This window comes from Enterobacter sp. ODB01, assembly GCF_001623605.1.
GTDB classification, from domain to species: Bacteria; Pseudomonadota; Gammaproteobacteria; order Enterobacterales; family Enterobacteriaceae; genus Enterobacter; species Enterobacter kobei.
In genome coordinates, this window is sequence record NZ_CP015227.1 from 1,950,017 (window position 1) to 2,180,702 (window position 230,686).

At 55.5% G+C, this 230,686-nt stretch carries 208 protein-coding genes, 8 tRNA genes and 7 pseudogenes (2 of these 223 cut by a window edge); 107 read left to right on the forward strand and 116 right to left on the reverse strand.

Annotated elements, in window-relative coordinates; all coding sequences use genetic code 11:
* Nucleotides 1–2: a 2-nt sliver of a UDP-2,3-diacylglucosamine diphosphatase gene (gene lpxH, locus A4308_RS09305; protein ID WP_045281673.1), read on the reverse strand. The gene continues 721 nt to the left of window position 1, outside the view; only 2 of the gene's 723 nt are visible here; only part of the start codon is in view: it crosses the left edge, with 2 bases visible at nucleotides 1–2; its stop codon lies off the left edge, out of view.
* A 3-nt stretch (nucleotides 3–5) separates the two neighbouring features.
* Entirely contained in the window at nucleotides 6–500 is a 495-nt protein-coding gene (gene ppiB / locus A4308_RS09310; RefSeq protein WP_014882836.1) for a peptidylprolyl isomerase B, read from the reverse strand.
* 175 nt (nucleotides 501–675) lie between these two features.
* Between ppiB and cysS the strand changes: the two genes are divergently transcribed.
* On the forward strand, nucleotides 676–2,061 hold the full coding sequence (gene cysS, locus A4308_RS09315) for a cysteine--tRNA ligase (protein WP_014882837.1): 1,386 nt from the start codon (nucleotides 676–678) through the stop codon (nucleotides 2,059–2,061).
* A gap of 89 nt (nucleotides 2,062–2,150) precedes the next feature.
* Here cysS and A4308_RS09320 read toward each other — a convergent pair whose 3' ends face one another.
* From A4308_RS09320 to folD, 5 genes are all read right to left on the reverse strand, one after another.
* On the reverse strand, nucleotides 2,151–2,678 hold the full coding sequence (locus tag A4308_RS09320) for a metal-dependent hydrolase (protein ID WP_045134738.1): 528 nt from the start codon (nucleotides 2,676–2,678) through the stop codon (nucleotides 2,151–2,153).
* Between the two features lie 73 nt (nucleotides 2,679–2,751).
* The gene (gene malI / locus A4308_RS09325; protein WP_014882839.1) at nucleotides 2,752–3,768 is read right to left on the reverse strand and encodes a Mal regulon transcriptional regulator MalI; all 1,017 of its coding nucleotides are present in this window, start codon (nucleotides 3,766–3,768) and stop codon (nucleotides 2,752–2,754) included.
* Between the two features lie 86 nt (nucleotides 3,769–3,854).
* On the reverse strand, nucleotides 3,855–5,354 hold the full coding sequence (locus A4308_RS09330) for a PTS transporter subunit EIIC (RefSeq protein WP_014882840.1): 1,500 nt from the start codon (nucleotides 5,352–5,354) through the stop codon (nucleotides 3,855–3,857).
* Between the two features lie 282 nt (nucleotides 5,355–5,636).
* A complete protein-coding gene (gene ybcJ / locus A4308_RS09335; protein WP_004143016.1) occupies nucleotides 5,637–5,849 on the reverse strand; it encodes a ribosome-associated protein YbcJ in 213 nt (70 codons plus the stop codon).
* Between the two features lies 1 nt (nucleotide 5,850).
* A complete protein-coding gene (gene folD / locus A4308_RS09340; RefSeq protein ID WP_014882841.1) occupies nucleotides 5,851–6,717 on the reverse strand; it encodes a bifunctional methylenetetrahydrofolate dehydrogenase/methenyltetrahydrofolate cyclohydrolase FolD in 867 nt (288 codons plus the stop codon).
* 309 nt (nucleotides 6,718–7,026) lie between these two features.
* Between folD and fimA the strand changes: the two genes are divergently transcribed.
* The 7 genes and pseudogenes from fimA to sfmF all read left to right on the forward strand — a co-directional run bounded on the left by fimA (nucleotide 7,027) and on the right by sfmF (nucleotide 13,036).
* Nucleotides 7,027–7,590 carry a type 1 fimbrial major subunit FimA gene (gene fimA / locus A4308_RS09345; RefSeq protein WP_014882842.1) on the forward strand — a complete coding sequence of 188 codons (564 nt, stop codon included), beginning with the start codon at nucleotides 7,027–7,029 and terminating at the stop codon, nucleotides 7,588–7,590.
* A gap of 67 nt (nucleotides 7,591–7,657) precedes the next feature.
* Nucleotides 7,658–8,203 carry a type 1 fimbrial protein subunit FimI gene (fimI, locus tag A4308_RS09350; protein WP_014882843.1) on the forward strand — a complete coding sequence of 182 codons (546 nt, stop codon included), beginning with the start codon at nucleotides 7,658–7,660 and terminating at the stop codon, nucleotides 8,201–8,203.
* 34 nt (nucleotides 8,204–8,237) lie between these two features.
* Nucleotides 8,238–8,930, forward strand: coding sequence for a type 1 fimbria chaperone FimC (gene fimC / locus A4308_RS09355; protein WP_014882844.1), 693 nt, complete (start codon nucleotides 8,238–8,240; stop codon nucleotides 8,928–8,930).
* Between the two features lie 59 nt (nucleotides 8,931–8,989).
* Nucleotides 8,990–11,178 (forward strand): annotated as a pseudogene (gene fimD, locus A4308_RS09360) (outer membrane usher protein FimD); the annotation flags it as partial.
* A complete protein-coding gene (locus tag A4308_RS22740) occupies nucleotides 11,161–11,505 on the forward strand; it encodes a FimD/PapC C-terminal domain-containing protein (protein WP_231867153.1) in 345 nt (114 codons plus the stop codon). The pseudogene fimD and the gene A4308_RS22740, both read left to right, overlap by 18 nt.
* Complete coding sequence (gene fimH / locus A4308_RS09365; RefSeq protein ID WP_014882846.1) at nucleotides 11,498–12,505, forward strand: type 1 fimbria D-mannose specific adhesin FimH; 1,008 nt, start codon at nucleotides 11,498–11,500, stop codon at nucleotides 12,503–12,505. Before A4308_RS22740 ends, fimH begins: the two co-directional genes overlap by 8 nt.
* 9 nt (nucleotides 12,506–12,514) lie before the next feature.
* On the forward strand, nucleotides 12,515–13,036 hold the full coding sequence (sfmF, locus tag A4308_RS09370) for a fimbria assembly protein (RefSeq protein ID WP_023336843.1): 522 nt from the start codon (nucleotides 12,515–12,517) through the stop codon (nucleotides 13,034–13,036).
* A gap of 51 nt (nucleotides 13,037–13,087) precedes the next feature.
* Here sfmF and fimZ read toward each other — a convergent pair whose 3' ends face one another.
* The 3 genes and pseudogenes from fimZ to A4308_RS09385 form a co-directional block, all read right to left on the reverse strand.
* Nucleotides 13,088–13,720, reverse strand: a complete 633-nt coding sequence (fimZ, locus tag A4308_RS09375; protein ID WP_023332276.1) for a fimbria biosynthesis transcriptional regulator FimZ — start codon at nucleotides 13,718–13,720, stop codon at nucleotides 13,088–13,090.
* A gap of 812 nt (nucleotides 13,721–14,532) precedes the next feature.
* A pseudogene (locus A4308_RS09380) lies at nucleotides 14,533–15,248 on the reverse strand (helix-turn-helix transcriptional regulator).
* Nucleotides 15,249–15,272: 24 nt separating this feature from the next.
* On the reverse strand, nucleotides 15,273–15,971 hold the full coding sequence (locus tag A4308_RS09385; protein ID WP_045281672.1) for an EAL domain-containing protein: 699 nt from the start codon (nucleotides 15,969–15,971) through the stop codon (nucleotides 15,273–15,275).
* A 278-nt stretch (nucleotides 15,972–16,249) separates the two neighbouring features.
* On the opposite strand from A4308_RS09385, the gene A4308_RS09390 reads away from it, so the two are divergent.
* Nucleotides 16,250–16,326, forward strand: a tRNA-Arg gene (locus tag A4308_RS09390).
* A gap of 366 nt (nucleotides 16,327–16,692) precedes the next feature.
* Here A4308_RS09390 and A4308_RS09395 read toward each other — a convergent pair.
* Nucleotides 16,693–17,799, reverse strand: a complete 1,107-nt coding sequence (locus A4308_RS09395) for an acyltransferase family protein (RefSeq protein ID WP_045281671.1) — start codon at nucleotides 17,797–17,799, stop codon at nucleotides 16,693–16,695.
* Between the two features lie 492 nt (nucleotides 17,800–18,291).
* Between A4308_RS09395 and A4308_RS09400 the strand changes: the two genes are divergently transcribed.
* From A4308_RS09400 to pheP, 7 genes are all read left to right on the forward strand, one after another.
* A complete protein-coding gene (locus tag A4308_RS09400) occupies nucleotides 18,292–19,266 on the forward strand; it encodes an acyltransferase (RefSeq protein WP_071890811.1) in 975 nt (324 codons plus the stop codon).
* 693 nt (nucleotides 19,267–19,959) lie between these two features.
* Entirely contained in the window at nucleotides 19,960–20,976 is a 1,017-nt protein-coding gene (locus A4308_RS09405; protein WP_014882857.1) for an iron ABC transporter substrate-binding protein, read from the forward strand.
* A gap of 24 nt (nucleotides 20,977–21,000) precedes the next feature.
* Nucleotides 21,001–22,575 (forward strand): ABC transporter permease, encoded by a 1,575-nt coding sequence (locus A4308_RS09410; protein ID WP_045281670.1) that lies wholly within the window; start codon nucleotides 21,001–21,003, stop codon nucleotides 22,573–22,575.
* A 1-nt stretch (nucleotide 22,576) separates the two neighbouring features.
* Nucleotides 22,577–23,599: an ABC transporter ATP-binding protein gene (locus tag A4308_RS09415; protein ID WP_023332290.1), complete on the forward strand. Its 1,023-nt coding sequence runs from the start codon at nucleotides 22,577–22,579 to the stop codon at nucleotides 23,597–23,599.
* 177 nt (nucleotides 23,600–23,776) lie between these two features.
* Entirely contained in the window at nucleotides 23,777–25,960 is a 2,184-nt protein-coding gene (locus tag A4308_RS09420; protein ID WP_049011072.1) for a TonB-dependent receptor, read from the forward strand.
* A 127-nt stretch (nucleotides 25,961–26,087) separates the two neighbouring features.
* On the forward strand, nucleotides 26,088–28,061 hold the full coding sequence (locus A4308_RS09425) for a PhoX family protein (protein WP_045281669.1): 1,974 nt from the start codon (nucleotides 26,088–26,090) through the stop codon (nucleotides 28,059–28,061).
* 102 nt (nucleotides 28,062–28,163) lie between these two features.
* The gene (gene pheP, locus A4308_RS09430) at nucleotides 28,164–29,552 is read left to right on the forward strand and encodes a phenylalanine transporter (protein WP_023332293.1); all 1,389 of its coding nucleotides are present in this window, start codon (nucleotides 28,164–28,166) and stop codon (nucleotides 29,550–29,552) included.
* A 110-nt stretch (nucleotides 29,553–29,662) separates the two neighbouring features.
* On the opposite strand, the gene A4308_RS09435 is transcribed toward pheP, so the two are convergent.
* Nucleotides 29,663–29,962, reverse strand: coding sequence for a helix-turn-helix domain-containing protein (locus tag A4308_RS09435; protein WP_014882863.1), 300 nt, complete (start codon nucleotides 29,960–29,962; stop codon nucleotides 29,663–29,665).
* The gene (locus tag A4308_RS09440) at nucleotides 29,950–30,312 is read right to left on the reverse strand and encodes a type II toxin-antitoxin system RelE/ParE family toxin (RefSeq protein WP_045281668.1); all 363 of its coding nucleotides are present in this window, start codon (nucleotides 30,310–30,312) and stop codon (nucleotides 29,950–29,952) included. The genes A4308_RS09435 and A4308_RS09440 overlap by 13 nt, the downstream gene beginning before the upstream one ends.
* A 205-nt stretch (nucleotides 30,313–30,517) precedes the next feature.
* On the opposite strand from A4308_RS09440, the gene A4308_RS09445 reads away from it, so the two are divergent.
* The 4 genes from A4308_RS09445 to A4308_RS09460 all read left to right on the forward strand — a co-directional run bounded on the left by A4308_RS09445 (nucleotide 30,518) and on the right by A4308_RS09460 (nucleotide 34,976).
* Complete coding sequence (locus A4308_RS09445; RefSeq protein ID WP_023332295.1) at nucleotides 30,518–31,753, forward strand: MFS transporter; 1,236 nt, start codon at nucleotides 30,518–30,520, stop codon at nucleotides 31,751–31,753.
* A 15-nt stretch (nucleotides 31,754–31,768) separates the two neighbouring features.
* A complete protein-coding gene (locus A4308_RS09450; protein ID WP_045281667.1) occupies nucleotides 31,769–32,794 on the forward strand; it encodes a sugar phosphate isomerase/epimerase family protein in 1,026 nt (341 codons plus the stop codon).
* Nucleotides 32,787–33,929: a Gfo/Idh/MocA family protein gene (locus A4308_RS09455; RefSeq protein WP_063308501.1), complete on the forward strand. Its 1,143-nt coding sequence runs from the start codon at nucleotides 32,787–32,789 to the stop codon at nucleotides 33,927–33,929. Before A4308_RS09450 ends, A4308_RS09455 begins: the two co-directional genes overlap by 8 nt.
* A 75-nt stretch (nucleotides 33,930–34,004) precedes the next feature.
* Nucleotides 34,005–34,976: a LacI family DNA-binding transcriptional regulator gene (locus A4308_RS09460; RefSeq protein WP_045281665.1), complete on the forward strand. Its 972-nt coding sequence runs from the start codon at nucleotides 34,005–34,007 to the stop codon at nucleotides 34,974–34,976.
* On the opposite strand, the gene A4308_RS09465 is transcribed toward A4308_RS09460, so the two are convergent.
* Together A4308_RS09465 and A4308_RS09470 are read right to left on the reverse strand one after the other, a co-directional pair.
* Nucleotides 34,977–36,221, reverse strand: a complete 1,245-nt coding sequence (locus A4308_RS09465; protein WP_014882869.1) for a mechanosensitive ion channel family protein — start codon at nucleotides 36,219–36,221, stop codon at nucleotides 34,977–34,979. It lies immediately after the preceding gene.
* 66 nt (nucleotides 36,222–36,287) lie between these two features.
* Nucleotides 36,288–37,724 carry an MFS transporter gene (locus tag A4308_RS09470; RefSeq protein ID WP_023338142.1) on the reverse strand — a complete coding sequence of 479 codons (1,437 nt, stop codon included), beginning with the start codon at nucleotides 37,722–37,724 and terminating at the stop codon, nucleotides 36,288–36,290.
* A 107-nt stretch (nucleotides 37,725–37,831) separates the two neighbouring features.
* On the opposite strand from A4308_RS09470, the gene A4308_RS09475 reads away from it, so the two are divergent.
* Both A4308_RS09475 and A4308_RS09480 read left to right on the forward strand, forming a co-directional pair.
* The gene (locus A4308_RS09475; RefSeq protein WP_045281664.1) at nucleotides 37,832–38,701 is read left to right on the forward strand and encodes a helix-turn-helix transcriptional regulator; all 870 of its coding nucleotides are present in this window, start codon (nucleotides 37,832–37,834) and stop codon (nucleotides 38,699–38,701) included.
* Nucleotides 38,702–38,854: 153 nt separating this feature from the next.
* Nucleotides 38,855–39,457, forward strand: a complete 603-nt coding sequence (locus tag A4308_RS09480) for a hypothetical protein (RefSeq protein WP_045281663.1) — start codon at nucleotides 38,855–38,857, stop codon at nucleotides 39,455–39,457.
* A 27-nt stretch (nucleotides 39,458–39,484) separates the two neighbouring features.
* Here the strand turns inward: A4308_RS09480 and nfsB are convergent, their stop codons facing one another.
* The 3 genes from nfsB to A4308_RS09495 all read right to left on the reverse strand — a co-directional run bounded on the left by nfsB (nucleotide 39,485) and on the right by A4308_RS09495 (nucleotide 41,207).
* Nucleotides 39,485–40,138 carry an oxygen-insensitive NAD(P)H nitroreductase gene (nfsB, locus tag A4308_RS09485; protein WP_014882873.1) on the reverse strand — a complete coding sequence of 218 codons (654 nt, stop codon included), beginning with the start codon at nucleotides 40,136–40,138 and terminating at the stop codon, nucleotides 39,485–39,487.
* Nucleotides 40,139–40,258: 120 nt separating this feature from the next.
* Entirely contained in the window at nucleotides 40,259–40,627 is a 369-nt protein-coding gene (locus A4308_RS09490; RefSeq protein ID WP_045281662.1) for an MmcQ/YjbR family DNA-binding protein, read from the reverse strand.
* The gene (locus A4308_RS09495) at nucleotides 40,617–41,207 is read right to left on the reverse strand and encodes a TetR/AcrR family transcriptional regulator (protein WP_014882875.1); all 591 of its coding nucleotides are present in this window, start codon (nucleotides 41,205–41,207) and stop codon (nucleotides 40,617–40,619) included. The genes A4308_RS09490 and A4308_RS09495 overlap by 11 nt, the downstream gene beginning before the upstream one ends.
* 190 nt (nucleotides 41,208–41,397) lie before the next feature.
* Between A4308_RS09495 and A4308_RS09500 the strand changes: the two genes are divergently transcribed.
* Both A4308_RS09500 and A4308_RS09505 read left to right on the forward strand, forming a co-directional pair.
* Nucleotides 41,398–42,501, forward strand: coding sequence for a RomA family MBL fold metallo-hydrolase (locus A4308_RS09500; RefSeq protein WP_023332301.1), 1,104 nt, complete (start codon nucleotides 41,398–41,400; stop codon nucleotides 42,499–42,501).
* Between the two features lie 32 nt (nucleotides 42,502–42,533).
* Nucleotides 42,534–42,875, forward strand: coding sequence for a RamA family antibiotic efflux transcriptional regulator (locus A4308_RS09505; protein ID WP_014882877.1), 342 nt, complete (start codon nucleotides 42,534–42,536; stop codon nucleotides 42,873–42,875).
* Between the two features lie 56 nt (nucleotides 42,876–42,931).
* Here A4308_RS09505 and A4308_RS09510 read toward each other — a convergent pair whose 3' ends face one another.
* Nucleotides 42,932–43,180 carry a DUF1158 domain-containing protein gene (locus A4308_RS09510; protein ID WP_023332302.1) on the reverse strand — a complete coding sequence of 83 codons (249 nt, stop codon included), beginning with the start codon at nucleotides 43,178–43,180 and terminating at the stop codon, nucleotides 42,932–42,934.
* A 514-nt stretch (nucleotides 43,181–43,694) separates the two neighbouring features.
* Between A4308_RS09510 and A4308_RS09515 the strand changes: the two genes are divergently transcribed.
* The 3 genes from A4308_RS09515 (at nucleotide 43,695) to A4308_RS09525 (ending at nucleotide 50,742) form a co-directional block, all read left to right on the forward strand.
* Nucleotides 43,695–46,376, forward strand: a complete 2,682-nt coding sequence (locus tag A4308_RS09515; protein WP_063308502.1) for a cation-transporting P-type ATPase — start codon at nucleotides 43,695–43,697, stop codon at nucleotides 46,374–46,376.
* 160 nt (nucleotides 46,377–46,536) lie between these two features.
* Complete coding sequence (locus tag A4308_RS09520; protein WP_049011077.1) at nucleotides 46,537–47,598, forward strand: efflux RND transporter periplasmic adaptor subunit; 1,062 nt, start codon at nucleotides 46,537–46,539, stop codon at nucleotides 47,596–47,598.
* A gap of 9 nt (nucleotides 47,599–47,607) precedes the next feature.
* Nucleotides 47,608–50,742 carry an efflux RND transporter permease subunit gene (locus tag A4308_RS09525; protein WP_045281659.1) on the forward strand — a complete coding sequence of 1,045 codons (3,135 nt, stop codon included), beginning with the start codon at nucleotides 47,608–47,610 and terminating at the stop codon, nucleotides 50,740–50,742.
* On the opposite strand, the gene A4308_RS09530 is transcribed toward A4308_RS09525, so the two are convergent.
* Nucleotides 50,693–51,814 (reverse strand): YbdK family carboxylate-amine ligase, encoded by a 1,122-nt coding sequence (locus tag A4308_RS09530; RefSeq protein WP_045281658.1) that lies wholly within the window; start codon nucleotides 51,812–51,814, stop codon nucleotides 50,693–50,695. The genes A4308_RS09525 and A4308_RS09530 overlap by 50 nt on opposite strands.
* 105 nt (nucleotides 51,815–51,919) lie before the next feature.
* Here A4308_RS09530 and A4308_RS09535 point away from each other — a divergent pair, with 105 nt between their 5' ends.
* On the forward strand, nucleotides 51,920–52,810 hold the full coding sequence (locus A4308_RS09535) for an oxidoreductase (RefSeq protein ID WP_014882883.1): 891 nt from the start codon (nucleotides 51,920–51,922) through the stop codon (nucleotides 52,808–52,810).
* On the opposite strand, the gene A4308_RS09540 is transcribed toward A4308_RS09535, so the two are convergent.
* Nucleotides 52,807–53,601, reverse strand: a complete 795-nt coding sequence (locus tag A4308_RS09540; protein WP_014882884.1) for an AraC family transcriptional regulator — start codon at nucleotides 53,599–53,601, stop codon at nucleotides 52,807–52,809. The genes A4308_RS09535 and A4308_RS09540 overlap by 4 nt on opposite strands.
* A gap of 76 nt (nucleotides 53,602–53,677) precedes the next feature.
* Between A4308_RS09540 and A4308_RS09545 the strand changes: the two genes are divergently transcribed.
* The 11 genes from A4308_RS09545 to A4308_RS09595 all read left to right on the forward strand — a co-directional run bounded on the left by A4308_RS09545 (nucleotide 53,678) and on the right by A4308_RS09595 (nucleotide 65,697).
* On the forward strand, nucleotides 53,678–55,660 hold the full coding sequence (locus tag A4308_RS09545) for an FUSC family protein (protein WP_049011081.1): 1,983 nt from the start codon (nucleotides 53,678–53,680) through the stop codon (nucleotides 55,658–55,660).
* On the forward strand, nucleotides 55,653–55,868 hold the full coding sequence (locus tag A4308_RS09550; protein ID WP_045281656.1) for a DUF1656 domain-containing protein: 216 nt from the start codon (nucleotides 55,653–55,655) through the stop codon (nucleotides 55,866–55,868). Before A4308_RS09545 ends, A4308_RS09550 begins: the two co-directional genes overlap by 8 nt.
* Nucleotides 55,865–56,749 carry an efflux RND transporter periplasmic adaptor subunit gene (locus A4308_RS09555; RefSeq protein WP_023332311.1) on the forward strand — a complete coding sequence of 295 codons (885 nt, stop codon included), beginning with the start codon at nucleotides 55,865–55,867 and terminating at the stop codon, nucleotides 56,747–56,749. The genes A4308_RS09550 and A4308_RS09555 overlap by 4 nt, the downstream gene beginning before the upstream one ends.
* A gap of 51 nt (nucleotides 56,750–56,800) precedes the next feature.
* On the forward strand, nucleotides 56,801–57,238 hold the full coding sequence (locus tag A4308_RS09560; RefSeq protein WP_045281655.1) for a DcrB-related protein: 438 nt from the start codon (nucleotides 56,801–56,803) through the stop codon (nucleotides 57,236–57,238).
* 17 nt (nucleotides 57,239–57,255) lie between these two features.
* Nucleotides 57,256–61,452, forward strand: coding sequence for an RHS repeat-associated core domain-containing protein (locus A4308_RS09565; protein WP_045281654.1), 4,197 nt, complete (start codon nucleotides 57,256–57,258; stop codon nucleotides 61,450–61,452).
* A gap of 7 nt (nucleotides 61,453–61,459) precedes the next feature.
* Nucleotides 61,460–61,903: an SMI1/KNR4 family protein gene (locus A4308_RS09570; protein ID WP_032628744.1), complete on the forward strand. Its 444-nt coding sequence runs from the start codon at nucleotides 61,460–61,462 to the stop codon at nucleotides 61,901–61,903.
* 356 nt (nucleotides 61,904–62,259) lie between these two features.
* Nucleotides 62,260–62,826: a hypothetical protein gene (locus A4308_RS09575; protein WP_023332314.1), complete on the forward strand. Its 567-nt coding sequence runs from the start codon at nucleotides 62,260–62,262 to the stop codon at nucleotides 62,824–62,826.
* A 155-nt stretch (nucleotides 62,827–62,981) separates the two neighbouring features.
* A complete protein-coding gene (locus tag A4308_RS09580) occupies nucleotides 62,982–63,566 on the forward strand; it encodes a hypothetical protein (protein WP_023332315.1) in 585 nt (194 codons plus the stop codon).
* Nucleotides 63,567–63,708: 142 nt separating this feature from the next.
* The gene (locus tag A4308_RS09585) at nucleotides 63,709–64,230 is read left to right on the forward strand and encodes an SMI1/KNR4 family protein (protein ID WP_023332316.1); all 522 of its coding nucleotides are present in this window, start codon (nucleotides 63,709–63,711) and stop codon (nucleotides 64,228–64,230) included.
* A 297-nt stretch (nucleotides 64,231–64,527) separates the two neighbouring features.
* Complete coding sequence (locus A4308_RS09590) at nucleotides 64,528–65,073, forward strand: SMI1/KNR4 family protein (RefSeq protein ID WP_032628746.1); 546 nt, start codon at nucleotides 64,528–64,530, stop codon at nucleotides 65,071–65,073.
* A 243-nt stretch (nucleotides 65,074–65,316) separates the two neighbouring features.
* Entirely contained in the window at nucleotides 65,317–65,697 is a 381-nt protein-coding gene (locus tag A4308_RS09595; protein WP_230278564.1) for an Imm10 family immunity protein, read from the forward strand.
* 265 nt (nucleotides 65,698–65,962) lie between these two features.
* On the opposite strand, the gene A4308_RS21760 is transcribed toward A4308_RS09595, so the two are convergent.
* From A4308_RS21760 to A4308_RS09620, 7 genes and pseudogenes are all read right to left on the reverse strand, one after another.
* Nucleotides 65,963–66,211: a GNAT family N-acetyltransferase gene (locus tag A4308_RS21760; RefSeq protein WP_071852621.1), complete on the reverse strand. Its 249-nt coding sequence runs from the start codon at nucleotides 66,209–66,211 to the stop codon at nucleotides 65,963–65,965.
* 329 nt (nucleotides 66,212–66,540) lie between these two features.
* Nucleotides 66,541–67,131, reverse strand: a complete 591-nt coding sequence (locus tag A4308_RS09600) for a hypothetical protein (protein ID WP_023332319.1) — start codon at nucleotides 67,129–67,131, stop codon at nucleotides 66,541–66,543.
* Between the two features lie 130 nt (nucleotides 67,132–67,261).
* The gene (locus tag A4308_RS09605) at nucleotides 67,262–67,681 is read right to left on the reverse strand and encodes a helix-turn-helix domain-containing protein (protein WP_023332320.1); all 420 of its coding nucleotides are present in this window, start codon (nucleotides 67,679–67,681) and stop codon (nucleotides 67,262–67,264) included.
* Nucleotides 67,678–67,993, reverse strand: a pseudogene (locus tag A4308_RS22745) (type II toxin-antitoxin system HigB family toxin). Before A4308_RS22745 ends, A4308_RS09605 begins: the two are co-directional and overlap by 4 nt.
* 72 nt (nucleotides 67,994–68,065) lie before the next feature.
* Nucleotides 68,066–68,617 (reverse strand): GNAT family N-acetyltransferase, encoded by a 552-nt coding sequence (locus A4308_RS09610; protein ID WP_071890814.1) that lies wholly within the window; start codon nucleotides 68,615–68,617, stop codon nucleotides 68,066–68,068.
* A gap of 210 nt (nucleotides 68,618–68,827) precedes the next feature.
* Nucleotides 68,828–69,283 (reverse strand): hypothetical protein, encoded by a 456-nt coding sequence (locus tag A4308_RS09615; RefSeq protein ID WP_045281651.1) that lies wholly within the window; start codon nucleotides 69,281–69,283, stop codon nucleotides 68,828–68,830.
* 291 nt (nucleotides 69,284–69,574) lie between these two features.
* Nucleotides 69,575–70,456, reverse strand: coding sequence for a LysR family transcriptional regulator (locus tag A4308_RS09620; protein WP_014882916.1), 882 nt, complete (start codon nucleotides 70,454–70,456; stop codon nucleotides 69,575–69,577).
* A 105-nt stretch (nucleotides 70,457–70,561) separates the two neighbouring features.
* On the opposite strand from A4308_RS09620, the gene budA reads away from it, so the two are divergent.
* The 4 genes from budA to A4308_RS09640 all read left to right on the forward strand — a co-directional run bounded on the left by budA (nucleotide 70,562) and on the right by A4308_RS09640 (nucleotide 74,430).
* Complete coding sequence (gene budA, locus A4308_RS09625; RefSeq protein WP_014882917.1) at nucleotides 70,562–71,341, forward strand: acetolactate decarboxylase; 780 nt, start codon at nucleotides 70,562–70,564, stop codon at nucleotides 71,339–71,341.
* A 58-nt stretch (nucleotides 71,342–71,399) separates the two neighbouring features.
* A complete protein-coding gene (gene alsS / locus A4308_RS09630; RefSeq protein WP_230278589.1) occupies nucleotides 71,400–73,034 on the forward strand; it encodes an acetolactate synthase AlsS in 1,635 nt (544 codons plus the stop codon).
* Between the two features lie 20 nt (nucleotides 73,035–73,054).
* On the forward strand, nucleotides 73,055–73,825 hold the full coding sequence (locus A4308_RS09635) for a (S)-acetoin forming diacetyl reductase (protein WP_014882919.1): 771 nt from the start codon (nucleotides 73,055–73,057) through the stop codon (nucleotides 73,823–73,825).
* Nucleotides 73,826–73,956: 131 nt separating this feature from the next.
* Nucleotides 73,957–74,430, forward strand: a complete 474-nt coding sequence (locus A4308_RS09640) for a cold-shock protein (protein ID WP_014882920.1) — start codon at nucleotides 73,957–73,959, stop codon at nucleotides 74,428–74,430.
* Between the two features lie 108 nt (nucleotides 74,431–74,538).
* Here A4308_RS09640 and A4308_RS09645 read toward each other — a convergent pair whose 3' ends face one another.
* The 5 genes from A4308_RS09645 to A4308_RS09665 all read right to left on the reverse strand — a co-directional run bounded on the left by A4308_RS09645 (nucleotide 74,539) and on the right by A4308_RS09665 (nucleotide 79,571).
* A complete protein-coding gene (locus tag A4308_RS09645; protein ID WP_045281649.1) occupies nucleotides 74,539–75,243 on the reverse strand; it encodes an ABC transporter ATP-binding protein in 705 nt (234 codons plus the stop codon).
* Nucleotides 75,230–76,066 (reverse strand): ABC transporter ATP-binding protein, encoded by an 837-nt coding sequence (locus A4308_RS09650; RefSeq protein WP_014882922.1) that lies wholly within the window; start codon nucleotides 76,064–76,066, stop codon nucleotides 75,230–75,232. The genes A4308_RS09645 and A4308_RS09650 overlap by 14 nt, the downstream gene beginning before the upstream one ends.
* On the reverse strand, nucleotides 76,059–76,892 hold the full coding sequence (locus A4308_RS09655; protein ID WP_045281648.1) for an ABC transporter permease: 834 nt from the start codon (nucleotides 76,890–76,892) through the stop codon (nucleotides 76,059–76,061). Before A4308_RS09655 ends, A4308_RS09650 begins: the two co-directional genes overlap by 8 nt.
* Nucleotides 76,892–77,905 (reverse strand): ABC transporter permease, encoded by a 1,014-nt coding sequence (locus A4308_RS09660; RefSeq protein WP_014882924.1) that lies wholly within the window; start codon nucleotides 77,903–77,905, stop codon nucleotides 76,892–76,894. The genes A4308_RS09655 and A4308_RS09660 overlap by 1 nt, the downstream gene beginning before the upstream one ends.
* Before the next feature lie 97 nt (nucleotides 77,906–78,002).
* Nucleotides 78,003–79,571 (reverse strand): ABC transporter substrate-binding protein, encoded by a 1,569-nt coding sequence (locus A4308_RS09665; RefSeq protein WP_014882925.1) that lies wholly within the window; start codon nucleotides 79,569–79,571, stop codon nucleotides 78,003–78,005.
* Between the two features lie 201 nt (nucleotides 79,572–79,772).
* Here A4308_RS09665 and A4308_RS09670 point away from each other — a divergent pair, with 201 nt between their 5' ends.
* Nucleotides 79,773–80,471 (forward strand): GNAT family N-acetyltransferase, encoded by a 699-nt coding sequence (locus tag A4308_RS09670; protein ID WP_014882926.1) that lies wholly within the window; start codon nucleotides 79,773–79,775, stop codon nucleotides 80,469–80,471.
* A 33-nt stretch (nucleotides 80,472–80,504) separates the two neighbouring features.
* Here the strand turns inward: A4308_RS09670 and A4308_RS22230 are convergent, their stop codons facing one another.
* From A4308_RS22230 to betI, 8 genes are all read right to left on the reverse strand, one after another.
* Nucleotides 80,505–80,729 (reverse strand): hypothetical protein, encoded by a 225-nt coding sequence (locus A4308_RS22230; RefSeq protein WP_197972198.1) that lies wholly within the window; start codon nucleotides 80,727–80,729, stop codon nucleotides 80,505–80,507.
* A gap of 69 nt (nucleotides 80,730–80,798) precedes the next feature.
* Nucleotides 80,799–81,539 (reverse strand): SDR family oxidoreductase, encoded by a 741-nt coding sequence (locus tag A4308_RS09675; protein WP_045281647.1) that lies wholly within the window; start codon nucleotides 81,537–81,539, stop codon nucleotides 80,799–80,801.
* A 274-nt stretch (nucleotides 81,540–81,813) separates the two neighbouring features.
* On the reverse strand, nucleotides 81,814–82,461 hold the full coding sequence (locus tag A4308_RS09680) for an anti-sigma factor (RefSeq protein WP_063308503.1): 648 nt from the start codon (nucleotides 82,459–82,461) through the stop codon (nucleotides 81,814–81,816).
* The gene (locus A4308_RS09685; protein ID WP_045281645.1) at nucleotides 82,458–83,012 is read right to left on the reverse strand and encodes an RNA polymerase sigma factor; all 555 of its coding nucleotides are present in this window, start codon (nucleotides 83,010–83,012) and stop codon (nucleotides 82,458–82,460) included. Before A4308_RS09685 ends, A4308_RS09680 begins: the two co-directional genes overlap by 4 nt.
* Before the next feature lie 43 nt (nucleotides 83,013–83,055).
* Nucleotides 83,056–83,619, reverse strand: coding sequence for a fasciclin domain-containing protein (locus A4308_RS09690; protein WP_045281644.1), 564 nt, complete (start codon nucleotides 83,617–83,619; stop codon nucleotides 83,056–83,058).
* Between the two features lie 150 nt (nucleotides 83,620–83,769).
* Nucleotides 83,770–85,434, reverse strand: a complete 1,665-nt coding sequence (gene betA, locus A4308_RS09695; RefSeq protein WP_045281643.1) for a choline dehydrogenase — start codon at nucleotides 85,432–85,434, stop codon at nucleotides 83,770–83,772.
* 13 nt (nucleotides 85,435–85,447) lie between these two features.
* On the reverse strand, nucleotides 85,448–86,920 hold the full coding sequence (gene betB, locus A4308_RS09700; protein WP_063308504.1) for a betaine-aldehyde dehydrogenase: 1,473 nt from the start codon (nucleotides 86,918–86,920) through the stop codon (nucleotides 85,448–85,450).
* A gap of 13 nt (nucleotides 86,921–86,933) precedes the next feature.
* Nucleotides 86,934–87,521, reverse strand: a complete 588-nt coding sequence (gene betI, locus A4308_RS09705; protein WP_014882933.1) for a transcriptional regulator BetI — start codon at nucleotides 87,519–87,521, stop codon at nucleotides 86,934–86,936.
* A gap of 128 nt (nucleotides 87,522–87,649) precedes the next feature.
* Here betI and betT point away from each other — a divergent pair, with 128 nt between their 5' ends.
* The 6 genes from betT to A4308_RS09745 all read left to right on the forward strand — a co-directional run bounded on the left by betT (nucleotide 87,650) and on the right by A4308_RS09745 (nucleotide 96,326).
* Nucleotides 87,650–89,683, forward strand: a complete 2,034-nt coding sequence (gene betT, locus A4308_RS09710; RefSeq protein ID WP_045281641.1) for a choline BCCT transporter BetT — start codon at nucleotides 87,650–87,652, stop codon at nucleotides 89,681–89,683.
* 1,066 nt (nucleotides 89,684–90,749) lie between these two features.
* Nucleotides 90,750–91,325 carry a hypothetical protein gene (locus A4308_RS09725; protein WP_230278590.1) on the forward strand — a complete coding sequence of 192 codons (576 nt, stop codon included), beginning with the start codon at nucleotides 90,750–90,752 and terminating at the stop codon, nucleotides 91,323–91,325.
* A 115-nt stretch (nucleotides 91,326–91,440) separates the two neighbouring features.
* Nucleotides 91,441–91,995 carry a fimbrial protein gene (locus tag A4308_RS09730; protein ID WP_045281639.1) on the forward strand — a complete coding sequence of 185 codons (555 nt, stop codon included), beginning with the start codon at nucleotides 91,441–91,443 and terminating at the stop codon, nucleotides 91,993–91,995.
* A gap of 57 nt (nucleotides 91,996–92,052) precedes the next feature.
* Nucleotides 92,053–92,733 carry a fimbrial biogenesis chaperone gene (locus tag A4308_RS09735; protein WP_032628755.1) on the forward strand — a complete coding sequence of 227 codons (681 nt, stop codon included), beginning with the start codon at nucleotides 92,053–92,055 and terminating at the stop codon, nucleotides 92,731–92,733.
* 172 nt (nucleotides 92,734–92,905) lie between these two features.
* The gene (locus A4308_RS09740) at nucleotides 92,906–95,269 is read left to right on the forward strand and encodes a fimbria/pilus outer membrane usher protein (protein ID WP_045281708.1); all 2,364 of its coding nucleotides are present in this window, start codon (nucleotides 92,906–92,908) and stop codon (nucleotides 95,267–95,269) included.
* 73 nt (nucleotides 95,270–95,342) lie between these two features.
* A complete protein-coding gene (locus A4308_RS09745; protein WP_230278566.1) occupies nucleotides 95,343–96,326 on the forward strand; it encodes a fimbrial protein in 984 nt (327 codons plus the stop codon).
* A gap of 132 nt (nucleotides 96,327–96,458) precedes the next feature.
* Here the strand turns inward: A4308_RS09745 and A4308_RS22235 are convergent.
* Both A4308_RS22235 and A4308_RS22400 read right to left on the reverse strand, forming a co-directional pair.
* Nucleotides 96,459–96,743 (reverse strand): annotated as a pseudogene (locus tag A4308_RS22235) (methionine synthase); the annotation flags it as partial.
* An 18-nt stretch (nucleotides 96,744–96,761) separates the two neighbouring features.
* Nucleotides 96,762–96,891: pseudogene (locus A4308_RS22400) on the reverse strand (putative oxygenase MesX); the annotation flags it as partial.
* A gap of 156 nt (nucleotides 96,892–97,047) precedes the next feature.
* Here A4308_RS22400 and A4308_RS09750 point away from each other — a divergent pair.
* Genes A4308_RS09750 through A4308_RS09765 form a run of 4 tightly spaced genes read left to right on the forward strand, consistent with a single transcriptional unit; the run spans nucleotide 97,048 to nucleotide 100,458 of the window.
* On the forward strand, nucleotides 97,048–97,959 hold the full coding sequence (locus A4308_RS09750; RefSeq protein ID WP_045281637.1) for a metal ABC transporter substrate-binding protein: 912 nt from the start codon (nucleotides 97,048–97,050) through the stop codon (nucleotides 97,957–97,959).
* Nucleotides 97,960–97,961: 2 nt separating this feature from the next.
* Entirely contained in the window at nucleotides 97,962–98,768 is an 807-nt protein-coding gene (locus A4308_RS09755; RefSeq protein ID WP_045281636.1) for a manganese/iron ABC transporter ATP-binding protein, read from the forward strand.
* Complete coding sequence (sitC, locus tag A4308_RS09760; protein WP_045281635.1) at nucleotides 98,765–99,622, forward strand: iron/manganese ABC transporter permease subunit SitC; 858 nt, start codon at nucleotides 98,765–98,767, stop codon at nucleotides 99,620–99,622. Before A4308_RS09755 ends, sitC begins: the two co-directional genes overlap by 4 nt.
* Nucleotides 99,619–100,458, forward strand: coding sequence for a metal ABC transporter permease (locus A4308_RS09765; protein ID WP_045281634.1), 840 nt, complete (start codon nucleotides 99,619–99,621; stop codon nucleotides 100,456–100,458). The genes sitC and A4308_RS09765 overlap by 4 nt, the downstream gene beginning before the upstream one ends.
* Here the strand turns inward: A4308_RS09765 and entD are convergent.
* Together entD and A4308_RS09775 are read right to left on the reverse strand one after the other, a co-directional pair.
* Nucleotides 100,412–101,086, reverse strand: coding sequence for an enterobactin synthase subunit EntD (gene entD, locus A4308_RS09770; RefSeq protein WP_045268275.1), 675 nt, complete (start codon nucleotides 101,084–101,086; stop codon nucleotides 100,412–100,414). The genes A4308_RS09765 and entD overlap by 47 nt on opposite strands.
* 59 nt (nucleotides 101,087–101,145) lie before the next feature.
* A complete protein-coding gene (locus A4308_RS09775) occupies nucleotides 101,146–103,386 on the reverse strand; it encodes a TonB-dependent siderophore receptor (protein ID WP_045281633.1) in 2,241 nt (746 codons plus the stop codon).
* Nucleotides 103,387–103,531: 145 nt separating this feature from the next.
* Between A4308_RS09775 and fes the strand changes: the two genes are divergently transcribed.
* The 3 genes from fes to entF are packed head-to-tail and all read left to right on the forward strand — an operon-like array spanning nucleotide 103,532 to nucleotide 108,805.
* The gene (gene fes / locus A4308_RS09780; RefSeq protein WP_045281632.1) at nucleotides 103,532–104,728 is read left to right on the forward strand and encodes an enterochelin esterase; all 1,197 of its coding nucleotides are present in this window, start codon (nucleotides 103,532–103,534) and stop codon (nucleotides 104,726–104,728) included.
* A 10-nt stretch (nucleotides 104,729–104,738) separates the two neighbouring features.
* Nucleotides 104,739–104,951, forward strand: a complete 213-nt coding sequence (locus A4308_RS09785; protein WP_045281631.1) for an MbtH family protein — start codon at nucleotides 104,739–104,741, stop codon at nucleotides 104,949–104,951.
* Nucleotides 104,948–108,805 carry an enterobactin non-ribosomal peptide synthetase EntF gene (entF, locus tag A4308_RS09790; protein WP_045281630.1) on the forward strand — a complete coding sequence of 1,286 codons (3,858 nt, stop codon included), beginning with the start codon at nucleotides 104,948–104,950 and terminating at the stop codon, nucleotides 108,803–108,805. Before A4308_RS09785 ends, entF begins: the two co-directional genes overlap by 4 nt.
* Before the next feature lie 82 nt (nucleotides 108,806–108,887).
* Here entF and fepC read toward each other — a convergent pair whose 3' ends face one another.
* Genes fepC through fepD form a run of 3 tightly spaced genes read right to left on the reverse strand, consistent with a single transcriptional unit; the run spans nucleotide 108,888 to nucleotide 111,672 of the window.
* Complete coding sequence (fepC, locus tag A4308_RS09795; protein WP_032637228.1) at nucleotides 108,888–109,682, reverse strand: iron-enterobactin ABC transporter ATP-binding protein; 795 nt, start codon at nucleotides 109,680–109,682, stop codon at nucleotides 108,888–108,890.
* On the reverse strand, nucleotides 109,679–110,671 hold the full coding sequence (gene fepG / locus A4308_RS09800; RefSeq protein WP_045281628.1) for an iron-enterobactin ABC transporter permease: 993 nt from the start codon (nucleotides 110,669–110,671) through the stop codon (nucleotides 109,679–109,681). Before fepG ends, fepC begins: the two co-directional genes overlap by 4 nt.
* Nucleotides 110,668–111,672, reverse strand: a complete 1,005-nt coding sequence (gene fepD / locus A4308_RS09805; RefSeq protein ID WP_014882947.1) for a Fe(3+)-siderophore ABC transporter permease — start codon at nucleotides 111,670–111,672, stop codon at nucleotides 110,668–110,670. Before fepD ends, fepG begins: the two co-directional genes overlap by 4 nt.
* Before the next feature lie 108 nt (nucleotides 111,673–111,780).
* Between fepD and entS the strand changes: the two genes are divergently transcribed.
* Nucleotides 111,781–113,016 (forward strand): enterobactin transporter EntS, encoded by a 1,236-nt coding sequence (gene entS / locus A4308_RS09810; protein WP_023332356.1) that lies wholly within the window; start codon nucleotides 111,781–111,783, stop codon nucleotides 113,014–113,016.
* Between the two features lie 83 nt (nucleotides 113,017–113,099).
* Here entS and fepB read toward each other — a convergent pair whose 3' ends face one another.
* Nucleotides 113,100–114,059 carry a Fe2+-enterobactin ABC transporter substrate-binding protein gene (gene fepB, locus A4308_RS09815; RefSeq protein WP_014882949.1) on the reverse strand — a complete coding sequence of 320 codons (960 nt, stop codon included), beginning with the start codon at nucleotides 114,057–114,059 and terminating at the stop codon, nucleotides 113,100–113,102.
* A gap of 187 nt (nucleotides 114,060–114,246) precedes the next feature.
* Between fepB and entC the strand changes: the two genes are divergently transcribed.
* The 7 genes from entC (at nucleotide 114,247) to A4308_RS09850 (ending at nucleotide 121,588) form a co-directional block, all read left to right on the forward strand.
* The gene (entC, locus tag A4308_RS09820; RefSeq protein WP_063308506.1) at nucleotides 114,247–115,422 is read left to right on the forward strand and encodes an isochorismate synthase EntC; all 1,176 of its coding nucleotides are present in this window, start codon (nucleotides 114,247–114,249) and stop codon (nucleotides 115,420–115,422) included.
* 9 nt (nucleotides 115,423–115,431) lie between these two features.
* Nucleotides 115,432–117,042: a (2,3-dihydroxybenzoyl)adenylate synthase EntE gene (gene entE / locus A4308_RS09825; RefSeq protein ID WP_063308507.1), complete on the forward strand. Its 1,611-nt coding sequence runs from the start codon at nucleotides 115,432–115,434 to the stop codon at nucleotides 117,040–117,042.
* A gap of 10 nt (nucleotides 117,043–117,052) precedes the next feature.
* Nucleotides 117,053–117,907 carry an isochorismatase gene (locus A4308_RS09830; protein ID WP_014882952.1) on the forward strand — a complete coding sequence of 285 codons (855 nt, stop codon included), beginning with the start codon at nucleotides 117,053–117,055 and terminating at the stop codon, nucleotides 117,905–117,907.
* Complete coding sequence (gene entA, locus A4308_RS09835) at nucleotides 117,907–118,662, forward strand: 2,3-dihydro-2,3-dihydroxybenzoate dehydrogenase EntA (RefSeq protein WP_045281625.1); 756 nt, start codon at nucleotides 117,907–117,909, stop codon at nucleotides 118,660–118,662. Before A4308_RS09830 ends, entA begins: the two co-directional genes overlap by 1 nt.
* Entirely contained in the window at nucleotides 118,663–119,076 is a 414-nt protein-coding gene (entH, locus tag A4308_RS09840; protein ID WP_023332361.1) for a proofreading thioesterase EntH, read from the forward strand.
* A gap of 149 nt (nucleotides 119,077–119,225) precedes the next feature.
* Entirely contained in the window at nucleotides 119,226–121,331 is a 2,106-nt protein-coding gene (gene cstA / locus A4308_RS09845) for a pyruvate/proton symporter CstA (RefSeq protein ID WP_045281624.1), read from the forward strand.
* 59 nt (nucleotides 121,332–121,390) lie between these two features.
* Nucleotides 121,391–121,588 carry a YbdD/YjiX family protein gene (locus A4308_RS09850; protein ID WP_014169079.1) on the forward strand — a complete coding sequence of 66 codons (198 nt, stop codon included), beginning with the start codon at nucleotides 121,391–121,393 and terminating at the stop codon, nucleotides 121,586–121,588.
* On the opposite strand, the pseudogene A4308_RS22405 reads toward A4308_RS09850, so the two are convergent.
* The 3 genes and pseudogenes from A4308_RS22405 to A4308_RS09860 form a co-directional block, all read right to left on the reverse strand.
* Nucleotides 121,585–121,659 (reverse strand): annotated as a pseudogene (locus A4308_RS22405) (helix-turn-helix domain-containing protein); the annotation flags it as partial. The gene A4308_RS09850 and the pseudogene A4308_RS22405 sit on opposite strands and share 4 nt — an antisense overlap.
* Before the next feature lie 61 nt (nucleotides 121,660–121,720).
* On the reverse strand, nucleotides 121,721–122,464 hold the full coding sequence (locus A4308_RS09855) for an SDR family NAD(P)-dependent oxidoreductase (protein ID WP_014882958.1): 744 nt from the start codon (nucleotides 122,462–122,464) through the stop codon (nucleotides 121,721–121,723).
* A 59-nt stretch (nucleotides 122,465–122,523) separates the two neighbouring features.
* Nucleotides 122,524–123,612 (reverse strand): oxidoreductase, encoded by a 1,089-nt coding sequence (locus A4308_RS09860; RefSeq protein WP_045281623.1) that lies wholly within the window; start codon nucleotides 123,610–123,612, stop codon nucleotides 122,524–122,526.
* Nucleotides 123,613–123,771: 159 nt separating this feature from the next.
* Here A4308_RS09860 and A4308_RS09865 point away from each other — a divergent pair, with 159 nt between their 5' ends.
* Genes A4308_RS09865 through A4308_RS09880 form a run of 4 tightly spaced genes read left to right on the forward strand, consistent with a single transcriptional unit; the run spans nucleotide 123,772 to nucleotide 128,588 of the window.
* Nucleotides 123,772–125,274: a sugar ABC transporter ATP-binding protein gene (locus tag A4308_RS09865; protein WP_032637214.1), complete on the forward strand. Its 1,503-nt coding sequence runs from the start codon at nucleotides 123,772–123,774 to the stop codon at nucleotides 125,272–125,274.
* Complete coding sequence (locus A4308_RS09870; protein ID WP_023332366.1) at nucleotides 125,271–126,266, forward strand: ABC transporter permease; 996 nt, start codon at nucleotides 125,271–125,273, stop codon at nucleotides 126,264–126,266. The genes A4308_RS09865 and A4308_RS09870 overlap by 4 nt, the downstream gene beginning before the upstream one ends.
* A 19-nt stretch (nucleotides 126,267–126,285) precedes the next feature.
* Nucleotides 126,286–127,350, forward strand: coding sequence for a sugar ABC transporter substrate-binding protein (locus A4308_RS09875; protein WP_023336903.1), 1,065 nt, complete (start codon nucleotides 126,286–126,288; stop codon nucleotides 127,348–127,350).
* A complete protein-coding gene (locus A4308_RS09880) occupies nucleotides 127,347–128,588 on the forward strand; it encodes an LVIVD repeat-containing protein (RefSeq protein WP_014882963.1) in 1,242 nt (413 codons plus the stop codon). The genes A4308_RS09875 and A4308_RS09880 overlap by 4 nt, the downstream gene beginning before the upstream one ends.
* 61 nt (nucleotides 128,589–128,649) lie before the next feature.
* Here the strand turns inward: A4308_RS09880 and mtnK are convergent, their stop codons facing one another.
* Complete coding sequence (mtnK, locus tag A4308_RS09885; RefSeq protein WP_032637211.1) at nucleotides 128,650–129,849, reverse strand: S-methyl-5-thioribose kinase; 1,200 nt, start codon at nucleotides 129,847–129,849, stop codon at nucleotides 128,650–128,652.
* 104 nt (nucleotides 129,850–129,953) lie between these two features.
* Between mtnK and mtnA the strand changes: the two genes are divergently transcribed.
* A complete protein-coding gene (gene mtnA / locus A4308_RS09890) occupies nucleotides 129,954–130,970 on the forward strand; it encodes an S-methyl-5-thioribose-1-phosphate isomerase (RefSeq protein WP_045281622.1) in 1,017 nt (338 codons plus the stop codon).
* 42 nt (nucleotides 130,971–131,012) lie between these two features.
* Entirely contained in the window at nucleotides 131,013–131,483 is a 471-nt protein-coding gene (locus tag A4308_RS09895) for an SRPBCC family protein (protein WP_014882966.1), read from the forward strand.
* A 52-nt stretch (nucleotides 131,484–131,535) separates the two neighbouring features.
* On the opposite strand, the gene A4308_RS09900 is transcribed toward A4308_RS09895, so the two are convergent.
* The 3 genes from A4308_RS09900 to A4308_RS09910 are packed head-to-tail and all read right to left on the reverse strand — an operon-like array spanning nucleotide 131,536 to nucleotide 133,375.
* Entirely contained in the window at nucleotides 131,536–132,078 is a 543-nt protein-coding gene (locus A4308_RS09900; RefSeq protein WP_045281621.1) for a 1,2-dihydroxy-3-keto-5-methylthiopentene dioxygenase, read from the reverse strand.
* Complete coding sequence (gene mtnC / locus A4308_RS09905) at nucleotides 132,075–132,764, reverse strand: acireductone synthase (RefSeq protein WP_014882968.1); 690 nt, start codon at nucleotides 132,762–132,764, stop codon at nucleotides 132,075–132,077. The genes A4308_RS09900 and mtnC overlap by 4 nt, the downstream gene beginning before the upstream one ends.
* On the reverse strand, nucleotides 132,761–133,375 hold the full coding sequence (locus A4308_RS09910; RefSeq protein ID WP_045281620.1) for a methylthioribulose 1-phosphate dehydratase: 615 nt from the start codon (nucleotides 133,373–133,375) through the stop codon (nucleotides 132,761–132,763). The genes mtnC and A4308_RS09910 overlap by 4 nt, the downstream gene beginning before the upstream one ends.
* A gap of 121 nt (nucleotides 133,376–133,496) precedes the next feature.
* Here A4308_RS09910 and A4308_RS09915 point away from each other — a divergent pair, with 121 nt between their 5' ends.
* On the forward strand, nucleotides 133,497–134,657 hold the full coding sequence (locus A4308_RS09915) for a pyridoxal phosphate-dependent aminotransferase (RefSeq protein WP_014882970.1): 1,161 nt from the start codon (nucleotides 133,497–133,499) through the stop codon (nucleotides 134,655–134,657).
* Here A4308_RS09915 and A4308_RS09920 read toward each other — a convergent pair whose 3' ends face one another.
* The 3 genes from A4308_RS09920 to citR form a co-directional block, all read right to left on the reverse strand.
* Complete coding sequence (locus tag A4308_RS09920; RefSeq protein WP_045281619.1) at nucleotides 134,658–135,284, reverse strand: IbrB-like domain-containing protein; 627 nt, start codon at nucleotides 135,282–135,284, stop codon at nucleotides 134,658–134,660. It abuts the gene before it with no gap.
* On the reverse strand, nucleotides 135,269–136,492 hold the full coding sequence (locus tag A4308_RS09925) for a phosphoadenosine phosphosulfate reductase (RefSeq protein ID WP_023332379.1): 1,224 nt from the start codon (nucleotides 136,490–136,492) through the stop codon (nucleotides 135,269–135,271). Before A4308_RS09925 ends, A4308_RS09920 begins: the two co-directional genes overlap by 16 nt.
* A gap of 167 nt (nucleotides 136,493–136,659) precedes the next feature.
* Nucleotides 136,660–137,562: a DNA-binding transcriptional repressor CitR gene (citR, locus tag A4308_RS09930; RefSeq protein ID WP_063308508.1), complete on the reverse strand. Its 903-nt coding sequence runs from the start codon at nucleotides 137,560–137,562 to the stop codon at nucleotides 136,660–136,662.
* Nucleotides 137,563–138,178: 616 nt separating this feature from the next.
* Here citR and ahpC point away from each other — a divergent pair.
* From ahpC to A4308_RS09960, 6 genes are all read left to right on the forward strand, one after another.
* Nucleotides 138,179–138,742 (forward strand): alkyl hydroperoxide reductase subunit C, encoded by a 564-nt coding sequence (gene ahpC / locus A4308_RS09935; protein ID WP_014882974.1) that lies wholly within the window; start codon nucleotides 138,179–138,181, stop codon nucleotides 138,740–138,742.
* A gap of 185 nt (nucleotides 138,743–138,927) precedes the next feature.
* Nucleotides 138,928–140,493, forward strand: a complete 1,566-nt coding sequence (ahpF, locus tag A4308_RS09940) for an alkyl hydroperoxide reductase subunit F (RefSeq protein ID WP_014882975.1) — start codon at nucleotides 138,928–138,930, stop codon at nucleotides 140,491–140,493.
* Nucleotides 140,494–140,679: 186 nt separating this feature from the next.
* Complete coding sequence (locus A4308_RS09945; protein WP_045281617.1) at nucleotides 140,680–141,255, forward strand: TorD/DmsD family molecular chaperone; 576 nt, start codon at nucleotides 140,680–140,682, stop codon at nucleotides 141,253–141,255.
* Nucleotides 141,252–143,528, forward strand: coding sequence for a molybdopterin-dependent oxidoreductase (locus tag A4308_RS09950; RefSeq protein ID WP_045134268.1), 2,277 nt, complete (start codon nucleotides 141,252–141,254; stop codon nucleotides 143,526–143,528). Before A4308_RS09945 ends, A4308_RS09950 begins: the two co-directional genes overlap by 4 nt.
* Nucleotides 143,525–144,082, forward strand: coding sequence for a 4Fe-4S dicluster domain-containing protein (locus tag A4308_RS09955; protein ID WP_014882978.1), 558 nt, complete (start codon nucleotides 143,525–143,527; stop codon nucleotides 144,080–144,082). The genes A4308_RS09950 and A4308_RS09955 overlap by 4 nt, the downstream gene beginning before the upstream one ends.
* Nucleotides 144,082–144,849: a dimethyl sulfoxide reductase anchor subunit family protein gene (locus A4308_RS09960; protein WP_014882979.1), complete on the forward strand. Its 768-nt coding sequence runs from the start codon at nucleotides 144,082–144,084 to the stop codon at nucleotides 144,847–144,849. Before A4308_RS09955 ends, A4308_RS09960 begins: the two co-directional genes overlap by 1 nt.
* 39 nt (nucleotides 144,850–144,888) lie before the next feature.
* On the opposite strand, the gene uspG is transcribed toward A4308_RS09960, so the two are convergent.
* From uspG to rnk, 3 genes are all read right to left on the reverse strand, one after another.
* Nucleotides 144,889–145,317 (reverse strand): universal stress protein UspG, encoded by a 429-nt coding sequence (uspG, locus tag A4308_RS09965; protein ID WP_014882980.1) that lies wholly within the window; start codon nucleotides 145,315–145,317, stop codon nucleotides 144,889–144,891.
* A 149-nt stretch (nucleotides 145,318–145,466) separates the two neighbouring features.
* Nucleotides 145,467–145,556 (reverse strand): small membrane protein YldA, encoded by a 90-nt coding sequence (gene yldA, locus A4308_RS22960; RefSeq protein WP_350028918.1) that lies wholly within the window; start codon nucleotides 145,554–145,556, stop codon nucleotides 145,467–145,469.
* A gap of 139 nt (nucleotides 145,557–145,695) precedes the next feature.
* Complete coding sequence (gene rnk, locus A4308_RS09970) at nucleotides 145,696–146,106, reverse strand: nucleoside diphosphate kinase regulator (protein WP_014882981.1); 411 nt, start codon at nucleotides 146,104–146,106, stop codon at nucleotides 145,696–145,698.
* 269 nt (nucleotides 146,107–146,375) lie between these two features.
* Here rnk and A4308_RS09975 point away from each other — a divergent pair, with 269 nt between their 5' ends.
* Complete coding sequence (locus A4308_RS09975) at nucleotides 146,376–146,993, forward strand: flavin reductase family protein (RefSeq protein ID WP_023336911.1); 618 nt, start codon at nucleotides 146,376–146,378, stop codon at nucleotides 146,991–146,993.
* Here the strand turns inward: A4308_RS09975 and rna are convergent.
* Nucleotides 146,987–147,796, reverse strand: a complete 810-nt coding sequence (rna, locus tag A4308_RS09980; protein ID WP_032637201.1) for a ribonuclease I — start codon at nucleotides 147,794–147,796, stop codon at nucleotides 146,987–146,989. The two genes, A4308_RS09975 and rna, sit on opposite strands and share 7 nt — an antisense overlap.
* Before the next feature lie 94 nt (nucleotides 147,797–147,890).
* Nucleotides 147,891–149,258, reverse strand: a complete 1,368-nt coding sequence (gene dcuC / locus A4308_RS09985) for an anaerobic C4-dicarboxylate transporter DcuC (RefSeq protein WP_045281616.1) — start codon at nucleotides 149,256–149,258, stop codon at nucleotides 147,891–147,893.
* A gap of 431 nt (nucleotides 149,259–149,689) precedes the next feature.
* Between dcuC and pagP the strand changes: the two genes are divergently transcribed.
* Together pagP and cspE are read left to right on the forward strand one after the other, a co-directional pair.
* Nucleotides 149,690–150,265, forward strand: a complete 576-nt coding sequence (gene pagP, locus A4308_RS09990) for a lipid IV(A) palmitoyltransferase PagP (protein WP_014882985.1) — start codon at nucleotides 149,690–149,692, stop codon at nucleotides 150,263–150,265.
* Between the two features lie 190 nt (nucleotides 150,266–150,455).
* A complete protein-coding gene (gene cspE, locus A4308_RS09995; protein WP_002439184.1) occupies nucleotides 150,456–150,665 on the forward strand; it encodes a transcription antiterminator/RNA stability regulator CspE in 210 nt (69 codons plus the stop codon).
* A 219-nt stretch (nucleotides 150,666–150,884) separates the two neighbouring features.
* Here cspE and crcB read toward each other — a convergent pair whose 3' ends face one another.
* Complete coding sequence (gene crcB, locus A4308_RS10000) at nucleotides 150,885–151,268, reverse strand: fluoride efflux transporter CrcB (protein WP_014882986.1); 384 nt, start codon at nucleotides 151,266–151,268, stop codon at nucleotides 150,885–150,887.
* A 67-nt stretch (nucleotides 151,269–151,335) separates the two neighbouring features.
* Between crcB and A4308_RS10005 the strand changes: the two genes are divergently transcribed.
* Complete coding sequence (locus A4308_RS10005) at nucleotides 151,336–152,124, forward strand: deaminated glutathione amidase (protein WP_045281615.1); 789 nt, start codon at nucleotides 151,336–151,338, stop codon at nucleotides 152,122–152,124.
* A 125-nt stretch (nucleotides 152,125–152,249) separates the two neighbouring features.
* A complete protein-coding gene (tatE, locus tag A4308_RS10010) occupies nucleotides 152,250–152,450 on the forward strand; it encodes a twin-arginine translocase subunit TatE (RefSeq protein WP_014882988.1) in 201 nt (66 codons plus the stop codon).
* An 81-nt stretch (nucleotides 152,451–152,531) separates the two neighbouring features.
* On the opposite strand, the gene lipA is transcribed toward tatE, so the two are convergent.
* From lipA to leuS, 14 genes are all read right to left on the reverse strand, one after another.
* On the reverse strand, nucleotides 152,532–153,497 hold the full coding sequence (gene lipA, locus A4308_RS10015; protein ID WP_008501032.1) for a lipoyl synthase: 966 nt from the start codon (nucleotides 153,495–153,497) through the stop codon (nucleotides 152,532–152,534).
* Between the two features lie 207 nt (nucleotides 153,498–153,704).
* Complete coding sequence (locus A4308_RS10020; RefSeq protein ID WP_045281614.1) at nucleotides 153,705–154,658, reverse strand: YbeF family transcriptional regulator; 954 nt, start codon at nucleotides 154,656–154,658, stop codon at nucleotides 153,705–153,707.
* A 291-nt stretch (nucleotides 154,659–154,949) separates the two neighbouring features.
* Nucleotides 154,950–155,591: a lipoyl(octanoyl) transferase LipB gene (lipB, locus tag A4308_RS10025; protein ID WP_045281613.1), complete on the reverse strand. Its 642-nt coding sequence runs from the start codon at nucleotides 155,589–155,591 to the stop codon at nucleotides 154,950–154,952.
* Nucleotides 155,592–155,686: 95 nt separating this feature from the next.
* Nucleotides 155,687–155,950 carry a DUF493 family protein YbeD gene (gene ybeD, locus A4308_RS10030; protein ID WP_003858718.1) on the reverse strand — a complete coding sequence of 88 codons (264 nt, stop codon included), beginning with the start codon at nucleotides 155,948–155,950 and terminating at the stop codon, nucleotides 155,687–155,689.
* Between the two features lie 105 nt (nucleotides 155,951–156,055).
* The gene (gene dacA / locus A4308_RS10035; RefSeq protein WP_014882991.1) at nucleotides 156,056–157,267 is read right to left on the reverse strand and encodes a D-alanyl-D-alanine carboxypeptidase DacA; all 1,212 of its coding nucleotides are present in this window, start codon (nucleotides 157,265–157,267) and stop codon (nucleotides 156,056–156,058) included.
* 139 nt (nucleotides 157,268–157,406) lie between these two features.
* Nucleotides 157,407–158,495 (reverse strand): endolytic peptidoglycan transglycosylase RlpA, encoded by a 1,089-nt coding sequence (gene rlpA, locus A4308_RS10040; RefSeq protein WP_045281612.1) that lies wholly within the window; start codon nucleotides 158,493–158,495, stop codon nucleotides 157,407–157,409.
* A gap of 16 nt (nucleotides 158,496–158,511) precedes the next feature.
* The gene (mrdB, locus tag A4308_RS10045) at nucleotides 158,512–159,624 is read right to left on the reverse strand and encodes a peptidoglycan glycosyltransferase MrdB (RefSeq protein ID WP_014882993.1); all 1,113 of its coding nucleotides are present in this window, start codon (nucleotides 159,622–159,624) and stop codon (nucleotides 158,512–158,514) included.
* A 2-nt stretch (nucleotides 159,625–159,626) separates the two neighbouring features.
* Nucleotides 159,627–161,528, reverse strand: coding sequence for a peptidoglycan DD-transpeptidase MrdA (gene mrdA / locus A4308_RS10050; protein ID WP_014882994.1), 1,902 nt, complete (start codon nucleotides 161,526–161,528; stop codon nucleotides 159,627–159,629).
* Between the two features lie 28 nt (nucleotides 161,529–161,556).
* Nucleotides 161,557–162,024: a 23S rRNA (pseudouridine(1915)-N(3))-methyltransferase RlmH gene (gene rlmH, locus A4308_RS10055; protein ID WP_003858701.1), complete on the reverse strand. Its 468-nt coding sequence runs from the start codon at nucleotides 162,022–162,024 to the stop codon at nucleotides 161,557–161,559.
* A gap of 3 nt (nucleotides 162,025–162,027) precedes the next feature.
* Entirely contained in the window at nucleotides 162,028–162,345 is a 318-nt protein-coding gene (gene rsfS, locus A4308_RS10060) for a ribosome silencing factor (RefSeq protein WP_003858696.1), read from the reverse strand.
* Nucleotides 162,346–162,613: 268 nt separating this feature from the next.
* Nucleotides 162,614–163,279, reverse strand: a complete 666-nt coding sequence (nadD, locus tag A4308_RS10065) for a nicotinate-nucleotide adenylyltransferase (protein ID WP_032645220.1) — start codon at nucleotides 163,277–163,279, stop codon at nucleotides 162,614–162,616.
* Entirely contained in the window at nucleotides 163,272–164,303 is a 1,032-nt protein-coding gene (holA, locus tag A4308_RS10070) for a DNA polymerase III subunit delta (RefSeq protein ID WP_023332393.1), read from the reverse strand. The genes nadD and holA overlap by 8 nt, the downstream gene beginning before the upstream one ends.
* Complete coding sequence (lptE, locus tag A4308_RS10075) at nucleotides 164,303–164,872, reverse strand: LPS assembly lipoprotein LptE (protein ID WP_014882997.1); 570 nt, start codon at nucleotides 164,870–164,872, stop codon at nucleotides 164,303–164,305. The genes holA and lptE overlap by 1 nt, the downstream gene beginning before the upstream one ends.
* Nucleotides 164,873–164,886: 14 nt before the next feature.
* Nucleotides 164,887–167,469: a leucine--tRNA ligase gene (gene leuS / locus A4308_RS10080; protein WP_045281611.1), complete on the reverse strand. Its 2,583-nt coding sequence runs from the start codon at nucleotides 167,467–167,469 to the stop codon at nucleotides 164,887–164,889.
* 214 nt (nucleotides 167,470–167,683) lie between these two features.
* Here leuS and A4308_RS10085 point away from each other — a divergent pair, with 214 nt between their 5' ends.
* The gene (locus A4308_RS10085) at nucleotides 167,684–168,166 is read left to right on the forward strand and encodes a zinc ribbon-containing protein (protein WP_014882999.1); all 483 of its coding nucleotides are present in this window, start codon (nucleotides 167,684–167,686) and stop codon (nucleotides 168,164–168,166) included.
* A gap of 79 nt (nucleotides 168,167–168,245) precedes the next feature.
* Here A4308_RS10085 and rihA read toward each other — a convergent pair whose 3' ends face one another.
* The 10 genes from rihA to miaB form a co-directional block, all read right to left on the reverse strand.
* Nucleotides 168,246–169,187 carry a pyrimidine-specific ribonucleoside hydrolase RihA gene (gene rihA / locus A4308_RS10090; RefSeq protein WP_045281610.1) on the reverse strand — a complete coding sequence of 314 codons (942 nt, stop codon included), beginning with the start codon at nucleotides 169,185–169,187 and terminating at the stop codon, nucleotides 168,246–168,248.
* 120 nt (nucleotides 169,188–169,307) lie between these two features.
* A complete protein-coding gene (locus A4308_RS10095) occupies nucleotides 169,308–170,033 on the reverse strand; it encodes an amino acid ABC transporter ATP-binding protein (RefSeq protein WP_014883001.1) in 726 nt (241 codons plus the stop codon).
* Nucleotides 170,033–170,707 (reverse strand): glutamate/aspartate ABC transporter permease GltK, encoded by a 675-nt coding sequence (gene gltK, locus A4308_RS10100; RefSeq protein ID WP_014883002.1) that lies wholly within the window; start codon nucleotides 170,705–170,707, stop codon nucleotides 170,033–170,035. The genes A4308_RS10095 and gltK overlap by 1 nt, the downstream gene beginning before the upstream one ends.
* The gene (gltJ, locus tag A4308_RS10105) at nucleotides 170,707–171,447 is read right to left on the reverse strand and encodes a glutamate/aspartate ABC transporter permease GltJ (protein ID WP_014883003.1); all 741 of its coding nucleotides are present in this window, start codon (nucleotides 171,445–171,447) and stop codon (nucleotides 170,707–170,709) included. The genes gltK and gltJ overlap by 1 nt, the downstream gene beginning before the upstream one ends.
* A 155-nt stretch (nucleotides 171,448–171,602) precedes the next feature.
* Nucleotides 171,603–172,508: an amino acid ABC transporter substrate-binding protein gene (locus A4308_RS10110; RefSeq protein ID WP_045281609.1), complete on the reverse strand. Its 906-nt coding sequence runs from the start codon at nucleotides 172,506–172,508 to the stop codon at nucleotides 171,603–171,605.
* Nucleotides 172,509–172,917: 409 nt separating this feature from the next.
* A complete protein-coding gene (lnt, locus tag A4308_RS10115; protein WP_045281608.1) occupies nucleotides 172,918–174,456 on the reverse strand; it encodes an apolipoprotein N-acyltransferase in 1,539 nt (512 codons plus the stop codon).
* Nucleotides 174,457–174,461: 5 nt separating this feature from the next.
* On the reverse strand, nucleotides 174,462–175,340 hold the full coding sequence (gene corC / locus A4308_RS10120) for a CNNM family magnesium/cobalt transport protein CorC (RefSeq protein WP_014883006.1): 879 nt from the start codon (nucleotides 175,338–175,340) through the stop codon (nucleotides 174,462–174,464).
* 89 nt (nucleotides 175,341–175,429) lie between these two features.
* Nucleotides 175,430–175,897 (reverse strand): rRNA maturation RNase YbeY, encoded by a 468-nt coding sequence (gene ybeY, locus A4308_RS10125; protein WP_008501052.1) that lies wholly within the window; start codon nucleotides 175,895–175,897, stop codon nucleotides 175,430–175,432.
* Nucleotides 175,894–176,940, reverse strand: a complete 1,047-nt coding sequence (locus A4308_RS10130) for a PhoH family protein (protein WP_014883007.1) — start codon at nucleotides 176,938–176,940, stop codon at nucleotides 175,894–175,896. The genes ybeY and A4308_RS10130 overlap by 4 nt, the downstream gene beginning before the upstream one ends.
* A 163-nt stretch (nucleotides 176,941–177,103) precedes the next feature.
* Entirely contained in the window at nucleotides 177,104–178,528 is a 1,425-nt protein-coding gene (gene miaB / locus A4308_RS10135) for a tRNA (N6-isopentenyl adenosine(37)-C2)-methylthiotransferase MiaB (RefSeq protein ID WP_014883008.1), read from the reverse strand.
* Nucleotides 178,529–178,663: 135 nt separating this feature from the next.
* On the opposite strand from miaB, the gene ubiF reads away from it, so the two are divergent.
* A complete protein-coding gene (gene ubiF / locus A4308_RS10140; RefSeq protein ID WP_045281607.1) occupies nucleotides 178,664–179,839 on the forward strand; it encodes a 3-demethoxyubiquinol 3-hydroxylase in 1,176 nt (391 codons plus the stop codon).
* Nucleotides 179,840–179,955: 116 nt separating this feature from the next.
* Here the strand turns inward: ubiF and A4308_RS10145 are convergent.
* The 12 genes from A4308_RS10145 to nagB all read right to left on the reverse strand — a co-directional run bounded on the left by A4308_RS10145 (nucleotide 179,956) and on the right by nagB (nucleotide 186,818).
* A tRNA-Gln gene (locus tag A4308_RS10145) sits at nucleotides 179,956–180,030 on the reverse strand.
* 36 nt (nucleotides 180,031–180,066) lie between these two features.
* A tRNA-Gln gene (locus A4308_RS10150) sits at nucleotides 180,067–180,141 on the reverse strand.
* A 40-nt stretch (nucleotides 180,142–180,181) separates the two neighbouring features.
* Nucleotides 180,182–180,258, reverse strand: a tRNA-Met gene (locus tag A4308_RS10155).
* A 17-nt stretch (nucleotides 180,259–180,275) separates the two neighbouring features.
* Nucleotides 180,276–180,350, reverse strand: a tRNA-Gln gene (locus tag A4308_RS10160).
* Nucleotides 180,351–180,382: 32 nt separating this feature from the next.
* Nucleotides 180,383–180,457, reverse strand: a tRNA-Gln gene (locus A4308_RS10165).
* A gap of 23 nt (nucleotides 180,458–180,480) precedes the next feature.
* Nucleotides 180,481–180,565, reverse strand: a tRNA-Leu gene (locus A4308_RS10170).
* An 8-nt stretch (nucleotides 180,566–180,573) separates the two neighbouring features.
* Nucleotides 180,574–180,650, reverse strand: a tRNA-Met gene (locus tag A4308_RS10175).
* Nucleotides 180,651–180,874: 224 nt separating this feature from the next.
* The gene (gene asnB, locus A4308_RS10180) at nucleotides 180,875–182,539 is read right to left on the reverse strand and encodes an asparagine synthase B (protein WP_014883010.1); all 1,665 of its coding nucleotides are present in this window, start codon (nucleotides 182,537–182,539) and stop codon (nucleotides 180,875–180,877) included.
* A gap of 247 nt (nucleotides 182,540–182,786) precedes the next feature.
* Entirely contained in the window at nucleotides 182,787–183,539 is a 753-nt protein-coding gene (gene nagD, locus A4308_RS10185; protein ID WP_008501057.1) for a ribonucleotide monophosphatase NagD, read from the reverse strand.
* Between the two features lie 45 nt (nucleotides 183,540–183,584).
* Nucleotides 183,585–184,805, reverse strand: coding sequence for a DNA-binding transcriptional regulator NagC (gene nagC, locus A4308_RS10190; protein ID WP_014883011.1), 1,221 nt, complete (start codon nucleotides 184,803–184,805; stop codon nucleotides 183,585–183,587).
* 8 nt (nucleotides 184,806–184,813) lie between these two features.
* Nucleotides 184,814–185,962 (reverse strand): N-acetylglucosamine-6-phosphate deacetylase, encoded by a 1,149-nt coding sequence (gene nagA / locus A4308_RS10195; protein ID WP_032637190.1) that lies wholly within the window; start codon nucleotides 185,960–185,962, stop codon nucleotides 184,814–184,816.
* A 55-nt stretch (nucleotides 185,963–186,017) separates the two neighbouring features.
* Complete coding sequence (gene nagB / locus A4308_RS10200; protein WP_008501061.1) at nucleotides 186,018–186,818, reverse strand: glucosamine-6-phosphate deaminase; 801 nt, start codon at nucleotides 186,816–186,818, stop codon at nucleotides 186,018–186,020.
* Nucleotides 186,819–187,145: 327 nt separating this feature from the next.
* Here nagB and nagE point away from each other — a divergent pair, with 327 nt between their 5' ends.
* The 4 genes from nagE to chiQ all read left to right on the forward strand — a co-directional run bounded on the left by nagE (nucleotide 187,146) and on the right by chiQ (nucleotide 193,164).
* Nucleotides 187,146–189,098, forward strand: a complete 1,953-nt coding sequence (gene nagE / locus A4308_RS10205; RefSeq protein ID WP_045134261.1) for a PTS N-acetyl glucosamine transporter subunit IIABC — start codon at nucleotides 187,146–187,148, stop codon at nucleotides 189,096–189,098.
* Between the two features lie 179 nt (nucleotides 189,099–189,277).
* On the forward strand, nucleotides 189,278–190,945 hold the full coding sequence (gene glnS / locus A4308_RS10210) for a glutamine--tRNA ligase (protein ID WP_023332403.1): 1,668 nt from the start codon (nucleotides 189,278–189,280) through the stop codon (nucleotides 190,943–190,945).
* A gap of 447 nt (nucleotides 190,946–191,392) precedes the next feature.
* Nucleotides 191,393–192,790: a chitoporin ChiP gene (chiP, locus tag A4308_RS10215; protein ID WP_014883015.1), complete on the forward strand. Its 1,398-nt coding sequence runs from the start codon at nucleotides 191,393–191,395 to the stop codon at nucleotides 192,788–192,790.
* A gap of 47 nt (nucleotides 192,791–192,837) precedes the next feature.
* Nucleotides 192,838–193,164 carry a ChiQ/YbfN family lipoprotein gene (gene chiQ, locus A4308_RS10220; RefSeq protein WP_014883016.1) on the forward strand — a complete coding sequence of 109 codons (327 nt, stop codon included), beginning with the start codon at nucleotides 192,838–192,840 and terminating at the stop codon, nucleotides 193,162–193,164.
* Nucleotides 193,165–193,301: 137 nt separating this feature from the next.
* Here the strand turns inward: chiQ and fur are convergent, their stop codons facing one another.
* From fur to ybfF, 4 genes are all read right to left on the reverse strand, one after another.
* Entirely contained in the window at nucleotides 193,302–193,748 is a 447-nt protein-coding gene (gene fur / locus A4308_RS10225) for a ferric iron uptake transcriptional regulator (RefSeq protein WP_003858655.1), read from the reverse strand.
* 287 nt (nucleotides 193,749–194,035) lie between these two features.
* Entirely contained in the window at nucleotides 194,036–194,566 is a 531-nt protein-coding gene (gene fldA / locus A4308_RS10230; protein WP_008501067.1) for a flavodoxin FldA, read from the reverse strand.
* Between the two features lie 155 nt (nucleotides 194,567–194,721).
* Nucleotides 194,722–195,009, reverse strand: a complete 288-nt coding sequence (ybfE, locus tag A4308_RS10235) for a LexA regulated protein (protein ID WP_014883017.1) — start codon at nucleotides 195,007–195,009, stop codon at nucleotides 194,722–194,724.
* A 128-nt stretch (nucleotides 195,010–195,137) separates the two neighbouring features.
* Nucleotides 195,138–195,911 (reverse strand): esterase, encoded by a 774-nt coding sequence (gene ybfF, locus A4308_RS10240; protein WP_063308509.1) that lies wholly within the window; start codon nucleotides 195,909–195,911, stop codon nucleotides 195,138–195,140.
* A 183-nt stretch (nucleotides 195,912–196,094) separates the two neighbouring features.
* On the opposite strand from ybfF, the gene seqA reads away from it, so the two are divergent.
* Both seqA and pgm read left to right on the forward strand, forming a co-directional pair.
* Complete coding sequence (gene seqA / locus A4308_RS10245; protein WP_014883019.1) at nucleotides 196,095–196,643, forward strand: replication initiation negative regulator SeqA; 549 nt, start codon at nucleotides 196,095–196,097, stop codon at nucleotides 196,641–196,643.
* Nucleotides 196,644–196,667: 24 nt separating this feature from the next.
* A complete protein-coding gene (gene pgm / locus A4308_RS10250; RefSeq protein ID WP_014883020.1) occupies nucleotides 196,668–198,308 on the forward strand; it encodes a phosphoglucomutase (alpha-D-glucose-1,6-bisphosphate-dependent) in 1,641 nt (546 codons plus the stop codon).
* A gap of 104 nt (nucleotides 198,309–198,412) precedes the next feature.
* Here pgm and potE read toward each other — a convergent pair whose 3' ends face one another.
* The 9 genes from potE to kdpF all read right to left on the reverse strand — a co-directional run bounded on the left by potE (nucleotide 198,413) and on the right by kdpF (nucleotide 210,345).
* On the reverse strand, nucleotides 198,413–199,726 hold the full coding sequence (potE, locus tag A4308_RS10255; protein WP_022647448.1) for a putrescine-ornithine antiporter: 1,314 nt from the start codon (nucleotides 199,724–199,726) through the stop codon (nucleotides 198,413–198,415).
* On the reverse strand, nucleotides 199,723–201,921 hold the full coding sequence (speF, locus tag A4308_RS10260; RefSeq protein WP_045281605.1) for an ornithine decarboxylase SpeF: 2,199 nt from the start codon (nucleotides 201,919–201,921) through the stop codon (nucleotides 199,723–199,725). The genes potE and speF overlap by 4 nt, the downstream gene beginning before the upstream one ends.
* A gap of 254 nt (nucleotides 201,922–202,175) precedes the next feature.
* The gene (gene speFL / locus A4308_RS22245; RefSeq protein WP_003858645.1) at nucleotides 202,176–202,280 is read right to left on the reverse strand and encodes a leader peptide SpeFL; all 105 of its coding nucleotides are present in this window, start codon (nucleotides 202,278–202,280) and stop codon (nucleotides 202,176–202,178) included.
* Nucleotides 202,281–202,559: 279 nt separating this feature from the next.
* Nucleotides 202,560–203,237: a two-component system response regulator KdpE gene (gene kdpE, locus A4308_RS10265; protein WP_008501074.1), complete on the reverse strand. Its 678-nt coding sequence runs from the start codon at nucleotides 203,235–203,237 to the stop codon at nucleotides 202,560–202,562.
* Entirely contained in the window at nucleotides 203,234–205,921 is a 2,688-nt protein-coding gene (gene kdpD / locus A4308_RS10270; protein WP_023336921.1) for a two-component system sensor histidine kinase KdpD, read from the reverse strand. The genes kdpE and kdpD overlap by 4 nt, the downstream gene beginning before the upstream one ends.
* Nucleotides 205,922–206,497: a potassium-transporting ATPase subunit KdpC gene (gene kdpC, locus A4308_RS10275; RefSeq protein ID WP_045281604.1), complete on the reverse strand. Its 576-nt coding sequence runs from the start codon at nucleotides 206,495–206,497 to the stop codon at nucleotides 205,922–205,924.
* Nucleotides 206,498–206,509: 12 nt separating this feature from the next.
* Entirely contained in the window at nucleotides 206,510–208,558 is a 2,049-nt protein-coding gene (gene kdpB, locus A4308_RS10280; protein ID WP_045281603.1) for a potassium-transporting ATPase subunit KdpB, read from the reverse strand.
* 18 nt (nucleotides 208,559–208,576) lie between these two features.
* Nucleotides 208,577–210,256 carry a potassium-transporting ATPase subunit KdpA gene (kdpA, locus tag A4308_RS10285; RefSeq protein ID WP_045281602.1) on the reverse strand — a complete coding sequence of 560 codons (1,680 nt, stop codon included), beginning with the start codon at nucleotides 210,254–210,256 and terminating at the stop codon, nucleotides 208,577–208,579.
* On the reverse strand, nucleotides 210,256–210,345 hold the full coding sequence (gene kdpF, locus A4308_RS21780; RefSeq protein WP_014069365.1) for a K(+)-transporting ATPase subunit F: 90 nt from the start codon (nucleotides 210,343–210,345) through the stop codon (nucleotides 210,256–210,258). The genes kdpA and kdpF overlap by 1 nt, the downstream gene beginning before the upstream one ends.
* Nucleotides 210,346–210,653: 308 nt before the next feature.
* On the opposite strand from kdpF, the gene A4308_RS10295 reads away from it, so the two are divergent.
* The 7 genes and pseudogenes from A4308_RS10295 (at nucleotide 210,654) to nei (ending at nucleotide 216,371) form a co-directional block, all read left to right on the forward strand.
* Nucleotides 210,654–210,860 carry a YbfA family protein gene (locus A4308_RS10295; protein ID WP_028019445.1) on the forward strand — a complete coding sequence of 69 codons (207 nt, stop codon included), beginning with the start codon at nucleotides 210,654–210,656 and terminating at the stop codon, nucleotides 210,858–210,860.
* Nucleotides 210,861–211,071: 211 nt separating this feature from the next.
* On the forward strand, nucleotides 211,072–212,484 hold the full coding sequence (gene phrB, locus A4308_RS10300; protein WP_014883029.1) for a deoxyribodipyrimidine photo-lyase: 1,413 nt from the start codon (nucleotides 211,072–211,074) through the stop codon (nucleotides 212,482–212,484).
* A 10-nt stretch (nucleotides 212,485–212,494) separates the two neighbouring features.
* Nucleotides 212,495–213,238 carry a type 2 GTP cyclohydrolase I gene (locus tag A4308_RS10305; protein ID WP_045281600.1) on the forward strand — a complete coding sequence of 248 codons (744 nt, stop codon included), beginning with the start codon at nucleotides 212,495–212,497 and terminating at the stop codon, nucleotides 213,236–213,238.
* Between the two features lie 14 nt (nucleotides 213,239–213,252).
* Nucleotides 213,253–213,908, forward strand: a pseudogene (pxpB, locus tag A4308_RS10310) (5-oxoprolinase subunit PxpB).
* Nucleotides 213,902–214,834 carry a 5-oxoprolinase subunit PxpC gene (pxpC, locus tag A4308_RS10315; RefSeq protein ID WP_045281599.1) on the forward strand — a complete coding sequence of 311 codons (933 nt, stop codon included), beginning with the start codon at nucleotides 213,902–213,904 and terminating at the stop codon, nucleotides 214,832–214,834. The pseudogene pxpB and the gene pxpC overlap by 7 nt, the downstream one beginning before the upstream one ends.
* On the forward strand, nucleotides 214,821–215,561 hold the full coding sequence (pxpA, locus tag A4308_RS10320; protein ID WP_045281598.1) for a 5-oxoprolinase subunit PxpA: 741 nt from the start codon (nucleotides 214,821–214,823) through the stop codon (nucleotides 215,559–215,561). Before pxpC ends, pxpA begins: the two co-directional genes overlap by 14 nt.
* Before the next feature lie 18 nt (nucleotides 215,562–215,579).
* Nucleotides 215,580–216,371: an endonuclease VIII gene (gene nei, locus A4308_RS10325; protein WP_014883034.1), complete on the forward strand. Its 792-nt coding sequence runs from the start codon at nucleotides 215,580–215,582 to the stop codon at nucleotides 216,369–216,371.
* Between the two features lie 99 nt (nucleotides 216,372–216,470).
* Here the strand turns inward: nei and A4308_RS10330 are convergent, their stop codons facing one another.
* Nucleotides 216,471–217,754: a citrate synthase gene (locus tag A4308_RS10330; RefSeq protein ID WP_014883035.1), complete on the reverse strand. Its 1,284-nt coding sequence runs from the start codon at nucleotides 217,752–217,754 to the stop codon at nucleotides 216,471–216,473.
* Nucleotides 217,755–218,393: 639 nt separating this feature from the next.
* Here A4308_RS10330 and sdhC point away from each other — a divergent pair.
* The 8 genes from sdhC to sucD all read left to right on the forward strand — a co-directional run bounded on the left by sdhC (nucleotide 218,394) and on the right by sucD (nucleotide 228,040).
* Nucleotides 218,394–218,798, forward strand: coding sequence for a succinate dehydrogenase cytochrome b556 subunit (sdhC, locus tag A4308_RS10335; RefSeq protein ID WP_020684965.1), 405 nt, complete (start codon nucleotides 218,394–218,396; stop codon nucleotides 218,796–218,798).
* Nucleotides 218,792–219,139: a succinate dehydrogenase membrane anchor subunit gene (gene sdhD / locus A4308_RS10340; protein WP_008501088.1), complete on the forward strand. Its 348-nt coding sequence runs from the start codon at nucleotides 218,792–218,794 to the stop codon at nucleotides 219,137–219,139. The genes sdhC and sdhD overlap by 7 nt, the downstream gene beginning before the upstream one ends.
* Nucleotides 219,139–220,905 carry a succinate dehydrogenase flavoprotein subunit gene (gene sdhA, locus A4308_RS10345; protein WP_045281596.1) on the forward strand — a complete coding sequence of 589 codons (1,767 nt, stop codon included), beginning with the start codon at nucleotides 219,139–219,141 and terminating at the stop codon, nucleotides 220,903–220,905. Before sdhD ends, sdhA begins: the two co-directional genes overlap by 1 nt.
* 15 nt (nucleotides 220,906–220,920) lie before the next feature.
* Nucleotides 220,921–221,637, forward strand: a complete 717-nt coding sequence (gene sdhB / locus A4308_RS10350; protein ID WP_014883037.1) for a succinate dehydrogenase iron-sulfur subunit SdhB — start codon at nucleotides 220,921–220,923, stop codon at nucleotides 221,635–221,637.
* Nucleotides 221,638–221,875: 238 nt separating this feature from the next.
* Nucleotides 221,876–224,683 (forward strand): 2-oxoglutarate dehydrogenase E1 component, encoded by a 2,808-nt coding sequence (gene sucA, locus A4308_RS10355; protein ID WP_045281595.1) that lies wholly within the window; start codon nucleotides 221,876–221,878, stop codon nucleotides 224,681–224,683.
* Nucleotides 224,684–224,697: 14 nt separating this feature from the next.
* Nucleotides 224,698–225,921 (forward strand): 2-oxoglutarate dehydrogenase complex dihydrolipoyllysine-residue succinyltransferase, encoded by a 1,224-nt coding sequence (gene odhB, locus A4308_RS10360; protein WP_014883039.1) that lies wholly within the window; start codon nucleotides 224,698–224,700, stop codon nucleotides 225,919–225,921.
* 83 nt (nucleotides 225,922–226,004) lie between these two features.
* Entirely contained in the window at nucleotides 226,005–227,171 is a 1,167-nt protein-coding gene (gene sucC, locus A4308_RS10365; protein ID WP_006809579.1) for an ADP-forming succinate--CoA ligase subunit beta, read from the forward strand.
* Nucleotides 227,171–228,040 (forward strand): succinate--CoA ligase subunit alpha, encoded by an 870-nt coding sequence (sucD, locus tag A4308_RS10370; RefSeq protein ID WP_008501094.1) that lies wholly within the window; start codon nucleotides 227,171–227,173, stop codon nucleotides 228,038–228,040. Before sucC ends, sucD begins: the two co-directional genes overlap by 1 nt.
* Nucleotides 228,041–228,123: 83 nt before the next feature.
* Here sucD and A4308_RS10375 read toward each other — a convergent pair whose 3' ends face one another.
* Nucleotides 228,124–228,840 (reverse strand): GntR family transcriptional regulator, encoded by a 717-nt coding sequence (locus tag A4308_RS10375; RefSeq protein ID WP_045134254.1) that lies wholly within the window; start codon nucleotides 228,838–228,840, stop codon nucleotides 228,124–228,126.
* 171 nt (nucleotides 228,841–229,011) lie between these two features.
* Here A4308_RS10375 and mngA point away from each other — a divergent pair, with 171 nt between their 5' ends.
* A protein-coding gene (gene mngA / locus A4308_RS10380) for a PTS 2-O-a-mannosyl-D-glycerate transporter subunit IIABC (RefSeq protein ID WP_045134253.1) crosses the window boundary here: on the forward strand, nucleotides 229,012–230,686 show its 5' portion. The gene runs 242 nt beyond the window's last position; the window shows 1,675 of its 1,917 coding nt (coding positions 1–1,675); the start codon lies at nucleotides 229,012–229,014; its stop codon lies beyond the right edge, outside the window.

Genomic DNA, 230,686 nt, shown 5'->3' on the forward strand with positions numbered 1-230,686 from the left:
ACGAATTACTCGCTGACGGTCACGCTTGTAATCACAACGTCTTCTTTAGGAACGTCCTGGTGCATGCCGCTGCGGCCAGTAGAGACGGCTTTGATCTTATCGACCACGTCCATACCTTCAACCACTTCTGCGAACACGCAGTAGCCCCAACCCTGCAGGCTTTCGCCGGAGAAGTTCAGGAAGTCGTTATCAGCCACGTTGATGAAGAACTGCGCGGTCGCGGAGTGAGGCGCCTGGGTACGGGCCATTGCCAGCGTGCCACGGGTGTTTTTCAGGCCGTTGTTGGCTTCGTTTTTGATCGCTTCTTTCGTCGCTTTCTGCTTCATACCCGGTTCAAAACCGCCACCCTGGATCATAAAGCCGTTGATCACGCGGTGGAAAATGGTGTTGTCGTAGAAACCTTCGCGGCAGTAGTCCAGGAAGTTTTTAACTGTTTCAGGCGCTTTGTCATCAAAGGTTTTGATTACGATATCGCCATGATTAGTGTGGAAAGTAACCATTTTTGCATCCTGTTCCGTTATTGTGGTACGTCGACCCGCGTTCGGGTCACATATAGGGGCTTGTTATAGCATAACCACAGGACGCGATCACCTTGCATTGTGTGCTGATCCTATTCCGAATTATAGGTATTATAGGGAACAAACAACCCACACACGTGTTTACATGGAATCTTCGATGTTAAAAATCTTTAATACAATGACGCGCCAAAAAGAGGAATTTAAACCTATTCATGCCGGGGAAGTCGGCATGTACGTGTGTGGTATTACCGTTTACGATCTCTGTCACATCGGCCATGGCCGTACCTTCGTTGCCTTCGACGTGGTGTCTCGTTACCTGCGTTTTTTAGGCTACAACCTGAAGTACGTCCGCAATATCACCGACATCGACGACAAAATCATCAAACGCGCGAATGAAAACGGCGAGAGTTTTGTTGCGCTGGTGGATCGCATGATTGTCGAGATGCACAAAGATTTCGACGCTTTAAACATTCAGCGTCCGGACAGCGAGCCGCGTGCAACTCACCATATTCACGAAATCATTGAGATCACCGAGAAGCTGATCGCACGCGGTCACGCCTATGTGGCGGATAACGGCGACGTGATGTTCTCCGTGCCAACGGACCCGACCTACGGTGCGCTTTCCCGTCAGGATCTGGATCAGCTGCAGGCTGGGGCCCGCGTGGACGTGGTCGACGTGAAGCGTAATCCGATGGACTTCGTGCTGTGGAAGATGTCCAAAGAGGGTGAGCCAAGCTGGCCATCTCCGTGGGGTGAAGGGCGTCCGGGCTGGCACATTGAATGTTCCGCGATGAACTGCAAACAGCTGGGCAAACACTTCGACATTCACGGCGGCGGTTCGGATCTGATGTTCCCGCACCACGAAAACGAAATTGCGCAGTCCACCTGTGCCCACGGCGGCGAGTACGTGAACTACTGGATGCACTCCGGAATGGTGATGGTTGACCGCGAGAAGATGTCAAAATCGCTGGGCAACTTCTTTACCGTGCGCGACGTGCTCAAGTATTACGATGCGGAAACCGTGCGTTACTTCCTGATGTCCGGCCACTATCGCAGCCAGCTGAACTACAGCGAAGAGAACCTGAAGCAGGCGCGTTCGGCGCTGGAACGTCTGTATACCGCGCTGCGCGGTACCGACAAGTCTGTTCCTGCCGCAGGCGGCGACGCCTTCGAAGCCCGCTTTGTTGAGGTGATGAACGACGACTTCAATACTCCGGAAGCCTACTCCGTGCTGTTCGATATGGCGCGCGAAGTGAACCGTCTGAAGTCAGAAGATATGGCGGCGGCGAATGCGCTGGCCTCTCATCTGCGTAAGCTCTCTTCCGTGCTCGGCCTGCTGGAGCAGGAGCCAGACGCCTTCCTGCAGAGCGGTGCGCAGGCGGACGACGGCGAAGTGGCGGAAATTGAAGCCTTGATCAAGGCACGTCTGGAAGCGCGTCAGGCGAAAGACTGGGCGGCGGCAGATGCGGCACGTAACCGCCTGACAGAGATGGGGATTATTCTGGAAGACGGCCCGCAGGGCACCACCTGGCGTCGTAAGTAATTTTCCCCTCACCCTAACCCTCTCCCACAGGGAGAGGGAATTGTTAGGTTTTCTCCCTCTCCCTGTGGGAGAGGGCCGGGGTGAGGGCATCAGCGCGCACGTTTTCTCCACCACAGCAACCCCATCAGCACCACTCCCGGCAGCCAGACCCACAGCAACTCTGAAATGATCACCTGATGTCCGTACGGCGTGGTATAGCGCGACAGGGCAAACGGCGCGACTTTTATCACCTGCCACGGGGCAAAGAAGCGTTCATCTGACCACGGCCACAGCCAGCCGACCCCTTTTCCGCCGGTCGTCACGGAATCCAGCAGGCTGTGAGACAGCAGTGACACGGTCAAAAAAAGCCAGCAGCGCGTCAGAGGGGTTTTGAACCATCGTCGGCCAATCAGCACGCAAAGTATCGGCACCACAAAGGCAAACAGCAGGGAATGGGTAAAGCCACGATGGCCGAAAACATTGCCGTAAGCAACGCCGAACTTAAACGCCAGCACGTCGGCGTCCGGCAGCATGGCGAGGACAATTCCGGCAAATAACAGGCGGGGAGGGATAACTTTACTTCCCAGGCCTAAGCCCAGGCAAAGGGGAACAGCTGCGTGAGTGATAACGGTAGGCATTGCATTTATCCATGGCAAATCATGGAAATATAGCAGGGTAATGGCGGAAAATACGCTGTGCTATATTCTGATTTTACGCCGACTCGCGTGCGATAAGCTGCCCGGAGAGGGTGATGCGTTGCGTTTGCAGATCTGGCTCTTTCAGCTTACGGATAATCAGCCCTGCCGCCTGACGCCCGGTTTCATCGCTCGCTGAGGAGACATAGGTCAACGACGGTGAGGTAAGGTTAACGTGAAGCATATCTTCAAAACCGACCAGCGCGACCTGCTGCGTCAGAAACACATCTTTACCCACCGTACGCCCCACCTGGTGAATGCCTGAGATGGAGCCGAGCATGGCATCCGGGGAGTGGCAGAGCAGTGCGGTGATGGTGTTGTTCTTCTCAAGCAACTGGCGCGTTGCCATCGCCGCCGCCTGGGTATCATCGGGGCAGGCGGGAGAATATTCGTCACGCCAGACCAGCCCGCTTTGCGTCATGGCACTGCGAAAACCGAGCAGACGTTGCTCGCGGAGAAGACAGCCGTCGCGCCCGCCAATGTAGGCAATATTGCGATGTCCGCGCTCGATAAGATAGCGCGCGGCCAGGTTCGCGGCCTGGCGGTTATCGCGCATGACCAGGTTACATTTTTCATCCAGCAACGACTGGGATACGACCACCAACGGCAGCGGGCAGTGGCGAATGTGTTCCGGCAGCGTTGCGGTGCGGGTGTCGGACGCCAGATAGATGACACCCGCCACGCCCTGCTGCTTAAACGAGAGCAGGGTGCGTTCAAGATGTTCACGGTCATTCAGTGGCTGACCGAGAAACACCATATAGCCTTGCTTCTCCAGCTCCTGAACAATGCTCGCCATCACCTTGATGGAAAAGCTGTCGCTGAAGTCCCGCAGGATCAGGCCAATTAAATTAGAGGTGTTGGCGCGAAGGTTGGCAGCGGCGACGTTATGAACATAGCCCAGCGTCGTGATGGCGGCGTTGACCTTCCCGATCGTTGCCTCTGAGATTTTCCCTTTCTGGCGCAGCACCAGTGAAACGGTCGAGACCGAGACGCCCGCGTGCTTTGCGACATCAATAATGCTGACTTTCTTCAAAACCGCTCCCTGAAATTAACCGATTATCAGCCAGATAAAGTAATGCGTCCCCCAGCGTACAGGAGACGCATCACGCCGGCATCTTATTATTTGCCAATCATGGTGGACATGGTCTGGGCGATAAACTGTGCTCTGGCACCGAAAATCACCTGAATACCGTTGTCGCCAACGAAGACCACGCCGCGGGCGCCGAGTCCGTTCAGGCCGTCTTTATCCACTGCCTCGCTTTTCGCCACTTCCAGACGCAGGCGGGTAATGCAGGAGCCAACGGAATCAATATTCTGCGCGCCGCCCAGCAGGCTGATAATCTCTGTGGCAAGTTCGGAATCGGACTTGTCATTTGCATTGGCAGTGACATCGGTACGACCCGGGGTTTTGACGTCGAAGCGACGGATCACGAAGCGGAACGTAAAGTAGTAAATCAGCCCCATTGGAATGCCGATGATAATGGCATTCAGGAAGTTGGTCTTGTAACCGTTAAAGGACGGCAGGATCCCGAACGACAGGTAGTCGATAAAGCCCGCCGAGAACGATTTGGCGATATGCGCATGCAACAGGTACATGGTCATGTAGGCCAGGCCCGCCATGATGGCATTAAAGACGTAGAGAATCGGCGCCACGAAGATAAAGGTAAACTCTACCGGTTCGGTGATCCCCGTCAGGAAGCAGGTGAGCGCCGCCGAGAACAGAATACCGGCCGCAATCTTTTTGTTTTTCGTGTGGGCTTCGTGATACATCGCCAGGCACGCCGCAGGCAGCGCGAACAGCATCAGCGGGAATTCACCCTGCATGAATTTACCGGCGTTCTGGTAGGTGTCGCTGCTGAAGGATTTCACCCCTTCTTCCAGCATCTTGAACCAGATGGTCTGGTCGCCATGTATCACCTGGCCTGCCTGAGTTGTGTAATCCCCAAACGAATACCAGAACGACGGATACCAGATATGGTGCAGACCGAGGGGGATTAGCGCACGCTCCACCAGGCCGAAGATAAAGGTCGAGGCCGCCTGGTTATCGCCGTTAACAATCACCGAGAGTGCGTCGATACCGGCCTGAATATGCTGCCAGACGTACGGCAGCAACAGCCCCATCAGGAACGAGAGGAACGCGGTGGCAATCGCCACGAAGCGCTTACCGGAGAAGAAGCCAAGGAACTCCGGCAGCTGCATGGTGTGGAAGCGGTTAAAACACCAGGCCGCAAGGATACCGCAGATCAGGCCGCCGAAGACGCCCATCTGCAGCGTGGGTATGCCGACCACCATGGCGTATTTCCCGCCCTGCGAGGCCATTTCCGGCGTGATGCTCAGCACGGTGCTGATGGTGATGTTGGTGACAAACACCGAGACCGCCGCAGAGAGCGCCGCAATACCGGACTCTGACGCCAGGCCCACGGCGGAGCCAATGGCGAACAGCATCGGCAGGTTGTCAAAAATCACCCCGCCCGCGTTCATCATCAGCGGCAGATGGAACTTGTCGCCGAAGGCCAGCAGCAGGCCCGCAGCGGGAAGCAGTGAAATTGGCAGCATTAAGGCGCGACCAATCATCGATAACTTAGACAGCGATTTAACAAACCCTGATATCAGACCCATGCTGATTTCCCCCGAGTAGCGCTTTTTTTGGCGCTGTTATTGTAAGTAGAACGTTTTAGTAGAACGTTCTACTTATCGTGGAGAAAGCCTGAAATACGCGCAACTGAATTCTCACCTTTCAACAGATGAAATAGTGATTATTTGAAGTTGATCGATAATTAACCGTGATGATTGTGGGGGGATGGTGAGAGAAATCGCCGGGTGCGGCTTCGCCTTACCCGGCCTACAAATGGAGACAGTACGTAGGCCCGGTAAGCGCAGCGCCACCGGGCATCAGACGGCTCAGGCCGTAACCGTCACGCTCTGTCCTTCAAAACTCACGGTCTGGCCCGCGACAATTTTGCAGCGCTTACGGGTTTCCACCGCGCCGTCGACTTTTACCAGTCCATCGGCAATGGCGATTTTGGCCTGCGCGCCGCTTTCGCTCCAGCCTTCCAGCTTCAGCAGATCGCACAGCTCTACGTGCGGGTGTTTACCTAATGAAAATGTCGCCATCTTACGCGTCCTCTACGTCGTGATACTCTTCGCATGCCTGCAACGTATTCTGAATCAGTGTTGCTACGGTCATTGGGCCTACGCCGCCCGGTACTGGCGTGATGTAAGAGGCGCGTGCCGCCGCATCTTCATATACCACGTCGCCGACCACTTTGCCGTTTTCCAGACGGTTAATACCGACGTCCACGACAATTGCGCCTTCTTTGATCCACTCTCCAGGAATAAAGCCCGGCTTGCCAACCGCCACGATCAGCAGATCGGCGTTCTCGACGTGGTGACGCAGGTTTTTGGTGAAGCGGTGGGTCACGGTGGTCGTGCAGCCAGCCAGCAGCAGCTCCATGCTCATCGGGCGGCCCACGATGTTGGACGCACCGATGACAACGGCGTTAAGACCGTAAGTGTCGATGTTATAGCGCTCCAGCAGCGTCACGATACCACGCGGGGTACATGGGCGCAGACGCGGCGCGCGCTGGCACAGACGACCCACGTTGTACGGATGGAAACCGTCAACGTCTTTATCCGGGGCGATACGCTCCAGCACCTTCACGTTGTCGATGCCTGCTGGCAGCGGCAATTGAACCAGTATACCGTCGATCTCTTTATCGGCGTTCAGGGTGTCAATCAGTTCCAGCAGCTCCGCTTCGCTGGTGGTTTCAGGCAAATCGTAAGAGCGGGAGACGAACCCCACCTCTTCACACGCTTTGCGCTTGCTACCGACATAAATCTGCGATGCCGGGTTGCTACCAACCAGCACAACGGCGAGCCCGGGAGCGCGTTTTCCGGCAACTTTACGCGCCTTCACTTTTTCCGCGACCTCAGAGCGCACCTGCTGCGCAATCGTTTTACCGTCAATTATCTTTGCTGCCATCAGAGAGATGATTCCGTCTGTAACGTTTGAAAGGGGGGATTGCCTGTATTTTGTCAGAAGCGAGCGCCGCTGTCAGTCACCCTTTACGCGTTTTTATCAGCGAGACGCAAAAACCCTTCTTAGTGGGTGGTCAATTTCTTAGGCAGTATTAGGATGTGACCTGGCGAAATGGCAGCGTTTTGACATATTTAAAAACCTATTCCTGCGCTACTTTGTCTCCTCCGAAATAAGCTTTCAATTAATCAATTGAACGTATTTCTTATTCCCGATTTTCGCGGGAAGGGTTATTTACATTTTAAAGGAATAGACATGAAACTCAGCAACATTGCTTCTACTGTTATTGCTACACTGGCCCTGGTCGCGGGTGCCGCCCATGCTGAAGATCCAGCCACGCCGGTTACCGTAAATGGCGGTACCGTGCATTTTAAAGGTGAACTGGTTAATGCTGCTTGTTCAGTAAATACTGATTCTTCCGAGCAGACCGTTAATCTCGGTCAGTATCGTACCGCGAAATTCACCAAAGTGGGCGACACCACCTCTAATATTCCATTCAACATTGAGCTGAATGACTGCGATCCGCTGGTAGCTAAAACCGCTGCGGTTGCCTTCACCGGTCAGATCGACCCAACCGACAAAACCTTGCTGGCCGTGACGTCCGGTAACAACGACAACACCGCAAAAGGCGTGGGTATCGAGATCCTCGACAGCAAATCCAGCGTGCTGACCCCAGACGGTGCGACCTTCTCTGCCGCTCAGACGCTGATTGAAGGGACTAACACCCTGAAATTCACCGCGCGTTATAAATCAACGGCTGCGACCACTGAGCCTGGCCAGGCGAACGCTGACGCCACCTTCGTAATGAAATACGAATAATTCCCTCGCACAAGGATGTTCAGGCCTCAGGGATGAGGCCGTCATACGCAAATGCCAGGAATGAAGGATGACAAGGACTGGAACACTACTGCTGTTAACCCTTGCGATGGCTGGCCCGGCATCGGCACATACCGTGGTGATCGACGGTGGCAAAGTGCATCTTCGCGGGGAGCTGGTAAACGGCGGCTGCGCCGTGGCGCCCGACAGCCAGAATATGCGCATCGACATGGGGCAGTACCGAACCAATTCATTTTCCGGTGTGGGCAGTTTCTCAACGGTTAACGTGCCCTTCACCGTGCGACTGCTGGATTGCAGCGTGGATGTCTCGCGCACCGTAGGGATCCAGTTTCAGGGTGTTACACCAGAGGAAGATCCGCAGGTTTTTCTGGCGACATCGCGGCCAGGCGAAACACCTGTCAGCAGCGGCGTGGGGTTGGCGCTTTTTGATGAACAGCAGCGTCAGATTATCCCAAATGCAACGGCCGTCAGTTGGTTGCCGGTGAATACCAGCGAGCTCGCATTTCATTTTAGCGCCCGCTATCGCGCTATTTCCGAACACCTCGTGCCAGGCAATATTCAGTCGGATGTCTGGTTTACGTTGATTTATCCATAACACCTGCGAACACATTATTAAAGGTACGGTTTTGATGAATATGCTAATTAAACCAGGACTGATGTTATCGTTTATTTTAATGATGGTTTCTACTTGCGCGAATGCTTCCGGCGGTATTGCGCTGGGGGCCACACGCGTTATTTACCCGGCGGATGCGAAGCAAACGTCGCTGGCGATCACCAACAGCAATAAACAAGAACGCTATTTAATTAACGCGTGGATCGAAAATGCAAACGGGCAGAAGGAGAAAACCTTTGCCGTCACGCCGCCGCTGTTTGTTAGCGAGCCGGACAGTGAAAACACGCTGCGTATTATTTACGCCGGGCCAGCGCTGCCCGCCGATCGCGAGTCGCTCTTTTACATGAACGTGAAGGCGATCCCGTCAGTGAACAAAGCAAAAACAGAAAACAATAACGTGCTGCAGCTGGCGATCCTTTCACGTATCAAACTGTTTGTACGCCCGAATAATCTTGCGATGCAGCCAGAAGAGGCACTCTCTCAACTGCGTTTTGAGCGCGTTGGTAACCATCTCAAGGTCAGCAATGCGTCTCCTTACTACATCACCCTGGTCAACCTGAAGCTGGGCGGTCAGACGCTGGAGAACCTGATGGTGGCACCGAAAAACTCGGCTCAGCAGGTGCTGCCAGCCGGTGCCAGCGGTACGCTCTCATGGCAGAGCGTGAACGACTACGGTGCCATTACACCGGCGCGTAGCGTCAACCTGTGAGCAGAGACAGGGCGATGAAAAACCATCAGGGACGTTACTGCCCGGTTGCGCTGGCGCTGATGGCCGCGCTCTGGCCCCAGGCTGGCTGGAGCGAAAGCTACTTCAACCCGGCCTTCTTGTCTGACGATACTGCCAGCGTGGCGGATTTGTCGCGTTTTGAACAAGGACACCAGCAGGCACCCGGCGTTTATCGCGTGGATATCTGGCGTAACGATGAGTTTATCGGCACTCAGGACGTGCGTTTTGAGCAGGCTGAGAATATGCCACCGGTGGCGGGCGGTCTGACCCCGTGCATTACGCGCGCGATGCTCGATCGCTTTGGCGTCAACGTTGCGGCGTTTCCCGAACTGGCTAACGTGCAGGGCGAAACCTGCGTTCCGTTGACCACGGCCATTCCCGGCAGCGAAACGGTATTTAACTTTGCCTCACAGCGTCTGAACGTCAGCCTGCCGCAGGTGGCGATGCAAAACAGTGCGCGCGGCTACATCCCGCCCGAACAGTGGGATGAAGGTATTCCCGCCGCCCTGGTGAACTACAGCTTCACGGGCAACCGGGGAAGCGAAGACGACAGCTACTATCTCAACCTGCAGAGCGGGCTGAACTATGGTGCCTGGCGTTTACGTAACAACGGCGCATGGCGTTACACCCAGAATAACGGGCAGCGGCACAGTGAGTGGGAGAATATTGGCACCTGGGCGCAGCGCACCGTTATCCCGCTCAAAAGCGAACTGGTGCTGGGCGACAGCAATACCGGGAATGATGTTTTCGACAGCGTCGGTTTTCGCGGCGGACGACTCTATTCGTCCGACAGCATGTACCCGGACAGCCTGCAGGGCTACGCCCCGACCGTGCGCGGTATTGCCAGGACGCCAGCCAAAGTTGTGGTGCGTCAAAACGGCTACGTTATCTATCAAAGCTACGTTCAGCCTGGTGCCTTTGCCATCACCGATCTTAACCCGACCTCCTCAAGCGGTGACCTGGAGGTGACGGTGGAAGAGAAAGACGGCAGCCAGCAGCGCTACACCGTGCCGTATTCCACCGTCCCGCTGCTGCAGCGAGAAGGGCGCTGGAAATACGATCTCGTGGCGGGGGACTATCGCAGCGGTAACAGCGACCAGGATACGCCGTTCTTCACCCAGGGCACCCTGGTGACCGGTCTTGCCAACGGCTTTACCCTGTATGGCGGTACGCAGCTGGCGTCACGCTATACCGCGCTGGCCGTCGGGGCCGGGAAAAACCTCGGTGACTGGGGCGCGGTATCGGTCGATATCACTCATGCCCGCAGCCAGCTCGCGGACGACAGCAAGCACGAAGGGCAGTCGCTGCGTTTTCTTTATGCCAAATCGCTCAACGGCTTCGGCACCAACTTCCAGCTGCTGGGCTACCGCTACTCCACCAAAGGGTTTTACACCCTGGATGATGTCGCCTGGCGCTCAATGGAAGGCTATCAGTATGCCGATAATCAGGACGGTAACGATGTGCCTGACGTACAGAGTTATCACAACCTGACGTGGAACAAAAAAGGCCGCTTTCAGCTCAACGTCTCTCAGTCACTGGGGGATTACGGCTCGGTCTATATTTCCGGGAGTGAGCAAACCTACTGGGGGACGGACGAAACGAACCTCTGGTATCAGCTGGGTTACGCGGGGGCGTGAAGGGGATCAACTATTCCGTCTCGTGGTCGTGGAACAAATCCGTCGGTATCGACGGGACTGACCGGATCGCGTCGTTCAACGTCTCCGTGCCGTTTAGCTTGTTTACCCGTCAGGGCTATCGCCGGGACAGCGCGATTGACCGCGCCTACGCCACGGCATCCGCCAGCCGAAACAGTGAGGGTGATACCAGCTGGCAAACCGGCGTCAGCGGCACGCTGCTGGAGGACCGCAACCTGAACTACAGCGTGACCCAGGGACACGCCAGCACCAACGGCTCAAGCGGAAGCGCCAGCGCCAACTGGCAGGCAACCTACGGCACGCTGGGGGTGGGCTACAACTATTCCCGCGATCAGCACGATTTCAACTGGCAGCTCTCCGGCGGGGTGGTCGGCCATGCTGATGGCGTGACCTTTAGCCAGCCGCTGGGCGACACTAACGTGCTGATCAAAGCCCCGGGGGCATCAGGCGTCAGCGTGGAAAACCAGACCGGCGTGAAGACCGACTGGCGCGGCTATGCGGTGATGCCGTATGCCACCGTCTATCGCTATAACCGCGTGGCGCTGGATACCAATACCATGAGCAACAACACCGATATCGAAAATAACGTGAGCAGCGTGGTGCCGACCAAAGGCGCACTGGTGCGCGCCAGCTTTGACACCCGTATTGGCGTGCGTGCCCTGCTGACCGTCACACGTGGTAACCAGCCCGTGCCGTTCGGCGCCGTGGTGCGTGAAACCCAGAGTGGCGTGACCAGCATGGTGGGGGATGACGGGCAAATTTACCTGAGTGGGCTGCCGCTCGAAGGCGAACTGCTGATCCAGTGGGGGAACGGGGCACAGTCCCAGTGCCATGCGCCTTACAGCTTGCCTGAAAAGAGCCTGCAACAGGCAATCACACTTAAGGGGATCCGCTGTGATTAAAATCCACATTTTTGCTTTATCACTTCTGGCTTTACTGCCCGCGTCAGACGCACTGGCGACCGTGTGCGTCAACGAAAATGGCGTGCCGACAGAGGTGTACTACGACCTGACGGATAAATTCAACAGCTCGAATAACCAGGTGGGTCAGATTGTGACCCTCAGCGAAAAATCGCAATGGGTGGGGGTGAATGCCGTCTGCCCGAAGGGCACGACCGGCAATACCACCAGACGCAGCTACGTCACCGATTACCCGATCACCGGGACCAGCGATCGCTACCAGTATCTGAAGCTTAACGACTATCTGGATGGGGCCATGAAAATCACGGACAGCTATGCTGGCGAGTTTTACCCCCCGCAAAACTATATCCAGATGGGGAGCCATCCGAACGTCTCAAAAAACAAACCGTTTGGCGTTAAGGATTCCAACCTGGTTTTCCGTCTTAAGGTGACCCGGCGTTTTATCAACATGGTGGTGATCCCGCGTGCCACGATGTTCCGTGTTTACGTGACTACGACCGCCTCTGACCCGTTAACCACACCGGTCTATACCATCAGCTACAGCGGAACCATTCAGGTACCGCAAAGCTGCGCAATCAATGCCGGTAATGTGGTTGAGTTTGATTTCGGGGACATTGGCGCCTCCTTGTTCAGCAAAGCGGGCGCGGGTAACAAGCCGGAAGGGGTTTCATCGCAGAGTAAAACCATCGCGATTAAATGCACTAACGTCGAGGCGAATGCCATGCTGACGATGCGCGTTGAGGCTGAAAAGGTCTCCAGTAATGCACTGGTATCGGATAACCCGGATGTGGGGTTCATCATTGCCAACGAGAGTGGTACGCCGTTAACGCCTAACAACCTGACGAGCAAAATTCCGTTCCGTCTGGACGACAGCGCGCAGGCGCAGGTGGGGATCCGGGTCTGGCCAGTGAGCGTGACGGGCAATAAGCCCGCGGAAGGGCGCTTTACCTCGCGCGGGTATTTGCGTGTGGATTACGACTAAGGAGCCGATATGCGAAACGGGATCCGTTTTATCACCGTAGCGCTCTTTGCGCTTTGCACACAGGCTCAGGCGGAAACCGCGTTGGGCGAAATTAACATTCAGCTCTACGGCAATATCGTCGATTTTACCTGCGTGGCCGAGGGGAACGACAGTGACAAAACCGTCACGCTGGGCACCTGGCCCACGAAGCAGCTCAGCACTACCGGGAGCCGCACGCAGCCCATGCCTTTTACGCTGAAACTGACCGGCTGTCCGCCAGGGGCCGCGTCCATTACGTTTTCCGGTAAAGCTGACGGGAGCAACAGCGGGTTGCTGGCACTGAACGACGCCAGCACGGCAAGCCGCGTCGCCGTCGAGATCAGGGATGCGGATAAATCGCGTCTGGATCTCCAGCAGGCCAGCCAGCCGGTCACGGTCGATGCGCAGGGGAATGCGACACTGTCATTTTATGCCAATTATATTGCTACTGCCGATAACCCTCAGCCCGGAAAGGCTGATGCTGATGCGACCTTCATGATTAATTATAATTAGCACTGACCGCACTCCCTGCAGCTCAGATAAACTGCAGGGAGTGAATTCAGGTTATAGCAGTTCGTGTGCTTTAGCGTAATCAATTAATTCCACGATGCTTTGCACCCCCAGCTTGGAATAAATATTGGATTTGTGCGCACTAATGGTCTTGTTGCTTAATAGCAATTGCTCCGCAATTTCCTTATTGGACAGCCCATTCGCCAGATAACGTAATACCGTAACCTCGCGATTCGATAACGGCATATCTGCCAGCTCTCCCTTTCCCGACCCCATATGATTTATAAAATTCAGCGTCTCCGACGGGAAAAAAGAATAGCCCATCAGGATCATCTCTACGGCGTTGTAGATCTCACCCAAATCTTTTCGTTTACTGACAAAGCCGTTGGCCCCGGCGCGAATGGCACGTCCGGCGTAAAACAGTTCTGATTTAGATGATAAGAAAAGAACCTTAATCTCTTTATTTAAGTTTTTGATTCTCTTAAGTAAAGCAAAGGCATCTGTGCCCGTAAGTTCAATGTCAAGGATCACCAAATCGATAGGGTGATTGCGGATGCAGTCAAGAACTTCATGGCTATCGCCAGACTTAAGCTTGACGATGATATTCTTATTTTTCTGTAGCAGGACTTCTATCGACATTCTGACGATAGGATGTTCGTCCATAATGATAACGGATGCCGGTTTCATTTTTAATGCCTCAGATTGTTAAAAGCGTTATGTAGAGTTTTGTAAAACTCTCGAAATGCCGGAAGGATATAATGAGCAGATCCCTATACCGTAGTATTTCCCTGGAAAGAGCGAAAGCATCCCTGTTTACGTAATGAAAAGAACTCTGCCTCAGCGCGGTCGTCTCATTTGGCTGGTGTTGGCAAAAAGGTTTTTCTTATTCAATTTTGATACGCATCTTATTATACAGGGTAAGTTTTTTCCGAAAACCCTGTAAATTACGTTCCGCTTATTGGTTTGTATTATCTTCTGGATCTGAATGGCCTCCTTTTTAAATTTAGCGGAATTATCCTGGTATCCCATTTACCGCATCTTTTCATCTTTATGTAATAACAAAAAATAACAGATGTCTCTTTATGTTGCAAAAATGTTAATGAAATGGCGTCTCGATTTCAGGCAGGATCTTGAGAATAGGAGGCGAAAAAGTGCCCTCTCAGGGCCTCAGACCTTCATCTGAAAGTCCTTAAGCGATATCAACGTCGCTCCAGGATCGTACAGGAGAACGTGCTGCCAGCTTCGCTTCCCGCTCCTGGTGCGTAAAGGGAAGCTGCTTGTTTTTACATCATTATCATCTCGTTAACGCCTTCTGCATTCACTTAACGGATGGAGGAAAGTGCTGCAGTTGATTCAATCTGTGACATTTCACATGGTTCAAGGCCATAAATTAGGAATAGTTATAAAATCGACTTTATTGTTATTATTTAACATTAAATTAACATAATGGCTAAGTAAATTCTTAAAGCGCTTTAGGAAATAAGGGGTTAGGACGTAAGTTAAAACGAGCAGTCTGAGAGGTTATTAAGAAGGTGTAACAATTCCTGGCGATGGCTCAGCCCGAGCTTCATCAGGATGCAGCTGAGGCGATAGATAATGCGGCTATAGGGACGATTCTGCAGAAGGGCAATCTGTCGTAACGTCTTGCCACGGGCAAGTTCCTGCAAAATGGGCCATTCGTTGCGCGAGAACCAGTCTCTATCGGAGCCCTGAAGGGGGCGGGGTTCCATCAGGCTGTGCTGAAACCCTGCTGCGTTCATCTGACGTTCGAGCACATGAAAAGGACCTGCCGCTTTGCAGAAGAGACGCGCGTCATAATTATCAGCCCGGATCAGCAGCCACGGCGTCAGGAAGGGGGGATACAGGCTATGTCTTCTTAACTGATCCAGCTGATCAATCAGCCCCGTGGAACGGCTTTCAATATCCACTACCAGACGGGCCGAGGGCCATTGGCTCTGCGCACCCAGCGCATCGTCCAGCGACGTGAAGTCGCAACAGCTGCTTAGCGGAAACTGCCCATTGAGAAAACCGGAGCGCAAAAAATTGTCCTCCGTTACCAGGATGATAAACGGGGCATCGGTTTTTCGGGGCTGGTTGATGGACTGGCTCAAAAACTCGAGTCGGTCGAAAAAGGGGGGGCAAAAGGTGAGTGCGTAAATCCCAGTGCATCACTTCCTGTACGCCGCCGCCGGTAACGGCGCACTGTCATTCGCATGGCCTCCCTCCTGGAAATGGCGTGTTAATCCTCCGGCCATGTCCAGGACGGCCAGTAATATCCCTGGCCGAGATCGGCACCCGCCTGCAGTGCCCAGATACGATCGCGTTCAGTCTCAATACCTTCGATGAGTACGCTTCCGGCCAGCTGAAAGCAAAGTGAAACCAGTTTCCTCAGTGCAGGTGTGGCGCGTAAACGCCAGAATGCGTTCTTATCGATTTTGATGCCGTTCAACGGTAATCGACAAAATAAAAACGGCTGAATGATAGTTTCGTCGATATCATCCAGCCAGATAGTGTGTCCCCGTTCCTGAAGTTGCCGCAGGTTGTTAACGACGCTCTGCTTCTGTGCGGCGGAGAGCGCCAGAAAGAGAGGGAGGTCGACAATCTCAATATTCAGCGGCGCGGTTTTCATATTGATGAGCCGCACAAAAGGCGCAGGTGCCGTCAACACGGTTATCGGCAGATTAATAAAAAGATTATTGCCGTGCGGGGTATTTTTTAATGCGGCCAGCTGCGCTTCAAGCAGCGTCAAAGAGGCGTCTGCCGACTGATGGCGGAAGAAGTCCTCGCTATGCTCGGTGTCGGACAAGACGCTCAGGACCTCCACGCCGACCCGGCGCCGGGCGTTGAGGGCGACGATAGGCTCCAGTTTGATGCCGACGATGTCCTGAGAAATAGACTGTAATCGGGGGGGCGTATCGAACGGGTTTTGCGCTGTCACTCCATTATCCTGTTGTCTGTCAGCCTCCAGGCGGCCGGGATACCTCGCTCTAGTGTGACGAGCTGACGTTCAGGAAAACAGCAGGCGTTACTTAAATGCAACTAAGCCTTTTCGCAGCGCTAAATTTTAAGGTGAAACAGCGAGAAATGTTGAGAAAATAGCCGTATTTACAATCGGCTAGCGGTAATTGCCTCTGAAAGCGGAAAAGGCATTGACTCACCTGCCATTGACCGTATAATTCTTCGCGTTTCACCGCCACGAAGTTCACTCTTCTCAGTGCGCCCTTAGCTCAGTTGGATAGAGCAACGGCCTTCTAAGCCGTAGGTCGTAGGTTCGAATCCTACAGGGCGTGCCATTTAGCATCAGACACTCGTATCAGTTTCAAGACAACCTTATTCTCTGTTGTGTTGTATTTGTCCAATTTTTACAAATATATAGCATCTCTTTTTCATGCGAGCTTGGTGGAGGGGGTGGGGGCCTGACAAGGATAATGACTGCTATGTTCAAATATCACTACGGTTTTTTTTGATTCTGTAGCCGGCAGACATGATTGGACAACTTATCGCAAATATTTCTGAACATGCTGTTCTGGATAATGGTAATACTCTGTGAGCCTTACGAGTTTTTTTCATAATTCTGTAATCAAGATTCTTTCACTAATCAGTAATTATATCAAATGCGCTGGGTAGGAATAAAAAGCCCACTAAGTGGGCTATGGTTTTTATATTTTTTTTCTGGTTATATTAATTAATAATCTCTTACCTAACAATATAAACGGTTTCTCTATAAAAATATGTGAAAAATAAGAAATTAAAATGCATGTGCCCATCAATAACGCAAAGAATAGGAAACCTTTTGGATATTCAGTGTATCCGATACTCTTTATGTACATTAATGATAAACTTAATACAATGGAGTGTGTTAAATATAATGAATAAGATATGTTGGAAAAGAATCTAGTGATTCTGAAAGACATTTTTGCGCCACTCATTTCTGCAATCATCATTGATATGAATATGAATGCTGCAATTAGACCTTTATCTGTGAATCCATGTAACTTGGTGTTTATATGTATTAGAAGATAAATGCCAGCTACTGAGGTGGATATCATCGTGAACTTAATGGCGTTGTTTTTTATTTCCCCAAACGTTCTAAAGACAAAAAACAAAAACATTCCCAAAATGAATTCTAATAACATCGGGGAGCCAAGCATTGTAAACACTGGTGCAAATGCTCCCATCTCAACTGAATATGCTGAAAAATCACCTGAAACAGAAATACTACTTTTGAAGTGTAGCTGAATTGCTAACATTGAAGTTAATATTATAAGAGACGTAATCAGAGCGCGCCATTTATGACTAAATGCCATTCCGATCAGGAAGATAGAGTAAAATAATATCTCGTATGAAATTGTCCATGCAGGGTAAAGCATGTTATAACCAAAAAAAGGCGCTCTTAGAGAGTAGTTTGAATGTAGCAGAAAGGCTGATTTTATGAATTCACTTGCTGGCTTCCATGAGGAATAAGAAAACCATACAAATAACAAGCAAAATAAAAATAATGGATAAATTCTAAAAAATCTTCGTATAACAAATGATAGCAATGGCCTGGTCTCAACCTTTTGGGTTGCATAGCAAATAATAAAGCCGCTAATCATAAAGAATATATCTACACCAATATTCCCATTCCTGAAAATGTCAAGACCTAACATTGGGAATGACGCATACGCATTAACAAGGGGCCCTGCAGCATGATATCCAACTACTAGAAGTGGTGCGATACCTCTTAGGACCTCTATAAAGTAAATTTTCTGCTGATTTTCAGTCATCCGTAATCACTTAAATAATTGATAAATATGTGCGGAACATTTCGCTAGTAAGACTGGCGATGAGTCTAGCATCATGATGATTACTGGGTCTACTATAACAACAAGAATGGCAAAAAGATGGTGAGTCAATGGCGCAGGTTCGCAGAGCCCTTACTTCTTCGGTAAGTAGGAAATACCCGTAGAGTCAGTGTTCAACACTACTCGTCACACTTCAGGAGGAGTGATAAAAGCAATAGCAGGAGTACGCAACATCCTTGCATCATAAGATTTAATGACATCACGTATGGAGCCAGTGTTCAAAAGCTTAACAGCACTTCAGGTTGTGGTGCTGTTAAGAGTGCTAGCTTAAGCTAAATTGTGTAAATTTTCTCCTTTCGGGAAAATTATACCAGCAGCATTTGATGATCTGTACGCACGGACGTTATGATTATTTGCTTATAAAAGCAAAGATTTGTAGCATCAACGGACAATTTTCAATTCGGTGTACATAAAATGCGCAACTACGCACTTGACGTAGCTAAAATAGTGGCATGTTTCTTCATTGTGTCCGTTCATGTAGGAAATTATTCCGAGTTTTCTGCTCCCTGGGGAGAAACATTAAGGGTAATGACTCGTTGGGCTGTGCCATTCTTTTTCCTTGCATCAGGTTATACAATAGGAAATAGTGATGCAGGGGCATTACTTAAGAGAGTAAACAAGCTAATATCTATTTTGTTTTTTAGTTCAGTAATATATTTACCTGTTGTGTATTTTCAAAGTGGTGAAAATATATTAAAAACACTTAATAAAGTTCTTTCTCAAGATACTGTTCATTACGGCTTGTATGGTCATTTGTGGTTCATTGGATCTCTCATTGCTGGTCTTATAATATTTGGATTTGCCAGGTCAAACTTATCGCATAGGAAATCATTAGTTTTATCCGTCTTTATTATTTTTATGTGCTGGTTTGGAGATGCGATTAAATCATTCGGTGCACAGGTGTGGTTTTTCTATGTTTTCAGATATCTTGCTGGATTTGCTTTGGTTTACATTGGTTGGTGTATTGGTTCTGGCAGAGTGCAAATTCCCAAGAATAATATACAATTGATTTTGTGCTTTGTGGTATGCTTAATGGCAATGGGAGGCGAGTATTACATCGCATTTTCATACTTTGACGGTACACACGGAGAAAGACAATTCCCTTTAGCATGCATACCCGCATCAATTATTTTACTGATGTTATGTGCAAAAATTAAAATGAAGAGCAATTATTTATCATATCTTGGGGAAAAGTATTCTCTTGGTATCTATTTAATACACCCTCTCGTTATATATATATTAGGAAAATCCTCCGGGTATCTCCGAATGCATATATTCTCATCGGAAATGTTGGTTTTAGGTTTTTCAATATCACTGCTTGTTCTTATGTGTATTAGTAAGTATTGCCTTGCGTTTTTCAATAAACTAAACGGAATTGGTATAAAATAAAAACCAGGGAATCTGCTCTGGTGTTTTATGGAGTTATAAAGCCTTGCGTCGTTTTGCAAGGCTTTTTTGAGGATGAGACAGGTGAGCATCGTTGTGATCGTGTAACTGATTCATAAAAGGAATTTAAAACAACATCTAAGCCACAGACCTCGGGTCAAAACACCTGCAAGCCGTGCCATTTCGTCACGCCCCTTTCTGCAATATTTGCACTGAAGCATATCCCAGCTTTACTGAGAGGTATCAATCCTGCCTCGTCTGTCTTTCGGACAATCCTCTTAACGTCTATCACCACATGCGAAACTACCAGCCGGTCGCTTTTTTATCATAGCCTCCTGAGAGGATATGGCGGCAACCTAGACGCGCTTGCAGCGTGGTATAGCGCTGACTACGTCACAATGCTTATCGGCGCCAGTGGTGAACGTTTTTTAATCTTAAATTGTCATATAAATAACGACGTAATAAATAGAAGGCTAATAATATTTTGTAGTGTGTTGTCTTAATGTTTTCTTAATCTTTAATTAATCCGTTTTTTAAATCTGGATTTTTATCACTTCACTCCCCGCAAAAAAGAAATTTTACACTTTTACGCTTAAACTGGATTGATACTAATTATCATTAGCGTTTTTGTATGCTTTAATCCTGTCCCACAACGCTATGCGTCATTATTCCCGTTGCTCTATTAAGGATATGTTCATGAATTCTCGCCTGCTGTCCTGCTTCTCGCTTGCCTTGTTGTCATCATCGCTTTTCCTTTCCACACAATCCGTTGCCGCTGATAACAGCGAAGGCATTGTGGTATACAACGCGCAGCATGAAAACCTGGTGAAGTCGTGGGTTGACGGTTTTACCAAAGAGACCGGCATTAAGGTCACGCTGCGTAACGGCGATGACAGCGAGCTGGGTAACCAGCTGGTTCAGGAAGGCAGCGCATCACCTGCAGACGTATTTCTGACGGAAAACTCACCGTCCATGGTTCTGGTGGATAACGCTAACCTGTTTGCCCCGCTGGATGCAGACACCCTGAAGCAGGTACCGGCAGAGTACCGCCCGGCGCATGGCCGCTGGATCGGCATTGCCGCCCGCAGCACCGTATTCGTTTATAACCCGGCAAAACTGAGCGAACAGCAGCTGCCTAAGTCGCTGATGGATCTGGCCAAACCCGAGTGGAAAGGCCGCTGGGCGGCATCACCGTCAGGCGCGGATTTCCAGGCCATCGTGAGCGCAATGCTGGCGCTTAAAGGCGAAAAAGCCACGCTGGAATGGCTGAAGGCGATGAAAGCGAATTTCGTTGCCTATAAAGGCAACAGCACCGTGATGAAAGCCGTCAACGCCGGCCAGATTGATGGCGGGGTGATTTATCACTACTACCGTTTTGTCGATCAGTCCAAAACGGGTGAGAACAGCAAAAACACCAAACTCTACTACTTCAAACACCAGGATCCGGGCGCGTTCGTCAGCCTTTCCGGTGGTGGCGTGCTGGCGTCCAGCAAACACAAAGCGCAGGCCCAGGCATTCATCAAATACATTACCGGTAAAGAGGGCCAGGAAAGCCTGCGCACCAACAATGCCTTTGAATATGCGGTGGGCGTGAACGCGGCCTCTAACCCGAAACTGGTCCCGCTGAACGATCTGGATGCACCGAAAGTTGAACCTTCAACGCTCAACAGTAAAAAAGTTATCGAGCTGATGACGCAAGCCGGTCTGCTGTGATCCTGAGAGTGAAGTGAAGGTCTTATGTCTGGTCTGAGTCTCGACCTCGGCAAAAACAGCGTGCGGGAGCCTGGCCGCAGGCGTCCCGCACTGCCGATGGTAGCGTTAGCTGTCCTTTTTTCTTTACTGGCACTTCTGCCCCTGGGTTTTATCATTGCCATAGGCGTTGAGACGGGCTGGGAAACGATTAGGGCGCTGGTATTTCGCCCACGTGTTGCTGAACTGCTCAGCAACACGCTGTGGCTGACGGCGCTGGCGGTACCGCTGTGTATCGTGACAGGCATGGCGATCGCCTGGCTCACGGAGCGCACGCAGCTTGCCGGGCGAGGGATCTGGTCCGCGCTGGCGGTCGCCCCACTGGCGATCCCCGCGTTTGTGCAAAGCTATGCCTGGGTGAGCGTGGTTCCCTCGATGCATGGCCTTTCCGCGGGCGTGTTCCTCTCCGTTTTAGCTTACTATCCGTTTATTTATATGCCGGTTGCGGCGGTGCTGCGTCGTCTTGACCCGACGCTGGAAGATGTGGCCGCCTCGCTCGGCACCCCGCCGTGGCGGGTCTTTTTCCGCGTGGTGCTGCCGCAGCTAAAACTGGCTATCTGCGGCGGCGCGCTGCTGGTGGCGCTGCACCTACTGGCGGAATACGGTCTGTACGTGATGATCCGTTTTGATACCTTCACAACGGCCATCTATGACCAGTTTCAGTCCACCTTCAGCGGCCCGGCAGCGAACATGCTGGCGGGCGTATTGGCCTTATGCTGCCTGGCGATCTTAGTGCTGGAAGGCGTGACGCGCGGGAAAGCGCGCTATGCACGCATTGGCGCTGGCGCGGCACGTGAACAGAAACGCTGGCCGCTGAAGCCTGCGGCGGCTGCGCTGGGACAGCTGTTTTTCCTCGCGCTGGTCATGCTGGCGCTGGGCGTGCCGCTTATTGTCCTGTGCCGCTGGATTTGGCTCGGCGGCGTGCAAAACTGGATGAACGCCGATCTCTGGCACTCCCTGCGCCAGACGCTGATACTCGGCGTGGGCGGAGCGCTCCTGACGACGGCGTGCGTCATCCCCATCGCGTGGCTTGGGATCCGCTACCCGCACCGTATTTTCCGGATGCTGGAAGGGTGCATCTACATCACCAGTTCGCTGCCGGGCATTGTCACCGCGCTGGCGCTGGTCACGGTCACTATTCATTACGCTCGCCCCATTTATCAGACGGAAATCACCCTGTTCCTGGCCTATCTGCTGATGTTTATGCCCCGCGCGCTCATTAACCTGCGGGCAGGGATTGCCCAGGCGCCGGTTGAGCTGGAAAACGTGGCGCGCAGCCTGGGCAGCACGCCTGCGAAAGCGCTCTGGAGCGTTACCCTGCGGCTGGCCGCACCGGGCGCTGCGGCAGGCGCCGCGCTGGTATTCCTTGGCGTCAGCAACGAATTGACCGCCACGCTGCTGCTCTCGCCGCTGGGAACCCGCACGCTCTCCACCGGATTCTGGGCGCTGACCAGTGAAATTGATTATGTGGCCGCCGCGCCCTACGCGATGCTGATGATTCTGATCTCACTCCCGCTGACCGCCATTCTCTATATGCAGTCGAAAAAAATTGCAGGGCTATGACATGCTTGAATTAACCGCCATTTCAAAATCGTTTTCGGACGTGCAGGTGCTCGACAGCTTAAACCTGAGCGTTGCGCCGGGGAGCCGCACGGCGATTGTCGGCCCCTCCGGGTCGGGGAAAACCACGCTGCTGCGTATTCTCGCCGGGTTTGAGACGCCGGATACCGGCCGCATTGTCATGCAGGGAAAAACGCTGTTTGATGAAAATCATATTGTTCCTGCTCACCTGCGCGGGATCGGTTTTGTGCCCCAGGAGGGCGCGCTGTTCCCCCATCTCAACGTGGCAGATAACATTGCCTGGGGGCTGAACGGTACCCGCCATGAGAAGCGCCAGCGCGTTGAGGTGCTGATGGAGATGGTCTCTCTCGACAGGCAGCTCGCGACGCACTGGCCCCATGAGATTTCCGGCGGACAGCAGCAGCGCGTGGCGCTTGCCCGTGCGCTGGCCCAGCGTCCTTCGCTGATGCTGCTGGATGAACCGTTCTCGGCGCTGGATACCGGCTTGCGCGCCATGACGCGTAAAGCAACGGCCGATCTGCTGGCGGAAGCGGGCGTGGCCTCAATTCTGGTCACCCACGATCAGAACGAAGCGTTGTCTTTTGCCACGCAGGTTGCCGTGATGCGTTCTGGCCGCTTCACGCAGGTGGGAACGCCTTATGACGTCTATACCCGTCCCGTTGACGAAGAGACGGCGCTGTTTCTTGGCGATGCCGTGATCCTGCCTGCTCAGCTCGCTGGGGGTTACGCCGTGTGTGCACTGGGCGAGGTGCCGACGGACAATCCGCATGCAACAGGAGAGGGCCGGGTAATGATGCGTCCTGAACAATTGCGCGTGACGGCATGTGCGCCTCATGAAAGCCCGGTCTCCATTCTTGATGTCGACTTCACCGGTCAGCTGTCTACGCTGACGCTGGTATTAGCCGGGCATGAACAGCCCATTATCCTCAGGACCGTCAGTCAGCCGGGCTGGCACCCGGGCGCGGCGGTACGCATTGATGTGACGGGCACTGCGCGCGTTTTATAATCATAACCACCCCAAAACGGGGTGGTTGTTCCCCATCGTCCTCATTACCTCCCTTCATGAACGCGTGACGCTTGCCAATGCATAGATAATGCGTATAGTTCTCATTTGCATTGCAGTTAATACATTCTAAGGCCCGACAACGGGTCATTTTTTCGCGCACTTTCAAATGAGTTAACGATGGACAACACCAAAATACACAAAACGCTGCTGGCGCTCGCCATTGGGGCGGTGACACATTCCGTCCAGGCGGCGGATGATAAAAAAGAAGATACGCTTGTTGTGCAGGCTGCACCTGCCAGCGACTTTAAACCCGGCGGCGACCAGCTGGTACCGGCCTTTCTTGACGGGCAGGTGGCGAACGGCGGGCGCATGGGGATGCTGGGCCAGCAGAACGCCATGGACGTGCCGTTCAACATCATCAGCTACACCTCGAAGCTGGTGGAAGATCAGCAGGCGAAAACCATCGCTGACGTGGTCGCCAACGATGCGGGCGTGCAGTACGTTCAGGGATACGGTAACAGCGCGGAGACCTACCGCATTCGTGGCCTGAAGTTTGACGGCGACGACATGACGTTTGGCGGGCTGTCCGGCGTACTGCCGCGTCAGGTGGTGGATGCGCAGATGGTTGACCGCATTGAGATCTTCAAAGGCGCCAACGCGCTGATGAACGGCGCGGCAAGCTCTGGCGTGGGCGGGATGATCAATCTTGAGCCGAAACATGCGGGCGATACCCCGCAGGCAAAAGTGGGCGTGGATTACACCTCAGATTCGCAGTTTGGCACCACGCTGGATGCAGGCCGTCGCTTTGGTGACAGCGACCAGTTCGGCGCGCGCGTGAACCTGGTCCACCGTGAAGGGGAAACCGGCGTACCAAACGACCGTCGCCGCACCACGCTGCTCTCCACCGGTCTTGATTACAACGGCGACAACGTCCGCACCTCCCTGGATCTGGGCTATCAAAAGAAAACCTTCCACGGCAGCCCGACCAGCGTCAACATCTCGGCGGTGGATTTCGTGCCTGAACCGCCGAAAAACGATCGTAACTTCTCCCAGAAGTGGGCCTATAGCAACATCGAAAACGAATTTGGGATGTGGCGCAGCGAATACGACATCACCGATAACTGGACCGCCTATACCGGCCTGGGCGCGCAGCACGCGCACGAAGAAGGGATCTACAGCGCGCCGAAGCTGTTGGACAAAAGCGGCAAAGCCACGGTCAGCCGTCTGGATACTAACCGCATTAGCGATTCCGTTAGCGGCATGGCGGGCATTCGCGGGAATTTCACTACCGGCTTTGTGTCGCACAAGGTGAACGTGGGGTATTCGGCGACGACCAAAAACGAAAAAATCGCGTGGAAAATGTCGGAGACGAAGGATAACCCGACCACCAACATCTACCACAACACCGGCGTTGATATGCCGGACAGCTCCAACTTCAATGGATCAGGTGGCAAATACAGCGATCCGCTAACCAGCGGGCGCACCCGTACTCAGGGCTGGCTGCTGAGCGATACGCTGGGCGTCCTGGACGACAAGCTGCTGTTCACCGCGGGGGCGCGTCATCAGAAAGTGGTCATCCGCGGGTATAACAAAATTACCGGTGCAGAAAACGACGCGGACGGCTTCGACGGTAGCCGCTGGATGCCAACCTACGGCGTGGTTTATAAACCGTGGGAGCAGATTTCCCTTTACGCCAACCACACCGAAGCGCTGCAGCCGGGAAAAACCGCGCCGGACACCGCTACCAACTACGGTCAAAGCACCGGTATTGTTCACTCTAAACAGAATGAAATCGGCTTGAAGGCAGACTTTGGTCGCGTGGGCGGCTCTCTGGCGCTGTTTGAGATCAAAATGCCATCGGCGATCCTCGACGATGACAATCACTACGGCCTGGACGCTGAACAGCGTAACCGTGGCGTAGAGCTCAATGTTTTTGGCGAGCCCATGCTCGGGATGCGCCTGAACGCCAGCGCCACCTGGCTGCAGGCCGAGCTGGCCAAAACCAAAAACGGCGTGAATCAAGGCAACGATGCGATTGGCGTGCCGAACTTCTATGCCGTGCTGGGGGCAGAGTACGACATCAAGCCAGTTGACGGCCTGACCGCCACCGCACGCGTGAACCACTCGGGCACGCAGTATGCCGATCTCGCGAACAGCAAAAAGCTGGACAGCTATACCACGCTGGATCTGGGCATGCGCTACCGCTTCGCGTTAAACCACAATGCAAACCAGATGACCGTGCGCGCAGGCATCGACAACGTGACCAATGAAAACTACTGGGCCAGCGTGGACGATTCCGGTACCTACATCACTCAGGGCGAACCGCGAACCTTTAAGGTCTCGGTGGGCTACGAGTTCTAAGCGTTCCACCTCGTTATCCGGGGCAGGGACGCCCCAATCCCGCCGTTATCCTGTTATAAAATTGTAACAAAAGCTTCTTACACTGTTCGCCAACTCCTTACCTCTTGGCCAATGACAGGAAGCCGCTATGGGCAGACCCCTCAAATCCGTTTTTAAAAAAGAACATCGCGACGACATCACTAACCGCAGCGCTAACCCGGTTTTCTCCGAGGTTGCAGAGGTTTTCCTCTCCCGCCGTCGTTTTCTCCAGATGGGCGCCGTGGCGGGTGCTGCCGTTTCCTTTCCCTTTTTGATCAAACCTGATAGCGCCATTGCCGCGGTATCGAAGCCGTCCGCGCTGGCAAAAGCGGTGTCGCTTGGGTTTACCAGTATTCCCGTTTCCACGGACGATACGGTGAGGGTGCCGGAAGGTTATATTGCCCGCCCGTTTTATCGCTGGGGTGACCCGACGGGCATCAAAGACCACATGCCGGCATTTAAGCCGGATGCCAGCAACACGACCGACGAACAGGCCGTGCAGGCGGGGATGCACCACGACGGTATGGCGTGGTTTAGCCTGCCGCAGGGGGAGCAAAACCCGGAACATGGTCTGCTGGCGCTGAACCATGAATACATCGACAACGGGATGCTGTTTACGGACGGTATGGGGAACTGGAACCTCGACAAAGCCCGTAAGGGACAGAACGCGATGGGCGTGTCGGTGGTGGAAGTGAAAAAAACGGGCAGTGACTGGCAGGTGGTTCGCCCGTCTTCTTATGCCCGCCGTATCACCGTCAATACGCCGATGCAGCTTACCGGCCCGGCGCGGCATCAGGACTTAATGAAAACCGCCGCCGACCCGCAGGGGGAGCGCGTGCTGGGCACCATGCAAAACTGCGCCAACGGCCACACGCCGTGGGGCACCTACCTCACCTGCGAGGAGAACTGGTCGGATATTTTCGTGAAAAAAACCGATCTCAATCCGCTGGAAAAGCGCTATGGCATCAGCGACAGCGACGAATCTTACCGCTGGAACGAGGTGGATGAGCGGTTTAGCGTCGATAAAACGCCTAACGAGCCTAACCGATTCGGCTGGGTGGTAGAGATTGACCCCTACGACCCGACCTCCACACCGCGCAAGCACACCGCACTTGGCCGCTTCAAGCACGAGGGGGCCGCCGTTACGCTCTCCGCCGATAATCGCGTGGTGGTCTATATGGGGGACGATCAGAAGTTTGAGTACATTTATAAATTCGTCTCTGACAAAAAATACGATCCTGCGAACCGTGAGGCCAATATGCAACTGCTGACCTCGGGCACGCTGTATGTTGCCAGGTTCAACGAAGAGGGAAGCGGCGACTGGCTGCCGCTGATCTTCGGGCAGAATGGCCTGGATAAAAGCCACGGTTTTGAAAACCAGGGCGATCTGCTGATTAAAACCCGCCTGGCGGCTGACGTGGTGGGGGCGACGAAAATGGATCGCCCGGAGTGGATAGCCGTGGATCCGCACGCCAGCGGCAGCGTCTACTGTACGCTCACCAACAACAGCGATCGCGGTAAAGAGGGGAAAGCCCCGGTCGATGCCGCCAACCCGCGTGCTAATAACGTGTTTGGTCATATTATGCATTGGCACGAAGAGGGGGCCGATCCTGCCGCCGCACGCTTTAAATGGGATATTCTGGTCATGGGCGGGCGCACAGACAGCGACGATCCGAAGGCCAAAGGCTCTATGCAGGGGGCGGCATTCGGCAGCCCGGATGGTCTGTCGTTCGATCATCAGGGCGTTCTGTGGATCCAGACCGACGTCTCTTCCAGCACGATCAACAAAAAAGCGTATGAGGGGATGGGCAATAACCAGATGGTGGCCACCATTCCGGGCAGCAATGAGTTTCGTCGTTTCCTGACGGGCCCGCGTGGGTGTGAAATCACCGGTATTGCGTTTACGCCGGACAACCGGACGCTGTTTATCAATATTCAGCATCCGGGAGAGGGCGGGGATGACATTACCGACCCGGCCAATCCGCGTGCCGTCTCTAACTGGCCGGACGCCAGCCCGAACGGACGCCCGCGTTCGTCAACGGTGGTGATCGTCAAAGCGGACGGCGGGATCATCGGGTCGTGACGTTAATCCGCCGGGCGCATGCGCTGGCCCGGCGTTAAACTTGCTACCACCAGCATGAAGTGTTAAAACGTGCCCCTTCTAAAAAAGAGACAGGGGTAGGGCGTGAAAGACGCGTCATCCGCTTCAGGCCATGGTAGCGCTGAAGCCTCGTCGGATCAGAATCCGACGCTGCAACGTGGTTTGCAAAATCGACATATTCAGTTAATTGCCCTCGGCGGCGCGATTGGTACCGGGTTGTTTCTCGGCATCGGCCCCGCCATTCAAATGGCTGGCCCTGCAGTACTGCTGGGATACGGCATCGCCGGGATTATCGCCTTCCTGATCATGCGCCAGCTCGGCGAAATGGTCGTTGAAGAGCCGGTGTCAGGCTCCTTCGCACACTTTGCTTACAAATACTGGGGCCCGTTTGCAGGCTTCCTCTCCGGCTGGAACTACTGGGTGATGTTCGTGCTGGTGGGGATGGCCGAACTGACCGCCGCAGGCATCTACATGCAGTACTGGCTCCCGGATGTCCCGACGTGGATCTGGGCGGCGGCCTTTTTCATCATCATTAATGCCGTTAACCTCATCAATGTGCGCCTGTATGGCGAAACCGAGTTCTGGTTTGCGCTGATCAAGGTACTGGCGATTATCGGGATGATCGGCTTTGGCCTGTGGCTGCTGTTCTCCGGTCATGGCGGCGAGCGGGCAACCATTGATAACCTCTGGCAGCACGGCGGCTTTCTGGCAACCGGCTGGAAAGGACTGGTTCTCTCTCTGGCGGTGATCATGTTCTCCTTCGGCGGGCTGGAGCTGATTGGTATTACTGCTGCCGAAGCGCGCGACCCGCATAAAAGTATCCCAAAAGCGGTCAACCAGGTGGTGTACCGTATTCTGCTGTTTTACATCGGCTCGCTGGTGGTTCTGCTGGCGCTCTATCCATGGGTGGAAGTGAAATCTGACAGCAGTCCGTTCGTGATGATTTTCCACGATCTGAACAGCAATGTGGTGGCGTCGGCGCTGAACTTCGTCATTCTGGTGGCGTCGCTTTCGGTCTATAACAGTGGCGTTTACTCCAACAGCCGTATGCTGTTTGGCCTTTCCGTACAGGGGAACGCGCCGAAGTTCCTGACCCGCGTCAGCCGTCGCGGTGTGCCGATTAATTCCTTGTTCCTTTCCGGCGCGATTACGTCATTAGTGGTGCTGATCAACTACCTGCTGCCGAAAGCGGCATTTGGCCTGCTGATGGCGCTGGTTGTCGCCACGCTGCTGCTGAACTGGATCATGATCTGCCTGGCGCACCTGCGCTTTCGTGCGGCGATGCGACGCAAGGGACGCGAGACGCAGTTTAAAGCGCTGCTCTACCCGGCAGGGAACTATATCTGTATCGCGTTCCTGGGGCTGATTCTGGTGCTGATGTGCACGATGGATGAGATGCGTCTCTCAGCGATGCTGCTGCCAGTGTGGGTGGTGTTCCTGTTTATTGCGTTTAAATTATCCCGTAAAAAGTAGCACGTTTTTCGCCCGGTGGCGCTGCGCTTACCGGGCCTACATGTTCTGGGCCGTTATTATTTTGTAGGCCGGGTCAGGCGAAGCCGCTACCCGGCTTTGAATGTGCAATATCAAATCTGAAACGCTATTCGTTTCCCATTCGGTAACGTCACATCAATGCTCATTTCACCGCCGAGCGCACTGACATAGCGTTTGAGTGTTGAAAGCCGGGGATCGTTTCCCGGCTGTTCGATTTTTGCCACAGTGGGTTGTTTTACCCCCATTGCCGCGGCCAGTTCTGTCTGCGAAATATTGAGCTCTTCCCGCAGTTGGTTCAGGGCAACAATTCTTCGTATTACATCAACTTTAGCCGCAATACGCTCCTGACTTTCCGCGCTCTGTTGTGCCATGAGTTCTTTTAGCGTTGCCATATGGCCTCCTTATCCGCCAGATGTCTGCTGTACTCAACGTCAGCCAGCGTAATCATTTCGTTATAAAACCGTTTTTGATTGCAACCGGTTTTGTCTCCAGCACAGAGCACAATTGCCTTACGGTCAGGATCAAAAGCAAAAAAAGCTCTGATGGGATTTCCCGCATGTTGAATCCGTAATTCCTTCATGTTCGCATAGGCTGAAGCCTTCACGGTATCTACGTATGGCCGCCCAAGCGTTGGGCCAAACTCAGCAAGAATATGCATCATCGCTAGCACATCTTCTTTTAATGCTGTTGTTTGTTCGAAGTACCATTGATCAAATATGTCCGTTGTCTCGACATTCCACATCGTTTCTCCTTTAGCTTCCTCGCTATATTATTTTATAGCCTTTAGGCTATAGTGACAATCAGAACGCCTCGTTTTGTCATACATCGACCTTTATCGTGACCCCCCTCCCAATTTTGTTTCGATCCACAGGATCTTTATTTTGTAATCGATTACTTTTTATTTGCTGTCATTTGTAATCGATTACTTTTTCCGGGTGAGGCTTATCATGGTGTCAACTGAAAGTAGTGAAAAGGCGATAACACAGCACCGGCTGCTGGTGCCGCGTCTGTCGTTGATGATGTTTCTGCAGTTTTTCATCTGGGGTAGCTGGTCAGTCACGCTTGGCCTGGTGATGACCCGGCACAACATGTCTCTGTTAATTGGCGATGCGTTCTCAGCCGGGCCCATCGCCTCCATTCTCTCGCCGTTTGTGCTCGGCATGCTGGTGGATCGTTTCTTTGCCTCGCAGAAGGTGATGGCGGTGATGCACCTGGCGGGCGCGGCAATCCTCTGGTTTGTGCCGGGGGCGCTGATTGCCGAAAACGGCGCGCTGCTGATTGGCCTGCTGTTTGGTTACACGCTCTGCTATATGCCAACGCTGGCGCTGACCAACAACATCGCATTTCACAGCCTGGCGAACGTGGATAAAACTTTCCCGGTGGTGCGCGTGTTCGGCACCATCGGCTGGATCGTGGCGGGAATTTTCATCGGCGTGACCGGCGTGGCGTCCAGCGTCACCATTTTTCAGGTGGCGGCAGCCAGCTCCCTGCTGCTCGCACTCTACAGCCTGACGCTGCCGCACACGCCAGCGCCAGCGAAAGGGCTACCGGTGCAGGTGCGCGATCTCTTTTGTGCCGATGCCTTTGCGCTACTCAAAACCCGCCATTTCTTTGTCTTCTCCGTCTGCGCGATGCTGATCTCCGTCCCGCTTGGCACCTATTACGCCTATACCGCCTCGTATCTGGCGGATGCCGGTATTGCAGACGTCAGCACCGCCATGTCCTTCGGGCAGATGTCAGAGATCTTCTTCATGCTGGTCATTCCGCTGCTGTTCCGCCGTCTGGGGGTGAAAGTCATGCTGCTGATCGGCATGCTGGCGTGGTTCGTGCGTTATGCCATGTTCGCGCTGGGCGTTAGCGAGGAAGGACGCATCCTGTTGTACCTGGGGATCCTGCTGCACGGCGTCTGCTACGATTTCTTCTTCGTCGTCGGCTTTATCTACACCGACCGCGTGGCGGGTGAAAAGGTGAAAGGACAGGCGCAAAGCATGATTGTCATGTTCACCTACGGCATCGGCATGCTGCTGGGCTCTCAGATTTCCGGCGCGCTTTATAACCGTCTGGTGGCCGGGCAGACCGTGCCGCAGGCATGGGTGACATTCTGGTGGATCCCGGCGGTGGCTGCCGCGGCGATCGCGCTGATTTTCCTTCTCACGTTCAGGTATGACGATGACAAGGCGTAATGTTCAGGAGGGGCTATGAGGACGATGAAAGGACCGGGCATTTTTCTGTCGCAATTTATTGGCGAGAAAGCGCCGTTCAACACGCTCGACGGACTGGCAGGCTGGGCGGCGGCGAAGGGTTACAAAGCGGTGCAGATCCCCTGCAATCATCCGCACATTTTTGATGTCGAAAAAGCGGCAGAGAGCCAGGCCTACTGCGATGACATTACCGGCAAGCTGGGCGCGCACGGGCTGGTCATCAGCGAGCTGTCGACCCATCTGGAGGGGCAGCTTGTGGCGGTAAACGAGGTCTACAGCGACGCGTTTGACCACTTCGCCCCCGCCGCCGTGCGCGGTAATGATACGGCTCGTCGGGCATGGGCAACGGAAAAGCTAAAGCAGGCGGCAGTCGCCTCAGCCAGACTCGGCCTGAAAGCGCACGCCACCTTCTCTGGCTCGCTGGCGTGGCCGTTTTTCTATCCATGGCCGCCGCATAACGAGCAGCGTTTTCAGGCGGCATTCGAGGAGCTGGCAAACCGCTGGCGACCGATTCTGGATACCTTTGACGAACAGGGCGTGGACGTCTGTTTTGAGTTGCATCCGGGCGAAGACTTGCACGACGGCGTGAGCTTTGAGCGTTTTCTGGCGCTTCTGGATAATCACCCGCGCTGCAATATCCTTTACGACCCGAGCCACATGCTGTTACAGCAGATGGATTACCTGACCTTCATCGACATTTACCACGCGCGCATCAAAGCCTTCCACGTCAAAGATGCCGAGTTCCGTCCTAATGGGCGCAGCGGCGTGTACGGTGGTTACCAGCCGTGGATCAACCGCGCCGGGCGCTTCCGTTCGCTCGGCGACGGACAGATCGACTTCAAAGGCATTTTCAGCAAGCTGACCCAGTACGATTATGACGGCTGGGCGGTGCTGGAGTGGGAGTGCTGCCTGAAAGACGGTGATACCGGCGCAAATGAGGGAAGCGAGTTTATCCGCCGCCACATCATCCCCGTATCCAGGCGTGCGTTTGATGACTTCGCGGCAGGGGGCAGCCATGATTAATGTCGGGATTGTCGGCAGCGGGTTTATCGGCCCGGCGCATATCGAGGCGCTGCGGCGTCTCGGGTTTGTGCAGGTGGTGGCGCTCTGCGACGGCACGCTTGCCAACGCGCAGGAAAAAGCACGCCAGCTTAACGTGCCCCACGCCTGCGCCAGCGTGGCGGAACTCCTCGCACTTCCTGACCTGCACGTGGTGCACAACTGCACGCCCAATCATCTGCACGCGGAGATTAACCGTCAGATCCTGCGCGCGGGAAAACATGTCTTTTCTGAAAAACCGCTCTGCATGACGTCGGACGAGGCGCGTGATCTGGTGGCGCGGGCGGAGCAGGCTGGCGTGGTGCACGGCGTGAGCTTTGTCTATCGCCAGTTTGCGATGGTGCGCCAGGCGGCGAGCATGATGCGCGCGGGCAGCCTCGGGCGGCTATTCGCCTCACACGGTAGTTATTTACAGGACTGGATGCTGCTGGAAACCGACTACAACTGGCGGGTGGATGCCACGCTTGGCGGGGCTTCGCGCGCGGTGGCGGATATCGGCTCCCACTGGTGCGATACGGTGCAATTTGTGACCGGCAGGCGCATTACCGAGGTCATGGCCGATCTCTCCATCGTCTGGCCGACGCGTAAGGCCAGCATGGGCGGTCATCAGACTTTCTCCCACGATGAGGCGGCGGCGTATACCAACACACCGGTCAGTACCGAAGACTTTGGCTCAGTGCTGTACCGCTTTGACGATGGCAGCAAAGGTTGCTTTAGCGTCTCGCAGGTGAGCGCCGGGCGTAAAAATCGCCTGACGTTTGAGATTAACGGCAGCGAGCAGTCAGTGGCGTGGGATCAGGAGGTGCCGCAACAGCTGTGGATCGGCCATCGCGCGCTGGCAAATCAGACGCTCACCGATGATCCAGGCCTGATGAACCCTGACGTGGCCAGCAGCGCACACTTCCCCGGCGGGCACATCGAAGGCTGGCCTGACGCCTTTAAAAATATGATGATGCAGTTCTACCGCGCCGTGCGGGCGGGAGCGATGCCGGAGGCGCCGCAGTTTGCGACCTTCCACGATGGCGCAAACGTGATGTATATCATTGATGCCAGAGTGAAAAGTCATCAGCAGCAGCGTTGGGTACGCGTGGCGCAATGACGTGTTGCCCGGTTCGCCGGGCAACAAATTTATGGTAGCCTGCACAAAACGCTAACCGCAGGATGTGTCGTCGCTATGTCAATTCAGAAAATCGCTCAGCTGGCCGGGGTCTCCGTGGCGACGGTCTCCCGCGTGCTCAATAACAGCGACACCGTGAAGGCAAAAAACCGCGAGCGCGTCCTGCAGGCCATCAAAGAGAGCAACTACCAGCCTAATTTACTGGCCCGTCAGTTACGTACTGCCCGGAGCTATATGATCCTGGTGATGGTCTCAAACATTGCCAACCCGTTCTGCGCCGAAGTGGTGAAGGGCATCGAAGAAGAGGCGGAGAAAAACGGCTATCGGATCCTGCTGTGTAACTCCGGGTCGGACATCGAACGTTCCCGTTCGGGCTTAAGCCTGCTGTCGGGCAAAATCGTCGACGGCATTATCACCATGGACGCTTTCTCAAAGCTGCCGGAACTGGCCGCGCTGATTGGCTCCGCACCGTGGGTGCAGTGTGCCGAATATGCCGATGCCGGCGCGGTCTCCTGCGTGGGGATTAACGACGTTGATGCGTCGCAGCATGCCGTCAGCCAGCTTGCCGACGGTGGACGCAAACGCATCGCGATGATCAACCACGACCTGAGCTATAAATATGCCCGTCTGCGCGAGCGCGGCTATAAGAGCGTGATCCACCTGAAAGATCTGGAGTATCAGGCGGTTGAATATGCCAGCGATCTCAGCTTCCGCGCCGGGATGGTGGCGATGCAAAATCTGTTGCAGGATAATCCACCGGATGCGGTGTTTGCCGTCTCCGATACGCTGGCGGCGGGCGCGCTGCGCGCCATTCAGCAGGCCGGGCTGCGGGTGCCGGAGGATATTGCTGTTGTGGGATTTGACGGCACCGAGCTGGCGGACATGATTTCGCTGACCACCATCGAACAGCCGTCGCGGGATATCGGGCGCAAGGCGGTCGACCTGCTCTTAAATAAAATCGACAACCCCGATGCGCCCACGGAAAGAGTGATGATGGACTGGCGCTTTATTTCCCGCGCCAGTACCTGATTATTGCGCTATAACCCCTGCGAGGGAGCGAATATCGTTCCCGGTAGGTGACTGATGAATACGCAGACCAAACTCCTCCACCACCGCAAAAATATGATCGAAGATGTCAGCCTGAATCTCCTCATATTCTGCCCAGATCACCGTGTTGGTGAAAGCGTATATTTCAATCGGCAGGCCGTTGGCATCCGGTGCCAGCTGACGCACCATTAACGTCATATCTTTGCGAATGCGCGGGTGGTTACGCAGATATTCATTCAGGTAGGCGCGGAAGGTACCAATATTGGTCATTTTGCGCAGGTCTAATACCGATTCACCTTCGCCATTTTTCTGATTCCACAGGCTAATTTCCTCATGTCGCGCGGCCAGATACGGCTTGAGCAGTTTCGCCTGAATCAGCTTCTGCTGCTCCTGCTCGTCCAGGAAGTGAATGCTGGTGGTATCGATATTCAGGCTGCGCTTAATGCGTCGGCCGCCGGAGGCCGACATGCCGCTCCAGTTGATAAAGGCGTCAGAGACCAGCGCCCACGTTGGGATCGTGGTGATGGTGTTATCGAAGTTGCGCACTTTAACGGTGGTCAGGCCGATGTCCGTCACCGTGCCGTTGGCACCGTATTTCGGCATCTCCAGCCAGTCGCCAAGCTTGAGCATGTCGTTGGCGGAAAGCTGGATCCCGGCGACCAGTCCCAGTATCGGGTCTTTAAAGACCAGCATCAGAACGGCGGCCATGGCACCCAGTCCGCTAATCAAAATGGCCGGTGACTGACCGATCAGCAGAGAGATAATTAAGATCCCCACCAGAATCGCGCTCACCAGCTTGATGCCCTGGAAGATCCCTTTCAGCGGCAGCTGTGAGGCGGTCGCCATTTTCTGCGACAGATTGAAAATGACGTCCAGCAGCGAGAAGAAGGAGAGCAGGGCATATACCATCACCCACAGCTTCGCGCAGGTGGTGAGCATTTCTGCAGCTTCGCTCCCTTTTTGCAGCCAGAGAACGGCCTGAACGTTGACGATTATCCCCTGAAGGGTAAATGCCAGACGGTGAAATAATTTATTCTGGGTAATGATCTGCAACCATAAATGGCTGCTGGCCCGGGCGCGTTTCTCGAATGCGCGCAGCACGACTTTGTGCAGAATAAAATGAACGATGATGGCAGTAAGAAAAATAATACCAAAGATAATCACTAAAGAGGTGGTGTGATTAATTTCAATGCCTAACTCTTCAACCTGAGCAATTAATTCCTGCATAACGTCTCCTGTATTGATGCAGCCCCATAATGGCGGCTGCGGATCTATTATGCAAATACCTCAGGCTTATTTGCTTGCCTGGCAGACCTTCACGACGGGTAAACACAGCCGATGACGGATGCGCAGCGTTGCCAGCGCCAGGATGACCATCAGGCCGGTTTCCACCGTCAGGAAAAGGTTAATCGCCTGGGCGTAATCCCCGTGATGATGTTGCAGCCCGTGCAGCAAAATCGCTCCGAAAATGGCCGGGCCTAGCCCCAGCGCGGCCTGCTGCAGGGTGCTTAAGATGGCGCTGGCGGCCCCTGCGTCATCAGGCTGAATATCGCGCATCCCGATGCGGTAGAAGCTGTTCACAATCAGCGCCTGACCGTAGCCTACCAGCCCGGTGGCTGGCGCCAGCGTCAGCGCCGTATTTTGCACTCCCCAGTAGCGGAACGTGGCGATCAGCGCCAGCAGGCCGATTATCTGGATTGACAGGCCGGTGAGCAGAATCGTGCTGGTGCTGTAGCGCGCAATCAGCCGCGGCGCGAACCACGCGGAGATAAAATAGGTCACCCCGAGGGCGATAAAACTGTTCCCGGACTGCCACGGCGCCATTCCCAGACCCGTTTGCATGGTCAGCGCCATACAGAACATAAACCCGGACCAGACGCTGAAAAAGAGCAGCGCAATCACGATGCCAAAGCGAACGCTGCGGAGCTGAAGCAGACGCGGTGGGATCAGCGGATGGGCATTTCCAAGCTCTTTTTTGCGCGCATTCTGTGCCATCAGCCAGGCCAGCGGAATAATGGCGAGAAGCATAACCTTTAGCGACCACGGCCAGTGCCACTGTGGGCCGAGCGCCATCGGGAACAGCAGACAGCAGAGCATGATGGCCAGCAAGATGGTCCCTGCCCAGTCGATGCGCGACGGCGTTTCACGGCGGGTTTCCGGCACGTAGCGACGGCTCAGCGCCAGCACCACCAGGCAGATGGGGACGTTAATAAAGAAGGCGTTACGCCAGCCCAGTCCGGCGATATCCGCCGATACCAGCCAGCCGCCGCCCATCTGGCCGACGATAAACGCAATCCCCCCAATGCCGCCGAACAGGCTAATCGCCTTCGCGTGAGCGGTGCCTTTTAACGTGACGTGCAGCGTGGCAAGAATTTGCGGCATGATCAGGGCGGCACCCGCCCCCTGAACAATACGCGCGGCCAGCAGTTGTTCAATGTTCCCCGCCATTCCGCACAGCAGCGAGGCCAGGCCAAAGATTGCCACACCCCACATAAACAGGCGACGGCGGCCAAGATTATCTCCCAGCTTGCTGCCGAGCGCGAGGCAGACGGCAAACGCCACGCCATAAAGCGCGACAATCAGCTCCAGCTCGGTGGCGGTTGCGTGCAGTGAATGGGTAATGGCGTCCAGCGCCACGTTAGTGATTGAGGTATCAATCATGGGTAGCATCTGGCCGGTTAACAGCAATATCAGGCCTGCGCGACCCGGTGAAACAACTGACGTATTCATGGTAACTCCATTGCGTCATTCATCAGATGGTCGTAGCATCAACCATCTGATAAACGGGTACCAGTTCTTGCTTATACTGGTACTGGCACTACCATGCAGGGGGATTTATGGCGTTGATGTCTGAACCCGTCGCCTCACTTCAGGATGACACGCGAAAACAGCTGGGCGCATTTTTACGCGCCCGGCGTGAAAGCCTCGATCCGCAGCGTCTCGGTTTGCCGCGCAGCGGACGCCGCCGCACGCCGGGTCTGCGCCGCGAAGAGGTGGCGATGCTCGCCGACGTGGGTGTGACCTGGTATACCTGGCTTGAGCAGGGCAGGGACGTCAATCCGTCCAGCGCGGTGATGGCAGCCATAGCGAAAGCCCTGCAGTGTACTCCGACCGAAGCCCGGCATCTTTTCGTGCTCGCCGGTTTGCCGCCGGGCGAAGCACCGCAGGCGGTCTGCTGCGAGGGGATCACCGAAGGCACGCGTCGCCTGCTGGATACGCTGATGCCAAAACCTGCCAGCATCCAGAAACCCAATTTCGATATCGTGGCGTGGAACGACAGTTTTGGGCATCTGATGGGCGTTGATTTCAATGAAATCCCGCCGGAGGACCGCAACTGTATTTACCTGTTTCTCACCCATCCCGCGTGGCGCGCGCGGCTCGGCAGACGCGATGATGTGCTGCCGATTTTTGTCTCCTATTTCCGCGCGGCGATGGCCGAGCACCGGGGCGACCCGCTGTGGGAAGCCAAACTGGCGCGCTTCTTTGCGGTGTCTGAGGAGTTCAAAACGCTGTGGCACCAGCGCAACGACGTGCGCGGCGTGGAGAACCAGCTCAAGCTGTTTACCCATCCCGAGCTGGGGGATTTTACGCTGCAGCAGATGTACTGGTACTCCGCACCGCGAAACGGGTCGCGGCTGCTGGTCTATTTACCGGTGGACGAGGCGGGGGAGAGGGCGATGGCATGGCTGGCGGAACAGGCTAAATAATTTTTTTGCGAGACGTTTTCAGGGAATCAGCACGGATCCTGCCGTGTCGGTTCACATTGCGTAAGATAAGGTCTGAATGAGACCAACCTGCTGAATCTACATCATTTAGATGAGTAGTGAAGTGGACTATACTTACGCGATGAGAAACCACCGATGTCGCCACTGATGATTGATTCCGCAGAATTTAGCCAAAAACTTGGGCTTATCACTCAAAACGTTGAACATACTGAAGCGTTTCTGTTGCGGGGCACGGTTGATTTTCATCTGCCAGGTTTTTTGTTGCCTGTGGGGTATCGGCTTCTGAAGTCGCGCTATAGCGATGAATACCGTCTCGTGACCACCGACGACGGTAAGCCTTATACGGCATATGCCGTGAAGCTGACGTTTCATAAAGAAATTACCTTTCCTCACGGTGCCGCCACGCAAGTGATGGTCTGGCGTACGCCCCGCGCGGTCCATCAATCCGTTATCAGCGGGTTGCCACAACTTTTCTTTCAGTGGGTGCTCAGCGAATACGATATCGTGGTCTCAGACAGCGAGCAAACGGGAGACGGGCAGCGGTTTTGGTTGCGGATGATAGACTGGGCGTTCAGCATGAATTACCAAATAAGCGTGGCGGACGGTACGGTAGGCGCAGAGTGGGAATTAACACCAGTGAGTTCATACGCTGAACTGGAAGAACGCTGGATTGCTTTTGCCTGGGGAAAAGATCGTGATGTTCATCCGCATCGCAGACTGATCATCAGTAAAACGTAACGGGCCGCGCGCGGCGGCCCGTCGGGATTAGCACTCGGTCACAATCGTGCTCAGCGGCAGGCGAGACTTCGGCAGCGTGGCGTTGAAATCTTCCACGCTGTGATGGCCAACCGGCACCACCACTACGCTGGTGAAGCCTTTCTCTTTCAGGCCAAACTCTTCGTCGAGGATCGCGGCATCGAAACCTTCGATTGGCACTGCATCAAGACCCATGGCACCCACGCCCAGCAGGAAATTACCGACGTTCAGGTAAACCTGTTTCGCCATCCACTGGTCATCATCTTTCAGATCCACACGGTGCATATCGGCGAAGTAAGTCCGGCCCTTATGGTTCGCGGCTTTGGCTTCTGGCGTGTTAAAACGACCATCGGCTTCTTCCTGATCCACGACGCGCTCAAGCCAGGCATCGTCCATCGCGGTTTTCGCGCAGAACACCACCACGTGAGAGGCGTCCAGCATTTTGCGTTCGTTGAACACATAGGTCCCTGCGGCGGATTTCGCCACGCGCGCTTTACCTTCCTCGGTGCTGGCCACAATAAAGTGCCACGGCTGGGAGTTGGTGCTGGACGGGCTGTACTGCAGCAGGGTTTTGATTTTTTCTGCTTCTTCAGCGGTCAGTTTTTTAGTCGGGTCGAACGCCTTGGTGGAGTGGCGTTTCAGGGCGACAGAAATGATATCCATAACTACTCCTGGTAATGAAATTCGCCCGTACGCGGGCGCGAAAGGAGAGCAGATTACCGCGCAAAGCGGCAAAAGATAAGTGCATTTCGAGCGCTTAATCTGTTCGTCTCAGACGAACAATCAGGCGGGGCGTATCCACTTCTGGTCTTTCTTCGGCAGTTTATCAACGACCAGATTCCAGGAATCTGCAATCAGGTCGGTAACCAGTTCCGGGGTGATGTCCTCGGTGCCGTAAAGGGAAATCCAGTGTTTTTTATTCAGATGGTAACCAGGCTCAACGCCCCGGTAGATCTGCTGATTTAACAGCGACGTATCCGGATCGGATTTCAGGCTTACGTGCGGCCGTCCGTGTGCGGTTGCCATCAGCATGAAAATTTTCCCGCCGACCTTGAAGACGTCGTACTCCGGGCCGAACGGCCAGCAGTGTTCGGTAAAAGGCATCTCCAGCGCGACGCGCTTCGCGTGTGCCTGCAAGGATTTACTGTCCATCGCTCTCCTCCTGAGCCAGTCCACGCCACATGACTTCAAAACCCAGGGCTTTAAAATCGACGGCGCGGGACGGATCGCGGGTGGCAAACTCCATCGTGCTTTCGGCCAGCGATAAAAACAGCGCATCGCCAAACGTTTTGAATTCATCCGACATAAACACCGGGCGCACCGAACGACGGCACAGCTCATGCAGTTCCGGGAACATCTCTTTCACCGCCATTTCCGTTTCGGCGCTCAGCTTTTCACTGACCCCAATCTGGCGAATAGCCGCATGCGCCACGGGGTTACGAATCCCCCAGTCCACATAGCTGTTCCAGATATTGCGGGTATGTTCTTTCGGCAGCGTGATGGTGCGATCGAGGTTCGCCAGCATGGTCTGGCAGAGATCCTGCTTCAGATGCAGATAGAGGGCATTCAGCAGATCGTCTTTGGTAGCAAAGTAGCGGAACAGGGTGCCTTCGGCGACACCCGCCTTACGGGCAATGAGCGCCGTTGAGGCGGCAATACCTGACTGTGCAAATGCCGCCGTTGCGGCGTCCAGTAAGGCCTGTTTTTTATCTTCACTCTTCGGACGTGCCACTAAATTTTTCCCCCTTTCACTGATAAAAACCCCGATTGAAACACGTGCTTTGACACGCTGCAACGCGGAATGTCAAAGATCGAAAACGTCTTGACGACTTTCTCATCATATCTATAATGAGTGCTTACTCACTCATAATCAAGTTTACCCCACGCAAACCATCGGATGGCTCGCGTTTTCGGGTCAGGATATGAAAAAAACTCTCTTCATCTGCGTGGTGTTCGTCATGATTATTGCTTCAGCTGCGAGTTTACCGTTTGTTCTGAATGCCGGTTTTGGCCAGCCACCGCAGGGTGCGCAGCTCACGGAAGTGGAAGCGTCTCCGCACTACTACGAGGGGAAATTCCACAATACGCTCCCGACGCCTGGCTTTACCGGCCAACAAAATATGCTGGTGGCGTGGTGGCAATTTCTGACCCGTAAAACCGAAAACGCCCGCCCGGCTCAGCCGCTGCCGCTGGTGAAAACCGATCTGGCGAGCCTGCCGCTGGAGCAGGACACGCTGGTGTGGCTCGGCCACTCCTCCTGGTATCTGCAGCTGGCGGGAAAACGCATCCTGATCGACCCGGTCCTTGGTAACTATGCCGCGCCGTTTTCGTTTCTCAATAAAGCCTTTGCGGGGGAGTATCCGTGGCGCGCGGCGAGCATGCCGGAGATCGACCTGCTGATTATCTCTCACGATCACTACGACCACCTGGATTACGCCACCATCAGGGCGTTATTGCCGAAGGTGAAACGCGTGGTGACGCCGCTCGGGGTAGGGTCACACCTGCGCTACTGGGGGATGAAGCCAGAGATTATCGACGAACGCGACTGGAACCAGTCGGTGCACATCAGCGATGCGCTGACGGTTCACCTGTTGCCCGCGCGTCACTTCTCCGGGCGAGGCATTAAACGTGACCAGACGCTGTGGGGCAGCTTTATGTTTGTCACCCCAGAGCAGAAGATCTACTACAGCGGAGATTCTGGCTACGGCCCGCACTTTAAGGCAATCGGCGAGCAGTTTGGTGATGTGGATTTAGCCATCATGGAAAACGGCCAGTATGACCAGGACTGGAAGTACATCCACATGCTGCCAGAGGAGACGGCTCAGGCGTCGGTCGACCTGAATGCAAAGGCGGTGGTGCCGGGGCATAACGGTCGTTTTGTGCTGGCGAAACACACCTGGAACGACCCACTGATCCAGCTGGCAAAAGCCAGCAAGGATAAAAACTATCGACTGCTCACGCCGGAACTGGGCGAGCCCGTTCGGGTGAGTGATACCACACAAACTTTTCGTCAGTGGTGGGAATAATGTTTAAGCAAGAAGCAGAAGGGGAGAGCAGTATGACCATTTCCGCTCAAGTCATTGATACGATCGTCGAATGGATCGACGACAACCTGCACCAGCCGTTACGCATTGAAGACATTGCCCGCCATGCGGGTTACTCCAAATGGCATTTGCAGCGGCTGTTTATGCAGTATAAAGGTGAAAGCCTGGGGCGCTATATTCGCGAACGCAAGCTGCTGCTGGCGGCACGGGATCTGCGTGAATCGGACGAGCGCGTTTATGAGATCTGCCTGCGCTACGGGTTTGAATCGCAGCAGACGTTCACGCGCATCTTTACCCGCACCTTCCATCAGCCGCCAGGGGCGTACCGCAAGGAAAACCACAGTCGGACGCACTGAAACTGACAACACACAGGCCGGGTAAGGCGAAGCTGCTACCCGGCTTTTTTATGCATTCATGACGCCAGTGAAAACCAGCGGCGCCAGACGAAACGCAGCACGAAGAATTCGATAGCGCCAAGCAGTAAAAACCACACGCAAAACAAAATGGTGTAAAGCTGGTTCAGATCGACCATGTGAAAGGTCGTCATCAGCTTTTGCGCCAGCACCAGGCCCAGCGACGGCGCGGGCAACAGCAGGCAAGAGATCAGCGCCAGTAATAAAATGCCCCCGGCAGTCAGCAGCGATTCTAACGGGTGTTTCATCGTAATGTTAATCGTCAGTTAAAAATGTCATTGTCCGGCATCCTTTAACGTAAAGCAATATCAACCTGCCTGGGCTTTTTTAATGAAATAATCACCTTCTCCGGCAAATAAAGCGCGTAAGGAGAATGATTTAATCGTGGTGATTATATTAATATTATGCCATGTAAATAAATGTCTGCATCATGAAAATAATTTTACAAAACTATATGTGCTATATCCAATTAACGTCGCAATAACAATGGCTGCGACAATGTATAACGCCAGGCGTCGTCCGCGATAAATACCAAACATGCTTCCCCCTCGTTTAGCGTTGGTTTAGAAATATTTTGTAAAAATCAGCTTGTCGAAATAATCGTAATTAATTTTGAATAACCCAGCGGTAAATATATTGCGGTAGATCAATTTTAGCCGCAAGACTTAAAAATGAATAAATTAAAGCCCGAAAGGAATTCAGGCTTCTGTTCACCGGATATTGAAGGAAAAATACGATGACCGAAAAAAATTATCCCCAAACATGCCGCCTTCCGGCGGGCTGGCATACCAGCAGACCGTAGAGCAGGTGCTGGCTCATACGCAGAGCCAGGTGAGCGGTCTGGACCGCGCAGAGGCGCAGGCGCGTCTGCAAAAACATGGCCCGAATGCATTGCCGGAGAAAAAAGGCAAGCCGGGCTGGCTGCGCTTTCTCGCGCATTTTAACGATGTACTGATTTACGTACTGCTTGCCGCCGCGGTATTAACCGCGGTCATGGGGCATTGGGTTGATACGCTGGTTATTTTAGGCGTGGCGGTTATCAATGCCTTAATTGGTCATATTCAGGAAAGCAACGCGGAAAAATCCCTGAAGAGTATTCGTAACATGCTCTCCAGCGAAGCGCGCGTCATTCGTAATGGCAATCATGAAACGCTCCCCACAACTGAAATAGTCCCGGGCGATATTATTGTATTACGCGCCGGGGATCGTATTCCGGCGGATATGCGTTTAATTGAGGCGCATAATTTACGCGTGGAAGAGGCGATTCTGACCGGTGAATCCACCGTGGTGGATAAACATACTCAGCCGCTGAACGGTGAGCTGCCGCTGGGCGATCGCACCAACCTGGTCTTCTCCGGCACTACCGTGAGCGCGGGCGGTGGCGTGGGCGTGGTTACTGCCACCGGGCAGGAGACCGAGCTTGGCCATATCAATCAGATGATGGCGGGCATTGAAAAACACCGCACGCCGCTGCTGGTGCAGATGGACAAGCTGGGTAAGGCGATCTTCGCCATTATTCTGGCGATGATGGCCGCGCTGTTTGTCTTCAGCCTGGCATTCCGCGAGATCCCAATGGGCGAGCTGCTGCTCTCCCTCATCAGCCTGGCGGTCGCCTCCGTACCGGAAGGTCTGCCTGCAATTATCTCCATTATCCTCTCCCTGGGCGTGCAGGCGATGGCGCGCAAGCGGGCGATCATCCGCAAGCTGCCGACGGTTGAAACCCTGGGCGCGATGACCGTGGTCTGCTCGGATAAAACCGGCACCCTGACCATGAACGAGATGACGGTCAAAGCCATCATCACCGCCGACACCTGCTACCGCGTGGACGGCAACAGCTATGAGCCGGTGGGCAACATTTACCTGGAAGGCAGCGATGAGCCAGTGCAGATCCAGCCGGGCACCGTGCTGGAGCAGTACCTGCGCACTATTGACCTCTGTAACGACAGCCAGCTGATTCAGGACGAGCGCGGCCTGTGGGGCATCACCGGGGGGCCAACCGAGGGCGCGCTGAAGGTGCTGGCGGCGAAAGCCAACCTCGCGCCGGTAACAACGACGCTGGTTAACAAGATCCCGTTTGACTCGCAGTACAAGTACATGAGCACCCACTATCAGATTGGCTGCGAGGAGCAGATCCTGATCACCGGCGCGCCGGACGTCATTTTCGCCCTGTGCGCGCAGCAGCAAACCCGCCACGGTGCAGACGCCTTCAACCGCGCGTACTGGGAAAACGAGATGGAGCGCTATGCGCGTCAGGGACTGCGCATGGTTGCGGCGGCGTTTAAGCCAGCCAATGGCGAAACGGCGCTCACGCACGACGATCTGAGCCACGGGCTGATCTTCCTCGGCATTGCCGGAATGATGGATCCGCCGCGCCCGGAGGCGATTGATGCCATTAACGCCTGTCAGCAGGCGGGGATCCGCGTGAAGATGATCACCGGGGATCACCCGCAGACGGCGATGAGCATCGGCCAGATGCTGGGGATCACCAACAGCGAGCAGGCGGTGACCGGCTATCAGCTTGAGAAGATGAACGATGCCGAGCTGGCGGATGCGGCGGTGACCTATGACATCTTTGCCCGTACCAGCCCGGAGCATAAGCTGCGCCTGGTGAAAGCGCTGCAGGAGAAAGGTGAAATCGTCGGTATGACCGGCGACGGCGTGAACGATGCCCCGGCGCTGCGTCAGGCGGATGTCGGCATCGCAATGGGCATCAAAGGCACGGAAGTGACCAAAGAGGCGGCGGACATGGTCCTGACGGACGATAACTTCGCCACCATCGCCAGCGCGGTGAAAGAGGGGCGTCGCGTTTACGACAACCTGAAGAAGACCATCCTGTTCATCATGCCGACCAACCTGGCGCAGGGGCTATTGATTGTGATTGCGCTGCTGGCGGGGAACATCATTCCGCTGACGCCGGTGCTGATTCTGTGGATGAACATGGCGACCTCCGCCACGCTCTCCTTCGGCCTGGCCTTTGAAGCCGCCGAGCGCAATATCATGCGCCGTCCACCACGTCAGACCGGGCAGCACGTGATGGACGCCTACGCGGTGTGGCGCGTGGCCTTTGTCGGCACCATGATTGCCATTGCCGCCTTTGCGCTGGAGGCCTGGCTGGCCCCGCGCGGCCACAGCGCGGAGTTCATCCGCACCGTGCTGCTGCAGATGCTGGTCTGCGCCCAGTGGGTGTACATGATTAACTGCCGCAACACTGAAGGGTTCTCCCTGAACCGTGGTCTGCTGGCGAATAAAGGCATCTGGCTGGTCACGGGCGTGTTGTTCCTGCTCCAGGCCGCAATCATCTACCTGCCGTTTATGCAGATGCTGTTTGGCACCGAAGCGCTGCCGCTCCGCTACTGGTTTGTGACGCTGGCGGTTGCAATGGGAATGTTCTTCGTCGTCGAAATCGAGAAGCGACTGACCCGCAGGTTCCGTAAGGCTGCATAACCAAAACCTTACCCCTCACCCTATCCCTCTCCCCTAAGGGGAGAGGGGACAGCCCGGTTTTCTCCCTCTGCTCTGAGGTGAAGGGGCGGCTCGATTTTCTCCCTCGCCCCTTTGGGGAGAGGGCCGGGGTGAGGGGTGAAATTACGCTGAGGTACTCTCCATGAAATTCCCACTCCTGTTCGCACTCCTTGCCTGCACCCTGCAACCCGTCTTCGCCGCCATTCCCGTGCGCGTCGCCAACGTGGAGCAGACCGCCCACGCCGCCGAGCGTCAGATCCCGGGGCGCATTGAAGCCATCCACACCGTTGAGCTACGCGCCCGCACGGAAGGTGTTATCACTAAAATCCACTTTCGCGACGGGCAGTATGTGAAAAAAGGGGATGTGCTGTTTGAGCTGGACGATGCCGAGCCGCGTGCCGCCGTGCGTCTGGCGCAGGCCGAAGTCAACAGCGCTGAAGCCACGCTGCGCCAGGCGCAGCAGCAGCTTTCCCGCTTTGAAAGCCTGGGCAGCAGCAAGGCCATCAGCCGTCATGACGTGGACAACGCGCGTATGCAGCGCGACGTCGCCCGCGCCGCGCTGGAGCAGGCCAAAGCCCGGCTCGACGCACGCAACGTCACCCTGAACTACACCCGCATCACCTCGCCGATTGACGGTCGCGTGGGGCACAGCAACTTCCACGCAGGTAGCCTGGTCAACCCCGCAAGCGGCGTGCTGGTGGAGGTAGTCCAGCTTGATCCGATCCGCATCGCTTTTGCGCTGGAAGAGGGCGCCTTTGCCACCAAAGCCGGACAGCATGCAGATATCAGCGCCATGAAACAGGCGTGGCAGGTATTCATTGACAGCAACGGACAGCGTATCCGCGGTGAACTGACCTCGGTGGATAACCGCATCGACCCGCGCACCGCCAGCGTGATACTGCGCGCCGGGTTTGCCAACCCGCGCCATCAGCTGTTGCCCGGCGGCAACGTAAATGTGACGCTGCGCCCGGCCAGCGAGCAGCCGGTACTGACGCTCCCTGCCGCTGCGGTCCAGCAGAATGGCGATGGATTCTTTGCTTGGGTGGTGAGTGCCGACGGAAACGCCGAAAAACGCCCGCTAAAAATTGCCGGGCAGGTTGGGCAGCGGTTCCAGATTGCTTCCGGTGTTAAGCCTGGTGAGCGAGCGATCACTGACGGTGCACAGCGTGTACAGCCCGGTGCTGCCGTCCAGATACTGAATTAAGGAGCCATCATGCTGACGTTTTTCATCAAACGCCCGCGCTTTGCGATGGTGATAGCGCTGGTCATTACCCTGCTGGGGGCCATCGCGCTGAAGATTATCCCGGTGGAGCAGTATCCGCAGATCACGCCGCCGGTGGTGAATGTCTCTGCCAGCTGGCCGGGGGCCAGTTCGGCTGACGTGGCGGAGGCTATCGCCACGCCGCTGGAGACGCAGCTTAACGGCGTGGATCACATGCTGTACATGGAGTCCACGAGTTCGGATGAAGGCACCTACAGCCTTAACATCACCTTTGCCGCGGGGACCGATCCGGATTTAGCCGCCATCGACGTGCAAAACCGCGTGGCGCAGGCCGTGGCGCAACTGCCAGCGGAGGCGCAGCAAAACGGCGTGCAGGTGCGCAAACGCGCCACCAATCTGATGATGGGGGTAAGTCTTTACTCACCTGACAATACCCACACGCCGCTGTTCGTCAGTAACTACGCCAGCACCCAGGTGCGTGAGGCGCTGTCGCGCCTGCCGGGCGTCGGTCAGGTGCAGATGTTTGGCGCGCGCGACTACAGCATGCGCATCTGGCTGCGTCCAGACCGCATGAACGCCCTGAACGTTACCACGGACGACGTGGCGCAGGCGCTGCGCGAGCAGAACGTGCAGGGAGCGGCGGGCCAGGTCGGCACGCCGCCGGTGTTTAACGGCCAGCAGCAGACCCTGACCATCAACGGGCTGGGGCGCCTGAACCAGTCTGATGATTTTGCTGACATCATTATCCGCGCCGGCGAGATGGGCCAGCTGGTGCGCCTGAAGGACGTCGCCACCATCGAGCTTGGCTCGCGTAGCTACAGCTCCGGCGCGCAGCTGAACGGACACGACTCCGCCTACCTCGGCATCTACCCGACACCGTCCGCCAACGCCCTGCGCGTGGCCGACGCGGTGTGCGCCGAGCTGGAGCGCCTCGCGTCGCGCTTCCCGGACGACCTGGTCTACGAGGTGAAATTCGATACCACCACCTTCGTTGCGGCCACCATCAAGGAGATCGGCGTCTCGCTGGCGCTGACGATGCTGGCGGTCGTTGTTGTTGTATCCCTGTTCCTGCAAAGCTGGCGCGCGACGCTGATTGTTGCGCTCGCCATTCCGGTGTCGCTGGTGGGCACGTTTGCGGTGCTGTACACGCTGGGCTACTCCGCCAACACGCTCAGCCTGTTCGCCATCATTCTGGCGCTGACGATGGTGGTGGATGATGCCATCGTTGTGGTGGAGAGCGTCGAAACGCTGATGGCGGAAGGGCAGAGCCGCACGGCGGCGACCGTGCTGGCGCTGCGCCAGATTGCCGGGCCGGTGATAGCCACGACGCTAGTGCTGCTGGCGGTATTTGTGCCGGTGGCGCTGCTGCCGGGGATTGTCGGTGAGCTTTACCGCCAGTTCGCGGTCACGCTTTCCACGGCGGTCACGCTCTCAAGCCTGGTGGCGCTGACCCTGACGCCCGCGCTCTGTGCAATGCTGCTGCGCCCGCGTCCGGCACAGCCCGCTGCGATTTTTCGTGGATTCAACCGCGGGCTGGATGCCACGCGCAATCGCTATACCCGGATCGTAAGCGTCTTCACCCTGCGGCCGTGGCTGGCGCTGCTGGCCACCGCAGGCGCGGCGGCCGTGGTTGCGTTCAGCTTTACGTCGATGCCAAAAGGCTTCCTGCCACAGGAGGACCAGGGCTACTTCTTTGCCAGCGTTCAGCTGCCGGAAGCCGCCTCGCTGGAGCGCACCGAAGCGGTAATGACCACCGCACGCGAATTAATCGCTAAAAATCCGGCGGTGGAAGACGTGATTCAGGTCTCCGGCTTTAACATTCTTAACGGCACCAGCGCTTCCAACGGCGGGTTTATCTCCATCATGCTCAAAGACTGGAGCGAGCGCCCGCCGCTGGACGAGGTGATGGCTACCCTGCAACGTCAGCTGCTGGCCCTGCCGGAAGCAACCATCATGACCTTCGCGCCGCCGACCCTGCCGGGGCTGGGCAACGCCTCCGGCTTCGATCTGCGCATACAGGCGCAGGCGGGGCAAAGCCCGGCGGAGCTGGAGCGCGTGACGCGCGGGGTGCTGATGAAAGCCAATCAGCACCCGCAGCTAAGCCGTGTGTTCACCACCTGGAGCAGCAACGTCCCGCAGCTGACGCTGACCGTCGATCGCGAGCGTGCGGCCCGTCTCGACGTGCCGGTATCGCGCATCTTCAGTAGCCTGCAAACCGCCTTTGGCGGCACGCGCGCCGGGGATTTCAGCATCAACAACCGCGTCTACCACGTTGTCATGCAGAACGAAATGCAGTGGCGCGAGCGCGCTGAGCAAATCAGCGAGCTGTTTGTGCGCAGCAACAGCGGCGAGCGGGTGCGCCTGAGCAACCTCGTCACCATCACGCCGGGCGTTGGCGCGCCGTTCCTGCAGCAGTACAACCAGTTTCCGTCCGTGTCGGTGAGCGGCTCGGCGGCGGAAGGGGTGAGCAGCAGCACCGCGATGGCGGTGATGAGCGAAATTCTGGCAGAGATCCTGCCTGCCGGATACGACTATGCCTGGAGCGGCATGTCGTATCAGGAGCAGCAGACCGGCAATCAGGCGATATGGATTGTGCTGGCGGCGGTGGTGATGGCGTGGCTGTTTCTCGTCGCCCAGTATGAGAGCTGGACGCTCCCGGCGAGCGTGATGCTCTCGGTGCTCTTCGCCCTCGGCGGGGCGCTGGTCTGGCTGTGGATGGCGGGCTACGCCAACGATGTCTACGTGCAAATTGGTCTGGTATTGCTGATCGCGCTGGCGGCCAAAAACGCGATTCTTATCGTGGAGTTCGCCCGCGCCCGGCGTATGGACGGAATGACGATTGTCGATGCGGCGAGGGAAGGGGCTTCGCGCCGCTTCCGCGCGGTGATGATGACCGCCGTGTCGTTTATTATCGGCGTCATGCCAATGATGCTGGCGACCGGGGCGGGTGCCCAGAGCCGTCGCATCATTGGCACCACGGTGTTCAGCGGTATGCTGGTGGCGACCGTCGTGGGGATCGTGTTCATCCCCGCTCTGTTCGTGCTGTTCCAGCGTCTGCGTGAGTGGGGCCACGGCCTTACGGACTCGTCGCCCACAGCTCGCAGTGCTTCTGAACCAGAGAAATAAGCGAGCCGCCGTCGGCAATAAAGTCCCGCATGCGCTGCGCCTCGCTCTTGCCCTGCTTTAACAGCAGGGCAATTTCAGTGATTGCGCTTGTCGCGCCGAGCTTCTCGGCCGATGGCGCAACCTGTTCCAGCAGCCAGGCGATATCTTCCGCCACGGTTTTCTGTTCGCCGGTATGCACGTCCGTCAGAATCCCCTCCAGCCCGTAGCGACAGGCCTGAAAACGGTTAAATCGGTACAGCAGAAAATCCTTCTCCTGATGCTTATAGGGCCGCGTGGTCAGCAGCCAGTGGGAGGTTGCCTGGATCAGCCCGGCAATGTTTATCGCGTGGCTGAGCGTCAGCGGCGTATCCATCACCCGCACTTCCACGGTACCAAAGTGCGGGCTGGGGCGAATGTCCCAGTGCAGGTCTTTAATGCTGTCGATCATGCTGGTGGCGCTCAGGCGGCGGAACAGCCCTTCGAACGCCTGCCAGTTGTTGACCCACGGCATCTGGCCGTTATCCGGAAATCCCGAAAAAATATTCAGACGCGATGAGGCGAACTTCGTGTCCGTGCCCTGCATGTAGGGTGACGCGGCGGCGAGGGCGATAAAGTGCGGCACAAAGCGCGACAGACCGTGCAGCAGGTAAATGGCATCGTCCCCGGTTCGACAGCCGACGTGTACGTGCTGGCCGAACACCGTGGCCTGCAAAATCAGGTAGCCAAAGCGCTCCAGCGTGACGTTATAGCGCTCGTCATCGCACACCTCCTGGCGCTGCCATTTCTGGAACGGATGCGTCCCGCCGCCGCAGATCTGGATATGCTGCTCCGCCGCCGCGCGCAGAATACTCTGCTGCATCACCGAGAACTGCGCCGCTGCCTGGTCGATGGTCTGGCATACGCCGGTGGCGATTTCGAGCATGCTTTCGGTGATGTCGTGCTTCACTTCTCCGCCTTTGATGTCGTCTTTGACGGCGGCGATCAGCGCGGAAGAGTCCTGGCTCAGATCGTACCCGGGCGGATTAACCACCTGCAGTTCGAGTTCGATGCCGAGGGTGAACGGTTCAGAGGACGTGAAATCGGGTAAAGGCATGGCGCACTCCGTTGTCAGTTGTGTGTTGAGTATAGACAACGACGTGGCGCTCACTTTTCAGGGTGGTATAACTGTTAGCAGGCTTAGCGAAAAGGGGAGTTAATCATGTCTGACAATCCAGTGATTGCGCTGATAGGTCCCGGTGCGATTGGGACCACCATTGCCGCGGTGCTGCATGACGTGGGCCGCACGCCGCTGCTGTGCGGACGTACCGCACATCCGGAATTACGCCTGCGTTATGACGAGGGCGAAACGGTGGTACCCGGTCCGGTCTTAACCGATCCTGCCGTCATTACGCGTCCCGCCGATCTGGTTTTTATCGCGGTAAAAACGACGCAAAATGCCGACAGCGCCGGATGGCTGCGCGCGCTGTGCGATGAAAACACCGTGGTCTGCGCCCTGCAAAACGGCGTGGAGCAGAAAGCCCAGCTTGAGCCGTGGGTCAACGGCGCAACGGTGCTGCCGTCGGTGGTCTGGTTCCCGGCACAGCGCGAGCCGGATGCCTCCGTGTGGCTGCGTGCCAAACCGCGCCTGACGCTGCCGGAGGTGCCGCAGGCGCAGCGGGTGGTGGATGCGCTTCTCGGTACGCGCTGTGAAGTGGAACTCTCGGCAGATTTCGCCACGGTCGCCTGGCGCAAGCTGCTGCAAAACGCGGTCGCCGGGCTGATGGTGCTGGCTAACCGCCGCGCCGGGATGTTCAGGCGTGAGGACATCAGCGAACTTGCGCTGGCCTATCTGCGCGAGGGGCTTACCGTTGCCCGCGCCGAGGGGGCGAAGCTTGACGATGCGGTGGCCGGGGAGATCCTGGCGAACTTTCAGCGTGCGCCTGAAGACCTGGGCACGTCGATCCTGGCCGATCGTCAGGCCAACCGTCCAATGGAGTGGGATATCCGCAACGGCGTGATCCCGCGCTATGGCCGCAAACACGGGATTGCGGTGCCCATCAGCGACGTGGTGGTGCCGCTGCTGGCGGCGGGGAGCGAAGGGCCGGGTTAACGGCCGCTGTTTTTCCGTTCGGCAAAATAATGCGCGGGTGTGCTGCCCATCGCTTTTCTGAACATGGTGATAAACGCATTCACGGATTCATACCCAAGCGTTGCCGCCACGTTCTGGACAGGCACGCCGCTGGCCAGCTCCCGCAGGGCAATAATCAGGTGCAACTGCTGCCGCCATCGCCCAAAGCTCAGCCCGGTCTCGCGTTGCATCAGGCGTGCAAACGAGCGCTCGCTGAGGGCGAGCCGTTTCGCCCAGTCTTTCAGGGTGCTTCTGTCCTCAGGGCGGCTGACCAGCGCGTCGGCCATGGCGCGAATTTTCGGGTCGGTCGAGACCGGCAGGCTGAGCTTCTGCTGCGGCATGCTGGCGAGCTCATCCAGCGTGACCCGGGTCAGTCTGGCGGCGTGGCTGTCGGGAGGATAATCCACGCCTTCGCGCGTCAGGCGGTCGACCAGCTCCGTAATCAACGGCGAGATCGCCAGGGTGCAGCACCTCTCCGGCAGCGCCGCCGCGCCGGGCTCAATAAACAAATAGTTCAGATGCGCGTTCCACGTCGCTTTCGCGCTGTGCGGGATCCCGCCGGGGATCCAGACTGCGCAGTCTGGCGGCACGATCCAGATGTCATTCTCCGCGTAACAGCTGACCGCGCCGTAACGGGCAATAATCAGCTGGCCCTTGCGATGGGTATGCACCGGCACTTCCGCAGCGTAGTCCACAAAGTCCAGATGACGCGCCACGGCAGGAGAGGCGGTAGAGTCAGGGTCATACAGCGTATTAGCGGATTGCGGCTTCATGATTCTGGCAACATTTAGGTATTTTTTGACAGAATAGAGTATTTAAGCGGGTCTGCAAGCCGGTAATAATCCCGGCATGAATAAAATCTTCTCTCATCACGTGCGTCTCCCCGCCACATTGCGAAACGATGCGGGCGCGCTGATCTACTCCGCGAAGAGTTTTGCCGCGGCGATGCTGGCTTACTACCTCGCGCTGTCGATAGGTCTCGAACGTCCTTCATGGGCCATTATTACGGTTTACATCGTATCGCAGACGTCGGTCGGGGCGTCGCTGAGCAGAAGCCTCTACCGGCTGGCCGGGACCGTGGCCGGGGCCTGCGCGACCGTTCTGATCGTGCCCATCTTCGCGAATATGCCGATCCTGTGCAGCGTGGTGCTGACGGGCTGGATCACGTTCTGCCTGTGGCTCTCCCTGCTGGAGCGCACGCCCCGGGCCTATGCCTTCGTGCTGGCCGGTTACACCGCGAGCCTGATTGGTTTTCCCGCGGTATCCGATCCGGGTGGCATTTTTAACGTTGCCCTCGTCCGCGTGCAGGAGATCGCGATTGGGATTTTCTGTGCGGGGCTGATTCACCGCTACGTGCTGCCCGCACGCGTATCAGGGCTATTCAACGCGAAATTATCCCAGACGCTACAGGCCGCGCGCGGTCGGGTGGCGGACACCCTGGCGGGTAAACCCGGCGCGGCTTCCGGCCCCCTGCATCTGGCCCTGGCGCTGCAGTTCCTGCAGGGGATAAGCCACCATGTTCCGTATGATTTTGCCCTGTCCGCTCCGGTGCGGCAGGCCAGAAAAGCGATTCACGATCGGCTGGCACGGCTCGCGATCGTCAACTGTGAACTACACGATCGCTTGCTGACGCCCGGAATTTGGCCCGCCGACATGCAGGCATTGCGGGAGGATGTTCAGGCCTGGCTTGCCGCTGAAGACGCGGGTGCCAGCAGTGCGGCTGAGGCGTTGCGGCTCCGCTGTACGCTTCTTATCGATCGGTATGCCGCGCATGCGCAGACGATTGACGACGCGTTGCAGGTCAGTTTTATTCGCTACCTCTCAGAGGCTATCGCGCTTCTGGAGCAGTGCGAGCGTCTTTCCGGGGCTATCCACCACGCAAAACCTGCGTTTGGGGAGATGCAAACCCGCGCGGCAAAAGGCTACGTTTTCCACCGCGATCCGCTTACCGCCGCCCGCACGGCGCTGGGGGCTTTCGTCATCATTCTGAGCGGTTGCCTGGTCTGGATTTTCTCTGCGTGGCCGGATGGCGGTACGGCGGTCTCTATCCTTGGCGTCTGCTGCACGCTGTTTGGCAGTTTCGACACGCCGGCGCCCCACATCGTGAAATACATCATTGGCTCGTTCTGGGGCGTGGTGATTAGCCTGCTCTACAGCTTTGCGCTGCTGCCGCAGGTAAGCGATTTCCCGGTGCTGGTGGCGGTGCTTGCTCCGGCGTATCTGCTGGCCGGGTCGCTTCAGGCGCGCCCGCCAACCACGTTTATGGCGATGGGCATCACCCTGACGCTGCCCATTCTGTGCGAGCTGGGCGCGCACTACAGCGGCGACTTCGCCGTCGCGGCTAACACCGCCATTGCGCTCTTTGCAGCGACCGGCTTTGCCGTCATCAGCATGAGCCTGATGCAAACCGTGCAGGCGGACGCCGCCATCACGCGTCTGCTGAACCTCTGCCAGCGCGACATTCGCCGCAGCGTGAAAGGCACGCTGCGGGTCGACGAAACGCACTGGATCAACCTGATGATGGACCGAACTGCCCTGTTGCTGCCGCGTTTGCAGCGCAGCGAGCGTGCGCCAGAGCAGGCGCTTGAAAGGCTTTTGCACGCGCTGCGCCTGGGGCTTTCAGTCATGCATATACGCCGCAGTGACACACCGCCCGGCAGGGAGGTTGACGCGCTATTTCATCGGATAAACGCCGCGGACCGCCACGCCTTAGGCGAACGCATTACCGCCATCATCGAGCAAAACCTGCCTGCCGCAGATGAACCGACGCGCCAGTTTGTCTTCAGGCTGGTGGATTTTCACTGTGCATTACGGGGGCCAGACCATGGTTAACGATATTAATATCGGCGGCGTTTTTATTCCGGGGCTGCTGATGGCCGCCCTCGCGACGCTGGTCTGCACGCTGAGCCTCGTCGCGCTTTTCTCTCTCAGCAGGATCTACCGGCGCTTGCCGTTTCGCCCGCTGATGGATGTTTCAATCTGGATTGTCATCTTTTACCTGCTGATGCAGGGCCTGATCGCGTTGGGGTTATTGTCATGAAATCACTGCTCTCTTTACTGGCTCGCTATGCGCTGACGTTAAGCGCCGTCGCAGCGGCCACGCTGCTGGCGTTTATGATGTGGAAACACTACGCGCAAACGCCGTGGACCCGCGACGGCCGCGTCCGGGCGGACGTGGTGCAGATTGCGCCGGATGTCTCCGGGCCCGTCATCAGCGTGGCCGTGCGGGACAACCAGTGGGTGAACCGGGGCGATGTACTCTACGCCATCGATCCGCGCTGGCTCAGGCTGGCGGTGGCCAGCGCGCAGGCGGATGTGGAATCGAAACGCCATGAGATGCTGATGCGCCAGGACGCGGCCCATCGCCGCACGCTGATTAAAAACGCCATTTCGAGCGAGGATGTGCAGCAAACCGGCAGCGCGGCGAACGTCGCGGCGGCCAATTATCACGGCGCGCTGGCCGCGCTGGATCTGGCAGAGCTGAATCTGGCGCACGCCACCGTGCGTGCGCCGGTCTCGGGGTACGTTACGCACCTGCGGCTTCGGCCCGGAGACTACGCGACGGCGGGGGAGACAAAGGTCGCCATCGTCGATGCCCACAGCTTCTGGGTGGTGGGGTATTTTGAGGAGACTAAACTGCGCCATATTCGCGTCGGGGATGCCGCGCAGATAGTGCTGATGGGATACGATCCGGTCATCACGGGGCACGTGGAGAGCATCGGGCGTGGGATCGGGGACAGCAACGACGAAACTGGCGGGCTGGGGCTGCCCGACGTCGAACCCACCTTTAGCTGGGTGCGGCTGGCGCAGCGCGTGCCGGTGCGTATTCATATCGACAGGTTGCCGGAGGGGGTTGAGCTGGTGGCGGGGCTGTCGGCGAGCGTGGCGGTGGGGCGAAAATCTGGGGATAGTCAGCCTTAAACACATATGCGAAACTTACCGCTTCTGAAAATATGTGGTGGGACCCGCTCAATGTCAGAACCAACTTCGCAGTGCCTTTTCAGTGAAGGTCTGATCGATTTTCCTGAAGGTTATCAGGATCGTACCGTCAACGTCTTCGCGCCGCCCGCAGCGGACGCGCCAGCGTTCAACCTCTCCCGTGATGCCCTCAACGCTGGCGAAGCGCTTGCCGCGTACATCGATCGCCAGCTCGCCCTGATGGAAAAACACATCAAGGGATGGAAGCAGGGGGAGCGTAGCGCCGCTACGCTGGGTGACGGCCTTTCACAGGGTGAAACCGTCCATGCCAGCTACCTGCGCGACGGCAAACGCATCTGGCAGCAGCAGGCCGTGTTTAACGTCGACGGCAATAAAATTCTGGTCTTCACCATGACCTGCACCCGCGCGCCGGGCGATGCTGACCGCGCGATGTTTGGCGATCTTCTCAGGAGCTTTCGCTTCCACCATTAACATCAGGGACCGTTGTTATGTTTGAAGCTGCACGCGTAGGTGATGATATCGGCCACTCCGGTGCGCTTGCCGGGATGATTGCCGGAACGATTGTCGGCGGCCTGATTGCCGCCGCCGGGGGCATTCTGGCGGGGGCGATGTTTATTGCCGGACTTGGCGCATCCTGCCTGGGCGTGGGCGTCCTGCTCGTCGGCGCGAGCCTGGCCGTGGGGTACTACACCGGGGAGCTGGCGACCGCCGCCCGCGACAGCATCGCGGACGCCGGGGCATCCAGTATGACGAAGAAAGGCGTCATCACTTCCGGCTCGCCCAATGTGTTTATCAACGGTAAACCCGCCGCGCTTGCCACCGATAGCACCGTCGACTGTTCTGACGACGGCTCGCAGCAGATGGCCGAAGGCTCTAAGCGAGTCTTCATTAACAGCCAGCCTGCGTCCCGCATCGGGGATCGTACCACCTGCGACGCGAAGGTGATGACCGGTTCGGACAACGTCATCATCGGCGGCGACCCGCAGCAAACCCTGCCCATTCAGTCTGAAGTCCCCGAGTGGCTGTATAAAGTCTCCGATCTTACCCTGCTGTTCGCCGGCCTGCTCGGCGGGTGGGGCGGTGCCGCTGGCAAAGTTGGGGCGCTCTCTAAGCTGCTGGGGAAAATTCCCGGTATCAATAAGCTGGCCCGTATCGCCTGCCGCGCCGGCACGCTGATGACCGGCGTTGCCGCCGCGGGGATCATCGCCCGCCCGGTGGATATCGTCAGCGGGCAGAAGTTTCTCAGCGGGGATGACGAGCTGGACTTCGTCCTGCCTTCCCGTCTGCCGGTGCGCTGGCAGCGCTACTGGCGCAGCGGCAACCCCGGTGACAGCGTGCTGGGCCGCGGCTGGAGCCTGTTCTGGGAAAGCCGCCTGGAGCCGTATCAGGACGGGCTGATGTGGCGTGCGCCGTCCGGTGATTACATCGCCTTCCCGAATGTCCCGAAAGGGATGCGCACCTACTGCGAAAGCGAAAAAAACTGGCTTGAGCACCACTCTGACGACAGCTGGTCGGTGTATGACGTCAGCGGCGAGCGCTGGCACTATGCGCCGCTTAAGGATGATGCCCCGTCGCTGCTCCAGCAGATCTCTGAACCCTGCGGCAACGCTATCCTCTTCGAGTGGAATGCGAATAATACCCTGCATGCCCTGACCGACAGCGCAGGCCAGCGCGTAGTCTGCCGCTACGACAGTGACAGGCTTGCCGGTGCCTGGCTGGATGACGAGATCTGCCTGGTCAGTTACGCTTATGATGAACAGCGCCAGCTGGTCTGTGTGACCGGCCGGGGCGGTAGCGTGCGCCGACGCTTCCGCTGGCAGGACGGGCTAATGAGCGCCCATGAGGACGCCAACGGCCTGCTGAGCGAATACCGCTGGCAGGAGATTGATGGCCTGCCGCGCGTGGTCGGCTTCCGCCACAGCGGCGGCGAACAGCTGACATTCGAATACGATTTTGATAACGGCACCCGCCGTGCGACCCGCGATGACGGCGCGCAGGCGCACTGGCTGGTGGACGACGACGACAACGTTGCGCGCTTCACGGATTACGACGGTCGTCAGACGACGTTTGTTTACCGCGACGGCGAACTCTGCGACGTCATTCTCCCCGGCGGAGCGATGCGCCGCAGCACGTGGGACAAATACGGCCGCATGACCAGCGAGACGGACCCGGCGGGCCGCCGTACGGAGTATCACTGGTATCGTCTGACCGACCGCATCACCCGGACAGTGTATCCGGACGGTACCTCATCGCAGGCCATGTACGACCTTCGCGGTCGCCTGCTGTCGGAAACGGATCCGGCCGGTAACGCCACCGCGTATGACTATCCCGACGATCAAGAAAACCTGCCGGAGAGCATCACCGACGCCATTGGCGGCGTGGTGCGTCTGGTCTGGAACCACCAGGGGCTGCTGACGCAGCGCACCGATTGCTCCGGCAGCGTGACCCGCTTTACCTACGACCGATTCGGGCAGCTGATTGCCAGCGAGGATGCGGAAGGGAATATTACGCGTCGGGAATGGAGCCGTGCCGGGCTGCTGAGCGCCGTGATCCACCCGGACGGCAGCCGTGAGTCGCTGGTGTGGAATGAACGCGGCCAGCTCACGGGCTGGCGCGACCCGCTGGAAAGCGAAGTGAGCTGGGCCTATAACGCGCTCGGCCTCCCGGTCAGCCTTACCGACCGAATTGGCCGCGTGCGCCAGTGGCGCTATGACCCGCGCGGTAACCTGTTGCGACTCGATAACGGCAACGGGGCGGAATACCGCTTCACCTACGACGCCGTGGGCCGCCCGCTCAGCGAAACTCGCCCGGACGATACCGTGCGCCATATGGAATGGGACGCGCGAGGGTTCCTCTGCGCGCTCGAAGAGAACGGCCGGCCTGCCGCCGACGGCGGCATCGCCCGTCGCGTCCAGCAGTTCAGCTATGACGACAGCGGGCTGCTGATCGGGCGCACTCAGCGCCACGCGGAGTACCGCTACTTCCGCGACCTGAGCGGCCAGATTACCCGCATCCGCCGCACGCCAACCGCAGAAGGCGTTGCCCTGGGTATCGAAAGCGATGAGATTGTTTACCGGCACGATGCCAACGGGCGCGTGCTGAGCGAATCCGGTATTAACGGCGCGGTGGGCTACGAATGGGATGCCCTGAGCAACCTGACCGGCCTGACGCTGCCCGGCGAGCAAAATCTGGCCTGGCTGCACTACGGCTCCGGCCACGTAAGCGCCATCCGCTTCGGGCAGCAGCTGGTGACCGAGTTCACCCGCGACCGCCTGCACCGCGAGGTGCGCCGCACCCAGGGCGCGCGCGAGCAGTTCCGCCAGTATGACAGCCTGGGCAGACGCACCCTTCAGCGCAGTGAGCTGAGTACGGACGTGACCCTGCCGGAGAAAGCGCTCCTGGAACGGCTGTATCGCTACACCGCGCGCGGTGAGCTTTCCGGCGTCAGCGACACCCTGCGCGGTGAGGTAGATTACGGCTACGACGCCGAAGGTCGTCTGCTGAAGCACTACGAGGCCCGCCAGGGGCACAGCCGCGCGCAGTTCAGCTATGACGCCGCGGATAACCTCGCCGCCAGTGACGATGCGGCACCGGTCACGGATAACCGCCTGCAGCACTGGCAGGCGCTGTTCATGAAATACGACCACTGGGGCAACCTGGTCAGCCGTCGCAACGGGCTGTATGAACAGCATTATGCGTATGACGCCGAGAACCGTCTGGTATCCGCCCGGGGAACCGGGCCGGAAGGGCGGTTTGAGGCGCGCTATCACTACGACGCGCTGGGCCGCCGCACGCGCAAAATCGTCACTACGACGCACGGCACCACCGAAACGCGCTTCCTGTGGCAGGGCTACCGGCTGCTGCAGGAGCAGCAGGAGAGCGGGCTGTGCAACACCTATATCTACGACCCCAATGAAGCCTGGAGCCCGCTGGCGCGGGTGGATCATCTTCGTGACCAGAACAGCGGTGAGATTTACTGGTTTAACACCGATCTGAACGGCGCGCCGCTGGAAGTGACCGACGAGCGCGGCGCGGTGCGCTGGAGCGGCCAGTACGGCAGCTTTGGCGAGGTGCGTCATCAGAGCGAAGGTTTCTCGAGGCTTGTGAATCGCACGGCGTTGGCGCACCAGCCGCTTCGCTATGCCGGGCAGTATTCTGATGGTGAGACGGGGCTGCATTATAACCTGTTCCGCTACTACGACCCGCAGGTCGGGCGGTTTATTGTGCAGGATCCGATTGGGTTGGCGGGTGGAAACTTAAATTTATATAACTATGCCCCTAACTCTCTGTTATGGATAGACCCTATGGGTCTGGCATTGAGCGGCGTTGACTTTAGTGGAAGCCCATCACTTTATCCTGTTACTGGGACACAACGAAATATCGTTGAAATTACCCTTCAAGGATCAAGGGGGCGGGATTTCACAGAAGCCTACAAACTTGCAGGCATAAGTGAAGCTGATGCAAGCGAATATACATGGCATCACCTTGATGATTTTGATCCAAAAACAGGTAAGTCAACTATGCAGTTAGTCACGACTGAGGCGCACAAAGCATCTTTCCCACATAAGGGGTCTGTATCTCAGTTCGAAAAACATTTTGGAGTGAAGTATGGCTCTCCTGAAGCTATAAAAATATCTCATAGTAAAGGATGGCTGAGAGGTCGTATTCCTAAACATTGTCAATAGGAGAGAAATGATGATTAAACTTATAGATTCTTCACCTGCTGTATCTGCTAATGAGCTAGGCAAGATCGAAGTTTCGCTGGGCGTAACTTTTCCTAATGCCTTAAAATCTTTATGGCTTATAAGTAATGGTGGCATACTGGACGAAGGTCGTCGTGTTTATCAAAGTGAACACTACGAGAATGATATAAAATATTTCTTACCTATATTACATACTAAAAGTTCAGGCATATTAACTGTTGATGATTACTATAAGGATTTAGTAGTTAACAAAAAAATTCTTGCAGAAAATTTTATACCATTCGCAATTGATGGAGGTGGGTTTCCCTATTGTGTTGGGATAAATGATGGTGCAGTATATTTTTGTGATTTGGAAAATCAGGAGGAGATCTATCTTGAGCCAGATTTTGACAGTTTTATCGGAAAAATAATTCCTGAAGATGAAGCATGGTGATATAGGTTCTTACCCTCGTAAGAGGGGGCTTTGTTGATCACTACTTTTTACAGGGGGCTTCATTGATGCATTGATGGAGTGCCCAATTATTTCATTAATAACATATTTCCTTTTCTGCTGACTTGGTATAAGAGATGCTAAATCACGTTCAGACTCCAGGCTTTATTAAATCCATTAGTCGGTAAAGAAAATAAAATTTTCCGGCTTTTATTAATTTGTTTTTCAATTCTACCTAAAGAGACGTACATTGTAGTTGATCATAAATGTGACTTAAAGATGCTAAGAATTTTTACGCTGAAATTGTTATGGGAATTAGGAAAGAGAAAATGTACTTTTTATGGGGGTGAGTTGAAGAAATGATTAAAGATAACCTGATCTCTAAAATAAGTATCTTTTCTGATGGTAATGTCATTGGGCGGATAGGTGGAAATGTCCCTGAATTCTTTTTAGATAAACTAGGTGATATTCAGGGGCATAAGTTTTATTTGACAGTTCAGAATCCTGATGATGGACATGAGTATATTACGATACTTATTCCTGAAGGGCATGAGGATATGATTGATAACAATATCTACCCCAATTGTTCAGTAAAAGTTTTTACGCATCCGTTTTCTGATGAAAGCAATAATTATGTATTTACGATAAAACACATTAATAAGGCAGTTGTTGTTGGGTATGATAAGGTTGAAAGTGAAGAGTTTGACTTTATCACTAAAACCGAAGATGCAAGGTTAATACAATCGGAAGATTATTATTTTGATGCTTTGCAAAAAGATGGTTATGAATTTTTCATGCAGATAGATGAAGATTATTATCCAGATGCATTGCTTGATGGTGATTACATCTTTGGTTACGGTGCTTTGTATTTGTATAAAAATATATCTGGCGGGAATATCGTGGCTGGTTTTTGGCAGTGCTCGTAAAGATAAGTGATTAATAAAAGCTGGATTAATATTAATTATTTTCGGCTGATATTATACAGGTTGTTTTTTATTCAGATTGCATTTACTTTCTTATTTTTTAATTAGTTCTATAAAAAAAATTTTAATTTAATTAGTTATTACTGAGGGCTATATTTATGGATGCGTCTGATACTATTATTAATGAGATTGAAAAAGCATTAAAACAACTTATTTTCATTTGCAATAAATACTCGCTTTCAGGGATTTTCAGCACCGTCAATGATCTGGACAATGCCTTCCCGTCCAACTTACCTCGTTCGACAGAGGTGGAATTTTTATATGAAAATTATAATCCTGAAAAATTAAAGATTGAAACAGGCTTCACGCCAATTAAACTTCACTCAGTCAGTGAGCTCTTAAAGGCTCAAAGTGGTTATGAATACTTACCAGAGAATTACCTTGTTATTGGCGATGATTTAGGTGGAGGTAAACCTATAATTGCGGTTATCGATGAAGGGAATACCTCTGCTTATGCAAGTTATAATGTAGTTGAACCGTTTCAGATAGCTGGTAGTCTCTCTGGTTTCATATTTTCTTTAGCAGAGCTTATTGATGTGGTATATGGTCAATACGATATCTTTGATATAGCAGATGATAATGATGAAGTAAAAGATGATTTTATTGATGAGTTGCGGAAAAGAATTATGCCTCTTATCGGTAATGAAAACTTCGATGCATTCTATGATTATTTTTATCGCTAGGATACATGTTTTTTGATTTAGATAAATGAATGGAATATGCCGGAAACCATTAAGTTCCGGCTTTAATTACTACAATCAATTTTTCCATAACAGAGGTTGCGTATCTAAGATCAAGAAGTCATGACCTTAACAAGGAGAGCTTATGCCTATTTCATGCGGTAAACCTGCAAATAAAGATGAAATTAAACTTATGGAGGGTATATTCAAATTCAGTTTACCTGAAGATTATAAAGAATTCCTCAAGTTGAAAAATGGCTTTGTTGTAAAATCTCCGGATTTTTGTGAGTTAGAGTATGAAGGTGTCGATGAAGGGGTAATCGCCTTTTATGCCCTTTTTGGAATAAATATGAAAAATCCAAACCACGACATTTTTCGTCAAAATGAAAATTTTTTAAGTGAACTTGATTTTATTGATGATAAGTTAATTATTGGTGATGATCCTGGAGGTAATTTTTACCTTATATTAAATGGCAGTGAAAGCCAAGGTGTGTATTATTGGGACAGAACACATCTACATGCTGAGGATGATATCCAAGAGTTTGAGATCGCTGAGCAAAATGAGTGCGGCAATATCTATAAAATTACTAATAGCTTTACGGAATTTTACAAGAAAATTTGTGAAACATCTCTTGATGCAGGAATGAATGTAACTGTTGATTTATGATATTTCAAAATAAAGCCATAATCAGAATATGATCATGGCTTATTTTTTTACATTTAGATGTTAGTAAATAGATAAACAGTAATAAAAAGAATGTCAGGTATGCTTGTATTTTACCATTGGTAATAATGCCATTGCATAGGAAAAAGGCATTACACAGAAAGGGGCTCAGAATTTGTTAAGGGAAAAGATGCACACTCCACAATCATCTGATTGCGAATAACATAATTCTTCTGCCGAGAGATCTTCATGCCAATGTGCCCCTGTTGGCTACGAATCAGATATATGGAGGAAAGAACATTGTTGAATAAATTAGAGCGCTTTGGAGCGAAATCGACACAATTACCATTAGATGAACTGAAAAAGACTTTAAATACATTAGAAGCATCCACAGGGCCAATTCCTGAAACTTATCGTGCCTATTTACTTCATTTTGGCGTTTCTGTTCTTTTTGATGTAAATGTTGTTTTCAAAGCGTTACAACCATCTCCATGGTCTGATGAGCAAGGAACTGATACGCTTGAGTCTTTATACGGTCTTGCAGAATCGGGTAAAGAATATACTGTCTTTGAAATGGCTGATACATACTGGAATGATTTTCGCGATCAATGGTTACCGATAGGAGCCTCGTCTGGTGATAATCAAATTTGTCTTTGTCTCAAGGGAGGTATGTCGGGAGAGATTTGGTTTTGGGATCACGAGTCTGATCCAATATTCAATGATTCAGCCGTGATTTCCGGTCTGACAAAAATAGCAAACTCCTTCGATGAGTTTGTTGATATGCTTACTGTTCAGGATGATAAAATAGAAACATCAGGTGTGATTAACGTCGATCTTGATTTTTAATAAAGGAGTACTTGCGGTGATCCTGACGAAGCCCATCCATTGACGTAAGGTGGGCGTAGCTGGTGTAGTAAATATTACAGCAGCAACAGCCGCTTCGCTATGCTGGAAATATATAATTTGCCTTTTAAAAGAGCAATATTAAAAATATTTGTGCGGATGCAATTTTCGGTTGCAACTATATTAATGAATTTCAGGTTTTCGGTAAAAATCTGCCAGGAGTAAAACGATTCATGATAAGGATAAATGATGAGTATAATTAAAAATCTTGTTGCAACGTGTATTAAGTGCGCTGAAGAAAATGATGTTCTCACCATCGGAATAGGGGATGACAGCCATGATCCAAAAAAATTTATCATTATCGGACGATTCGATGAAGATGAATTATCCGTTAACGAATGCATTGGATTCCAGAGTGAGTCAACGGAATATGAGTTAACAGACTCTATTCGTTCCGTACAACTCACAGATGACAAACTTGTGATCGTGCTTAATGATGATGCTGCAAAAAAAATTGGCATCAGCGAATATCACGTGGTCATTCCTGCTGCAAAAGATTCTAAATCGCTTGGAAAGTGTTTGAAGGAAGTGTTTGAAGGCAGTGATGTGCCGCTACAATTACCGTAAGGTTTTAGCCTCGATATCGCTAGCTTGGCTGCTTCACTTTTTTCTTAATATAGAAAAATATCACCCTCATCAATTCCCATAAACGCATTCACCGGCACGCAAAAACGCTTCGCCAGCTCGCGCATATGCTCCAGCGTTAATGTCGGGGTCGTGCTCGACAGTGGGCATTACCTCGACGGAATTCTTTTTAATAAGCGCCGATTAAATAGCGCGCTTCATCATCACGTAATCGCCAAAGATAACATCTGGCTCCCAGCCATCGTTTTTATAAAACGCAAGGGCAGGCACATTTTTTTTGATAAACACCCAGCTTCAGCGTTTTAATATTTAACGCATTGGCTGCCTGATAAAGTTGCGCCATTATACGTTTAGCCAGGTGTTGTCGGCGATATGACGGAGCAATAGCAATCGTTAACTCAGGACCCGAAATCCCAGGTTTGTCCCCTTCGGGGAAATTCCTGAGCCAGGCAGCCCCTGCTGGAGTTCCGTCTGTGGATTCCGCAATAATACCCACCTCGCCCGCCTCAGGGAAATTTTCTATATATGCATATGAATGGGGAAAATTTCAATATTATCTATGTCAAATGTTTGTTCAGAGGCTATCGTTGCCTCATAAAGCATCTGCACCATAAAAGGGCGATCTTCTGCTGTAATTAATCTAAATCTAAAATCCATTATCAGTATCTTCCATAACGTATTGTACACAATTGGCTTAAGGCGCAAACGATACATGCCATCTGTGATGAGCTCAACGTATAAGAAGGTTATTTACAATCAGCTGGCGGTTTGAGACCAAATGGCATTAGCGTTGCTGATTAACGCTGTAACGTTTTCGTTAGCATCTCACTCCAGCCCTTCAATATTCGACTTAACTGCCTTCAGCGTTCTTTTACGGATCCAGCCGCTGCCTGCCCGAATGACCAGCCAGTAAGCTGTCATTTTTAGCTGAGTGCTTCTGTCGGGACAATAAACAAAGGTTTCCGTGGAGAGCTCATGTTGGCCTGGTGCGCGTTCCGTTACCTGATAGCGCAGCAGCAGCTTTGCTTTACCCGCAGCGACTGGCGTCTGAAAAGCGCTGGCATCTGGCATGTTTTCAAGGTTGAAATCTGTACGCCAGAATTGTCCTCTTAACCCGTAACAGATCTCTGACGCTGATTGGGTCAAAAGGGTAAAACTGTGCAACCCAAAGTTGCTCATCGACCCGGCCTGTTTATTCCGTAATAATTTTTTCGGTATTTGCCGCAAGGACATTAACCGCCGAATCACGGCATCCTGACGGATGTCAAAGTTTGCAATCAACGGCAGAATATTTTCAGGGTGACAAGTGTGGATGACCGTTTGGTGTTTTTCATAAAACTGGAAGTGGGGGAGAAAAGCGGGAACATCCTGCCAGTTAGCAAGCGCTTTGCGGGTAACGAATCCTGGGTTCAGCATCGCTTATCCTTGTCACTCCTTGAGTTCAGGCAGAGTAACAGATGGTGTGCCGCAGGCAATTACCAGGAAAAGGGAGTGGGAAGCGTTACGATGTCATCATTAATTCCCTGTCACCTTAACCTGCTTTCGCTCAATTCCCCACAAACGCGCTCACTGGCAATCCAAAATGCTTCGCCAGCGCGCGCATATGATCCAGCGTTAACGTGCGCTGCCCGTTGAGGATCCGACTCACCAGAGACTTCTTGCCAATCTCATTCTCAAAGTCGCCCTGAGTAAGTTGGTACTGATCCATCAGCGTTCTCAGCTGTGCAACTCCAGATGGAATGCTGGCAAAGCGCGCGTTAAATTCTGCAAACTCCGCAGACTCGTTTTTGTATTTATCGATTTTGGCGGTGAGCAATTCTACCAGCGGGCTATCGGGGTCATGCTCAATTAGATACTCCACAAGTGTCAGCGCATCCTCATAATCTTGTCGCGACGGGCTTGATCCCAGGAAAGGGAGCTCGTTTGTCAGATCATTTGCCGCTTTGATGGCTGCTGCATAATTCATTCTTTCGTTCTGCGGTAGAGGTCCGTGAGCTTGTCACACTCTGCGTGTGTGCTGATGTGTTTGATGACGATCTTTCCCCGCTCAAAATCAGCAAAAACATTATCCGTAAAGGCCAGCCACCTATATCGATGACCTGCCCGTTTTCCCGATACTTCATCCTGTCCAGGTTGGAGAAGCGCTTTCGCATATAGTCTGGTGTCGGTAGTGCTCCATTTTTAGTACCCGATAAAGATCGTTTGCGGCGACTGCTTGATTTGGAAATTGTCTGGTGGCGTGAGTACAAACACAGTATGAGGTGACTGTGAAAGATATGCCCGCTTTGTGCCAGAAGCGGACAAGTCCATATCTGTATGTTAAATCCTCTAATGCATCAGAAAGTGAATGTTAAACGGATGCGTTCACTTCTGAGTGTCTTAACCACTCATTCACTGATATCGAATACAGAAGGCTTGGAGGTGCATCTTTAACATCATGAATCTCTTTGACATATTTTAACCCCGACTTCTGGAGCACTTTCTGTGACGCCATATGATTCTCTCGAACAACAGCTGAAATCTCGGTTAATTTAATACTATCAAATCCAAATTTTATCGCGTATAGGGCAAATTCTGTGGCCAGGCCTTTACCCCAAGCCTCTGTAGATAAGCGATATCCAAGATTATTGATAACAATATCGTCATAATTACGAATCCCCAGCCCGCCAAAACCGATAATTTGATCAGGATTAGTAAGAAGTGAAATTGCCCAGTTTCCAAACCCATGAGCTTGCCAATGGTCGAGCCAGCGATTCATAACCATTTGTGCATGACCAATGTCCGGATATGGTCCCGCAGGATTAAACGTGTTAGTAGCGGGATCACCGTAAATTTTGAATAGATCGTTTACATCTGATGAGATTACAGGCCGAAGGTACAATCGATTTGTTTGAATTATCAACTTTATCTCCTAACGAATCATGCCATCAATATGCTTTATTAGATGGATCCTTTTGATTTAAGCACACTTTACGTGGGAGTAACTGGCGAATACATTGACAGTTATATCCGCTCCTCGCTCTTATCAGACATTCAACAAACAAAATTGCATTTTGCGTAAGGACGACATCCTGTTTTTCATCAAGCAGAACCCGGCCCTTCATCACCTGCCTCAGTGCGCCGTAATATAAGGCTCTTTCACAAACTCCGCCAGCAGCCAGACCATATCATGCAGTAGCCCTGTGAGTTCTTTCGCCACGTTCGCAGGCAACGTCCCACCCATAACCGCCAGCGTTAACGCCACGGCATAGTCCACCTGTAGCGTCGTCTCCTGCCAGCAGTCCGGCACGCAGGAGGTAATCTTTTCTCCTGCAATCAACTGCTCAACCAGATACGAAGGCAATTCGGCATCGCAGCATTCACGCAGCCGTTTCAACGCAGCCAGCAATCGCTTACAGAGTGTGGCAAATGTCACCGCATCGTCAGTGTCCACCAGCACGCTGACATAAGCGGTACAGGCATCGACCAATTCAAAGAGATCCGCAGAATCGGAAATTGAAGTATTGATAAGGTGATGAACTGCGCTTTCTTCACAGAACGCGTAAGAAACTTCAGGGGTAGTAGCCATTTAGCATCCTCATTATCCAAAATAAGTCATGTTATGCTAACGGGTTCCTACGCCCGGTTACGGATGTGCCGCAACGCAGGCACTTTACGACCGTGAAGAAGGGATGAAAAGGGGATGCCCCTGAATTACATAAGGTTGCTTGCAGGTTTGCGAGGCGGCTTCCAGAAGGGCATTGCCGGGTGGCGGCTACGCCTTACCCGGCCTACAAAACCAAAAACCAAACAACCCCCACCCCGACACGAACCGTAGGCCCGTGCAAGCGCAGCGCCGCCGGGCACAGCCGCGCTGCCGCTACCCCTCACTCATCATCGTCAAAAACCGCTTCACCGTCCGCGAACGCTCAAACCGACGCCAGCAGAGCGCGATATCGGTATAAAGTTCCGGTGAGTTCAACGCATGATAGGTGACATTCGGTGGAGAAATGGCCGCCATCGATTTTGGCACCAGCGCGAATCCGCCGCCCGCGGAAACCATGCTCAGCGAAGATGAAAGCTGTGACGCCTGCAGCGCGTGCTGCACGTCGATTCCGGCCCGCTCGCAGTAGCTGTAAACCCTGTCATACAATCCCGGCGCGACCTCCTGCGGGAACAGCACCACCGGTGTATCCCGCAGCTGCTCTAAGGCCAGCGAATCGCTCTCCGCCAGCGGATGGTCGCGATGCAGCGCCACCACCATCGGCTCGCGGTCGAGAATTTTGATTTCAAACATCTTGCTGCTTTCGCACGGCAGGCGCACGAAGGCGATATCCAGTTCACCGTCCGCCAGCATCGTCGTCAGCGACGACATATTCGCTTCTACCTGATGAACCTGCACCGCCATGTTCTGCACCTGAAACTGACGGATTAGCGCGAAAATCTGAGGATGAAAAGCGTCGGAGCTGGTGATGCCTATCGACAGGCTGCCGTTCAGTCCGCGCGCGATGCCGCGCGCTTTCTCCAGCGCGGCGTCGCTCAGCGCCAGGATCTTACAGGCGTCCTCATAGAAGGCTTCTCCCGCCTCGGTCAGCTCTACGCCTCGCGTCAGACGCCTGAACAGCGGGGTGCCCACTTCCTCTTCGAGCCGTTTGATCTGCTGACTCAGAGGTGGCTGTGAAATGCCCAGCGCTTTGGCTGCTTTGGTGAAGTGTCGCTCGCGTGCAACCGCGACAAAATACCGCAGATAACGAAGTTCCATATCTAAAACGTCTCAAACCAGCATGGTTTCTATATTGGAACTCTCTGCTGAATCGGGTCAACATTTATTTAACCTTTCTAAATAAAGTTGAAGAGGACGAGCATGATGATGCATTCATCTGCCTGCGACTGTGAGGCCAGCTTGTGCGAGACCCTGCGTGGGTTCTCCGCCCAGCATCCTGACAGCGTGATCTATCAAACATCGCTAATGAGCGCCCTGCTAAGCGGCGTATACGAAGGTGAGACCACCATCGCCGATCTGCTGGCACACGGTGATTTTGGCCTGGGTACGTTCAACGAACTGGATGGCGAAATGATTGCCTTCAGCAGCCAGGTATACCAGCTGCGTGCCGACGGCAGCGCCCGGGCCGCGAAGCCGGAGCAGAAAACGCCGTTCGCGGTGATGACCTGGTTTCAGCCGCAGTACCGTAAAACCTTTGATACGCCGGTCAGCCGTCAGCAGATCCACGATGTGATCGACCAGCAAATCCCGTCCGATAACCTGTTCTGTGCGTTGCGTATCGACGGTAATTTCCGCCACGCCCACACCCGCACCGTACCGCGCCAGACGCCGCCGTACCGGGCGATGACCGACGTGCTGGATGACCAGCCGGTGTTCCGCTTCAACCAGCGCGAGGGCGTGCTGGTCGGGTTCCGCACCCCGCAGCATATGCAGGGCATTAACGTGGCCGGTTATCACGAGCATTTTATTACTGACGACCGTCAGGGCGGGGGACACCTGCTCGACTATCAGCTTGAGAGCGGTGTGCTCACCTTCGGCGAAATTCACAAGCTCATGATTGACCTGCCCGCCGACAGCGCATTTTTACAGGCCAACCTTCACCCCAGCAATCTGGATGCAGCGATCCGTTCCGTCGAAAACTAACAGGAGAACTACCGTGAACAGTGAGAAACAGTCACGTCAGTGGGCGCATGGCGCCGATATGGTTGTCGGCCAGCTGGAAGCGCAGGGCGTGAAGCAGGTGTTCGGGATCCCGGGGGCGAAAATCGACAAAGTGTTTGACTCCCTGCTGGACTCCTCCATCGAGATCATTCCCGTGCGTCACGAAGCGAATGCGGCGTTTATGGCGGCAGCGGTAGGGCGGTTGACCGGTAAAGCCGGGGTGGCGCTGGTGACTTCCGGTCCCGGCTGTTCCAATCTGATCACCGGCATTGCCACCGCCAACAGCGAGGGCGACCCGGTGGTCGCCCTGGGCGGGGCGGTCAAACGCGCGGATAAAGCGAAGCTGGTGCACCAGAGCATGGACACCGTCGCCATGTTCAGCCCGGTGACCAAATATGCCGTTGAAGTCAGCTCGCCGGACGCGATTGCCGAGGTGGTATCGAACGCGTTTCGCGCTGCCGAGCACGGCAGGCCGGGGGGCGCGTTCGTCAGCCTGCCGCAGGATATCGTCGACCAGCCTGCGACGGGGGCGATTTTACCCACCAGCGGTGCGGCGCTGATGGGTCCGGCACCGGAGTCTGCGATTAACGACGTGGCGAAGCTTATCGAAAACGCTAAAAACCCGGTCATTTTACTTGGCCTGATGGCCAGCCAGCCCGCGAACAGCGATGCCCTGCGTAAGCTGCTGGAGAAAAGCCGTATCCCTGTCACCAGCACCTATCAGGCCGCCGGGGCGGTGAACCAGGAGAACTTTACCCGCTTTGCCGGGCGCGTCGGTCTGTTCAATAACCAGGCGGGCGACCGGCTGCTGCATCTGGCGGATCTGATTATCTGCATCGGCTACAGCCCGGTGGAGTACGAGCCGTCTATGTGGAACAGCGGCGACGCCACGCTGGTGCACATTGACGTGCTGCCTGCCTATGAAGAGCGTAACTACGTGCCGGATCTTGAGCTGGTGGGGGATATCGCCGGAACGCTGAACCTGCTTGCCAGCCGGATCGAGCATAAGCTGGAGCTGAGCCAGCGCGCCTCTGAAATCCTGGTCGATCGTCAGCATCAGCGGGATCTGCTCGATCGTCGCGGCGCCTCGCTCAACCAGTTTGCTCTGCACCCGCTGCGCATCGTGCGAGCCATGCAGGACATCGTCAATAACGACGTGACCCTGACCGTCGATATGGGCAGCTTCCACATCTGGATCGCCCGCTACCTTTACAGCTTCCGCGCGCGTCAGGTGATGATCTCCAACGGCCAGCAAACCATGGGCGTTGCCCTGCCGTGGGCGATTGGTGCCTGGCTGGTGAACCCGGGCCGTAAGGTGGTATCGGTCTCCGGTGACGGTGGCTTCCTGCAGTCGAGCATGGAGCTGGAAACCGCGGTGCGCCTCAACGCCAACGTGCTGCACATCATCTGGGTGGATAACGCCTACAACATGGTGGCGATCCAGGAAGAGAAAAAATACCAGCGCCTTTCCGGCGTCGAGTTCGGCCCGGTCGATTTCAAAGTCTATGCCGATGCCTTCGGCGCGAAAGGCTTTGCCGTGGAGAGTGCTGAAGCGCTCGAACCGACGCTGCGCGCGGCGATGGATGTCGATGGCCCGGCCGTGGTGGCCATTCCCGTCGACTACAGCGATAACCCGCTGCTGATGGGCCAGCTCCATCTCAGCCAGATTTTGTGACTCAATATAAGGACAGAGAAATGCAAAAAGTTGCTCTCGTAACCGGCTCAGGCCAGGGGATTGGTAAAGCGATTGCGCTGCGCCTGGTGAAGGATGGCTTTGCCGTTGCCATTGCCGACTATAACGATGAGACGGCAAGAGCCGTCGCCGATGAAATCATCCGCAACGGCGGCAAGGCTGTCGCCGTGAAGGTGGATGTCTCTGACCGCGAGCAGGTGTTTGCGGCGGTGGAAAAAGCGCGCACCGCGCTGGGCGGATTTAACGTCATCGTTAATAACGCCGGGATTGCGCCGTCCACGCCTATCGAATCCATCACGCCAGAGATTGTCGACAAGGTCTACAACATCAACGTGAAAGGGGTGATCTGGGGTATTCAGGCTGCCATCGACGCGTTCCGCAAAGAGGGGCACGGCGGGAAGATCATCAACGCCTGCTCCCAGGCAGGCCACACCGGCAACCCGGAACTGGCCGTGTACAGCTCCAGCAAGTTCGCGGTTCGCGGCTTAACCCAGACCGCAGCGCGAGACCTTGCTCCGCTGGGCATCACCGTTAACGCCTATTGCCCGGGCATTGTCAAAACGCCGATGTGGGCGGAAATCGACCGTCAGGTCTCCGAGGCGGCGGGCAAACCGCTTGGCTACGGGACGGAAACTTTTGCCAAACGCATCACGCTGGGTCGTTTGTCCGAGCCGGAAGATGTCGCCGCCTGCGTTTCATACCTCGCCGGGCCGGATTCTGATTACATGACCGGCCAATCCTTATTGATTGATGGTGGGATGGTGTTCAACTAAATACTAATAAGCTCTGACATGAGTTTTCCCCTGCCCCCGTGCAGGGGCTTTTTTTTGTCTCCTTAGCCATTGTGCATTACACTGCGCGCTGCAAAACTTTAGTCATTACGATCTGACAGGCGGTAACAGCGATGAACGGAACAATCACAACGTGGTTTAAAGATAAAGGCTTTGGATTTATCAAAGATGAAAACGGCGATAACCGCTATTTTCATGTGATTAAGGTCGCCAACCCTGATCTGATTAAGAAAGATGCGGCGGTGACGTTCGAACCGACGACGAATAACAAAGGCCTTTCCGCTTATGCGGTGAAGGTGATCCCCGAGAGTAAACACCTCTATATTGCGGGCGAGCGCGTGAAGCTCACCTCGATCAAATCCTTCGTGGTGTTCAGCGAAGAAGAGCCGGTTGAAACCAAAATCGACAAAGAAAACGCGGTGCTGTCGGTGGGTCTGCTGATGAACAGCATTAAACCGAAATCCGAGGTAAAATCGGGTGAAATGCGCACCGTGAAGAAGCTGGCGATCACGACCTTCCAGAACACGACGCTGATCTTTACCGAAGATGAAATTGACATTGACGCTACGGTCAAGCTGCTGAAGTGATTTGTTGCCGGGTGGCGGCGATGCCTTACCCGGCCTACGAAAAACCCTCAACGCGGCACGAAACGTAGGCCCGGTAAGCATCGCGCCACCGGGCACAGCCGCACCCGTTTACCCCATCCTGTGCTCGCCCCGTAACATCGCCTCCCGATCAAACACCTTCTGGATCTCCCCGTGTGCCATAAATGCCGCCCGGTCGGACATATGGGCAATCACGTCCGCATCGTGGCTCACAAGAAGATAGGTCATGTCGTGGGCGGCTTTCAGGCGGTTGAGCAGGTTAAGAATTTCCGCCTGCACGGACATATCTAGTGCCGAGGTCGGTTCATCCAGCAGCAGAAGCTGCGGGCGCAACAGCAGGGCACGGGCAATCGCCACGCGCTGACGCTGGCCGCCGGAAAGCTGGTGTGGATAACGTTTCCCCGCATCGGCAGACAGGCCCACCTGTTTAAGCGCATCCGCCACCTTTTCCGCAATCTGCGTTTCGCCATGGATGTTCAACGGCTCCGACAGCGTGCGTGCAATGGTGTGGTTCGGGTGCAAAGACGCCCACGGATCCTGAAACACCATCTGCACGTTGCGACGCAGCGTGCCTTGAAAACGTCGCCCGGGCGTTAACGTCTCTCCCAGTAGCGTAATGTTCCCGCGCCACTCGCGCTGCAGCCCCGCCAGCACGCGCAGAAGGGTCGATTTCCCGCAGCCGGATTCCCCGATCAGGCTGAAGGTTTCGCCTTTCGCGATGATAAAGCTGGCGGCAGAGACCGCCGTCTTTTCCCCGAAGGTGACCTGAACCTGGTTAACCTCAACGAGCGCCATCGTTCGCCTCCTTCCACGGCTGAGAACGGTCGAGCGTCGGCAGCATCTGCCCAAAGGTATTGGCATTTGGCCTGCAGGTCCACAGGGTGCGCGTATACGGATGCGTTGCCTGAGGGAGTTGGCTTGCCGCCATCTCATCTACCTTTTCGCCCTGATACATCACCAGCACGCGGTCGCAGTGTTCCGCCACCAGCGGCAGGTCATGGCTGATTAACAGCATCGCCATCTGGCGCGCTTCACACTGCTGCACCAGCAGTTCGAGGATCTGGTTGCGCAGGCGAGCGTCCAGCGCTGAGGTCGGTTCGTCGGCAATCAGCACCTGCGGGTTGTTGATGAGCGCAATCGCAATCATCACCCGCTGGCCCATGCCGCCGGAAAGTTCGCCGGGATAACGCTGAAGCACATGTTCGCTCAGTCCGACAGCACGAATGATGTCGTGAATGCGCGCCACGCGTTCTGAACGGGGCAGGCGCTGATGCAGCGTGAGCGCCTCGTCAAGCTGAGCGGCAACGCTTTTCACCGGATTGAGCGCGTAGCGCGGGTCCTGCAAAACCATCGCAATCCCGTTGCCGCGCAGCGCTTGCCAGCGGCGGGCGTTCAGGGTCAGCAGATCGTTGCCCAGCACGTTAAGTTGCCGGGCGCTCACCATGCCGGGCTTACGTACCAGCCCCATCAGGGCGCGGGCAGACATCGATTTACCCGAGCCGGATTCACCCACCAGCGCCAGACGCTCGTTGCCAAGCGTAAAGCTCAGGTTGTTGACCACGCGTGCGGCGGGGTAGTCGATATTCAGCGCATCGACGATAACGCGGTGTTCAGTCATGTTGCGGCTCCAGTACGTCACGCAGGCCATCGCCTAGCAGGTTAAAGGCCAGGCTGGCAAACAGAATGGCTCCGCCGGGAATGGCGGCGATCCACCACTGGTCGAAAATCACCTGCATGCCGTCAGCAATCATTGCCCCCCATTCAGCCATTGGCGGACGGGCGCCAAGGCCGAGGAAACCGAGCCCGGCTGCGGCCAGAATAATGCCGGCCAGATCCAGCGCCAGCCGCACAATCGCAGACGGCAGACACAGCGGCAGAATATGGCCGACCAGCAGGCGCGGGCCGCGAATTCCCATCATCCCGGCAGCAGCCAGATAATCACTGTGGCGCAGACGCTGAATTTCACTTCGCGCCTGACGTGCATAAGCAGGCCAGGTGGTTAAGGCCAGCGCCAGCGCGCCGTTGACCAGCCCCGGACCCAGCATCGCCACAAACGCGAATGCAAGGATGAGGCGCGGCATCGACATCACCACGTCGGTAAAGCGCATCAGGAGGCGCTCCATCCAGCCGCCGTAGTAGCCGGACAGGATCCCCACCAGCAGCCCGGTGGGCAGGGTAATGACCGTCACTAAGGCCACCAGCCCGAGCGCCGGACGGGTACCGTAAATCAGGCGCGAGAGCAGGTCGCGCCCGTAGCTGTCGGTGCCGAGCCAGTGCTGGCTATTCGGTGCCTGCAGGCGCGAGGCGGCGTCCTGCCAGTTCGGGTCAACCGGTGCAAGCCAGGGGGCGAACAGGGCGATCACCATCAGCAGCACGATGGCAATCAACCCGCAAAAGGCGGCAGGCGAACGGCGCAGGCGACGTATAAAGAGATAAAACGGCATCAGCGCACCCTGGGATCGGTTGCCTGCACAAGCAGGTCGGTAAGGTTATTGATCAGCACAAAACAGATGCCAATCAGTAGCGTGCCGCCCATGACGGCGGTAGTGTCTCCGGCGAACAGGGCGGTGGTGAGGTAGCGTCCGATGCCTGGCCAGGAGAAGACGGTTTCCGTTAATACCGCACCTTCCAGCATGCTGGTGTAGGCCAGCGCAATCACCGTCAGCAGGGTACTGCGAATGTTCGGCAGCACGTGGCGCAGCAGAATAGTCATCTCCCCGGCCCCCTTGGCGCGAGCGAGCAGGATGTACTCTTTGTTCATTTCGCTCAGACAGGCGGAGCGCGTCAGGCGGGTAATGCTTGCGAGCGAGTAATAGGCCAGCAGCAGCACCGGCAGCACAAGGTGGCTGAGGGCGTTGCGAAACGCCTCGCGATCGCCAGAAAGCCAGGTATCCACCAGCGCAAAGCCGGTGCGTGGTTCGACGGTGAACTGCCAGATGTCATCCAGCCTGCCGGGACCCGCGCTCCACTGCAGCTTCGCGTAGAACAGGGCCAGCATCAACAGGCCAAGCCAGAAAATCGGCACCGAGTTGCCGAGCAGGGTGAGCGTTCTGAGCGTTAAATCAAGCGGCGAACCGGCATAGCGGGCGCACAGCACCCCGGCAATCACGCCGAGCACGGCGCCGATGATTAAGGCCAGCGTAGCCAGTTCGAGCGTGGCGGGAAAAGCGTGCAGCAAGTCCTGCAACACCGGCTGGCCGGTGGCGCTGGCAGTGCCCAGATCACCGTGGGCAAGGTCTTGCAGGTAGTGCCAGAACTGCACGGGCAGGGGGCGATCTAACCCGAGCTGGTGGCGAACCTGATCGTAGGTGGACTGGCTGGCGTGATCGCCGACGATCTGCAGCACGCGATCGACCGGAGAAAATGCCGAGAGCGCAAACGTGACGAGCAGCAGCCCGAAAAGCGTGAGCAGCAGAGTCAGCAGAGCCTGAAGCACGCGGGTGGAAAGATGTGGCATGGGAAATCTCTTCATGCCGGGTGGCGGCTTCGCCTTACCCGGCCTACAAAACCGAGAACACAGGCCGGGTAAGCGCAGCGCCACCCGGCAACAAAGGCTACTTCGTGACGCGATCGTACCAGACCATGTCCGCGTTCAAGCCCTGCTGATATCCCTTCACGTTATCGCGCACCACGATCTGGGTTTTGCCCTGATCGACGAACACATACGGCGAGCTATGTTGCAGCTGTTCCTGCATTTTCTTGTACAGATCCAGACGTTTCGCCGGATCCGGCTCGGCAACCGCCGCCAGCGTGGCTTTGTTAAGCTCGGGAATTTTCCAGCTGTTCAGACCGGCTACGGTACTGGATTTGCCATCGTTCCACGCAAAGGCGCTGGCGTTAGAGTGCGCATCAAAGTAGTCCGGGATCCACAGACGAATCGCCGCCTGATGCTGTTTTGCGCGCACGCGGGCATAGACCTGGCTCCCGGCAGCGGGCAGCAGATCGACCTTCACGCCCCCCTGAGCAAAGCTCGCCTGCATGGACTGGGCGATGGTGATAAACGGCGGCTTGTTCTCCACGTCCAGCGTGAAGTGCGCGTCTTTAATGCCCGCTTTGGCGAGAATTTCTTTCGCCTTAGCTGGGTCAAACGTGAATGGATTCGCTTCCAGCGCGCCCGGCAGACCGACCGGCAGGAAGCTCTGATGCACAAAATACTGGCCTTTCAGCAGGTTTTTGGTAATGCCTTCATAATCAACCAGCCAGCGTGAAGCCTCCCAGAACGCCGGGTTGTTGAGCAGCGGGTTAGCGCTGTTGCCGGTGTTAAACACCAGATAATTTTGCTCGGCGGACGGAATGCTCAGCACCTTCACGCCCGGCTTGCCCTCCAGGGCGCTAATCTGGTCTGCACCCAAATCGCGCGCCACGTCGGCATCACCCTGCTGGATCAGCAGGCGACGGGAAGCCGGATCGGGAACGTTTTTAATGATGATGCTTTTAAGCTTCGGCGCGCCGCCGGGAGCCGATTCGTTGGCTTCCAGCACGATAGCCTGATGCGGCTGATAAACGCGCATTTTGAACGCGCCGCTGCCTGCCGAGTGCATTTTCAGCCAGGCGTTGCCGAAGTCGTTGTCCTTCACGTTCGCCACCACCTGCTTTTCATCGACGATGGAGGCAATCGGCGTGGAGAGAATATTCAGCGCCACCGACGGGCTAACGTCCGCCGTCCAGTGAAGCTGGAGGGTATGGTCATCCACTTTTTTCAGCTGGCTGGCGATGTTGCTCGCGTCCCAGCCCAGCACGTTGAGGATAAACGCCGGGGATTTGTTCAGCGTCACGGCGCGGGTATACGAGAAGATCACGTCTTCCGGGCGCAGTGGGTTTCCGGAAGCGAATTTCGCATCGGGCTTAAGCTTGATGGTCAAGGTTTTTGCTGCCGCGTCGGCTTCCCAGCTTTCCGCCAGAATCGGCGTGATTTTTTCCGGGTTATCGCGGTCCGGTTGCACCAGACGCTGATACAGGCTCGGTACGGTCTGGATGCTGGAGAGCTCGTTGGCTTCGGCCGGGTCGAGGCTTACGATGTCATCAAGCCCCTGGGCAACCACCAGCGTATTCGGCGGAGTAGCGGCGTGGACTGCGTTTGAGAGCGCGGCCAGCACCAGTAACGGCAACAGTTTTTTTGTCATAGCGATCCCTGAAATAACTCTATTGTGATTGTTTTATGCTCCGCTACGTTAGGTCGACTAAGACATTCCGCAAAGTCGAAATTCAGCTTTGCTTATGCCTTCCGGGAATAACGCATACGCTAAGGCTATTAGAATGCGCTGCTTTTCGTCCGCTTTTTAACCTGCTATAACAAACTCCTTACCTTTCAGGGAGTCACCGCCGTGCCCGAAATCAATCAACATGGTCAAACCGTTAACGATATTGTTCCAGACTGGAAATGCGCCCGGATCTTAACCCGCACCCCACTTACCGGTCAGTATTGCCGACTGGAGCCGCTGGATACCGATCGCCATTCGGCTGATTTATACGAAGCCTACGCGCTGGGTGATGACAGTGACTGGACGTGGCTTGCCAGCACTCAGCCGGAAAGCGTTGAGGCCACTGCGCACTGGGTGCTGGGAAAGGTGATGGATGACGATCTGGTGCCCTTTGCCGTAATCGATTTACGCACTGAACAGGCGGTAGGGCTGGTGAGTTACATGGCGATTGAGCGGTTTCTCGGCTCGGTGGAAATCGGGCATGTCACCTGGTCGCGCAAAATGAAGGGCACGCGTTTGGGTACCGAGGCGGTGTGGCTGCTGCTGAAAAATGCCTTTGAGCATAAGTACCGTCGACTGGAATGGAAATGCGATTCAATGAACATTGCCTCGCGCAATGCGGCGGAGCGGCTGGGTTTTGTCTGGGAAGGTCGCCTGCGTCAGAAACTTGTGCGCAAAGGGCGTAACCGCGACAGCGATATGCTCTCCATTATTGATGGCGAATGGCCGCAAAGAAACGCGGAGCTGTGCGCCTGGCTGGCTGCGGAGAATTTTGACGCAGAAGGGCGGCAGATTCAGCGGCTTGAGGCATTTAGGTTATAAGTCTTGTATGTAGGGTACAGCTGGAACGGATAATTACTCTGAGGAAATGGCAATTTCAATCAGGTTGGTTTCTCCGGACTGGACACCCATGGCGTGACCAGGACCGCTGGCGGTATGCAAATTGATAAAGCCCGTTTTGCCGAGGCTTTGGCATAGCCGTCGGCAATGGCAACCACGCTGCTCTTCTGGAGTACCAAATATATTTTCTACGTCTTCTCTTTCCAGAAGTTCAAGGAAAATATCGGCACCCGTCCGCATATTTCAATCTGATATAGACGTTAATGATTTAATCATGATGACACCTCATTTAGCGTTATTTAAGGCATGCTAAAATTCTTCCTGCGTCGGACGAACCACAATTTCATTAATATCAACGTCGCCAGGCTGTTCAATGGCAAATAAAACGCCTCGGGCAATGGCGTCAGCCGGAATAGCCTGCTTATAGAATTCGTGCAAAAACGCCAGGCTGTCTTTATCAGAACTGCCGAACTGCAGTTCGCTTTCGACGGCGCCGGGGGAAATAAGCGTCGTGCGGATAGTTTTCCCCGCCTCCTGACGTAACCCTTCGCTCAGGGCACGAACGGCAAATTTAGTGGCGCTGTAAACGACGCCGCCGGGGGCAAGCACTTTGATACCCGCAACGGAAGCCACGTTAATAAAGTGTCCGCTACCCTGACGCTGGAACACCGGTAACGCCGCGGCAATGCCGTACAGCACGCCCTTCAGGTTAGTATCAATCATCTTGTCCCACTCGTCGGTTTTGCGCTCGCTGAGGGGGGCTATCGCCATGTAACCGGCGTTATTGATCAATACGTCCACGCGCTGGTAGGCCGTCACAGCGGCATCGATGGCGGCCTGAACCTCTTCCTGACGGGTGACATCGGCCTTCACGGCAATCGCCTTGCCGCCCTGCTGGATAATCTGATCCACCAGGGCATTAATCCTGTCGAGGCGGCGCGCCACCAGCACCAGCGAAAAGGCCTTATTCGCTAAATACAGGGCAATGGCCTGGCCGATGCCGCTGCTGGCGCCGGTGATAACGACAACGTTGTTTGCACTGTTATTCATGATTTTATCTCGCTGTTGAGTAATGCAAAAAATAAAAGGCAGGGAGGTGTTAATGAATAATGACAAATTCATTAACGCGGATTTTTGATATATTGTGTATCGGAAATAAAATGATGGCTGTTTAAAACTTAATGGAGTGTGGAAGAGTCTGTCAATATCATATTTTTAATATTTAAACGGATTGCATGCCTAATGTTTATTTCTTATATGTAAGCGAGAATAGTATAAAAAGAAATGGGGTGACGGTGGAGGCCCTGCGAACAAGGCCTAAGGATTAGATTTTGCCACTATAAAGCACCGGGCCTGTTGGCAAGCCTGTGGGTGATCCGCCCTCTGGTTCAAGGCTTATCGCTATCGTGGCGCCAGGAGGAAGCGTTGTGTTCCTGAGGGTCACCTTCGTCGGTATGCTGCTATGCAGCAATCCCAGCGAGACAGGGTTCTGTCCGGTCGGAATCAGCCAAAGCTGCAGGCTGTGCTGCGCCGGGACGGCGGCAGGTCCGAGAGGAGCAATACTCAGCTGCTGACGGCGGCTGTCCGCACTCACGACCCACTGCCCGTGCTGTTGGGCATCGTTGAGCACCATCAGCGGTGCGAGCGTCGGCGCGCGGGTGGAATACCACGTCACGACGCTAAAGGCGGCAAGACCGGCTGCCACCATCCAGCCGAGGTAAGGTCGATGGTTGCGCAACGGCTCTTTAGACGGCAGTTCGAGGGCAATTTTTTTCCACACCGACTCAGGGGGAGGAATGGGGACAAGATGGCTATCGAGCGTGCTGAGCATTTCCTGCCAGTACGCTACGCGGGCGGCCAGAGCGGGCTCATTGGCAAGCTTTTTCTGGAACTGAAGCCGCGCGCCTCCCCGCAGGGTGCCGAGGGCATATTCTGCTGCCAGCATGTCGTCGCGTTTTTCTGCGTTATTCATAGCCCCACACACTCCCGGAGATGATCCATTGCGCGACGTATCCAGCTTTTCACTGAGCCTACAGGCTGCTGGAGCCAGTCGGCAATATCGCTGTGAGACATCCCCTGATAGTAGGCGAGCGTAATGCTCTGGCGCTGTTCGCTACTCAAATGCTCGAGACAATGCCTGAGCCGTTCTGCCTGCACATCGTCGTGCCAGTTGTTCTGCTCGTCATTCTCGCTCGGCAGAAGCGCGTCGGTATACGGCATCTCGCGGTCGGCTGCCCGGGTTTGCCCGCAACGCAGCCAGTCAATACAGCGGTTGCGAACAATATGCGTAAGCCAGGTCATCGGGGAACTGAGGGCGGCGTTATAGGTTTCGGCTTTACTCCAGACCGTGAGAAAACAGTCGTGAAGGATCTCTTCTGCCCATGCCCGGTCACGCAACATGCGCAGCGCGACGGCAAACAGATGCGGCGAGGTGAGTCGGTAGAGTTGTTCAAATGCACGGCGATCGCCTTTCGCGACCGCCTGCATTAATTTCTGCTGCTGTTCAGCCAGCGCGTTATCCATGTTTTTCCCGAAAGGCAACGGCACACTTCCGAAGTATAGACAACTACTTAGGCATCAGAACGGTATCAATGACATCGATAATGCCATTTTTTTGATGAACGTCGTAGGTGCTGATGTTTGCCACATTGCCCTGACCATCCTTAAGCTGAATATTGTGCAGGCCGTTGCTCATGATCCACAGCGGCTGACCGTTAACGGTCTTCAGCTCCGCGCGACCACCACCCTGTTTAATTTTCTGCTCCAGCGCTTTCATATCGTAATTACCGGCAACAACGTGATAGGTCAGGATGCTGGTTAGCAGTGCTTTGTTTTCGGGTTTGACCAGGTTATCGACCGTACCGGCGGGTAATTTCGCAAACGCCGCATTGGTCGGCGCAAATACGGTGAACGGTCCTTTGCTCTGTAGCGTATCCACCAGTCCGGCAGCTTTGACAGCGGCCACCAGAGTCGTGTGATCTTTCGAGTTCACGGCGTTTTCAACAATATTTTTGCTCGGGAACATTGCCGCTCCGCCCACCATCACGGTGTCAGACGTCATGGCTGCTGATGCGCCTGCACAGAAGAGTAAAGCGCTGGTTACGAATGCAACACGGGTTAGCTTTTTCATCATCATTCCTCGGATTGGGGAGCAAAGGGGTTGCTCACATACCCATATACGAAGGCAGGGTGGAAACTGGATGCAGGGAAATGAAAATAAATTTAGCAGACGTTTATTCCCTCTCCCCTGTGGGGAGAGGGTAAGGGTGAGGGGGCACCCTCAGCGGCGAACCGGCGCCCCGTTCGCGACATAATACGCGGCCGTGCTCTTCGCCAGCGGTTCGCGCCCGCGAATGGCGTCTGCAATCTTCTCGCCAATCATGATGGTGGTGGCGTTCAGGTTACCGGTGATGATCTGCGGCATGATCGACGCATCCACCACGCGCAGCCCTTCCAGCCCGTGAACGCGGCCTTCGCCGTCGACAACCGCCATCTCGTCATAGCCCATCTTACAGGTACCGCACGGGTGGAAGGCGGTTTCGGCGTGGTTGCGCACGAACTCGTCCAGCTGTTCGTCGGTCTGGCACTCGACGCCCGGGCTGATCTCGCGACCGCGGTACTTGTCCAGCGCAGGCTGGTGCATGATCTCGCGGGTGATACGGATCGCGTCGCGGAACTCCTGCCAGTCCTGCTCCTGGGACATATAGTTGAACAGGATCGCCGGATGCTGATGCGGATCGCGCGACTTGATGCGCACGTGGCCGCGGCTCGGCGAGCGCATGGAGCCGACGTGGCACTGGAAGCCGTGCTCTTTTACCGCATTCGAACCGTTGTAGTTAATCGCCACCGGCAGGAAGTGGTACTGAATGTTCGGCCACGCGAACTCCTGGCGGCTGCGGATAAACCCGCCCGCTTCGAAGTGGTTGCTCGCCCCCACGCCGGTGCCGCCAAACAGCCACTCGGCGCCAATCTTCGGCTGGTTCCACCACTGCAGGGCTGGGTAGAGGGAGACCGGCTCTTTGCATTCGTACTGGAGGTACATCTCCAGGTGATCCTGCAGGTTTTCGCCCACGCCGGGCAGGTCGTGCACCAGCGGGATATCGAACTGCTTCAGCAGCTCCGCGCTGCCCACGCCGGAACGCTGGAGGATCTGCGGGGAGGCAATGGCGCCTGCGCTCAGCAGCACCTCTTTGTTCGCCGTCGCTTTCGACGGAATCGTGCTTTCGCCTTCCAGCCACTCGACGCCCACCGCGCGCTTGCCTTCAAAGAGGATGCGGTCGGTCATGGCGTGGGTACGGATGGTCAGGTTAGGGCGTTGCTTTGCCTGGTCCAGATAGCCGCGCGCGGTGCTGGCGCGTCGGCCCTTCGGCGTGACCGTGCGGTCCATCGGGCCGAAGCCTTCCTGCTGATAGCCGTTGAGATCGTCCGTGCGCGGGTAGCCCGCCTGCACGCCCGCTTCCACCATCGCCTCAAACAGCGGGTTCACGCCCGGTTTGGAGGTGGTAACGCTCACCGGACCGTCGCCGCCGTGGTAGTCGTTCGGGCCCACATCGCGCGTCTCTGCCTTGCGGTAGTACGGCAGGCAGTTGAGATAGCTCCAGTGCTCCAGACCCGGTTCTTTCGCCCAGTGGTCGAGATCCATCGCGTTACCGCGGATGTAGCACATGCCGTTGATCAGCGACGAACCGCCCAGCCCTTTACCGCGCCCGCACTCCATGCGGCGGTTGTTCATAAACGGCTCTGGCTCGGTTTCATACGCCCAGTTGTAGCGCTTGCCCTGCAGCGGGAACGCCAGCGCGGCAGGCATCTGAGTGCGGAAGTCAAAGCGGTAATCCGGTCCGCCCGCCTCAAGCAGCAGCACGGTGGTATTCGGATCTTCAGTCAGTCGTGTTGCCAGTACGTTGCCGGCAGAGCCGGCGCCGATAATGATGTAGTCAAATTGCAAATAAACCTCCCGGTTAAAATATGGACTGGAATTTACCCATCTCAACCTGGATGGACTTCACCTGGGTGTAGCTCTGCAGCGTCATAACGCCGTTCTCGCGGCCAATGCCGGAGTGTTTGTAACCGCCCACCGGCATCTCTGCGGCGGATTCACCCCAGGTGTTGATCCAGCAGATGCCCGCTTCGAGCTGATGAATCGCGCCGTGGGCGCGGTTCAGATCGGCAGTGACGATACCCGCCGCCAGTCCGTAGTCGGTATCGTTGGCGCGGCGAATCGCTTCTTCATCGGTTTCATAGGTGAGGATGGACATCACCGGGCCGAAGATCTCTTCGCGCACGATAGTCATCTCGTCGGCGCAGTCGGTGAACACGGTAGGGGCCACCCACGCGCCGTTATCAAACCCTTCGCCCTTCAGCACGTCGCCGCCGCACAGCACGCGCGCGCCTTCTTCTTTACCTTTGGCGATGTAGCGCAGCACGCTGTCGCGGTGCGGGAAGCTAACCATCGGGCCAAAGTTGGTTTTCACATCGAACAGATCGCCCGCGCGGATGCGGCCCACGCGCTCAACGATTTTCTGCTCAAACGCGGCCTTAAATTTCGCGGGCACGAACACGCGGGTGCCGTTGGTGCAGACCTGACCGGAGCTGAAGAAGTTGGCCATCATGGCGATGTCTGCCGCCAGATCCAGATCCGCATCGTCGAAAACAATCAGCGGCGATTTGCCGCCCAGCTCCATCGTCACCTCTTTCAGGGACGAGGCCGCCGAGTTGGCCATCACCTTTTTGCCGCTGGCAACGCCGCCGGTAAAGGAGACCTTCGCGATGCCCGGATGCTCGGTCAGGTACTGGCCGGTCTCCGCGCCTACGCCTGGCAGGACGTTAAACACGCCGTCCGGCAGACCCGCTTCGGTATAGATTTCGGCAAGCTTGAGGGCGGTGAGCGGCGTCACTTCGCTCGGCTTGAAGATCATCGCGTTGCCCGCCGCCAGCGCCGGGGCCGATTTCCACAGGGCGATCTGGATCGGGTAGTTCCACGCGCCGATGCCCGCCACCACGCCCAGTGGCTCGCGGCGGGTGTAGACGAATGAGGTTTCGCGCAGCGGGATCTGGCTGCCTTCCAGCGCCGGGATCAGCCCTGCGTAATACTCCAGCACGTCCGCGCCGGTGACGATGTCCACGGTCGAGGTTTCGGAATACGCTTTACCAGTATCGAGGGTTTCCAGCTTCGCCAGCGCGTTGTTACGCTCGCGCAGGATATCCACGGCGCGACGCAGGATTCGTGAGCGCTCCATGGCGGTCATTGCCGCCCAGATTTTTTGCCCGCGTGTTGCGCTTTCCACGGCGCGGTCGACGTCTTCACGCCCGGCGGCCTGAACGCTCGCCAGGACTTCACCGTTGGCCGGGTTGATGGTCTCGAAGGTGCGACCGCTGGTGGCGGGTGTATAACCACCATTGATATAAAGCTGCTGTTCTGCCATTCGGGACATACTTTCTCCTCGGTTATTCGGTCGGTAAATGCTGGCTGATAAAGTGGCTGGTGAGCGACTGGGCCAGCGTTTTATCCAGCGGTTTGCCGCTCAGTGCGGCACGCAGCCAAAGCCCGTCGATCAGTGCCGCCAGCCCGTAGCCCGCTTCCTGCGCCTGCTCGCGCGGCAATTCGCGGCGGAACTCGTACACCAGGTTCGACAGCAGGCGGCGGCTGCTGACCTGCTGCAGACGGTAGAGCATCGGCTGGTGCATGCTGCTCGCCCAGAAGGCCAGCCAGGCTTTCATTGCCGCGCTGCTGATCTGGGTTTCATCAAAATTGCCGCCGACAATCGCCTGTAATCGCTGCTCCGCGCTGCCGTCCGGCAGGGCGTGCAAGCGGCTTAATACCGCATCGCGCAACTGCCCGGTGATGTCGCGCATGGTCGCTTCCAGCAGACCGTTTTTGTCTTTGAAATAGTGACTGATGATCCCCGTGGAAACGCCCGCCCGACGGGCGATCTGTGCGATGGTTGCGTCGTGCATTCCCACTTCATTTATTGCTTCCAGCGTGGCGTTAATAAGCTGCCTGCGCCGGATCGGCTGCATCCCCACTTTGGGCATTGTTGCCACTCCATTCATCAGCGTTGGTAATACATTAAAGCGGTTTTTGATTGGACGTTCAATATAAAATGTGTCTTAATTGTTGCTGATTTGGATTTTAATAGTTACAAAAACAGTGGGGATACTGGATGACAGACCTTTCACAAGACAGAGAAAAAGACAAAATCAACCCGGTCGTTTTTTATACTTCCGCCGGGCTGATTTTGTTGTTTTCCCTGACGACGATCTTCTTTCGTGATTTTTCCGCCGAGTGGATTGGGCGCACCCTGAACTGGGTGTCGAAGACCTTTGGCTGGTACTATCTGCTGGCGGCGACGCTCTATATTGTCTTCGTGGTCTGCATCGCCTGCTCGCGCTTCGGTTCGGTGAAGCTTGGGCCAGAGCAGTCCAAGCCCGAGTTCAGTTTGCTGAGCTGGGCCGCAATGTTGTTTGCTGCGGGTATCGGCATCGACCTGATGTTCTTCTCCGTGGCTGAACCTGTCACGCAGTATATGCAGCCGCCGGAAGGGGCAGGGCAGACGATGGAGGCCGCGCGCCAGGCGATGGTCTGGACGCTGTTCCACTACGGCCTGACGGGCTGGTCGATGTACGCCCTGATGGGGATGGCGCTCGGATACTTTAGCTACCGTTATAATTTGCCCCTCACTATCCGCTCTGCGCTGTACCCGATTTTTGGCAAAAAAATTAACGGGCCGATTGGTCACACCGTTGATATCGCAGCAGTGATTGGCACCATCTTCGGCATCGCGACCACGCTCGGTATCGGCGTGGTGCAGCTCAACTACGGGCTAAGCGTGCTGTTTGATATTCCGGATTCAATGGCGGCGAAAGCGGCGCTGATTGCGCTCTCCGTGATTATCGCCACCATCTCGGTGACCTCCGGCGTGGACAAGGGCATCCGCGTGCTCTCCGAGCTGAACGTCGCGCTGGCGCTGGGCCTGATCCTGTTCGTGCTGTTTATGGGCGACACCTCGTTCCTGCTCAACGCGCTGGTGCTCAACGTGGGCGACTACGTGAACCGCTTTATGGGGATGACGCTGAACAGTTTCGCCTTCGACCGTCCGGTGGAGTGGATGAATAACTGGACGCTGTTCTTCTGGGCGTGGTGGGTTGCGTGGTCGCCGTTTGTCGGCCTGTTCCTGGCGCGAATTTCGCGCGGGCGCACCATCCGCCAGTTTGTGATGGGCACGCTGATTATCCCGTTCACCTTTACCCTGCTGTGGCTGTCGATTTTCGGCAACAGCGCGCTGCACGAGATCATCCACGGCAATGCGGGTTTTGCTCAGGAAGCGATGGCGCACCCGGAGCGCGGCTTCTACAGCCTGCTGGCGCAGTACCCGGCGTTCACCTTTAGCGCCTCCGTGGCGACCATCACCGGGCTGCTGTTCTACGTCACCTCAGCGGACTCCGGCGCGCTGGTGCTGGGCAACTTCACCTCGAAGCTGAAGGACATCAACAGCGACGCGCCGAACTGGCTGCGCATCTTCTGGTCGGTCGCCATCGGTCTTCTGACGCTCGGTATGCTGATGACCAACGGTATTTCGGCGCTGCAGAACACGACGGTGATCATGGGCCTGCCGTTTAGCTTCGTCATCTTCTTCGTGATGGCTGGGCTGTATAAATCGCTCAAAGTGGAAGACTACCGCCGCGTCAGCGCCAGCCGTGATACCGCGCCGCGTCCGATGGGCGCGCAGGACAGGCTGAGCTGGAAAAAGCGCTTGTCGCGCCTGATGAACTACCCGGGCACGCGCTACACCAAACAGATGATGGAGACGGTCTGCTTCCCGGCGATGGAGGAAGTCGCACAGGAGTTGCGCCTGCGGGGTGCCTACGTGGAGCTGAAAAATCTGCCGCCGGATGAAGGCGAAAATCTGGGGCACCTGGATCTGCTGGTGCACATGGGCGACGAGCAAAACTTCGTCTACCAGATCTGGCCGCAGCAGTATTCCGTGCCCGGGTTTACCTACCGGGCGCGCAGCGGGAAGTCGACCTATTACCGGCTGGAGACCTTCCTGCTGGAAGGTAGCCAGGGGAACGACCTGATGGACTACAGCAAGGAGCAGGTGATTACGGACATTCTGGACCAGTACGAACGCCACCTGAACTTTATCCATCTGCACAGGGAAGCGCCGGGGAATAGCGTGATGTTCCCGGATACCTGATTTCCTTCAAACGTCTTCCGATGATCTACGGGCAAGGTTGTTAGCAAACCTTGCCCTTTTTTTTGCCTGCATGAAGCCGCGACCATTATTGTTAATTTGCGACGAGAAAATTGATCTGGGAACGGTTAATAACTCAAGTTATTGATTTTATTTATTTAAATGCGAGTTTTGGAACTGCCTGGACTGTTTTTAATGTAAAGAATGTTCAGTGTTTGTCAGTTTTCACTTGGGAAAATCGTAAAAGATGTCACGAAAAATCCTAATTTAACCCTATTAAGACTAGGTTTAACAGGGGTGGGATATCCTTGTAACTTATTGATTATAAATAAATGTTTATTTTTTGTGGGTTTTATTGCTAATTGTTCGTTAATTTTAGATAAATATATTGATGTGAAATTTTTGTTTCTGTGTGCGGCAATGAAAAACATAAATGAAACATTTGTGTTTTTAAACTTAAAAAATAAAATTAAGTGGTTTTTTATATCGCATTTAATATTTTTTACAGTGTTTTGCTTTGATAAATTAGTCTCATTGTCACATTTTCTTCATTTTAATAACATTTCAGTGCATCAGATGAACACCGAAACCCTTTCGAATGGAGAAGACGCCGACATGGAAATGAGAATGATAAACTTCTAAGGAGTCTTTGTGCCTTTTGTCTCTGACGAGCTTCTGTATGGATACACGATTTTTCATCATCTTGAGTACCGGCTTTCAACCAGAACGCTTATCAATATCAAGAATGGACGTATTAAAAGATTCGGCATGACGAAAGCAAGACTGTTCGAGTATCTCCTGGCGGGGATGGATAACGAAATTGTCTACGATAATGACATCATCATACACGTGTTTGATGATTATGGACTACGGTGCTCGAAATCCTATTTGTTGTCCATGATGAAGAAAATCCAGAACGCATTTAATACCGTGGGCTTTGAACGATATCCTTTTACCAGAATCTATGGGAAAGCGTACAAAATCGACTGCGGTTCGTTAGAACGGATATATGTTGTAAAACCTTCTTCACATTGACGATGATAAATTTCATAAGGAATGAGTTTTGACGGTGCTATTAGTTTTTTCAAGAAACTTTGCCATGAGGCAGGCAATTAAAACATTGAACTCCGCCAATAGAGAAATATTTTATTTTGACAATCGGCTGGAGTTCTTAGTAAGCGCGACCATTCTGGATAAATCTTACATTCTCATCGATACAATAGGAGAAAGTAGCGAGAATATCCGATGGCTCTATTATCGCCTTGCGGCGAGGGGATTAATGCGCCTTACCTATTTTATTGCGCCAGAGAACAATGCGGAGAACGGCTTTTTAAAATTCTTCCGCCTTGTTACTACGCTTAAGGATCTCAAGCAGCTGTGCGAGCGCGCCTCTAAACATCGGGCGAATGAAAACCCCTGCGTATTAAAAGACGTGCTGTATCAGAGGCTGTCGACGCGACTGTCGGACGACCATTTGAACTTTCTCCTGAAAATTTATGATAAATCGACGAGCCAGTGCCGAATTAAAAATAAATACGAAATTAACAAAAATTACTATGTTAGAAGTCGACTGGCGTTAGGCAATGGTCTGGAGATGAAACAACTTATTTTACTTTTATCATCGCAAAGCCTGAGATGCTCATAACGATATAACGTCTATTTATTGGCTTAAACGAACATAAATTTAGCGGTCCAGTTCCGCTCTTCCTGCGCAACAGTGAACGTTGCGCAGATACCTTCAATCCTAAGGATATATAGCTATGCAAATGAAGTTAAACAGTGTCATTCGAAATATGGTTATGGCAGCAGCCGTTTCTGGAATAACCTTTGCCGCCAGTGCAGCCGATGGACAGATCAACTTTACAGGCACCATTCTGGATTCTGCCTGTACGATTGATACCAATACGGCGAACCAGACCGTTAACCTTGGTAAAATTCCAAAGAGCTCGTTCAACGCGGCCGGGGCCGTTGCTGCCGCAACCCGCTTTAGCATTGTGTTGAATAACTGCCCTGCGGCCGTCACCTCTGCCTCCGTTAAGTTTGACGGCACGGCGGACAGCAGCGACACCAATATTCTTGCGCTGAACAGCGGTCAAACGGCTAAAGGCGTCGGTGTGGCGTTCTATGAAGAAGATGGCATCACCGCAATCCCGCTGGCGACCCAGTCTAAGAGCATCACGCTTGACACCAGCACAGGCGAAGATCCTGCTAACAGCAACAAAATGACCTTCGTGGCGAAATATAAGGCAACGCAGGCTGCCGTAGTTGCGGGTACGGCAAACGCAACGTCAGATTTTACCATTACCTATCAGTAATAAGCCGGGCGTACCCAGGGTACGCCCCATTTTTTCCTGCTGGAATATCGGGGAAGTATGATGAGTCAACTTATTCGAACGATTGTATTATTAGGCACTTGCCTACTCTCCCTGCCGGGCCAGGCCAGCATAACCGTTGGCGGAACGCGCTTAATTTATAATGGAGCTGAAAACGAAGCCTCACTCCCTGTGAGTAACAGTAAGGATGCTGTCCCCTATTTAATTCAGTCATGGATTGAATTAAGCGAAAACTCGAAGGAGCAGGTTCCTTTTATCGTCACGCCACCGCTGTTCCGCCTCGACGGTGGTCATGAAAATACGCTGCGGGTCATTTATACCGGCGAGACGTCGCTGCCTGAAAACCGAGAGTCTGTATTTTGGCTTAACGTAAAATCAATTCCCTCAATGACCCGGTCAGATGAGAACAGGCTGCTTATTGCCGTTAAGACGCGCATGAAGCTTTTCTACCGGCCTGCGGCTCTAGCGTCGGAAAATGCGGGTGAGGCATGGACGCGATTGACGTTTGAACCGCGCGGCGAACGCCTGGTGATTAATAATCCGACGCCGTTCTACGTTTCTCTTTATTCATTAACGGTTGGCAATAAAACGATCGCGCCGCCGCCAATGATTTCCCCCTTGAGTTCCGTAACGGTCGCCGGCAGTGGAAAGCAGGTGGCGTGGAAAGCCATAAATGATTTTGGTGGCGTAACGACAGAAAAGCGCCAGATGCTGAAATAAAAAATATTAACAACACGCTATGTCACTCGCGCAGGTAAGCAAAGTGAATATTGTTTCTTATTCCCGATATGGTTTTTTCTCTGGCTCGTGGCCTCACCGCGTAAGTCGACTCTCGACGATAGCGCTTTTTATTTCGGGCGTTTTTCCCGCGGGCGCGGGCGAACTCTATTTTATGGCTGATGCGCTTGAAAAAATACACTCGACTTCCCAGGGCATCGATCTGGGCCGCTTCGAGCGCGGAGAGCAGTTACCCGGCACCTACAGGGTAGAAATTTGGCTTAATGAAAATTATATCCGAACGGAAAATATCTCTTTTGTTCCTGTAAACGGCATCGGGCTGGCGCCGGAACTTAACCGCAGAGAGCTTGAGTCGCTCGGCGTCAGGGTTAAAGCATTTCCTGAATTAGCCATGCTTCCGGTCGAGACGATTATTACCGACCCCGGCGCATTCATACCGGACGCTACCGCCCGGCTGGATTTTGACAGGCAGAGGCTGGACATCTCTATCCCGCAATCGGCGCTCAACGCGCGCGCGCGCGGCACCGTTGATCCGTCGCTCTGGAACCAGGGCATTTCTGCGCTGCTGGTCAATTACAGCATCAACGGGTCGCGCAGCTGGAGCCGGGACGGTGAGACGCAGGATCAGCTTTATACCAACCTGCAAAGCGGTATTAACGCGGGGCCGTGGCGCCTGCGCAACTACAGCACCGTGACCAAGAACAACGGGAAACAGTCGTTTTCGTCGCTGAATACGACCCTGAGCCGCGACGTCCAGTTTTTGAGGGGGCAGTTCCAGGTGGGGGAAACCAGTACCCCGGGCGACGTGTTTGACAGCGTGATGTTTCGCGGTGCGCAGATTTTTTCTGATGACACCATGCTGCCGGAGAGCATGCGCGGCTTCGCTCCTGTCATTCGAGGGATCGCCCGCACCAACGCCACGGTCACCGTGAAGCAAAACGGCTACACGGTTTATCAAACATACGTGGCGCCCGGCAGCTTTGAAATTCGCGATCTCTATCCTACCTCGGCGAGCGGCGATCTGGACATTGTCGTCACCGAAGCCGACGGCAGCGTCCAGCATTTCGTGCAGCCATTCTCTGCGGTTCCCGTCATGCTGCGGGAAGGCCGCGTGAAGTATGCGCTGAGCGCAGGGGAGTATCGAACAACGAAGCATGGCGCGGAAACCCCCTCATTTGGGCTGGGCACGCTGGCCTATGGCCTCTCCAATCATCTCACACTGTACGGTGGCGTTTTGGGGGCGAGCAACTATGCGTCTGGCGTGCTCGGTACGGGTCTCAGCTTTGGCGACATTGGCTCGCTGTCGGCTGACGTTACTGTTGCCGACAGCCAGCTTGATGATGAGAAAAAACGCCGCAGCCGCGGGCAGTCCTATCGCGTGCAGTATTCGAAAACGGTGGCCACGACCGCTACCACCGTGACGCTCGCCAGCTATCGCTACTCTACGGAAGGGTTTTATACCTTCCAGGAAGTGAATGAATTTAGCAGCCAGCGCTACAACAAGCGAAGCCGACTGCAGCTCAACCTCAGCCAGTCGCTGCAGAGCTGGGGAAACTTTTATATTTCGGCCTATCAGCAGGACTACTGGAGCAAGCGAGGCTATGAGCGCAACGTCAGCACCGGCTTTAACACCAGTATCAGCGACATCAACTACTCGCTCGGCTACACCTACAGTGAAACGCCGGGCAAAAACCGTAAGGACCAGATTCTGGCCTTTAGCCTGCAGGTGCCGCTGAGCAAATGGCTACCGCAAAGCTGGGCCAGCTACAGCGTGAATATGCAAAAGAACGGTCCTGAAACGCATCAGGTGGGGCTGAGCGGCACCGCGCTTGCCGATAACAACCTGAGCTACCTGGTCCAGCAGGGCTATACCTCGTCGGGCGGGGAGTCGAGAAGCGCCGTGAGTGGAACCTATAAGGGCGGCTACGGCACCGTGAGCGCGGGTTACAACCATAGCCGACAGAATAGCCAGCTGAACTTCGGCCTGCAGGGGGGGATCGTGGGTCATGAACACGGCGTGACCTTCTCGCAGCCGCTGGGAGATACCGTTGTGCTGCTGGAGGCGCAGGGCGCGCCCGGCGTAAGGGTACGCAACAACCCCGGCGTTAGAACGGACTGGCGCGGCTACGCGGTGGTGCCCTATGCCAGCGCCTACCAGGAAAACCGGATTGCGATAGACACCGGCTCGCTGGGACCGGACGTGGATGTGGCCGAATCCGTGGTCAACGTTGTGCCGACGCGCGGTGCCGTGGTGCGCGCCACATTCAACGCGCGAACGGGGTACAGGGCCTTGATAACGCTCCTGTATCAAAACTCGCCGGTGCCCTTTGGCGCAATGGTAAAGCTTAACGAAAGCGACACGATGAGCATTGTGGGAAGCGATGGCGAGGTTTATATGAGCGGCCTGAATGATGGGGACACTATCACTGTAAGGTGGGGGGCGAAAACCTGCCGCGCCAAAATAACCTTGAACGCCTTACCGGGGAAAATTCAGCGTACCACCGCGGCATGCCGTTAAATTTCTCATGGCCTCGATGCGCATGATGACTTTGGCGAGAGAAGGCCTAAGCCTCACCTAAATGAAGGAACATATGATGTCTACCGTAATGAAAATCGCGACGGCTGCAGTGGGAAGCGCCATATCTCTGAATGCTTTTGCGCTGTGTTCTGCAAACGACGTCGCGGTGAACGTAGATCGGAATATTGTCGTTCAGCGGGATGCGCCCGTTGGAACGGTTTTAGCGACGATAACCACCGTTAACCCCATGACGTGCGATCCTGAGGGCCAGCAAATTGGATATGATGGCTCGTGGTTTATTCAGCTCTCGGGGACGAATGCGGATTATGGCGCCTCGCCGCTGGCCAACGTGCGGGCGACGGAGGTTCCGGGCATCGGCATCCGCTGGAAGAACTTTTCCAGCACCACGCAAAGCAGCGAGTTTGTCACCCGGATGAATCTCAATAATGCGAGCTGGAGGCGAGGGATCCTCCAGAATGGCGTATCAACGTTCACGGATACCTTCGAGCTGATTAAAACCAGCACTACCCCCGCGACGGGCTCAATACCGGCGCTGACGCTAAATATGGAATACAGCACGCCGGTCAGTAATAATATTAAACGCCTGCCGCTTTATAAATATATCTTTTCGCCGATGAACATCAGCACTGCATCCTGTCAGATTCAGGATAAAAATTTGAATATCAATATGGGGATTGCGCTGTTGCCGAAGTTTAAAGGCGTGGGCAGCACCCAGAATCCGGTAACGTTTTCCATCCCGCTTATTTGTGGTGAACAGACCGCGGTGAATGTAACGCTGGATAACGTCAGCCCGCTTGCCGATGCTGCCAACGGCGTCCTGGGGTTAAACAGTAGCTCGACGGCAAAAGGCCTGGGCATTCAGCTGAAATATAATGATGCGCCGGTACAGTTCGGCAAGTTAATTAAATACGGCACGACCACCTCGCCGGGGGAGGTGGTGAATATTCCCTTCAAGGCCGCGTATTACATGACTTCAGCGAATGCGCGGTCAGGCTCGGTGAGCGCCACGGCGTCCTTCACCCTGACCTACCGCTAGCACATTATTCGCGGCGATAAGCGAAAGGGGGCCATCTGGCCCCCTTTACCCCTGTCTGAACGTTGTGCTTATTTCCCCAGCAGCTCCCTGCGCACAATTTCTGCCCCCGCGCTCAGCGTGGTGCCGCGCGTTCCAGTCGCTCACCTCGTCAAAGAAGACGTTAAACGCGGTTCGTCGAACTGGATAATGTCACGCCCGCCGCCTCAAGCTCTTTCGCCTCCTGGTTAAGGATGCGGGCAAACTCCCAGGCCAGCCTTTCGCATCTTCAACGAAGACCGGCTTCAGGCGCGATAGCGCACCTACCATCGCCGGCACGCTCGCGTCATAGCGATTGCGGATTTTCACCACTTCGCGCTTCTCAAAATCCACGCCGTTCAGGTGTTCAATAAAGGGGGTGTCGAAGTGCTGGCGCGTCCTGCTGGTATTCAGCGCCTAACGCAGGTTTTGCTGACGGCTTTCTCCGCGCGCTAAATTCGCAAAGTTGGTGGTAATACGCGTTTTTTGAAGGGGTTATAGTCTCATCGAAACGAATGCTTTTTAAGGTGAAGACAAAAGGTTTTGTCATCGTAAAGGACGGGGCGGCGGCACCAGTTTCGCGCAGCGTCACCCGTCGCGCCAAAATCAATAATGATAACTATTTTCATTTGATTATAGCCTGTGCTATACAATATAGCTAAGGCTAATTTCGGTATGTTTTTAACCACTTCAGGAGAGTTCTGCGATGCACCTACTGCAAGGATTGAAGCGTCTGTTGTTCAGCTCGCTGCTACTGACCGCGGCCACCGCGGGTGTGCAGGCGGCTGAAAAATTCCAGGTCATCACGACCTTTACCGTTATCGCTGATATGGCGAAAAACGTGGCGGGGGACGCCGCAGAAGTCACTTCCATCACCAAACCGGGCGCTGAAATCCATGAGTACCAGCCCACGCCGGGCGATATCAAACGCGCGCAAAAGGCGCAGCTGATTCTGGCGAACGGCATGAATCTGGAACTGTGGTTCCAGCGGTTTTATCAGCATCTGAACGGCGTGCCGGAAGTAATTGTCACCAAAAGCATTACGCCGATGGGGATCGGGGAAGGGCCGTATAACGGCAAACCCAACCCGCACGCGTGGATGTCTCCGGATAACGCCCTGATTTACGTCGATAACATTCGTGACGCGCTGGTGAAGTACGACCCGGCGAATGCGCAGACCTATCAGCGCAACGCGGAAGCCTATAAGCAGAAGATCACCGCCACCCTCGAACCGCTGCGTAAGCAGGTTGCGGAGATCCCGGAAGATAAGCGCTGGATGGTCACCAGTGAAGGGGCGTTCTCCTATCTGGCGCGGGATCTGGGCCTGAAAGAGCTTTACCTGTGGCCGATCAACGCCGATCAGCAGGGCACGCCTCAGCAGGTGCGCAAGGTTATCGATCTGGTGAAAAAACATCGCATCCCGGCGGTGTTCAGCGAAAGTACCGTCTCCGATAAACCCGCGCGCCAGGTGGCACGGGAAACCGATACCCATTACGGCGGTGTGCTGTATGTCGACTCCCTGAGCGCGGAAAACGGTCCGGTGCCGACCTATATCGATCTGTTGAACGTCACGACCCGCACGCTGGTGCAGGGCATCCGTGACGGCATGAAGGAGTAACCATGCAGAAGGGGATTGTCGTAACCGATTTGACCGTGACCTACCGTAACGGTCATACCGCATTGCGTGATGCCTCGTTCAGCGTGCCGGGCGGTTCGATTGCCGCACTGGTAGGTGTGAACGGTTCCGGCAAATCTACGCTGTTTAAGGCGGTGATGGGCTTTGTACGGGCGGCAAGCGGCACGATCGCTATTCTGGGATTACCGCCTCACCGGGCGCTCCGTCAGAACATGGTCGCCTACGTGCCGCAGTCGGAAGAGGTTGACTGGTCGTTCCCGGTGCTGGTGGAAGACGTGGTGATGATGGGCCGCTACGGACATATGGGTTTTTTGCGTCGGCCAAAAGCGCAGGATGGGCAGATCGTCACCGACGCTCTGAAGCGCGTGGATATGCTTGAGCTGCGCCATCGGCAGATTGGCGAGCTCTCCGGCGGGCAAAAGAAACGCGTGTTTCTGGCGCGGGCGATTGCCCAGCAGGGCGAGGTGATCCTGCTCGACGAGCCGTTTACCGGCGTGGATGTTAAAACTGAAGCCAGAATTATCACCCTGCTGCGGGAACTGCGCGATGAGGGCAAAACCATGCTGGTATCGACCCACAATTTAGGCTCCGTCTCCGAGTTTTGCGATTACACGGTCATGGTCAAAGGTACCGTGCTGGCAAGCGGCCCGACGGAAACCACCTTTACCGCCGAAAATCTGGAACGCGCCTTCAGCGGCGTGCTGCGCCACGTAGTGCTCAGCGGCTCTGAAGATCGCATTATTACCGACGATGAACGCCCCTTCGTGACGCACCGTCAGGAGGTAAAATGAGCGTACTTCTGGAACCCTTCGGCTACGAGTACATGCTGAACGCGATGTGGGTTTCGGCGATGGTGGGCGGGCTGTGCGCGTTTCTCTCGTGCTATCTGATGCTCAAAGGCTGGTCGCTGATTGGCGATGCGCTCTCGCACTCCATCGTACCGGGCGTGGCGGGAGCCTACATGCTCGGGCTGCCGTTTTCGCTGGGGGCGTTCCTGTCGGGCGGGCTGGCGGCGGGCAGCATGCTGTTTCTCAACCAGCGCAGCCGCCTGAAAGAGGACGCCATCATCGGGCTGATCTTCTCCTCCTTTTTCGGTCTCGGGCTGTTTATGGTCTCACTCAACCCGACCTCGGTGAATATTCAGACTATCGTCCTCGGGAATATCCTCGCCATTGCCCCGGAAGACATCGTCCAGCTGGCGATTATCGGCGTGGTGTCGATGCTTGTTCTGCTGTTCAAATGGAAAGATTTGATGGTGACCTTTTTTGATGAGAACCACGCCCGCGCCATCGGTCTGCGTCCTGAACGTCTGAAGATCCTTTTCTTTACCCTGCTGGCGGTTTCCACCGTGGCTGCGCTGCAAACCGTCGGCGCATTTCTGGTGATCTGTCTGGTGGTCACGCCCGGCGCGACCGCGTGGCTACTGACCGATCGCTTCCCGCGACTGCTGATGATTGCCGTCGCCATGGGTAGCATTACCAGCTTCCTTGGCGCATGGGCGAGCTATTATCTCGACGGCGCGACCGGCGGTATTATCGTGGTCGCCCAGACGCTGCTGTTCCTGCTGGCGTTCGTCTTTGCGCCGAAGCACGGGCTGCTCGCCAGCCGCCGCCGGGCGCGTCAGGCGCAGGAGGTCCACCCATGATCGCGCTGCTCCTTGAACCCTTCCAGTTTGCGTTTATGAACAACGCGCTGCTGATTTCACTGCTGGTCGCCGTGCCCTGCGCGCTGCTGTCGGTTTTTCTGGTGCTCAAGGGCTGGGCGCTGATGGGCGACGCCATGAGCCATGCGGTGTTTCCCGGCGTCGTGCTGGCCTGGATGATGGGGCTGCCGCTGGCGCTGGGCGCATTCGTTGCCGGTCTGTTCTGCGCGGTCGCCACCGGATACCTGAAAGATAACAGCCGCATCAAGCAGGATACGGTTATGGGGATCGTCTTTTCCGGCATGTTCGGTGCCGGGTTGATCCTCTACATCGCCGTCAAACCCGAGGTGCATCTCGACCATATTCTGTTCGGCGATATGCTGGGTATTAACGGGATGGACATTCTGCAAAGCGGGATTGTGGCGGGACTGATTGCGCTGGTGATTGGCCTGAAGTGGCGGGACTTTTTGCTGTTCTGCTTTGATTATCAGCAGGCGCAGGCGAGCGGGTTGCGCACTCGCTGGCTGCACTATGGATTACTGTGCATGGTTTCGCTGACTATCGTGGCGACGCTGAAAGCGGTGGGGATTATTCTGTCGATTTCGTTGCTCATTGCGCCCGGCGCGGTGGCGGTGCTGATCACCCGGCGCTTCCACATGGCGCTGCTGGTGGCGGTAGCCGTTTCCGCGCTCGTGTCCGTAAGCGGCGTCTATGCGTCGTTTTATCTCGACAGCGCGCCTGCCCCGAACATCGTCGTGCTGTTCGCGGTCGTGTTTATCGTGACGTTTGTGGTCACCAGCGTGAAGGCCCGTCGACAGGAGAGTGTGACAGCAGGGTGATCGCCTGTTCGCCGTGCTGTTGCCAGTGAACGGTAAAGGCGGTGCCTTCGGGATAGCCCGCGCGCTGGCAGGTCAATGCCAGCGTAAGCGTCTTATCGACGAGCTGCGTGACGCGGGCGCTGTCAAAACCCATCCAGGCCTGCACCTGCGGAAAGAGGGCTTTGAACAGGCTCTCTTTGGCGCTAAACACCAGCGTCAGGGCGAGGGTGAACGAGTAACCCGAGCGGGAAAGGACACTCTCTTCCTGCGCATCAATAATGCCGTCTTTGATTTCCCGGGCTTCGTTTTCGGGGAGGATCGTTTCGCAATCAATGCCGATAAGCGCAGGGTGGTCGTGCGTAACGACAGCCATCGCCTGCGTGCTGATGTGGGTAATGCTGCCAGACACTCCCTGTGGCCAGCGCGGTTCCCCGCTGGGGCCGATGCCGGGTACGGTGTTTCCCGGTAAGGCGTGCGCGGCGGCGATGCGCCCGGCAAGATGCTCGGCTTTGCGTTTGCGTCCGGCGTTTGAAAGCTCTGCGTGATGGGGAAGCCAGAGGAGATCGGCGTCGGTAAAAGTGGTGGGGTCGAAGGTGACCCGGTGAACGGTGCGATCGGCGAGAATGAACGTGCTGTGGGTTGTGTTCATGGTTTCCCCTCACCCTGACCCTCTCCCCGGAGGGGAGAGGGAAGGTTTACTTCAGTGCCTTAAAAATGCGTATTCACACTCATATACCACGTGCGACCCGGCTCATTATACGTATACGCTCCCGCACCGTACATATACGCGCCGGTGGTGGCATTCCCCGTGGTTTGGGCATTACCCGCACGCCACTGGCGCTTGTCGAAGACGTTATCCACGCCGCCGGTCAGGCTGACGTTTTTGGTCACGTCCCAGGTCGCGCTCAGGCCAACGATGCTGTACGGGCTAACTTCGTCTTTCTCAGACCCGCTCACCGGTTCACCCTTGTAGTTGTACTTCTTCGGCTGCTGCTTGCCGTACCAGGTTAAGGTCGACTGCAGCGACACATCCTGATGCACCTGCCAGCTCAGGGTCGAGTTTAGCGTGTACTCTGGAATGATCGACAGACGGTCGCCGGTCTCCTTGTTCTTACTCTGCAGCATGTAAGTGATGTTATTGGTCCAGTTGATCGTGTCGCTGACCGGCACGTTCAGGGAGCCTTCCAGCCCTTCAACCACCGCTTTCGGGACGTTTTCCCACTGGTAAATATCCGTCTGCACCTTACCGGAAGAGGTGTGGCCAATTGGCGCATAGCCCGCTTCAATCTTGTCGCGGTAGTCGTTGCGGAACCAGGTCACGCCCGCCAGCCAGCCGTCGCGTTTCCACTCCAGACCGATCTCTTTGTTGATGCTGGTTTCGGCTTTCAGATCGTCGTTGCCCATCATGTAGCAGCCGACGCCGTCGCCGCTTGCGTAGCAACCCTGGCCTTTACTGTAGAGCAGATAGTTCGGGTTGGTCTGATACAGGCTTGGCGCTTTGTAAGCCCGCGCAATACCCATCTTCAGCGTGAAGTCATCCCCCAGACCTTGCGACAGGTTAAGCGACGGGCTCCAGTTATTGCCGACGATGGTGTGGTGATCGAAGCGCAGGGCAGGGGTCAGCATGGTGCTGTCGGTCAGCTCCATGTTGTTCTCCGCAAACAGGGAGAAAATCTCCGCCGAGGTGTACGGACTCCGGTCGTTGCTCATGCCCGGAATGGTGCCGCCCTGCTGGGTTTGCGTGAAGGAGGTCGAATCCTTCATGCGCTGCTGGTTCCACTCGGTGCCCAGGGTCAGATTCTGGTTAACGAGGAAATCAATCGGCAGATTGATTTCGCTGTGCAGCATCACGTCGGCCAGATCGGTGTCGGTGAATTTATCGCTGTTAAACAGACCTTCCGTCCCGCCAGCCAGCCCTTCGCCCAGACGGGAGTTGCGGGTGTGTTCGTACTGCGCCCAGTTGCTGGTGGTAATGCCGTTATCCCAGCCGCCGTTCCAGGTCACCGCGAAGTTCTGGCGATAAATACGGTTGGTCTCTTTGCCGTAGTTTTTCTTCACCAGCGCGTTGTCGTTATTGGTGTTCTGCGTGTCGCCCGCATAAAGGTTGTTCTGGCGGCTATAGCCTGCTTCAAACTCCAGGGACTGCATGGGGGCGAAGTCCCAGCGCACGACGCCGTTGATGTCTTTGTTCTCTACACCTTCACGACCTGCGGGCAGGGTGTTGGCGTAGGCGCCGGTACGGTCAGACTGATGGCCCTGGTTGATGTCCCACGCGTCGGCCTGGGTTTTGTCCAGGTTACCGAACATGCGGAAGCTGAAATCGCCGCCCAGCGGGCCGCTCAGGCTGAAGTTGGTGCGCTTAGTGGAACCTTCATCTTTATGTTCCGGCGCATTCAGGTAGGTGTTCCAGGAGCCATGCCACTGGTCGTCGAATTTTTTGGTGATGATGTTGACCACGCCACCTGCCGCGCCGTTGCCGTAGCGGGCGGCCGCCGGACCACGGATCACTTCGATGCGCTCGATCATCTCCGGCGGTACCCAGCCGGTATCGCCCCGCGTATCACGCTCGCCGCGCCAGCCCAGACGGATGGAGTTACGGCTGGTAACCGGTTTACCGTCGATCAGGATCAGGGTGTTTTCCGGGCCCATGCCGCGGATATCAATCTGACGGTTATTCCCGCGCTGGCCGCTGGTGGAGTTACCGGTGAGATTCACGCCCGGCATGGTGCGGATGATTTCCGACACGTCGCGCGCGGGCGGGTTTTTACGGATCTCATCGGCGGTGATGGTCGATACGCCCGGCGCCTGCAAATTTTGCTCGGCGGCGGTGATCACCATCGTGTCTTCGTGCTGCGCGGAGGCGGCGTTGTCGTCTGCCATGGCGGGCAGCGCGACACCATAAATCCCTAAATTGACCAGCAAGGCCAGAGAGTGAATCTTCTTATTCATTGTACGTCCCGCTTTTATGGTTATTCATGAACGCGCTTCCCACAGCGCGGGCATTACGCTATTGCAAATGCAAATAGTTATCAATAATATTATCAATAAAATTTGTCCTGAAACAAAAAAGACTGTTAAACATGAGGTTATAAGGGTGACGGCGTTAACAACGGGCAGTGAAGCGTGGTGGCAGTCGAAAAGCGGGCCTGACTTGAAACCTGAAAACGGTAAATTTCGCGTCACGTTCTGGTGGCGCGATCCGAACGGAACGCAGACCTCGTCACCGATTAAACACGTCTGGCTCAATATCACCGGCGTGACCGATCACCATCAAAATGCCCGCCCGCAGTCCCTCAAACGCATCCCGGATACCGACGTCTGGCAGTGGGAGGGAGAGTTCAGTCCCGCGTGGCGGGGGAGCTACTGTTTTATCCCTTCCGTGAATGAAAACGATTTTGCCGACGCGGTGTTTGAAGGCGAGAGTCCGGACCGTATGGCGCTGCGCGAAGGCTGGGGTAAATTGCTGCCGCACGCGGTTTCCGACCCGCTTAACCCGCAGAGCTGGCGCGGTGGCCGCGGTCATGCCGTTTCGGCGCTGGAAATGCCGGGCGCACCCGTTCAGCCAGGCTGGGATCGTCCTGATACGCCCCACCACGCGCCGGTCTGCATTGATTGGGAAAGCGCACGCCTGAAAAACCGCCGCCGAGTCTGGATTTTTACCACCGGGGAGGAAAACCCCGAGCGCCCGCTGGCGGTGCTGCTTGATGGCCAGTTCTGGGCCGAAAGCATGCCCGTCTGGCCCGCGCTGGCCGCGCTTACCCGTGAAGGCAAACTGCCCCCGGCGGTCTATGTCTTAATTGATGTGATTGATACCGCACACCGCAGCCGCGAGCTGCCCTGCAACCCCGATTTCTGGCTGGCGGTGCAGGAAGAACTCCTCCCACACATACAATGCATTGCCCCCTTCAGCGACCGCGCCGACCGTACCGTGGCGGCGGGTCAGAGCTTCGGCGGGCTTTCCTCCCTTTATGCGGGCCTCAACTGGCCGCAGCGCTTTGGCTGCGTGCTCAGTCAGTCCGGTTCCTACTGGTGGCCGCACCGCGGCGCACAGCAGGAGGGGCTACTCATCGGGCAGCTTAAAGCGGGTGAAAAAACCGCACGCGGACTGCGCATCGTCCTTGAGGCCGGGCGCAACGAACCGCTTATCTTCCGCGTGAATCAGGCGATTTACGCCGAATTGCACGCGCAGCAGGTTTACTGGCGTCAGGTTGACGGCGGACACGACGCGCTTTGCTGGCGCGGTGGGCTGACGCAGGGGCTGATGACCCTCTGGCAGCCGCTTATTCAATAACGGAGTCTGTATGGAATTCAGCAATCCTTTCGATAGTCCGCAGGGACAGTTTGTCATTTTGCAAAACGACCAGGGGCAGTACAGCCTGTGGCCGCAGCAGTGCGAATTGCCCGCGGGCTGGCGCGTGGTATGCGAAGCGCAGCCTCAGGACGTGTGCCAGCAGTGGCTGGCGGAACACTGGCAGACGCTTGAGCCGTCGTATTTTGCGGGGGAAAACGCATGAGCCGTCTTCCGCTTGTCGCCGCCCAGCCCGGTATCTGGATGGCGGAGCAGTTGTCCGCGCTGCCAAATGCCTGGAGCGTGGCGCACTACACTGAGCTAAAGGGCGATATCGACGCGCCGTTGCTGGCAAAAGCCATTGCTGAAGGCATGATGCAGGCCGATACCCTGCGGATGCGTTTTGCCGAAGATAACGGTGAGGTGTGGCAGTGGGTGGATGAAACCGTCATGCTGCCGGAACCGTCCATCGTTCGCGTGGACTCTCATGATGCCGCCGTGGCGCTGATGGAAGCCGATCTCAACCAGAACCTGCGCGTCGACAGCGGTCAACCGCTGGCGTTTCATCTGCTGATTCAGGTGGGGGAAGAACGCTGGTACTGGTATCAGCGTTATCATCACTTAGTGGTAGATGGCTTCAGTTTCCCGGCGATTACCCGCCAGATTGCCGCCATTTATGCCGCATGGAAAAAGGGCGACCCCACGCCGCCATCTCCTTTTTCACCCTTCGCTGAGGTGGTGGAAGAGTATCAGCGCTATCGTGAAAGCGAGGCGTATGCACGCGACGGTGACTTCTGGGCAGCGCGGCGCAGAAAGCTTCCTCCTCCGGTCTCTCTTTCTTCCGCGCCGCTGCCGGGGCGCGCCGCGACAACTGACATCCTGCGCCTGAAAATCGTCGCCGACAGCAGCGCGTTTAGCCAGCTTGCGCAGGCTGCAGGGCAGGCTCAGCGTACCGATCTGGCGCTTGCGATGGTCGCGCTGTGGCTGGGCCGCCTGACCGGGCGTCTGGACTACGCCGCCGGGTTTATCTTTATGCGCCGCATGGGCTCCGTCGCGCTGACCGCAACTGGACCGGTGCTCAACGTCCTGCCGCTTGCGGTGAATATCGATCCGCAGGAGAGCCTGCCTGGGCTGGCGCTGCGTCTGGCGAGCCAGCTGAAAAAAATGCGCCGCCATCAGCGCTACGACGCGGAGCAAATTCTCCGCGACAGCGGTAAGGCGGCGGGTGATGAAGCCCTGTTTGGCCCGGTGCTGAACGTTAAGGTGTTCGATTATCAACTGGAACTCGACGGCGTAGAGGCCATCACCCACACGCTGGCGACCGGACCGGTGAACGATCTCGAGCTGGCCTTGTTCCCGGACGAACAGGGCGGATTAAGCATTGAAATTCTCGCCAGCAAACAGCGTTACGATGAAACAACGCTGAAGGGTCACGTCGCGCGCCTGAACGCGATGCTGGTGCAGTTTGCCGCTAACCCGGACCTGCGATGTGGGGAAGTGGAAACCGTGTCTGAGCAAGAGTACGCGCAGCTTGCGCGCATCAATGACACCGGGCTGGCGCTACCCTCCACCACGCTCGCGGAGCTGGTGGCGGAACAGGCGAGCAGGACGCCGGACGCCCCCGCGCTGGCGGATGCGCACATCGAGCTGAACTACCGCCAGATGCGCGAGCAGGTGGTCGCGCTGGCAAACCTGCTGCGTGCGCGCGGCGTGAAGCCGGGCGACAGCGTGGCGGTGGTCCTCCCGCGTTCGGTATTCCTGACGCTGGCCCTGCACGGCATTGTGGAAGCCGGCGCCGCGTGGTTACCGCTGGACACCGGTTACCCGGACGACCGCCTGCGGATGATGCTGGAGGACGCAAAGCCGTCCCTGCTGATTACCACCGATGAGCAGCTTCCGCGCTTTAGCGAACTGCCCATAGCTTCGTTTAGTTACAACATGCTTTTGCCTGCTGCGGGTACTGAGCCTCTGCGCGTGGCGAAACCGGAGCAGACGGCGTACATCATCTTTACCTCGGGTTCAACCGGGCGTCCGAAAGGGGTGATGGTTGGGCATACCGCCATCGTTAACCGCCTGAAGTGGATGCAGAACCACTACCCGCTGACAGCGAATGACGTGGTGGCGCAGAAAACGCCGTGCAGCTTTGACGTCTCGGTCTGGGAGTTCTGGTGGCCGTTTATCGCCGGGGCGAAGCTGGTGATGGCCGAGCCGGATGCGCACCGGGACCCGCAGGCGATGCAGAGCTTCTTCGCCCGGTATGGCGTCACGACGACCCACTTTGTGCCGTCGATGCTGGCGGCGTTTGTCGCCTCGCTGACGCCGGAAAACGTCGACTGCTGCAGGACGCTTAAGCAGGTGTTCTGCAGCGGCGAAGCGCTGCCGACCGGGCTGTGCCGCGAGTGGGAACAGCTCACCCGTGCGCCGCTGCACAACCTCTACGGCCCGACCGAAGCGGCGGTGGACGTGAGCTGGTATCCGGCGTTTGGCCCTGAGCTGGCGGCCGTTGAAGGCAATAGCGTGCCGATTGGTTTCCCGGTGTGGAACACGGGGCTGCGCATTCTGGATGCAATGATGCGCCCGGTGCCGTTCGGCGTGGCGGGGGATCTGTATCTCACCGGCATTCAGCTGGCGCAGGGATATCTGGGGCGTCCGGATCTCACCGCCAGCCGCTTTATCGCCGACCCGTTCGCGCCGGGCGAGCGGATGTATCGCACCGGTGACGTCGCCCGCTGGCTGGATAACGGAGCGGTAGAATATCTGGGCCGCAGTGATGATCAGCTAAAAATTCGCGGCCAGCGTATTGAGCTGGGCGAAATCGACCGGGCGATGCTGTCGCTGCCGGACGTGGCGCAGGCCGTGGCGCATGCCTGCGTGTTCAACCAGGCGGCGGTAACGGGGGGCGATGCCCGCCAGCTGGTGGGATACGTTGTCTCCGAATCCGGTTTACCGCTGGATCGCGATGCGCTGCTGGAATCGCTGAAGGCGCAGCTTCCGCCGCATATGGTGCCGGTGGTGCTGCTGCAACTCAGCGCGCTGCCGCTCAGCGCGAACGGCAAACTCGACCGCAAGGCGCTGCCGCTGCCGGAGTTGACCAGCAAAATCACCGGACGCGCGCCGGAAACGGACACCGAAATCGGCGTGGCGCAGGCGTTTGCCGCGCTGCTGGGTTGCGAGGTGAACGATATCGAAGCCGACTTCTTTGCCCTCGGCGGCCACTCGCTGCTGGCGATGCGGCTGGCGGCGCAGCTCAGCCGCACGTTCGCCCGCAAGGTCACGCCGGGGCAGATTATGGTCGCCTCGACGGTGAGCAAGCTCAGTGCGCTGCTGGACTTAAAAATGAACGACGAGCAGGCGCAGCGTCTGGGGTATGAAGCCGTTCTGCCGCTGCGTGAAAGCGATGGCCCGACGCTGTTCTGCTTCCATCCGGCGTCCGGTTTTGCCTGGCAGTTCAGCGTCCTGGCGCGCCACCTCAGCCCACACTGGTCTATCACCGGCATTCAGTCTCCCCGACCGGAAGGGCCGATGCAGCAGTGTGCGGATCTGGATGGGGTGATTGATCATCACCTCAATACGCTGCTTAAGCAGCAGCCGCAGGGGCCGTATTATTTGTTCGGCTATTCCCTCGGAGGCACGCTGGCGCAGGCTATTGCCGCTCGTTTGCGCGCGCAGGGTGAAGAGGTGGCGTTCCTTGGCCTGCTGGATACCTGGCCACCGGAAACCCAGAACTGGGCGGAGAAAGAGGCCAACGGCCTCGACCCGGCAGTGCTGGCGGAAATTGAGCGCGAGCGGCAGGCGTTTATCGCCGCGCAGCAGGGGCAGGGCAGCAGCGAGCTGTTTGGCGCCATCGAGGGCAACTACGCCGATGCGGTGCGCCTGCTCACCACGGCGCACAGCGCGCGGTTTGACGGCAAAGCGACGCTGTTTGTCGCCGAGCGCACGCGCACGATGGATCCGCAGGTCGCCTGGGCACCGTGGGTGGCGGAGCTTGAGGTGCATAGCCAGGATTGCGCCCACGTGGATATCATTTCGCCGCAGGCGTTTGAGAAGATTGGGCCGGTGTTGAGGGAAATGTTGGGATAGTGCAAATGCCCGGTGGCGCTGTGCTTACCGGGCCTACGGGAGCTGAATGTAGGCCGGGTAAGGCGTAGCCGCCACCAGGCTATTACCGCCGACCCAATGGAACCACCAGCGGCGTTCCCGCCACCGGATCGTCAATAATCATGCAGCGCATACCGTAGATCTGCGCGATCAGATCCGGCGTCACAATCTCCTTCGGCGCGCCCTGCGCCACAATCTCACCGTCGCGCAAGGCAATGAGATGCGTCGCGTAGCGGCACGCCTGGTTCAAATCATGGAGCACCGCCGCCAGCGTATATCCTTGGGTGCGGTTCAGCTCGCTCAGCAGCTCCAGCAGGTCAATTTGATGGCTGATATCCAGCCACGTTGTTGGCTCGTCCAGCAGCATGATGGAGGTTTCCTGCGCTAACACCATCGCAATCCACGCGCGCTGGCGCTGGCCCCCGGAAAGGGTATCGACGCTTTGTTGGGCGAGAGCGGTAATCCCCGTCGCCTGCATCGCGCGGTTTACCGCTTCATCGTCCTCTTTACGCCAGCGGGTAAATAGCGGCTGGTGCGGATAGCGCCCGCGCGAGACCAGTTCCTGCACCGTGATGTCCCCCGGCGTGGTGGCGTTTTGCGCCAGCAGCCCGATGCGCCTGGCCACCTCTTTGCTGGCGAAGCGCTGGATCTGCTCTCCGTCCAGAAACACGCTGCCCTCAACCGGGGTCATCAGGCGGCTCAGCGTGCGCAGCAAGGTTGATTTGCCACAGCCGTTCGGGCCGATAATCGCCGTGAAGTGGCCGTCCGGAATAGCGACGGTTAAATCACGGGCAATGATTTTTTTGCCGTAGCCAAGGGTAAGGTTTTCGCCGCGCAAGCGGGTTGTTGTGTCTGTCATTTCTTGCGTGACTCCTGAACGAGCAAGACGATGAGGTAAATCCCGCCGAGGCTGACGGTTACCACGCCCACCGGCAGTTGATAAGGCATAAACAGCCGCTGGGCGCAGAGATCGGCGGCCAGTAGTAACAGCGATCCGCACAGCGCCGCCTGGGTTAATCCCCAGCGCGCGGTGCCGCTAAGACGCCGGGCGATGTGCGGGGCGACAAGCGCAATAAAGGATATCGGCCCGGCGATGGCGGTGGAGGCGGCGGTCAGTAATACGGCCACCAGCATCAGCATCAGGCGCGAGCGCTCAACGCTCACGCCCAGCGCGCAGGCGCTGTCGTCGCCCATCTCCAGCAGCCGCATGCGGCGCACCAGCAGCAGCGCGCCGATAAACATCAGCAAAATCAACGGTGCGGCGGGCCAGGTTTTGCCCCACGTCAGGCCGTTGAGTGAACCGGCATACCACAGCCCGGCGGAGATCGCGGTGTCCAGCGAGGCCTGCAGTAACAGCCAGGTGTTAAAGGCCATCAGCATGGCGCGCACGCCAATACCGATGATGATCAGGCGGAAGGTATCGATGCCGTTGCGCCAGGCAAGCAGCCAGATAACCAGCGACGTCAGAATACCGCCCGCCATCGCCGTAAAGGTGATGGCTGTCAGGTGCTGGCCGAACAGCACCATCGCCACCAGTACGCCACTCCAGGCTCCGGTATTCAGGCCCATTACGTCCGGGCTGCCGAGCGGGTTGCGCATCAGCGACTGGAAAATCGCGCCGCTGACCCCGAGCGCTGCGCCCACCAGAATCGCCATCGCCACCCGCGGCAGTCGCCATTCGGTGACCACCAGGGTGATATTGCGCGGGGCGCTGCCCGTGAGGGCGTGGAAGACCTGCACGAAATCGAGCGTGACCGCACCGCTTTGCAGGCTCCAGACCGCCAGCATAACCGTGGCGATAACCAGCAGAGATACGCTGGTTATTAAACGACGGGACAGAAGCCTCATGCGCCACCTCCGCGTCTGCGTCGTACCAGGACGATCAGCACCGGCGCGCCGATAAAGGCGCTGACCACCGAAACGCGCAGTTCGCCTGGCACCAGTAGACGGCCGAGCACATCGGCAAACAGCAGCAGGGCCGGGGTGGCAAGCAAGGTGACCGGCAATGACCAGCGGTGATCGGCCCCCACCAGCCAGCGCGCCATGTGCGGCATCATCAGGCCGATAAAGGCAATCGGGCCGACCACGGCGGTCGCGCAGCCGCACAGGACGGTGATGGCGAGCAGGCCAACCAGCTGCGTACGCGCCACGCGGTTGCCGAGTGCGGTCGCGGTGTCGCTGCCAAGACTGAGGCTGTTGAGCGCCCGGCTTAACAACAGCGCCACGGCGGCGGCGATAATGACCGGGAGCGCCACCACTTTCAGCGTGTCGAGAGTACGGATATCCAGCGAGCCGGCCTGCCAGAAGCGCAGCTGGTCGTAGACGTCCGGGTTGAGCAGGGCGATGCCGTTGGATAAGCCTTCCAGCACCGCTGCGAGCGCTACGCCAGCCAGCGTCAGGCGTACCGGGCTTAGCTGTCCACCGCCCTGGCTGCCGGTAAACGCGACCACCAGCGAGGCGGCCAGCGCGCCGCAAAAGGCCATCACCAGTTGCTCAGAAGGTGACGTCAATCCGAACAGCGCCGCGCCGAGCACGATGGCAAAGCTGGCGCCAGAGTTCACGCCGAGAATACCAGGGTCCGCCAGCGGGTTACGGGTGAGGGTTTGCATCAGGGCCCCGGCAAGACCGAGGGCACCACCGGCCAGCAGTCCGGCGAGGGTTCGGGGCAGACGAGCGTCGAGCACGATAACGCAGTCGGCGCTCTGGCAGCTTCCGGAGAGCGCATCGACAATAACGGATGCGGGCAGGGACTTCGCGCCAACCAGCAGACTGAGTGCAATCGCAAGGATCAACAGCAGCAATAATACGGGCACGGCAATGGCGCGCACCGCAGAAGAGGAAAACGACATAGCAACATCCATGATTTGATAATGATAGTGATTATCGTTATCTATCTTATTTGGCTATGTTAGCATGTGCGCCCATGGAATGGGTAGAAATAGACTCAAGGCTTTGTCATGAATCAAAAATCCTGGCTGCTCAACCTCAGCCTGCTCAAAACGCACCCGGCGTATCGCGCCGTTTTTATCGCGCGCTTTATCTCCATTTTGTCCCTCGGGCTTCTCGGCGTGGCGGTGCCGGTCCAGATCCAGGCCATGACGCACTCCAGCTGGCTGGTGGGGTTATCGGTTACGTTAACCGGCAGCGCAATGTTTATCGGCCTGATGGTCGGCGGCGTGCTGGCGGACCGCTACGAGCGTAAAAAACTGATCCTGCTGGCGCGCGGCACCTGTGGCGTGGGCTTTATCGGGCTGTGTATTAACGCTTTGCTGCCGGAGCCGTCGCTGATGGCAATTTACGCCCTGGGGCTGTGGGACGGTTTTTTTGCCTCGCTAGGCGTGACGGCGCTGCTGGCGGCGACGCCTGCGCTGGTGGGGCGTGAGAATCTGATGCAGGCGGGGGCGATCACCATGCTCACCGTGCGCCTCGGCTCGGTGATTTCGCCGATGGTGGGTGGCCTGCTGCTGGCCACCGGCAACGTGGCGTGGAACTACGGGCTGGCGGCGGCGGGAACCTTCATTACCACGTTGACGCTGCTGCGCCTGCCGTTGCTGCCACCTCCGCCGCAGCCGCGTGAGCATCCGCTGAAGTCCCTGATGGCGGCCATTCGTTTTCTGTTCAGCAACCCGCTGATTGGCGGCATTGCGCTGCTCGGTGGCCTGCTGACCATGGCGAGCGCGGTGCGCGTGTTGTACCCGGCGCTGGCGGGCGAGTGGCAGATGAGCGCCTCGGAAATCGGTATTCTCTACGCCGCCATTCCGCTCGGCGCGGCGTGCGGCGCGTTGACCAGCGGTCATCTGGCGCAGAGCGGGCGTCCGGGGCTGATTATGCTGCTTGCTACGCTGGCCTCGTTTGTTGCCATTGGCTTCTTCAGCCTGATGCCGGTGTGGGCGCTCGGGGTGATGTGTCTGACGATCTTTGGCTGGCTGAGCGCCATCAGCTCGCTTTTACAGTACACCCTGATCCAGACCCAGACGCCGGAGGGGATGCTCGGGCGCATTAACGGTTTGTGGACCGCGCAGAACGTGACGGGGGATGCGATCGGTGCGGCGATCCTTGGCGGACTGGGAGCCGTCATGAGCCCGGTGGCCTCGGCGAGCAGCAGCGGGTTAGTGTTAGCCGTTGTTGGCGTGATTTTATTGGCGGTTTTGGTGGAGTTGCGTCGGTTCAGGCAGGAGAGTGCTCCGGTGTGATTTGCCGGGTGGCGGCTGCGCCTTACCCGGCCTACATTTTGCACCCGTAGGCCCGGTAAGCGAAGCGCCACCGGGCGCAGTTATTACCTGAAAATTGCCTCTAAACGCTGTAACACCAACATCGCGCTGTAATAATCCAGGCGGAACGTCTCCGTTCCCAGCGCCCAGACGCGCTTGTTCTGCACAGCTGGCAGATGCGCCAGCAGCGGGTTGGCGTAGATCGCATCCACGTCTTTCTGGTCGCCGGCAAAGACAAACAGCCCTTCGCCGTTTAGCCCCGTCGCCAGGTTTTCCCCGCCTAGCTGAATAATGTCGTGGCGTTTCCCCTGGCTTTTCGAGGTATGCAACCCGGCAGGCAGGTCCGCCAGCGTAAAGCCCAGCTGGTGCAGAAGCTTGCCCTGGGCCGATTCCGTGGTCCACAGGTTCGCCGTGTGTGCGGCAGCGGTATAGACGATGGCGTTCACTGGCTGCGGCGGCAGCGTCATCTGCTGCTTCACCTGGGCGAGCTGTTCATCAAATGCGGCAATGCGCTCGGCGGCCTGCTTTTCGTGTCCGGTCATCGTGCCCAGCTGCGTCAGCAGTTCCTGCCAGCTTTTGTCGTCGTAGTTGATGATAAGCGTGGGTGCGATGGCCGAGAGCTGATCGTACAGCGCCAGCGCCGAATCCCCGCCGGTGGCGCTGATCAAAATCAGATCCGGCATTTGGGCGGCCACCGCCTCTGCGCTGGGTTCACCAATATACAGCCGCGCAACCTTACGCTGTTTCGCAATGTCTCCCCACTGGCGCAGGAAACCCTGCGCATCCGCGACGCGGTTATTCGGCGTGGTCGCACCGCTGGCGATAACCGGCGCATCAATTGCCAGCAGGGAGCCGGTCAGGGTCACGCTGGTGGAGACAATGCGCGTCGGTTTGTGCTCAAGGGTATGAACGCCACGGCTGTCGGTGACCTGACGCGGCCAGTCGGCGGCAATCGATGAGGTAACGCCTAAAACAAATACGCCTGTTAAAAAAAGGGCATTACGGAAAAGGGCGGGAAGATTCACAGCTCGGCATCCTGTTTTTGTTGAAGATAATGCTTCTCATTTTCATGGTTGCCGGGAAGGGATGCAAGCGTTTGTCGCATAAGTTATTTGTCCGACGGTTGACAGCGGGGCGCTGTGGGATTAGGTTAGCCGACGAAAATATAAATGATAATCATTATTGCTTCTTTTATCGTTTGTGGAGGATGATATGGACACGTCCCTGGCTGAGGAAGTTCAGCACACCGCGACCACGCTGCTATCAGACAGCTTTTTCTTTATGTCGCCTTACCGCAGTTTTACCACCTCCGGCTGTTTTGCCCGCTTCAGTGAACCCGCCGTCGGCGGCGACGATCCGGCAGGTCACTTCCAGCAAAAATTAGCCCAGGCTTTCCGGAATGCGAAAGCCAGCGGCATTGCCCATCCGGTGATGGTGGGTGCCATTCCCTTTGATACCCGCAAGCCGTCGTCGCTGTTTATTCCGCAACGCTGGCAGACCTTTTCCCGTCCTGCGCGTCAGCAATCCGCATGTTATTTCTCCGGTTCACAGGCGCTGAAGGTGCAACAACGCACCGAGATCCCTGCGCAGTCCGTGTTTGAAGAGATGGTCGCGCGTGCAGCGTCGCTCACCGCCACCCCGCAGGTGAACAAGGTGGTGTTGTCGCGCCTGATTGATATCGCGGCTGACAAAAAGCTGGACAGCGGTGCCCTGATGGAGCGCCTTATCGCCCAGAATCCGGCCAGTTTTAACTTCCACGTACCGCTGGAGGACGGGGGCGTGCTGCTCGGCGCCAGCCCGGAACTGCTGCTGCGTAAAGAGGGCGCGCACTTTAGCTCGCTGCCGCTGGCAGGCTCCGCGCGTCGTCAGCCGGACGACGTATTGGATCGCGAGGCGGGTAATAAGCTGCTGGCGTCCGAAAAAGATCGCCACGAGCACGACCTGGTCACCCAGGCGATGAAAGCGATTCTGGAACCGCGCAGCCATCACCTGAGCATGCCGTCTTCTCCGCAGCTCATTACCACGCCAACGCTGTGGCACCTGGCAACGCCGGTGGAGGGCGAGGCGCGTGAAAACGAGAACGCCCTGACGCTGGCCTGCCTGCTGCACCCGACGCCTGCCCTGAGCGGCTTCCCGCATCAGGCGGCGAAAGCGCTGATTGCCGAGCTGGAACCGTTTGATCGCGAGCTGTTCGGCGGCATCGTCGGCTGGTGCGACAGCGAAGGGAACGGCGAGTGGGTGGTGACCATCCGCTGCGCGCGGCTGCATAACAATACCGTTCGCCTGTTTGCCGGCGCGGGCATTGTGCCTGCCTCCTCTCCGGTGGGCGAATGGCGTGAAACCGGTGTGAAGCTTTCCACCATGCTCAACGTGTTTGGTTTGCACTAAGGAAGACTGATGACCATTCCCTTTACCCGCTGGCCGGAGGATTTTGCCCGTCGCTACCGAGAAAAAGGCTACTGGCAGGATCTGCCGCTGACCCACATCCTGACGGACCATGCGGACAGCGATGCCGCGGCGATTATCGACGGCGATCGGCGTATCACCTATCGTAACTTTAATCAGGCGGTGAACAACCTCGCGTCCGCACTTCAGGCGCAGGGGCTGCACCGTGGCGAGACCGCACTGGTACAGCTCGGCAACGTGGCTGAGTTCTACATGACCTTCTTTGCGCTGCTGCACATTGGCGTCGCGCCGGTCAACGCGCTCTTTAGCCATCAGCGCAGCGAACTGAACGCCTACGCTATGCAGATCAAACCCGCCGTGCTGATTGCCGATCGCGATCACGCGCTGTTCGCGGGCGATGATTTCCTCAACACCTTCGTGGATGCGCATCGGTCGGTACGCGTTGTGCTCCTGCGCGGCGATAAGGGCGAACACGCCCTGGACGCGGCGATTGCCCGCCCGGCGGACCATTTCATCCCGAACCCGACGCCCGCCGATGAAGTGGCCTTCTTCCAGCTCTCCGGCGGCAGCACCGGCACGCCGAAGCTGATCCCGCGCACGCACAACGATTACGACTACAGCATCCGCCGCAGCAACGAGATTTGCGGCATTACCGCGAAGACCCGTTATCTGAACGCGCTGCCCGCGGCGCATAACTACGCCATGAGTTCGCCGGGATCGTTAGGCGTTTTCACGGCGGGTGGCTGTGTGGTGTTAGCGAGCGACCCGAGCGCCACGCTCTGCTTCCCGTTAATTGAGCAACATCAGATCAACGTCACCTCGCTGGTGCCACCGGCGGTCAGCCTGTGGTTGCAGGCGATTGCCGACGGCGCGGGGAACGCACAGCTTAAATCTCTCAAGCTCCTGCAGGTGGGCGGTGCGCGCCTTTCCGCCACGCTTGCCGCGCGCATTCCGGCGGAAATCGGCTGTCAGCTTCAGCAGGTGTTTGGCATGGCGGAAGGGCTGGTGAACTACACCGCGCTCGACGACGCCCCGGAACGCATCATCAATACCCAGGGCCGCCCGATGTGTCCGGACGACGAAGTGTGGGTGGCAGATGAACACGGCAATCCGCTGCCGCGCGGGGAAGTCGGGCGTCTGATGACGCGCGGGCCGTACACCTTCCGCGGCTATTTTAACAGCCCGGAACACAACGCCAGCGCCTTCGATGCAGAAGGTTTTTACTGCTCCGGGGATCTGATCGCCATCGACGAGCAGGGCTATATCACCGTGCAGGGGCGCGAGAAAGATCAGATCAACCGCGGCGGAGAGAAGATCGCCGCGGAAGAGATCGAAAACCTGCTGCTGCGCCATGAGTCGGTGATCCACGCCGCGCTGGTGAGCATGGAGGACAGCCTGCTGGGCGAAAAGAGCTGCGCGTATCTGGTGGTGAAAAAGCCCCTGCGCGCGGTCGAGGTGCGCCGCTTCCTTCGCGAGGAGGGCGTTGCCGAGTTTAAACTGCCGGACCGCGTGGAGAGCGTGGATGCGCTCCCGCTGACGCCGGTCGGCAAAGTTGATAAGAAACAGTTGCGCCTGTGGCTGGCTGAACGGGCACAGGGCTGAGGAACAGAGTATGGCCATTCCAAAATTAACCGCTTACGCGCTGCCGACCGCTGCAGAACTGCCAGCCAATAAAGTGAACTGGGCGTTCGAGCCAGAACGTGCCGCGCTGCTGATCCACGACATGCAGGAGTATTTCCTGAATTTCTGGGGCGAAAACAGCGCCATGATGCAACAGGTGGTGGCGAATATCGCCAGACTTCGCGCGTACTGCAAAGCGCACAATATTCCGGTGTACTACACCGCGCAGCCAAAAGAGCAGAGCGATGAGGACCGCGCCCTGCTGAACGACATGTGGGGGCCGGGCCTGACCCGCTCGCCGGACCAGCAGCGTATTGTGGCCGAACTGACGCCGGACGAAGCGGACACCGTGCTGGTGAAGTGGCGCTATAGCGCGTTCCATCGTTCGCCGCTGGAGCAGATGCTGAAAGAGACCGGCCGCAACCAGTTGCTGATTACCGGCGTGTACGCCCACATCGGCTGTATGACCACCGCGACCGATGCCTTTATGCGCGACATCAAGCCGTTCTTTATCGCCGACGCGCTGGCGGATTTCACCCGCGACGAGCACCTGATGTCCCTCAACTACGTTGCCGGGCGTTCAGGCCGCGTGGTGATGACCGACGAGCTGCTGCCGTCCATTCCGGCATCGAAAACGGCGCTGCGCGCGCTGATCCTGCCGCTGCTGGACGAGTCCGATGAGCCGATGGATGACGAAAACCTGATCGACTATGGTCTGGACTCGGTGCGCATGATGGCGCTGGCCGCCCGCTGGCGCAAAGTGCATGGCGATATCGACTTCGTGATGCTGGCCAAAAATCCTACCCTCGACGCCTGGTGGGCGCTGCTCTCCCGCGAGGTGAAGTGATGTCGGGATTTGATTTCAGCGGCAAAACCGTCTGGGTGACGGGCGCGGGGAAGGGGATTGGCTACGCGACGGCGCTGGCGTTTGTTGACGCGGGCGCGCAGGTGACCGGGTTCGATCTGGCCTTCCCGCAGGACGACTACCCCTTCGCGACTGAAACGCTGGACGTAGCAAATGCCGCGCAGGTGAGTGACGTGTGTGGCCGCGTGCTGGCTTCGCTTGAACGCCTGGACGTGCTGGTCAACGCGGCGGGTATTCTGCGTATGGGGGCGACGGACCAGCTCTCGCAGGAGGACTGGCAGCAGACCTTCGCGGTTAACGTTGGCGGCGCGTTCAACCTGTTCCAGCAGACGATGGGCCAGTTTCGCCGTCAGCAGGGCGGGGCGATCGTCACCGTCGCCTCTGACGCGGCACATACGCCGCGTATCGGGATGAGCGCCTACGGCGCCTCGAAAGCGGCACTGAAAAGCCTCGCCCTGACCGTCGGCCTGGAGCTGGCGGGCAGCGGCGTACGCTGTAACCTGGTGTCGCCGGGGTCAACGGACACCGATATGCAGCGCACCCTGTGGACGAACGACGATGCACAGCAGCAGCGCATTCGCGGTTTTGGCGAGCAGTTCAAGCTTGGTATTCCGCTTGGCAAAATCGCCCGTCCGCAGGAGATTGCCAGTACCGTGCTGTTCCTTGCCTCCGATGCCGCCAGCCATATCACTCTGCAGGATATCGTGGTGGACGGCGGCTCCACGCTGGGGGCGTAAATGATCTGGAAACGTCATTTATCGCTCGACGAGCTGAACGCGACCAGCATGAACACCCTGGTGGCGCATCTGGGCATCGTCTATACCCGCCTCGGCGACGACACGCTCGAGGCCGAGATGCCGGTGGATGGGCGTACCCATCAGCCGTTTGGCCTGCTGCACGGCGGCGCCTCAGCCGCGCTGGCGGAAACGCTGGGGTCGATGGCCGGATTTCTGATGACCCGTGACGGGCAAAGCGTCGTGGGCACCGAACTGAACGCCACACACCACCGTGCCGTGGCGCAGGGGAAGGTGCGTGGGGTGTGCCAGCCGCTGCATCTGGGGAGAACCAACCAGAGCTGGGAAATCGTGGTTTTCGACGAGCAGGGACGACGATGCTGTACCTGCAGGTTGAGTACGATGGTGTTGGGGTAAGTCATTTAGCTGAAAGTGATCGGCTTAACACTGTGGTGTAAATCTCTGGTTTGACCACACATTATTGCGTTTCAGAGTTGTTAAATATTTGCCGTTGTTCTAGAAACAAAATGTAACATCTCACTGTTTCACAACAACGGATAACCACGATGAACAACTCAGGGAAATACCTTACATGGGCAGGGCTCTCCGTTGTGGGAGCTTTTGCCCTGGGCTATATCGCCCTCAACCGGGGGGAACAGATCAATGCGCTCTGGATCGTTGTCGCCTCCGTCTGCATTTATCTGATCGCGTATCGTTTTTATGGCCGCTATATCGCGAAAACCGTCCTGGGCGTTGATGCGACGCGCATGACGCCTGCCGTGCGTCATAATGACGGTCTGGACTACGTCCCGACCGACAAAAAAGTGCTGTTCGGTCACCATTTTGCGGCGATTGCCGGGGCGGGCCCACTGGTGGGGCCGGTGCTGGCTGCGCAGATGGGCTACCTGCCCGGGATGATCTGGATCCTCGCGGGCGTGGTGCTGGCGGGCGCGGTGCAGGACTTCATGGTGCTGTTCGTCTCCACCCGCCGCGACGGCCGTTCACTGGGTGAACTGGTGAAAGAGGAGATGGGGGCAACCGCCGGGGTGATTGCCCTGGTGGCGACCTTTATGATCATGGTGATCATCCTCGCGGTGCTGGCGATGATTGTGGTGAAAGCGCTGACCCACAGTCCGTGGGGGACGTACACCGTCGCGTTCACCATACCGCTGGCGCTGTTTATGGGGATCTACATTCGCTACCTGCGCCCGGGCCGCATTGGTGAAGTGTCGGTGATTGGCCTGGTGTTCCTGGTGTTCGCCATTATTTCCGGCGGCTGGGTGGCGGAAAGCCCGACCTGGGCACCGTTCTTCGACTTTACCGGTATACAGCTGACCTGGATGCTGGTGGGGTATGGCTTTGTGGCTGCGGTACTGCCGGTATGGCTGCTGTTGGCCCCGCGTGACTACCTCTCTACGTTCCTGAAAATCGGTACCATCGTCGGGCTGGCGATCGGCATTCTGATTATGCGTCCGACCCTGACCATGCCTGCGCTGACTAAGTTCATCGACGGTACCGGCCCGGTCTGGACGGGCAACCTGTTCCCGTTTCTGTTTATCACCATCGCCTGCGGTGCGGTGTCTGGTTTCCACGCGCTGATTGCCTCCGGGACCACGCCGAAGATGCTGGCGAATGAAAATCAGGCCTGCCTGATTGGCTACGGCGGTATGCTGATGGAATCCTTCGTCGCCATTATGGCGCTGGTTTCCGCCTGTATTATCGACCCGGGCGTCTACTTCGCGATGAACAGCCCGATGGCGGTACTGGCCCCGGCCGGGACCGCTGACGTCGTGGCGTCTGCTGCGCAGGTGGTCAGCGGCTGGGGCTTTGCGATTACCCCTGAAACGTTGACGCATATCGCTAATGAGGTGGGCGAGCAGTCAATTATCTCCCGTGCGGGTGGTGCGCCAACGCTGGCGGTGGGTATGGCCTACATTCTCCACGGTGCGCTGGGTGGGCTTATGGACGTGTCGTTCTGGTATCACTTCGCCATTCTGTTCGAGGCGCTGTTTATCCTGACGGCGGTGGATGCCGGTACGCGTGCGGCGCGTTTTATGCTGCAGGATCTGCTGGGGGTGATCTCCCCGAACCTGAAGCGTACCGATTCGCTCCCGGCTAACCTGCTGGCGACGGCACTGTGCGTGCTGGCATGGGGCTACTTCCTGCATCAGGGCGTGGTGGATCCGCTCGGCGGCATTAACACGCTCTGGCCGCTGTTCGGTATCGCTAACCAGATGCTGGCAGGCATGGCGCTGATGCTCTGCGCAGTGGTGCTGTTCAAAATGAAGCGCCAGCGCTATGCGTGGGTGGCGCTGGTGCCGACCGCGTGGCTGCTGATCTGCACCCTGACGGCAGGCTGGCAGAAAGCCTTCAGCCCGGATAACAAAGTGGGCTTCCTGGCGATTGCCAACAAGTTCCAGGCGATGATCGACAGCGGCAAGATCCCGGCGCAGTACACCGAGTCTCAGCTGTCGCAGCTGGTGTTTAATAACCGTCTGGATGCCGGGCTGACCATCTTCTTTATGGTGGTGGTCGTGGTGCTGGCGTTGTATTCTCTTAAAACCGCGCTGGCAGCATTGAAAGTGGATAAGCCAACGGCGAAAGAGACACCGTATGAGCCAATGCCTGAAAACCTGGAAGAGATTGTCACCCAGGCGAAAGGGGCGCATTAACCAGTGTGCCGGGTGGCGCTAGCGCTTACCCGGCCTACATTTTCTGTGAGACCAGAACGATGTTCGACACCCTCTCCAAAGCAGGTAAGTACCTGGGCCAGGCCGCCAAAATGATGATTGGTGTGCCGGACTACGACAACTACGTTGAACATATGCGCGTCAACCACCCGGACCAGACGCCCATGACCTACGAAGCCTTTTTCCGCGACCGCCAGGACGCCCGCTACGGCGGCAAGGGCGGGGCGAAGTGCTGTTAACCCTCTTTTGGTAAATAGAGGCTGATCTGCTCCTGCTTGCAGCCGTAAATTGCCGCCAGCTCCTGACGTGAACCGTCGAGAGCGCTCGAAAAGGCCTCTGCCGGACGACAGAGGCTTGCAGAAAATATGCGATCAGGCGTTCAAACCGCCGTCCACGTCCAGACCGGTACCGGAGATCTGCCCGGCGGCCGGGCTGGCGAGGAAAGTGACTGCCGCCGCGATGTCTTCCGGCTGACCGTAATGGCCGACCGCAATCATCTGGCGCTGGGCTTCCGCCTGTTCCCCGTCCTCCGGGTTCATATCGCTGTTGGTCGGACCGGGATGCACCAGGTTGACGGTGATGCCGCGCGGGCCGAGATCGCGCGCCAGGCCGCGGGTAAGAGAGTTGAGAGCCGACTTGGTCATGGAGTAAACGGCAATACCGGGCATGGCCACGCGGTTTGCCAGGCAGCTGCCGATGTTAATGATGCGCCCGCCGTCAGACATGTGCACCAGCGCTTCCTGAATGGCGATCACCACGCCGCGGATGTTGACGTTGATCAGGGCGTCAATGTCAGCCAGCGTCATGGACTCCAGCGGGCCACCGCGCGCGATCCCGGCGTTGTTGACCAGAATGTCCAGCCCGCCGAGCGCGCGCGCCGCATGGGTGACGGCATCCTGAATCGCCTGCGCGCTGGCGCTGTCAGCCTGTACGGCTTCACCGTATCGGCCAAGCGCTTTTATCTCATCGGCGACCGCCTGGGCTTTATCGGCTGATTTTTCATACGTTATAACCACATCGGCACCGGCGCGGGCCAGCGACAGGGCTATCGCACGGCCCAACCCACGGCTGGCACCGGTAACCAGCGCTTTCTTACCTGTTAAATCGATCTGCATGATGACCTCGTTGCGAGAGAGTGGTGAGAATCATCATTAGGTATAGACGGTCGGCGCATTTAACGGGGGAATGTTTCCACCTTCTCAAACGCGGCGCGCAGAACGTAAGGGGTTAACTCAACGGGCAGATAATGAATCGACTCCACCGGACGCAGAGTGTGGGTAATAACCTTATCCAGCGCGTCGCGGTTATTAATATCAACGTCCAGTTCGCGTAGCCGGGTCGGCAGGTTAAAGCGTTGATAGGCCGCCACCAGCTGCGCCAGCACGTCGTCCTGGCCGAGCAGGGCGCTTTGCACCAGAATGCCGTAGGCCACCTTGGTGCCGTGCAGGTATTTTTCCGTCTGCGGCAGCACGGTTAACCCGTTATGTACGGCATGCGCCGCCGCCACGCGGGTGTAGCGCTCGCCCAGACCGCCGACCATTCCACCGCCGGCAACGATCGCATCCACTACGTCCCGGAACGCCTGCGATAACTCGCCACGCTGTTGGTCTGCCAGCGCTTCCTCGCTGCGTTCCAGCAGCACGTCGCGGATCGCCAGCGCGCTGTTGATGCCCAGCCGCACGGTCAGGGGCAGGTTTTCCGGCTCAGGTGCCAACACAACCGCTTCGTACCACTTCGCCAGCGTGTCGCCGATGCCCGCCAGCAGGTATTCCGCCGGGGCATTGAGAACGATCTGCGGCTCCACCAGCACCAGGAAGTTCGCGTCGTCGAAAATCTCAAACTGCAGCGCCTGGCCTTCATCGTTGTACCAGACGGAAAGCGGGGTCCACGCCGCGCAGGTCGCGGCGATGGTGGGGATGCCCACGAACGGTACACCTGAACGGCGCGCCACGGCTTTGACGGTATCCATCACCGCGCCGCCGCCGATGCCTATCACCACGCTGACGTCGCTGCCGGCTTCATTCACCAGGTGGCTGACGTCGCGCTCGCTGCAGTGGCCCTTAAACAGCAGGTGTTTTGCCCCCGGCGCGTCAAAGCTCGCTGGCAGGAAAGGGCGCGCGGCTTCGATGGCGCGCTCGCCGTAAATCCACACCGCGCGGGAAAGCTGCTCCGGCGTGAAGAAATCATTGAGATGCGCAAGGCTGCCTGGGTGGGAGAAGTAGTTCGCCGGGCCGGGCACGACGCGGATATCGGTATTGCTCATGGTGTTGTCCTTTTTTAGCACGCGCTAACCCGATGTTATGTCTGGACATCCGGATGGCTAATAATATTTCGCTTTATCTTATGCCTTTTCCGTCGTTGTCAGTCAACCGGCGCTGTGAAAAATTCGATAAATCAGAAGAGTAATGAAGGATTTACGCGGATGGTTTCCAGTCGCCTTGAGATGCGTGGTATCAGCCTGGCCTTTTCCGGCTTTCAGGCGCTGTCACGGGTGGACTTTACCCTGAGCGGCGGGTCGGTGCATGCGCTGACCGGCGCCAACGGCGCGGGGAAATCGACGCTGATGGCGGTGCTGTGCGGAACGCACGATCGCTATGAAGGCGAGATTTGCATTAACAACCAGTCGGTGACGATCCGCGAGCCGCTGGACGCCAAGCGGCTGGGCATTCACCTTGTGCAGCAGGAAGTGGACGTGGCGCTGATCCCGGGGCTGAGCATTGCCGAGAACATCATGCTCGACCAGCTTGCGCAGCCCGGGCACCGCTTCAGCTGGCGTGCGGTTCGTCACCAGGCGAGACAGGCGCTGGCGCAACTGGACGTGTCCATGGATGTTCGGCGATCGGTCGACAGCTGCACGCTTGCTGAAAAACAGCAGATTTTGCTGGCGCGGGCGCTGTCCCATCATTGCCGTTTTTTAATTCTGGATGAACCCACCGCACCGCTGGATGCACACGAAAGCGAGCGCCTGTTTGCGGTGGTGAGACGCCTGCAGCAGCAGGGCATCGGCGTAGTGTTTATCTCACACCGTATTCACGAGCTGAAAGCCATCTGCGACACCCTGACGGTGCTGCGTGACGGCAAGCTGATTGAGTCCGGCCCGATGGCCGATCTCAGCGGCGAAGCGATCGTTGAGAAGATGCTTGGCCACGTGCTGAGCGATATTTACCCGCCTGCTCGCCCCCCGCACAGCGACGAAACGTTGCTGCGCGTAGAGGGCCTGCACGATGACGCGCTGCTGAAAGATATCTCCCTTCACCTGCGCAAAGGCGAAATTCTGGGCATTGCCGGGCTGGCGGGCGCGGGCAAAACCGAACTTTGCAAGGCGCTGTTTGGCGCCACGAAAAGCCGGGTGGCACAAGGCGAATTGAATCATCAGCCCTGGAAACCGCACGACCCGGCCGACTCGGTGCTGCGCGGGCTGGCGCTGGTGCCGGAGGAGCGGCGCAAGGAGGGTATTTTTATCGACGAGCCCGTGAGCATGAACCTTGCCGTGTGCGCCGATAACAGCTTCTCGCGCTGGAGCCTGTTTGGTCATCGTCAGGCGTGGCGCTGGGCAGAAGAGGTGATTGACCGCGTCGGCGTGCGCGCGCGGGGGCCGGGGCAGGTGCTGCGCCGTTTGTCCGGCGGCAACCAGCAGAAGGTCGCCATCGGTAAATGGCTGCGTAATGATGCCAGCGTGCTGATTTTCGACGAGCCGACTAAGGGCGTGGACGTGAAAGCCAAAACCGATCTGTTCCAGCTGATTGACGGCCTGGCGCGCGAGGGCAAAGGGGTGATTTATGCCTCGGGTGAATTTGCCGAGCTGGTCGGGCTGTGCGACCGCATCTGCGTGCTGTGGGACGGACGTATCGTGGCGGAAATCGCCGGGGCCGAGGCCCGTGAAGAGACACTACTTTATTATTCAACCGGAGGATCGGCGTCGTGAGTAAGGCCCTTTCAGTGACTGCGGCGGCGTCAGGCCGTCAGCATATTTTCGATTTTCTCTACAAGTGGGGCATGTTGCTGACCGTCGTCGCGCTGGTGGCGGTGTTTGGCCTGGCCTCGGACAACTTCCTCGATCCGAACAACATCATCAACATATTGCGCGCGATCGCCATCGTGACGGTGATTGCCATTGGCGTATCGATTTCGCTGACCGTCGGCGGGTTCGATCTCTCCGTGGGATCCACCGCGTCGCTGGCAAACGCGCTGGTGATATCGCTTTTCGTCTGGCACGGCTTCGGCACTACCGAGTCGATTCTGATTACCCTTGCGCTCTGCACGCTGGTGGGGCTGTTCAACGCGTTTCTGATCGTCATCCTGCGTATTCCGGACATGCTCGCAACCCTCGCCAGCCTGTTTGTGATCCAGGGCGTGGCGATGACTTACAGCTATGGCGGGTCGATTACCGAAAACATGGTGCTGCCGAGCGGTGATATGGCGGAAGGGACCATTCCGGCGGCGTTCAGCCTGCTGGGGCAGGTGCCGACCATCGTCATCATCATGCTGGTGGTGACGGTTCTCGCGCAGCTGGGATTGTCCCTCACCACGCATGGCCGACGCATGTACGCCATCGGCGGCAACCCGGAAGCCGCGCGCCTCTCCGGTATTCGCACCACGCGCTACAAGGTGGCAGCTTACGTGATCGCCTCGCTGCTGGCGGGGCTGGGCGGGATTTTGCTGGCCTCGCGCATTGGCTCGTCGCAGGTGAATGCCGGGGGCGGTTATCTGATGGATGCGGTGGCCGCGGCGTGGATCGGCTTCTCGCTGGCGGGTTCCGGCAAGCCGAACGCGCTGGGGACGCTGGTTGGGGCAGTTATTCTCGGCGTGCTGTCGAACGGGCTGGTGATGCTCTCCGTGCCGTATTACGCCATGGACATTATAAAAGGGCTGGTGCTCGCGGTGGCGCTGGCGATGACCTACATACAAAAACGCTGATAACACAACAGGATAAAAAATGAAAAAAATTGCACGCTCATTGGTAGCACTTGGATTATTGACTGCGCTGCCAGGCTTCGCGGCCACGCCCGCACCGGTGCCGGCTGCCATTGCGAACCACGAGGGTCCGATCCGCATCGCGGTGATCCGCAACCTCGGCTCCGACGACAACACCACGCAGTTTGTGGCGGGGGCGATTCAGGAAGGGAAGAAACTCGGCTTTAAGGTCAGCACTTTTTTAAGCAACGGGGACGATGCCAAATTCCAGGACTTCGTGAACCAGGCAATCAGCCAGAAGTACGACGGGATTATCCTGTCTCAGGGGCGCGATCCGTACTCCACCGCGCTGGTGAAGAAGGCGGTGGATGCCGGGATTAAAGTCGCCGTGTTTGATACGGCGGTGAACGGCGAGATCCCGGGCGTGACCGTTACTCAGCAGGATGATGCTTCGCTGACGAACCTCTCCTTCGGCCAGCTGGCGAAAGATTTCAACGGAAAGGCCAATATTGTCAAGCTGTGGGTGGCGGGCTTCCCGCCGATGGAGCGTCGTCAGGCGGCGTACAAGGAACTGCAAAAACAGTATCCGGAGATCAAAGAGCTGGAATCCATTGGTGCGGTCTCCTCTGACGTGCAGGGGGATACCGCCAACAAGGTGGGCGCTATCCTGGCGAAATACCCGAAAGGAAAAATCGACGCTATCTGGGGCACCTGGGATGCCTTCAGCCAGGGCGCGTATAAGGCGCTGAAAGAGAACGGGCGCACCGAGATCAAACTCTACAGCATCGATATATCTAACCAGGATCTGCAGCTGATGCGCGAGCCGGGCAGCCCGTGGAAGGTAAGCGTGGCGGTGGATCCGAAGTTGATTGGCGCAACCAACGTGCGTTTGATCGCCAATAAGATTGCCGGAGAAGCGACCCCGGCAACCTATGACTTTAAAGCCGCTGCCATTCCGCAGGCGCTGCTGACCGCCCAGCCGGGTGGGGTGAACGTGGCGTCGCTTGGGAAAATCATTCCGGGCTGGGGCCAGACGGACGATTTTATCGCGCCGTGGTTTGCGACGCTGGAAGCTAAAAATAAATGAGTGTGCTCCCTACGCCCGAATACAGCCGCAATATGCGGCTGATTGGCCATAGCGACCAGGGCGGTCGCCCGGACGGCGTGCAGCTGATGGTGCATCGCGGTTTCGCGTATATCGGTCATATGGTGTCGCAGGGTTTTTCCATCGTCGATGTGCGCGACCCGGAAAAACCGAAAGCGGCAGGTTATGTTCCCGCGCCGCCCGGCACCTGGAACGTGCATTTGCAGGCGCATGACGATCTGTTGCTGGTGATCAACGCCCGGGATCTGTTTGCCGATGCCCGCTTTGCCGATGAGAAGGTTTACTACACCCGTCAGGTGGGGGAGACCGTCAGCGACGTGCGGGACAAAGGCTGGAGCGCCGGGCTGCGGGTGTTTGATATCTCTACCCCGGACAAGCCGCGTGAAATCGGCTTTCTTTCGCTGAACGGCATCGGGATCCACCGCATCTGGTACGTCGGCGGGCGCTGGGCGTACGTGTCGGCGCTGATTGACGGCTTTACCGATTATATCTTTCTGACCATCGATCTGGCCGACCCGCGCAAGCCTGAAGTGGCGGGGCGCTGGTGGCTGCCGGGGATGAACCAGGCCGAAGGGGAAAAGCCCAGTTGGCCCGAAGGGAAGCGCCACGCGCTGCACCACGCGATTATCGCCGGCGATACCGCCTATGGGAGCTGGCGCGACGGTGGTCTGACGCTGCTGGACGTGAAAGACCGCACTCAACCAAAGCTGATTAGCCATCGCAACTGGAGCCCGCCGTTTGGTGGCGGGACGCATACCGCGCTGCCGCTGCCGGACCGTTCCCTGCTGGTGGTGCTCGACGAAGCGGTGCTGGATAACCAGGAGGATGGGGAGAAGCTGATCTGGCTGTTTGATATCCGCGAGCCGTCGAACCCGGTGAGTATCTCGACTTTCCCGCAGCCGGATGAAACCGACTACGTGGCGAAAGGGGCGCACTTTGGGCCGCACAACCTGCACGAGAACCGGCCGGGGAGTTTTGTCAGCTCGACGCTGATTTTTGCCACTTACCAGAACGCGGGCGTACGCGCGTATGACATTTCCAACCCGTATCGCCCGGTGGAGACCGGTGCGCTGGTGCCAGCTGCGCCGGAAAGAATGATGGATACGCGGCCGAATCGCCCGCAGGTGATCCAGTCCTGCGACGTGTTTGTGGATGCTCAGGGGATTATCTACAGCACGGATTATAACGGTGGGTTGTCGGTGATTGAGTATTTGGGGTGAGTGCGGATTGGTGCCCTCACCCCGCCCTCTCCCACAGGGAGAGGGAGAAAACCAGAAGCACTCAGCTGTACTGCCGCACGCGTGCCACCAGCTCTTCCGCGCTGTCGATGCGCTCGGCAATGACAATCAACGCCTTGCCGAGGGTAATCGCATGGCGCAGGCATTCGTGGCGCATGGCGTCATCCTGAATGGTGTCGATATCCGCGACGTGGGAAAGCCCGACGCTGCGGCGAATCAGTTCGGTGCCGCAGAAACCAATGGCGTCATGCCAGACCTTTTTCAGAAACGCGGAAGCATAGCCCGGCGCGCTGAGCGCGGCGTCTCGCGTTTTTTCGTTTGCTAATGCCTGGAAGCGCTCCGCGAAGGTGTTCCACAGCGCCTGAATGTCGATCAGGCGCTGCTCGCGGGCGGCGGCGGCATCGCGAATACCCAGATGCCCCGGCAGGCCGCAGAAGTTGAGCAGCAGGTTGCCAATGGCAGTGCCGACGTCAAAGCCAATCGGGCCAACGTAGCCGAACTCGGCGTCAATGGCCTTCAGGCTGCCGTCCGCCACAAAAATGGAGCCGCTGTGAATATCCCCGTGCAGCAGCGCTTCAGCGTGTGAGAAAAAGCGATGCTTCAGGGAGGCCACGGCAATTTTCAACTGGGCATCGTCGCGCAGGGCGGCGACGTCATTTTCCAGCTCGACCGGGTAGTTGTTGCGTTCGTGGATCTGGTACGGATCGTTGAAGAACAGATCTTCGGTGATCTCACACATCTCCGGGTTGATGAATTTCGCTACCTGCGCTTTTTTCGCGTGCGGATGCAGGTAGAAATCGCTGGTGTGGAACAGCGTGTATGCGAGGTATTCACCCAGCTGACGCGCGGCCTGTGGATAGTGATTGTTTTTAATCAGCTCGCCGCGCCAGATGCGATGGCTGGAGAGATCCTCCATCACCATCACCGCCAGTTCCGGGTCAAAGTGGTGGATTTTCACGGTGTGCTGCGGGCTGTGCTGGTAATGCTCGACCAGGGTTTGCGCCTCCAGACGGGCGCGGTCCAGCGTCAGCGGCCAGGACTCGCCGACGCAGCGCACGTAGGGCAGCGCCTGTTTGACGATGACGCGGCTTGTGCCCTGGGCATCGAAAATTTTGAAAACCAGATTGAGGTTGCCGTCGCCCACTTCCTGCGCCTCCACCAGCGAGGAAGGATCGTCGAGTCCACCAAACTGCCTGGCATACTCCACGGCGTCCTGAGCGGTAAAGGTACGGTATTGCGACATGGCCTGCTCCTCACGAGTTTGCTAATAAAGACATGTAGACGTCTATACATCTGGATTTCATCCTGACACAATGTGCTACAACAACGCAACAGGGAATTAACGACATGCAGACATTACAGACGACCAGCCTGCGGGTGGCGGATAATCAGCTCTTTATTCTCGACCAGCAGGCGCTTCCGCAGGAGAAACGCTGGCTTGAGGCCTCCACGGTAGAGACGCTGGTCGGGCATATCCATGCTCTGCGCGTGCGCGGTGCGCCGCTGATTGGTCTCTCTGCAAGCCTGCTGCTGGCATTGCTGGCGGAAAGCGGCAAAAGCCGTGATGAACTCGCCGTGGCGCTGGAAACCCTGCGCGCGTCCCGCCCGACGGCGGTGAACCTGATGAACAACCTTGACCGTATGAAGCTGGCGCTCTGGCAGGAAGATTTCGTTTCGGCGCTGGTGTCTGAAGCGCTGCGCCTGATTTCTGAAGACAGGCAGTTGTGCGACGCTATCGCCCGCGCGGGCAGCGCGCTGGTGACGCCCGGTAGCCGCCTGCTGACCCACTGCAACACCGGCGGGCTGGCAACGGCGGGCGTGGGCACGGCGCTGGGCGTGATTGCCCGCGCCTATCAGGAGGGAAATGTCAGCAACGTCTGGGTGGATGAAACCCGTCCGCTGCTGCAGGGCGGCAGGTTGACCGCGTGGGAGCTTGGCGAGCTGGGCGTGCCGTATCGGCTGATTACCGATTCCATGGCGGCAAGCCTGATGGCCAAAGGACAGGTCGACGCCGTGTGGGTAGGGGCCGATCGCATTGCCGCTAACGGCGACGTGGCGAACAAAATCGGTACCTATTCCCTTGCGGTGCTGGCGAAATTCCACGGCATTCCATTCTACGTGGCTGCCCCGCAAACAACCCTCGACCCGGAGTGCCCGAATGGAGATGCGATCCCGATTGAGCAGCGCGCCGCCAGTGAGGTGACGGGCGTTGCGGGAAGTTTTGGGGCGGTGCAGTGGGCGCCGGAAAACGCCCTGGTCTATAACCCGGCGTTTGACGTTACGCCAGCCTCGCTGATTAGCGGCTGGGTGCTGGATACGGGCGTAGTGACGCCGGAAGAGGTGGCAAACGGGAAATTCGCCTGAGTCCGGCTATCCTTTAAGGGGTTCCCTTTAGAGGACGATATCGTGACGCTTGATCCTGATACTGACTTAAAACTGGAGCGCGTGGTGGATGCACCGCGCGACCTGCTGTGGCTCTGCTGGACCACGCCCGAGCACATCAAAAACTTCTTCATTCCTGCTCCCCATAAAGTGACCGAATGCGACCTCGACCTGCGCGTGGGCGGTCGGTTCAATACCGTATTTGAGGTGGACGGACAGCGGATGGATAACCGGGGTGTGTTTCTTGAAATCGACCCGGGAAAAAAACTGGTCTTTACCGACGGTTATACGGAAGGCTGGAAACCGGCCGAGAAGCCGTTTATGACGGCGATTTTGCTGCTGGAGGAGGTGGGCGAGGGCAAAACCCGCTATACGGCAATTGCGCGCCACCCGACGAAGGAAATCCGCGAGCAGCATGAACAGATGGGCTTCCACGAAGGGTGGGGGATTGTGCTGGATCAGCTGGTGGGGTATGTGAAAGGGCTTAACGCGTAGTGCGCGTTAAGCCCTCACCCCAACCCTCTTCCACAGGGAGAGGGAGAAAAGATTATGCCAGACGTGGATACGCATCCGCGATCGCATCACCGGTAAACTGCGCAACCCAGCCTTCCGGGTTATCAAAAATACGGATCGCGGTAAAGTTCGGCTCTGAACCCATATCAAACCAGTGCGGCGTACCCGCGGGTACGGAGATCAGGTCGTTTTTCTCGCACAGCACCTGATAAACCTCATCGCCAATGTGCAGGCAGAACAATCCCGCGCCTTCCACGAAGAAGCGCACTTCATCTTCGCCGTGAGTATGTTCGTTCAGGAACTTTGCGCGCAGCGCGTCTTTTTGTGGGTTATCGGCCCGCAGGCTGATGACGTCCCAGCTCTGATAACCTTTCTCTGCCACCAGTTTGTCGATCGCATGCTGGTAAACCTCAATCACCGCCTCCGGGGCGGGATCCTGACCTAAATCGCGGTCCGCGTCCCAGCGTTCAAAACGTACGCCTTTGGCGTTGAGCTGCCGGGCGATCTCGGCGGCGTCGGTGCTGTGCCACTTTGGTTGACTGGCGTCTTTATCAGAATAGACAGTTAATGCGCTCATGAAGGGATCTGCTCCGGGTTTATCTCGTCAAACTGGTGGACCTGATGGTGATGGCTTGCCCCGTCATCATCGCCGCGAATCAGCTGCAGGGTACGAAAGCCTGCCTGTTCAGCCGCGTCCAGCTCCTGATGAATATCTGACAGGAACAGGATCTGCGACGGCGCGATGCCCGTTTGGGCCGCAATGTTCTGGTAAGACGCCACCTCGCGCTTGGCGCCGATGTGGGTATCAAAATAGCCGCTGAACAGATGAGTAATATCACCTTCGTCGCTGTAGCCAAATAACAGTTTCTGTGCGGCGACCGATCCCGAGGAATAAACATAGAGATCAATCCCTTGCGCTTTCCATTTTTCCAGCGCAGGCAGGACGTCCGGGTAGAGGTGGCCGGTAAAGTCGCCATTCACGTAGCCATCGTGCCAGATGATCCCCTGCAGCGCTTTGAGCGCCGTGGATTTACGGTCTTCATCCATAAAGGCAAAGAGGGCGTCAATAAGCTCGCTGACGCTGGCGTGCGGGTTACCGATTTCATCGCGCAGATTGTCCAGAATGGATTTGACCGGCTCGGCGTACTGCTGCGCGGTGACGAACGCCGCCAGCCGCTCACGCGCGTAGGGGAACAAAACATCGTGGACAAAACGGATATCGCTGGTGGTCCCTTCAATATCCGTCACAATTGCGCGAATCATACTCTCTCCAGTTGTCGTAAACGCATTTCGCATTCAAAAAGAAATTCCAGTCCTTCCAGATGACGGCGGGCCTCGGCCACTTCGCGTCCCCAGCAGGTTAAGCCATGACCGCGCAGAAGAAAACCATAATTAAGCGGGCGTTCCTGCGCGTAATGGGCGATTCGCGAGGCGAGGGCGTCGATATCCTGGTCATTATCAAACACCGGGATGGAGACGGTATCCAGATGGGTGGCCTGTCCGGTAAGCGATTTTTGCATCTCAAAGCCGCTGATGTTCAGCTCGGTTTCCCTGACCAGACGTGACAGCACCGTCGCGTTGACGGTGTGAACGTGCAGGACAGCGTTGGCCTCGGGGAACAGGCGATAAATGAGGGTGTGTAGCCCGGTCTCTGCCGACGGCTTGCGGCCTGACGGCACACGGTTTGTGGCGATCTCGACCTGCAGAAAATCCGCCGTGGTCAGGCTGCCTTTGTCTTTACCGGATTCGCTCAACCAGCAGAGGTGTTCATCCTGTCGGACAGACATGTTGCCACCGGTGGCGGGTGCCCAGCCTTTGGCGCCAATCCAGCGGCAGGCGTCGACAAGTTGTGTGAGTTGCAGGTTGTCTGCCATTGCCTTTTACCTCTCGACCAGGAATATTGATATGGTATAGACGTCTAAGCGTCTTGATTGCCAAATGGTAACATCGTGTTATAGTGGCAGCAACATAAGTATTACATGCAGGCACCGCATAATGAGTAATAACGCATTGATTCCTCAGAGTAAACTTCCTAATCTCGGCACCACCATCTTTACGCAGATGAGCGCTCTGGCACAGCAGCACAACGCCATTAATCTCTCTCAGGGATTCCCGGATTTTGACGGACCGGCCTGGTTGCAGGAACGACTGGCGTACCACGTTGCGCAGGGAGCAAATCAGTATGCGCCGATGACGGGCGTGCAGGCGCTGCGGGAAGCCATTGCGGATAAAACGGCGGAATTGTATGGCCATAAACCGGATGCGAATAGCGACATTACGGTGACGGCAGGGGCGACAGAAGCGCTGTATGCGGCCATCACCGCGCTGGTGCGCGCGGGCGATGAGGTCATCTGTTTTGACCCCAGTTACGACAGCTACGCGCCTGCGGTTGAACTCTCTGGCGGCGTGGTGAAACGCGTGGCGCTGCAGCCGCCGCATTTCCGCCCGGACTGGCGGGCGTTCGCTGCGCTGCTGAGCGATAAAACGCGGCTGGTGATCCTGAATACGCCCCATAACCCGTCTGCGAGCGTGTGGCAGAAAGCCGATTTTGCCGCGCTGTGGCAGGCCATTGCCGAACGTGAAATTTATGTCCTGAGCGACGAGGTGTATGAGCACATCTGTTTTACTAAAGAAGGGCACGCCAGCGTGCTGGCCCATCCGCAGCTTCGTGAACGTGCCGTGGCCGTGTCGTCATTTGGCAAAACGTACCATATGACCGGCTGGAAGGTGGGGTATTGCGTGGCACCTGCCGCCATCAGCGCTGAGTTACGTAAGGTACACCAGTACCTGACGTTTGCGGTGAATACCCCGGCTCAGCTGGCGCTGGCGGACATGCTACGCGATGAACCACAGCATTATCGCGACCTGCCGGATTTTTACCGTGCACGCCGGGATCTGTTTGTGACCGCACTGGCTCAAAGTCGCCTGGAAATTTTGCCTTCCGAGGGGACGTACTTCCTGCTGGCTGACTACAGCGCCATTTCCGATCTGGATGATGTCAGTTTCTGCCAGTGGCTGACAAAAGAAGTCGGCGTGGCCGCTATTCCGTTGTCGGTGTTCTGCGCCGATCCTTTTCCGCATAAACTGATTCGTCTCTGCTTTGCGAAGCAGGAATCGACGCTACTGGCTGCGGCAGAGCGTTTGAACACGCTCTGATTATTTCACCGTCCAGGCTTCTGAGTAACGACGGTCTGTAAACAGTTCCAGCAGGCCGTTGATTTGTTTGAGACGCAGCACCTCGTCACCATCCATACCGAGCTCTTCGCTAATTCTTTCATTGCTCCAGCCAAGCTGCGCAAGTTCTCGAACGATTTCAGACATCGCGTTGATTTGATGCCGCCCGCGTGCGCGGTTGTGTCGGATGGTCGAGGCCATGCGGTCATATTTACCGAGTCGTTCCTGACGCAGGCACGTGACAGGCAGGTAACCCTTCAGCTTGCGCTTTAACGCAGCCCGACTTTTGCCAATCTCATGACGATGAAAACCATCCACAATTTCATAATGTTGTGGTTCGTTTTCTGTTACAACAATAGGCTGGGTGAATCCATCAAGTTCCAGCGACTTAATGAGCAACCGTTTTTCCGGTGGGGCCACATTATTGGGGTTGTAATCGTTAGCCGTGATAGCGTCCTGTTTGATCCACAATACGCAGTCGATGGGTTGATCGTTAAACGGGCTATATTTATGCAGTGCCTGGCGAAAGGCATTAATGGCGTTAATTTGGTCCTCTTCAGGAAGTGACTGAAGGTACGTTTCGATTTCGTTGATTATTCTTTGTCGCATAAAATGCCCCACTCCTTGCGTTTTGCCTTCACTCTGTCGCTGTAGCGCTGATAATGTTTGGGTTTGTTTGGGCTGAAAGACAGCGCTCTGCACCAGTAGTCGTTATTAAGTAAAACCTTACAAACGCGGCGCCATGAAGGGATGTCTTTGGCACCGATATCGCCCTCCTGGGTATCGGGAATATCCTCCATGCCCCTCTTCTGGTACCAGTGCAGATATATGGCGATTTTATTGCGGTAATGCTCGGCCGTATTCTGCGGCATGCTGTCGAGAAGCAGCAGGGCATATTCCCGCCAGCAAAGATGGTCCGGCTTGAGTATTTTGCGGTGACCGTAAAAATGGTTGTCGTGCCCGGCGTAAATTCCGCCGCTGCGCGCGCCGCTGACACGTGCGCACATGGTCGCCCAGCGTTCGGGCTCTACAACATGATAGAGCCATAAGCCCTGACGCTGTTCCGGGCCAAAAGGTTCGCAGATGCGCATATAGCGCGGTGGTACGCCGGCCTGATACATAAGGTCATAAAGTGTGTTATAGCTATTGCCGGTTTTTGCAAACCAGGTCCAGATATCCGCGGTTTTCCAGTCGTAGAGAGGATAGATATACCAGGCATGCCCACCCGGGGCGACGGTCGTCCAGGGTTTATCATCGGCAAAGCGTTGTTTACGCGCTGATGCGATAGCCAGAAAACGGTTGTATGACTCATCGGCGCGTATCCCGACCATGACGGCGGCCGGGCGGTTGAGAGAGAACCAGTCCGAGAAACTGCGCACAAAGGTCTCAAAAGACATTCCCCCCTGGTAAAAGGGGAAAAAGGCGGGATCTGTTATGGCATCGTCAGGCGGTTGCCGTACCCACTCGGTATTGGGTTCCCAGCATTGCCACTCTGGCTGGAATTGCGACAGGGAATTTTGCGTGGTCAGGGGAAGCGCGACCCACCAGAAACGATCGATGACATCGCTGTATAAGGCGCGCATATGTTCGACATGATTAATGGTGTAAGTAAATTGCGCTTCCCAGTCTATAAAGAGAACGTCTATTTTGCGTTTCATTTTACGGGCGCATAATGCCGTCAGATGTAACATGACGGTGGAATCTTTTCCCCCTGAAAAAGAGACACACACCCTGGATAAATTCTCCAGGGTCCATTTTATTCGCTCTTGCGTGGCATCGACTACGTTTTGATTCAATGGAAATTTGTAAAGTGACATATCAATCCATTACTGAGTGATAATGATCAGATGGCGCATGAATAATGGGGATGATACTCTTAGAAAGAAGATAATTATAGGTAAAAATTAATCATATAATTACGCTAAATACATTTCACTTGTGAATGCATTAAAAGTAACTGACTGCTGTAAACAGTCAGTTATAATTATTGGGGTAAGTTTAAGTCATCAATAAAATTGGAGAAGGAAGCATTATTCAGTGCTGAGCGATTGTACATCATATAAACCGGGACTGTCGGGAAGGTAATGTCAGTCTCAATCTTACGGAGATTTAATGCCGGGCCATACTGCTCAAAGGCTGGCGTAGGGGCTAATCCAATCAGTTCGGAATTGCCTATCATCGACAGCAGTGAGATAAAGGAGTCGCTGCGGAACAGGATATTTCGTTCGGGAAGCAGTTGCTCAGTATGCTCCTGAAAATTCTTCACGCTCAACTCATCACTCAGGTAGGCCGTAAATTTTTCCTGAAGAATTTCGTCACGCGTCGCCTGTAAACCCAGACGGGGGTGATCCTGACGGCAAACCAGCGTAAAAGACATCTGCTGGAACAAGCAGCAGGCCGTTGAACGGCTATTCAGCGGGGCGAAAGAGAAGACAAGGTCCGCTTTTCGGTATGCCAGCAGGTCTTCTGCTGAGTCCGGGGCAAGGAAGACATCATGCAGCTCAACCTGATAGTTATACTTCTCGATCAGGATTTTCATCGGATCCAGCATGATTTTAGGCGTCATAAACTGCGGACCGTAAATGACAAAGCTCTTCTTCAACCCGTTGCTGTGCATCATATTGATGGTTTGCTCAAGCTGATTGAGGTTTTGTTCAAGATGATGATGAAGGTTGACGCCAACCGTAGTGGGGGTGATGCCCTTACCTGAACGAATAAACAAGGGATCGTTGAGTTGTCCGCGCAGACGCTGCAATGACTGACTCACTGCTGAGGGAGTAATATAGAGCGTCTCAGCCGCTTTACTGATACTCAAATGTTGATAGATACATTCAAAAATGACTAGCAGGTTGAGATCAAATTTTTTAAGATCGTAGAGATTTGCCATGTGTCGTCCTGATGATGTCGTGTTTGCATGAGTTATCACATCACTGATAACTATAGTTTGAAGTTAACCATTTACAATCCTTTCGGTTAACTCTCTTAATTTTAAATTAAACGCGTCTTAATATATCACGACGTCAGATTATTAAAATAGTACTTCAAAGATGATTAAGATAATTTTATCTCACTAAGAGGCACTTTAATTGACAATTGTCATTTATATATTGAGTTATTTTTATAATAAAAATTAATTTATAACGCCCCGTCATTATGTTCGAAACTGCCTATCACAGCCATAGGCAGGAATGCCTCTCCCGTGGATTGCTCAAGCCTGGCACGGATGGTGTAATTAAACGGCTGTTACCACCTTGATGTTAAGGGCGTAGAGCGCAACGCAACGCCAGCTTAAGCTGGCACTGAATGTACCTGCGGGGAATTCAGGTAAAAGGGCCGCCCGTAGAGGCGGCCTTTTTACTTTTGGCGTTTCCTTTAAAAGGTTCACCTTACTGTCTTGTTGATGTTGTTAGGTATGGCTGATTGATTTGATAAAGCAAACGCATTAGCCCCGATGAGCAAAGTTAGTTACCTTACATCTCAACGAAAACACGGAGGAAGTACAGATGTCTTTGATTAATACCAAAATTAAACCTTTCAAAAACCAGGCGTTCAAAAACGGTGAGTTCATTGAAGTCACTGAGAAAGATACTGAAGGTCGCTGGAGCGTGTTCTTCTTCTATCCGGCTGACTTTACCTTCGTTTGCCCGACCGAACTGGGTGACGTGGCTGACCACTATGAAGAACTGCAGAAGCTGGGCGTAGACGTTTACTCTGTCTCTACCGATACCCACTTCACCCACAAAGCGTGGCACAGCAGCTCTGAAACCATCGCGAAAATTAAATACGCGATGATCGGCGACCCGACTGGCGCCCTGACCCGTAACTTCGACAATATGCGTGAAGATGAAGGTCTGGCCGACCGTGCGACCTTCGTTGTTGACCCGCAGGGCATTATCCAGGCTATCGAAGTTACCGCTGAAGGTATCGGCCGTGATGCGTCTGACCTGCTGCGTAAAGTGAAAGCCGCTCAGTACGTGGCTTCCCACCCAGGCGAAGTGTGCCCGGCGAAATGGAAAGAAGGCGAAGCGACGCTGGCTCCATCTTTAGACCTGGTCGGCAAGATCTAAGTCTGCAAAGCCTGGCGGCGCCGCGTTTGCACAGGCCTACAGTATCGTAGGCCGGGTAAACGAAGTGCCACCCGGCAATCCATGGGCGCGCCCGCGCCCATTTCATTAGCACCATGATGCAAGTTGCATTCAGGCCGCCCCTATAAGGCAGCTTGCATGATGACGTCTTAAGAGAGGGAAGAACAATGCTCGACGCGAATATGAAAACCCAGCTCAAGGCCTACCTTGAGAAACTGACCAAACCTGTTGAGCTGATTGCCACGCTGGATGACAGCGCGAAATCGGCAGAGATCAAGGAACTGCTGGCAGAGATCGCTGAACTGTCACCGAAAGTGACCTTCAAAGAAGACAATACGCTTGCAGTCCGTAAGCCTTCTTTCCTGATCGCCAACCCGGGTTCTGATCAGGGGCCGCGCTTTGCCGGCTCTCCGCTGGGGCATGAATTTACCTCACTGGTGCTGGCGCTGCTGTGGACCGGTGGGCATCCGTCTAAAGAAGCGCAGGCCCTGCTGGAGCAGATCCGCGACATCGACGGTGATTTCGAGTTTGAAACCTATTACTCACTCTCCTGTCACAACTGCCCGGACGTGGTGCAGGCGCTGAACCTGATGTCGGTGCTGAACCCGCGCATTAAACACACGGCGATTGACGGCGGTACGTTCCAGAATGAGATCACCGAGCGTAACGTAATGGGCGTGCCGGCGGTCTATCTGAATGGTCAGGAGTTTGGTCAGGGCCGCATGACGCTGACGGAAATTGTTGCCAAAGTGGATACCGGCGCAGAAAAACGCGCAGCAGAAGCGCTGAACAAACGTGATGCCTACGATGTGCTGATCGTCGGTTCCGGCCCGGCGGGCGCGGCAGCGGCGGTTTACTCCGCGCGTAAAGGGATCCGTACCGGTCTGATGGGTGAACGCTTTGGCGGCCAGGTACTGGATACCGTGGACATCGAAAACTACATTTCCGTGCCGAAAACCGAAGGCCAGAAACTGGCTGGCGCACTTAAAGCGCACGTCAGCGACTATGACGTGGATGTCATCGACAGCCAGAGCGCCAGCAAGCTGGTTCCTGCTGCGGTCGAAGGCGGTTTACACCAGATTGAAACGGCATCCGGCGCGGTGCTGAAAGCGCGTAGCATTATCATTGCCACCGGCGCGAAATGGCGCAACATGAACGTTCCGGGTGAAGATCAGTACCGCACCAAAGGTGTGACCTACTGCCCGCACTGTGACGGTCCGCTGTTTAAAGGTAAACGCGTAGCGGTGATCGGCGGCGGTAACTCCGGCGTGGAAGCGGCTATCGACCTGGCGGGGATTGTGGAACATGTGACCCTGCTGGAGTTCGCGCCAGAGATGAAGGCCGACCAGGTTCTGCAGGATAAAGTTCGCAGCCTGAAAAACGTCGACATCATCCTGAACGCGCAGACCACGGAAGTGAAGGGCGACGGCAGCAAAGTGACCGGCCTGGAATACCGTGACCGCATCAGCGGCGACGTGCACAGCGTTCAGCTTTCGGGGATTTTCGTGCAGATTGGTCTGCTGCCAAACACCACCTGGCTGGAAGGCGCGATTGAGCGCAACCGTATGGGCGAGATCATCATTGATGCGAAATGTGAAACCAGCGTAAAAGGCGTCTTCGCCGCAGGTGACTGTACGACCGTGCCGTACAAACAGATCATCATTGCCACGGGCGAAGGTGCGAAAGCGTCCCTGAGTTCGTTTGACTATCTGATTCGCACCAAAACCGCATAAAAAAAAGTAAGACGATACCTGCAGTAGCCACCTCATCATGGGGTGGCTTTTTTATTGGTTTTTTTTATTCTCAATTATTGTCGTGATTGAACGCTTCATGCGTTAACTACCTGCTTCGATCAAAGAAATTAATAAGCCTGCTGATAATATCTCGTCGTTTTCTGTTGATAAATATTTATATTTAACATGAATGATAAAGATATATTCACACCTTCAATATATGAGGCGTTAACACCCTTTGAAATAAATGGGTTGATGTTTCGTGATTTCTTCAACGCGGCGGATATGACCTCGCGATGCGCCTCGTTACGCTATTTTTTCCCTGAGAGTGAGTCCTGGCCGCAGGATGAGGCGTTAAACGTCGAGTATGACTTCAATGTGCTGTTTGTCGGCCCGGCGACGCTGCTGGCGCCACCTTATGCCTCGGTTTATCTGGACGACGAGCCTCTGCTAATGGGGGCGACAACGCTGAGCGTGCGCGAATTCCTGCAGAGCATTGGGCTGTCCGTTACCGCGGAAAATAGCGTCCCCGACGACCATATCAGCTATGAAATTGAACTGGCCGTAATGCTATTAGTGCATGCCAGACATTCACCGCAATATCATGAAGCACTTACCCGTTTTGTCCGCGCGCATCTCGAATTATGGCTCCCGGCATTTATCGCAAAAATAAAGGATTGTGCGAAAACAGCCGTAATTAAATGCCTCGCCGTGCTACTGACTAATTGGTTTGATGAATTAAAAACGAGAGTAATATTATGACTATTGATAAAGGGCAGCTTAACCGGCGCTCCTTTTTAAAAGGACTGATTGCGCTAGGTACCGTCGCCGCATTACCCGGCGGATTATTATCCTCCCGATGTGCCATGGCACAACCGCCCATTCCGTTTAACCCGAAAACCTACAAAATCTTCCGTAACGCCTGTCCGCGTAACTGCTATGACACCTGCAGCTTAAAAACGTGGGTGAAAGATGACGTGATTACCTTCGTCGAGGGGGCAAGCGAATCCACCTTTACCCACGGTGCGCCGTGCGTGAAAGGGCTGACCTACCCGCGCCGGGTCTACTCGCCGGACCGTATAAAATACCCGATGATTCAGGACGGACGCGGCAGCGGCAAATGGCGACGCATCTCCTGGGATGAGGCCATGCAGCGGATCGCCAGCAAGATGCTGGAGATCAAAAAGAAAGATGGCTCCCTGCTTGGCCTGGCGCTGACCAAATATTCCGGCAACCTGGGGGTGATGAGCTATGCCGTGGAGGGGATGATGTCCTCGCTCGGCTACACCACGCGTTTTGCCGGTACGCCGTGCTGGCCTGCGGGCATTGACGCACAGCACTACGACATGGGCGACATGTGGTGTAACGACCCGGAAGATCTGGTTAAAGCCAAATACATTATCCTCTGGGGGGCGAACCCGGCCTGGTGCTCCATGCACACCATGAAGTACATCTATCAGGCCCGCGAGAAAGGGGCGAAAGTGGTAGTTATCGATCCGCTGTTCTCGCAAACTGCCGCGAAAGCCGACCTCTATCTGCGCGTGCGTTCAGGTTCAGACGGTGCGCTGGCGCTGGGTATGGCGCGCCATCTGGTGGACACCGGCCGCGTGGACCAGGAGTTCGTCAATCATTTCGCGCACGGGTATCCGGAGTTTGAGCAGTACTTGCTCAACAACATCACGGTAGAGTGGGCATCGGAAATTTGTGGTCTGGCGCCGGATGTGATTCGCCAGCTTGCCGAGGAGTTCACGGCGGTTAAGCCTTCCACCGTCTGGATTGGTTACGGTATGCAGCGCCACGTGAACGGCGGCGCGAACGTGCGTGCGATTGATGCCTTTGTCGCCATGACCGGCAATATCGGCGTAGAAGGCGGTGGCGCTCGCTACGGCCATCTGCAGACCTGGGGCTATAACTACCACGCAATGACGCAGACACCCCCGGTGGGTTCTGTAGGGATGGAAGGGGCATCAGGCCCGGTGGGCGAGTTTGTCAGCGATAGCGGCGAAAAGCGCAAGTACTCTGACCGCGCGCTCAACCTGAACCAGACTGCGCAAAGCATTCTGGACGCCAACGATCCCCCTATCCGCATGCTGTGGGTGGCCTGTAAGAACCCGTTTGCCCAGGACTTCGACCGCAACAAGATGAAAAAAGCGTTCGACAAGCTGGAAATGGTGGTGTGCGTGGATCAGTTCTTTAACGAGACGGTTCAGCACGCGGATATCGTTCTGCCTGTCACCACCACCTTCGAGCACTGGAGCGCCTCTTCGTCTTACTGGCACTACTGGCTGACGGTAAACGAACCTGCCATCAAGCCGATGTACGAATGCAAGAGCGACCTGGATATTGCCGTGTTGCTCTCCCGTACCATCAACAAAATGGAACCGGGCTCTTGCACCTTCCCACAGGATGTTGACCAGAAAAAATGGCTGGATCTGGAATTCAACGACGGGCTGGCGAAGCAGTTTGGCATCAGCTCCTGGGACGATCTGCTGAAGGGGCCGGTGAAGGCCAAAATGCCGAGCAGCGCAGCCTGGCACGATCGGAAGTTCAAAACGCCGTCAGGCAAGTATGAGTTTTTATCCGCGCGCTGCGAAGAGAACGGCCATAAAGCACTGCCGGAATATCTGCCAGCCGCAGAAGGTAAACTGCCGTTCCAGCTCTTTACGCCGCACCTGCAGTACGGCCTGCATTCGCAGTTCGTTAACCTTGACTGGATGCAGGTCTTCTGGCCGGAGCCCTTTGTCTATATCCACCCGGTTGCTGCGAAGAAAAAGGGGATCCGAGACCTGGCGACAGTGCGGGTATTCAACGAGATCGGCGAGGTTCAACTGCGTGCCAAAGTCACCACCAATGTACCGGAAGATTTCCTGGTCATGTACGAATCCTGGTTCAACAAGCTCAGCTATAACGTGCAGAACGTGGTGAAAGATACCCCGGCCGATATGGGTAAAATGGCCACCGGTGCACCGGGCGCGGCTATTCACGATCAGTTTGTCGATATTGTCCTCATTGCCAATGAAGGAGCGGACGCATGAGACGCGCATTTTTAGTGAACAGTGATAAATGTATTGGTTGCCGCGGATGCGCCATGGCCTGTAAGAGCTTCAACCAGCTCGAACCCGAACGTTTCTGGCGCTATGTCTACCCGCTGGATAAAGAAATTTACCCGCATGAGGAGCGTGCGTTCTTTTCGCTGGCCTGTAACCACTGTGAAAACCCCGCTTGTCTGGCGGCGTGCCCGGTGGAAGCCTACACCAAACGTGATGATGGCGTGGTGGTGCATAACCCTGAGCGCTGCATCGGCTGTAAAAACTGTATCCGCAATTGTCCGTATGGCGCTCCGCGCTTCAATGAGGAAACGCAGAAGGCCGAGAAGTGCAGCATGTGCTATGAGCGTCTGGATATCGGCTTGAATCCTGCCTGCGTTAACGCCTGTCCGGTTGGGGCGCTGACCCTGATCGATCTGGATGCCGATCCGCTGCCAAATAATGCCGTGCAGTATCCGCCGGGCTTCCCAAAAATGCCGCAGCTTAATCCGGGTACGCGCTTCATTCTGGCACGCCAGCCGAAACAGCCGGGGGACAAATAATGGAAAAGTACGAACTGCCGTTGGTGATTTTTACCGTGCTGAGCCAGATGTCCGTTGGGATGACGCTCCTGTTGAGCTGGCGCACGCTGCGTGGCGAAGTGCAGGGCAACCGTCTTCACTGGCTGATCACGGGGCTGATCCTGGGGGTTGCCTCCATCGCCGCGGTATTGCATCTGGCGCACCCGGAACACGCTTATAATGCGTTAATCAACCTGAAACATGCCTGGCTGAGCCGTGAGATTCTCGGCGCGACGCTGTATGGCGGCACAATTGGCCTGGCTTTTCTTACGAAAGGCAACAAAGGCGCAGCGCTGCTGGCGTCCCTGTTCGGGATACTGCTGGTGGTGGTGCAGGGGATGACCTACGCCGCGCCGGCGATGCAGGCCATTGCCAACGGCATCACCATGATGCTGTTCTTTGCCACCGTCTGGGTGTTGGGCTGTGCAGCTACACCGCTGCTCGGGATGAAAGCGTCAGCTGTCGCACTGCGTCAGGGCATTATCGCCCTGATGGCGCTGCTGATTGCCGCACCGGTACTCTGGCTCAGCGGCGGCACCATCATGAAAATGACCGCTCACGCCTGGTTAAGCTCGCCGCTCTATCTGGGCTGCCTGCTGTGCTGCGTCGTGGGGTTCACGTTGTCGCTAAGGCGCCATCCGATGCAGAAAGCCGTATTTGTTATCCTGCTGGTGGGCGTGGTACTCAGCCGCCTGACCTTCTTCGGTGATACCGTCAGTACCATCGTCAATATTGGTCATCTGTACTGATAAACAAAACCCCGCGCAAGCGGGGTTTTTTATGGGCAGTTAACGAACCACCATCACCGGAATGTGGGTATGGCGGATCACGCTGGAGGCGTTTGACCCTAGCAGGTGAGTGGTGATGGAAGGATTGCGTGAACCGATCACCACTACGTCTGCATTCAGCTCCGCGGCCAGTTCATTGACGGCATCGCGTACGCTACCGAACCGGACGTGGGTTTTGATGCGCGACGGGTCGATGCTGAAATGCCCGACCATGGTTTGCAGGCGCGTCTCGGCTTCGTGCTGTAAGTGCTCTTCGAAGCGACGCACATCGGCGGCAAAGCGGTGCAGACTCAGGCTGGCGGAGCCCGGCAAGACATGTAAAAGGTGAATAATACCGTCCTGCTGTGCGAGAAATTCCGCGTGACGCACTGCTTTGTCACTCAGTTCCATTTCAAAAACATCAACCGGCATAATGATTCTCTGATACATACCCGTTTCTCCTTGTTTATAAACGCTGAAATCATTCAACCACAAAATAGTTATGGATTCTGTAATCACTCCGTCAATTTTGATGACGATCGTGATGCCGCGAAAAAAATCATTGCGCAGCGTGCGGGGCAGAGCGGTGACGTGAGCGTTCACCAGTGGCGTTCAAGGTAAAGCACAGCCGAGACGATGATGGCCACAAAAAGTAAAAAAATGAATGTGATAACCACTATCTCACCCATGACCGTCCCCACGGCACCAAAACAGATTAAGCGTGTATTAAGGGGAATAAGGGTGATATAGGAAAATCAGGTGAATTTGCGGAAAGAGGATGCGGGTGCATCCTCTGTGCAAAGCGAGTGGGCGCTTGTTCAGAAGGGATTAACGCAGGTAATCGCCCGCAGCTTCTGGCTGGTAGAGCAGTTCCAGCACTTCCAGATGAGTGGAGGCCCCGCCCGGTAAATCCCAGTGGATGGTATCTCCTGTGCGCAGTCCCAGCAGTGCGGCGCCGACAGGGGCAAGAACCGAAAGCTGCGCGCTGCTGTCAGTCATCTGAGCCGGGTAAACCAGCGTGCGGGTCAGCTCTTCACCGGTGGTCAGGTTGCGGAATTTTACCCGGCTGTTCATGGTGACCACGTCATGCGGCATTGACTCAGGTGTGCACATCTGCGCGCGGTCGAGTTCCTCATTCAGGGCATCGGCCACCGGAAGTGAGGCGAATTCGGCTTTTTCCAGCAATCGGTCGATACGTTCTGCGTCGAGTTCATTGATGATAATGGTGGGTCTGGACATTTTTTACTCCATGTCGTTAATGCTGCGTCTAACGCAGAAACCAATCCAAAAGAAAACCCTCGCCGTCTGGCAGCGAGGGTTTAACTTACCCGATGATACTGGCTGAACGCTCAAGTTTGAAGTGATGAAGGTCACATTCATGTCCCATATGAATTTTCGCTGAAATTTATTCAGTCTTAATTCCAGGCGGATTGCGTTACGCTGAGTATCCTGAACCCGGGTGTTGCGCGAAGCATTATGCGTGTCTGCCCCATCAACGAGAGAGCACTATGTACTTCTATCAACCGTCTCAGGGGCACGGCCTGCCGCATGACCCGCTGAACGCCATTATTGGTCCCCGTCCGATTGGCTGGATCTCCTCTTGCGATCGGGCCGGTCAGTTGAATCTCGCGCCGTATAGCTTCTTTAACTGTTTTAACTATCGCCCGCCGATCATCGGCTTTTCCAGCAACGGCTGGAAAGACAGCGTGCGAAATATTCACGAGACAAAGGAGTTTGTCTGGAATCTGGCGACGCGCGATCTGGCACATGCCATGAATCAAACCTCGGCTACGCTTCCTCACGATCGGGATGAATTTACCTTTGCAGGATTAACCCCCGCCGCAAGCCAACTGGTGAGTGCTCCTCGTGTGGCGGAAAGCCCGGTCAATTTTGAGTGCCGCCTTTCTCAGTGCATTCAGCTTACCGGAGCCGATGGCACCCCGGTTGATACCTGGCTGGTGCTGGGTGAAGTGGTGGGGATCCATATAGCGGAAACGCTACTGGAAGAGGGGATATACCAGACGGCGAAAGCGCAGCCCATCCTGCGAGCGGGTGGGCCGACGGCGTACTATGGGATCAGTGATGAACACCGGTTCGATATGGTGCGCCCGGTGGTGGGTCAATAACCGGCTTTATCAATGACAAATTGTTTTCCGCAGTTACCAGGATGTGGCTGCGGGGCAAAGGACGTTGCGGAAAGCGGTTGGTTAATGGTGTCTGCTTTCAGCGAAATCTGCATCTCAGTGAGATAGGCCGGGTTGCCATTGCAGGTCAGCTTAAAGGCTTTGATGTTTTCTTTGCCCCAGCTTTTGGCAATGGCGTTGTCAAAATCACGACGACTGACGGCTTTACCGTAGTTAGCCGCGAGGAATTGACCGACGGCACTGTTTTTCATTTCCTGATTCATTCTCACCATGGTGCCGAAATAGGCATCGGGATCAAAACCAAAACAGACGCCATGCTTGGCGTATTCGTACCGTTCCAGGCAGGAGTTTCCGCCCGCGCCCGGCATCACCTCGTTAAGTTTTGCCGCACCGGAAAGCGACAGCCCGGTTTCGGCAGCAGCACATTTGCGGCTGGCCTTTGCTTCCGGCATATTCGGGATGGGACGCGTGGCACAACCAAATCGCATCCATCGACGTTCATCCACGCCTCGTGCCGCTATCGATTTCGGCAGACCAGGCCATAACCCGTGGACGGTCAGAAAATCGGCTTTATTTTCGCTCTCTTTTTGCAGACGACATTCATCCGGTTCATTGCGGTTACGCTCAACCATGCTTTGACAAAACCCGGTTTGCCAGGACAGCGCCAGTACATAGCGATCGAAATCGCCATATTGCGTAGCGTTGAGCGGTTCTGCCTGTGCGGAGAAGACACTGAGTGCAAGCGCAACTGCGCCAGACGAGATAACGATATCCTTCCTGAACATGTGATTTCCTGATTGGTTGTGCTCGATTAATTTTTGGGAGTTATTAAAGCACAAAAAGCGCCAGCAGGCGCTTTTTGGAAATCAGGAATTTTACTTAGGCAGCGCCGGGAACCAGCACTTCGGTAGCAATAATGACGATGATCAGGCCAACCAGCACCGGGACTGACGTGCGTTTGACGACCTCAAACGGAGAGATTTTTGCCATACCGGCAACCGCAACGACCACGCCTGAAACAGGAGAGATGGTGCGACCCAGGTTTGAGGCCTGAAGCATCGGAATAGACAGGTAAGCCGGGTTGATGCCAGAGGAGTGAGCCAGCTTAGGGATCATCTCAACGAAAGCGTAAAACGGCGCGTTACCAGAACCGGTGGTCATCGCCGCCAGCATGGTCAGAACGACCAGCACCAGCATCAGGATAATACTGGCTGAGCCGAACGACGTGGCGATGGAGATCAGGCTCTGGATAAAGCCAATAGTGCTCAGACCCTGGGCAAACACGCCTGCCGCAACCAACAGCATCACCACGCCCGCGAAGGCATCCGCCATTCCACGATACGCCACTTCCAGGCCGGAGAAGACTTTTTGCGTGTTGAAACCGCGCACGAATTCCAGCACGGCAGCCAGCAGCATACAGATGACCAGAATAGTAATAATGTGCAGCTGTGGACCCCATTTGCCGTCAAAAATCAGCACGCCGATAATCGGTGTGAACGGCAGAATGGCGTAGAACGCTGGAGCGGTGGTGGTGATTTCGCTGACATCCATCATCTCATGGCTGATGTTCTCTTTTTTATCGAGATAGCGCTGCCAGAAAAAATGCGCGACCCCCATTCCCACAATGGCGACAATCGAGATCGGCAGCGTGGTCTTAAAGGCGAAGTCGATCAGCGACATCTCGGCTGCTTTGGCGGCCAGCACAACGTCGCCAGAGGTTGGGGAAAGAATAATGGCGGCCGGTGATGCGCAAATGGCTGCCGCTGCACCGCGGCTGATGCCCACGTTCACCATCACCGGGAACAGCGTGGCCATTAACAGTACGCCAAGACCGGTGGCCGATGAAACGGCCAGCGACATCAGACAGGCGAGGAAATAGGCGGCAACCATTAACAAATACGGGGAGTTAATATACTGCAGGGGTTTCGAGGCAAGCTTAACCACCATGTCATTAGCGCCGATATGGGTCATGTAGGCGGCAAAACCGCACAGCATCATGATCATCATACCGAGATCGCCGCCACGGCTCATGAGCAGTATTTTAATATATTCAACAATATCCGTGGCGGTAAAACCCGTGCTGGCTGCGCTGGCAGGTAATACCTGATGCCCCATTAATGCGCTGACAATCAGGAGTGTTAAGCCGCCAACAAATAAAACGCCCGTGGCTGAGTACCCTTTAATGATGTAGCGGGCTACACCGACAATGACGACGACCCCAATAAGGAGTTCGATAAACGTAAGCATGATTTCCCCTGTATCCTATGCCCTGAGGTAGAAAAAATTAATAAAATAAGAAGGATGAAAATGTGCCGAATTAATGGCCTGTCCTTGCTGATTAAAATCAATAAATAGACGACTAAAGAACAGTATCACAGCATTTTTGCCATGGCCCAGGCATTTATGTCATCAGGAAGTTGACCGCCAGAAACAGCGTAGCATGTCTCTTTAATGATAACAAAATGTTAAAATTATGTGTTTTACGGCCTGTTAATCGGGATGGATGAAAATGTTATAGTCATACATATTGTAGGTTTATTTGGGCCAGCCTGAACGCTGCCTTAAGAATATTCCCGAAAAGAGGCCTGATATTTAGGAGTAGTGCTGATGCCGTTAAGACATGGTTCAACTATTGTGTGGTAAACTTTGCTTCGAATATTAAGAATGGTAATTGCATTGTGAGCTTACGTAATACTTTTTTCTCTCTTTTATTGTTTATTTTTGGTCAGTTAACGTTTTCATCTGTTGCACAGGCAGAAGACAACGCGACGAATAAAGGCTGGTTCTCTACTTTTACGGATAATGTTTCGCAGACCTGGTCAGCACCTGAACATTATGATCTCTATGTACCGGCAATAACGTGGCATGCGCGCTTTGCTTATGACAAAGAGAAAACAGATAAATACAACGAGCGCCCGTGGGGGGCTGGTTTTGGTCAGTCACGCTGGGATGAGAAAGGAAACTGGCACGGCATCTATCTGATGGCCTTTAAAGACTCGTTTAATAAATGGGAACCGATTGGGGGTTACGGCTGGGAGAAAACGTGGCGCCCGCTGGCGGACGAGAATTTCCACGTCGGGTTAGGTTATACCGCAGGAGTGACGGCGCGTGATAACTGGAACTACATTCCGATCCCCGTGCTGCTGCCTTTGGCCTCGATTGGCTATGGCCCGGCAACGTTCCAGATGACCTACATCCCCGGGACGTACAACAACGGTAACGTTTACTTCGCCTGGATGCGTTTTCAGTTTTGACTGAAAAAAGGTTACCAGCTGGTGAAAAAACGCGCAGGCATTGATTCCTAAGCGATAAAAATCTGCCAGTGAAAATTAACGCGACTTTAGTCACTTTTTGTCAAAGATCCGCTGGACAAAAGGTCCCACAATTGTTGTACTGGTAACCGACACAGCATTTGTGTCGTTTTTTAATGTAAAGGTAATTTTGATGTCTAAGATTAAAGGTAACGTTAAGTGGTTTAATGAGTCCAAAGGATTCGGTTTCATTACTCCTGAAGATGGCAGCAAAGATGTGTTCGTACACTTCTCTGCAATCCAGTCTAATGGTTTCAAAACTCTGGCTGAAGGTCAGCGCGTAGAGTTCGAAATCACTAACGGTGCCAAAGGCCCTTCTGCTGCTAACGTAATCGCTCTGTAATTCAGACGCGTCAGCAAGAATTTCAAAACCCGCTCATTGAGCGGGTTTTTTTCGTTATGAATCAGCCAAGCAGGTACATTTTCAGGAAGCTGGCAACGATCAGTACGCTCAACAACACCATTCCTGCGCTCATCAGATTCTGTTTCATTCTGTCACCCTCGTTCAGTATGGCCTCCAGAGTGACAGAGAAAAATTAAGCCAACATTAACGCCCCGACGGTTAATGCGTGCTTACTGAGGAAAATAGCCAAAATGCGATCCCCGTCATCGCGAAGGATCCAAGCATGTTGATCGCGATATTCACCAGCGCCCAGCCGATACGGCCTTCCTGAAAGAGAAAAACCGTTTCCGCAGAAAAGGTTGAGAAAGTCGTTAAACCGCCACAGAACCCGGTGGTAATCAGGACCTTCCACATGGGATCGATGTGTGTCATCCGGTTAAACCAGGCCAGCCCCATACCAATGATAAAAGCACCAATCAGGTTGGCAGCCAGTGTCCCCATGGGAATCGCCTGGTGCAGGGGGTTAAACCGCATACTCAGGAACCATCTCGCAACGCTCCCTGTGCCTCCACCAATAAAAACAGCCAAAAGGAGTTGTAACACGCTAAATACCTGCTATTTGATGTGTAAGAGTAGCGAGTTTAACGCTGTTTATGATGAGGGGACAAATATGTATGTGGCGGTAGGGCAGTTTGCAGTCACGCCTGACTGGCAGGTTAATGCACTACAATGCGTGAACCTGATGACACAGGCCCGGCAGAAGGGCGCGTCGCTGTTGGTTCTCCCGGAAGCGCTGCTGGCAAGGGATGATAATGACCCGGATCTGTCCGTGAAGTCCGCGCAGCCGCTTGATGGCGATTTTTTACAGCCGTTGCTCACCGAGAGCGTGGGTAACGCGATGACGACCATCTTAACAGTGCACGTTCCTTCAGCGCCGGGGCGCGCCGTAAATACGCTGGTGGCTATCCGTGATGGCGTGATTATCGCGCGCTATGCCAAGCTTCATCTTTATGATGCGTTCAGCATTCAGGAGTCACGGCGTGTTGACCCTGGTGACCGCGTTGCGCCGTTAATTGATATTGACGGGTTTAAGGTTGGGTTAATGACCTGCTACGACCTGCGTTTTCCTGAGCTGGCATTGCATCTGGCCCTGCAAGGGGCAGACGTGCTGGTATTGCCTGCTGCATGGGTTAAGGGACCGCTGAAAGAGCAGCATTGGGCAACGCTGCTTGCGGCGCGCGCGCTGGACACGACCTGCTATGTCGTTGCTTCCGGGGAGTGTGGCAATAAAAATATCGGGCAGAGCAGGGTAGTTGATCCACTGGGAGTCACGGTTGCCGCAGCAGCGGAAGCGCCGGTGCTGCTGATGACGAAGATATTTTTAGAAAGAATTGCGCTTGCGCGTCAGCAATTACCTGTTCTTCGTAACCGACGCTTTGCGCCACCGCAATTAATGTGATGTTTTTTTCAACAATGCTTGATTCACCTTGTTACAGATTGCTATTGTGTGCACGCGCCAAATGACCGTTAATACAGTCAGGTTTTGGCGCTGAATGCAGCCTGTTTTATGTAAAGAAGGTATCTATGGGTGAGATTAGTATTACCAAACTGCTGGTGGTTGCCGCACTGGTCGTCCTGCTGTTTGGTACCAAGAAGTTACGCACGCTGGGTGGTGACCTGGGGGCTGCCATCAAAGGCTTTAAGAAAGCGATGAACGACGATGATGCAGCCGCGAAGAAAAGCGCTGAGGACATCCCGGCAGAGAAGCTTTCTCACAAAGAGTAATAGCAATGCCTGAGGGCTTGCGAAAAAAAACCGGCTCATCAGGCCGGTTTTTTTGCATTACTGTAAATGGATATTACAGCACTATTTGACTTCTTCGCCTTTTGCCTGCATGTCAGCATGGTAAGAAGAGCGAACAAACGGACCGCATGCTGCGTGGGTAAAGCCCATCGCCAGCGCTTCGGCTTTCATCTCATCAAACTCATCCGGGCTGACGTAGCGCTGTACCGGCAGATGGTGACGGCTTGGCTGCAGATACTGGCCCAGCGTCAGCATGGTCACACCGTGGCGGCGCAGATCGCGCATCACTTCGATGATTTCGTCATTAGTTTCACCCAGACCGACCATCAGACCTGACTTGGTAGGGATATGCGGATGGGCTTCTTTAAAGCGCTCCAGCAGCTTCAGAGACCAGTTGTAATCCGCACCCGGTCGTACCTGACGATAAAGACGCGGCACGTTCTCCAGGTTGTGGTTAAACACATCTGGCGGCGTCGCGGTCAGGATGTCCAGCGCACGGTCCATACGGCCGCGGAAGTCAGGAACCAGCGTCTCGATTTTAATGTTCGGGCTTTTCTCGCGAATAGCAGTAATGCAGTCAGCGAAGTGCTGAGCTCCACCATCGCGCAGATCGTCACGGTCAACGGATGTGATGACCACATAACGCAGCGCCATGTCAGCGATGGTTTGCGCCAGTTTTTGCGGCTCGTTAGCATCGGGCGCGACCGGGCGGCCATGAGCAACGTCACAGAATGGGCAGCGGCGGGTACAGATGGCACCCAGAATCATAAACGTCGCGGTGCCGTGATTGAAACATTCAGCAAGGTTAGGGCAAGACGCTTCTTCACAGACGGAGTGAAGGCCATTCTTGCGCATCGCCGCTTTGATCCCCTGGATACGCGAAGAGTCAGCCGGAAGTTTGATTTTCATCCATTCCGGTTTTCTTAACAGCGCCTCGCGCTCGGTAGCCACGTTTTTAACCGGGATAAGGGCCATTTTATCGGCATCGCGGTATTTAACACCGCGTTCCATCACAATGGGTTTACTCATAGCGTGCGTGTTCCAGTTGCGAATATCGAAGGAAAGCGTTTCAATTCAAGGGAATGTTGTATTTATCAACTATTTTTGAACGAACGACAGGCAGTATATCATTGAAACGGCCATGAAAGCAGCCTGCCACGTCGCCAATTTGTAAAATAGTTGTTGTTTTGTGCCTTTCGCCCTGCTTGTGGCAGGGGCTTGTGCTGACACTCGCTGTCAGAAGGCCTGACGGATAATGCGGATGACGTTTTCCAGTACCGGATCGCGCAAACTGAGTTTGTTGTAATGCAGTGAAATCTCGATAGATTCCGCATTGAGCTGGCTGAGCGGAATACTCTCCAGCGACCAGCATTTCCGCAGCAGGTAATACAGGCGTGAAGGCATGATGCACAGCATATCGCTGCTGCCAATCAGGGAGGCGGTGGTAAACATATTGTAACTGCTGAAACTGATCTGACGTTCCGGGAAAATTTCATCAATGCGCTGGCGCAGACCATGGTTGGACTGCCCTTCGGTCATGAAAGACGAGTGGTCGTAATTGCGCAGGTTCTCAATGGTTAACGGCTCGCTGAGCGCGGGATGCTGCTGGCGGCAAACCAAAACCAGATTATCGGCATAAAGCACGTTTTGCCCCAGCGCTCTGGCGCTGAAGCTGCCGCTCTCAATAACCAGATCCGTCTGGAACTGGGCAAGCTGAACGTCAGGTTCGTTGAGTGGCACATTGCGCAACAGAAGCTGGGGAGCATGCTCTTTCACGGCCTGGTAGATGGCGGGCATGACCAGCACGCCCACTGAAGGAGAGCAGCCGATGGTGATCGTTCTTTGTTTGTCATAGCTCCCGGTTAAATCCAGCGCACCCAGAATCGACTCCAGCCCCTGGCTGATGTATTCGTGGAGGTGGGTCGCATAGGCCGTCGGCGTGACGCCCTGGCCTTTACGGATAAATAACGGGTCAGGAAATATAGCGCGTAGCTTTTGAATCGACTGACTTATTGCCGATGGCGTGAGATTAAGAATTTTCGCAGCGTTAACGATACCCTTATGGACATATACTGCCTCAAAAATAGTCAGTAAATTGAGATCAATATTACGTAAAGTCCGAAAAATTTGTGGCTTGTCTTCGCCACTGGGTTCATTCAGTCGTTTGGCTGGTAAATTAGTAGACTCCACGCTTTCACTCCGTATACATTCACAACATGAATGATAGTTGAATTTATTTATTATGCTTGTAGAGATTCGTAAAGTGTTGGTTTTGTTTCACTTGTTTATCAAAAACAAACAGTTGTGTGATTATCACTCACGTTACTTAGCCTGTGTATGCCGTGCTGTCCGGAGGCTAAATAATATGTAACGGCAATATTCGGGCGCTTCGAAAATATAGAATCTGCGGATTATTGTAAAGCGTAAAAGCGGTAAATAAATAGTTGCCCGTCAAATTAACGGGCTCCCCTGTATGATATATTAAGCAGGGATATATTCATGCGGTGGATTGTTAAGTAGCGCTAACACATTCTTCAGAAGAACTGGGCGTATATTATCTGGCGTGGCGGTATCTACCCACTGGCGCATCTGCGTCATTTCCATACCGGCGTAGCCGCAGGGATTTATGCGCTGGAAAGGCGTCAGATCCATATTAATATTCAACGCCAGACCATGGAAGGAACAGCCTTTTCGAATACGTAGCCCCAGCGAGCAGATCTTCATTTCGCCAACGTAGACGCCTGGTGCATCAGCCCGCGGATGCGCGTCAATACCATATTCCGCCAGCGTGTTGACGACGGTTTGTTCCAGCAACGTCACCAGCTCACGCACGCCAAGCTTTCTGCGCTTCAGATTAAGCAGGACGTACATCACCTGCTGGCCCGGGCCGTGATAAGTCACTTGTCCACCCCGATCGCTCTGGATCACCGGGATATCGCCCGTCATTAATAAATGTTCCGCTTTACCGGCCTGACCCTGGGTAAATACCGGCAGGTGTTCAACCAGCCAAATTTCATCAAGGGTCGTGTCATCCCGTGAATCGGTGAAGTCATGCATAGCCTGGGAGACAGGCTCATAAGGTTGCAGCCCGAGATGACGGACCAGAATTTTATCCTGATACAAAACAGCGTCTCCGAAGACGAGGAACCAATGATGAGGGGGAGTATATCACAGCGGGGGAGAGGGGTTACCCGGTAAGCCGGGTAACCGCAAAGGGACTACAGCACCATACGCACAATTTCGATATTGCCGAGTTCTTCGTAGAGCGTCTCAACCTGTTCGATATGGGTCGCGGTGATAGTAATAGAAACCGAGTGGTAGTTGCCCTTGCTGCTTGGTTTTACTGACGGAGAGTAATCACCGGGCGCATGGCGCTGTACCACTTCAACCACCTGATCAACCAGCTCAGGTTTCGCCAGACCCATTACTTTATAGGTAAATGGGGTAGGGAATTCAAGCAGTTCGTTAAGTTTGGTTTTCATGTCAGCTCCGGCGTAACGTCAAAAAGAATAACTCCCACGTCAGGTGGGAGTTATCAGGATACTTAGTATATGGGGATCAAAATCACACTTTCAAGTGTTCGATTTTTAGCCAAACCAGTGATGGAACATCAATTTAATGTAATCAATGATTTTGCCGAAGAAATTGCCTTCAGGAATTTCCTGCAGAACAACCAGCGGACGCTGATCGATAGTCTTGCCATCCAGCTGGAAGTTGATGGTACCCACGACCTGATTTTTCTGCAGCGGGGCATGCAGTTCGGTGCTGTTCAGGACGTAGCTGGCCTTCAGATCCTTCATACGACCGCGTGGAATGGTCAGGTACAGATCTTTATCCACGCCGAGGGAAGCACGGTCGTTGTCGCCGAACCACACTGGCTCAGACGCGAACTCTTTGCCTGCTTTCAGCGGATTCACGGTTTCGAAGAAACGGAAGCCCCAGGTCAGCAGTTTCTTGCTTTCGGTTTCACGACCTTTAAAGGTTCGACCGCCCATCACGGCAGAGATCAGACGCATCTGGCCTTCAGTGGCAGAGGCCACCAGGTTGTAACCGGCTTTATCGGTATGACCTGTTTTGATACCGTCAACGTTCAGGCTGTTATCCCACAGCAGGCCGTTACGGTTGGTCTGGCGAATACCGTTGAAGGTAAACTCTTTCTCTTTATAGATGGAGTATTCGTTCGGTACGTCGCGGATCAGGGCTTGACCAATCAGTGCCATATCACGTGCGGAGCTGTACTGACCGTCTGCATCCAGGCCGTGTACGGTCTGGAAATGGCTGTTTTTCAGACCCAGCGCGGTGACGTAGCTGTTCATCAGGCCGACGAAGGCATCCTGGCTACCGGCGGCGAAATCAGCCATTGCTACGCAGGCATCGTTACCTGACTGCAGGTTAATACCCCGGATTAACTGGGAAACCGGAACCTGCATACCGGGCTTCAGGAACATCAGAGAAGAACCTTTGAACACAGGGTTCCCGGTTGCCCACGCATCGTTACCAATGGTGACCAGATCCGTTTCTTTGAATTTACCGGCTTTCATGGCCTGGCCGATAACATAGCTGGTCATCATTTTGGTCAGGCTGGCCGGGTCACGGCGGGCATCGGCGTTCTGTTCTGCCAGAACTTTGCCAGAGTTGTAATCGATCAGGATGTAGGATTCCGCGTCGATTTGCGGAACGCCAGGGATCATGGTCTTGATATTCAGGTCATCGGCATGAGCAGCAGAGAGTGCTGCTGCGCAAAGGGCCGTGGTCAGCGCCATGCGCTGCACAAAACGAGCAGAAAAAGTGGTCTTCATGGTCAGAACTACGACATCCGTGATGGAATTAAAAAAAGTGCCTTACTATAGCAAATGCTATTCAGGCAGGCATCCGACTTTAAGCATGAGTTTGTGAATGCGTTTTACACAAACTGACATTTCGGATACCGCCGATTAATTATTTTGCAACAGTGACGAAGGACTGCAGTTGTGCTTCGCTCTGCAAACGCTGTTGCAGAGACGCTGCCTGCGATTTACTGGCAAAAGGCCCCATCTGAATACGCCAGACCGCGCCGTTCTGCTCAACGCGTCCAGGTACGCCAAACTGCTGGCTTAGACGCTGTTGATACTGTTGGGCTCGGGCCTGATCGCTCACTGCCCCCACCTGAACGACAAAGCCGCCGCTGGCTGCTGCTGGCGCAGCGGCTGCCGCGCTTTGCGTGGTCGCTGGCGCTGTTACCGGCGCCGCAACCGGGGCTGGCGTCGGCTCACTGCCTTCCAGCACGCCCGTCGCTAAGGTCGTCGGTGCGCCTAAAAAGCCGCTACTTTTTACCGGTGCACCAGTGGAATCATCGCTTTGCAGCGTATCATTGCTGATTGGACGTATTTCTCCCGCCGGCTGAGAAGGCTCTGCCGGAGAAGAGACGCTACCCATTCCGCCGTCAAGATTTGGGCGGTCTGGCAGGGCATAGGTCTGCTTCGCCACCGTCGTACAGGCGGTACCCGGCCCGGACATCGAACCATCCTGCGCCACGATAATCGGGTCAATGCGAACTTTGGTGTTGTTCGACGTGTTCAGGCGATCGGCAGACGCGCGGGACAGAGAAATCACCCGGTCATTACCATACGGACCACGGTCATTAATACGCACGACGATCATGCGACCATTAGCCAGGTTAGTGATACGCGCGTAGCTTGGAATCGGCAGCGTTGGGTGCGCGGCAGTGAGCTGCATGGGGTCAAATGTTTCACCGGATGCCGTGAGGTTACTGCCCGGTTCTGCATCATAAATGGCAGCAAAGCCCGCCTGGCTGAAGCGGGAAGGGTCCTGCACGATTTTGTAGCTTTTGCCGTCGCGCTCGTAATCCTGATTCGCGCTGGCATTCAGCGGTTCATAAACGGGATCGGCCCCACTGATTTCAACGATCGGACCATTACACACCGCAGGCTGCGGCGGCGCGACGGTTGCCTGTTGCTGACCATCATCACTTGTGCAGGCCGCAAGTAAACTTGCCGCGATGCAGATCCCCAGCCACTGCTTACGCATTCCGATCCCCTTATTTTTAAACGCTTTTTGACAACATTTTTCTGTGGGTATGGATCGACATCACGATCCCAAACCCGGCCATCAACACGATCAGTGCCGAGCCTCCGTAACTGACCAGCGGCAGCGGTACGCCTACTACCGGCAGAATACCACTCACCATACCAATATTTACGAAGACATAAACGAATAAAATCAGCATCAATCCGCCTGCCATGACGCGGCCGAAGGTGGTTTGCGCCCGGGCGGCAATCCACAATCCTCGCATGATCAGCAGCACGTAGAGCGCGAGCAAAATCAGGATACCAACCAGCCCCAGCTCTTCAGCCAGTACCGCAAAGATAAAGTCGGTGTGGCGTTCCGGTAAAAATTCCAGCTGCGACTGGGTACCGTGCAGCCAGCCTTTACCGCGCAGGCCGCCGGAGCCAATCGCAATCTTGGACTGAATAATATGATAGCCCGCACCGAGCGGGTCAGTTTCCGGGTCGAGAAGCATCATAACGCGCTGGCGCTGGTAATCATGCATCAGGAAGAACCAGAGGATAGGGATAAACGCCGCAATCAGCACCACAGCGATACCAATCAGACGCCAGCTTAAGCCCGACAGGAAAAGGACAAACAGACCGGAGAGCGCGATAAGGATCGAGGTGCCGAGGTCAGGCTGCGCAGCAACCAGCAGCGTCGGCAGGAAGATCAGCACCAGCGCGATCGCGGTGTTTTTCAGCGACGGCGGACAGACATCACGGTTGATAAAGCGCGCCACCATCAGGGGGACGGCAATTTTGGCAATCTCCGAGGGCTGGAAACGAACAACGCCCAGATCCAGCCAGCGCTGAGCCCCTTTTGAGATGGCGCCGAACGCGTCTACTGCCACCAGCAAAATAATACAGAAGATATAGAGATAGGGCGCCCAGCCTTCATAGACGCGCGGTGGGATCTGCGCCATCACCACCATGATGACCAGACCCATCGCGATCTGGCCGATTTTGCGTTCCATCATACCGATGTCCTGACCACTGGCGCTCCAGATAACCAGGGCGCTGTAAACCAGCAGAGCCAGCAGGATCAGCAGCATGGCTGGGTCGATGTGGATTTTATCCCACAACGATTTTTTGTTTGGATTATCCGTCATGATTATTGGTCCTCCGCCGCAGCGGCGGCCGGGTTTTCAGCCGGCAGTTCGGTGTTGTTATCACCCAGCATAATGTGGTCGAGGATTTGGCGCATGATGGTCCCTACCGCCGGGCCAGCGCCGCCGTTTTCCAGAATCATCGCCACCGCCACCTGCGGGTTATCGTAAGGGGCAAATGCCGTCATGAGCTTATGGTCACGCAGACGTTCAGCAATGCGGTGTGCGTTGTAGGTTTCGTTGGCTTTCAGGCCAAAGACCTGCGCTGTACCGGATTTTGCAGCCACTTTATACGGCGTTCCGGCGAAATATTTGTGCGCGGTACCGTTCGGACGGTTTGCTACGCCGTACATACCGTCTTTCGCGATTTCCCAGAAGCCGGAATGAATGTCACCCACGGGCGCTTCATGGGGCTGTACCCACGGCACCTTTTTGCCGTCTTCAACGGTGCTTTGCAGCAGATGCGGGACTTTGACCACGCCATCGTTAATGAGGATCATCATCGCTTTGTTCATCTGAATCGGCGTTGCGGTCCAGTAGCCCTGGCCGATACCCACCGGAATGGTATCACCCTGATACCACGGCTTCTTAAAGCGCTTCAGCTTCCACTCGCGCGTCGGCATGTTGCCGGAGCGCTCTTCTGAAAGGTCGACGCCGGTGTAGTGCCCGTAGCCGAACTTGCTCATCCATTCTGACAGGCGGTCAATCCCCATGTCATAGGCGACCTGATAGAAGAAGGTATCCGCTGACTCTTCCAGAGATTTGGTCACGTTCAGATGGCCGTGGCCCCATTTTTTCCAGTCGCGATAGCGTTTTTCAGACCCGGGTAGCTGCCACCAGCCCGGGTCAAACAGGCTGGTATTACGGTTGATGACACCCGCACTCAGCGCCGAGACCGCCACATACGGTTTCACCGTAGATGCCGGCGGGTAAACGCCTTGCGTGGCGCGGTTTACCAGCGGCGTATTGGGATCATTCAGCAGGCCGGAATAGTCTTTACTGGAGATGCCGTCAACAAAGAGGTTCGGGTCATAGCTAGGCATGGACACCATAGCCAGAATTCCCCCGGTACGCGGATCGGTAACCACGACGGCGGCGCGACTGCCCGCCAGCAGGGTTTCAATATACTGCTGCAGTTTGAGGTCGAGCGTCAGATAGACGTCATGCCCCGCCTGAGGCGGAACTTCTTTCAGCTGTCGAATGACGCGGCCACGGTTGTTAACCTCAACCTCTTCATAGCCGGTTTGTCCATGCAGGACATCTTCGTAGTAGCGTTCGATCCCGAGCTTGCCGATATCGTGCGTCGCGGCATAGTTCGCCAGCTTGCCGTCTTTATCAAGGCGGTCAACGTCTTTGTCGTTAATCTTGGAAACGTAGCCAATGACGTGCGTCAGCGCGGAGCCGTAAGGATAGTAGCGACGTTTGTAACCCTTCACTTCCACGCCGGGGAAGCGGTACTGGTTCACCGCAAAACGGGCCACCTGAACTTCCGTCAGATTGGTTTTCACCGGAATGGAGGTAAAGCGGTGGGAACGGGCGCGCTCTTTTTTGAAGGCTGCGATATCGTCATCGTTGAGATCGACAACGCTTCTTAGCGCCTCCAGCGTGTCCTGAACATTATCGACCTTTTCCGGCATCATCTCGATTTGATAGATGGTGCGGTTTAGCGCCAGAGGGGTGCCGTTACGGTCGTAGATAATGCCGCGGCTGGGCGCGATAGGCACCAGCTTAATGCGGTTTTCGTTTGAACGCGTCTGGTAATCGGTAAAGCGGACGATTTGCAGATTATAAAGGTTGGCGATCAGCACGCCGGTAAGCAGCAAAATCCCCGTAAAGGCGACCAGTGCCCTGCGCACAAACAGCGCGGACTCAGCCGTATAGTCGCGAAAAGAATTCTGTAGTTTCATCCGCTGCTTAATCTACCCTGGTCAGTCATTACTCGCGGTGATAGGGGTGGTTGGTAGTAATGCTCCACGCGCGATACAGACTTTCTGCCACCAGGACCCGAACGAGCGGGTGGGGCAGCGTCAGCGCGGAGAGAGACCAACTTTGTTCTGCTGCCGCTTTGCAGGCAGGGGACAACCCTTCAGGTCCGCCAATCAGTAGACTAACGTCACGGCCATCCTGCTTCCAGCGCTCCAGTTCGTGCGCCAGCTGCGGCGTATCCCAGGGTTTACCCGGAATATCGAGGGTGACGATGCGGTTCTTGCCAGCGGCAGCCAGCATCAGTTCGCCCTCTTTATCGAGAATGCGTTTAATATCCGCGTTCTTACCGCGCTTCCCGGCAGGGATCTCCACCAGTTCGAACGGCATGTCTTTTGGAAAACGACGCAGATATTCAGTAAAACCGGTTTGTACCCAGTCCGGCATTTTGGTGCCGACGGCGACCAGCTGCAACTTCACGCATTAACCCCAGAGTTTTTCCAGCTCATACAGGCGACGGCTCTCTTCCTGCATGACATGGACAATCACATCGCCGAGGTCAACCACCACCCAGTCAGCGGTCGCTTCACCTTCAACGCCAAGCGGTAACAGTCCTGCTGCACGCGATTCCTGAACCACATGGTCGGCAATCGAAACAACATGACGCGTAGACGTCCCGGTGCAGATAATCATGCAGTCGGTGATACTGGATTTACCCTTAACGTCGATAGCGATGATGTCCTGACCTTTCAGGTCATCAATTTTGTCGATAACAAAATCCTGGAGTGCTTTACCCTGCAAGTTTTCCCCCTGGGTGAATAAGATGGTGCAACTATGAATTTGTAGCCAGACAGTATACCTGAACTGGCGCCCTTGTCGGGACAAATGTCACCGGCCGGGATTTTGAAGGCGGGTATCATCCCACCCTCTGCCAGAGATTGCATCGCCATTTTTGTAAAACAATTTCTGTAAAGCAATGACTGGCGGGAAAGTCTGGCAGCGGAGGATAACAGTATGGCTTAACCTGTCAAGGCAGGAGAATCAATAAGCCGCTTTTTATGACGCCTGACTAAACATCTGCGCTTTTCTGATACAACCCGTGCGTATGAATATACGCCAGCACCGGGGCAGGCAGCAGATCGTCACACGTTAAACCGTGTTGTAAACGCTCACGAATAAGGGTGGCGGAGATATCGAACCACGGGGTTTCCGCCAGATAAATCTTCCCGGCGGGCTGGTTGTGAAGATCCTCTACGTTATCGGTAAGATGGTCTTCAAGCCACTGCTGATACTGCTCTTCACGCATGGTCAGCGGATAGCCTGGGCGGCGGCAAACGAGCAGGTGGCTGTTCTCCAGAATGGTTTCATACTTGTGCCACCCAGGAAAGTTGAGCAGAGAATCCTGACCAATGATAAACGCCAGCGGCTGGTCAGGCCCTTGCTCAGCTCGCCACTCCTGCAGCGTTTGCGACGTCCACGAGGGGGTGTCGCGACGCAATTCCCGTTCATCAAGCCTGAAAAGCGGTTTATCCGCAATGGCAAGCGTTAGCATCTCTTTTCGCTGCTCGCTGGTTGCCTCAGGCTGAGGGCGGTGCGGCGGAACGTTATTGGGCATAATGGTGACGCGCTGCAGGCCGATCAAATTCGCCAGGATTTCCACCGGCTTAAGATGCCCGTAGTGTACCGGGTCAAAGGTGCCGCCATACAGGGCCTGTAAAGAGTGCATACTATCCATCAATAAATACGTCAGCCAGCGCCTTGTGGCAGAGCAGCAGGGAAAGGCTTTCCAGCTCCGCCCAGACCGACTGGCCGTAATCTTGTTTTAGGGTGAGCTCAGCGCGCATCAGAAGCTGCACGGCCTGACGAAGCTGTTCATGGCTCAGGCGGTTGACGGCCTCGGTGGTCATTGCGCGGCGATTTTGCCATACCCGGTGTTTATCAAACAGCGCGCGCAGCGGCGTATGGGCAGACTGTCGCTTGAGCGTAATCAGCAGCAACAGTTCACGCTGCAGCGTACGCAGCAGAATAACGGGCTCGCTGCCTTCCAGGCGCAGCTGCTGAAGGATATGCAGGGCGCGTTTACTTTTCGCGGCCAGCAATGCATCCACCCAGTGGAACGGCGTGAAGTGCGCGGCGTCATTAACGGCCTGCTCGACGCGGGGGAGTGTCAGTTTGCCATCCGGCCAGAGCAGGGAGAGTCTGTCCAGCGCCTGTGCCAGCGCCAGGAGGTTACCCTCATAGCAGTAGCAGAGCAGTTGATTTGCCGCATCATCCAGCTGAAGGTTGTTCTGCTTTGCTCTTGCGGCCACCCATTTTGGCAGATGCGCCTGCTCAGGTGTCTGACAGGTAACCAGCACCGCGTGGGTCGCCAGTTGAGTGAACCACGCGGCATTTTCCTGCGCTTTGGTGAGCTTATTGCCGCGGACAATTAACAGCAGATCGCTGTGTAACAGGCTCACCAGAGTGGCAAGCTGCTCATTGATGGCCGCGTTAGGGCCGTTTTCTGGCAGCAGGATCTGAATTGTCTGACGCGACGCGAAAAGGCTCATCGCCTGACAGAGTGAGAAGAGGGCGTCCCAGTCGGTATTGTTATCCACCTGGACGGTATGGTGTTCATCAAAGCCCTGAGCACCTGCAGTATGTCGCACGGCATCCAGGCTTTCCTGCAGCAGTAAGGGATCGTTTCCAAGCAGCAGATACGCCGCGCGCAGCCCTTCATTGAGCTGCGCGCGGAGTTGTTCAGGATACAGCCTGATCATCAGTTACCCATAGAGGTAGAAACCGGGGGCGTACTGGCATCCGGTTTTTCAATAATGTCAGAGCCTTCTTTTGTCGACGCGGCAATACCTGGCAGTTTACGGATCAGCTGTTCCGCTGCCTTGTCGTACATTTCGTTGATGATAATCTGCTGTTCGGCATCTTTCGCCAGCGCCGTTTGCGGGTTATCAAAGAACGAACGGTACACTTTTGTGCTGATCGGATAGATGTCTTTACCCGGGATCAGCACGGCTGCGTTAACAGTCATTACCATCTGATACTCTGCGGTACGGCCATCCTGGAAGATAGACGCTGTATCTTTGCTCAGGGTCGTCCCCAGAACGCGGAGAGACGGTACATCCTGGCGCAGCGTGTCTTTCTCAATGAGTTCGACACCGTTCAGGCGCAGCTGGTTACGAACTGCCCGGCTGAATGGGCCATTCGGATCTGATGAGTCGAAAATCATCGTTTTCATCTCAGCAGGCACTGCCGTGGTATTGCGCAGGTGCCAGCCACAGCCAGCGGTGACAAGCACCGCCAGTGATAAGAGTATTGTTGCCAGTTGTCGCACGTTTCCTCCCGCGCTTAGCCAACGACCAGATTGAGCAGTTTACCGGGTACGTAGATCACTTTACGTACGGTAATGCCCTCAAGATATTTCGCGACCAGAGGTTCCTGGCCTGCACGCTCGCGAACCTGTTCTTCGGTTGCGTCGACCGCCACGGTAATTTTACCGCGCACTTTGCCGTTGACCTGGACTACCACCAGCGTGGTGTTTTCCACCATTGCTGCTTCGTCCGCAACCGGCCACGGCGCGTTGTCGATATCGCCTTCGCCTTTCAGTTCCTGCCACAGAGTAAAGCTGACGTGTGGCGTGAACGGGTTCAGCATGCGAACGACGGCCAGCAGCGCTTCACGCATTAAGGCACGATCCTGCTCGCCATCCTGCGGGGCTTTCGCCAGCTTGTTCATCAGTTCCATAATAGCCGCAATTGCGGTATTGAAGGTCTGACGACGACCAATATCATCGGTGACTTTTGCAATTGTTTTATGAACATCACGACGCAGCGCCTGCTGATCTTCCGTCAGGGCAGCAGCGTTCAGCGCCGGAGCATCACCCTGTGCGGTATGTTCGTAAACCAGTTTCCAGACGCGTTTCAGGAAGCGGTTCGCGCCTTCAACACCGGATTCCTGCCACTCCAGCGTCATGTCAGCCGGAGAGGCAAACATCATGAACAGACGCACGGTATCTGCACCGTAACGCTCAACCATCACCTGCGGGTCGATACCGTTGTTTTTCGACTTGGACATCTTGCTCATGCCGGTATAAACCAGCTCATGACCTTCAGCGTCTGTCGCCTTCACGATACGGCCTTTCTCGTCGCGCTCTACGATCGCGTCCACCGGAGACACCCAGTTACGCTCGCCGTTCGCGCCAACGTAGTAGAAGGCATCAGCCAGCACCATGCCCTGACACAGCAGCTGTTTGGCTGGTTCGTCAGAATTCACCATGCCAGCATCGCGCATCAGCTTATGGAAGAAGCGGAAGTAGAGCAGGTGCATGATGGCGTGTTCGATGCCACCGATGTAGATGTCTACCGGCAGCCAGTAGTTGGCCGCGTCAGAATCCAGCATGCCTTCCTGATACTGAGGACAGGTGTAGCGTGCGTAATACCAGGAAGACTCCATAAAGGTGTCAAAGGTGTCGGTTTCACGCAGCGCAGGCTGGCCGTTAACGGTGGTTTTCGCCCACTCAGGATCGGCTTTGATCGGGCTGGTGATGCCGTCCATGACCACATCTTCCGGCAGGATCACCGGCAGTTGATCTTCTGGCGTCGGCATCACGGTGCCGTCTTCAAGGGTCACCATTGGAATTGGCGCGCCCCAGTAACGCTGACGGGAAACGCCCCAGTCGCGCAGACGGAAGTTGACTTTACGCTCACCTACGCCCAGCGAGGCCAGCTTGTCAGCGATGGCATTGAAGCCCTCTTCGAAGCTCAGTCCGCTAAATTCGCCGGAGTTGAACAGGGTGCCTTTTTCGGTCAATGCCTGCTCAGACAGGTCGGGTTCAGAACCGTCTGCGGCCAGGATCACCGGCTTAATGGTCAGGCCATATTTGGTGGCAAACTCGTAGTCGCGCTGATCGTGTCCCGGAACGGCCATCACCGCACCGGTGCCGTATTCCATCAGCACAAAGTTCGCCGCCCAGACAGGAATAGCTTCACCCGTCAGCGGGTGAATCGCTTTAAAGCCGGTATCAACGCCTTTTTTCTCCATCGTCGCCATGTCGGCTTCAGCCACTTTGGTGTTGCGGCATTCGTCGATGAAAGTTGCCAGTTCCGGATTGTTCTCTGCCGCTTTCTGCGCCAGCGGGTGACCTGCGGCCACGGCCAGATAGGTCGCCCCCATAAAGGTGTCCGGACGGGTAGTGTAGACGGTCAGCGTTTGGTCGTAGTTCTCAACGTTGAAGGTAATTTCCACACCTTCAGAACGGCCGATCCAGTTGCGCTGCATGGTCTTAACGGTGTCAGGCCAGTGATCCAGTTTATCCAGATCGTTCAGCAGTTCGTCAGCGTAAGCGGTGATTTTGATAAACCACTGCGGGATCTCTTTACGCTCAACTTTGGTGTCACAGCGCCAGCAGCAGCCGTCGATAACCTGCTCGTTCGCCAGAACGGTCTGGTCATTTGGGCACCAGTTAACCGCAGACGTCTTCTTGTACACCAGGCCTTTTTTGTACAGCTCAGTGAAGAATTTCTGCTCCCAGCGGTAATATTCCGGGGTGCAGGTCGCCAGCTCGCGGCTCCAGTCATAGCCGAAGCCCAGCATTTTGAGCTGGTTTTTCATGTACGCGATGTTGTCGTACGTCCATGGTGCCGGTGCCGTATTGTTTTTTACTGCTGCACCTTCTGCCGGCAGGCCGAACGCATCCCAGCCGATAGGCTGCAGCACGTTTTTGCCCAGCATACGCTGGTAACGGGCGATCACATCACCAATGGTGTAGTTACGCACGTGGCCCATGTGTAGTCGACCAGAAGGATAGGGAAGCATCGACAGGCAGTAATACTTCTCTTTGCTCTCGTCTTCGGTTACTTCAAAGGTGCGCTTCTCGTCCCAGTGTTGCTGGACTTTTGATTCTATCTCTTCCGGGCGGTATTGCTCTTGCATGGCAGCCAGTGGTCCTGTTTTTAATACAGCTACAAATGTAGCCAATGGATGTGGTAATTCAGATCCGCATAGCATAGCCCAAACGTCCGCGTCAAAACAGCCTTTCGCACAAAAGCACTTTGCAGGAATTTACCGGGTCTGTGCTTCACCTGACAAAGCGGCGGTGAAATAAGGTCTATTATTAGAGTTAGTTACTTACCCGGGAGGCAAAATGATGAACAAGGTTGCTCAATTTTACCGCGAGCTGGTGGCGACACTGACGGAGCGGCTGCGTAACGGCGAGCGTGATATTGATGCGCTGGTCGAACAGGCGCGTGCCCGCGTGACGCAAACGGGTGAGTTAACGCGAACCGAAGTGGAAGAGGTGACGCGTGCGGTACGTCGTGACCTGGAAGAGTTTGCGCGCAGCTATCAGGAGAGCCAGGAAGAGGTCTCGGACAGCGTGTTTATGCGGGTGATCAAAGAGAGCCTGTGGCAGGAGCTGGCGGATATCACCGATAAAACGCAGCTTGAGTGGCGCGAGGTGTTTCAGGATTTGAACCATCACGGTGTGTACCACAGCGGCGAAGTGGTAGGGTTGGGAAATCTGGTGTGTGAGAAATGTCATCACCACATCGCGGTGTATACGCCGGAGGTGCTGCCCTTGTGCCCGAAATGCGGTCACGACCAGTTCCAGCGTCGGCCGTTTGAGCCCTAGGTAAAAGCAAAACGGCAACCCTGTTGCCGTTTTTAGTGTTTGCTCCCTCTCCCCGTGGGAGAGGGTTGGGGTGAGGGCATCAGGCCGCACTATAGTAAGCCAGCCTTTCCGCCAGCAAATCTACAAACGCTTCCCGGTCGATATCCACCATCACCGCAGTATTCGGCTTATTCCCCGTCAGCGAGTAGTAATCCACCACCGTCATTCCCAGGGTATATTTCCCCTGCGTTTCCACGCCAACCCAGCGGTCAACCGTGGTAAACATCTCAGGTTTTAACAGCCAGGCAATGGTGCACGGGTCATGCAGCGGTGCGCCATGGAAGCCCCATTTCTCGGCTTTGTGGTACTCCATAAAGAAGTCGAGCAGTTCTGCCACAGTCGTTGCCACCGGATTACCCACAGAGCGGAAGCGTTCAATATCGTCTGCCATAATTTGGGCCCGATGCGTCACATCCAGCCCCGCCATCACAATCGGCAGACCGGACTGGAAAACGATCTCTGCGGCTTCAGGGTCAACATAGATATTGAACTCCGCGGCTGGCGTCCAGTTTCCGAGCCCCATTGCGCCGCCCATGATGACGATCCGGGCGATTTTACCGTGCAGTTCTGGATGGCTGTTAAGCAGCAAGGCCACGTTCGTCTGCGGACCTGTAGCCACCAGCGTCACGGGTTCTGCACTTTCGCGCAGCACCTTCGCCATCAGCTCAACGGCGGTGCAGTCTTGTGGTGCGAAGCCCGGTTCCGGCAGGTCAGGGCCGTCCAGCCCACTTTCGCCATGAACGTTATCCGCAATGATCAGCTCGCGCATCAGCGGTTTCACGGCACCGCCGGCGACAGGAATATCGGTGCGTTTGAGCAGGGTCAGCATGCGCAGCACGTTGCGCAAAGTTTTATCCGGCGTCTGGTTTCCGGCGGATGAGGTAACCGCTTTTACGTCCAGTTCAGGGGAGGCAAGAGCGAGGACGAGAGCAATGGCGTCATCATGACCCGGATCGCAATCGAGAATAATAGGCTGTGCCATAGCGTTCTCCATACGTAGCGTTATTTTGTGACAAGGTTAACGCTGCAATGTGGCGTCGACGAGAACAAGAGCGCGAAAGCGTGAGGCAGTGCGCAATCCGCAGATTGCGCACTGAGAAGATTAATGCAGGATTTTGGCGAGGAAATCTTTTGCACGTTCGGATTTCGGGTTCGCGAAGAACTCTTCTTTCGGCGAGTCTTCCACGATCTTCCCTTCGTCCATAAAGATGACGCGGTTGGCCACTTTACGGGCGAAGCCCATTTCGTGCGTTACCACCATCATGGTCATGCCTTCGTGCGCCAGCTCGACCATAACGTCGAGCACTTCGTTGATCATCTCTGGATCGAGCGCCGACGTCGGTTCATCAAACAGCATTGCCACCGGATCCATACACAGCGCGCGTGCGATTGCTACACGCTGCTGCTGACCACCCGAAAGCTGCGCCGGGAACTTATCGGCATGCGCCGAGAGCCCAACGCGCTCCAGAAGCTTAAGGCCTTTCTCACGCGATGCTTTTTTATCGCGCTTAAGCACTTTCACCTGCGCCAGCGTCAGGTTCTCGATGATGGAGAGGTGAGGGAACAACTCAAAGTGCTGGAACACCATACCAACATGAGAGCGAAGCTGGGCAAGGTTGGTTTTTTTGTCGTTCACTTTGGTGCCGTTAACAACAATTTCGCCCTGCTGCACAGGTTCCAGACCGTTAACGGTTTTGATCAGCGTGGACTTACCGGAACCGGACGGGCCGCACACCACCACCACGTCGCCTTTTTTCACTTCCGTGGAGCAGTCGGTCAGCACCTGAAAGTGCCCATACCATTTAGAAACATTTTTCAGGGAAATCATTATACCGTCCTTTTCTTCAGCCAGCTGACCAACAGCGACGCGCTTAAACTAATCACAAAATAGACCGCGCCCGCGAAGAGCACCATCTCGACCTGCGTACCATCACGTTCACCGATGGTTGACGCGGTACGGAAGAAGTCTGCCAGACTCAGGACATACACCAGCGAGGTATCCTGGAACAGCACAATGCCCTGGGTCAACAGGAGCGGAACCATGGCGCGAAACGCCTGCGGCAGAATAATCAGCTGCATGGACTGCCAGTGCGTCATCCCCAGCGCCAGCGCGGCGCTGGATTGCCCGCGGGAGATGCTCTGAATGCCCGCGCGGATAATCTCTGAGTAGTAAGCGGCCTCAAACATTGAGAACGCCACCATCGCCGAGATCAGGCGGATATCGGTTTTTGGTGACAGCCCCAGGACGTTTTGCAGGAAGCCGGGAACAATCAGGTAAAACCACAGCAGCACCATCACCAGCGGGATGGAGCGGAAAACGTTAACGTAGGCGGTCGCAAACCACGCGAGCGGCTTAAAGCTCGACAGGCGCATCACCGCCAGCAGGGTGCCCCAGACGATACCAATGATGATGGCGATAACGGTGATTTTTAAGGTAATCACCAGGCCATCCAGCAGGTAAGGCATGGAAGGAACGATAGAACTCCAGTCAAATTCGTACATTATTTGCCCCCCAGATTGCCCGGCAGGCGTACTTTGCGTTCAACCAGGTTCATCACCAGCATGATGAAAGCGTTAATCAGAACATACGCGAGCGTGATTGCGGTGAAGGATTCCCATGCGTGAGCGGAGTAATCCAGCAGCTTGCCCGCCTGGGCCGCCATATCGACCAGGCCGATCGTGGAGGCGATGGCCGAGTTTTTCACCAGGTTCATCATCTCCGAGGTCATCGGTGGCACGATAACGCGGTAGGCGTTAGGCAGCAGCACGTAGCGGTAGGTTTGCGGCAGGGTCAGACCCATCGCCAGACCCGCATTTTTTTGTCCGCGGGGTAATGACTGAATGGCGGCACGCACCTGCTCACAAACGCGCGCAGCGGTAAACAGCCCCAGACACATCATGGAGGAGACAAAGAACTGCACATTTGGATCCAGCTCCGACTTGAACCACATGCCAATATTTTCCGGCAGCAGTTCCGGGATAACCAGATACCAGGTAAAGAATTGCACGATGAGCGGAACGTTACGGAACAGTTCCACATAGAGAGTGCCCAGTGTTGAAAGAAAACGGTTAGGGACGGTGCGCAGAATACCGAACAGCGAACCGACAAGAAACGCGATAATCCACGCTGTTATCGATAGTGCCACGGTGACCTGGAAGCCGCTCCACAGCCAGCCAAGATAGGTGGTGTTGCCGAACGGGGCTTGTTGCAGGAATATGCCCCAGTTCCAGTCTATTGACATAATAAACTCCAGAAAAAAAAGGGTAGCAGCGCTACCCTCGAAGATTGGTGAGAAGCTCATTTTTCGCGCTGAGTGGGGAACGACCACTCAACGTATAGTCTGTCCATGCTTCCCGACAATCGAGAGGGCAGGAGATCCCGCCCCTGTTGTTCTAATTAGTTAAGAGCCTTGTCATTTGGAGATTTGAACAGCGCTTTCATGTCTTCAGACAGTTCAAAGTTCATGTTGAGATTTTTTGGTGGAATCGGGTTCTTGAACCATTTGTCGAACCATTTTTCCGCTTCGCCGGAAGTCTGCACCTGGGCGATAGTGTCATCGATCAGCTTCTTGAACTGCGGATCGTCTTTACGCAGCATGCAGCCGTAAGCTTCTTTTGACTGCGCGGTGCCGACGATATCCCAGTTGTCTGGTTTCTTCGCTTTCGCACGCTCGCCCGCCAGCAGGGCGTCATCCATCATAAACGCGACGGCACGGCCACTTTCCAGGGTACGGAAGGAGTCGCCATGATCTTTCGCGCTGATGATGCGCATATCCATTTTCTTCTCGTCGTTCAGCTTGTGCAGCAGCACTTCTGAGGTGGTACCGGACGTTACGACGACCGCTTTGCCTTTCAGGTCAGCAAAATCTTTGATATCACCGCCTTTCTTCGTCAGCAGACGGGTGCCCACGACAAAGATGGTGTCAGAGAAAGCGGCCTGTTTCTGGCGCTCGAGGTTGTTAGTGGTAGAGCCACACTCAAAATCAAAGGTGCCGTTTTGCAGCAGTGGAATACGGTTCTGTGAAGTGATTGGGATCAGCTTCACCTGCAGGTCAGGTTTGTTCAGCTTTTTCTTCACAGCTTCAACGATGGCGTTGGAGTAATCCTGTGAATAGCCCACGACTTTTTGCGTGTTGTCGTAGTAAGAGAACGGGACAGAAGATTCACGGTGGCCGACCACGATCACGCCGTTTTTGGCAATCTTGTCGAGAGTACTGCCTGCTGCCGGAGCATCTTCAGCGTGAACCACGCCGGCAGACATTCCCATAACCAGCATTGCTGTGGCCAGTTTACGTAATTGCATACCCAACTCCTTTCTTATCAGCGCCAGTGACGCATTGATACCCATTGTGATGTTGTTATATCTCGCGCGATGCGAGTGCAGTGTTATGCAAGCTTGTTAACATTTAGTCTGGCTTAATGTAAAGATTTTGCTGCGTTATTGTTTATTTTTGCGAAGCGCGCCGCACCATTCAGAGGCAAATATCTCCCGTTGCACCGTTTCGGTGCTACCGATGATCTACGCTGGTGCGACAAGGTTGCACGTTAAGCCAAACTGCGTTTACCTGAATAAACAAAGCAATAGGCGTGCCAGAATGGGAGTCTGGAGAGAATTGTCGGGTGGCGGCTACGCCTTACCCGACCTACGGGAACGGAAATGTAAAATGTAGGCCGGGTAAGGCGTAGCCGCCACCCGGCAGGAAGAGGGAAGATTAGCGACGACGCTGACGCAGGCTCATCAGCACGGCACCGAAACCGAACAGCGCGGTCAGGATCCACAGCGGCCAGTTGCCGGTGCGGGCATACGGCGTCAGGCCGGTGGTTGGTGTGACTTTTGTGGTCAACACCTCACGGGTGAACTGCGGGATCATGGCCTGGATTTCACCCTGTGGACCAATCACGGCGGTGATGCCGTTGTTGGTGCTGCGCAGCAATGGGCGAGCCAGCTCCAGAGAACGCATACGCGCCATCTGGAAATGCTGCCACGGGCCGATAGATTTACCGAACCACGCATCGTTGGAGATGGTCAGCAGGTAGTCGGTATCCGGGCGGAAGTTATCGCGTACCTGCTCGCCGAGAATGATTTCGTAGCAGATGGCCGCCGTCAGGGCAAGGCCGTGCGCATGCAGCTGGGGCTGTACGTACGGGCCACGGCTGAAGGAGGACATCGGCAGATCAAAGAACGGGGCCAGCGGGCGCAGAATCGACTCCAGCGGAACAAATTCACCAAACGGCACCAGGTGGTTCTTGTTGTACCGATCCGTGGAGTTGTAGCTGTATTCGCTGTCTTTGCCGAGCGTAATGATGGTGTTGTAGGTGTCATAACGGTTCTGCTGATTCAGACGCGCATCGACAATCCCGGTGATCAGCGTGCTGCCGCGCGCCAGCAGCAGGTCGTTCATCATGTTCAGGAACGGCTGCTGATTGATCTCCAGATCGGGAATGGCGGATTCCGGCCAGATGATCAGCTGCGATTTACCCATCACCTCTTCGGTGGCGTTGGCGTAGATCTTCAGCGTGTTCAGCAGCTCTTTTTCATCCCACTTCATAGATTGCGGGATATTTCCCTGCACCATGGAAACCTGCATGGTGCGCTCGGGCTCAGGCGTGAACCACTGGATATACCGTAGCGGGAAGGGCAGGGCGAACAGCACCAGCGCCACAGCGAACGGTTTCCAGCAGCGCTGGACCAGTGCCAGCACCAGCAGGCCGCTGACCACCATTAGCAGGAAGTTGATTGCCTCAACGCCCATGACCGGGGCCAGGCCTTTCAGCGGGCCATCAATCTGGCTGTAGCCGAACTGCAGCCACGGGAAGCCGGTCAGTACCCAACCGCGCAGGAATTCGGTGATTTGCCAGACCACCGGCGCGGCAATGGCGACGCGCAGCCAGGTGGTTTTAGGCCACAGGCGGGAAAGGATCCCTGCGAACAGACCGGTATACAGTGAGAGATATGCCGCGAGCAGGACGACCAGGAAGACGTTAACCGGGCCCGGCATACCGCCAAACTGGGCGATGCTGACATAGACCCAGTTAATGCCGGAGCCAAAGAGCCCCAGTCCCCAGAAGTAACCGATGGCGGCAGCCTGTACCGGACGCCGGTTCAGGGTCAGACCCTGAAGCCCCATCAGGGAGAGAATGGCCGCAGGCCAGATATCGTAAGGAGAAAAAGCCAGCGTACCGCTGGCTCCGAGTAACAGCGCCAGCAGCAAACGGACGCGCTGGCGTTCAAGTAATGGGGCAAATGCCATTTACATTAATCTTCCAGTTTTGGCACCGGTGAGTCGTCCGGCGTTCTGACATGAACCTGTATAATACGGCGGCTGTCGGCCATTGCCACTTTGAACTGGTAACCGTCGATGTCAACGGTTTCACCGCGCGCCGGAAGGTGGCCAAAGGCCTGCATCACCAGCCCGCCAATGGTATCGACCTCTTCATCGCTGAAGTGGGTGCCGAAGGCGTCGTTGAAGTCCTCAATCGAGGCCAGCGCGCGCACGGTCCAGGTGTGGCGGCTGAGTTGACGGAAGTCGATATCTTCCTCTTCGTCATACTCATCTTCGATTTCACCCACGATCAGCTCAAGAATATCCTCGATCGTGACCAGTCCGGAAACGCCGCCAAATTCATCAATAACAATCGCCATGTGGTAACGCTGAGAGCGAAACTCTTTCAGCATCCGGTCCACACGTTTACTTTCCGGCACAACCACGGCCTGGCGTAACACTTTTTCCATGCTGAAGGCTTCGGCATCGCTGCGCATAAACGGCAGCAGATCTTTCGCCATCAAAATCCCTTCGATGTGATCTTTATCTTCGCTGATGACCGGGAAACGCGAGTGGGCGGATTCGATGATCACATCGAGGCACTCGTCCAGGGTCTGGTTACGTTTCAGGGTGATCATCTGCGAGCGGGGGATCATGATATCGCGAACACGCTGGTCAGCAATGTCCATCACCCCTTCGAGCATTTCGCGCGTATCTTCGTCGATAAGGTCGTTTTGCCCGGAATCACGAATCAGCTCCAGCAGTTCATCACGGTTCTTGGGTTCGCCGTGGAAAAGCTGGTTCAGAATGAGGGAGAAAAATCCCTTTTTAGTGTTTGTCGTGTCGCTACTGTGTGAATTGTCGTCGCTCATGGCGTTTGTTAAGGGTTCTCTTGTTAGTTCAACATTTACCGCCACGCGAATTCCCTGCGCGGCGGCATAGTCGTCAGTAAGTTAACTGACTATTCTTTCTCGGCAATGTACGGATCCTCATAGCCCAGAGCAAGCATTATCTCTGTCTCGAGGGACTCCATCTCTTCCGCTTCGTCATCTTCAATATGATCGTAGCCAAGCAGATGCAGGCTGCCATGCACCACCATATGCGCCCAGTGGGCTTCCAGCGGCTTTTGCTGCTCTTTGGCTTCCTGTTCAACCACCTGGCGGCAGATGATCAGATCTCCCAGCAGCGGCATCTCGATACCCGGCGGGGCTTCGAACGGGAAAGAGAGCACGTTGGTTGGCTTATCTTTCCCACGGTAAGTCAGGTTAAGCTCATGGCTTTCTGCCTCATCCACCAGGCGAATCGTCACTTCTGATTCTTCCTGAAACTGGGGGATCACGGCATCCAGCCATTTCTGAAACTGTGCCTCATCTGGCATACCGGAATTGTCTTCACAGGCCAGCTGTAAATCGAGGATCACCTGACTCATTTCTGTTCTTGCTCCTGCGCGTCGCGCTTACGTTCTGCGGCCAGTTCGGCCCTGCGTTTTTGATCCGCCTCTTCCCAGGCTTCATAGGCGTTAACGATGCGCGCAACCACCGGATGGCGTACCACGTCTTCACTGTGGAAGAAGTTAAAGCTGATTTCATCGACTTCGGCCAGCACTTCAATGGCGTGGCGCAGGCCGGATTTGGTGCTGCGCGGCAGGTCGATCTGGGTAACGTCACCGGTAATGACCGCTTTCGAGTTAAAGCCAATACGCGTCAGGAACATCTTCATCTGTTCGATGGTGGTGTTCTGGCTTTCATCAAGAATGATGAACGCGTCGTTTAACGTGCGACCACGCATGTAGGCGAGTGGGGCCACTTCAATCACGTTACGCTCAATCAGCTTTTCGACCTTCTCAAAGCCGAGCATCTCGAACAGCGCATCGTATAAAGGACGCAGATACGGGTCGACCTTCTGACTCAGGTCGCCCGGCAGGAAGCCCAGTTTTTCACCCGCTTCCACCGCCGGACGGGTCAGCAGGATACGGCGGATTTCCTGACGTTCAAGCGCATCCACCGCCGCGGCAACGGCCAGATAGGTTTTACCCGTACCCGCCGGCCCCACGCCGAAGGTGATGTCGTGGTCGAGAATATTGGCGATGTACTGCGCCTGGTTTGGCGTACGCGGCTTAATGACGCCACGCTTGGTCTTGATGTTGATGGCCTTACCGTAGTCCGGCACACTTTCCGCGCTCTGCTCAAGCACGCGCGCCTCTTTAATGGCGAGGTGAATTTGTTCCGGTTCGATATCCTGAATTTCGCCGCGCATCGGGGCGGTATCGACATACAGGCTGCGCAGGATATCTGCAGCCGCATTGACGCAGATAGGGCGTCCGGTAAGTTTGAAGTGATTATCGCGACGATTGATTTCGATACCCAGACGTCGCTCCAGTTGTTTGATGTTGTCATCAAACGGTCCGCACAGGCTCAGCAGGCGAGCGTTGTCTGCGGGCGTTAGGCTGATTTCACGCGTATCTATGTTCAAACTGTTCCTCTTTGATTGGTTAGCTGACCCGCTGCCACCCGGCGTAATAAAACGGTCATTACCGAAATTATTCACGCCATAGAATAAAGGCGCAAGCATTGCAGATGATATTGGGGACGATGAGAGGAAATACAAGGCCTGCCGAAGCGGCAGGCCCGAAGGATTAAGGCTGGTAAATCCCCACGCCAGAATCGTTTTCTTTGCGGGTACGCGAAATGACGGATTCCGGTGACTCGGCAATACGCAGGCCCATTTCGTCTTCAGTGCGGACCACTTTCGCACGCAGTGAGTTGGTGAGCACTTCGACAATCTCAACGTCCACAAATTTACCGATCATGTCCGGGGTGCCTTCAAAGTTCACCACGCGGTTGTTTTCTGTACGACCGGAGAGTTCCATAATGCTCTTGCGCGAGGTGCCTTCTACCAGTATGCGCTGGACGGTGCCGAGCATACGGCGGCTCCAGGCGTTGGCCTGCTGGTTGATGCGCTCCTGCAGAATATACAGACGCTGCTTTTTCTCTTCTTCCGGCACATCGTCAACCATATCGGCCGCAGGGGTTCCAGGACGCGCGGAGAAGATGAAGCTGTAGCTGACGTCAAAATTCACTTCACCAATGAGCTTCATGGTGCGTTCGAAGTCATCCGCGGTTTCGCCAGGGAAGCCGACAATAAAGTCGGAGCTTATCTGGATATCCGGACGCGCTTCACGCAGCTTACGGATGGTGGATTTGTACTCCAGCACCGTATGCGGACGGCCCATCAGGTTCAGCACGCGGTCAGAGCCGCACTGAATCGGCAGATGCAGGAAGCTCACCAGCTCTGGCGTATCGCGATAGACATCAATGATGTCATCGGTGAATTCCATCGGATGGCTGGTGGTAAAGCGAATACGGTCGATACCGTCAATCGCGGCCACCAGGCGCAGCAGTTCAGCAAAGGTGCCGGTGGTGCCGTCGTAGTTCTCCCCACGCCAGGCGTTAACGTTCTGGCCCAGCAGGTTCACTTCGCGAACGCCCTGCGCGGCAAGCTGCGCGATTTCAAACAGAATATCGTCTGCCGGGCGGCTGACTTCTTCGCCACGGGTATAAGGCACCACACAGTAAGTGCAGTATTTGTTGCAGCCTTCCATGATGGAAACGAAAGCGGTCGGGCCATCTGCGCGCGGTTCTGGCAGACGGTCAAATTTCTCGATCTCCGGGAAGCTGACGTCAACGACCGGGCTACGATTACCGCGAACCTGGTTGATCATCTCCGGCAGGCGGTGCAGGGTCTGCGGGCCAAAGACGATATCCACATAGGGGGCTCTCTGGCGGATCAGCTTACCTTCCTGTGATGCGACGCAACCGCCCACGCCGATGATCAGGTCCGGATTTTTTCGTTTGAGAAGTTTCCAGCGGCCTAACACGTGGAAGACTTTTTCCTGCGCTTTTTCACGAATTGAACAGGTGTTCAGCAGCAACACGTCGGCTTCTTTCGGATTTTCAGTCAGCTGGTATCCGTGGGTGGTGTCCAGCAGATCGGCCATCTTGGATGAATCGTATTCGTTCATCTGACAGCCCCAGGTTTTTATATGGAGTTTTTTAGTCATCGACTTGCTCAGCTCAGGATTGCAAGCCGCGTATTGTAATGCTTTGGTGGGGTTGTGACCAGTATGAAGGTTATGTGTCTCAGGACCGCAAAAATCCGGTAAACTTAAGGGATTCTCCAATAAGGAAAAATGACCATGACACTCCAACACACCGAAGTTGCCGTTGTCGGCGGCGGTATGGTCGGCGGCGCACTGGCGCTGGGGCTGGCGCAGCAGGGATTTGAGGTAACGGTAATTGAACAGGCTGCACCGCCGGCATTCGATCCCGCCAGCAAGCCGGATGTGCGCATTTCTGCTATCAGCGCGGCGTCAGTCGATCTGCTGCGCGGTCTGGGCGTCTGGGAAACGGTGCAGGCGATGCGTGCGCAACCTTACAGCCGTCTTGAAACCTGGGAGTGGGAAAATGCCCACGTTGCGTTTGATGCTGCGGAGCTGAAGCTGCCGCGCCTGGGCTACATGGTGGAAAACAATGTGCTCCAGCTGGCGCTCTGGCAGGCCCTGGAGGCGCACCCGAAGGTGACGCTGCGTGTTCCTGCGTCACTTAAGGCACTTCATACTCACGAAAGCGGCTATTTACTGACGCTCGACAGCGGTGATGAGCTGGCTGTGAAGCTGGTCGTCGGGGCGGATGGTGCCAATTCTCAGGTCAGACAGATGGCAGGTATTGGGGTACATGCCTGGCAGTATGAGCAGTCTTGTATGCTGATTACCGTCCAGTGTGAGAATTCGCCGGGTGAGAGCACCTGGCAGCACTTTACGCCGAATGGCCCGCATGCCTTTTTACCGCTATTTGATCATTGGGCGTCACTGGTGTGGTACGACAAACCGGCGCGCATTCGCCAGCTACAAGGGCTTTCAATGGAACAACTGCAGCGCGAGATCCTGCTGCACTTCCCGAGTCGTCTGGGGCATATCACGCCAGTCGCCGCTGGCGCATTCCCGCTCACGCGACGTCACGCTTTGCAGTATGCCCGTGACGGGCTTGCGCTGGTGGGGGATGCGGCACACACCATACACCCGCTGGCCGGGCAGGGGGTAAATCTTGGGTATCGTGACGTTGACGCGTTACTGGACGTTTTAAGTCATGCGCGCGGGCATGCGGAAGCGTGGTCCAGCCATCAGGTACTGAAGCGTTACCAGACGCGACGTATGGCGGATAATTTTATTATGCAGTCGGGAATGGATCTGTTCTATGCCGGGTTCAGCAATGACTTAGCGCCAGTACGTATTCTGCGTAACATTGGCCTCATGGCGGCGGAACGTGCCGGTGGGTTGAAACGTCAGGCCCTGAAATACGCTCTCGGACTTTAATCGCTGCTTCGACTATTCCCTCGCCCCTTTGGGGAGAGGGGGAGGGTGAGGGGGCATCAGGCCGCACAAACAACAAAAACAAAAAAGCCCGCAGAGCGGGCTTATTTGTTTTTAAGTGGCTGGGGTGCAGGGATTCGAACCCCGGAATGCTGGTATCAGAAACCAGAGCCTTACCGCTTGGCGACACCCCAATTGCGTTAAACAAATTGCTTAACGACTTTTTAAATTGGCTGGGGTACGAGGATTCGAACCTCGGAATGCCGGAATCAGAATCCGGTGCCTTACCGCTTGGCGATACCCCAACAATTTGTCTTGATTACCGAAAAATCGACAATCTTAATTTGGTGGCTACGACGGGATTCGAACCTGTGACCCCATCATTATGAGTGATGTGCTCTAACCAACTGAGCTACGTAGCCAGTACTGCAATCTTCGATGGCTGGGGTACCTGGATTCGAACCAGGGAATGCCGGTATCAAAAACCGGTGCCTTACCGCTTGGCGATACCCCAATACCGCGGAGAACCGCAAAATCGAAGAAATATGGCTGGGGTACCTGGATTCGAACCAGGGAATGCCGGTATCAAAAACCGGTGCCTTACCGCTTGGCGATACCCCATCCGTGCAACGCTTACCTGGGAATGGTGCGGGAGGCGAGACTTGAACTCGCACACCTTGCGGCGCCAGAACCTAAATCTGGTGCGTCTACCAATTTCGCCACTCCCGCAAAAAAGATGGTGGCTACGACGGGATTCGAACCTGTGACCCCATCATTATGAGTGATGTGCTCTAACCAACTGAGCTACGTAGCCATCTTTTTTCGCGTTACCTTATCGGCGTTGCGGGGCGCATTATGCGTATAGACCCTTGCAGCGTCAACACCTTTTTCAACGAAAATAGCCGGAATGTGACTGTTTGGTTAGGTTGCGAACAGCGTGACCGAATATTCGGCAATTATTGGTTATTAATCGTTTTTCGAGAGTGAAATGCAAGGCAAAAAAAAGGCCCCAGAGGGGCCTGATTAGAATCGTCGCGATTATTTGTAGGCAGACTGGTGAACGCCTACCGCGCGGCCTGATGGATCGTTCATCGCTTTGAAAGATTCATCCCATTCAATCGCTTTGGCAGACGAGCAGGCGACGGATGGGCCACCCGGAACACACTCTGCCGCACTCGGCACCGGGAACAGCTCTTCAAAGATTTCGCGGTACAGGTACGCTTCCTTCGAGCCCGGCGTGTTGTACGGGAAGCGGAAGCTTGCCGTTTCCAGTTGCTGGTCGGAAATCTGTTTTGCTGCCACCTCTTTCAGGGTGTCGATCCAGCTGTAACCTACACCATCAGAGAACTGCTCTTTCTGACGCCACGCCACGCTCGCGGGCAGGTATGATTCAAAACATTCGCGCAGGATATGTTTTTCCATTTTACCGTTGCCGCACATTTTGTCCTGCGGGTTGATACGCATCGCCACGTCGAGGAATTTCTTATCCAGGAACGGGACACGCGCTTCCACTCCCCATGCCGACATTGCTTTGTTGGCACGTGCACAGTCAAACATATGCAGTGCCTGCAATTTACGCACGGTCTCTTCATGCAGCTCTTTGGCGTTTGGCGCTTTATGGAAGTACAGGTAGCCGCCAAACACTTCGTCAGAACCTTCACCGGACAGGACCATCTTGATGCCCATCGCTTTAATCTTACGCGACATCAGGTACATCGGTGTTGAGGCACGAATGGTAGTAACATCATAAGTTTCAATGTGATAGATCACATCGCGGATTGCATCCAGGCCTTCCTGCACGGTGAAGTGAATTTCATGGTGCACGGTGCCCAGATGGTTTGCCACTTCCTGCGCAGCTTTCAGGTCAGGTGCCCCTTCAAGACCCACGGCAAAGGAGTGCAGCTGCGGCCACCAGGCTTCGGAGCGCTCCTGATCTTCCACGCGGCGAGCGGCGAATTTCTTGGTGATCGCGGAGATCACGGAGGAGTCCAGACCGCCGGAGAGCAGCACGCCGTAAGGTACATCTGACATCAGGTGGCTTTTCACGGAATCTTCCAGCGCCTGACGCAGCTCGGCTTTATCCGTCACGTTGTCTTTAACCGCGTCATAATCGAACCAGTCGCGCTGGTAGTACGGACGGATCTCACCGTCTTTACTCCACAGATAGCTGCCTGCCGGGAACTCTTTAATGGTGCGGCAGACCGGTACCAGAGCTTTCATTTCAGAGGCAACATAGAAGTTGCCGTGTTCATCGTGGCCCATGTACAGCGGGATAATACCGATATGGTCGCGGCCAATCAGATACGCGTCTTTTTCGCTATCGTACAGGGCGAAGGCAAACATACCCTGCAGGTCGTCCAGGAATTCCGGACCTTTCTCCTGATAGAGCGCCAGAATCACTTCACAGTCAGACCCGGTCTGGAAGGCGTAGCGATCGCCGTACTCGGCGCGCAGCGCCTGATGGTTATAGATTTCACCGTTAACAGCCAGCGCGTGCGTTTTTTTCTCGTTATACAGCGGCTGTGCACCGGCGTTGACGTCTACGATAGACAGACGTTCGTGAGCCAGAATCGCTTTATCACTGGCGTAAACGCCTGACCAGTCCGGGCCGCGATGGCGCATCAGGCGGGACAGTTCGAGTGCTTTTTTACGCAGTTCGCCTGCGTCAGTTTTAATATCCAGTACGCCAAAAATTGAACACATAACCTTCTCCGTTAACCCTGTTGCTTTGTAATGTTGCTTGCTTATGAAAATGCCGCAAAGGGAGAAGGGGCGCAAGAGATTTACGGGCGAAAACGGAAATAGTGCAATGGTGATTGCGGAATAGTGAAAAAGAGTACGCCATGAACACTTTTATTGATGATTATGCAATAAAGTGCGCTTTTTGTTAGATATGGTTTTATTTGTAAGGGCTAAAAATGAAAAACCACGCCCTGAGCGTGGTTTAGTATCAGATAATGTCAATTTCATCGACGGAGGGGTAAATCCAGCTTGGTCGGAACGGCATCGAATCAATGTCATCAAGCTGCGAGACGCCGGACAGCACCAGAATGGTTTCCAGACCCGCCTGGAAGCCGGCCAGAATATCCGTACGCAGGTTATCGCCGACAATAACCGTTTCTTCTGAGTGGGCCTGCATTTTATTGAGCGCGGCGCGGATGATCCACGGGCTTGGTTTGCCGACATAGAATGGCTTGCGCCCGGAGATTTTTTCAATACCGGCACACAGCGCGCCACAGGCCGGATAAAAACCTCGACCGTGGGTATCCGGGTTGGTGGCAATGAAGCGCGCGCCGTTGGCAACGAAGAACGAGGCTTTATGCATCATCTCCCAGTTATAGGAGCGCGTTTCACCCACAATCACGAAGTCCGGATTGACATCGGTAATCGTAAAGCCCGCTTTATACAGCTCGTGGATCAGCGCGCCTTCGCCGACCACGTACGCTTTTTTGCCTTCCTGACGTTTCAGAAAATCCGCCGTTGCCATCGCCGAGGTATAAAACACACTGTCCGGGACGTCGACGCCCGCCGTCGCAAAGCGGTTTGCCAGATCCTGACCGGTCTGAGAAGGGTAGTTCGTGAGAAGAACCAGAGGCATTCCTTTGTCGATGATGCGGTGAAGAAACTCCGCAGCACCTGGTACGGCAACGTTGTCGTGCATCAGCACGCCGTCGATATCACAAATTACATTCTTAATGGTCATGGACGTTCCGACATCAAAAAAAGAAGGCGTTACTATAAGGTCCGATCAACTTTCCAGCAAATGCTGCAGCAGAATACCGTTGAGCATGGCGCGTTTCACCAGCGCAAAAGCGCCAATTGCCGAGCGATGGTCAAGTTTTGAACGAACCACAGGGAGATTCTGGCGGAATGCTTTCAGCGCCTGGGTGTTAATACAGCCTTCAATCGCGGGGAGCAGCACCTTTTCCGCTTCAACAATTTCTCCGGCTATCACCACTTTCTGTGGGTTAAACAGGTTAATGGCGATGGCGATAGTTTTCCCCAGATGGCGCCCAACCTGCTCAATCACCTCACAGGCCAGCGCGTCGCCTTTATTGGCGGCTTTGCAGATGGTGCCTATCTTGCAATCAGCCAGCGTGACGCGACTCTGGTAACCTTGTTCAAGCAGATGGCGAACGCGCTGCTCAATGGCCGTGTTGGCGGCAATGGTTTCAAGGCAGCCGAAGTTACCGCAGTGGCAGCGTTCGCCCAGCGGCTCGACCTGAATGTGGCCGATCTCGCCGACGTTACCGTTGCGACCAATAAAAATCCGACCGTTAGAAATAATACCTGCGCCTGTCCCGCGGTGGACACGCACCAGAATAGAGTCTTCGCAGTCCTGACTCGCACCAAAGTAGTGCTCTGCCAGTGCCAGAGAACGAATATCGTGGCCGACAAAACAGGTCACTTTAAAGCGTTTTTCCAGCGCATCGACCAGCGCCCAGTTTTCCACCTGAATGTGCGGCATGTAGCGAATCACGCCGCTTTCCGGGTCGACCAGTCCGGGTAAAATCACTGAAATTGCAATGAGCTCGCGGATCTTACGCTGACAGCTCTCAATAAAGTGCGCGATGGTATTCAGCAGCGCGTGCTCCAGCGTCTCCTGGGTGCGCTCGGGAAGGGGATAGTGCTCTTCCGCAATTGCTTTGCTGCTCAGATCGTAGAGCGTGAGCGTGGTGTCATGACGGCCCAGCCGAACGCCAATCGCCTGAAAATTGCGGGTTTCGGTAATAATTGAGATAGCGCGGCGGCCCCCGGTAGAGGCCTGCTGATCGACTTCTTTGATCAAACCGCGCTCAATAAGCTGGCGGGTAATTTTTGTCACGCTGGCGGGAGCAAGCTGGCTTTGTTCGGCTATCTGAATTCGAGAGATTGGCCCGTGTTGGTCAATCAGGCGATATACCGCCGCACTGTTAAGTTGTTTAACGAGATCGACATTACCGATTTGAGCTTGTCCGCCTGGTGTCATACTTTTACTTACTCAGTGACGACCTCGTTACCATTAACGATGGTCTTAATAATTTTATAATCGTGTGTGAATGCCGTCAGGTTTGCAACCATACCCGGTGCAATTCCGCCAAGCTGTTTATCCACGCCGATTGCGCGAGCCGGATAAAGGGTAGCCATACGCAGGACTTCATCAAGCGCAATCCCACAGTGCTCAACCAGGTTACGCACCCCTTCAATCATGGTTAAAGAGGAACCGCTCAGCGTACCGTTTTCATCCACACACAGTCCATTGCGGTAGTATATTGTTTTACCGGCAAAAATGAACTGCTCAATATTTGCACCTGCTGGTGCAGTGGCATCGGTAACCAGGCAAAGCTTGTCACCTTTCAGGCGCTTGGCATTACGAATGTTGGTGTAATCCACGTGCATACCATCAGCAATAATGCCGCAGTAGACGTCTGGCTCGTCCAGAATCGCCCCGACCAGACCCGGTTCGCGACCGGTGATATAAGGCATGGCGTTGTAAAGGTGCGTGGCGAAGGTAATGCCCGCGCGGAAGCCCGCTTTGGCTTCTTTCAGCGTGGCGTTTGAGTGCCCTGCTGAAACCACAATCCCGGCGGCAGCCAGTTTGCTGATCACGTCAGTGCCGGTCATCTCTGGTGCCAGCGTCACTTTAGCGATCACATCGGCGTTCGCACACATGTAGTCGACCAGTTCAGCGTCAGGCTTGCGCACGTAATCCGGGTTATGGGTGCCTTTCTTCACGATATTCAGCCATGGCCCTTCCAGGTGCAGACCGAGCGCCTGATTAGGATGTTTGGCGAGGTATTCGCGCATCACGCGGATACCCTGTTTCATCAGGTCATCACTGCTGGTGATGAGCGTTGGCAGATAGCTGGTGCAGCCCGATTTCTCGTTGGCTTTCTGCATGATTTCCAGCGTTTCAACCGTCACCGCCTCGGCAGTGTCATTGAATTGCACACCGCCGCAGCCGTTCAGCTGTACGTCGATGAAACCGGGGGAGATTACTGCTCCATTGAGTGAGCGCTGTTCAATCCCTGGTGGCAGCTCTGCCAGCGGACAAACACGTTCAATCAGGCCATTGGCGATAACAATCGCATGGTCATCCAGAATTTCGTGGCCGGTATAAATCCGACCGTGGGTTAAAGCGTACATAACGACCCCCGGTTAAAAAAAGCGGCCGCCTCTTAAAGAAGAGGCGGTTAATCAATTACAGACCTTTGATGTTCTCGGCTTCTAACTCGTTGAAGTATTTCAGCGTTTTCACTTTCAGCTCCATCGTGGACGGTTCGTCGCAGACGATGACTGATTTTGGATGCAGCTGCAGGCAGCTGATGGTCCACATGTGGTTAACGTTGCCTTCAACGGCAGCCTGGAGCGCCTGCGCTTTCACGCCACCCAGCACCAGAATCATCACTTCTTCGGCATCCAGTAGGGTGCCTACGCCAACGGTCAGGGCGTATTTTGGAACCTGGTTCACATCACCGTCAAAGAAGCGGGAGTTTGCCACGCGGGTGTCATGGGTCAGCGTTTTAATACGCGTGCGGGAAGCCAGAGACGATGCCGGCTCGTTAAACGCGATATGACCATCGTTGCCCACGCCGCCCATAAACAGGTGGATTTTACCGTAAGAACGGATTTTTTCTTCGTACTGACGGCATTCTGCGTCAATATCAGGCGCATTTCCATTCAGCAGGTTAATATTTTCCGCTGGGATATCAACGTGATCAAAGAAATTCCGGTGCATAAAGCTATGGTAGCTTTCCGGGTGGTCTTTTGGCAGGCCGACATATTCATCCATATTGAAGGTCACAACATGTTTGAAGCTAACCTGGCCCGCTTTGTGCATTTCAACCAGGGCTTTATACGCCGTCAGCGGAGTACCGCCGGTTGGCAGGCCAAGAACGAAAGGACGATCGGCGGTAGGCTTGAAGGCATTAATGCGGTTAACGATATGGCGAGCGGCCCATTTACCGACTTGCTCAGCAGTTGCCAGGGGAATCAGTCTCATTGTTCACCTCAAGAGTTAAAGTAGAAGAGTGGGCGGATGGCTACCGGAACCTGATACTTAAGCGTAACCTGGAACCTATCAGGCTGGATCAATCCGTCTTGATTTTTTGAATGATAAAATAAGTTTTCGCTGTTAGCCAGTGAAAGGGAGGGCTTAATACGATATTTGGTGACAAAAATCACAAAAAATGGGTGTTTAATTTGCGATACGAATTAATTTTTCACACACTCACACTGCCAGTGAATTATCGACGGTACTTATCGTTAGCAACACAATAAAAACATAGTTAATGCGCGAGCCTGGAAAGGGTCTCGTAGGGGGAATAGGATGAATATTTTAGGTTTTTTCCAGCGCCTCGGTAGGGCTTTGCAGCTCCCTATCGCCGTGCTACCGGTTGCAGCGCTGCTGCTGCGATTCGGGCAACCCGATCTTCTCAACGTGCCGTTTATCGCCCAGGCTGGCGGCGCAATCTTTGACAACCTGGCGCTGATTTTCGCCATCGGCGTTGCTTCCAGCTGGTCTAAAGACAGTGCAGGGGCCGCAGCGCTGGCAGGGGCGGTCGGTTACTTCATCCTGACGAAAGCGATGGTAACGATTAACCCGGAAATCAACATGGGCGTACTGGCGGGTATCATTACCGGTCTGGTCGGCGGTGCGGTATATAACCGCTGGGCAAACATCAAGCTGCCAGACTTCCTCAGCTTCTTTGGTGGCAAACGCTTCGTGCCAATCGCGACCGGCTTCTTCTGTCTGGTTCTGGCCGCGATCTTTGGCTACGTTTGGCCGCCAGTGCAGCATGCTATCCATGCGGGCGGCGAGTGGATCGTCTCTGCGGGTGCGATGGGTGCGGGCATCTTCGGCTTCATTAACCGTCTGTTGATCCCAACCGGTCTGCATCAGGTTCTGAACACCATCGCCTGGTTCCAGATTGGTGAGTTTACCAATGCGGCGGGTACCGTTTTCCACGGCGACATTAACCGCTTCTACGCGGGTGATGGCACCGCGGGCATGTTTATGTCCGGCTTCTTCCCAATCATGATGTTTGGTCTGCCGGGCGCTGCGCTGGCCATGTACCTGGCTGCGCCGAAAGCGCGTCGTCCAATGGTCGGCGGTATGCTGCTGTCAGTCGCCATTACCGCATTCCTGACCGGTGTGACCGAGCCTCTGGAATTCCTGTTCATGTTCCTGGCTCCGCTGCTGTACCTGATGCACGCGGTGTTAACCGGTATCAGCCTGTTCGTGGCGACTCTGCTGGGCATCCATGCGGGCTTCTCCTTCTCTGCAGGCGCGATCGACTACGTGCTGATGTACAACCTGCCAGCGGCAAGCAAGAACGTCTGGATGCTGGTGGTGATGGGGGCGGCCTTCTTCGTTATCTACTTCGTTCTGTTCAGCGCGGTTATTCGTATGTTTAACCTCAAAACGCCGGGCCGCGAAGATACCACTGATGACGTCGTGACCAGTGAAGCCAACAGCAATACCGAAGAAGGTTTAACTCAGCTGGCAACCAGCTACATTGCCGCAGTCGGCGGTACCGACAACCTGAAAGCCATTGATGCCTGTATTACCCGTCTGCGTCTGACCGTGGGTGACTCCGCTCGCGTAAGCGATGCAATGTGTAAACGCCTTGGCGCATCTGGCGTCGTTAAACTAAACAAACAAACTATCCAGGTTATCGTGGGCGCCAAAGCGGAATCCATCGGTGACGAAATGAAGAAAGTGGTTGCGCGTGGCCCGGTCGCAGCGGCAGCAGCTGACAGCGCACCTGCGGCAACGGCGACTCCGGCCGCGAAGCCACAGGCCGTACCTAACGCCGTGACGGTGGCGGCTCTGGTCTCTCCGGTAACGGGTGAGGTCGTTGACCTTGAACAAGTGCCTGACGAAGCGTTCGCCAGTAAAGCGGTAGGCGACGGCGTGGCGGTGAAACCAACGGACAAAACCGTCGTCTCTCCTGCTGCGGGTACTATCGTGAAGATTTTCAACACCAACCACGCGTTCTGCCTCGAAACCGAAAACGGCGCGGAGATTGTTGTCCACATGGGCATCGATACCGTTGCGCTGGAGGGTAAAGGCTTTACTCGTCTGGTGGAAGAGGGCGCTGAAGTGGTGGCCGGGCAGCCGGTTCTGGAGATGGATCTGGACTTCCTGAACGCCAATGCACGCTCCATGATCAGTCCGGTTGTTTGCAGCAACATCGACGACTTCAGTGGCCTGGTTATTCAGGCAAAAGGTCAGGTGGTTGCAGGTCAAACGCCACTGTATGAGATTAAAGGCAAGTAATCGCTCCTGAGTAGAGTCATGCCTTAAGCGGCGGGGGATATCCTCCGCCGCTTTTTTTTGCAGCAAATGCCCCCATTATTTTCATCTGATACGTATTTTCCGTAACTAAGGGTTGTCACTACGTCCGGCTTATAAGATCATATGCCGTTATACGTTGTTTACGCTTTGAGGAATCCACGATGAGTGAGGCTGAAGCCCGCCCGAGTAACTTTATTCGTCAGATCATCGATGAAGATCTGGCCAGTGGTAAGCACACCACGGTGCATACCCGCTTCCCGCCGGAGCCGAACGGCTACCTGCATATTGGTCATGCGAAATCCATCTGCCTGAACTTTGGCATTGCGCAAGACTATCAGGGGCAGTGCAACCTGCGTTTCGATGACACCAACCCAGTAAAAGAAGACATCGAATACGTTGAGTCCATCAAGAACGACGTGCAATGGCTGGGCTTCAACTGGTCTGGCGATATCTGCTACTCCTCTGACTATTTTGATCAGCTGTACGCTTACGCGGTTGAGCTGATCAACAAAGGTCTGGCGTACGTCGATGAACTGTCCGCGGATGAAATCCGTGAATACCGCGGTACGCTGACGCAGCCTGGCAAAAACAGTCCGTTCCGCGATCGCAGCGTGGAAGAGAACCTGGCGCTGTTTGAAAAAATGCGTGCGGGTGGTTTTGAAGAAGGCAAAGCCTGTCTGCGTGCCAAAATCGACATGGCTTCTCCGTTCATCGTGATGCGCGATCCGGTGCTGTACCGCATTAAGTTTGCTGAACACCACCAGACCGGTAACAAGTGGTGCATCTACCCGATGTACGACTTCACCCACTGCATCAGCGATGCGCTGGAAGGCATTACCCACTCGCTGTGTACGCTTGAGTTCCAGGACAACCGTCGCCTGTACGACTGGGTGCTGGATAACATCACCATCCCTGTGCATCCGCGTCAGTACGAGTTCTCTCGTCTGAATCTGGAATACACCGTGATGTCCAAGCGTAAGCTGAACCTGCTGGTGACTGACAAGCACGTTGAGGGCTGGGACGACCCGCGTATGCCGACCATTTCTGGTCTGCGTCGTCGTGGCTACACCGCTGCTTCTATTCGTGAGTTCTGCAAGCGCATCGGCGTGACCAAGCAGGATAACACCATTGAAATGGCGTCGCTGGAGTCCTGCATTCGTGAAGACCTCAACGAAAATGCCCCGCGCGCGATGGCGGTTATCGACCCGGTAAAACTGGTTATCGAAAACTATCCTCAGGGTGCGAGTGAGCTGGTTGCCATGCCTAACCATCCGAACAAACCGGAAATGGGAAGCCGTGACGTACCGTTCAGCGGTGAAATCTGGATCGACCGCGCTGACTTCCGTGAAGAAGCCAACAAGCAGTACAAGCGTCTGGTGCTGGGTAAAGAAGTCCGTCTGCGTAACGCTTACGTGATCAAAGCCGAGCGCGTAGAGAAAGATGCAGAAGGGAATATCACCACCATCTTCTGTTCATACGATGCCGAAACGCTGAGCAAAGATCCTGCCGATGGTCGCAAGGTGAAAGGCGTTATCCACTGGGTAAGCGCTTCTCACGCGCTGCCGGTAGAAATCCGTCTGTACGATCGTCTTTTCAGCGTGCCTAACCCGGGTGCGGCGGAAGACTTCCTGGCGACGATCAACCCGGAATCTCTGGTGATCAAACAGGGTTATGCTGAGCCATCGCTGAAAACAGCTGAAGCAGGTAAAGCGTTCCAGTTCGAGCGTGAAGGTTACTTCTGCCTGGACAGCCGTTACAGCACTGCGGAAAAACCGGTATTTAACCGTACCGTCGGTCTGCGTGACACCTGGACCAAGATCGGCGAATAATAACGCCGCTCTGGTCAATGAGAAACAAACGCCGCTTATTGCGGCGTTTTTTTTATTAATGATCATATCGTTAAAGTGGCGTTGTAAAAATGTCCGCCGTTATTTTTGGTCAATGTGGTGCTACTTATTTTTTTTAAAAAAGTTTGTCTGTTTTTGAAAATGGCAAATTTCGCAAAATACGCGATTTTTAATGTTCTGATACCCTGAAATACGCTGCTATACCCCCGCCAAATCACGCTTTCGGCCAAATGTTACAAAGCACTACCAATTATGTGCACTTCGTCATAATCCTGACTTTTGCCTGATGAAAAGCATTGATAATTCGCGTCGCGAAAAATAACCTAAAGACGGTAGTTAATTCGAGGGTATTTATAACTACCCCTGACCGCCTGGTCTTTTTTATTTTCGCCGTTTTAGGCGCTTTAATTCGTCAAAGAGGAATAATCTATGCGTACGTTCAGTGGCAAACGTAGTGCGCTGGCGCTGGCTATTGCCGGTGTGACAGCAATGTCTGGCCTGGTTGTTACACCTGAGGCGAAAGCTGCGGGTTTCATCGACGATTCTACCCTCACGGGCGGCATCTATTACTGGCAGCGTGAACGTGACCGTAAAGACGTCGCCGAAGACAAATATAAAACCAACCTTTCTCACTCCACCTGGAACGCCAACCTGGACTTCCAGTCAGGCTATGCCGCAGATATGTTCGGCCTGGATATCGCTGCATTCACCGCGATCGAAATGGCGGAAAACGGCGACAGCGGCCACCCTAACGAAATTGCCTTCTCCTCCAGCAACAAAGCTTACGATGAAGACTGGTCCGGTGATAAGAGCGGTATCAGCCTGTACAAGGCCGCAGCGAAATTTAAATACGGCCCGGTCTGGGCGCGTGGAGGGTATATTCAGCCAACCGGCCAGACGCTGTTAGCACCACACTGGAGCTTCATGCCAGGTACCTATCAGGGTGCAGAAGCCGGGGCGAACTTTGACTATGGTGATGCGGGTGCGTTGAGCTTCTCCTATATGTGGACCAACGAGTATAAGGCTCCATGGCACATTGAAATGGACAAGTTCTACCAGAACGATAAGAAAACCAAAGTCGATTATCTCCACTCGCTGGGCGCGAAATACGACTTTAAAAACGATCTGGTACTGGAAGCCGCATTTGGTCAGGCGGAAGGCTATATCGATCAGTATTTTGCTAAAGCCAGCTACAAATTTGATATCGCAGGAAGTCCGCTGAGCACCAGCTACCAGTTCTATGGTACGCGTGACAAGGTCAGCGATGGCGGCGTCAACGACATTTATGACGGCACCGCGTGGCTGCAGGCGCTGACTTTCGGCTATAAAGTGGGCCAGGTTGATTTACGCCTGGAAGGGACATGGGTGAAGGCGGAAGGGCAGCAGGGCTACTTCCTGCAACGTATGACGCCAACTTACGCGTCATCTAACGGTCGTCTGGATATCTGGTGGGATAACCGCTCAGACTTCAACGCCGATGGTGAAAAAGCGGTCTTCTTCGGCGCAATGTATGATCTGAAAAACTGGAACCTGCCGGGTTGGGCAGTGGGCGCTTCTTACGCTTACGCCTGGGACGCAAAACCTGGCGACATGGCCACGCCGGATGCGTACTACGATCCAAACTATCGCCTGAAAGAGTCCTCCTACAGCCTGGATGCTATCTATACCCTGCAGGATGGGCGCGCGAAGGGCACGATGTTCAAACTACACTTCACTCAGTATGACAACCACTCCGATATCCCGAGCTATGCGGGCGGTTACGGCAACATCTTCCAGGATGAACGTGACGTGAAATTCATGGTTATTGCCCCATTCACCATCTTCTGATGAATCTTCCGGCGGGTTAAGGCCCGCCGGACCGGAGACTGCACATGATGAAAAAAATCGTAATTGTCGCGATGCTTGCATCGGGGCTGGTGGCCTGCGCTCAGCCTCAGGCACCGAAGGAAGATTCCAGGCTGAAGGAGGCTTACAGCGCCTGTATTAATACCGCACAAGGCTCGCCGGAGAAAATTGAAGCCTGTCAGAGCGTACTGAATGTGCTGAAGAAAGAGAAGGCGCATGAGCAATTCGCGACGCAGGAGAATATTCGTGTGATGGATTATCAAGCCTGTATCCAGGCGCGTAAAACGGGTAACGATCAGGAAGTCGCGAAGCGTTGCGATAAGATCTGGAACGAGATACGCAATAACAATAATTAAGTTGCTTTACGCCCGGTGGCGCTGCGCTTACCGGGCCTACAAAGGCGTCATAGTCCGTAGGCCCAGGCGCAGCGCCACCGGGCTTTTTAAGGCAAAAAAAAGCCAGCCTTACGGCTGGCTCAGAGTATGAACGTGACTTATTTTGCGTCGTGCGCGTGTTCATTTTCGCGGCAATCACCTTCAGCGCAGTGACCATACAGGTACAGGCTGTGGTTGGTCAGGCGGATGCCATGACGAGCGGCGATTTCACGCTGACGCGATTCGATGGAATCATCGCTGAATTCAATGACCTTGCCGCAATCGAGGCAGATCAGGTGATCGTGGTGATGCTGCTGGGTCAGTTCGAATACAGATTTACCGCCTTCGAAATTATGACGGGTAACAATGCCCGCGTCATCAAACTGGTTCAGCACGCGATAAACGGTGGCCAGACCAATCTCTTCACCCATGTCGATAAGACGTTTATAGAGGTCTTCCGCACTGACATGGTGGTTGTCTGGACCCTGAAGCACTTCGAGGATTTTTAACCGAGGAAGCGTTACTTTCAGGCCAGCCTTCTTTAATGCGGTATTGTTGTCAGTCATGCGGAATCTGTCCTGTTGCTAAACGATTCACTTCTGAAAGAAGTGACAGAAAATGCACCTTGGATATTGCGTCTCATTATAGAACTGCCACGGCTAAATGAAAACTGCAAGTCTCAGGCAAAGTATGCTTATAAAAATGGGGTATCACCGACAAACTTGTGAAATGAAAACCACATTTTACCAGGGAAACATTGTACAGGTCTGAGCGAAAAAGTTAAAAGTTTGTAGCAATTAATTTAATCGGTTTTACCTGGAAAACGGGCGCAACCGCCGTTGCGCCGCGAAAATCAGGCGTTGAGAATATCGTCCAGGTGCAGTTCTTCACGGATCTGCTTAACCCACTTCTCTACGCGCTCAGCGGTGAGCTCAGGCTGACGGTCTTCGTCGATGGCCAGACCCACGAAGTGATCGTCATCGGCAAGACCTTTGGAGGCTTCAAAGTGGTAACCGGCAGTGGGCCAGTGACCGACAATAACGGCGCCGTTCGGCTCAATGATGTCGCGGATGGTGCCCAGCGCGTCGCAGAAGTACTCGGCATAGTCTTCCTGATCGCCACAGCCAAACAGGGCAACCAGCTTGCCGTTGAAGTCCACCTCTTCCAGCGTTGGGAAGAAATCATCCCAGTCGCACTGTGCTTCACCGTAGTACCAGGTTGGAATACCCAGCAGCAGAATGTCGTAGCCCTCGAGATCTTCTTTGCTGCTCTTGGCGATGTCATGCACATCAGCAACGTCTTTACCGAGCTGTTTCTGAATGTTTTTTGCGATATTTTCGGTATTGCCGGTATCACTGCCGAAGAAAATGCCGATGATTGCCATGAGTAAAATAACCTCTTGAAACTTAATGGTATGGTGGCGCAATTCGGCCACGGATAAGGGCAATAATAGCAGAACAGGCAACCCTGCGGAAACCGCTATCGCGCAGGACTGCACTCTGTGCTACATGAAAAGGGTAAAAAAGGGGTTTTTCAGACTTATGCCTGGCTGCGCAATGTCTCAAGCTGGGCGATCAGCATCTCTTCAATGAGCTCGCTGCGGCTGATATTACGCGCTTCCGCCAGCTCGTTAAGCGCATCGACAGCGTCAGCGTTGAGCTTCAATTCGACACGCTTAAGCCCACGATTTTTATCGCGTTTAAGCTGGTTGCGTTTATTAATACGCAGCTGTTCGTCGCGCGAAAGCGGATTCGTTTTCGGTCGTCCCGGTCGACGCTCATTCGCGAACAGATCTAGTGTCGTACGGTCCGTTTGTTCTTTGGCCATGATTCAGAGACTTCGGGGGAAACAAGCCGCCCTGCTAATGCCCGGGCGATAAGCGCGCCATCATACATCAGCAAAAACGGCACGCCAACGACTGGAAGCCCGTCGTCTTCCAGTCGCTCTCTTTTTAATCAATTTGCCGTATCAGTGAGATAGCGACGAATGGCGCGCAGGACTGCATCAGGTTTTTCCGCATGTACCCAATGCCCGGCACCGGCAATTACATGGGCGCGCGCCTGCGGGAATTGTGCCAGCAGCGTGTCGCGGTAAGCATCAGTAACGTAAGGCGAGTTACCGCCACGAATGAAGAGGGTAGGATGCGGCCAGGCGGGGACGGCCTCCCAGCCCACGATGTTATTATACTGGTCCCACAGCACCGGGACGTTAAAACGCCATTGCCCCTCAACAAACGACTTCAGCAGGAATTGCACCACGCCTTCTTCATCAAGATGCTCACGCATCACGGCTGCTGACTGCTGACGGGTGGAAACGCCGGCCTCCGTCACCGCATTAATTGCCGCGAAGATCTCATCGTGACGGCGAACGTCGTAATCCACTGGGGCGACATCAATCACCACCAGCCCGGAAATTCGCTCAGGGGCCAGTGCCGTGAGCGCCATGACCGCTTTGCCGCCCATCGAATGCCCGATGAGGGTCACTTTCTGCAGGTTGTGGGCGTCGAGCGTATCCAGAAGATCCTGCGCCATTGCCGCGTAGGTCATCTCGTCTGCGCGCCCGGAAAGTCCGTGGTTGCGCATATCGACCTGTAAAATATCGTGATCGGTAACCAGATCGCGCGCCAGCACGCCCAGGTTATCCAGGCTGCCAAAAAGTCCATGAACCAGTACGATGGGAGAATTATTGTTCGGCGATTGTGCAGTTTGCGCTCGGGTATTCAATTTCATGGCAAAGTTCTTTTTTTACGTTTGTCAGGTTAGGGTATCATGTTGACCATTCTGCCGCCCGGCCGCAAGGTTCCAGTTTAATCTGACTTTTGCCGCCAACCTGGTTTGACGCTATCCGCTGTTGGGATTTGACCTTATAATCCCAATGACTTGTATTCAGATAAGATATCGCACTGGATTAAGATGAAAACAATCGAAGTTGATGACGAACTCTATCAGTATATTGCCAGCCAAACGCGGCATATCGGGGAGAGCGCGTCCGACATTTTACGGCGCATGCTTAAAATTTCCGCCGCTTCACAGCCTGCTACCCCAGTCACCAAAGATGTCGTGTCTCAGCCGAGCGTTGTTGCACAAGCAAAGCCTGCCGTGACGCCGGTAAAAGATAAAGTACGCGCGATGCGCGAGCTGCTGCTGTCCGACGAGTATGCGGAGCAGAAAAAGGCGGTTAACCGCTTTATGCTGGTGCTGTCTACACTTTACTCCCTGGATAACAAAGCGTTTGCTGAAGCGACCGAGTCGCTGCACGGTCGTACTCGCGTCTATTTCGCGGGTGACGAGCAAACGCTGCTGCAAAATGGCAACCAAACCAAACCTAAACATGTCCCTGGCACCCCATACTGGGTGATCACCAATACCAATACGGGCCGCAAGTGCAGCATGATTGAACACATCATGCAGTCCATGCAGTTCCCGGCGGAATTGATTGAAAAGGTTTGCGGTACAATTTAACCCTTGCATCAGAAGGACCCGGTAATGGCAAATCACAGCCGTGCAGGCCAACCTGCACAACAAAGCGATTTGATTAACGTCGCTCAGCTGACCGCGCAGTATTACGTGCTGAAACCGGTCGTGGGCAACGCAGAACACGCAGTGAAGTTTGGTACATCTGGTCACCGCGGCAGCGCGGCGCGCCACAGCTTTAACGAACCGCACATTCTGGCCATTGCTCAGGCCATTGCGGAAGAGCGCGCTAAAAACGGCGTTACCGGTCCGTGCTACGTGGGGAAAGATACCCATGCGCTGTCTGAACCGGCGTTCATCTCTGTGCTGGAAGTGCTGGCGGCAAACGGCGTCGACGTGATTGTGCAGGAGAATAACGGCTTCACGCCAACGCCGGCGGTGTCTAACGCTATCCTGGTGCACAACAAAAAAGGTGGTGCGCTGGCTGACGGGATTGTTATCACGCCATCCCACAACCCGCCGGAAGACGGGGGCATTAAATACAACCCGCCTAACGGTGGCCCGGCAGATACTAACGTCACCAAAGTGGTAGAAGACCGCGCAAACGCGCTGTTGGCTGACGGTCTGAAAGGCGTGAAACGCATCTCTCTGGATGCGGCAATGGCGTCCGGTCACGTAAAAGAGCAGGATCTGGTTCAGCCGTTCGTGGAAGGGCTGGCGGATATCGTCGATATGGCGGCGATTCAGAAAGCAGGCCTGAAGCTGGGCGTGGACCCGCTGGGCGGCTCCGGTATCGAGTACTGGAAACGCATTGCCGAGCATTACAAGCTGGATCTGACCATCGTGAACGATCACGTCGATCAGACCTTCCGCTTTATGCACCTGGATAAAGACGGCGCGATCCGTATGGACTGCTCCTCCGAGTGTGCGATGGCGGGCCTGCTGGCGCTGCGCGACAAATTCGATCTGGCGTTTGCGAACGACCCGGATTATGACCGTCACGGTATCGTCACCCCTGCCGGGCTGATGAACCCGAACCACTATCTGGCTGTGGCGATCAACTACCTGTTCCAGCATCGTCCGCAGTGGGGCAAAGAGGTGGCTGTCGGTAAAACGCTGGTCTCTTCCGCGATGATCGACCGCGTGGTCGACGCGCTGGGCCGCAAGCTGGTGGAAGTGCCGGTGGGCTTCAAATGGTTTGTTGACGGTCTGCACGACGGCAGCTTCGGCTTCGGTGGTGAAGAGAGCGCCGGGGCATCCTTCCTGCGTTTCGACGGCACTCCATGGTCAACCGATAAAGACGGTATCATCATGTGCCTGCTGGCGGCGGAGATCACCGCGGTCACCGGTAAGAACCCGCAGGAACATTACAACGACCTGGCGGCACGTTTTGGTGCGCCAAGCTACAACCGTATTCAGGCGAGCGCGACCTCAGCCCAGAAAGCGGCGCTGTCTAAACTCTCTCCGGAGATGGTCAGTGCTAACACCCTGGCAGGTGATCCGATCACCGCGCGTCTGACGGCTGCACCGGGTAACGGCGCGTCTATCGGCGGGCTGAAAGTAATGACCGACAACGGCTGGTTCGCTGCACGTCCATCCGGTACGGAAGACGCGTATAAAATCTATTGCGAAAGCTTCCTCGGCGCTGAGCACCGTCAGCAGATTGAGAAAGAAGCCGTAGAGATTGTCAGCGAAGTGCTGAAGAACGCGTAAGTGCGTTATCGGTGCGGGCTGATGCCCTCACCCCGGCCCTCTCCCACGGGGAGAGGGAGAAAACAATAAAAACGGCAACCCTCGGGCTGCCGTTTTGTTTTTACCTAACTATGCTTATTCTTCAATTCAAACCGTGGTGACACCAGACCGTACAGCGTCCAGCCCATAAAGGTCACCATTGCCCCATAGAGCATCGCTTCCTGACCGGAAGAGTAGAGCGCATAGAAGCTGTAAATCGCCCCAATGAGCGCCACGATATTCGCTGCTCGTGCTTTACGCGGATCCACCTTCGCGACCTTCTGAATAATCACCAGCGCGGCCATCGACAGAATGTACGGAATGATGTTCGTCACCACCGCCAGGTTGACCAGCACGTTGAACTGGCTGTTCAGCGACGGGCTAATGGTCATCAGCGACAATCCACTCTGGAAAATCACGATGGCCAGCATGCCCTGCACCGGTGCGTCCGCTTTGGTGACGCGGGAGAAGATTTTGGGGAAATAACCTTCGTCAGCCGAGGATTTAAACACCTGCGCGATGGTGAACTGCCAGCCGAGAAGCGAACCGCAGCAGGACATCACCATCAGACCCATAATCACCTTCCCGACTTCCGGGGTGAACATCTGGGCGAAAGCCAGCCCGAACGGTGCCGTGGAGTTAGCCAGATCCATATTCGGCACAATCCCGGCAATCACGTTGGTTGAGACGATATAGATCACCGCCGCCCCCAGCGTTCCGCCAAGTACCGCAATCGGCACGTTCTTTTCCGGGTTCTCAACTACTTCCGCGTTCGCGCAGGCCGATTCCAGTCCGAGGAAAGCCCACAGCGTCATGGCGATAGAAGAGCCCACGGCGGTAAAGAACGGCACATGATGCGGGTTCCAGGAGTTGGCGTAGAGCGTAGGACTAAACCAGAACCAGCCGATGATGCATAAACCGACGACCGGGATAATCACGCCCCAGACGGTGATGCTGCTCAGTTGTCCGGTGATACGCGCGCCGCCGAAGTTCGCCACGGTGCAGATCCACAGCACCCCGATGGTCGCCAGCCCAATTTGTACCGGGGTGAGCGTGGCGCCAAACAGTTCCGTCCCGTAACCCACGGCGGAAATGGCAATCGCCACGTTGGCGATCAGCAGCGATACACCATAGGTATAGTTGGCCATAAAGTTGCCGGACTTACCAAAAGCGTATTCCGCATAGCCGCCCATCCCGCCGGACTTGCGGCTGAACATCCCGCATTTGGCGAATGCCCACGCCAGCGCCATTGACCCCACCGCCGTCACCAGCCAGGAGATAATCGAAATGGTGCCCACTTCGGCAAGCTTGGTGGGCAGCATGATGATCCCGGACCCCATCATGTTGACCATGGTGAGGATGGTCAGCTGCACCACGCCCATCTTATTGGATTTGCTCATAATGTCTCTCCTTTCAGCAGCGCGGGCTGAGCGGCGGGTTGTTTGATGACGTTACAGCGAACCTGTTTGCGACCCTCACACTCTTCGACGTATACGCCCTGCAGCTCAGGCGCGAAGCCTGGTAGCAGGTTGATACCGTCTTCCAGCGCGGCAAAGTAGCGCAGCACGGAGCCGCCCCAGACTTCGCCCGGGACAACGCACAGCACCCCAGGCGGATAAGGCAGGGCGCCTTCAGCGGCAATGCGGCCTTCCGCGTCGCGCAGGGAGACCAGTTCGACTTCACCACGCAGATACGCATAGTTTGCCTCCTGCGGGTTCATCATCACGCGCGGGAAGTGAGACTTGCGGAACATCTCTTTTTGCAGTTGCTTCACGTTATAGCGGGCATAGAGATCGTGCATCTCCTGGCAAATCTGGCGCAGCGTGTAATCCGCGTAACGTTCCGGATGTTGTTTGTAGAGAGAAGGCAGGACCTCTTTCAGCGGAACATCGCTCTCGAGCAGTTTTTCGAAGCGCACCAGCTGCGCCACCAGCTGCTGCAGTTTGCCCATATCTTCCGCAGGGGTGAGCAGGAACAGGATCGAGTTGAGATCGCATTTCTCCGGCACGATGCCGTTTTCACGCAGGAAGTTGGCGAGGATGGTGGCGGGCACGCCGAAATCCTCATACTCGCCGGTGCGGGCGTTAATACCTGGCGTGGTCAGCAGGAGCTTGCACGGGTCGATAAAGTACTGGTGCTCGGCATAGCCCTCAAAAGCGTGCCAGTTTTCACCCGGTACGAAGTGGAAGAAGCGCAGATCGGTGGCAATTTCCGCTGTGTCGAAGCTTTCCCACGGACGGCCATCCACCGTCTCCGGCACAAACGGACGAAGGTACTGGCAGTTCTCCAGGATCAGTTTGCGCGCTTCGATACCGTTAACCACGCAGTCCATCCACATATTGCGACCGCTCTGACCTTCATGCATACGGGCGTTAATATCTAGCGCAGCAAACAGAGGGTAGAACGGGCTGGTGGAGGCGTGCATCATAAAAGCATTATTCAGCCGCTTGTGGGGTACATAGCGCTGCTGGCCTTTGATATGGCTGTCCTTTTTGTGGATCTGTGAGGTTTGCGAGAAGCCTGCCTGCTGTTTATGTACCGACTGGGTGACCAGAATTCCCGGGTCGTTTTCGTTCAGCTCCAGCAGCAGCGGCGAGCAATCTGCCATCATCGGGATAAACTGCTCGTAACCTACCCAGGCCGAGTCGAACAGGATGTAATCACACAGATGCCCAATCTTATCCACCACCTGACGGGCGTTATAGATGGTGCCATCGTAGGTACCCAGCTGGATCACCGCCAGACGGAACGGACGTGCATCGCGTGCACGACCTGGCGCCACCTCGGCTACCAACTCGCGCAGGTAGCTTTCCTCAAAGCAGTGCGCGTCAATGCCACCAATAAAGCCGTACGGGTTGCGCGCGGTTTCCAGATAGACCGGTGTCGCGCCAGCCTGAAGAAGGGCGCCGTGATGGTTCGATTTGTGGTTATTACGGTCAAACAGCACCAGGTCGCCAGGGGTGAGCAGGGCGTTAAGGACCACTTTGTTGGATGAGGAGGTCCCATTCAGCACAAAGTAGGTCTTATCGGCATTAAAGACCTTTGCGGCATGTTGCTGCGCAATGCACGGCGCGCCTTCGTGGATCAGCAGATCGCCCATTGCCACGTCGGCGTTACACAGGTCGGAACGGAAAAGCGTTTCACCAAAGAAATCGACAAACTGATTGCCCGCAGGATGACGGCGGAAGAATTGCCCCCCCTGATGCCCCGGGCAGTCAAATGCGCTGTTACCCTGTTTCACGTAGTCTACAAGGGCACGGAAAAACGGCGGCCGCAGTTGGGTTTCGTACTTCTGGGCTGCCGCTTCCAGCTGGCGGCCATAAAAATCGTTGCTGGTGTCTGAATGCTCAAATACGCCGTGAATGCGCGATAAATAATCTGCCGGAATGATCTCTTCTTTATGCGTTGCGACAAAGACGGGAATGCCAAATCCGGTGGCTTCTATTTCTTCCAGTATGCCGCTGGAAATATCGCTAACGGCCAGAACAATGGCTGCGACGTCGATATAATCAGAAGCGCGGACATCCACAAGCTCACGCTGGGTGGTAAAGCAGTCCGGACATGCACGGCTGGCCGCGATTTTTAAACTTTTCATCTTTCTCTCTTTATTTTAGGTAATAAGCGTCCTTCGATTTCTTGTCAGAAAGAAATCGATAATTTTCCGGAAAAAAAGCAATGTGTGGCCGCTGATTAAAATCAGTAAATTGCTTTTTGATGATTGGAATTCAGTCCGCCCGGTTGCGGATGAGTCTGAATTAAATTGAATGAGCGCACGAGTTCACAGGCAATGGCCTGTAAAATAAGGTGTTTCAGGATGACCTGTAAGCGAGTGCGCCAGAAGTCTAAGGACTACCGGGCATTAAAGAGGTGAAAGTCAAAGCAGTTTCGGTGGGCAAACATCATGATATGTGTTGTCCGCCTTATATGGGGCATTAAGCGATTGTTGTTTTCCATGTTTCATTTTCCTTTCAGTAATTGAAAGCATGGTCATTTTATCCAGGAAAAAGGGATTAACTGTGAATCAGATCACCCTTAACCGATCATTTCAGAAATAATTAGTCGTTTTTGATGAATAACGCAGATCAAAATGCTGATTTGTTGTTGAAGTGTTAATGATTGGTTTTGTTAATGTTTTAAACGAGCAAAAATAATCCATGGAATAATGTATTGATTATTTTTTTAATATTGATTGAGAGGTTTTTTGATTATTTAGAAAATAATATGAATAGTTATTCAAAGCATAAACCGATAACCGATACCGGTTTCAGTTAATAAATGGCGAGGGCGAGCGGGGTCGACTTCCAGTTTCTGACGAAGGTGACCCATATATATGCGCAAATAGTGACTATGTTCCACCGCGTTGGGTCCCCACACCTGACTCAACAGCTGGCGCTGGGTGAGAACCTTGCCGTGGTTATTAAGCAGCACGGCGAGCAGGCGGAATTCGATGGGGGTAAGATGGATTTCCTCTTCACCGCGCACAATGCGCCGTGCGGCGAGGTCAACCCGAATATCACCAAACGTGTAGGTTGGGTCGGCAGGCGTGGTGGCGCTATGACGACGCAGCGCCACGCGCAGGCGAGCCTGCAATTCGCCAATGCCAAAGGGTTTAATCAGATAGTCATCGGCGCCGGCATCCAGCGCGGCGATTTTATCCGTCTCTTCAGTACGGGCAGAGAGCACGAGAATCGGCATCTGGCTCCACTGACGAACCTCACGAATAAAATCGATGCCGTCGCCATCCGGCAGCCCAAGATCGAGGATCACCAGGTCCGGCTTGCGGGTGGCGGCTTCAATTAAACCCCGTTGAAGCGTACCCGCATCGTGAACGCGCAGACCGTCTCCTTCCAGCGCAGCGCGCAGAAAACGGCTAATGGCGATCTCATCTTCGACAATCAGAACGTTAATCACAAATCCTCGGGTAATTCATTCAGTTCTGGCGGGGTTTCCAGAGGAAGTGTAACACAAAAACGCGCGCCGCCTTCCGGACGATTCTCTGCGGAAATGGTTCCGCCATGGACGTCAACGATCGCCTGACAAATCGCCAGCCCGAGCCCAACGCCCGGAATGGCCGACTCCTTGTTCCCGCGCGCGAATTTTTCGAAAATAGCCAGCTCCTGCCCGGCAGGAATGCCCGGTCCGGTATCCCAGACGTCAAGATGAAGCGTGCCATCCTCTACCATCGCATCCACGCCAATCCGGGCACTTGAGCCGGCATATTTACCGGCATTTTCCAGCAGATTGATCAGCACCCGTTCAAACAAGGGGCCATCGACGTGAATTAAGGTCAGGGGTTCAGGCATGTTCAGCGCGATATGCCGCCCACCGAGGCCGGGCTCCAGCATTTTCAGCGCGCTGCCTACCACTTCTTCCAGCGTGAGCCACTCTTTTTTGAGGTTAAATCCGCCCGACTGAATGCGCGCCATATCGAGCAGGTTATTCACCAGACGGGTGGTATTCAGCACGTGCTGGCGGATTTCGCTGGCCTGAAGGGCGTGTTTAGACCCTTCCGCGGCCAGGTCCAGCGTCAGGATTTCTGACTGACCAAACAGAACGGTCAGCGGGGTCCGCAGGTCGTGCGACAGCGCCGCCAGCAGCGAGTTACGAATGCTTTCACGCTCGCTGGCCAGTCGGGCCTGTTCTTCACTGGCGGTAAGCGCCAGCCGTTCCAGCGCGCTGGCAACCAGCAGCGTAAAAGTCTCCAGCAGCCGCTGCTGCTCGGGGATCATCAGCTGACGCAAGTTTGAGGGCTCAACAATCACCAACCCCTGATTTTTATCGGCGCTGCGTAGCGGCAGAATTTGATAGGGCACGCCGGGCAGGGTGTCGGTCCCTGCGCCCGCAGGTAACCCTTTATCAAAGCTCCAGCGCGCGATGGCTTCGTCCCAGGGCGTCATGCCGGAGGCCGAGGTTAGCGGGCGCAGCTTACCGTGTTCGTCCGGGAGTAAAATCAGGTTGCTGGCATGAAACGTCGAGCGAATAAACTGCTCGCTGGTCTGCACAATATCCAGCGGGGTCCGACCCACCGCCAGCGATTTCGACATTTCATACAGATGCCGCGTGCGCTGTTCGCGGTAGCGGGCGATGCGCGCCTGGTAGCGCACGCCCGCCGTCAGATTGCCGATCACCAGCCCGACGGTGAGCATCACGGCAAAGGTCAGGATGTACTGTACGTCCGACACGGCGAGCGTCCCGCGAGGGGCAATAAAGAACAGATCAAAGCTGATGACGTTAATCACCGTTGCCAGCACCGACGGCCAGCGTCCGTAAAAGAGCGCCACCACCACCACGCCAAGGAGGTAGATCATCACCAGGTTGGCCGCGTCGAAGGCAATCAGCCATTTGCTGGCAATGATCGTGATCAGGGCGCAGAGCACGACGGCCACCAGGCAGCCGCGAAGCTGAATGCGCCATTTATCACTGAAAGTACGGCTGTCCGGGGCGCGGCTGGGAAGGGGTGTGGGTTTATCATCCAGCGCCACGATCACCAGGTCCAGATCCGGCGCGCGGCGGGCCAGTTTGTCGGCAAAGGATTCACGGCTAAACCAGCGACGATGCTGGCGACGGCCAATGACGATTTTCCCCAGGTTATGCTCCCGGGCGTAGCGCAGAATGGCTTTATCTTCCTGAGGATCGGAAAGGGTGGCGGTTTCGGCACCCAGCTCCTGCGCCAGGCGCAGCGAACTCAGAATCGCGCGGCGCTGGTTTTCGGGCAGGGCATGAAGCTGCGGCGTTTCGACATACACCGCATGCCAGACGCTGCCAAATTTGGCGGCCAGACGCGCGGCGGTGCGGACAAGTTTTTCGTTACCGCTGCCGTGCCCCACGCACAGCAGGATGGCATCCCGCGTATGCCAGACGCGTTCCTGGCCCTGCAAATCGCGCCAGGCACGCATCTGATCGTCAACGCGATCGGCAGTACGGCGCAGAGCCAGTTCGCGCAGGGCAATCAGGTTGCCTTTGCGGAAGAAATGTTCGATGGCACGCTCGGCCTGTCCGGCAATATAGACTTTGCCTTCGTGCAGGCGCTGGCGCAAATCATCCGGCGGCAGGTCGACCAGCACCACTTCGTCAGCGGAATCGAAGAAAGGGTCGGGCACCGTCTCGCGCACCTGAATGCCGGTCACGCCGCTGACCACATCGTTCAGGCTTTCCAGATGCTGCACGTTAACCGTCGTGAAAACATCAATGCCAGCTTCAAGTAATTCTTCCACATCCTGCCAGCGCTTGGGGTGACGCGAGCCTGGCGCATTGCTGTGCGCCAGTTCGTCCATCAGGATAAGCGCCGGACGGCGGGCGAGGGCGGCATCAATATCAAACTCAGTGACTAAACGACCCCGATGGCTGATGCGGCGGGGCGGCTGGGTGGCAAGCCCCTTCAGCAGCGATGCCGTCTCTTTACGTCCGTGGGTTTCAACCACGCCGATGAGTATATCGAGCCCCTGCGCCCGAAGCCGCTGGGCTTCCGTCAGCATGGCGAAGGTTTTCCCGACACCCGCGCAGGCGCCAAAGAAAATTTTCAGTTTGCCGCGATGGGCTTCAGCCGTCTGTTCAAGCAGCCTGTCCGGATCCGGGCGCATGGGCTCGTCGGTCATTTAGTTTTTCCTTAGCGCGTCCAGCGCCAGATTCAGCTCAACAATATTCACTACCGGCATGCCGATATAGCTGACCAGCGGCTTTTGTGTGTGTTCTGCCACCAGCTTGCTCACCTGTTCAATACTCAATTGACGGGCGGCGGCAACGCGCGGGATCTGCCACGCCACCGCTGCCGGCGTCAGGCTATAGTCCAGCCCGCTGGCTGAGGCGGTGACCAGCTCCACGGGAACCTCGCGGCTGGCCTGTGGATTGGCGGCGCGCAGGGCGGCCACGCGCTCGGCGACGGCTTTGTCCAGCGCCGGGTTGCTGCCCGCCAGGTTACTGCCGCCGGATGCCATCGGATTATACGGGCTTTCGGCAGTGGCGGAAGGGCGTCCCTGGAAGTAGCGAGCGTCCGTAAAGCTCTGACCAATCAGGCGCGAACCGCGGTTTTCACCGTTTTGCATAATCAGCGAGCCGTTAGCCTGATCCTTAAACCACCACTGGCCCAGGGCGGTGGTGACCAGCGGGTAGAGGCCGCCGGTAATCAGCGACAGCAGAATAAACAGAAGTATAGCGGGGCGTAACATCGTCATTTGATTCACCTTTTAAACCAGCCCGAACAGGGTCAACAGCAGATCGATAGCCTTGATACCGATGAAAGGCACCACCAGCCCACCCAGGCCGTAAATCCACAGGTTGCGGCGCAGCATGGCGGCCGCCGTGAGCGGCTTGTAGCTCACACCTTTCAGCGCCAGCGGGATCAGGAAGACAATAATCAGGGCGTTAAAGATTACCGCGCTCAGAATGGCCGATGCCGGGGAGTGCAGGTGCATTACGTTCAGGGCGTTTAATTGCGGATAGGTCGCAGCAAACGCGGCCGGAATGATGGCGAAATATTTCGCCACATCGTTAGCGATGCTGAACGTGGTCAGCGAGCCGCGCGTCATCAGCATCTGCTTACCAATGTGCACGACTTCAATCAGCTTGGTCGGGTTAGAGTCGAGATCGACCATGTTGCCCGCCTCTTTTGCCGCCTGGGTACCGGAGTTCATTGCCACCGCCACGTCGGCCTGCGCCAGAGCAGGGGCATCGTTGGTCCCGTCACCGGTCATCGCGACCAGACGCCCTTCCGCCTGATACTGACGAATCAAGGCCAGTTTGGCTTCCGGTGTGGCTTCGGAAAGAAAATCATCCACGCCCGCTTCGGCAGCAATCGCCGCGGCGGTCAGACGGTTATCCCCGGTGATCATCACCGTTTTGATCCCCATTTTACGAAGCTGGGCAAAGCGTTCTTTGATGCCGCCTTTGACGATATCCTTCAGCGCAATCACTCCCAGCACATTTGCGCCTTCAGCCACCACCAGCGGCGTTGCCCCCTGACGGGCCACGCTTTCCACCAGGCTATCCACTTCGGATGGGAAGTGACCGTTATTAGCCTCAATGTGGCGACGAATGGCGTCAACCGAGCCTTTACGGATCATCCGGTCCTGAATATTAATGCCGCTCATCCGGGTCTGTGCCGTGAAGGGCACGAAAGTGGCATGCAGGCTCTGAACGTCGCGCTGGCGCAGGTTAAAGCGCTGTTTGGCAAGAATCACAATGCTGCGACCTTCCGGAGTTTCGTCGGCAAGCGATGAGAGCTGTGCGGCATCTGCCAGCGTTTTTTCATCCACGCCAGGTGCGGGTAAGAAGTCTGATGCCTGACGGTTACCGAGGGTGATGGTCCCGGTTTTATCAAGCAGCAGAACGTCTACATCGCCCGCCGCTTCAACGGCACGTCCGCTGGTGGCAATAACGTTGGCACCGAGCATACGGCTCATACCGGCCACGCCGATGGCCGACAGCAGGCCGCCGATAGTGGTGGGGATCAGGCAGACCAGCAGCGCCACCAGCACCGTGACGGTGACCGCCGTACCGCCATAAGTGGAGAACGGCCACAGGGTCGCGGTTGCCAGCAGGAAGACGAGGGTCAACGCGACCAGCAGGATGGTCAGGGCAATCTCGTTGGGGGTTTTACGACGCTGGGCGCCTTCCACCATGGCGATCATCCGGTCAAGGAAGGTTTCACCTGGGTTAACGCTACACTGGATCACCAGCCAGTCGGAGAGTATGCGCGTCCCCCCCGTTACGGAGGCGAAATCGCCGCCGGATTCACGGATAACCGGGGCGGATTCCCCGGTGATGGCGCTTTCGTCCACCGACGCGCCACCTTCAATCACTTCCCCGTCGCACGGGATAATATCGCCAGCTTCGACCAGCACCACATCGCCTTTGCGCAGTTCATCCGCCGGAACGTGGTCCATCTGCGCACCGTATTTTGGTTCACGTAACTTGCGTGCGAAGGCGGTCTTTTTTACCCCTTTCAGGCTGTTGGCCTGGGCTTTACTCCGGCCTTCCGCCAGCGCTTCCGCAAAGTTGGCAAACAGCACGGTAAACCACAGCCACAGGCTAATGGCGCCGGTAAACATCGCATTTCCCGGCATGTGGCCCGTTCCCATGGCAATCGCCAGTGCGGTGGTCAGGACGCTTCCCGCCCAGACAATAAACATCACCGGGTTGTGCCACTGCACGCGCGGGCTCAGTTTTTTCACCGCATCCATGAGCGCCTGACGAACTAATGACGGTTCGAACAGGGCCAGTTGTTTACGACTCATGACAAATTCTCCGCAAAATCAGCGTAAAGAGAGGTATTCCGCGACCGGGCCTAACGCGAGGGCGGGGATAAAGGTCAGGGCACCAACCAGTAACACGGTGCCTGTGAGCAGGCCGATAAACAGCGCGCCGTGGGTCGGTAATGTTCCGGTGGTGGTCGGTTGAATTTTTTTATTCACCAGCGATCCGGCAATCGCCATGACCGGCACAATGATCCCGAAACGACCCACGAACATGCAGAACGCCAGCAGACAGTTCCAGAACGGTGAGTTGGCACTTAAGCCTGCAAAGGCACTGCCGTTGTTGTTGGCGGCAGAGGAGACGGCATACAGCACTTCGCTAAAGCCGTGAATACCCGGGTTAAAGATGCCGCTGCGTCCGGCCTCGGTCATCAGCGCTAGTGCGGAGCCGAGCAGTACGAGGGCAGGGGTTACCAGAATCGCCAGCGCGGTTAATTTCATCTCGCGAACGTCGATTTTTTTACCGAGGTATTCCGGGGTACGACCAATCATCAGACCGGCAATAAACACCGCCAGCATCACGAACAACAGCATGCCGTAAAGACCTGAACCCACGCCGCCAAATACCACCTCGCCAATCTGCATCAGCCACATTGGGATCATTCCGCCCAGTGCGGTGAAGGAGTCATGCATGGCATTCACCGCCCCGCACGAGGCCGCCGTGGTGACCACCGCATAGAGGCTGCTGGCGAGAATGCCAAAGCGGCTCTCTTTACCTTCCATATTGATATTGCTGTTAGCCCCAAGCTGCATGAAATGGCTATTGCCGTTCCATTCAGCCCACATCACCAGCGCAACGCAGACCACGAAGATTAACGACATGGTCCAGAGCAGGGTGCGCCCCTGCCGGCGATCGTTGACGACATCACCAAAGGCAAAGCAGAGTGCGGTGGGGATCAGGAAAATCGCCAGCATCTGCACAAAATTGGTCAGGGCAGTCGGGTTTTCAAACGGATGCGATGAGTTGGCGTTGAAGAAGCCGCCGCCGTTGGTGCCGAGCATCTTGATGGCTTCCTGCGACGCCACGGGCCCCATCGGCAGGAGCTGTTTTGCCCCTTCCAGTGAGGTATAAGGGGTGTATGGCAGCAGGTTTTGCAGGCTACCTTGCTGAATAAAGAACAGCGCGATCAGCAGCGCAATTGGCAGCAATATCCACAGCGTGATGCGCGTCAGATCCACCCACGCGTTACCCAGGGTACTGATTTTCTGACGAGCAAACGCGCGCGTCAGCGCGAAGATCACAGCGATACCGCTGGCAGCCGAGAGGAAGTTCTGGACGGTTAATCCCGCCATCTGGCTGAAATAGCTCAGCGTGGTTTCACCCGCATAGGACTGCCAGTTGGTGTTGGTGACAAAGCTGACTGCCGTATTCAGCGCAAGATGCCAGGACAGACCCGGTAATTGTTGCGGATTCAGCGGCAGACTCCCCTGCAGCATCAGCAGGGTAAAAAGTGCAATCAGCCCAACAATATTCAGCAGCAGAATGGCAAAAAGATATTCACGCCAGCTCATCTCGCGATCGTCTATTCCCAGTACACGCCAGATCCCTTTTTCAACGCTTCCCGTACCAGGCAGGGGGACGTTGTTGATAAGCCTTGCCAGCCCCATTCCCAGTGGCCTTGCCAGAACGAACAACGCCAGTAAGAAGCTGGCAATAAGCAAAAACGCCTGAGCAGCCATCAGAATGCCTCCGCATTAATCAGGGCATAAACCAGATAACCCAATAACAGGAACACCAGCACGATGCCGGCAATAAGACCTGCACTCACAATCCACCTCCGGGTGACTTTTGTTGTTGGGTTAACGGTAGGATTTATGGCGCAAAGATTTCGCAAAAATGAGGAGAGAGGGTGTAAAAAAAGTATAAAAATGGCAAAGCCCACAATTTAACTATTGGTAAGTAAATTGTTAACTTTTTTGTAACTAAATTACGGCGCGAGTGTAAATATTCACTAAATGAATGAAAATAAGTGGTCGGATGAGTAGTAAAATTACACGCAAAGCGATATTATTTTATCCAGGTCACAGATTTTGAATTTTCCGGATGACGTTTCCGGCCAACTATAGGGGAGAAAATATGGATCTTTATAAAGAGTTTCCGGCTCATATCGTGTTCATGCGTCGCACTTTCGCCGTAGTGGCGGGCGTGCTGGCCCTGCCGGTGATGCTGTTCTGGAAAGATCGCGCTCGTTTTTACAGCTATCTGCACCGCGTCTGGGCGAAAACCAGCGAGAAGCCGGTGTGGATGGATCAGGCCGAGAAAGCGACCTGCGACTTCTACTAAAAAAAGAAAGACTACACATAGCAATAAAAAAACCGCCAATAGCAATGGGTAATGCCAGTCAGTTACTTAACTGACTGGCATTACCACCCCCCCGGGCGGCCTTTTTTATTTCATCCCGTCTACACTTCATGGCAAAGTACAGTAAAAGCTCGCCACTTTTTCCTTTGGTGGCGTGCCCTTACGGACATAATGGATATTTGCCTGGAGTTTTATGCCCACCCATCTGGTTTGGTTTCGCGCAGATCTGCGCGTACATGACAACATCGCTCTCGCGGCAGCCTGTCGTTCTGAGGATGCCAGCGTGCTGGCACTGTTCATCGCCACGCCCGAACAGTGGCAGCAGCATGATATGGCACCGCGCCAGGCAGCTTACCTCAAATCACATCTGAACGTTCTGCAACACTCGCTTGCTGAAAAAGGTATTCCGCTAATCTACAAAGAGGTCAGTGATTTTGCCGCGCAGCTTCAGATGCTGCAGGCGATCTGTCAGCAAAACGGCGTCACACACCTTTTTTATAACTATCAGTACGAGCTGAACGAACAGCGGCGGGATCGCCAGCTGGAAAACATGCTGGACGGGGTAGTTTGTGAAGGATTTGATGACAGCGTCATGCTGGCGCCGGGCAGCGTCATGACCGGCAGTCACGAAATGTACAAAGTGTTTACGCCGTTTAAAAATGCGTTTGTTAAACGCCTGAAAGAGGCGCTGCCTGAGTGCGTGGCCGCGCCCGCTGTTCGGGGCGATGCCATAACCGATCTGCCTGAATTAACGTTTAACTATCCCCAACAGTCGTTCGACGATCTTCTGTTCCCTGCCAGTGAGAAATCGGCGATTGCGAAGCTGCGCCAGTTTTGCAAGCAGGGCGCGGGAGAGTACGACGCGCGCAGGGATTTCCCGGCGGTTGAAGGGACAAGCCGATTATCGGCCTGCCTGGCATTGGGCGTGCTCTCTCCTCGCCAGTGTCTGCATCGTCTCCTGGCCGAGCAGCCGCAGGCGCTGGACGGCGGGACGGGGTCGGTGTGGCTGAACGAACTGATCTGGCGTGAGTTCTATCGCCATCTGATGACTTATCATCCCGATCTCTGCAAGCATCGCCCGTTCATTCCCTGGACCGATAACGTAAAATGGCAGCACGACGAGGCGCGTTTACTGGCCTGGAAAAAGGGGGAAACGGGCTATCCGATTGTTGATGCCGCGATGCGCCAGTTGAATGAAACCGGGTGGATGCACAACCGTCTGCGAATGATTACCGCCAGCTTCCTGGTGAAAGATCTGCTTATCGACTGGCGTGTCGGGGAGCGTTATTTTATTTCTCAGCTGATCGATGGCGATCTGGCAGCGAATAATGGCGGATGGCAGTGGGCGGCCTCTACCGGTACCGATGCGGCTCCCTATTTCCGGATTTTCAATCCGACCACTCAGGGACAAAAATTTGATGCTAACGGCGACTTTATTCGTCGCTGGTTGCCCGCGCTCAGGCATGTTCCTGCGAAAGCGATCCACGACCCGTGGGCATGGGCGGATAAACAGGGCGTAAAGCTCGATTATCCCCGCCCGATTGTTGACCATAAACAGGCGCGCGTCGCCACGCTGGCGGCCTATGAAGCCGCCCGTAAAGCTTAAGAGAGTGATGATGAAAAACAGCGAACTGGAAAGCCTGATTAACGAAAAACTCAATACCGCCGCCTTCAGCGATTACGGCCCGAATGGGCTGCAGGTGGAAGGCCGTGAGACAGTGCAAAAAATCATCACCGGCGTGACGGCAAGCCAGGCATTGCTGGATGAAGCGGTGCGTCAGGAGGCCGATGCGGTCATTGTTCACCACGGTTATTTCTGGAAAAACGAATCACCGATTATTCGCGGTATGAAGCGCAACCGCCTGAAAACGCTGTTGGCTAATGACATCAACCTGTACGGCTACCACCTGCCGCTGGATGCACACCCGGAACTGGGGAATAACGTCCAGCTGGCGCAGCTGTTGGGGATCACTGTGATGGGCGAAATCGAGCCGCTAGTCCCGTGGGGAGAGCTGTCGATGCCGGTTCCAGGTCTGGAGCTGGCCTCGTGGATCGAAGCACGTCTCGGGCGTCGTCCGCTGTGGTGTGGCGACACGGGGCCGGATACCGTTAAGCGCGTTGCCTGGTGTACCGGCGGCGGTCAGGGCTTTATCGACAGCGCCGCGCGTTTTGGTGTTGATGCGTTTATTACCGGTGAAGTCTCTGAGCAGACGGTTCACTCAGCCCGTGAACAGGGGCTGCATTTTTACGCGGCAGGCCACCATGCTACCGAGCGTGGCGGTATCCGCGCCCTCAGCGAATGGCTGACGGAAAATACCGATCTGGATGTGACCTTTATTGATATCCCTAATCCCGCCTGATGAGAGGTGCCCGAGTGCAGAGAGCGCGTTGTTATCTTCTGGGTGAAAGCGCAGTTGTACTGGAACTTGAACCGCCGGTCACGCTTGCCACGCAAAAGCGTATCTGGCGGCTGACACAGCGTCTGGTTGACATCCCGGAAGTGGTAGAAACCATTCCTGGCATGAATAACATTACCGTCGTGCTGCGCAACCCGCAGACAAAGGCGCTGGATGCTATTGAACGTCTTCAGCGCTGGTGGGAAGAGAGCGAAGCGCTGGAGCCGGAATCGAGAATGATTGAAATCCCGGTCGTCTATGGCGGCACGGGTGGGCCGGATCTTGGCGTGGTGGCGGATCACTGCGGATTAACGGAGAAGCAGGTAGTTGAGCTGCACAGTTCGGTGGATTACGTGGTCTGGTTTCTGGGGTTTCAACCCGGCTTCCCGTATCTTGGCGGATTATCCCCCAGCTGCATACGCCGCGCCGGGCCGAGCCACGCCTGAGCGTTCCCGCGGGAACGGTGGCAATTGGCGGCGAACAAACCGGAATTTATCCGCTCACCTCACCGGGCGGCTGGCAGCTTATTGGGCACACCGCCATGCCATTATTTGAACCGGGGCAGGAGGCACCCATTCTCCTTCGTCCTGGTGATACCCTTCGCTTTATCCCGCAGAAGGAGGGGGTATGTTAACGTTACTTCGCGCAGGGCTTTATACCTCGGTACAGGATGCCGGCCGCTTTGGTCTGCGCCAGTCTGGCGTGAGCTACTGCGGTGCGCTTGATCGTCCTTCGCTGGAGATTGCCAACCTGCTGGTGGGTAACGCAGGCAGCACGGCGGCGTTAGAAATTACGCTCGGTCAATGTGTGATTGAGTTCGGTCAGGAAACCTGGTTTGCGTTGACCGGCGCAGGTTGTGACGCCACGCTGGACGGCAAAGCGGTGTGGACCGGCTGGCGGTTGCGGGCGAAAGCCGGGCAACGTCTGACGCTGAAACGGCCTTTGCACGGGGTGCGCAGTTACCTTGCGGTAGCGGGGGGCATTGACGTGCCGGAGGTGCTGGGATCAGCCAGTACCGATCAGAAAGCGGGCATAGGGGGGCATGAGGGACGTTCGCTGCGCGATGGCGATCGTCTGGCGATTAAGCCGTCAACACGCGATTTCTCGACGACGCAGGGCGTAAAACAGTTGCTGTGGGGGAACGTGATCCGCGCCTTACCGGGGCCGGAATATCAGGAGTTCGATGACGCTTCTAAAGAGTCTTTCTGGCGTTCGCCGTGGAAGATTAGCCCGCAGAGTAACCGCATGGGCTACCGCCTGCAGGGGCAGACGCTGACCCGCACAACCGACCGGGAGTTGCTCTCCCACGGCTTATTGCCTGGCGTCATTCAGGTTCCGGGCAATGGTCAACCCATTGTGCTGATGAACGATGCGCAGACGACGGGCGGTTATCCGCGCATTGCCTGCATTATTGACGCAGATCGCTACCATCTGGCGCAAATTCCCCTCGGTCAGCCGATCCATTTCGTGCAATGTTCGCTGGAGGAAGCGCTGAAAGCGCGACAGGATCAGCAGCGTTATCTCGAACAGCTGGCGTGGAGGCTTGATGGTAAAGATTGATTTAAATGCCGATCTGGGGGAGGGGAGCCGCGCCGACGCAGAGCTGATGACGCTGGTCTCTTCGGTCAACATCGCCTGCGGCTTTCACGCGGGTGATGCGCAAACCATGCTGGAGGGCGTGCGCAATGCCATTAAAAACGGCGTGGCGATAGGCGCTCACCCGAGCTTTCCCGATCGGGAGAACTTTGGCCGTACGGCGATGGACCTGCCGCCGGAGACGGTCTACGCTCAAATGCTTTACCAGATTGGCGCGCTGGAGGCGATAGTGCGCGCTGAGAAGGGCGTACTGCGCCACGTGAAGCCGCACGGCATGCTTTACAATCAGGCGGCGAAAGATCCTGCTCTGGCGGACGCCATTGCCCGCGCGGTGCGGGATTGTGACTCTCAGCTGATTCTGGTGGGCCTGGCGGGCAGCGAGCTGATCCGCGCCGGGCAGCGCCTGGGGTTAACCACCCGCCAGGAAGTGTTTGCCGACCGGGGATATCAGCCTGATGGCAGCCTGGTGCCGCGAACGCAGGCCGGGGCGCTCATTACCGACGAAGGTAAAGCGCTGGCGCAGACGCTGGAGATGGTGTGCGCCGGGCGTGTCATCGCTGTGGATGGTACATCTGCAAACGTTCAGGCCGATACGGTATGCTTACATGGCGACGGCGAGCATGCGCTCCAGTTTGCGCGACGCCTGCGGGCAGCGTTCTCTGATGAGGGTATTCTTGTCAGCGCAGAATAATCATTTAAGGACAATAACATGCCAGAAGGTCCGGAGATCCGCCGCGCGGCGGATAGCCTGGAAGCGGCGATAAAGGGCAAACCGCTGACGGATGTCTGGTTTGCCTTTCCGCAACTCAAACCGTTTGAATCACAGCTGCTGGGGCAGACGGTGACCCATATTGAAACGCGCGGGAAAGCCTTACTCACGCACTTTTCCCATAACCTGACGTTATATAGCCATAACCAGCTTTACGGCGTCTGGCGCGTGGTTAACGCGGATGAACAACCGCAAACCACCCGTGTGCTGCGGGTTAGGCTGCAAACGGCGGATAAAGCCATCCTGCTTTACAGCGCGTCGGATATCGAAATGTTAACGCCTGAGCAGTTGCTCGTTCATCCGTTCTTGCTGCGCGTCGGGCCGGATGTGCTGGATATGCGCCTGACGGCGGGCGATGTGAAAGCCCGTTTGCTGTCACCCAAATTTCGCAATCGGCAGTTTTCCGGTCTTTTTCTCGACCAGGCCTTTCTGGCCGGGCTCGGCAACTACCTGCGGGTGGAAATCCTTTGGGAAGCCGGGCTGGCGCCGCAGCATAAAGCCTCGCAGCTCAGCGATGAACAGCTGGAAGCGCTGTCCCATGCGCTGCTGGACATTCCGCGTTTATCTTACACGACGCGCGGCGTGGTAGATGAGAACAGGCATCACGGGGCGCTGTTCCGGTTTAAGGTGTTTCATCGGGCGGGGAAAAAGTGCGAGCGATGTGGCGGGATTATCGACAGGATTATGCTCTCTTCGAGACCTTTTTACTGGTGCCCGCACTGCCAGAAATAAAAGTAAAACGGTAACCCAAGGGTTACCGTTTTTAAGGTTTTCACCCTCTCCCTGTGGGAGAGGGCTGGGGTGAGGGCATCATGCCGCACCCAACGTCTGTTAGCGCTTAATATCAGACTTAAAATCACGCTGCTCGTAGCCGGTATACAGCTGACGAGGACGGGCGATTTTCATGCCTTCGCTGTGCATTTCGTTCCAGTGCGCAATCCAGCCTACGGTACGGGCCATGGCGAAGATTACGGTGAACATGGAAGACGGAATACCCATCGCTTTCAGAATGATACCGGAGTAGAAGTCGACGTTCGGGTAGAGTTTCTTCTCGATGAAGTACGGGTCGTTCAGCGCGATGTGTTCCAGCTCCATCGCCACTTCCAGCAGATCATCTTTGGTACCCAGCTCTTTCAGCACTTCGTGGCAGGTTTCACGCATCACGGTGGCGCGTGGGTCATAGTTTTTGTAAACACGGTGACCGAAGCCCATCAGGCGGAAGGAGTCATTCTTGTCTTTCGCGCGACGCACGAATTCAGGAATGTGCTCAACGGTGCTGATCTCTTCCAGCATCTTCAGTGCCGCTTCGTTCGCACCGCCGTGCGCCGGTCCCCACAGGGAGGCGATGCCCGCAGCGATACAGGCGAACGGGTTCGCGCCTGAAGAGCCCGCGGTACGGACGGTAGAGGTGGAAGCGTTCTGTTCGTGGTCAGCGTGCAGGATCAGGATACGGTCCATTGCGCGTTCCAGCACCGGGTTCACTTCGTACTCTTCGCACGGCGTGGAGAACATCATGCGCAGGAAGTTACCGGCGTAGGAGAGGTCGTTACGTGGATACACAAACGGCTGGCCGATGGAGTATTTGTAACACATCGCCGCCATGGTAGGCATTTTGGACAGCAGACGGAACGCCGCGATATCACGGTGACGCGGGTTATTCACGTCAAGGGAGTCGTGGTAGAACGCCGCCAGCGCACCGGTAATCCCGCACATCACCGCCATCGGGTGAGAGTCACGACGGAACGCATGGAACAGACGGGTAATCTGCTCATGGATCATGGTGTGACGGGTGACGGTGGTTTTGAATTCATCGTACTGCGCCTGCGTTGGCTTTTCGCCGTTCAGCAGGATGTAGCACACTTCCAGATAGTTGGATTCGGTGGCTAACTGATCGATGGGGAAGCCGCGATGGAGCAGGATACCTTCGTCACCGTCAATGTAGGTGATTTTGGATTCGCAAGATGCGGTAGAGGTAAATCCAGGGTCAAAGGTAAATACTCCTTTGGAACCCAGCGTACGGATATCAATAACATCCTGACCGAGCGTGCCTTTTAGCACATCCAGTTCAATAGCATCACCACCGTTGAGGGTGAGTTTTGCCTTTGTATCAGCCATTTACGGTCTCCTTAGCGCCTTATGCTTAAGACTGCGCTTTACCGGATTTGCTTTCAGCTGTTAATCACCGTTACCAGATTGTTATTTGGCTTACCGCTCAGCTCACGAGGACAAACCAGGGTACAGAGCTATGGCGCCTTGCAGGTAAACGAATGAAATATCAGTGAAACAACAGCAAATCAGCGTTTTTGCAGTCCGAATTATTCAAACCTGTATATCACTAATAACTGTCCTGATAACTTCGGTCAATACCATCACACTGTTACATAACTATTTGTCAGGTGAAAGAGAGACCTCATAACTTTTGCGCATTATATGCCTTTTCTGATGACGTTTGTAACAATATTGTTTAACATTTGTCAAATCAGATGATTAAAAATTAAAAAGATGTTGTTATCGTGACCCTGATCACTGTTCCAGAGAAAACCCGACAAACTGTATGTAGGTTAATTGTAATGATTTTGTGAACGGCCTATACTGCCGCCAGGTCTCCGGAACACCCTGCAATCCCGAGCCACCCAGCGTTGTAATGTGTCGTTGAAGCATCTGGAAGCATTGTTTTGCATGACGCGCAGTTATAGAAAAGGAACGCTGCTTGACCCGCATCGCAGTCCGGAGGAAGGAAACAATAAGAACAGCATGTGGGCGTTATTCATGATAAGAAATGTGAAAAAACAAAGACCTGTCAATCTGGATCTGAAAACGATCCGGTTCCCCGTAACAGCAATAGCGTCCATTCTGCACCGTGTTTCAGGTGTAATTACGTTTGTGGCGGTCGGCATTCTGCTGTGGTTACTGGGTACCAGCCTCTCCTCCCCTGAAGGATTCCTCCAGGCCTCTGCCATCATGAACAGCTTCTTCGTGAAATTCATCATGTGGGGCATTCTGACCGCGCTGGCGTACCACGTCGTCGTGGGTGTTCGTCATATGCTGATGGACTTTGGCTACCTGGAAGAGACGTTCGAAGCCGGGAAACGCTCCGCTAACATTTCATTTGTGATTACTGTCGTGCTTTCACTTCTCGCAGGAGTTCTCGTATGGTAAGCAACGCCTCCGCATTAGGACGCAACGGCGTACATGACTTCATTCTTGTCCGTGCTACCGCCATCGTTCTCACCCTTTACATCATCTATATGATTGGTTTCTTCGCGACCAGCGGTACGCTGACGTGGGAAATCTGGAGTGGGTTCTTCGGATCCGCCTTCACCAAAGTGTTCACCCTGCTGGCGCTGTTCTCCATCCTTATTCATGCGTGGATTGGTATGTGGCAGGTGTTGACCGATTACGTTAAACCGCTGGCGATTCGCCTTCCTCTGCAGCTGGCCATTGTCGTTGCACTGGTGGTTTACGTTATTTATGGATTCGTTGTGGTGTGGGGTGTGTAATGAAACTGCCAGTCAGAGAATTTGATGCTGTTGTGATTGGTGCCGGTGGCGCAGGTATGCGTGCCGCACTGCAAATTTCCCAGAGCGGCCAGACCTGTGCGCTGCTCTCTAAAGTGTTCCCGACCCGTTCCCACACAGTATCCGCGCAGGGCGGTATTACCGTTGCGCTGGGTAACTCCCATGAAGATAACTGGGAATGGCACATGTACGACACGGTAAAAGGTTCCGACTACATCGGCGACCAGGATGCCATCGAATATATGTGTAAGACCGGCCCGGAAGCGATTCTGGAGCTGGACCACATGGGGCTGCCGTTCTCCCGTCTGGAAAACGGCACCATCTATCAGCGTCCGTTTGGCGGCCAGTCGAAAAACTTCGGCGGCGAGCAGGCGGCACGTACCGCAGCGGCGGCTGACCGTACAGGCCACGCACTGCTGCACACCCTGTATCAGCAGAACCTGAAAAACCACACCACCATCTTCTCCGAGTGGTATGCGCTGGATCTGGTGAAAAATGCCGATGGCGCAGTGGTCGGTTGTACCGCGCTGTGTATCGAAACCGGTGAAGTCGTTTACTTCAAAGCCCGCGCAACCGTGCTGGCCACCGGCGGTGCAGGCCGTATTTACCAGTCCACCACCAACGCCCACATCAACACCGGTGACGGTGTCGGCATGGCAATCCGCGCAGGCGTGCCGGTTCAGGATATGGAAATGTGGCAGTTCCACCCAACCGGTATCGCCGGTGCCGGCGTTCTGGTAACAGAAGGCTGCCGTGGTGAAGGCGGCTACCTGCTGAACAAACACGGCGAACGCTTCATGGAGCGTTATGCCCCGAATGCGAAAGACCTGGCGGGTCGTGACGTGGTGGCGCGTTCCATCATGATCGAAATCCGTGAAGGCCGCGGCTGTGATGGCCCATGGGGTCCACACGCGAAGCTGAAACTCGACCATCTGGGTAAAGAGGTGCTGGAATCCCGTCTGCCGGGCATTCTGGAGCTGTCTCGTACCTTCGCGCACGTCGACCCGGTGAAAGAGCCAATTCCTGTTATCCCAACCTGCCACTACATGATGGGCGGTATTCCGACCAAAGTGACCGGTCAGGCGTTGACCGTGAACGAGCAGGGCGAAGATGTGGTTATTCCTGGCCTGTTCGCCGTAGGTGAAATTGCCTGCGTATCCGTTCACGGCGCAAACCGTCTCGGCGGCAACTCGCTGCTGGACCTGGTGGTATTCGGCCGTGCAGTCGGTCTGCATCTGCAGGAATCCATTGCCGAGCAGGGCGCGCTGCGTGACGCGACCGACGACGAAATTGATGCCTCTCTTGAGCGGCTCAACCGCTGGAACGGCAACCGTAACGGCGAAGATCCGGTGGAAATCCGTAAAGCACTGCAGGAATGCATGCAGCATAACTTCTCGGTATTCCGCGAAGGTGACGCTATGGCCAAAGGTCTTGAGCAGCTGAAAACGATCCGCGAGCGTCTGAAAAATGCCCGTCTGGATGACACCTCCAGCGAGTTCAACACCCAGCGCGTTGAATGCCTGGAGCTGGATAACCTGATGGAAACCGCATTCGCGACCGCGATGTCGGCAAACTTCCGTACCGAGAGCCGTGGCGCGCATAGCCGCTTCGACTTCCCGGATCGTGATGACGAAAACTGGCTGTGCCATTCCCTGTATCTGCCAGAGTCGGAATCCATGACGCGTCGTAGCGTCAACATGGAACCGAAACTGCGTCCGGCGTTCCCGCCGAAGATTCGTACTTACTAATGCGGAGACAGGATAATGAAACTCGAATTCTCAGTTTATCGTTATAACCCGGATGTTGATGATGCTCCGCGTATGCAGGACTACACCCTGGAAGCGGAAGAAGGTCGCGACATGATGCTGCTGGATGCGTTAATCCAGCTGAAAGAAAAAGATCCGACACTGTCGTTCCGTCGCTCCTGCCGTGAAGGGGTCTGCGGCTCTGATGGCGTGAACATGAACGGCAAAAATGGCCTGGCCTGCATCACGCCCATTTCCGCGTTGCAGCGTCCTGGTCAGAAAATTGTTATCCGTCCTCTGCCAGGCCTGCCGGTCGTGCGTGATTTGGTGGTAGACATGGGGCAATTCTATGCACAATATGAGAAGATTAAGCCTTACTTATTGAATAATGGGCAAAATCCACCCGCTCGCGAGCACTTACAGTCTCCTGAGCAGCGTGAAAAACTCGATGGGTTGTACGAGTGTATTCTCTGCGCATGTTGTTCAACGTCCTGTCCGTCGTTCTGGTGGAACCCGGACAAGTTTATCGGCCCGGCCGGTCTGCTGGCTGCCTATCGCTTCCTGATCGATAGCCGCGACACCGAAACCGAGAGTCGTCTGGAAGGACTGAGTGACGCTTTCAGCGTATTCCGCTGCCATAGCATCATGAACTGCGTCAGTGTATGTCCGAAGGGACTGAACCCGACGCGCGCCATCGGCCATATTAAGTCGATGCTGCTGCAGCGCAGTGCGTAAGTAAAAACGCCGGATGGCGCTGCGCTTATCCGGCCTACGTAACAGTAGGCCCGGTAAGCGTAGCGCCACCGGGAAAATTGCAGAAACCTTTAAAAACTGCCCTGAAGTTTAGACAGTTTCTAAAGGTTCCTTCGCGGGCCAAATGAAAAGAGCTCGCAGGTGAACCCCGGCACGTACACGTGGTGTGCGTGGTAGTTTCTACGGCGAAAGTAAGCATAAAAATGCTTAAGGGATCACGATGCAGAACGGCGCAATGAAAGCCTGGCTGGACTCTTCTTTCCTTTCTGGTGCGAACCAGAGCTGGATTGAACAGCTCTATGAAGACTTCTTAACCGATCCTGACTCAGTGGACGCAAACTGGCGTTCCATGTTCCAGCAGTTGCCTGGCACAGGGGTCAAACCGGATCAATTCCATTCCAAAACACGTGATTATTTCCGTCGTCTGGCGAAGGATGCCTCACGTTACTCTTCTGCGATTTCCGACCCTGACACCAATGCGAAGCAGGTTAAAGTCCTGCAGCTTATCAACGCTTATCGCTTCCGTGGTCACCAGCATGCGAATCTCGATCCGCTGGGACTGTGGCAGCAAGAACGTGTGGCCGATCTCGATCCGGCGTATCACGATCTGACCGAGGCCGATTTCCAGGAAAGCTTTAACGTAGGTTCTTTTGCCATCGGCAAAGACACGATGAAGCTGGGCGAACTCATTGATGCGCTCAAGCAAACCTACTGCGGTTCCATCGGCGCGGAATACATGCACATTACCTCTACCGAAGAGAAACGCTGGATCCAGCAGCGCATCGAATCCGTAGCGGGCCATGCGAATTTCTCAGCAGACGAGAAAAAACGTTTCCTTGGCGAACTGACTGCAGCAGAGGGTCTTGAGCGCTATCTGGGCGCGAAATTCCCGGGCGCAAAGCGCTTCTCGCTGGAAGGCGGCGACGCGCTAGTGCCGATGCTGAAAGAGCTGATTCGTCATGCAGGCAAGAGCGGTACCCGTGAAGTGGTACTGGGCATGGCGCACCGTGGTCGTCTGAACGTCCTGGTCAACGTGCTGGGTAAAAAACCGCAGGACCTGTTCGACGAATTTGCGGGCAAACATAAAGAGCACCTCGGCACCGGCGACGTGAAGTACCACATGGGCTTCTCGTCTGATATCGAAACCGAAGGCGGTCTGGTTCACCTGGCGCTGGCGTTTAACCCGTCACACCTGGAGATCGTCAGCCCGGTGGTTATCGGTTCCGTGCGTGCGCGTCTGGATCGTCTGGACGAGCCAAGCAGCAACAAAGTGCTGCCAATCACCATTCACGGTGATGCGGCGGTAACCGGGCAGGGCGTGGTTCAGGAAACCCTGAACATGTCGAAAGCGCGTGGTTATGAAGTGGGCGGTACCGTTCGCATCGTGATCAACAACCAGGTGGGCTTCACCACCTCTAACCCGCTGGATGCCCGCTCTACACCATATTGCACCGACATCGGTAAAATGGTTCAGGCGCCGATCTTCCACGTGAACGCGGACGATCCGGAAGCTGTCGCTTTCGTTACCCGTCTGGCGCTGGACTTCCGTAATACCTTCAAACGCGATGTGTTCATTGACCTCTTCTGCTACCGCCGTCACGGCCACAACGAAGCGGATGAGCCAAGTGCAACCCAGCCGCTGATGTATCAGAAAATCAAAAAACACCCGACGCCACGCAAAATCTATGCTGACAAGCTGGAAAGCGAAAAAGTGGCGACGCTGGAAGATGCGACCGAACTGGTCAACCTCTACCGCGATGCGCTGGATGCGGGTGAATGCGTAGTGAAAGAGCTGCGTCCGATGAACATGCACTCCTTTACCTGGTCGCCGTACCTCAACCACGAGTGGGATGAGAGCTACCCGAACAAGGTTGAGATGAAGCGTCTGCAGGAGCTGGCTAAACGCATCAGCACCGTACCAGACGCTATCGAGATGCAGTCTCGCGTGGCGAAAATCTATTCTGACCGTCAATCCATGGCTGCAGGTGAGAAGCTGTTTGACTGGGGTGGCGCGGAAACGCTGGCTTATGCAACGCTGGTTGACGAAGGCATTCCCGTGCGTCTGTCCGGCGAAGATGCGGGCCGTGGTACCTTCTTCCACCGTCACGCTGTGGTTCACAATCAGTCTAACGGTTCAACCTATACTCCACTGCAGCACGTCCACAACGGTCAGGGTCAGTTCAAAGTCTGGGACTCCGTACTGTCTGAAGAAGCGGTACTGGCCTTCGAATACGGCTACGCCACCGCTGAACCACGCACCCTGACCATCTGGGAAGCGCAGTTCGGTGACTTCGCCAACGGTGCGCAGGTCGTTATCGACCAGTTCATCTCCTCCGGCGAGCAGAAGTGGGGCCGCATGTGTGGTCTGGTCATGCTGCTGCCGCACGGTTATGAAGGTCAGGGTCCGGAGCACTCCTCCGCGCGTCTGGAACGCTATCTGCAACTTTGCGCTGAGCAGAACATGCAGGTTTGCGTGCCGTCCACTCCGGCTCAGGTCTACCACATGCTGCGTCGTCAGGCACTGCGCGGTATGCGCCGTCCGCTGGTGGTCATGTCTCCGAAATCCCTGCTGCGCCATCCGCTGGCGGTATCCAGCCTGGATGAGCTGGCAAACGGCACCTTCCTGCCAGCCATCGGTGAGATTGACGAGCTGGATCCGCAGGCCGTGAAGCGTGTGGTGATGTGTTCTGGTAAGGTTTATTACGACCTGCTGGAACAGCGCCGTAAGAACGATCAGAAAGATGTCGCCATCGTGCGTATCGAACAGCTTTATCCGTTCCCGCATCAGGCGATGCAGGAAGTGCTGAAACCTTACGCTCACGTTCATGATTTTGTCTGGTGCCAGGAAGAGCCGCTTAACCAGGGCGCATGGTACTGCAGCCAGCATCATTTCCGTGAAGTGATTCCATTTGGGTCCGCTCTGCGTTACGCAGGTCGCCCGGCCTCCGCCTCTCCGGCGGTAGGGTATATGTCCGTTCACCAGAAGCAGCAACAAGATCTGGTCAATGACGCGCTGAACGTCGATTAATTAAAGGATACATAATGAGTAGCGTAGATATTCTTGTTCCCGACCTGCCTGAATCTGTAGCAGATGCGACCGTCGCTACCTGGCACAAAAAACCAGGCGATGCCGTTAAGCGCGATGAAGTGCTGGTAGAAATCGAAACTGACAAAGTGGTACTGGAAGTACCGGCTTCGGCGGATGGCGTACTGGACGCGGTGCTGGAAGATGAAGGTACGACCGTCACCTCTCGTCAGATCCTGGGTCGCCTGCGTGAAGGCAACAGCGCGGGTAAAGAGTCCAGCGCCAAGTCTGAAGAGAAAGCCTCTACGCCGGCTCAGCGCCAGCAGGCTTCTCTGGAAGAACAGTCTAACGACGCCCTCAGCCCGGCGATCCGTCGCCTGCTGGCTGAACATAGCCTTGACCCGGCTGCCATCAAAGGCACCGGTGTGGGTGGCCGTCTGACGCGTGAAGACATCGACAAGCACCTGGCGAAAGCACCTGCTCAGGCAGAAGCGAAAGCCCCTGCGGCAGCGCCAGCAGCAGCTCAGCCTGCTCTGGGTGCCCGTAGCGAAAAACGCGTCCCAATGACGCGCCTGCGTAAGCGCGTGGCCGAGCGTCTGCTGGAAGCGAAAAACTCCACCGCGATGCTGACCACCTTCAACGAAGTGAACATGAAGCCAATCATGGACCTGCGTAAGCAGTACGGTGACGCGTTTGAAAAACGTCACGGTATCCGTCTGGGCTTTATGTCCTTCTACGTGAAGGCTGTCGTTGAAGCGCTGAAACGCTACCCGGAAGTGAACGCGTCCATCGATGGCGATGACGTGGTTTACCACAACTATTTCGACGTCAGCATGGCGGTTTCTACCCCACGTGGTCTGGTCACCCCGGTTCTGCGTGATGTGGATACCCTGGGTATGGCTGACATCGAGAAAAATATCAAAGAGCTGGCTGTTAAAGGCCGCGACGGCAAGCTGACCGTAGACGACCTGACCGGCGGTAACTTCACCATTACCAACGGCGGCGTATTCGGCTCGCTGATGTCTACCCCGATCATTAACCCGCCGCAGAGCGCGATCCTGGGTATGCATGCCATTAAAGATCGTCCGATGGCGGTAGACGGTAAAGTTGAGATCCTGCCAATGATGTACCTGGCGCTCTCTTACGATCACCGCCTGATCGACGGCCGCGAGTCCGTGGGCTTCCTGGTTGCCATTAAAGAGCTGCTGGAAGATCCAACGCGTCTGCTGCTGGACGTCTAGTTTTGCAGTCTTGCCCGGCGGCGTATGGCTGCCGGGCCACTAAAAGCACTACCTAACGATTACCTGAAGGATGGATAGAACACATGAACTTACATGAATATCAGGCCAAACAGCTGTTTGCCCGGTATGGCTTACCGGCTCCGGTGGGTTATGCCTGTACTACCCCGCGTGAAGCAGAAGAAGCCGCATCTAAAATCGGTTCCGGCCCGTGGGTAGTTAAATGTCAGGTTCACGCTGGTGGCCGTGGTAAAGCGGGCGGTGTGAAGGTTGTTAAGAGCAAAGAAGAGATTCGTGCGTTTGCTGAACATTGGCTCGGCAAACGTCTGGTGACCTACCAGACAGATGCGAACGGCCAGCCGGTTAACCAGATCCTGGTTGAAGCTGCGACGGATATCGCTAAAGAGCTGTACCTGGGCGCGGTTGTTGACCGTAGCTCCCGTCGCGTGGTGTTCATGGCGTCTACCGAAGGCGGCGTGGAAATCGAAAAAGTGGCGGAAGAAACCCCACATCTGATCCACAAAGTGGCGATCGATCCGCTGGCAGGCCCAATGCCTTACCAGGGTCGCGAGCTGGCGTTCAAACTGGGTCTGGAAGGCAAGCTGGTTCAGCAGTTCACCAAGATCTTCATGGGTCTGGCGACTATCTTCCTGGAGCGCGACCTGGCGCTGATCGAGATTAACCCGCTGGTGATCACCACCCAGGGCGATCTGATCTGCCTCGACGGCAAACTGGGTGCTGACGGCAACGCGCTGTTCCGCCAGCCGGATCTGCGCGAAATGCGCGACCAGTCTCAGGAAGACCCTCGTGAAGCACAGGCTGCACAGTGGGAGCTGAACTACGTGGCGCTGGACGGCAACATCGGCTGTATGGTCAACGGTGCGGGCCTGGCAATGGGCACCATGGACATCGTTAAGCTGCACGGTGGTGAGCCAGCGAACTTCCTCGACGTGGGCGGTGGCGCAACCAAAGAGCGCGTGACCGAAGCGTTCAAAATCATCCTCTCTGACGACAATGTTAAAGCGGTTCTGGTTAACATCTTCGGCGGCATCGTTCGTTGCGACCTGATCGCCGACGGTATCATTGGTGCGGTAGAAGAAGTGGGTGTTAACGTTCCGGTGGTTGTACGTCTGGAAGGTAACAACGCTGAACTCGGCGCGAAAAAACTGGCTGACAGCGGCCTGAATATTATTGCAGCGAAAAGTCTGACGGATGCAGCTCAGCAGGTTGTTGCCGCAGTGGAGGGGAAATAATGTCAGTTTTAATTAATAAAGATACCAAGGTTATCTGCCAGGGCTTCACCGGTAGCCAGGGGACTTTCCACTCCGAACAGGCGATTGCCTACGGCACGCAGATGGTTGGCGGCGTCACGCCAGGTAAAGGTGGCACCACGCACCTGGGCCTGCCGGTGTTCAACACCGTGCGTGAAGCCGTAGAAGCGACGGGCGCAACCGCGACCGTTATTTACGTTCCGGCACCGTTCTGCAAAGATTCCATTCTGGAAGCGATCGACGCGGGCATCAAACTGATCATCACCATCACTGAAGGTATCCCGACGCTGGATATGCTGACCGTGAAAGTGAAGCTGGATGAAGCCGGCGTGCGCATGATCGGCCCGAACTGCCCGGGTGTTATCACGCCAGGCGAATGCAAAATCGGCATCATGCCGGGTCATATTCACAAGCCGGGCAAAGTAGGCATCGTGTCCCGTTCCGGTACCCTGACCTATGAAGCCGTTAAGCAGACCACCGATTACGGCTTCGGCCAGTCCACCTGTGTGGGCATCGGCGGTGACCCGATCCCGGGCTCTAACTTCATCGACATCCTGAAACTGTTCCAGGAAGATCCACAGACCGAAGCGATCGTGATGATTGGTGAGATCGGTGGTAGCGCGGAAGAAGAAGCGGCTGCTTACATCAAAGAACACGTGACCAAGCCGGTTGTCGGTTACATCGCGGGTGTGACCGCGCCGAAAGGCAAGCGTATGGGTCACGCAGGGGCGATCATCGCCGGTGGTAAAGGTACGGCTGACGAGAAATTCGCAGCGCTCGAAGCCGCAGGCGTGAAAACCGTTCGCAGCCTGGCGGATATCGGCGAAGCACTGAAATCCATCATTAAGTAAGTCCTCTCTGCTCCCCGACAGGGGAGCGTTGAAGTAAAAAAATGTCCGTTTCGACATGGTTGGCCGCTGAAAAGCGGCCTTTTTTATTGCCTGCGTTTGGCAACGAGCGTGAACTTGTAATCGTCGGTATTGAAGACGTTGCGACTGTATTCAAATACCCGTCCGTCCTTCAGGAAACCGCGGGAGGCTTTTTCCAGGATCGGTTTGGCCGGATCGAGCGCCAGCGCGGCGATCGCCTCCTCTGATGGCATGATCGGCACCAGCTCCTGCTCGCTGCGATCGATAACCATCTTTTTGATCTGCTCGATGTAGTGGTATTTCGAATTTTCCATTACGTCCCAGGTGAGGTCGGGAAACATTGCCAGCGGCATCCATGTCTCTTCCAGGTTAACCGGCTTCTGCTTGATGAAGCGTACGCGCTTCACGTGCCAGACTTTATCCTCCGGATTGATGGCCAGCGTTGCCGCAAGCCGCTCATCGGCTTTCACCACTTCAAAAATTTTAACATCACTGTGCGTATCGACGTTTCGGTCAGCCAGCTTTTCGTAAAAACCGGTGAGCTGGTAGATATCGTAATTTACGCGTTCCTCTTTTACATAAGAGCCGCTGCCCTGAATGCTTTCGATAATCTGCTCATCAGCCAGCAGTTTCAGGGCCTGCCGGACGGTGACACGGCTAACGCTGAACGTCTCCTGAAGGCTGGACTCCGTCGGGAGCGCGTCACCGGGTTTTAACTCCCCGGCGTTAATTTTCTCGCGAAACGCATCGGCTATCTGCCGGTACATCGGTTTATTACCCATTTGATTGCGCCTGCTTAATACCTTTTCAGGGAATTATGCATTCAACTGATGATTTGTAAATAATACAAATAAAATACAAATTGGCTTATTAGTGAAAGTGATCACATACATGTATTATAAGGTCTGCCAGAATCCATCCCAGACAATAACGATCTAAATGTGAGGATCACTATGAACCTGACGACCCTGACCGATCCGCGTGCAGTCTGCGTTCAGGCGCGGTTTTCCTGCCGGGATGAGGCAATCCGTCAGCTTGCGACACGTCTGGTGGCGCTGGGCAAAATCGCTGATGCCGATGCTTTTCTTAAAGAAGTTTTCCATCGGGAATCGCTTGGCCCCACCGCCCTGGGCGAAGGGCTGGCGGTGCCCCACGGTAAATCAGCCGTCGTGAAAGAAGCGGCCTTCGCCGTGGCAACGCTGCGCGAACCGCTGGAGTGGGAAGGCGTGGACGGACCGGAAGAGGTTGAGCTGATTTTTCTTCTCGCCATTCCTCCTGCCGAAGCGGGGTCGACACATATTCAGGTACTGACGGAACTGACGTCTCGCCTGGCGGATGACGATCTCCGGGCGCGCGTGATGGCAGCCACCACGGCGGAAGATGTGCTTGCTGCCCTGGAAGCGACCCCTGAAGCGCAAGAGGCCGCCGTTGCGGTGAATGCCCCGACGATCGTTTGCGTTACCGCCTGTCCGGCTGGAATTGCGCATACCTATATGGCTGCGGAATACCTGGAAAAAGCGGGACGCAGGCTGGGCGTCAACGTGGTGGTCGAAAAGCAGGGGGCGAACGGCATTGAGGGGCGCATCACTGCGCAGCAGTTGAAGGAGGCGAAAGCATGCATTTTTGCCGCAGACGTGGCGATCAAAGAGCGTGAGCGTTTTCAGGGGATCCCCGCGATTTCCGTCCCCGTTGCGGAGCCCCTGCGCCATGCTGAAGCGCTAATTGAGCGCGCGCTGGCGCTACGGCCTTCATCCGATGCGGGTCATGAGTATGTCGATACCGAAACGAAAACGGGCGTAAAAAGTGAGCTCAAACAGGCGCTCCTCAGCGGGATCTCCTTTGCGGTGCCGCTGATCGTCGCTGGCGGTACGGTGCTGGCTGTGTCGGTACTGCTGGCGCAAATCCTGGGCTTGCAGCACTTGTTCGACCAGGAAAACTCGTGGCTGTGGATGTACCGCAAGCTTGGCGGCGGCATGCTCGGAATTTTGATGGTTCCCGTTCTGGCCGCGTATACCGCTTACTCGCTGGCGGATAAACCCGCCCTGACACCGGGATTTGCTGCTGGTCTTGCTGCCAATATGATCGGCTCCGGTTTTCTGGGGGCTATCGTGGGCGGCCTGATCGCGGGTTACCTGATGCGCTGGGTGAAAAATCACATCCGCCTGAGTAGCCGCTATAACGGCTTTTTAACCTTTTATCTCTATCCGGTCATTGGCGTGCTGGGGGCGGGTAGCCTGATGCTGTTTGTGATCGGCGAACCGGTGGCCTGGCTTAATAACACGCTCACCGTCTGGCTTAATGGTCTGTCCGGTGCGAATGCGCTGCTCCTGGGGGCGATCCTCGGCTTTATGTGTTCATTTGATTTGGGCGGGCCGGTCAACAAAGCCTCTTACGCGTTTTGCCTGGGCGCGATGGCGAACGGCGTATACGGTCCCTATGCCATCTTTGCCTCCGTCAAAATGGTCTCGGCCTTTACCGTGACGGCGTCAACGATGCTGGCTCCGGGACTGTTTAAACCGTTTGAAATTGAAACCGGTAAATCAACGTGGCTGCTCGGACTCGCGGGCATTACCGAAGGGGCGATTCCGATGGCGATAGAAGATCCCCTTCGCGTCATTGGCTCCTTTG

Coding starts and splice junctions, on each gene's coding strand:
- speFL (WP_003858645.1), bottom strand. CDS start 202,280: ATGGAAAACAACAATCGCTTAATGCCCCATATAAGGCGGACAACACAT.
- mtnA (WP_045281622.1), top strand. CDS start 129,954: ATGCAGACATTACAGACGACCAGCCTGCGGGTGGCGGATAATCAGCTC.
- chiP (WP_014883015.1), top strand. CDS start 191,393: ATGCGTACGTTCAGTGGCAAACGTAGTGCGCTGGCGCTGGCTATTGCC.
- fepC (WP_032637228.1), bottom strand. CDS start 109,682: ATGACAGACACAACAACCCGCTTGCGCGGCGAAAACCTTACCCTTGGC.
- fepG (WP_045281628.1), bottom strand. CDS start 110,671: ATGAGGCTTCTGTCCCGTCGTTTAATAACCAGCGTATCTCTGCTGGTT.
- kdpC (WP_045281604.1), bottom strand. CDS start 206,497: ATGACGATGTTACGCCCCGCTATACTTCTGTTTATTCTGCTGTCGCTG.
- A4308_RS09530 (WP_045281658.1), bottom strand. CDS start 51,814: ATGCCTTTACCCGATTTCACGTCCTCTGAACCGTTCACCCTCGGCATC.
- entF (WP_045281630.1), top strand. CDS start 104,948: ATGAGCCGTCTTCCGCTTGTCGCCGCCCAGCCCGGTATCTGGATGGCG.
- gltJ (WP_014883003.1), bottom strand. CDS start 171,447: ATGTCAATAGACTGGAACTGGGGCATATTCCTGCAACAAGCCCCGTTC.
- A4308_RS10295 (WP_028019445.1), top strand. CDS start 210,654: ATGGATCTTTATAAAGAGTTTCCGGCTCATATCGTGTTCATGCGTCGC.
- sitC (WP_045281635.1), top strand. CDS start 98,765: ATGAGCGTACTTCTGGAACCCTTCGGCTACGAGTACATGCTGAACGCG.
- betB (WP_063308504.1), bottom strand. CDS start 86,920: ATGTCCCGAATGGCAGAACAGCAGCTTTATATCAATGGTGGTTATACA.
- nagC (WP_014883011.1), bottom strand. CDS start 184,805: ATGACACCAGGCGGACAAGCTCAAATCGGTAATGTCGATCTCGTTAAA.
- entA (WP_045281625.1), top strand. CDS start 117,907: ATGTCGGGATTTGATTTCAGCGGCAAAACCGTCTGGGTGACGGGCGCG.
- A4308_RS09450 (WP_045281667.1), top strand. CDS start 31,769: ATGAGGACGATGAAAGGACCGGGCATTTTTCTGTCGCAATTTATTGGC.
- A4308_RS09915 (WP_014882970.1), top strand. CDS start 133,497: ATGAGTAATAACGCATTGATTCCTCAGAGTAAACTTCCTAATCTCGGC.
- odhB (WP_014883039.1), top strand. CDS start 224,698: ATGAGTAGCGTAGATATTCTTGTTCCCGACCTGCCTGAATCTGTAGCA.
- nei (WP_014883034.1), top strand. CDS start 215,580: ATGCCAGAAGGTCCGGAGATCCGCCGCGCGGCGGATAGCCTGGAAGCG.
- A4308_RS09490 (WP_045281662.1), bottom strand. CDS start 40,627: ATGGACAGTAAATCCTTGCAGGCACACGCGAAGCGCGTCGCGCTGGAG.
- A4308_RS09660 (WP_014882924.1), bottom strand. CDS start 77,905: ATGCCACATCTTTCCACCCGCGTGCTTCAGGCTCTGCTGACTCTGCTG.
- A4308_RS10085 (WP_014882999.1), top strand. CDS start 167,684: ATGAACAAGGTTGCTCAATTTTACCGCGAGCTGGTGGCGACACTGACG.
- speF (WP_045281605.1), bottom strand. CDS start 201,921: ATGAAAAGTTTAAAAATCGCGGCCAGCCGTGCATGTCCGGACTGCTTT.
- ubiF (WP_045281607.1), top strand. CDS start 178,664: ATGACACTCCAACACACCGAAGTTGCCGTTGTCGGCGGCGGTATGGTC.
- corC (WP_014883006.1), bottom strand. CDS start 175,340: ATGAGCGACGACAATTCACACAGTAGCGACACGACAAACACTAAAAAG.
- miaB (WP_014883008.1), bottom strand. CDS start 178,528: ATGACTAAAAAACTCCATATAAAAACCTGGGGCTGTCAGATGAACGAA.
- fimZ (WP_023332276.1), bottom strand. CDS start 13,720: ATGAAACCGGCATCCGTTATCATTATGGACGAACATCCTATCGTCAGA.
- entS (WP_023332356.1), top strand. CDS start 111,781: ATGAATCAAAAATCCTGGCTGCTCAACCTCAGCCTGCTCAAAACGCAC.
- ybfF (WP_063308509.1), bottom strand. CDS start 195,911: ATGAAATTGAATACCCGAGCGCAAACTGCACAATCGCCGAACAATAAT.
- A4308_RS09745 (WP_230278566.1), top strand. CDS start 95,343: ATGATGTCTACCGTAATGAAAATCGCGACGGCTGCAGTGGGAAGCGCC.
- A4308_RS09755 (WP_045281636.1), top strand. CDS start 97,962: ATGCAGAAGGGGATTGTCGTAACCGATTTGACCGTGACCTACCGTAAC.
- mtnK (WP_032637211.1), bottom strand. CDS start 129,849: ATGTCGCAATACCGTACCTTTACCGCTCAGGACGCCGTGGAGTATGCC.
- A4308_RS09665 (WP_014882925.1), bottom strand. CDS start 79,571: ATGACAAAAAAACTGTTGCCGTTACTGGTGCTGGCCGCGCTCTCAAAC.
- ybeD (WP_003858718.1), bottom strand. CDS start 155,950: ATGAAAACCAAACTTAACGAACTGCTTGAATTCCCTACCCCATTTACC.
- glnS (WP_023332403.1), top strand. CDS start 189,278: ATGAGTGAGGCTGAAGCCCGCCCGAGTAACTTTATTCGTCAGATCATC.
- yldA (WP_350028918.1), bottom strand. CDS start 145,556: ATGGGTGAGATAGTGGTTATCACATTCATTTTTTTACTTTTTGTGGCC.
- A4308_RS09975 (WP_023336911.1), top strand. CDS start 146,376: ATGTACTTCTATCAACCGTCTCAGGGGCACGGCCTGCCGCATGACCCG.
- fimC (WP_014882844.1), top strand. CDS start 8,238: ATGAATATGCTAATTAAACCAGGACTGATGTTATCGTTTATTTTAATG.
- A4308_RS09440 (WP_045281668.1), bottom strand. CDS start 30,312: ATGTGGAATGTCGAGACAACGGACATATTTGATCAATGGTACTTCGAA.
- A4308_RS09650 (WP_014882922.1), bottom strand. CDS start 76,066: ATGACTGAACACCGCGTTATCGTCGATGCGCTGAATATCGACTACCCC.
- A4308_RS09750 (WP_045281637.1), top strand. CDS start 97,048: ATGCACCTACTGCAAGGATTGAAGCGTCTGTTGTTCAGCTCGCTGCTA.
- A4308_RS09320 (WP_045134738.1), bottom strand. CDS start 2,678: ATGCCTACCGTTATCACTCACGCAGCTGTTCCCCTTTGCCTGGGCTTA.
- A4308_RS09560 (WP_045281655.1), top strand. CDS start 56,801: ATGTCAGAACCAACTTCGCAGTGCCTTTTCAGTGAAGGTCTGATCGAT.
- seqA (WP_014883019.1), top strand. CDS start 196,095: ATGAAAACAATCGAAGTTGATGACGAACTCTATCAGTATATTGCCAGC.
- A4308_RS09410 (WP_045281670.1), top strand. CDS start 21,001: ATGTCTGGTCTGAGTCTCGACCTCGGCAAAAACAGCGTGCGGGAGCCT.
- pgm (WP_014883020.1), top strand. CDS start 196,668: ATGGCAAATCACAGCCGTGCAGGCCAACCTGCACAACAAAGCGATTTG.
- lnt (WP_045281608.1), bottom strand. CDS start 174,456: ATGGCATTTGCCCCATTACTTGAACGCCAGCGCGTCCGTTTGCTGCTG.
- rna (WP_032637201.1), bottom strand. CDS start 147,796: ATGTTCAGGAAGGATATCGTTATCTCGTCTGGCGCAGTTGCGCTTGCA.
- A4308_RS09555 (WP_023332311.1), top strand. CDS start 55,865: ATGAAATCACTGCTCTCTTTACTGGCTCGCTATGCGCTGACGTTAAGC.
- A4308_RS09950 (WP_045134268.1), top strand. CDS start 141,252: ATGACTATTGATAAAGGGCAGCTTAACCGGCGCTCCTTTTTAAAAGGA.
- A4308_RS09550 (WP_045281656.1), top strand. CDS start 55,653: ATGGTTAACGATATTAATATCGGCGGCGTTTTTATTCCGGGGCTGCTG.
- nfsB (WP_014882873.1), bottom strand. CDS start 40,138: ATGGATATCATTTCTGTCGCCCTGAAACGCCACTCCACCAAGGCGTTC.
- gltK (WP_014883002.1), bottom strand. CDS start 170,707: ATGTACGAATTTGACTGGAGTTCTATCGTTCCTTCCATGCCTTACCTG.
- nadD (WP_032645220.1), bottom strand. CDS start 163,279: ATGGATAGTATGCACTCTTTACAGGCCCTGTATGGCGGCACCTTTGAC.
- A4308_RS10005 (WP_045281615.1), top strand. CDS start 151,336: ATGTATGTGGCGGTAGGGCAGTTTGCAGTCACGCCTGACTGGCAGGTT.
- budA (WP_014882917.1), top strand. CDS start 70,562: ATGATGCATTCATCTGCCTGCGACTGTGAGGCCAGCTTGTGCGAGACC.
- A4308_RS22230 (WP_197972198.1), bottom strand. CDS start 80,729: ATGCGGACGGGTGCCGATATTTTCCTTGAACTTCTGGAAAGAGAAGAC.
- A4308_RS09880 (WP_014882963.1), top strand. CDS start 127,347: ATGAGTGTGCTCCCTACGCCCGAATACAGCCGCAATATGCGGCTGATT.
- A4308_RS09775 (WP_045281633.1), bottom strand. CDS start 103,386: ATGAATAAGAAGATTCACTCTCTGGCCTTGCTGGTCAATTTAGGGATT.
- sdhA (WP_045281596.1), top strand. CDS start 219,139: ATGAAACTGCCAGTCAGAGAATTTGATGCTGTTGTGATTGGTGCCGGT.
- A4308_RS09615 (WP_045281651.1), bottom strand. CDS start 69,283: ATGGCTACTACCCCTGAAGTTTCTTACGCGTTCTGTGAAGAAAGCGCA.
- A4308_RS09435 (WP_014882863.1), bottom strand. CDS start 29,962: ATGGCAACGCTAAAAGAACTCATGGCACAACAGAGCGCGGAAAGTCAG.
- A4308_RS09620 (WP_014882916.1), bottom strand. CDS start 70,456: ATGGAACTTCGTTATCTGCGGTATTTTGTCGCGGTTGCACGCGAGCGA.
- A4308_RS09515 (WP_063308502.1), top strand. CDS start 43,695: ATGCCGCCTTCCGGCGGGCTGGCATACCAGCAGACCGTAGAGCAGGTG.
- rnk (WP_014882981.1), bottom strand. CDS start 146,106: ATGTCCAGACCCACCATTATCATCAATGAACTCGACGCAGAACGTATC.
- fldA (WP_008501067.1), bottom strand. CDS start 194,566: ATGGCAATCATCGGCATTTTCTTCGGCAGTGATACCGGCAATACCGAA.
- sdhC (WP_020684965.1), top strand. CDS start 218,394: ATGTGGGCGTTATTCATGATAAGAAATGTGAAAAAACAAAGACCTGTC.
- alsS (WP_230278589.1), top strand. CDS start 71,400: ATGGTTGTCGGCCAGCTGGAAGCGCAGGGCGTGAAGCAGGTGTTCGGG.
- A4308_RS09685 (WP_045281645.1), bottom strand. CDS start 83,012: ATGGATAACGCGCTGGCTGAACAGCAGCAGAAATTAATGCAGGCGGTC.
- A4308_RS09420 (WP_049011072.1), top strand. CDS start 23,777: ATGGACAACACCAAAATACACAAAACGCTGCTGGCGCTCGCCATTGGG.
- nagA (WP_032637190.1), bottom strand. CDS start 185,962: ATGTACGCTTTAACCCACGGTCGGATTTATACCGGCCACGAAATTCTG.
- dcuC (WP_045281616.1), bottom strand. CDS start 149,258: ATGCTTACGTTTATCGAACTCCTTATTGGGGTCGTCGTCATTGTCGGT.
- A4308_RS09900 (WP_045281621.1), bottom strand. CDS start 132,078: ATGAGCGCATTAACTGTCTATTCTGATAAAGACGCCAGTCAACCAAAG.
- A4308_RS09415 (WP_023332290.1), top strand. CDS start 22,577: ATGCTTGAATTAACCGCCATTTCAAAATCGTTTTCGGACGTGCAGGTG.
- ahpC (WP_014882974.1), top strand. CDS start 138,179: ATGTCTTTGATTAATACCAAAATTAAACCTTTCAAAAACCAGGCGTTC.
- sfmF (WP_023336843.1), top strand. CDS start 12,515: ATGCGAAACGGGATCCGTTTTATCACCGTAGCGCTCTTTGCGCTTTGC.
- A4308_RS09400 (WP_071890811.1), top strand. CDS start 18,292: ATGCGCAACTACGCACTTGACGTAGCTAAAATAGTGGCATGTTTCTTC.
- A4308_RS09535 (WP_014882883.1), top strand. CDS start 51,920: ATGTCTGACAATCCAGTGATTGCGCTGATAGGTCCCGGTGCGATTGGG.
- A4308_RS09470 (WP_023338142.1), bottom strand. CDS start 37,724: ATGAATACGTCAGTTGTTTCACCGGGTCGCGCAGGCCTGATATTGCTG.
- nagD (WP_008501057.1), bottom strand. CDS start 183,539: ATGACCATTAAGAATGTAATTTGTGATATCGACGGCGTGCTGATGCAC.
- rlpA (WP_045281612.1), bottom strand. CDS start 158,495: ATGCGTAAGCAGTGGCTGGGGATCTGCATCGCGGCAAGTTTACTTGCG.
- A4308_RS10095 (WP_014883001.1), bottom strand. CDS start 170,033: ATGATTTCCCTGAAAAATGTTTCTAAATGGTATGGGCACTTTCAGGTG.
- citR (WP_063308508.1), bottom strand. CDS start 137,562: ATGGCAAATCTCTACGATCTTAAAAAATTTGATCTCAACCTGCTAGTC.
- fepD (WP_014882947.1), bottom strand. CDS start 111,672: ATGTCGTTTTCCTCTTCTGCGGTGCGCGCCATTGCCGTGCCCGTATTA.
- A4308_RS09425 (WP_045281669.1), top strand. CDS start 26,088: ATGGGCAGACCCCTCAAATCCGTTTTTAAAAAAGAACATCGCGACGAC.
- A4308_RS09575 (WP_023332314.1), top strand. CDS start 62,260: ATGATTAAAGATAACCTGATCTCTAAAATAAGTATCTTTTCTGATGGT.
- phrB (WP_014883029.1), top strand. CDS start 211,072: ATGCCCACCCATCTGGTTTGGTTTCGCGCAGATCTGCGCGTACATGAC.
- A4308_RS09455 (WP_063308501.1), top strand. CDS start 32,787: ATGATTAATGTCGGGATTGTCGGCAGCGGGTTTATCGGCCCGGCGCAT.
- A4308_RS09830 (WP_014882952.1), top strand. CDS start 117,053: ATGGCCATTCCAAAATTAACCGCTTACGCGCTGCCGACCGCTGCAGAA.
- A4308_RS09520 (WP_049011077.1), top strand. CDS start 46,537: ATGAAATTCCCACTCCTGTTCGCACTCCTTGCCTGCACCCTGCAACCC.
- A4308_RS09910 (WP_045281620.1), bottom strand. CDS start 133,375: ATGGCAGACAACCTGCAACTCACACAACTTGTCGACGCCTGCCGCTGG.
- cspE (WP_002439184.1), top strand. CDS start 150,456: ATGTCTAAGATTAAAGGTAACGTTAAGTGGTTTAATGAGTCCAAAGGA.
- sucA (WP_045281595.1), top strand. CDS start 221,876: ATGCAGAACGGCGCAATGAAAGCCTGGCTGGACTCTTCTTTCCTTTCT.
- A4308_RS09585 (WP_023332316.1), top strand. CDS start 63,709: ATGCCTATTTCATGCGGTAAACCTGCAAATAAAGATGAAATTAAACTT.
- fimA (WP_014882842.1), top strand. CDS start 7,027: ATGAAACTCAGCAACATTGCTTCTACTGTTATTGCTACACTGGCCCTG.
- A4308_RS22740 (WP_231867153.1), top strand. CDS start 11,161: ATGAGCAACAACACCGATATCGAAAATAACGTGAGCAGCGTGGTGCCG.
- A4308_RS09640 (WP_014882920.1), top strand. CDS start 73,957: ATGAACGGAACAATCACAACGTGGTTTAAAGATAAAGGCTTTGGATTT.
- A4308_RS09600 (WP_023332319.1), bottom strand. CDS start 67,131: ATGCTGAACCCAGGATTCGTTACCCGCAAAGCGCTTGCTAACTGGCAG.
- A4308_RS09565 (WP_045281654.1), top strand. CDS start 57,256: ATGTTTGAAGCTGCACGCGTAGGTGATGATATCGGCCACTCCGGTGCG.
- A4308_RS09545 (WP_049011081.1), top strand. CDS start 53,678: ATGAATAAAATCTTCTCTCATCACGTGCGTCTCCCCGCCACATTGCGA.
- A4308_RS09395 (WP_045281671.1), bottom strand. CDS start 17,799: ATGACTGAAAATCAGCAGAAAATTTACTTTATAGAGGTCCTAAGAGGT.
- A4308_RS09480 (WP_045281663.1), top strand. CDS start 38,855: ATGTCGCCACTGATGATTGATTCCGCAGAATTTAGCCAAAAACTTGGG.
- A4308_RS09740 (WP_045281708.1), top strand. CDS start 92,906: ATGGCTGATGCGCTTGAAAAAATACACTCGACTTCCCAGGGCATCGAT.
- entC (WP_063308506.1), top strand. CDS start 114,247: ATGGACACGTCCCTGGCTGAGGAAGTTCAGCACACCGCGACCACGCTG.
- A4308_RS10375 (WP_045134254.1), bottom strand. CDS start 228,840: ATGGGTAATAAACCGATGTACCGGCAGATAGCCGATGCGTTTCGCGAG.
- tatE (WP_014882988.1), top strand. CDS start 152,250: ATGGGTGAGATTAGTATTACCAAACTGCTGGTGGTTGCCGCACTGGTC.
- betI (WP_014882933.1), bottom strand. CDS start 87,521: ATGCCCAAAGTGGGGATGCAGCCGATCCGGCGCAGGCAGCTTATTAAC.
- mtnC (WP_014882968.1), bottom strand. CDS start 132,764: ATGATTCGCGCAATTGTGACGGATATTGAAGGGACCACCAGCGATATC.
- ybfE (WP_014883017.1), bottom strand. CDS start 195,009: ATGGCCAAAGAACAAACGGACCGTACGACACTAGATCTGTTCGCGAAT.
- folD (WP_014882841.1), bottom strand. CDS start 6,717: ATGGCAGCAAAGATAATTGACGGTAAAACGATTGCGCAGCAGGTGCGC.
- A4308_RS09540 (WP_014882884.1), bottom strand. CDS start 53,601: ATGAAGCCGCAATCCGCTAATACGCTGTATGACCCTGACTCTACCGCC.
- A4308_RS09955 (WP_014882978.1), top strand. CDS start 143,525: ATGAGACGCGCATTTTTAGTGAACAGTGATAAATGTATTGGTTGCCGC.
- A4308_RS09785 (WP_045281631.1), top strand. CDS start 104,739: ATGGAATTCAGCAATCCTTTCGATAGTCCGCAGGGACAGTTTGTCATT.
- A4308_RS09765 (WP_045281634.1), top strand. CDS start 99,619: ATGATCGCGCTGCTCCTTGAACCCTTCCAGTTTGCGTTTATGAACAAC.
- betT (WP_045281641.1), top strand. CDS start 87,650: ATGACAGACCTTTCACAAGACAGAGAAAAAGACAAAATCAACCCGGTC.
- dacA (WP_014882991.1), bottom strand. CDS start 157,267: ATGAAGACCACTTTTTCTGCTCGTTTTGTGCAGCGCATGGCGCTGACC.
- pxpA (WP_045281598.1), top strand. CDS start 214,821: ATGGTAAAGATTGATTTAAATGCCGATCTGGGGGAGGGGAGCCGCGCC.
- holA (WP_023332393.1), bottom strand. CDS start 164,303: ATGATCAGGCTGTATCCTGAACAACTCCGCGCGCAGCTCAATGAAGGG.
- sucD (WP_008501094.1), top strand. CDS start 227,171: ATGTCAGTTTTAATTAATAAAGATACCAAGGTTATCTGCCAGGGCTTC.
- nagE (WP_045134261.1), top strand. CDS start 187,146: ATGAATATTTTAGGTTTTTTCCAGCGCCTCGGTAGGGCTTTGCAGCTC.
- entD (WP_045268275.1), bottom strand. CDS start 101,086: ATGAACACAACCCACAGCACGTTCATTCTCGCCGATCGCACCGTTCAC.
- kdpB (WP_045281603.1), bottom strand. CDS start 208,558: ATGAGTCGTAAACAACTGGCCCTGTTCGAACCGTCATTAGTTCGTCAG.
- mrdA (WP_014882994.1), bottom strand. CDS start 161,528: ATGAAACTACAGAATTCTTTTCGCGACTATACGGCTGAGTCCGCGCTG.
- A4308_RS09510 (WP_023332302.1), bottom strand. CDS start 43,180: ATGAAACACCCGTTAGAATCGCTGCTGACTGCCGGGGGCATTTTATTA.
- uspG (WP_014882980.1), bottom strand. CDS start 145,317: ATGTATCAGAGAATCATTATGCCGGTTGATGTTTTTGAAATGGAACTG.
- A4308_RS09605 (WP_023332320.1), bottom strand. CDS start 67,681: ATGAATTATGCAGCAGCCATCAAAGCGGCAAATGATCTGACAAACGAG.
- ybcJ (WP_004143016.1), bottom strand. CDS start 5,849: ATGGCGACATTTTCATTAGGTAAACACCCGCACGTAGAGCTGTGCGAT.
- A4308_RS09680 (WP_063308503.1), bottom strand. CDS start 82,461: ATGAATAACGCAGAAAAACGCGACGACATGCTGGCAGCAGAATATGCC.
- A4308_RS09645 (WP_045281649.1), bottom strand. CDS start 75,243: ATGGCGCTCGTTGAGGTTAACCAGGTTCAGGTCACCTTCGGGGAAAAG.
- A4308_RS10330 (WP_014883035.1), bottom strand. CDS start 217,754: ATGGCTGATACAAAGGCAAAACTCACCCTCAACGGTGGTGATGCTATT.
- cysS (WP_014882837.1), top strand. CDS start 676: ATGTTAAAAATCTTTAATACAATGACGCGCCAAAAAGAGGAATTTAAA.
- chiQ (WP_014883016.1), top strand. CDS start 192,838: ATGAAAAAAATCGTAATTGTCGCGATGCTTGCATCGGGGCTGGTGGCC.
- A4308_RS09580 (WP_023332315.1), top strand. CDS start 62,982: ATGGATGCGTCTGATACTATTATTAATGAGATTGAAAAAGCATTAAAA.
- cstA (WP_045281624.1), top strand. CDS start 119,226: ATGAACAACTCAGGGAAATACCTTACATGGGCAGGGCTCTCCGTTGTG.
- fur (WP_003858655.1), bottom strand. CDS start 193,748: ATGACTGACAACAATACCGCATTAAAGAAGGCTGGCCTGAAAGTAACG.
- A4308_RS09475 (WP_045281664.1), top strand. CDS start 37,832: ATGGCGTTGATGTCTGAACCCGTCGCCTCACTTCAGGATGACACGCGA.
- A4308_RS09595 (WP_230278564.1), top strand. CDS start 65,317: ATGATGAGTATAATTAAAAATCTTGTTGCAACGTGTATTAAGTGCGCT.
- A4308_RS09465 (WP_014882869.1), bottom strand. CDS start 36,221: ATGCAGGAATTAATTGCTCAGGTTGAAGAGTTAGGCATTGAAATTAAT.
- sdhD (WP_008501088.1), top strand. CDS start 218,792: ATGGTAAGCAACGCCTCCGCATTAGGACGCAACGGCGTACATGACTTC.
- A4308_RS10110 (WP_045281609.1), bottom strand. CDS start 172,508: ATGCAATTACGTAAACTGGCCACAGCAATGCTGGTTATGGGAATGTCT.
- rihA (WP_045281610.1), bottom strand. CDS start 169,187: ATGGCACAGCCTATTATTCTCGATTGCGATCCGGGTCATGATGACGCC.
- A4308_RS09850 (WP_014169079.1), top strand. CDS start 121,391: ATGTTCGACACCCTCTCCAAAGCAGGTAAGTACCTGGGCCAGGCCGCC.
- mrdB (WP_014882993.1), bottom strand. CDS start 159,624: ATGACGGATAATCCAAACAAAAAATCGTTGTGGGATAAAATCCACATC.
- entE (WP_063308507.1), top strand. CDS start 115,432: ATGACCATTCCCTTTACCCGCTGGCCGGAGGATTTTGCCCGTCGCTAC.
- A4308_RS09525 (WP_045281659.1), top strand. CDS start 47,608: ATGCTGACGTTTTTCATCAAACGCCCGCGCTTTGCGATGGTGATAGCG.
- sucC (WP_006809579.1), top strand. CDS start 226,005: ATGAACTTACATGAATATCAGGCCAAACAGCTGTTTGCCCGGTATGGC.
- A4308_RS09925 (WP_023332379.1), bottom strand. CDS start 136,492: ATGTCACTTTACAAATTTCCATTGAATCAAAACGTAGTCGATGCCACG.
- A4308_RS09655 (WP_045281648.1), bottom strand. CDS start 76,892: ATGCCGTTTTATCTCTTTATACGTCGCCTGCGCCGTTCGCCTGCCGCC.
- nagB (WP_008501061.1), bottom strand. CDS start 186,818: ATGAGACTGATTCCCCTGGCAACTGCTGAGCAAGTCGGTAAATGGGCC.
- kdpD (WP_023336921.1), bottom strand. CDS start 205,921: ATGACCGACGAGCCCATGCGCCCGGATCCGGACAGGCTGCTTGAACAG.
- A4308_RS09500 (WP_023332301.1), top strand. CDS start 41,398: ATGAAAAAAACTCTCTTCATCTGCGTGGTGTTCGTCATGATTATTGCT.
- A4308_RS09460 (WP_045281665.1), top strand. CDS start 34,005: ATGTCAATTCAGAAAATCGCTCAGCTGGCCGGGGTCTCCGTGGCGACG.
- A4308_RS09405 (WP_014882857.1), top strand. CDS start 19,960: ATGAATTCTCGCCTGCTGTCCTGCTTCTCGCTTGCCTTGTTGTCATCA.
- lipA (WP_008501032.1), bottom strand. CDS start 153,497: ATGAGTAAACCCATTGTGATGGAACGCGGTGTTAAATACCGCGATGCC.
- A4308_RS09855 (WP_014882958.1), bottom strand. CDS start 122,464: ATGCAGATCGATTTAACAGGTAAGAAAGCGCTGGTTACCGGTGCCAGC.
- A4308_RS09875 (WP_023336903.1), top strand. CDS start 126,286: ATGAAAAAAATTGCACGCTCATTGGTAGCACTTGGATTATTGACTGCG.
- A4308_RS09860 (WP_045281623.1), bottom strand. CDS start 123,612: ATGAGCAATACCGATATCCGCGTCGTGCCCGGCCCGGCGAACTACTTC.
- A4308_RS09960 (WP_014882979.1), top strand. CDS start 144,082: ATGGAAAAGTACGAACTGCCGTTGGTGATTTTTACCGTGCTGAGCCAG.
- A4308_RS09735 (WP_032628755.1), top strand. CDS start 92,053: ATGATGAGTCAACTTATTCGAACGATTGTATTATTAGGCACTTGCCTA.
- entH (WP_023332361.1), top strand. CDS start 118,663: ATGATCTGGAAACGTCATTTATCGCTCGACGAGCTGAACGCGACCAGC.
- A4308_RS09570 (WP_032628744.1), top strand. CDS start 61,460: ATGATGATTAAACTTATAGATTCTTCACCTGCTGTATCTGCTAATGAG.
- A4308_RS09505 (WP_014882877.1), top strand. CDS start 42,534: ATGACCATTTCCGCTCAAGTCATTGATACGATCGTCGAATGGATCGAC.
- ahpF (WP_014882975.1), top strand. CDS start 138,928: ATGCTCGACGCGAATATGAAAACCCAGCTCAAGGCCTACCTTGAGAAA.
- sdhB (WP_014883037.1), top strand. CDS start 220,921: ATGAAACTCGAATTCTCAGTTTATCGTTATAACCCGGATGTTGATGAT.
- kdpA (WP_045281602.1), bottom strand. CDS start 210,256: ATGGCTGCTCAGGCGTTTTTGCTTATTGCCAGCTTCTTACTGGCGTTG.
- pxpC (WP_045281599.1), top strand. CDS start 213,902: ATGTTAACGTTACTTCGCGCAGGGCTTTATACCTCGGTACAGGATGCC.
- A4308_RS10305 (WP_045281600.1), top strand. CDS start 212,495: ATGAAAAACAGCGAACTGGAAAGCCTGATTAACGAAAAACTCAATACC.
- A4308_RS09865 (WP_032637214.1), top strand. CDS start 123,772: ATGGTTTCCAGTCGCCTTGAGATGCGTGGTATCAGCCTGGCCTTTTCC.
- A4308_RS09690 (WP_045281644.1), bottom strand. CDS start 83,619: ATGAAAAAGCTAACCCGTGTTGCATTCGTAACCAGCGCTTTACTCTTC.
- asnB (WP_014883010.1), bottom strand. CDS start 182,539: ATGTGTTCAATTTTTGGCGTACTGGATATTAAAACTGACGCAGGCGAA.
- A4308_RS09920 (WP_045281619.1), bottom strand. CDS start 135,284: ATGCGACAAAGAATAATCAACGAAATCGAAACGTACCTTCAGTCACTT.
- ppiB (WP_014882836.1), bottom strand. CDS start 500: ATGGTTACTTTCCACACTAATCATGGCGATATCGTAATCAAAACCTTT.
- A4308_RS09675 (WP_045281647.1), bottom strand. CDS start 81,539: ATGAATAACAGTGCAAACAACGTTGTCGTTATCACCGGCGCCAGCAGC.
- ybeY (WP_008501052.1), bottom strand. CDS start 175,897: ATGAGTCAGGTGATCCTCGATTTACAGCTGGCCTGTGAAGACAATTCC.
- potE (WP_022647448.1), bottom strand. CDS start 199,726: ATGAGCAAATCCAATAAGATGGGCGTGGTGCAGCTGACCATCCTCACC.
- A4308_RS09330 (WP_014882840.1), bottom strand. CDS start 5,354: ATGGGTCTGATATCAGGGTTTGTTAAATCGCTGTCTAAGTTATCGATG.
- A4308_RS09635 (WP_014882919.1), top strand. CDS start 73,055: ATGCAAAAAGTTGCTCTCGTAACCGGCTCAGGCCAGGGGATTGGTAAA.
- A4308_RS09730 (WP_045281639.1), top strand. CDS start 91,441: ATGCAAATGAAGTTAAACAGTGTCATTCGAAATATGGTTATGGCAGCA.
- leuS (WP_045281611.1), bottom strand. CDS start 167,469: ATGCAAGAGCAATACCGCCCGGAAGAGATAGAATCAAAAGTCCAGCAA.
- fimI (WP_014882843.1), top strand. CDS start 7,658: ATGACAAGGACTGGAACACTACTGCTGTTAACCCTTGCGATGGCTGGC.
- A4308_RS09945 (WP_045281617.1), top strand. CDS start 140,680: ATGAATGATAAAGATATATTCACACCTTCAATATATGAGGCGTTAACA.
- A4308_RS09445 (WP_023332295.1), top strand. CDS start 30,518: ATGGTGTCAACTGAAAGTAGTGAAAAGGCGATAACACAGCACCGGCTG.